The following is a 226,817-nucleotide window of genomic DNA, read 5'->3' on the forward strand; positions in this document are numbered from 1 at the left end:
GGCGGCCTGCCCGTGGGCAACACCGGCCTGCCCACCAAGGGGCTTCCCGTGAACGGCATCCCGCTGGGCTGACCCACGGCCGCCTCGCGAACGCCGTCGGCGCGCGCACCGGACCTCCGGCGCGCCCCGACGGCGTCGCCGCGCGCGGACGGCCGGCTCACCAGGCCGTGCGGGCGGCCTTGTCCTCGGAGGGCAGCACGATCCACAGGGCTATGTAGAGCAGGAACTGCGGGCCCGGCAGCAGACACGACACCAGGAAGATCGCCCGCATCGTGGTCGCGGAGGTGCCGAAGCGCCTGGCCAGCGCGGCGCACACTCCGCCGATCATCCGGCCGTGGGTGGGGCGGGTGAGGCGGGACATGGCGGCTCCTTCGTGAGCTCGTCTCCGGGCGGCCCCGACGGCCGCCCTATCTGCCCTCCACGCTACGGCGACGAAGGGGGCAAAGCATCACTCCACGGGGCGATCCCGACCCTGGAAATCCTCGGGGTCCGACCCTGAGCCGGCTCCTCCTCCGGACGCTCCTCCCGCCCCCGGTGCACGGCCCGCCGACGCAGCCGCGCCCGGCCCAGCGGCACCACCGCGAGATGGGCGAGCGCCACGCCGACGGTGTTCAGCAGCAGCGAGTCGACGTCCACGACCTGGCCGGGCACACCGGTCTGCAGCAACTCGATGACCAGCGAGATCAGGGTGCCCGCCGCGGCGGTCCGCACCAGCGACCCCAGCGGCGACACGGTCAGCCTGCCGCTCGCCATCGGCAGCAGCACCCCCAGCGGGGCCAGCAGCACCAGCCCCTCCCCGATCCGCCGCGCCGCCTCCGGCCAGCCCAGCGCCAGATCGGCTCGGATCCCCGCGAGCGGATGCAGATTGGCCGGCATCACCCAAGGGACGTCCAGCGGCCGCAGCGTGAACCAGGCGACGAACGCGAGATGGGCGACGAGGAGGACACCTCCGGTCACACGGATGCGGGAGGCGGCGTTGCCGCCCATGGAGCCTTCACGCTGCACGCCCCCCTAGACGCGGGCCCCGGTCCGATCGGTTCCGGTGGCGCCGGTGAGTCCTACGACACATGCGCCATCCCGACGGGGCCGTCCTCGCCGTACGCGGCCGCGGGTGGTCGTGGGCTGGTCGCGCAGTTCCCCGCGCCCCTTAGGGACGTACACATACCCGGCGCCATGAGGGACCGCCCGCAACGACAAGCCCCACGGCCGCGGACGGCGAGAAGCCACCACGCACCACGGGCCGGAAAGCCGCCGACGGCGAGAAGCTGCCACAGCCGATGGGCCCGGTCAGCCGCCGATGGCGAGAAGCCACCAAGCACGGTGGCCCGGCCAGCCGCCGACGGCGAGAAGCCACCACGCACCACGGGCCGGAAAGCCGCCGACGGCGGGAAGGCACCCAGCACCGTGGGCTCGGTCAGCCGCCGACGGCGGGAAGGCACCCAGCACCGTGGGCTCGGTCAGCCGCCGACGGCGGGAAGGCACCCAGCACCGTGGGCTCGGTCAGCCGCCGACGGCGGGAAGGGGACGTGCCGGGGGGTGTCCGCCCGCAGCGGCCGGCGTCCGTCGGGCAGTCACCCTAAGTCCCAAGAGAACCGCCGGACCGAGGACGGACACCCCCCGGCGCGGCCCCGACCCACCCACCACCCGGCATGCGCTACGCCCGCCCCCACCGGACGCGAGCAGGCCGCCGCAGGCATCGCCTCTCACCCACCGGCCGCGACCTCCGACGACGGCGGCTGCACCTCACTGGGCCGGGCCCGCACATCGTCCGTGCACTTGTAGCGGTGCAGATGCCCGGTCGGACCGCCGAGGACGACCGAGCCGTCACCGTCGGACGCCTCGGAGTCGGAGAAGGTGCAGACGATCTGGGCCAGGGCGTACGACGACAGCATGCCCGGCGGAGAGCTGAGCCGGAGCGCGTCCTCCGGATCCCCCGCCCGCGGCCCGCCCGCCTTCAGTCCCGCCGGCACATCCGTGCTGTACCCCGCCAGCCGCTCCGCCCGCGACGGCTCCTCCGCCAGCTCGTTCAGCAGCCCCTGCGCCAGCAGCACCCGCCGCGCCGAGTCCGCCGCACCCTCCGGCACCCGCACCGAACGGTCGACCGCCACCAGCGAGGTCGAGCAGCGCAGGAACACCTGCACCACCACCCCGTGCGAGGACTGCGTCGTGACGTCCGGCCCGGCCAGCGAGCAGTAGGCCCGCGACGGCGCGGGACCGAAGTCCGTCGGCACCTCGGTCGCCCGGATCCCGCACCCGGTCAGCAGCCCGGCGAGCAGCCCGGCGAGCAGCCCGGCGAGCACGGGAAGCACCTGCGCCCGGCGTACGTTCACGAGGCGTCACCCCCCTTGTCCCCCGCAGGCGCGGCCTCCGGCACCGAGCCGTCCCGAGGCAGCCGCAGCGTGAACACCGCGCCGCCCTCCGGCGAGTTCGCCGCGGTGATCTCACCGCCGTGGATGTGCGCGTTCTCCAGCGCGATCGACAGACCCAGACCGCTTCCCTCGGACCGCGGCCGCGAGGCACTGGCCTTGTAGAACCGGTCGAAGACATGCGGCAGCACGTCCTCCGGGATACCGGGCCCGTGGTCGCGCACCGCGATGACCACCTCGTCGGCCTCCTCGCGCACCGACACCCGCACCGGCGACCCGCCGTGCTTGAGCGCGTTGCCGATCAGGTTGGCGAGTATCACGTCCAGGCGGCGCGGATCGAGCCGCGCGTGGATGCCCCGCTCGGCGTCCAGCTCCACCGCGTCCAGCCAGGCCCGCGCGTCGATACAGGCGGTGATCTGGTCGGCGACGTCGACGTCGTCCAGCACGAGCCGGGCCGTACCCGCGTCGAAGCGGGTGACCTCCATCAGGTTCTCCACGAGATCGTTCAGCCGCCGCGTCTCGCTGACCACCAGCCGTACCGCCGGCTCGATCATCGGATCGATGCCCTCGGCCTCCAGCTCCTCCTCCAGCACCTCGGTCACCGCGGTGATCGCGGTCAGCGGCGTACGCAGCTCATGGCTCATGTCCGCGACGAACCGCCGCGATGCCTCGTCCCGCGCCGCCATGTCCGCGACCCGCTTCTCCAGCGCCTCGGCGGCGTTGTTGAACGTCCGCGACAGATCGGCCAGTTCATCGGTGCCCGACACCCGCAGCCGGGTGTCCAGCTTGCCCTCCCCGAGCCGCCGTGCGGCGACCCCGAGGCGGTGCACCGGCTTCAGTACGGTCGTCGCGGCGGCCTGCGCGAGCAGCGCGGAGCCGATCAGCGCCAGGGCGGTGGCGATGCCCAGCGACCAGGCCAGCGAGTTGAGGTCCTTGGCCTCCGGCTCCAGCGACTTGAGCATGTAGCCGGTCGCGCCGCCGCCGATCACCCGGGTACCGGCCACCAGGTACGGGGTGCCGTCCTCCACGACCCGCTGCCAGTACAGGTGGTACTCGGCGTCGTTGTTCCCGGTCAGCGGCTGCTTCTTGTTCACCGCCGTACGCAGTGACCGCGGCACGTCGCCGAGCGTGAAGCCGTTCAGGCCGCCCGAACCGCCGTAGACCGTCTTGCCGTCGGGGTCCTCGGCGACCAGCAGCACGGTGAAGTGCTGGCTGCCGCCCGCCATCTGCCCGGCGACGCGCTGGAGTTCGTCCTGGGTGGGATGCGCGGGCAGGGCGCCCGCGCGGCTGCGCATCTCCTGCTCGAAGTCGCGCAGCACCGCGTCCTGGGCGCGGGTGAGCACCGCCTCGCGGTTCAGCCAGTACGCGATGCCGGAGGCCGATACCGCGGCCGTCAGCGCGACCAGACCGAACACGACGACCAGCCGCAGCCGCAGACTGGTGAAGCGCAGCCGTGAGAACACTCCCTTGCGATCCGCGGCCCAGCCGCGGAGACCCCCTTGCCGGTTCGTCACTGAGGCGGATCCAGCCGGTAACCGACACCGCGCACGGTACGAATCAGGGTCGGCGAGGACGGCACGTCCTCCACCTTGGCGCGCAGCCGCTGCACACAGGCGTCCACGAGCCGCGAGTCACCGAGGTAGTCGTGCTCCCACACCAGCCGCAGCAGCTGCTGCCGGGACAGCGCCTGACCGGGCCGCCGGCTCAGCTCGAGGAGCAGCCGCAGCTCGGTCGGGGTCAGCTGGAGATCCTCGCCGTTCTTCGTCACGGTCATCGCCGCACGGTCGATGACCAGGCTGCCGAAGGCCGCCGCGTCGTTCGACTCGCGCTCCCCGCGCCGCAGCACGGCCCGGATCCGGGCATCCAGGACCCGCCCCTGCACCGGTTTGACGACATAGTCGTCGGCACCGGACTCCAGGCCGACCACGACGTCGATGTCGTCGCTGCGCGCGGTCAGCAGGATGATCGGCAGCTGGTCGGTGCGCCGGATGCGCCGGCACACCTCGAAGCCGTCGATGCCGGGCAGCATCACGTCCAGGACGATCAGATCCGGCCGGTGCTCGCGCAACAGCTTCAGACCGTCCTCACCGCTGGCAGCGGTCGCCACCCGGTGACCCTGGCGCGTCAGTGAGAGCTCCAGGGCCGTCCGGATCGCGTCGTCGTCCTCGATCAGCAACAGGGAAGGCACGGGCTCATTCTGGCCCATGGATGCCACATCGATCGACCTGTGGAGCCGACGGAACGCAGCCCATACGTCCGGTTACCCGTGGCCGAGTCCCCTTCCTCCCCGCCACTTATCCCCGAGTGACCCCTGTGACAGGTCTGTGACAGTCGGCGGACACGGCGATGAAGTGGCCCGGGCAAGCTTTTCGGCACAAGCAAGAAGACAGGCCGAACACCGGCAAGTCCACGACGGGGGGCGCGAGATGAACACGCTGCACAGCCTGAGCACCAGCGCAGTGATCACGCGCCTGCACGACGTGAACACGCACCGGGGTTCCGAGAAGTCCGGTGCCGTGAGCGGGCGGGGGTGCGCTCGCGGCGCCGGACGTCAGCACACCGCGCATGTACCGCAGGGCACCGCGCCCTACATGACGGTGGTTGACGGTCTCACGGGGGACACGCACGGGGGGACCGCGTACAGGGAGGAATCGGGGGAGCGCCGCTCGCTGTCGGAGGCGGAGTTCACCGCCTACGTCCAGGAGCGCCGCGCCTCCCTGTACGCCACCGCCTACCACCTGACCGGTGACCGCTTCGAGGCCGAGGACCTGCTGCAGAGCGCGCTGTTCTCGACCTACCGGGCGTGGGACCGGATCAGCGACAAGGCGGCGGTCGGCGGATACCTCCGCCGCACCATGACGAACCTGCACATCAGCGCGTGGCGCCGCCGCAAGCTGAACGAGTACCCGACCGAGGAGCTGCCGGAGACGCCCGGCGACACGGACGCGATGCGCGGCACCGAGCTGCGCGCGGTCCTGTGGCAGGCGCTGGCCCGGCTGCCCGAGCTCCAGCGCACCATGCTGGTCCTGCGCTACTACGAGGGCCGCACGGACCCGGAGATCGCGGACATCCTCAACATCAGTGTCGGCACGGTGAAGTCCAGCATCTGGCGCTCCCTGCGCCGGCTGCGCGAGGACGAGGTCCTCAGCTTCGGCCGTGACGAGGAGGACGCCTTCGGCGAGCTGGTCGCCTGAGGCGGAAAAAAGTTCCCCGGGGGGTGTATCAGGGGGACGCAACGGGGGTCTTGCTCATAGGTCCGGGGGGAAATCCACGGGGGAAGCACCACCTGGACCACGGGGGAACACGGGGGAAGCAAGACCGACGGGGGAAACACGGGGGGGAGCACAAAGGACGCGGGACTGGAGGGCCGGGGGGTCCGTCCAGTCCCGCTTCCGCGTGCGCGTGTCGCCGTACGGGAACAGGTCGCCGTCCGCGGATCAAGCCCCCGTCCGCGGATCAGACCGCCGTACGCGATCAGGCCGCCGTACGGCTCGCGGCGCCCCGGCCGGCCGCGGCTGCCGCGAGCCGGCCCAGCGCCTCGTCCCGGTCGCAGGCGTACGCGCCCAGCGCGGTCTGCCGGGCCACGATGGAGCGCTCGGCGCGCATCAGCCGCCAGCCGCGGCGCAGCAGGAAGGGCACCGACTTGCGGCCCTCCCGCAGATCGCGCAGGAAGCGGCGGCGGAAGGTCGTCACGGCGCCCCGGCTCAGGCACAGCGCGTCCGCCAGCACGCCCTGCTCGCGGCAGCGCTCGACGATCTCGGCCGCGAAGATGCCCTCCGCGATGAACACCGGCGTCCGCCCGATGTCGACGGTGTCCGCGCCGGTGCGGGCGGAGAGCGAGATGTCGTACACGGGCACATCGGTACGGCCCGTGCGGCACAGGTCGCCGATCGCGGCGACGGCCGCGTCCGCGTCCCAGGACGCGGGGTGGTCCCAGTCGATGTCCGAGCTCCCCTCGACCCGCGGCAGCGTCGGGTCGTCGCCCTCCTTGTAGAAGTCGTCGAGCCGCAGCACCGGGAGCCCGGAACGGGCGGCGAGCAGGGACTTGCCGGAGCCGGAAGGGCCGCAGAGCAGCACGACTCGCGTGGGTATGGGCGGTTGGGAACTCACGGGACACCAGTGTGAGGCATTCACCCGGCGTTCACGACCCAGCGGGTCGGCTTTGAAGCCCGCGTCACACCTCAACTACTCTTCGCGTCTGACCGATTACCTAGCGCAGTAGAAGGTGGCAGTAATGGGCCGACAGGACAACTCCCCCAACTCGACCGGTCGACGCGCGCTGGCCGCCCTCGCGACGGCCGGCGCGGCGCTGGGCGCGGCCGCGCCGGTGGCCGCGGCGGACACCGGGCCGGCCCTGGACGTGGTGAACACCCGCCCGACCTCGCTCGGCAAGGTCGACCCGCAGGCGGGGCTGGCGGCCCTCACCGGCTCCGTGCAGTACGTGACGGGCCCGGTGGCGGGCCTCAAGCCCAACCCCCTCGCGGGCACGGGTGTCGACCCGCTGGACAACGGCGTCGGCACGCAGCTGGCCGACTTCAAGCCGCTGACGTCCCAGGCACTGACGGGGCCGGTGGCCCAGGCGCAGTCCATCGGGAGCATTCCGGGGGGTCTGCTGGGCGGCTGACCGCAGGTGCCTCAGGGGCGCGGGGCTGTGTCGATGTGCGGCTGTGCCGCGCGGGCGCGACGGCCACGGGCGACCCCGCGGTCGCCGACGGCCCACAGCTCCCCGCCCCTGCCGGTCCCTCAGTAGGCGGAGCCCGACGCGCCCAGGCTGCCCGTCGGGTGCCAGACCGTCTTCGTCTCCAGGAACGCCGTCATCCGGTCGATCCCCGCCGGCGCGGCCCAGTCGTCCACAGGCTGTGGACGCAGGACGCGCTTGAGGTTGTCGGCCGCGGCGATCTCCAGCTCCTTGGCCAGGTCCTCGTCCGCGCCCGCGAGGTCGATCGCGTTGACGTCCTGGTGGGCGGCGAGGGGGGCCGCGATCTCCGCCGTGCGGCCGGAGAGGATGTTGACCACGCCGCCGGGCAGGTCGGAGGTGGCCAGCACCTCGCCCAGGGACAGGGCGGGGAGCGGGGACCTCTCGGAGGCGACGACGACGGCCGTGTTGCCCGTGGCGATCACCGGGGCGATCACCGAGACCAGACCCAGGAAGGACGACTCCTGCGGGGCGACGACGGCGACCACGCCCGTCGGCTCCGGGGAGGACAGGTTGAAGTAGGGACCGGCGACCGGGTTGGCCCCGCCCACCACCTGGGCGATCTTGTCGGTCCAGCCCGCGTACCAGACCCAGCGGTCGATCGCCGCGTCCACCTGGGCCGCGGCCTTGGACTTGGACAGCCCCTCCGCGTCGGCGACCTCGCGCACGAACTGGTCCCGGCGGCCCTCCAGCATCTCGGCGATGCGGTAGAGGATCTGGCCGCGGTTGTAGGCCGTGGCGCCCGACCAGGCGCCGAAGCCCTTGCGGGCGGCGACCACCGCGTCACGGGCGTCCTTGCGGCTCGACTGCGGCGCGTTGGCGAGCCAGTTGCCCTTGGAGTCGGTCACTTCGTACACCCGGCCGCTTTCGGAGCGGGGGAACTTGCCCCCGACAAACAGCTTGTAGGTCTTGAAGACGGAGAGTCGGGTCGGGTCAGACATCGAGGTACGCCTCCAGGCCGTGGCGGCCGCCCTCGCGGCCGAAGCCCGACTCCTTGTAGCCGCCGAACGGCGAGGTCGGGTCGAACTTGTTGAACGTGTTGGACCAGATCACGCCCGCGCGCAGCTTGTTCGCCACGGCGAGGATGCGCGAGCCCTTCTCGGTCCAGATGCCCGCCGACAGGCCGTAGGGCGTGTTGTTGGCCTTGGCGACGGCCTCGTCGGGCGTACGGAAGGTCAGTACCGACAGGACCGGGCCGAAGATCTCGTCGCGGGCCACGGTGTGGGCCTGGGTGACGCCCGTGAACAGCGTCGGGGCGAACCAGTAGCCGGCCTCGGGGAGCTCGCAGGCCGGGGACCAGCGCTCGGCGCCCTCCGCCTCGCCGCGCTCGACGAGGGTGGTGATCCGGGCGAGCTGCTCCTCGGAGTTGATCGCGCCGATGTCGGTGTTCTTGTCCAGCGGGTCGCCCAGGCGCAGCGTGGACAGGCGGCGCTTGAGCGACTCCAGCAGCTCGTCCTGGATCGACTCCTGGACCAGCAGCCGGGAGCCCGCGCAGCAGACCTGGCCCTGGTTGAAGAAGATGCCGTTGACGATGCCCTCGACGGCCTGGTCGATCGGGGCGTCGTCGAAGACGATGTTGGCGCCCTTGCCGCCCAGCTCCAGGGTGACCTTCTTGTGCGTGCCCGCGACGGACCGGGCGATCTGCTTGCCGACGGCCGTGGAGCCGGTGAACGCGACCTTGTCGACGTCCGGGTGCGCGACCAGGGCGGCGCCCGTGTCGCCGTAGCCGGGAAGGATGTTGACGACACCCTTGGGCAGGCCCGCCTGGCGGCAGATGTCCGCGAAGAAGAGCGCCGACAGCGGGGTGGTCTCGGCCGGCTTCAGCACGACCGTGTTGCCGGTCGCGAGCGCCGGGGCGATCTTCCACGCCAGCATCAGGAGGGGGAAGTTCCAGGGGATGACCTGGCCCGCCACGCCCAGCGGCCTGGGGTTCGGGCCGAAGCCCGCGTGGTCGAGCTTGTCGGCCCAGCCGGCGTAGTAGAAGAAGTGCGCGGCGACCAGGGGCAGGTCGGCGTCGCGGGTCTCCTTGATCGGCTTGCCGTTGTCCAGGGTCTCCAGGACGGCCAGCTCGCGGCTGCGCTCCTGGATGATCCGGGCGATGCGGAAGAGGTACTTGGCGCGCTCGGAGCCGGGCAGCGCCGACCACTTCTCGAAGGCCCTGCGGGCGGCCTTCACGGCGCGGTCCACATCGGCCTCGCCGGCCTGCGCGATCTCCGCCAGCACCTCCTCGGTCGACGGGGAGACGGTCTTGAAGACCTTGCCGTCGGCCGCCTCGGTGAACTCGCCGTCGATGAACAGGCCGTAGGACGGGGCGATGTCGACGACCGAGCGGGACTCGGGCGCGGGGGCGTATTCGAAGGGGGAGGTCATGTCGATCAGTCCACCGTCACGTAGTCGGGGCCGGAGTAGCGGCCGGTGGCCAGCTTCTGGCGCTGCATGAGCAGGTCGTTCAGCAGCGAGGAGGCGCCGAAGCGGAACCAGTGGTTGTCCAGCCAGTCCGCGCCGGCCGTCTCGTTGACCAGGACCAGGAACTTGATCGCGTCCTTGGTGGTGCGGATGCCGCCGGCGGGCTTCACGCCGACCTGGATGCCGGTCTGGGTACGGAAGTCGCGTACCGCTTCCAGCATAAGGAGGGTGTTCGCGGGGGTGGCGTTGACGGCGACCTTGCCGGTGGACGTCTTGATGAAGTCCGCGCCCGCCAGCATGCCGAGCCAGCTCGCCCGGCGGATGTTGTCGTACGTCGACAGCTCGCCGGTCTCGAAGATGACCTTGAGGCGGGCCGCCCCGCAGGCATCCTTCACGGCGACGATCTCGTCGTACACCTTCAGATACCTGCCCGCGAGGAACGCCCCGCGGTCGATGACCATGTCGATCTCGTCCGCGCCCGCGGCGACGGCGTCGCGCACGTCCGCCAGCTTCACGTCGAGGGCCGCGCGGCCGGCCGGGAAGGCGGTGGCCACCGAGGCGACCTTCACGCCGGAACCGGCGACGGCCTCCTTGGCGGTGGCCACCATGTCGGGATAGACGCAGACCGCGGCCGTGGTGGGCGTGGTGCGGTCGGTCGGGTCGGGGAGGACCGCCTTGGCGCCGAGCGCCCGGACCTTGCCCGGGGTGTCCGCGCCTTCCAGCGTGGTGAGGTCGACCATCGAGATGGCGAGGTCGATCGCGTACGCCTTGGCGGTCGTCTTGATGGAACGGGTGCCGAGGGAGGCGGCGCGCGCCTCCAGGCCGACCGCGTCGACGCCGGGCAGCCCGTGGAGGAAGCGGCGCAGCGAGGTGTCTGACGACGTCACGTCCGAGAGGGCGTGTGCTGCGGTGGGTGCGTTGGTGGGCATGGTCACCAGACGAGCATATCTACGCGCGTAGCTGCTGTACAGGGGGTGGGGTTGCGCCGCTGCGCCGCAGGGGGTGTGCGGGTGGCGGCCGGTCGCGACATGCCGCGGACGACCGGCACCCGCCCACGCAGAGGAATCCCTACGGTGAGGAGGCGTCCGGTCGAGCGCCGCAGGCGGGCGGCATAATGCGCAGCATGACCACCACCGACCGGATCTACCGCTCGCCCATGGCCCTCGTCGGCGGCGTGCTGCTGCTCGCCCTCGCCGGATGGCTGGGCATCGACGCGCTGATCCGGGGCGAGGGCCGCACCCCCTGGATCGCCCTCGCCGCACTGCTCACCTTCGTGCCGCCGGTCGTCGCCTTCACCCTGAGGCCGGCCGTCTTCGCCGGTGAGGACCGGCTGCGCGTGCGCAATCCGCTGCGCGCCGTCACCCTGCCCTGGGGCGAGGTCGCCTCCCTGCGCTCCGGCTACACCAACGAGGTCGTCGCCAACTCCGGCACCAAGTTCCAGCTGTGGGCCGTGCCCGTCTCCCTCAAGGGCCGCAAGCGCGCCGCGAGGCGCCAGCAGCGGCGCGACGCCCAGGCCGCCGCGGCCAAGGAGGGCAAGCGGGTGCGCGGCAGCATGTTCGGGCCCGCGGCGGACCTCGACGAGGGGCCGCTGCGCGACGAGGGCGACAAGATCATGGACGAGCTGCGCGCCATCTGGGAGTCCCGCGAGAAGGCCGCGACGGCCCAGGGCGAGGTGACCGTGCGGTGGGCGTACGAGATCATCGCGCCGACCGTCGCGGGCGCGGTGCTGCTGACCGTGCTGTCGGCGCTGGGCTGACCCTGGGACGCGCGCGCCGGCCTCCGGCCGGGGTCGGTGTCGCCCTGGGCGTGGAGGTGCGAGTGCGGCTGGCCGGTCCGTCGGCCGGCGGGGCTCGTCGCCGTTCGCCTTCCGGACGGGTCCGGTGGTGCCGGGATGGGGACGCGGGAGGGCTGGCGGCCGGTCTGTCGGATCGCTGAGCGGCTTTGCTGGCGTCCGCAATTCGGGACGGATCCGGGGTCGCCCTGGGCGTGGAGGCGCGAGTGCTGCGGCTGGTCTGTCGGCTCGGTCGAGGGGGCTCGCTGCCGTCTGCCTTCCGGTCGGGGTCTGGCGCCGGCGGGGCGTGAGGGGGCGAAGGTTCTGCGGTCGGTTCGTCGGCCGGCGGGGCACTTCGCCGTTCGCCTTCCGGACGGGTCGGTGTTGCCGGGACGGACTGGCGGCCGGTCTGTCGGATCGCTGAGCGGCCTCGGTGGCGTCCGTACTTCCGGACGGGTCCGGTGTTGCCCTGGGCGTCGAGGTGCGAGTGCTGTGGAGGGTCTGGCGGCTCGGTCGGCCGGGTTTGTTGGCGGTCGCCTTCCGGCCGGGCCCCGTGTCGGGCGCGGGCCGATGTCTCGTACAACCAACTCCTCGCTCCGCCCGTCTGACTGGTGATGACTATGCACACTCACGCCGACGGACCCCTGCCGCTGCCCTCCGCGTTCGTGCCCGAGGGCTGTCCCGTCTGGGACGCCGAGGGCGGGCGCCGGTGGACCGCGGCGCTCGCGCCCCGCTGGGTGCCCGGGCGCGGACCGGAGGCCGCGGCACTCGGCCTGACCGCGGCCGTGCTCGTCGCGAGCGGCGCCCTGCACCTGTACGCCGACCTGCCCGCCTGGGCGGCCGCGCTCGCCGCGCTGCACCTGGTGTGGCTGACCGTGCGGCCGGAGATCGTGCCGCTGTCGGCGCCGGTCACGGCGGCGGTGGTGCTGTCGCGGCAGGACGCGCCGATCGCCGTACGGGTCGTCGTGGCCGTTCTGCTTGTCGCCGCGTGCGCCCTGGTGGTGCCGCGGCTGCTCGCGCGGCGGCGGCAGCGGGCGGTGGCGCTGGCCGTCGCCGGGGGAGCGACCGGGGTGGCGCCGGGTCCGGCGGGAGTCCCCGCGCCGCAGGCCGGGGTGCGGGTCACGCGCGGGCGGTTCCTGATCGGCGCGGGGGTCGTCCTGGCGTTCGCGGGGACGGCGCTGTTCACCGTGCGGGACGCGTGGGAGCTGTCCGAGGACCGCGCGGTCACTCCCGCCCTCGCCTGGGCGGTGGTCGGTCTGGGCGCCACCATGCTGCTGTCCGGCTTCCTGGCCCGGCTGCGCGCGAAGGCCCTGCGCGCGGGGCCCGTGCCCGTGCTGCGGGTGCTGGTGCGCGAGGCCGCGGACATGGACCTGGAGGTCTTCGCCGCCGACGACCGCGCCGCCCGGCGGCCCCTGTTCCGGGTGGGCACGTCCGTCCTGTACGAGGAGGAGCCCCACCCCGAGGAGGGGCCGGACGACGACGAGGACGACGGGGACGACGGGGACGACAGCGTCGACGAGGAGTGGCAGGCCCTCCTCGACCGCCTCGACGCCGACGAGCCCGGACCGCTGCGCGAGGCGGTCCTGTACGGCACCCCCTACGACGGCGCCGAGGTGATCGTCGCGGGCGCCGACGAGCGGCCGGGCGCACCGCCCGTCACCGAGTACTCCACCGGACCGGTGCGTCCGCTGTCCGAGCACGCCGCCCGCCGCCGCGCCGAGCGCCGGCAGCGGGCCGCGGCCGACGAGGCCGCCGACCAGCAGCGCGTGGACGCGCTCGCCGCATCGCTGCCGGGCGGGCGGATCCGCCGCTGGCGGGCCGGAGCGCGGGACTGGCTCTCCGCGCTGGGCGCCCTGGCTCTGGCCTGTTTCTTCGTCTGGGGCGAGACCGGCCTGTTCCGCTGGCTCCCCGGCGTTTTCGTGGCCGTCCTGGTCGCCACCTGCCTGCCGCACATGACCGCCTGGCACATCACCGCCGACCGCGAGGGCCTGTGGCTGGACGGCTTGAAGGGCCCCCGGCACATCGCCTGGGAGCATCTGCGGCTGATCAGGGTCGACAAGCACGAGCTGAAGATCGACAGCACCCGGCGGGACTTCGACGAGTGGACGCTCTTCGGCAACCGCTGGCGCCGCCTGGAACGCCGCTTCGGCCTGGTCCACCGCCAGGACCGCATCGCCGCCGAGCTCACCGCCATGTGGAAGGACCCCGCCAAACGCCCCGCCGACCCCGCCGGCCCCCGCCTGCGCGGCGGTCCCCTGTGGCCGTACGGCCTGGCCGCCGCCGTCGCCTGGACGGCCCTGCTGCTGTTCGTCCTGCCGTAGGGGGCTCGCGTGCCGGGTGACGGTGACCGCTCCCGCAGAGCGCGGCGGGTCGACTTCGCGGTGACCGCGCTGTTCGGCGCGGTGTACGCGGCCGCGCTGTTCCTCGGGGTGACGGGCTTCGCCGCGGAGTCGGGAGCGTGCGGCGGGCGCTTCGGGGCCCCCTGCGCGGGGAGCACGTACGCGCGCATCGGGGTCGGCTTCGGGCTCGTCCTGGTGGCGCCCGTCCTGGCCAAGATCGTGCCGGACGTTCCCCTCGAACAGGGGATCGGCCGGGCGGCGGCCGTCGCCGCCCTGGTGACCGGAGCGGCGGCCGGGATCGCCGTGACGGTGGTGGTGGCGGCCGCCCTGGCCTGAGGAGTGAAGGGGCCCGCCCCGGCGGAAAAGCCGTGGGGCGCCCCAGGACGGTGGGGCGCCCCACGGGCGCGGGTGCCGGTGGTGGCCGGCGGTGCGGGTGCCGGTGGCGACCGGCGGTGCGGTGCCGGTCGGGCCGACGCGGGTCTCTCAGATGCCGGCCGCCGCCGACAGATCGCGCTTGACCGTGGCGAGGAGGTCGGCCGCCTTGGCGCGGGCGTCCGGCAGGTCGGCGTGGGAGGCGACCGGGACGACGACCTCCAGGTAGCACTTGAGCTTGGGCTCGGTGCCGCTGGGGCGCACGATGACGCGGGCGCCCTGAAGGGTGTAGCGCAGGCCGTCGGTGGGCGGCAGCGTCTCCGTGCCCCGCGTCAGGTCCTCGGCGCGGGTGATCGGGAGGCCGGCCAGCTCGGTCGGCGGCTGCTCGCGCAGGCGCCGCATCGCGTCGGCGATCAGCGACAGGTCCTGGACGCGCACCGACAGCTGGTCGGTGGCGTGCAGCCCGTGCTCCACGGCGAGGTCGTCCAGGAGGTCCAGCAGGGTGCGGCCCCGCTCCTTGAGCTCCGAGGCCAGCTCGGTGATGAGCAGCGCCGCGGTGATGCCGTCCTTGTCGCGCACGCCCTCGGGGTCCACGCAGTAGCCGAGGGCCTCCTCGTAGCCGTAGCGCAGCCCCTCCACGCGGGCGATCCACTTGAAGCCGGTCAGCGTCTCTTCGTACGGCAGCCCCGCCTTCTCGGCGATGCGGCCCAGCAGCGAGGAGGAGACGATCGACTCGGCGAAGGTGCCGCGCGCGCCCCGCGCCACCAGGTGCGCGGCGAGCAGCGCGCCCACCTCGTCGCCGCGCAGCATGCGCCAGTCGGCGCCGTCCTTGACGGCCACGGCGCAGCGGTCGGCGTCGGGGTCGTTGGCGATGACCAGGTCGGGCTCCACCTCGCGGGCCTTGGCGAACGCCAGGTCCATCGCGCCCGGCTCCTCCGGGTTGGGGAAGGCGACCGTCGGGAACGCCGGGTCGGGCTCGGCCTGCTCGGCGACCAGGACCGGCTCGGGGAAGCCGGCGCGGGCGAACGCGGCCAGCAGGACGTCCTTGCCGACGCCGTGCATGGCCGTGTAGACCGTGCGGGCGGTGCGGGCCGACCCGGCGGCGAGGACGGCGTCCGTGCGGGCCAGGTAGGCGTCCAGGACGGCGTCGTCGAGCACCGACCAGCCGCTGTCCGGCCGGGGCACGTCCGCGAGGGCGGTGACCGCGTCGATCTCGGCGGCGATCTCCGCGTCGGCGGGCGGCACGATCTGGGAGCCGTCGCCGAGGTAGACCTTGTAGCCGTTGTCGCGGGGCGGGTTGTGGCTGGCGGTGACCTCGACGCCGGCGACCGCGCCCAGGTGCCTTATCGCGAACGCGAGCACGGGCGTGGGCAGCGGGCGGGGGAGCAGGACAGCCTTCAGGCCCGCGCCGGTCATCACGGCGGCCGTGTCGCGGGCGAAGTCGGCGGACTTGTAGCGGGCGTCGTAGCCGATGACGACCAGGCCGCCGGTCTCGCCCTTGGCCTTGAGGTACGCCGCCAGACCCGCGGCCGCGCGGATCACCACCGCACGGTTCATGCGCATCGGGCCCGCGCCCAGCTCACCGCGCAGACCGGCGGTGCCGAACTGCAGGGTGCCGCCGAAGCGGGCGGCGAGCTCGGTGACGTCCTTGGCGTCGATGAGCGCGGCCAGCTCCTCGCGGGTCTCCGGGTCGGGGTCCTCGGCCAGCCACGCCTCGGCCCGTGCCATGAGATCGTCGGTCACGTGCGGTCAACCTCTCGTGTGGATGGGGGAGGGGTGGGCCCGCGGTCCCTCGGCCCACCCCGTGTGCGACTCAGATCCGGCCGAGCACCTGGGCCAGCAGGGAGCCCATCCGGGCGGCCGAGTCACGGCCGGCCTGGAGGACCTCCTCGTGGTTCAGCGGCTCGCCGGTCATGCCCGCGGCGAGGTTGGTCACCAGGGAGATGCCGAGCACCTCGGCGCCCGCCTCACGGGCCGCGATGGCCTCCAGGACGGTCGACATGCCGACCAGGTCCGCGCCGATGACGCGGGCCATGCGGATCTCGGCCGGGGTCTCGTAGTGCGGGCCGGGGAACTGCGCGTAGACGCCCTCCTCAAGGGTGGGGTCGATCTCCTTGCACAGGGCGCGCAGCCGCGGGGAGTACAGGTCCGTCAGGTCGACGAAGTTGGCGCCGACGATCGGGGAGGTCGCGGTGAGGTTGATGTGGTCGCTGATCAGCACCGGCTGGCCGGGGCGCATGCCCTCGCGCAGGCCGCCGCAGCCGTTGGTGAGGACCACCGTCTTGGCGCCGGCCGCGACCGCGGTGCGCACCCCGTGGGCGACGGCGGCGACGCCGCGGCCCTCGTAGTAGTGGGTGCGGCCCAGGAACACCAGGGCGCGCTTGTTCCCGATCTTGTACGAGCGGATCTTGCCGCCGTGCCCCAGGACCGCCGGCGGCGGGAACCCGGGCAGCTCGGTGACCTGGAACTCGGCGTCGGGCTCGCCCAGAGCGTCCACGGCCGGAGCCCAGCCGGAGCCCATCACGAGGGCGACGTCGTGGGACTCGGCGCCGGTCAGTTCGCGCAGGCGAGCGGCGGCGGCGTCGGCGGCGGCGTACGGGTCGCCCTGGATGTCGTCCGGAAGAAGAGATGCGTTCACGTGCATGAGGGTAGCCGCTTCTCGCCTACGCGCGTAGATGACAGAGCGGACGGGATGGCGATCGTTGTCTTGTCGTTTCCGACGAAACGCTCCGCCGGGTGGGCGGCTACTCCTCGGCGACGAGGACGTCCCCGTCGTCGAACGCGGCGACGTACAGGACCGTCAGACGGGCCCGGTCGACCGTGTAACGGACCAGCGTGTCCCGCGTGAGGCGGATCGTGCGGTCGGCGCCCATGGCGCTTGCCGACCGGGACCGGTCGGGGAACGGGTCGCGGGTGAGGAGCGCGACGCCCTGCTCGAAGCGGGCGCGTCGGCGGGCGTCGAGCCGGTCGCGGACCGCGGCGGCCGGTTCGGTGAAGTGGACCTGGTACGCGGGCGGGCCGGTCATGGAGGCAGCCTAGAGCCGTCGCCCCCTCAGCAGGGCCGTTTCCTCAGCTCCATCACGTAGTCGTGCGGCGCCCCCGCCGACTCCGCCGCGTCCGCGATCTCGCCCAGGTAGCGCGCCGACGGCAGACCCCCCTCGTAGGCGTTCAGGACGTACACCCACGCGCTCTCCTCGCCGTCCAGGGTGTGCACCCGCACCCGCAGCCGGCGGTAGATGCCGAGGCCGACGCCCTCCCAGCGGTCCAGGGAGTCCTCGTCCATGGGGGCGATGTCGTACAGGGCGACGAAGACCTGGGCGAACGGGTCCTCGACGATCGTGGCGAGGGCGCCCTCCCAGCCCAGCTGCTCGCCCCCGAAGGTCAGCCGCCACCCGTTCAGCCAGCCCGTGGCGCGCAGCGGCGAGTGCGGGGCGCGGCGCGTCATCAGCCGCGCGTCGAGGTTGCCGGCGTAGGCGGCATAGAGCGACATGGGGAGAGGGTACGGCAGCCCGAACTCACACCACTCCCGTCCTCGGGTGTCCCCTTTGTAACGGACGCACCACGCCGGTGCCCCCTGGGCGGTACCACCTTGAGGCGTGCGGGACAATGGAGTACGTGACTCGGATCGTGATCATCGGTGGCGGACCCGGCGGATACGAAGCGGCCCTCGTGGCCGCTCAGCTCGGCGCGGAGGTGACCGTCGTCGACTGCGACGGTCTGGGCGGGGCGTCGGTGCTGACCGACTGCGTGCCGTCGAAGACCCTTATCGCAACGGCCGAGGTGATGACCACCTTCGACTCCTCCTACGAGGAGCTCGGCATCATCGTCGCCGACGACACCCCGCACATCGACACCCCGGCGCGGGTCGTCGGCGTGGACCTGGGCAAGGTCAACCGGCGTGTGAAGCGGCTCGCGCTCGCCCAGTCGCACGACATCACCGCCGCCGTCACCCGCGCCGGCGCCCGCGTGATGCGCGGCCGCGGCCGCCTGGAGGGCATGCAGGCCCTGGACGGCTCCCGCAAGGTCGTGGTCACCGCGGCCGACGGCAGCGAGGAGACCCTCACCGCCGACGCCGTGCTCATCGCGACCGGCGGCCACCCGCGCGAGCTGCCCGACGCCAAGCCGGACGGCGAGCGCATCCTGAACTGGACGCAGGTCTACGACCTCGACGAGCTGCCCGAGGAGCTCATCGTGGTCGGCTCCGGCGTCACCGGCGCCGAGTTCGCCGGCGCCTACCAGGCCCTCGGCTCCCGCGTCACCCTCGTCTCCTCCCGCGACCGCGTGCTGCCGGGCGAGGACCCGGACGCCGCCGCCGTCCTGGAGGACGTCTTCCGGCGCCGCGGCATGAACGTCATGGCCCGCTCCCGCGCCCAGTCCGCCAAGCGCGTCGGCGACCGCGTCGAGGTCACCCTCGCCGACGGCCGTGTGATCACCGGCTCGCACTGCCTGATGGCGGTCGGCGCCATCCCCAACACCGAGGGGATGGGCCTGGAGGAGGCCGGCGTCAAGCTGAAGGACTCCGGTCACATCTGGACCGACAAGGTCTCCCGCACCAGCGCGCCGGGCGTGTACGCGGCCGGTGACGTCACCGGTGTCTTCGCGCTCGCCTCGGTGGCCGCGATGCAGGGACGTATCGCCATGTACCACTTCCTCGGCGACGCGGTGGCCCCGCTCAACCTCAAGACGGTCTCCTCCAACGTCTTCACCGACCCCGAGATCGCCACCGTCGGCTACACCCAGGCCGACGTGGACTCCGGTGCCATCGAGGCGCGGGTCGTGAAGCTGCCGCTGCTGCGCAACCCGCGCGCCAAGATGCAGGGCATCCGCGACGGCTTCGTCAAGATCTTCTGCCGCCCCGGCACCGGCATCGTGGTCGGCGGCGTGGTCGTCGCCCCGCGCGCCTCGGAGCTGATCCACCCCATCTCGCTCGCCGTGGACAACAACCTGACGGTCGAACAGATCGCGAACGCGTTCACCGTCTATCCGTCCCTGTCGGGCTCGATCGCCGAGGTGGCACGGCAGCTGCACACCCGTAAGACCGGCGACGCCTAGACACCCCCGGTCCCTCAGCTCCCCTTTCGTCACGGGGAGTTGCGGGTTCTTCCTGTGGCACAGGCGACGGGAGTATGCCCATATACCACTTCCCGTCGCCCTGTGCGAACAACTTCTGTTATTCGGCGCAAACTGCTGAAAGCAGACGGTCGTTGGGGTTACTGTCAGTTTCGTGTTCGCTGCAGAACGTCGCCAATTGATCCTCGAAATGGTGCGAGCCAACGGGGCCGTGTCGCTCCGTGAGCTCGCCCGCGTCGTCCAGACCTCCGAAGTGACCGTACGACGTGACGTGCGTGCACTGGAGGCAGAAGGACTCCTCGACCGCCGGCACGGCGGTGCGGTACTGCCGGGCGGGTTCACGCGGGAATCCGGCTTTCCGCAGAAATCACATCTCGCGACGGCCGAGAAGACGGCCATCGCCGATCTCGCCGCGAACCTCGTCGAGGAGGGCGAGGCCATCGTGGTCGGGGCGGGCACCACCACCCAGGAGCTGGCCCGCCGGCTCGCCCGCATCCCCGGGCTGACCGTCGTCACCAACTCCCTGCTGGTCGCCCAGGCGCTGGCCCACGCCAACCGCGTCGAGGTCGTGATGACCGGCGGCACCCTGCGGGGGTCCAACTACGCCCTGGTCGGGTCCGGCGCCGAGCAGTCCCTCCAGGGGCTGCGGGTGTCCAAGGCGTTCCTGTCGGGCAGCGGGCTGACCGCCGAGCGCGGGCTGTCCACGTCCAACATGCTGTCCGCGTCCGTGGACCGGGCGCTGGTGCAGGCCGCCGCGGAGGTCGTCGTCCTCGCGGACCACACCAAGCTCGGTACGGACACGATGTTCCAGACCGTGCCGACCGATGTGATCACCCGGCTGGTCACCGACGAGCCGCCCGCCCATGACGACCGCGCGGCGACCGAGTTGCAGGCGCTGGCCGACCAGGGGGTGCAGATCGCCGTCGCGGGTGCGCCGGGAAACGGTCAGGGCGGCGCGACGCAGGGAAATGACGGTGCGGTGGGGCGTCCCGCCGCTCGCCGTGACGTGCCGGTCCCGGCGCCGCGGCGGGGCGTGCCGGGAGCGGGGCCTTCCCTCCGGTCGGCGGGGGTTCTCGCCGATCAGGGACCCGTGGTGGAGCGTTCGAGCCGGGTCGCGGACATGCGCCGCCGCTGACCCGGCCCTTCCCGGCCCGGGCGCGCTTCCGGCCCCAGCGGCGGCGCCCGGCGGAGGTGCCGCCTTCTCGCCCCAGCGGCCGGCGCCCGGCGGAGGCGCCGCCTCGTACCGCCCCTCCCGGACGGGGGCGCGGGCGGGAGTGACAAGGTGTCCCGCGTGATGACGCGTGAGGACCTCATGAACGCCCTCGGCGGACTCCGGCAGGCCCGGATCGGCGGCCGCCGGGCCCCGCACAAGCCGCTGCTGGTGCTCTGGCTGCTGGGCCGCTTCGCCTCGTCCGGCAGCACCGCGGTCACCTACGACGAGGCGGAGGAACCCGTCAGCCGGCTGATCAACGACTTCGGGCCCGCGGTGGTGAGCCCGTCACGGGCACGGGAACGGGCGGCCATGCCCTTCGTCCATCTGGAGCGGGCCATCTGGGAGGTCCGCGACCGGCAGGGCGAGGACGTGGGGCCGGACGCCCCCGAGCGAGGGCACTGGCTGCGGACCCGCGGCGCCCATGGACGGCTGCGCCCGGAGGTCGAGGCGCTGCTGGCGGACCACGGCACGGTCGCCGCGGCCGCCAGACTTCTGCTGGAGCAGCACTTCACCCCGGCCCTGGAGGGCCTGATCTGCGACGCCGTGGGACTGGACCTCGCCGGGACGGACGGGGCGCTGTCCCCGGCGGCCCGGCAGCGGCGGCAGCCGCGACGCGCGGGGTTCGTCGAGGAGGTGCTGCACGCCTACGCCTACGCCTGTGCCTTCTGCGGCTTCGACGGGGCGCTCGGCCGTCACCCCATAGGGCTGGAGGCCGCCCATGTGCGATGGCGCAGCTGGGACGGGCCGGACGAGGTGCACAACGGTCTGGCGCTCTGCTCCCTGCACCACACGCTGTTCGACATCGGAGCGCTGGGGATCCGGTCCGACCTGCGCATCCAGGTGTCACAGCTGTATGTGGCCCGCAGCGAGGCCGGGAGGTCCGTCGACGCGCTGCACGGGCGCCCGGTCGCCCTGCCGCGCCCCGGTCGGCCGGCCGTCGATCCGCGGCACATCGCCTGGCACGAGAGGCAGGTCTTCAAACGGGCCGGTGCCCGGAGCGGGCCGCAGCGGGGGCGCCCCTGTCCGTCGTAGCGCCTCGGGCGGGGTGCGCGGCTCGGCGTGCCCCCCGCGGCGGAGCCGTACGGCGAGAGGAGCCGTACCACGTAGGAGCCGTACGACGAGAGGAGCCCCGCACCCTCGGACGGGTGCGGGGCTCCTGCGTCGAGAAGTGATCAGTCCTTGATCTCGCAGATCGCGGCGCCCGACGTGATGGACGCGCCGACCTCCGCGGTCAGGCCCTTGATGGTGCCGGACTTGTGGGCGTTGAGGGGCTGCTCCATCTTCATGGCCTCCAGGACGACGACGAGGTCGCCCTCCTTGACCTCCTGGCCCTCCTCGACGGCGATCTTGACGATCGTGCCCTGCATGGGCGAGGCGAGGGTGTCGCCGGAGGCGACGGGGCCCGACTTCTTGGCGGCGCGCCGCTTGGGCTTGGCGCCGGCGGCGAGGCCGGTGCGGGCCAGGGACATGCCGAGGGAGGACGGCAGGGAGACCTCAAGGCGCTTGCCGCCGACCTCGACGACGACCGTCTCGCGGCCGGCCTCCTCGTCCGTCTCGGCGTCGGCCGGGGCGGTGAAGGGCTTGATCTCGTTGACGAACTCGGTCTCGATCCAGCGGGTGTGGACCGTGAACGGGTCGGTGGAGCCGGTCAGCTCGGGGGCGAACGCCGGGTCCCTGACCACCGCGCGGTGGAACGGGATGGCGGTGGCCATGCCCTCGACCTGGAACTCCTCCAGCGCACGCGCGGCGCGCTGCAGGGCCTGCTCACGGGTGGCGCCGGTGACGATCAGCTTGGCAAGCAGCGAGTCCCACGCCGGGCCGATGACCGAGCCGGACTCCACGCCCGCGTCCAGGCGGACACCGGGGCCGGACGGCGGGTCGAAGCGGGTGACCGTGCCGGGGGCCGGGAGGAAGCCCCGGCCCGGATCCTCGCCGTTGATACGGAACTCGAACGAGTGACCCCGGATCGCCGGGTCGCCGTAACCCAGCTCCTCGCCGTCGGCGATGCGGAACATCTCGCGGACCAGGTCGATGCCGGTGACCTCCTCGGTGACCGGGTGCTCCACCTGGAGACGGGTGTTGACCTCCAGGAAGGAGATCGTGCCGTCGAGGCCGACGAGGAACTCCACCGTGCCGGCGCCGACGTAGCCGGCCTCCTTCAGGATGGCCTTCGAGGCGCGGTACAGCTCGGCCATCTGCTCGTCCGAGAGGAAGGGCGCGGGGGCCTCCTCGACCAGCTTCTGGTGGCGGCGCTGGAGAGAGCAGTCACGGGTGGAGACCACCACCACGTTGCCGTGCTTGTCGGCGAGGCACTGGGTCTCCACGTGACGCGGCTTGTCCAGGTAGCGCTCGACAAAGCACTCGCCGCGACCGAAGGCGGCCACCGCCTCGCGGACCGCGGAGTCGTACAGCTCCGGCACCTCTTCCAGGGTGCGGGCGACCTTCAGACCACGGCCACCGCCACCGAAGGCGGCCTTGATCGCGATGGGCAGGCCGTGCTCCTCGGCGAAGGCCACCACCTCGTCGGCGCCGCTGACCGGGTCCGGCGTACCGGCGACCAGCGGGGCGCCCGCGCGCTGCGCGATGTGCCGGGCGGCCACCTTGTCGCCGAGGTCCCGGATGGCCTGCGGCGGCGGGCCGATCCAGATCAGCCCCGCGTCCAGGACGGCCTGGGCGAACTCGGCGTTCTCGGAGAGGAAGCCGTAGCCGGGGTGGATCGCGTCGGCGCCGGACTCGCGCGCGGCGTTCAGGATCTTGTCGATGACCAGGTAGCTGGTGGCCGGGGTGTCACCGCCCAGAGCGAACGCCTCATCCGCCGCGCGGACATGCAGAGCGTCCCGGTCCGGGTCGGCGTAGACGGCAACGCTCGCGATCCCGGCGTCCCGGCATGCACGGGCCACGCGGACAGCGATTTCGCCACGGTTGGCGATGAGCACCTTGCGCACGATTGAGGCTCCCTCCTTGAAACAAGCCGAGTTTAGGGACTGCCGACACGGCAGTTCGACCCGTCCCCAATGGTGAGCTCTGCCACACGGAGCGTGACTCGACGCTTGCTCGACCTGCGAAACCCTTGTCGCGCCTCGGTACGCAGGACTCCTCCGGGAAACCCTAGCCCCCTCGTGTGGTCAAGGTCTCTGTGAGAGCGTGCTGCGGCCCACTCCGTTTCTTTGTCGAGTCCCTACGAATGGCCCAATGATTCTTTGCCTGTCACAGAACCCTTGTCCCGAGGTTTACCCGTTAGTAGCGTTCGCGATGACTCGAACGTACTTGAGGTAACAGCAGCCCGGTTCGGGCGGCGCTCGAACGCTCGGAAGAGGGTGGGGACCCGTGGTGCGCAGACCGGTGGCCTGGTTGTTGGCGGTCGTGCTCCTCGTCGAGGGAGTGGCGATCGCCGCGGTGAACTGGTTCCTCGGCCATGTCGTCGAACGGCAGCACATGTCCCTGGCGGGCCTGGACCCGGACGTGATGTCGCTGTCCTCGAAGATCGGCGGCGTGCTGTTCGGGCTCTACTTCCTGCTGTGCGCCCTGGTCGCCCTGCTCGTCGCCCTGCGCGACCGCGCCCCGGCCGGCCTCGGGCGCATCGCCCTGGTCAGCGCCGCGGTGGTGCACGGTCTGCTGGCCGCGGTGACCTGGGGACTGGTGGGCCCGCCCGCGTTCGTGTTCATGGTGGTCGTGCTCGGCCTGATCGTGCTGCTGCTGATGACCTACGACCGGTTGGAGGAGGCCGCCGGCGAGCCGACGGCCCCCGAGGCGGGCGCGGCGCCCGCGTGAGCCTCAGGCCCACAGCTCCGTGATGCCCACGCCCAGCTTGCCCAGCAGGCGGCGCACCAGCGGCAGGCTGATGCCGATCACATTGCCGTGGTCGCCGTCGATGCCGTCGATGAACGGGGCCGAGCGGCCGTCGAGGGTGAAGGCGCCCGCGACATGGAGGGGTTCGCCGGAGGCGACGTACGCGGCGATCTCCTCGTCCGTCGGCTCGCCGAAGCGGACGACGGTGGAGGCGGTGGCCGAGGCGTAGCGGCCCGTCGCGGTGTCCCACACGCAGTGGCCGGTCTGCAGCACGCCGGCGCGGCCGCGCATGGACTTCCAGCGGGCGGTGGCCTCCTCGGCGTCGGCGGGCTTGCCGAGGGCCTGTCCGTCGAGTTCGAGCACCGAGTCGCAGCCGATCACCAGCGCGCCCTGCACCTCGGGCCGGGCGGCCACCACGGACGCCTTGGCCTCGGCGAGGGCCAGGGCCAGCTCGGCCGGGGTGGGCGCGGTGACGGCCTCCTCGTCGACGCCGCTCACGATGACCTCGGGGGCGAGTCCGGCCTGGCGCAGCAGCCCGAGGCGGGCGGGGGACTGGGAGGCGAGGACGAGTCGGCGGCGGGGCTGATCAGTCATGCGGTCAGCGTAGCGCCGGGCTCCGGGGGCCGGGGCTCAGCGCAGACCGATCGCGATCATCGCCAGCACCATGGCCACGGCCATGAGAACGCCCAGCCGCCGCAGCATGGCCTGCATCTCGCGCAGTTCTTCGGGCGGCTCGTTCTCCGGGTCGGACCACAGCATGCCCGCCATCGTCCGGCCGGCCGGCCGCACGGCGCCTGAGTACGCGTACTCAACTTCCCTCGCCCATCTAAACGGGACTGGAGTTCTGTTAACCTAACGGTACTTCGATTCCGTTAAGGGAGAGGGAGGGTGCGTCATGTTCACCACGGTCTGGACCGCGTCCCCGCAGCAGCCCAGTGAGGGCTTCACCCCCAACTGGTCCCGCGAGGGGTTCTGGCGCCAGTCGCTGCGGCAGGTCGTCCGGCTCACCGCGGCGGGCGGCCGGGTGCGGATACGGCTGTCGAACGCGTACGGCCTGTCACCGCTGCGCATCGCCGCGGCGAGCGTGATGCGGGCGGGGGAGCCGGGCTCGCTGCGACGGCTGACCTTCGGGGGAGCGGGCGACACGGAGATCCCGGCCCGCGGGGAGACCGTCAGCGACGCGGCCGAGCTGACCGTCGCCGCGGGGGAGGCGCTGGCCGTCACCCTGTACTTCGACACCGCGACGGGGCCCGCGACCTTCCACGCGCAGGCGTTCACCAGCAGCCACCGCGGCGAGGGCGATCTCACGGCCGCCGCGGACGGCTTCGACGCGGTCACCGAGTCCTGGTACTTCCTGTCCGCCGTCGAGGTGGACGCGGGCCGCACCGACGGCATCGCCCTCTTCGGCGACTCGATCACCGACGGCTTCGGCTCCACCCCGGGCGCCGACCGCCGCTGGTCCGACGCCCTGGCCGCGCGCACCGGGCGGCCCGTGCTCAACGCCGGGATCGGCGGGAACCTGCTGCTCAACGACTCCGCGTGGTACGGGGAGAAGGGCGTGCGCCGGCTGGGCCGCGATGTGCTGGCCCACTCGGGCGTGGACACGCTCGTGGTGCTGCTCGGGCTCAACGACATCGGGTTCAGCGAGACGGACGAGCAGCCGACGTACAGACCGGCGCCGGTGGTGGAGACCGACGAGCTCGTCGCCGGGCACCGCGAGCTGATCCGGCGGGCGCGGGAGGCGCGGCTGCGGGTGATCGGCGCGACGCTGCTGCCGCTGGGCGGCTCGGACCACTGGGGGGAGCACGCGGCGAAGGTGAGCCATGAGCTCAACGAGTGGATCCGCGGCTGCGGGGAGTACGACGCCGTGGTCGACCTCGCGCGCGTGATGGCGGACCCGGCCGACCCCGAGCGGTTGCGGCCGGCGTACGACTTCGGCGATCACCTGCACCCCAACGACAAGGGGTACGAGGTGATGGCCGAAGCCGTCGTGGCCGTCCTGTGATGCCTACGCAGGCCAGTAGGTGCGGGCCCATGCCGTCGGCCCCGCCTGCGGCACACGCTGGACCGCGATGCGGGACGGGTCGGACCATGCGGCCCGCGGAGCGGGTGTGCCGGGCGCCGCGGCTGTGGTGGCCGCGGCGCGGGCCCTGACCACCGCCAGGGCGGCGGCCAGCTCCTCGGGGGTCGGGTTGCCCCGTACGACCTTGATGGTCACAGCGGCTCCTTACAGGGGGATGTTGCCGTGCTTCTTCGGAGGCAGGGATTCCCGCTTCGTCCGCAGCTGACGCAGGCCGCGCACGATGTGGCGGCGGGTGTCGGACGGGGCGATCACGGAGTCGACATAGCCGCGCTCGGCCGCGATGTAGGGGTTGAGGAGGGTGTCCTCGTACTCCTGGATCAGCCTCGCGCGCACCGCCTCCAGGTCCTCCCCGTTGGCCTCGGCCTCGGCGAGGGTGCGGCGGTGCAGGATGTTGACCGCGCCCTGGGCGCCCATGACGGCGATCTGGGCCGTCGGCCAGGCCAGGTTCAGGTCGGCGCCCAGGTGCTTGGAGCCCATGACGTCGTAGGCGCCGCCGAACGCCTTGCGGGTGATGACGGTGATCAGCGGGACCGTGGCCTCGGCGTAGGCGTAGATCAGCTTGGCGCCGCGGCGGATGATGCCGTCGTGCTCCTGGCCGACGCCCGGCAGGAAGCCGGGGACGTCCACGAAGGTGATCACGGGGACGTTGAAGGCGTCGCAGGTCCGGACGAACCGGGCCGCCTTCTCGGAGGCCGTGATGTCCAGGCAGCCGGCGAACTGCATCGGCTGGTTGGCGACGATGCCCACCGGGTGGCCCTCGACGCGGCCGAAGCCGGTGAGGATGTTCGGCGCGAACAGCGGTTGCGTCTCGAAGAACTCGCCGTCGTCCAGGACGTGCTCGATCACCGTGTGCATGTCGTACGGCTGGTTCGCGCTGTCCGGCACGATCGCATCCAGCTCGCGGTCCTCGTCCGTGACCGTGAGGTCGGCCTCCTCGGGGAAGGCCGGCGGCTCGGAGAGGTTGTTGGACGGCAGGTACGACAGCAGCTGCTTGACGTACTCGATGGCGTCCTTCTCGTCCCCGGCCATGTGGTGGGCCACGCCCGAGACCGAGTTGTGGGTGCGGGCGCCGCCCAGCTCCTCGAAGCCGACGTCCTCGCCGGTGACCGTCTTGATGACGTCGGGGCCGGTGATGAACATGTGCGAGGTCTGGTCGACCATGATCGTGAAGTCGGTGATCGCGGGCGAGTACACCGCGCCGCCCGCGCACGGGCCGACGACCAGGCTGATCTGCGGGATCACACCGGAGGCGTGGGTGTTGCGGCGGAAGATCTCGCCGTACGCGCCGAGCGAGGCCACACCCTCCTGGATGCGGGCGCCGCCGGAGTCGTTGATGCCGATGACCGGGCAGCCGGTCTTCAGCGCGAAGTCCATGACCTTGACGATCTTCTGGCCGTAGACCTCGCCCAGCGCGCCGCCGAAGACGGTGAAGTCCTGGGAGAACACCGCCACCGGACGCCCGTCGACCGTGCCGTAGCCGGTGACGACGCCGTCGCCGTAGGGGCGGTTGGCGTCCAGGCCGAAGTTGGTGGAGCGGTGCCGGGCGAACTCGTCGAGCTCGACGAACGAGTCCTCGTCGAGCAGCAGGTCGATGCGCTCACGCGCCGTCAGCTTGCCCTTGGCGTGCTGCTTCTCGACGGCGCGTTCCGAGCCGGCGTGCGTCGCCTCCTGGATGCGGCGCTGGAGATCCGCGAGCTTGCCCGCGGTGGTGTGAATGTCGATCTCTTCCGGCTCGGACATCGGGATGCGGCTCCCTGCCTGCTCAAAAGGGGGGACGATTACTCATCCGTAGATTAGTGGTGGGCCTACCGATCGGCAGTGCGGCGTACAACACACCTAGTGTGGCTTGCATGACGCCGCGAGAGCCTTCCGAGAACCGCTGGTCCGACCTCAACCGCCCGCCCCTGAACCCCTTGTCCCTGCGCCGGGGACTGGTGCGCGAGGGCGGCCTGTACCGCGAGGTGGAGGTCGTGCGCGACACCGGCTCCACCAACTCCGACCTCGTCGCCCTCGCCGTCGCGGGCAAGGCGCAGGAGGGCGCGGTCCTCGTCGCCGAGGAGCAGACCGCCGGGCGGGGCCGCCTGGACCGCCAGTGGTCCGCACCGCCCCGCTCCGGCCTCTTCTTCTCCGTTCTGCTGCGCCCCGCCGAGGTCCCGGTCGCCCGCTGGGGCTGGCTCCCCCTGCTCACCGGCGTCGCCGTCGCCACGGGCCTGTCCCGTACGGCCGGAGTGGACACGGCACTCAAGTGGCCCAACGACCTCCTCGTCACCGTCGGCGGCGAGGAGCGCAAGGCGGGCGGCATCCTCGCCGAGCGGGCGGGCGAGGACATGGTCGTCGTCGGCGTGGGCATCAACGTCACCCTGCGCGAGGACGAACTCCCCGTCCCCCAGGCGGGTTCGCTGGCCCTCGCGGGCGCGGTGAACACCGACCGCGACCCGCTGCTGCGGGCCGTCCTGCGCTCCCTGGAGGAGTGGTACGGACGGTGGCGCGCGGCGGGCGGTGATCCCTCGGCGTGCGGGCTGCAGGAGACATACGCGGCCGGGTGCGCGACGCTGGGCAGGACCGTGAGGGCCGAACTTCCCGGGGATCGGTCGATCGTCGGAGAGGCGGTGGCGGTCGACGGAGACGGACGACTGGTGATCGCGACACAGGAGGGCGTCCAGGAGCCCGTGGGAGCCGGAGACATCGTCCACCTGCGACCGGCGTGAGCGTGCATGCCCTCAGAGGCGCGGGGAACTGCGCGAGAGACCACGAACCACCCGCACCCGGCACACCGGAAACAACCCGGCAGACGCACCCCCGCGACCGCCCCACCTGACGGAGTGAGCTGGCGCACACCTGCCGTACAGTTGAGGCCGGTCGATACCTGACCGCGGTAGATCGGAAGGGCAGCAGGCGTGACCGTCGACGACAGGGGCGATCCCCACGCCACCGAACCCGGCGAGGATCCGCTCGCTCTGCGCCTGGAACAGCTGATCCTCGGCGCCGAGCGGCGCTACACCCCCTTCCAGGCGGCCCGCACCGCCGGTGTCTCCATGGAGCTGGCGTCCCGCTTCTGGCGCGCCATGGGCTTCGCGGACATCGGCCAGGCCAAGGCGCTCACCGAGGCCGACGTCCTGGCCCTGCGGCGTCTGGCCGGTCTGGTCGAGGCGGGGCTGCTCAGCGAGGCCATGGCCGTGCAGGTCGCCCGCTCGACCGGGCAGACCACCGCCCGGCTGGCCGAGTGGCAGATCGACTCCTTCCTGGAGGGCCTGACCGAGCCCCCCGAGCCGGGCATGACCCGTACCGAGGTCACGTATCCCCTGGTCGAGCTGTTGCTGCCGGAGCTGGAGGAGTTCCTGGTCTACGTCTGGCGCCGCCAGCTCGCCGCGGCCACCGGCCGGGTCGTGCAGGCGGCGGACGACGAGGAGATGGTCGACCGGCGCCTCGCCGTCGGCTTCGCCGACCTGGTCGGCTTCACCCGGCTCACCCGCCGCCTGGAGGAGGAGGAGCTGGGCGAGCTGGTCGAGGCGTTCGAGACGACGGCCGCCGACCTGGTCGCCGCCCGCGGTGGCCGCCTGATCAAGACCCTGGGCGACGAGGTCCTCTACGCGGCGGACGACGCCGGTACGGCCGCGGAGATCGCCCTGCGGCTGATCGAGACGATGGCGAACGACGAGACCATGCCGGAGCTGCGGGTGGGCATCGCCTTCGGCACGGTGACCACTCGTATGGGCGATGTCTTCGGTACGACGGTGAACCTGGCCTCCCGGCTCACCTCGATAGCTCCGCGCGACGCCGTCCTCGTCGACAGCGCCTTCGCCGAGGAGCTGATCCGCACGGGTGAGGCGCCCGCCTCCGAGACGGAGGCCGCGGAGGCGGCGGCCGCCGCGGAGAAGGAGGGCGAGGAGCCCCCGGCGTACCGCTTCGCCCTCCAGCCGATGTGGCAGCGTCCGGTCCGTGGCCTGGGCGTGGTGGAGCCGTGGCTGCTCACCCGCAGGGACGGCGCGCAGGCCCCGTAGGACGGCCCCGTCAGTCGTCGGGTCCGTCCAGGACGCACAGCCCGATCACCGGGATGCAGATGCCGGCCGGCGGCGTGCTGGTGGCCGGCGGCGTGGACGGCTGCGGCGGGCTCTGCGACGGTGTGCGCGTCTGGGACGGAGCCGGGGCGGGCGGTGGCTCCGGCGTGGGGGTGGCCGCAGGCGGGGCGGTGGCTGTCTCGGTGGCGCGGGGAGTCGGTGTGCTGGGTGCCTGCGGGATGCCGGTCGCGGTCGGGGCGGCCTGGGCCGCGGGGGCGGTGGGGACGGCCCTGGTCGTGGACGGTACGGCGATGCTGACGCCCGGCACCGGTGCGGCGGAGGCCCCGCCGAGCGGGGCGGGCGCCGACGGGCTCGCCTGCGGGACGGTGGTGACGGTCGCGCCCGCGTTGGTCGCCCGGTCCGTGCCCTGGTACGGGTTGAGCCGCGGCTCCGCCTCAGTGGCCCCGAGCCCGACGGTCCCCGGCTCCGGCGCGAGCCGCACCAGACTCAACGCCCCGGCAGCTAGCGCGAGCCCGCCCGCGGCCAGCAGCACCTTGCGAGGGCGGGGCCGCCGGTGCCGGCCGCGAGGCCGGGGGAGAAGCGCCGCCCGAAAGGTTTCTTCACCCCGCCGTGTGAGGGGTGCCCCACCGGACAGCCCGGCCCTGCGGGTGCTGCTGGGCGTCGAGTGGTCCGGGGCGGTCGTGTCGTCTGTGGCGGTGGAGTGGTCCGGGGCGATTGTGTCGTCTGTGGCGGTGGAGTGGTCAGGCGTCGGGGGGTCCGTGGCCGTGGAGCCGTCTGCGGTCGCCGAGTGGTTCGCGGCCGTCGTCTCGCCCTTGGTCATCGCGTGGTCCACGGCCGCTGCGTCCTTGGCCTTCGCGTCACCCTTGGCCGTGCAATCCCTGGTGGTCGCGGCGTCGGCGCCAGTCGCGTCGTCGTGGGGCATCGCGTCGTCTGCGACCACCGAGTGGTCCGCGCCCGTCGCCTTCCTCGCGCCCGTCACCTGGCCCGCGCCCGTCACCTGGCCCGCGCCCGTCGCCTCGCCCGCGCCCGGCGCCTCGCCCGTGCCCGACTCCTCGCCCCTGGTCATCGCGTCGTCCGTCGTCATCGCGATCCCTCCCCGATCCGTGCGCCCCCGACGCGCCGTGTGGCGGAGCACGTTATGCGCTCCCGCGCGGCCGGGAGGGCCAGTCGGCCGGGATGTCACTCGAACGGGGTGTCGGAGGCGTACCTCGGGCCGCTCTTCCCCCGGAGGGACCCGGCTGGGATGATCGGGGCGAGAGTTGTTAACCCGCGTTAACCGGAGGGTGTGTCCATGAGCGAGGAGCGGTTCGGGGAGTTCGTGGCCGTACGGCGGCACGGCGACGGGGGCCATGTCGCCGAGCTGGCCCTGGACCGGCCCAAGGCCATGAACGCCGTGTCGACCGAGATGGCCCGCTCCATCGCCGGCGCCTGCGCCGCCCTGGGCGCCGACCGGGGCGTACGCGTGGTGGTGGTGACCTCCACGCACGAGCGCGCCTTCTGCGTCGGCGCCGATCTGAAGGAGCGCAACTCCTTCACCGACGCCGACCTGGTCCGCCAGCGCCCGGTCGCCCGCGGCGCCTACACCGGCGTCCTGGAACTGCCCGTGCCGACGATCGCCGCGGTCCACGGCTTCGCCCTGGGCGGCGGCTTCGAGCTGGCCCTGGCCTGCGACCTCATCGTGGCGGACCGCACCGCGGTGGTGGGCCTGCCGGAGGTCTCCGTGGGCGTCATCCCCGGCGGCGGCGGTACGCAGCTCCTGCCCCGGCGGGTGGGCGCGGCCCGCGCGGCGGAGCTGATCTTCTCCGCCCGCCGCGTGGAGGCCCCCGAGGCCGCTGAGCTGGGCCTGGTCGACCAGCTCGTGGACGAGGGCCGCGACCGCGAGGAGGCCCTCGCGCTGGCCGCCCGCATCGCCGCCAACTCCCCGGTGGGCCTGCGAGCCGCCAAGCGCGCACTGCGCCTCGGCCACGGGCTGGACCTTGCGGCGGGCCTGGAGGTGGAGGACGCGGCCTGGCGGTCCGTCGCCTTCTCGGGGGACAGGGCGGAGGGCGTGAGGGCCTTCAACGAGAAGCGCAAGCCCGCGTGGCCGGGTGAGTGAACGCTGCTCAGGGGCGCGGGGGACGGCGCGAGAAGCGGCCACCGCCGGTAGAGCGCATCACCGCGTGACCACCCCCACCTGTTCGCCACACCAACCCACCAAACCCCCCGAAACATCCCTAACCTGGGGTAATGGGTGACGACAAGCGGCTCGCGGCGGTGGTCGCGCTAGCGCAGGGCATGGCGGCGGCACACACCCCCCGCGAATCCTGGCGCGCGGCAGCGCTCGGTGCCTGCCGCGCCCTGGACGGCAGCTTCGCCGCCCTGTCCGCGTGGGAGCGCGAGCTGGGACAGCTGCGCGTCCTCGTGAACGTGGGCGACCGCACCGCGGACGAGCGGGAGTTCCCGGAGGACGAGGCGTATCCCGTCCATCAGTTCCCCGAGATCACCGAGTTCCTGCACGAGCGCTGGGCGGGCGGCGGCGGCCCGGGCGCCTGGGTGGAGACGGCCGAGGGCCCCGCCGCGGGCCGCCCCGGCTATGTCCATCAGCGCGTGGCCGCCCTGCGCCGCCGGGGGCGCGGGAGCTGTGTCGTCGCGCCGGTCGTGCTGCACGGCCGGGCGTGGGGCGAGCTGTATGTCGCCCGTCCCCTGCGCGCCGCCGTCTTCGAGCCGGCCGACGCCGAGTTCGCCACCGTGCTGGCGGCCGTGGTCGCCGCCGGTCTCGCGCAGACCGAGCGGCTGGAGGAGGCGCGCCGGCTGGCGTTCACCGACTCGCTGACCGGCCTCGCCAACCGCCGGGCCGTCGACATGCGGCTGGACGAGGCCGTCGAGCGGCACCGCGCGGAGGGCGTGGCCGTCAGCCTCGTCGTCTGTGACGTCAACGGCCTCAAGCGGGTCAACGACACCCTCGGCCACGCCGTCGGCGACCGCCTGCTGGAGCGGTTCGGCTCGGTGCTGTCGCTGTGCGGCGCCATGCTGCCCGGCGCGCTGGTGGCGCGGCTCGGCGGGGACGAGTTCTGTCTGCTGGCGGTCGGGCCCCCGGCGGACGACGTGGTGAAGGTGGCCGACGAGCTGTGCCGCAGGGCCGCCGAGCTGGAGCTGGGCGACGGGGTGGCCTGCGGGGTGGCGTCCACCGAGGACCCCATCGGGCCGGTGCCCTCGGCCCGCCGGCTGTTCCGGCTGGCGGACGCCGCCCAGTACCGGGCCAAGGCGGAGCGGGCGACGAAGCCGGTGGTCGCGGGCCGCGAGGGACCGGACGACCCGGTCGTGCGGCTGGCCGACGAGCCCTCGACGGAGACCGGCGCCGAGCGCCGCCGCTTCCGCGGCCGTCACTGACGTACGTACATCCGGAAGGGATGTGACGCATTCAGCCGGAAGGGATGTGACGCATTCGGTAAGGGGCGAACCGGGCTCCCACTGGTGACATCTTCGTCTTCACTGCGTACGCTCCTGAATATGGATATGCACACTGTGGTGGTGGGAACGTCCGGCACGACCGCGTCCGACGTGATCGCCGTGGCGCGGGGCGGCGCCCGGGTCCAGCTCTCCGACGAGGCGGTGGCCGCCCTCGCCGCGGCCCGCGAGATCGTGGACGCGCTGGCCGCCAAGCCCGACCCCGTCTACGGCGTGAGCACCGGCTTCGGCGCCCTGGCGACCCGACACATCAGCCAGGAGCTGCGCACCCAGCTCCAGCGCAACATCGTCCGCTCGCACGCCGCCGGCATGGGCCCGCGCGTCGAGCGGGAGGTCGTGCGCGCGCTGATGTTCCTGCGCCTGAAGACCGTCTGCTCCGGCCACACCGGCGTCCGCCCCGAGGTCGCGCAGACCATGGCCGACATCCTCAACGCCGGAATCACCCCGGTCGTCCACGAGTACGGATCGCTGGGCTGCTCCGGCGACCTCGCCCCGCTGTCCCACTGCGCCCTGACCCTGATGGGCGAGGGTGACGCCGAGGGCCCCGACGGGACCGTGCGGCCCGCCGCCGAGCTGCTCGCCGAGCACGGCATCGCCCCGGTCGAGCTGCGCGAGAAGGAGGGCCTGGCCCTCCTCAACGGCACCGACGGCATGCTCGGCATGCTGATCATGGCCCTGGCCGACCTGGACACCCTCTACAAGAGCGCCGACATCACCGCGGCCCTCTCCCTGGAGGCCCTGCTCGGCACGGACAAGGTCCTCGCCCCCGAGCTGCACGCCATCCGCCCGCACCCGGGCCAGGGCGACTCCGCCGCCAACATGCTGGCCGTGCTCAAGGGCTCCGGCCTCACCGGCCACCACCAGGACGACGCCCCGCGGGTCCAGGACGCCTACTCGGTGCGCTGCGCCCCGCAGGTCGCCGGCGCCGGCCGTGACACCATGGCCCACGCCCGCCTGGTCGCCGAGCGCGAGCTGGCCTCCGCCGTCGACAACCCCGTCGTGCTGCCCGACGGCCGGGTCGAGTCCAACGGCAACTTCCACGGCGCCCCGGTCGCCTACGTCCTGGACTTCCTCGCCATCGCCGCCGCCGACCTGGCCTCCATCGCCGAGCGCCGCACCGACCGGCTGCTCGACAAGAACCGCAGCCACGGGCTGCCGCCGTTCCTGGCGGACGACGCCGGCGTGGACTCCGGGCTGATGATCGCCCAGTACACGCAGGCCGCGCTGGTCAGCGAGCTGAAGCGGCTGGCCGTACCGGCCTCGGCGGACTCCATCCCGTCCTCGGCGATGCAGGAGGACCATGTCTCCATGGGCTGGTCCGCCGCCCGCAAGCTGCGCACCGCCGTCGACAACCTCACCCGTGTCATCGCCGTCGAGCTCTACGCCGCCGCCCGCGCCGTCGAACTGCGCGAGGGCCTCACCCCGGCCCCGGCGACCCGGGCCGTCATCGCCGCCGCCCGCGAGGCCGGCGTCGGTGGCCCCGGCCCCGACCGCTTCCTCGCCCCCGACCTGGCCGCGGCCGACGCCTTCGTGCGCGGCGGCGGGCTGGTCGCCGCGGCGGAGACGGTCACCGGACCGCTGCGCTAGGCACGCCGAAGGGCCCCGTCCAGGGTGTGGACGGGGCCCTTCGTACGAACGTCAGGCGTGCTTACTTGAGCTTGCCGGCCTGGGCGTCGACGATCGCCGCCGGGATCGCGTAGTCCTTGCCGGTCATCATCGCGCCGATGTTCATCGTGAAGTACCCGGCGATGGTGTTGCCGTGGCGGACCACCTGGGCGTGCATGACGCCCGACTGGCCGGTCTTCTCGTCGATCTCGCCGGTCGCGGCGAAGGCCACCGCCTCGTCACCGGTGGCGCCGACGGCGTCCTCCGCGGCGACCTTGGTCACCTTGGACTTCTCGCCGCCGTCGGTGACCTCGAAGCCGCCCGAGCAGCTCTTGACCGCGTCGGAGACGGACTGGAAGGCGTCCGCGGCGCCCTCACCCTCGTACGAGGAGAGCGTGACCACGGTGACGTCGACGCTGAGCGCGTCGGTCATCGCGTCCTCGACCTCGCCCTCGGCCAGGTCCTCCAGCGACTTGGAGGCCGTGTCGGTGGGCTTCTTCTCCTGGCGGGCCATGGTGTTGGTCTCGGCCGGAGCGTCCGTGGGCGCGAGACCGGCCATGACGTAGACGAGCGGCAGGCACTTCTCGTCGCTCTTGAGCTTGTCCTTGGAGCTGGCCAGCTCCTTGTCGACGGGCTGGACCTTGTAGCCCGCGACATCGCCCTGCTTGATGAGCAGGTTGTCCAGCTCGGCCTTGGTCAGGGCCTTCGCGGAAGAACCCTTGCCGCCGTCCGAGCCGCCGTCCTCCGAACCGCTGTCCGAGCAGCCCGTGAGAAGTGCCAGCGACAGTGCGCCCACGACAGCCGTGGCGCACAGCCGCGCCCCCGATGATCTCTTCATGAGCGGACTATGAGTGTTCGGTCAAACGCACGTCAAGTTTGGGTATTTAGAACCCAAGGCGCTCTCTACGCACCGAATACACCACGAAACCGGCGCCGAGGGTGAGGAAGAACGTACCGCCCACGACGTAGGGCGTGCTGTCGAAGCTTCCGGTGTCCGCCAGTTCGGTGTCGCCCTGCGTGCCCTGCGCGCTCACCGACACGGCTCTGGCCTGCGTCGTCGAGGTCGTCGAGGGCTGCTGCCCACCCGCGGAGTCCCCGGTCGCGTTCGCGGACGGGACGAACCACAGGGCGCCCAGCAGGGTGGCCGCGGCGGTGGCGGTCAGCAACGGACGGCGAGCGGATGACACGGAATATCGATCCCCTTGTGGCACTGGCGAATTGGCCCCGTGGGGCGATGCTAATGAAAGGCGCGGGTCGTGGGAAAGGCGCGGGTGGGGGGAGCCGTACGCTCCCCGCATGAGCACTCCAGAGACATCACGTTTTGTACGGCTTCGGGTGGAACTCGTCCTTGAGGTGGACGACGTCGAGGCGGTGACGGGCGCGGCGCTGGCGCGGATCTCCGAGGACGAGGAGATGCCGGACACCGAGCGCGCGCACGCCGAGAGCGCCGTGACGGAGGACACGGCGGAGGCGCTGGCCTATCTGGTGGACCCGTTCGACCTGGTCGGCGAGGTGCCCGGGGTCGAGCTCCATCAGGCGTCGTGGAGCAGCGAGCTGATCGACTACGACCCCGATGCGCCGGACTGGGACCTCGACGAGGATGATGGCTTCGGGGACGACGAAGACGGCGAGGAGCAGTCGGTCCGCTGAGCCGGATGTGGGGAAATCGTGACCTCGGACGGCAACCGCCGTCCGGGGTTTCGTCGTCTCAGGGGGCGCACCGACCGACACCCGTGCCCGCCCGCGCGGAACGGGAGTGGTGTGCCCCACACATTCGGGACATGTGGAACGGGACGGACCCGCCGTAGCGTTGAACGTTACGGGCGGGGAACTCTCGGGTTTTCTGGGGATTCGGCAACGATGGAGAAGCGTGTGATGACGAACAGTAAGCGGCGCAAGGGCCTCACGGTCGCGTCCGCACTGCTCGGCGGTGTGCTGGTGCTCTCGGCCTGTTCCGGCGACGACGAGGCCGAGGCCGACGGGGGGAACGAGACCTCGCAGTCCAAGGTCGACGAGGCGGCGGCGCAGAAGACCTCCGAGGCCCAGATCAAGATCACGCCTGCGGACGGCTCGAACAACGCGTCCATCAACAACTCCGCGGCCGTCACCGTCAGCAAGGGCACGCTCACCGAGGTGACGATGACCACCGCGGACGGCACCCCCGTCGCCGGTGAGATATCCGCCGACAAGACCAGCTGGAAGCCCAGCGCCCAGCTGGAGCGCTCCACCACCTACAAGGTCGCGGTGACCGCGCAGGACGCCGAGGGCCGCGAGGCCCACGAGAACGCCTCCTTCACCACCGTCTCGCCGGACAACAGCTTCATCGGCTCCTTCACGCCGGAGGACGGCTCCACGGTCGGCGTCGGCATGCCCGTCTCGATCAACTTCGACAAGGCGATCACCAACAAGGTGGACGTCCAGAAGGGCATCACCGTCACCTCCTCCAGCGGCCAGGAGGTCGTGGGCCACTGGTTCAACGCCAACCGCCTCGACTTCCGCCCGGAGGAGTACTGGAAGGAGAACTCCACCGTCACGCTGAAGCTCGCGCTCGACGGTGTCGAGGGCGCCGAGGGCGTCTACGGCGTCCAGCAGAAGACGGTCACCTTCCAGATCGGCCGCAACCAGGTCTCGATCGTCGACGCCAAGACCAAGCAGATGAAGGTCATGCGCAACGGCAAGGTCGTCAAGACCATCCCGATCTCCGCCGGCTCGCCCGAGAACAAGACCTACGAAGGTCAGATGGTGATCTCCGAGAAGTTCAAGGAGACCCGGATGAACGGCGCCACCGTCGGCTTCACCGACGACGACGGCAAGGGCGAGTACGACATCAAGGACGTGCCGCACGCCATGCGCCTGACCACGTCCGGCACCTTCATCCACGGCAACTACTGGGGTGCCGACTCGGTCTTCGGCAACGTCAACACCAGCCACGGCTGCGTCGGTCTGAACGACACCAAGGGCGCCAACGACCCCAACACCGAGGGCGCCTGGTTCTACAACAACTCCATCGTCGGTGACGTCGTGATCGTCCAGAACACCGGCGACAAGACCGTCGCCCCGGACAACGGCCTCAACGGCTGGAACATGAGCTGGGAGCAGTGGAAGGCCGGCTCCGCCGTCTGACCCGCACCCTGACGGCCCGCCCGCCAGCCGACGCAAAGGCGGCCACCCGATCGGGTGGCCGCCTTCACCTTTGGTGCGCTCGGCTCACTTGCCGTAGTACGCGTTGTAGATCGTGACCGTCGACCTGTTGCCCTTCTTGTCGGCGACCTTGGCGTGGAACGAGACGGCCTTGCCCTTCTTCGGGCTCTTGACCTTGATCGTGCCGTCCGTGACGGTGACCTTCTTCCAGGTCTTGCCGTAGTCGTACGACACGTACACCGCCAGCGACTTCAGGTTGCCGCCCGCGGCCGAGCCCTCGACGACGACCGGGACCGTCATCGTGCTGCCCGCGGCGACCTTGCTGTCCAGGCTGGTCCTCGCCTGGAAGCGGACCGTGGAGGCGGGCAGCTCGGCCAGGTCGGACGTGGGCTTCTTGGAGCGGAAGGTCCAGCTGGCGTCGATCCGCGGGGAGGCGGCGGCGACCTCGGCGCTGCGCCTCACCGAGGTGGTCAGCCGGTACTCGGCCTCCGCGGACGGGACCTTGAACACCTTCTCGCCGAACAGCGGGTCGTCGTGGGAGCCGACCCTGGTGCCGTTCCGGTAGAGAGTGGTCCTGACCGAGGTGAACTCCGAGGAGCCGGGGTTGGCCCTGCCGTCCGCGAACAGCGGCAGGACGCCGTAGATGTCGTTGCCCTCGCGGTAGAGGCCGAAGTCGGCGTTCAGGTGCGGTCCGAAGACGGCCGTGTTGAACGTCCTGGAGTAGGTCCGGCCGCCCGTGAAGGACTGCTCGGCGCCGAGCGAGTAGGACGCCTCGGTGATCGGCCAGCCGTCCGGGTCGACCCCGCCGTACTGCTCGAAGTCCAGCTGCCACTTCACACCGGAGCCGGTGGACAGGTGCAGCGTGCGGGTGCCGGGCAGGCCCTGCTGGATGCCCATCGAGGTGGCGCCGCTGGCACCGGGCAGCCAGCCCACGGCGTTGACGGCGCCCTTCTTGCCGGCGGCGGAGGCGCCCATGCCGACCTTCACCGTGGCCAGCTCGCTCGCCTTGTAGTGCTTGGTGTAACCCGTGGCGAGCCGCTGGACCGTGCCGCCGGTGACGGTGTCGTACTCGGCCTTGGCGCCCTTGCTCCAGTGGGCGCCCCAGCGCTGGCTCAGCGAGCCGTCGGTGAGCTTCGGACCGAGGCCCCTGGAGCGGAAGTTGGCGTAGGAGTCCAGGAACCAGGTGAAGCTGAACCCGGAGTCACCGGTCTGGAGTCCGTACGACGGGGCGGCGAACTCCGGCTCGGCGGCCGCGTCGGGGATGGTGACGTTCACCGGCTTGGTGGTACGGGCGTCCAGCGTGACCGTGGTGTTCCTGGTGACGTCCAGCTTGGGCTGGGCCAGCCAGTCGAGGCCCTTGGAGCTGTCCTCCGCGTCCACGGAGATGCTGGAGTCCAGGAGGTAGGTGCCCTTCGGGACGCGCACCACGGCGGTGCCGTCGGCGTCGTAGGGGAAGTAGACCCTGTCGTCCGCGAGGCCGGCGACGCCGAACAGGGAGGCGCCCCAGTGCTTGGCCGGGGTGCCGTCGCGGTTGACGGCCTTCAGGGTGAGGTCGTACGACTCCACCTCACGCTGCACCGCGGCGGCCGTACGGACGCTCTGCCCGTCACCCGTCGCTGTCACATACGCGGAGTAGGTGCCGTCGACGGTGCCGCCGAGGCGGGTGTCGGCGGTCATGCCGACGGTGGCCCTGCCGCCCGCCGGGACCGTCACCTTCGTCGCGCCGAGCTTGAAGAAGCCCGCCGGCGCCGGCCGGCCCTTGGGGTCGGTGGCGGTGGCGGACAGGCTGAGCGTGACGTCCTTGTCCCCGAGGTTGCGGTACGTCAGCTGCTTGGTGACGGGCGTGTCGTCGGTGTGCGGCCACAGCTGGGTGCCGAAGCTCACCGACACCGGCTCGGCGATCACCGTCTGCCTGATGGCCCGGTCGACCTGGACGCGGCCCGAACCCTGCTCGAACGGCGTGTACGCGCCGCCCTTGGTGGAGCCGGTCAGCGCGCCCTTGATCTCGGCGTACGTCCAGTCCGGGTGCTGCTGCTTCAGGATCGCGGCGGCACCGGCGACATGCGGGGTCGCCATCGACGTACCGTCGATCGTCAGGTAACCGGCCGGGCTCTCGCCGACCTCCTGCGCGATCAGGCTGCCCTTGGCGGACGCGGCGGTGATCGCCACACCCGGCGCGGTGACGTCCGGCTTGATGGCGCCGTCGCCGACGCGCGGGCCGGTGCTGGAGAAGTCGGCCAGCTGGTCCTTGTCGTCGACGGCGCCGACGGTGAGCGCGGAGTCCGCGCTGCCCGGCGAACCGACGGACTCCGGGCCGGAGTTGCCCGCCGCGACGGCGAACAGGATGCCCTTCTGCGCGGACAGCCTGTCGACCGCGGCCTCCAGCGGGTCCACCTCCGGGGTGTCCATGCCGCCGAGGCTGAGGTTGACGACCTGGGCGCCCTGCTCGGCCGCCCACTCCATGCCGGCGAGGATCCCGGAGTCGTCACCGGAGCCGGTGTCGTCGAGGACCTTGCCGTTGAGGATCTGGGCGCCGGGCGCCACGCCCTTGTGCTTGCCGCCGGACTTCGCTCCGGTGCCCGCCGCGATCGACGCGACGTGCGTGCCGTGACCGACCTTGTCCCCCGCGGTCGGGGCCGGGGTGAAGTTCTTCGACGCGATCACCCGGTCCTTGAGGTCCGGGTGGGTGGTGTCGACACCGGTGTCCAGCACGGCGATCTTGACGCCCTTGCCGTCGTAGCCGGCCGACCACGCCTTGGGGGCGCCGATCTGCGGCACGGACGTGTCGAGGGTGGCCCTGCGGACGCCGTCGAGCCAGACGTGCGCGATGCCGGAGGCGGCCCTGTCGCCGTCGGTGACCGCGTCCCACAGCTCGGCCGCGTCGTGGTGCGGGGTCTGCACGGCGTCCGCGTTCAGCGACGTCAGGGTCCTGCGGAGCTCGCCCGCCTCGCGGACGTCGGCCTTGGTGCCCGGGGCGGCGCCCCGGTAGCCGACGATGACCTTCAGATGCCGGGCCTGGGACGTGCGGGTCGCCGGCTTGTCGAGCTCGGTGATGTCGAAGAGACGCTGGTCCAGCCTGCCGGTGGCGATGAGCCGGGCCGCGTCCGCGGGTACCACCAGCGTGTGCCCGTCGGCCTCGCGGACCTGGACGGGTATGCCCTCACGGCCCTTGGCGCGCTCCAGGCCGACGACGCGGCCCCCGGCGTCCAGGACGACCCGGTCACCGGTGATCAGCGTGATGCGGTGATGGGACGTGAGCGGGGCGGCGGAGCCTCCGCGCTGCTCGGGCTTCGCCGACGCCGGGCTGGTCATGCCCGCGGCGAGGGCGACGGCGGCCGCCGTGGCGACGGTTGCCGCGCATGCCTTTTTCACTTGTCTGCGCAAGTTTCCCCCTTGCTGAAGTGCCGGGCGAATTCCCCGTTCACCCGGCCGGGGGTGGTCCTGCACAGATGTACGTGTGCACCCCCCGGAATAGGCAGTATGGCGAGAGATGATCAGCGGCATCAATAGCGCACGGGGGGCCGGAATCGGACGCGCCGGGACCAGGGCCGGCGTCAACTCCGGCGCGTCCCACGTGAGTTCGCCGAGGGCGTTCCCGCTGCGTACGCGGGGTGGCACCGGCCTCGGGGGACGGGTGACCTCCGCCTCTCGCGACGCTCCGCAGTGGCGTCCTCACTGTCGCGGAGCAGGCGGTGTCCGGAAATCGTTCCTGCCGGGGATCTTTTGGGACCGTCTCGTGACAGACCCCGTATTGAGGCGCGTGATCACTCCCCGGCATACTTCATCCTCCGGGGGGTGTACGCGCACGTGTACGGGATGACCCCCGGCCGGGTGAACGGGGAATTCGCCCGGCATTCGATCTCCCAGGGGGAGTCTTGCGCAGACAAGTGAAAAGAGTCGGCGCGGCAACTGTCGCCGGCGCCGCAGCCGTCGCCCTTGCCGCGGGTCTGACCAGCCCGGCTTCGGCGGAGGCCGAGCCGCAGCTGCACAGCGCTGCCGCGAAGCTGACGTCCCACCACCGCATCACCCTGATCACGGGTGACCGTGTCACGGTGGACGCCAAGGGCCGGGTCATCGGCCTGCAGCGGGCCGAGGGACGCGAGCACATACCCGTTGCCGTCCGCAAGTTCGACGGTCACACCCTGGTCATCCCGGCGGACGCGGCCCGTCTGGTCGCCGCCGGAAAGCTGGACCAGCGGCTGTTCGACATCACCGAGCTGAACAAGGCGGCGACCCGCAAGTCCCAGAAGAAGGGGCTGAAGGTCATCGTCGGCTACAAGGGAGCCGCCACGGCCGCCAAGGCGGACGTCCGTGACGCCGGCACCCTGCGCCGCACCCTGAACACGCTGAACGCCGACGCGGTGCAGACGAGCGAGTCCGAGGCCCCCGAGCTGTGGGACGCGGTCACCAACGGCGACAAGACGGCCGCGGGTATCGCCCACGTCTGGCTCGACGGTGTCCGCCGCGTCACCCTCGACACCTCCGTCAAGCAGATCGGCGCCCCCACCGCGTGGGCCGCCGGCTACGACGGCAAGGGCGTGAAGATCGCTGTCCTGGACACCGGTGTGGACACCACCCACCCGGACCTGAAGACCCAGGTCGTCGCGTCGAAGAACTTCACCCCGGCCGCCACGGTCGCCGACAAGTTCGGCCACGGCACGCACGTCGCGTCCATCGCGGCCGGCACCGGCGCCAAGTCGGGCGGCAAGTACAAGGGCGTCGCCCCCGGCGCGACGATCCTCAACGGCAAGGTCCTCGACGACACCGGCAACGGTGACGACTCCGGCATCCTCGCCGGCATCGAGTGGGCGGCCGCCGAGGGCGCCGACGTCGTCAACCTCAGCCTGGGCGGCCCGGACGGACCCGGTGTCGACCCGCTGGAGGCAGCGGTCGACAAGCTGTCCGCGGAGAAGGGCATCCTCTTCGCGATCGCGGCCGGCAACTCCGGCCCGGAGTCCGTCGGTTCGCCGGGCAGCGCGGACTCCGCGCTCACCGTGGGCGCCGTCGACAGCGCCGACAAGCTCGCGGGCTTCTCCTCCACCGGCCCGCGCGTCGGCGACGGCGCCATCAAGCCGGACGTCACCGCGCCGGGTGTGGCGATCACCGCCGCGTCCGCCAAGGGCAGCCTGATCGCGCAGGAGGTCGGCGAGAGCCCGGCCGGTTACCTGACGATCGACGGTACGTCGATGGCGACCCCGCATGTCGCCGGTGCCGCCGCGATCCTGAAGCAGCAGCACCCGGACTGGACGTACGCCGAGATCAAGGGCGCGCTGACGGCCTCCACCAAGGGCGGCAACTACACCGCCTTCCAGCAGGGTTCGGGCCGCATCCAGATCGACAAGGCCCTGAAGCAGACCGTGATCGCCGAGCCGGTGTCGGTGAGCTTCGGCACCCAGCAGTGGCCGCACACCGACGACACGCCCGTCACCAAGCAGCTGACGTACCGCAACCTCGGCACCACGGACGTGACGCTGAACCTCGCGGCCAGCGCCAAGAACCCGCAGGGCCAGGCGGCCCCGGCCGGCTTCTTCAAGCTGGGCGCCACCACGGTCACCGTCCCCGCGGGCGGCAAGGCGTCCGTCGACGTCACCGTCGACACCCGCCTCGGCGGCACGGTCGACGGCGCGTACTCCGCGTACGTGGTCGCGACCGGCGGCGGCCAGAGCGTCCGTACGGCCGCCGCGGTCAACCGTGAGGTCGAGTCGTACGACGTCACCGTCAAGCACATCGACAAGAACGGCCAGCCGACGCCGTCCTACAGCACCCTGCTGATGGGCTACGCCGGTCTCGCCAACGGCCGTGTGGTGGACGTCCCGCAGGAGCAGGACGGTGTCACCACCGTGCGCGTGCCCAAGGGCACCTACGGCGTCGACGCCTGGATCGCCAAGGACTTCGTCAAGTTCGAGGGCGGCCTGGACTGGCTGGTCCAGCCGAAGCTGAGCGTCACCCGGAACACCACGCTCACCTTCGACGCCCGTACCGCGCGGGCGGCCGACATCCGGGTGCCGGACACCCTGGCCAAGCCGCTGTCGGCGACGGTCAACTACGCCTACCCGGCCGGCGGCTTCGGCTTCAGCTTCCTGGCGCCCTCGTTCGCCGACCTGCGTCTCGCCCACGTGGGCCCGACCGTCACCGGTCTGACCCAGACCTGGAGCGGCCAGTTCACCAAGGGCACCGGCACCGAGTGGGACGTGGCGCTGACCTCCACCGGCACCAAGATCATCGGCGCCAAGGTCAAGCACTTCAAGGCCAGTGAGCTGGCCACCGTGAAGAACGTCCTCGCCGCGGCCACGCCGGGCAAGACGGGTGCGCTCACCACGTACGGCCTCTTCCCCGAGGACTTCGTGATGGGTGTCCCGGTGGAGCAGAAGCTGCCCGGCTCGCGCACCGTGCACGTCTCGACGGCCGGCGGCATCCACTGGGGCTTCGACTTCGACCAGTACAGCGGTCTGAAGGACCCCGAGGGCTTCCCGATCTCCGAGGCGTTCTACACCGCGGAGCCGAGGGCCTACCTGGCCGGCAAGTCCTACGCGACCACCTTCAACAAGCCGGTCTTCGGACCGCGTCTGACCACCGGCTGGGGTCTGTACCGCGACGGCAACAAGATCGGTGGCGTGGTGCCGCTGTACGCCGACTCCGCGGGTCACCCGGGTCTGTCGGACTTCATCTCGGCCACCACGACGCTCTACCGCAACGGCGTCAAGGTCGGCTCCCACACCGACCCGCTGCTCGGTGACAAGGAGTTCACGGTTCCGTCCACCGACGCCGAGTACCGCCTGACCACCTCGGTCAAGCGCAGCGTCAAGGTCGCCGCCGCCTCCACGCGGATCGACGCCAGCTGGACCTTCCGCTCCAAGCTGCCCACGGGCGGCGAGGCGACCCTGCCGGCCTCCACCGCCGTCTTCGGCGCCAAGACCGGTTCGGACGGCCGTGTCGCGGCCGGCGTCAAGCAGACCTTCCCGGTCACCGTCCAGGGCGCGGCGCGCGGCAGCAACCTCAAGTCGCTCGCGGTGTACGTGTCCTACGACTACGGCCAGACCTGGAAGAAGGTCACCGTGACCAACGGCAAGATCACCGTGAAGAACCCCGGCAAGAACCAGGGTGTCTCCTTCCACGCCAAGATCGCGGACAAGAAGGGCAACAAGTCGACGCTGTCGATCTACAACGCGTACTACGGCAAGTGAGCCGCGGGACGTGACGAGGTACTGAGCCTGCGCGGCGCCTCGGACCGCTGAGGCGCCGCACATCAGCGAACGGCCCCCCGGAAGCCCAGCTTCCGGGGGGCCGTTCGTGCTGGGGCCGTTCGTGCTGTGCGGACTAGGAGGAGGCCGGCTGGCCGGCGCGGGTGGCGTCCGTGCCCCAGCTGGCCAGGAGGCGCAGGGCCTCGGCGGAGGGGGTGGCCGGGTCGGCGTGGTAGGTGACCAGGACCTGCTCGGTGTCGTCGGCCAGGCGGAACGACTCGAAGCGGAGGCTGAGCTCGCCGACCAGCGGGTGGTGCAGCAGCTTCACCCCGTGGCTCTTCTCCTTGACGTCGTGCGTGGCCCACAGCCGCCGGAAGTCCTCGCTCTTCACCGACAGCTCGCCCACCAGCGCCGACAGCCGCGGATCGTCCGGATAGCAGCCGGCGTCCATCCGCAGATGGCAGACGATGTCGATCGCCTTCTGCTCCCAGTCCACGAACAGCTCACGGTACTCGGGCCGGAGGAACACCATCCGCGCCCAGTTGCGCTCCGCCGCCGCCAGCTCCGCCCAGTCGCCGAAGACCGCCGCCGCCATCCTGTTCCACGCCAGGACGTCCGCGCGCCGCCCCACGACGTACGCCGGGACCGTGTCCATCGTCTCCAGCAGTTGCCGCAGCGAGGGCCGCACCTGCTGGGCGCGCGCCGCCGGCTTCTTCTTGTGCTGCTTGGGCTTGGCCAGATGCGTCAGATGCGCGTGCTCGGCGTCGGTGAGCCTGAGCGCACGGGCGATCGCGTCCAGCACCTCCGCGGAGACATTGCGGCCGTTGCCCTGCTCCAGACGCGTGTAGTACGCCACCGACACCCCGGCCAGCTGCGCCAGCTCCTCGCGCCGCAGCCCCGGCACCCTGCGGTGCCGGCCGAAGTGCGGCAGGCCCACGTCCTCGGGCTTGAGCCGGGCCCGCCGGGTGCGCAGGAACTCGCTGAGCTCCGCTCTGCGGTCCAGGGCCGTACCGGGTTCGGGCTGTGCTTCCATACGCTCCAGTATTCCCGGACGTACGCCCCTGAGCCTGACCTTGCCAGTGGTAGGAACGGCAAGCCTAGGCACACCCGTGACCTGGGTGTTCTCCCCTTCCTCCGGCACGCTGTACGTCGTGCCCGGCCGGAAGGCAGCCGGGCGCGGACCATCTCGCCAAGGAGAAGCCCGGCATGACCACTGTTGCTGCGTACGCCGCCCCCGCCGCCAAGGCACCTCTGGAGCGCACCACCATCGAGCGCCGCGAGGTCGGCGCGCACGACGTCCTGATCGACATCAAGTACGCGGGCATCTGTCACTCCGACATCCACCAGGCCCGCGAGGGCTGGGGCGAGGCGATCTTCCCGATGGTGCCCGGCCACGAGATCGCCGGCGTGGTCGCCGAGGTCGGTTCCGAGGTGACCAGGTACCAGGTCGGTGACCGGGTGGGCGTCGGCTGCCTGGTCGACTCCTGCCGCCAGTGCGAGAACTGCCGGGCCGGGCGGGAGCAGTACTGCCTCAACGGCTCCTACGGCCCGACGTACAACGCCATCGGCCGCGACGGCACCCCCAACTACGGCGGCTACTCGCAGAAGATCGTCGTCGACGAGAACTACGTCGTCCGCATCCCCGACAGCCTGCCGCTCGATGTCGCCGCGCCCCTGCTGTGCGCCGGCATCACCCTCTACTCCCCGCTCAAGCGCTGGAACGCCGGCCCCGGCAAGAAGGTCGCCGTCGTCGGCCTGGGCGGCCTCGGCCACATGGGCGTGAAGATCGCGCACGCGCTCGGCGCCGAGGTGACCGTGCTGTCGCAGTCCCTGCGCAAGAAGGAGGACGGCCTCAAGCTGGGCGCCGACCACTACTACGCCACCAGCGACCCGAGGACCTTCGAGGAGCTGCGCGGCACCTTCGACCTGATCGTCTCCACGGTGTCCGCGCCGCTGGACTTCGACGCCTACCTCACCCTGCTGAAGACGGAGGGCGCGCTGGTCAACGTCGGCGCCCCCGAGGAGCCGATCTCCCTCAACCTCTTCTCGGTGATCGGCGGCGGCAGGACCCTCGCCGGTTCCATGATCGGCGGCATCGCGGAGACCCAGGAGATGCTGGACTTCTGCGCCGAGCACGGCCTGGGCGCCGAGATCGAGCTGATCCGCGCGGAGGAGATCAACGAGGCGTACGAGCGGGTGCTGAACAGCGATGTGCGGTACCGCTTCGTGATCGACACGGCGACCATCTGAGCGCCGGCCAGGGGTAGGTCCAGGGACCGAGCCGAATCGTTCCGCGGTCCGTGGTGGCGGGGGAGGGTCCTGCCTAGCGTGGGTGTATGACCGTCCAGCTGAACCACACCATCGTCAGCGCCCACGACAAGCAGACCTCCGCCCGCTTCCTCGCCGACCTCCTCGGCCTGGAGGTGAGCCCCCAGTACGGGCCGTTCCTGCCGGTCGAGATCCCCAACGGGGTGACCCTGGACTTCATAAACGTCACCGGGGAGATCACACCCCAGCACTACGCGTTCCTGGTCTCCGAGGCCGAGTTCGACACCATCTTCGGCCGCATCCGCGAGGCCGGGCTGGACCACTGGGCCGACCCGTCCCACTCCCGTCCCGGCCAGATCAACCGCAACGACGGCGGCCGGGGGGTCTACTTCGAGGATCCCGCCGGTCACAACCTGGAGATCCTGACGCGTCCGTACGGGAGCGGCGGGTGAGGTGACCGCCTGACGTGGCCGCCTGACGTGGCCTGGGGTGGCCGCCTGACGGTGCCGCCTGAGGTGGCCGCCGCTGCCGTGCCGGTTCGGGGCGGCGCCGCGGGTGCCGTCAGGGTCCCGAGGGTCCCCGAAGAGCTCACCGGAGTACTGACCCCGTTGGCATGGATGCGGCAAAATTGCTGCCCATGGACCAGGGGGCTGCCGCGGTGTTAGCCGCTGCTGTTGCGGGGTTTTCCAGTGCGGCGGGAGCGGCCGTCGGCGCGGTGCTGGCGGGCCGCTCCGGGCGGGCGACAGTGGTCCAGGCCGCCGCGGAGGAACGGGGCCACCGACACGAGGACCGGCGCAGCGACAGCTACGCCGCCTTCCGTACCAAGGTCAACGCCGCGCTCGAAGCGCTGGACGAGATCGTCCAGGCCCTCCGCAACGAGCAGACGGCCACCGGCGAACTGGCCGCCAAAGCGGTCCGGGACGTCTGGCTCAGCTACTACGACGACGTATGGCCCTGCAACCAGAGCGAGATCATCAACGCCGCGGGCGAAGTCCACAACTGCCTGGTGGTCGCCCAGCAGGCCGTCGCCGAACTCCTCGCCCGCCCCGAGGACGCCAAGGACGCGGACTCCCTGCGGATGCAGCGCTGGACCCACAGCCTCGAAGAGGTCGGCACGGCCTACAGATCCTTCTCCACCCGCGTCGGTGAAGCCATCTACCCGACCTGACAGGTTGGCGCGCGTCAGTCGAAGTACGCCACGAGCCGCACTCCGTGCGGGCCGAAACGTCCCGCCAGGGCCTTCATCACAGCGAAGACGTGTTCCCAGCCGCTGCCGGGCCCGATGGCCTCCGCGCGCGTGACACGGTGGAAGTCCAGCTTCGCGTCGCCCGCCGTCCAGGTTCCCTGGCGGGCGGTTGCCGGGCAGCCGCCGACCGGCGGTTCGCCGAAGCGGTCGACGACGTCGGCGGGCCAGGTGTCCGCCACCCAGTACTCCCGTACGAGGGCCGACGACTCGGGTTCCCGCATCCGGAGCAGTCCGTGAGCCCGGCGCGGCACGCCGCTCATGTCCACGGCTTCGAGTTCGTGCCAGGTGACCCATGTGGCACCGTGAAGGGCATCGAGGGAAGACCAGTGCTCGTAGTCGCGGCGGAGCTGCGCCGAGGCGTCCTTCGGCAGTCCGCGACCGGCGGCCACCGGTTCCCAGTCGGCATAGTTGCGGACCCCGAAGAGACATCCGAAGGCGGTGTAGTCCTGCTCGGAGTACAACGGGTAGAGGCTCATGGCCTGCAGCCAGGGCTCGCCGTCGTACCAGTCCTCGTCGGCGTTCGGATGGCGTATCTCGATACAGCCGTAGATGTCCGTGCTCACGCCGCCGAGCGTAGGAATCCCCAGCCCGGTGCGGCCAGCGCATTTGCCGCGGCCGCACTCGCGTGAGGCTCGGCTACTTCTCCGTGACCTCCGGCGCCGGAGCGACGCCCGTCGGGCAGGACGCCCCCCAGTTCGTCTCGAACGGGGCACCCAGCTCGACCCCGGTGCCGCCCAGCCCGCAGTACCCGTTCGGGTTCTTGCTGTCCGAGAGGTACTGCTGGTGGTACTCCTCGGCCGGGTAGAAGGGACGGTCCGCCGCGGGCAGGATCTCGGTGGTGATCTCGCCGTAGCCGGAGTCCGTGAGGACCTTCTGGTAGGCGACGCGGGAGGCTTCCGCGGCGGCGGCCTGGGCGGGGGTGTGGGTGTAGACGGCGGAGCGGTACTGGGTGCCGACGTCGTTGCCCTGGCGGAAGCCCTGGGTCGGGTCGTGGGACTCCCAAAAGGTCTTCAGGAGGCGGTCGTAGGAGATCAGCTCGGGGTCGTAGACGACACGGACCACCTCGGTGTGGCCGGTCAGGCCCGAGCAGACCTCCTCGTACGTCGGGTTCTCGGTGTAACCGCCCTGGTAGCCGACGAGGGTCGTCCACACGCCCGTCGGGAGCTGCCAGAACTTGCGCTCCGCGCCCCAGAAACAGCCCAGGCCGAAGTCGGCGACCTCCAGGCCCTCGGGGTAGGGGCCGAGCAGCGGATTGCCCAGCACGGTGTGGCGGTCGGGCACCTCGAACGCGGGCATCGACCGGCCCGGGAGCGCCTGCTCGGGGGTGGGCAGTTGGGGGGTACGGCCGAAGAGCATCGGGTCTCCCTGTCGGTCTTGTCGTGCGGTCGTCCTGTGCGGCCACGCGCGCCTGAGCGCCTGGGCGCCTGCGCGGGCGGTAACCGGTCAACGTCCGCGCCGGGCGCCGCATTCCTCACCGGGGCGGCGGCGGGGTGCCGGCGGGGTGCCGGCGAGGTGCCAGCGCGGTGCCGGCGGGGCGCCCGACGGGTGGCGTCCAGGGGGCCGCCTGGCACGGGCCCGCGTCAGTGCGGCAGCGTCGCCGGGGTGCCGCCGTTCGCCTCGTAGCCCGCCACCGCGAGGGCGCGGTATATCGCGAACTCCGCGGCCGGGTCGGCGGCCAGGGTCCAGGGCAGGGCACCGACATGGCCGTCGACGTGCACCAGCTGGCTCATGGCCTCGGCCCAGCGCTCGGAGCGGACCAGGAAGAAGACCAGCAGATGGCGCACGTGCGCGAGCATCGGGTCGTCGGCCCGCGCGGAGTGCACGGCGTGCAGCGCGCCATGCATCGCCTTGGTGACGACCTCGCTCTGGTAGAAGCCGGCGACCAGGTTGACCTCGGGCAGGTGCTCGAAGACCGCGAACAGCGGCATCGCCGCGAGCAGCGAGCCCTGCGGTGCCCGCGCGGCAGCGGCCTCGGCGAAGGAGTACGCCTGCTCGCGCGAGCCGTGCCACTTCTCGCACCAGTAGTGCAGGGCCGCCAGGTGCGCGCCCATGTGCGCCGGCGCGCGGTCCAGGATCTTCAGCCAGAGCTGCTCGAACTCCTGCTGCGAGTAGCCGAGCCCACGGGCCACCGACAGCTCGATGATGTACGGGACCGGATCGCCGGGGGAGAGCAGCGCGGCCTCGCCGCACGCCGTCCTCGCCTCCTCCATGATGATCCGGAAGTCGTCCGTGCCGGGCGTCGACGTACGCCACGCCTGCTGGACCAGGAACTCGGCGTGCACCGCCGCTCCGCCCGCGTCCTTGGGCGCCTCCGCCCGCCACACCCGCAGCCACTGCCCGCCCGGCGTCTCGCCGACGCCGCCCGGCCGCTGCGCCAGCTCCAGGGCGGCCGCACCGGCGAATGCCTGCACCCGCTGCCAGCGCCGCTCGCCCTCCGTCTCGGTCCCCGCGAGCAGCTGGGAGGCCGCCCGGTAGTCCTGGGTGCGCTGCACCACGTCGAGGACGTCCAGCAGATCCTGGTCCGGGCCCGGCATGCGGATGTCCAGCTCCTCCTGCCGTACGAACCCGTAGTTCGCGGGATCGGCGGCGTCCGGGTGCTGGGGGGACACCAGCTCGATGCCGCGGCGTCGGCGCGTGAGGAACGGACCGAGCACGAAGCCCAGCATGAGCAGCGCCATCAGGACCCAGAGAATCTCCATGCCTCAAGCGAACCAGACGCCGCCGACAATTGGCCAACCTGGTGCCCGGCCTGTGGAAAACCTTCGCGCTCCGCCTGTGGAAAACCGCCCGGCCAGGCCCTCCCACGGGGGCGTGCCATGGACCGCGTCCGGGAGCGTTCCGGCCGGGAATCCCTGCCGGCCGGGAACTCGTCCGGCACCCGCCGCTCGGGCACACTACGCTCGGTGCACATGAGCGACAGGCACATCAGTCAGCACTTCGAAACGCTCGCCATCCACGCGGGCAACACGGCCGACCCCCTGACCGGCGCGGTCGTCCCGCCGATCTACCAGGTGTCCACCTACAAGCAGGACGGCGTCGGCGGCCTGCGCGGCGGCTACGAGTACAGCCGCAGCGCCAACCCCACCAGGACTGCCCTGGAGGAGAACCTCGCCGCCCTGGAGGGCGGCCGCCGCGGCCTCGCGTTCGCGTCCGGACTGGCGGCCGAGGACTGCCTGTTGCGTACGCTGCTCAGCCCCGGCGACCACGTGGTGATCCCGAACGACGCCTACGGCGGTACGTTCCGTCTCTTCGCCAAGGTCGTCGCCCGCTGGGGCGTGGAGTGGTCGGTCGCCGACACCAGCGACCCGGCCGCCGTCCGGGCCGCGATCACCCCGAAGACGAAGGTCGTGTGGGTGGAGACGCCCTCCAACCCGCTGCTCGGCATCACCGACATCGCCGCCGTCGCCCAGGTCGCCCACGACGCCGGTGCCAAGCTGGTCGTCGACAACACCTTCGCCACGCCGTACCTCCAGCAGCCCCTGTCGCTGGGCGCCGACGTGGTCGTGCACTCCCTGACCAAGTACATGGGCGGCCACTCCGACGTGGTCGGCGGTGCGCTGATCGTGGCCGACGAGGGGCTGGGCGAGGAGCTGGCGTACCACCAGAACGCGATGGGCGCGGTCGCCGGTCCCTTCGACTCCTGGCTGGTGCTGCGCGGCACCAAGACGCTGTCGGTGCGCATGGACCGGCACAGCGAGAACGCCACGAAGATCGCCGATATGCTCACCCGGCACGCGCGCGTGACGCGGGTTCTCTATCCGGGCCTGCCGGACCACCCCGGTCACGAGGTCGCGGCCAAGCAGATGCGGGCGTTCGGCGGCATGATCTCCTTCCGCGTGGAGGGCGGCGAGGAGGCGGCCGTCGAGGTCTGCAACCGCGCCAAGATCTTCACCCTCGGTGAGTCCCTGGGCGGCGTGGAGTCCCTGATCGAGCACCCGGGCCGCATGACCCACGCCTCCGCGGCGGGCTCCGCCCTTGAGGTGCCCGGCGACCTCGTCCGCCTCTCGGTCGGCATCGAGAACGTGGAGGACCTCCTGGAGGACCTCCAGCAGGCGCTCGGCTGACAGCCGCGTCGCCGGTGAGGGCCTGAGGGCAGGCGGCCGCCTGAGGTCTTCCGGCCTTGGTCGAGGTCCACCAGCCGGTCGAGGTCCACCAGCCGGTCGAGGTCTACCAGCCGGTGAGGGGTGGGGTCGTCTCCGACGGCGGCTCCACCCACGGCTGGACCATCACGGCCCACACCACGAACGCGACCGTCACCGCGAACAGCAGCAGCCACATCAGACGCCGGAGGAGCGTCTGCCGGCGCAGCAGCCGGCTGCCCTGGCGCACGGCGTCCCGGTGCAGCTCGGGCGGCACGGGCGGCGGCGTCCGCTCCATGATCCGCCGCGCGGCGGCCTCCCGATCGGCCCGGCTCATCGCGGCCGCTCCGGAGCAGACCGCTTCGGGCGGGGCGACTCCCGGTCGGACCGTGTGGGGCCGGGCGCCCTCCGGTCGGACCGTGTGGGGCCGGGCGCCCTCCGGTCGGACCGTTTCGGGCCAGGCGCTTCCCGGCCGGGCCGTTTCCAGCTCGGCCGCCTCCCGCCCGGACCCTCCCCGTCGGGCCGCCTCCTGTCGGGCCGCTTCCGGCCCGGCCCCTCCCCGTCGGGCCGCCCCCGGCCCGGCGACCGGCGGTCAGGCGTCCGCTCGGCCGACCCCGTGCGGCCCGGTCTGTCTCCGTCCGGTCCCTTCACCGCACCGCTCCCTTCATGGCCGCCCCCTCGGGCCGCTCAAGGCCGCCACCTCGGGACTGCCCAAACCTGCTCCGGAATGCCTGGTCCCGGCACGCATCCCGCCCCACCGTCACGCCCGTCCGTCGCCTCACGACGCCACCGCCTCGGCCCGCCCGCCGGTGACCGTCGGGGCCGGTCCGCGGGGCGGGTGCAGCAGGGTCGCCGTGGCGCGGTCGCAGATGGCGCGGACGCGCTCCGCGGGCAGCCCCAGCAGCGCGGCCGCCTGTTCCTCGGCGACGCCTTCGTAGAGCCGTAGGACGAGAATCAGCCGCTCCTGCGGGCTGAGCGGGGCCAGAACGCTGCCAGGATGCGGGCGGGCCCGGCCGAGACCGCCGTACTGGTGCCAGGCGGTGCGGGCGAAGCGGACGGCGAGGTACTGGCGGGTGCGGTTGTACGGGTCCTCGCCGCGCAGCCGGTCCCAGCACGCGTACGTGTGCGCGAGGGCGAGGGTGAGCAGCCGCCGCGCGCGCGGGTTGTCGTCCGGGGTCTCCGCCGTCAGCAGCGTGGCGGTGTGCAGCAGCCGCCCCGAGGCGCCCGCGACGAACGCCTCGAACTCCCGGTCCCGACGCGCCCCCTGGGCCGCTTGCCGTTCTTGCACCGCACCTCCCCCTGAGGGCGACCTTGAGGAATCGGGCCCCGGCGGGCACGGTCGCCCCGAGGCGAACCGGCGTACGACGGGGCCCGGTCTCATATGAGGCCAGGGGTGCCCTTTCGGTCAAGAGCCGCGCAGCAGCCTCCGCGGGAGAAGCAGGGGCGCCTCGGAGACGGCCGTGGTCGGCGTACGGCCCTCCGGGTCCTCCACCTGCTCACCCGCACGCGCGCGCGTGCCCCCGGCGATCGCGCGCGGTGATCAGGACGCGGACGTGGGTTCCGCGCCCGGTACGCCGTGGGCGGCCATGCGGGCGGAGAGGGCGTCATTGAAGCGCGTGAGGAGCGCGCAGAACGCCTCACGCTCCTTCGGGGCCCAGTCGTGTGTAAGTTCCGCCATCAACTGACGCCGGGAGGAGCGCACTTCCTCAAGCCGCGACTGCCCGCGCGGGGACAGCTGGAGCACCACGGCACGCCCGTCCTCGGGGTGCGAGGTGCGCTTGACGAGCCCGGTGTCGACCAGCGGCGCCACCTGCCGGGTGACCGTCGAGGAGTCGATCCCCATGCTCGCGGCGAGCGCCTTGACGCCCATCGGGCCTTCCTTGTCCAGCCGGTTGAGCAGCAGATACGCGGCGCGGTCCATGGTGTTGCGCACCTGCCCGACCCCGCCGAGCCGGGTCTGTTCGGCACGGCGGGCGAACACCGCCACCTCGTGCTGGAGGGCGTCGAGAAGACCGGTGTCACCGACGGTCGTCATGTCCATCGACATTTCAGGTGTTGTGGGCATGGCCGGAGGCTCACTTCATGAAAGGGCGGCTGAGTTGGGGGACAGAGTACGCGGACGGGGGACGGGCCGTACCTGCCCTGCGCAAACCGGTCTCGGAGGTTGGTCACACCCGGCCCCGCGCGGTGTGAACTGCGAGACTTGAGTCATGAACCACCTCAAGGCCGATCCCCTGCCGCCGGTCACCCTCGACGACGTGCGCGGGGCCCGGAAGATGCTCGCGGGGGTGGCGCGGGTGACCGCGATGGAGGGCAGCCGGCACCTCACGCAGCTGGTGGGGGCGCCCGTGCACCTCAAGTGCGAGAACCTCCAGCGGACGGGCTCGTTCAAGCTGCGCGGCGCCTACGTCCGGATCGCCGGGCTGCTCCCCGAGGAGCGGGCCGCCGGGGTGGTCGCGGCGAGCGCCGGCAACCACGCGCAGGGCGTCGCCCTCGCGTCGTCGCTGCTCGGGGTGCGGGCGACCGTGTTCATGCCGAAGAGCGCCCCGCTGCCCAAGATCAGCGCCACCCGTGAGTACGGCGCCGAGGTGCGGCTGCACGGCCAGGTGGTCGACGAGACGCTCGCCGCCGCCCAGGAGTACGCCCACGAGACGGGGGCGGTGTTCATCCACCCCTTCGACCACCCCGACATCATCGCGGGCCAGGGCACGGTCGGCCTGGAGATCCTGGAGCAGTGCCCCGAGGTGCGCACGATCGTCGTCGGGGTCGGCGGCGGCGGGCTCGTCGCGGGCATCGCGGTCGCCGTGAAGGCGCTGCGGCCGGACGTGCGGATCGTCGGTGTGCAGGCCGAGGGCGCCGCCGCGTATCCGCCCTCCCTGGCGGCGGGGCATCCCTCGACCGTCCGCAACCCCGCGACGATGGCCGACGGGATCCGGGTGGGGCGGCCAGGCGATGTGCCGTTCGGCCTGGTCAGGGAGCTCGTCGACGAGGTGCGCACGGTCAGCGAGGACGAGCTGGCCACCGCGCTGCTGCTGTGTCTGGAGCGGGCCAAGCTGGTCGTGGAACCGGCCGGCGCCAGCCCGGTCGCGGCGCTGCTGAGCACCCCGGGGGCCTTCGAGGGCCCGGTGGTGGCCGTGCTGTCCGGCGGCAACGTCGACCCGGTGCTGCTCCAGCGGGTGCTGCGGCACGGCATGGCCGCGCAGGGCCGCTATCTGGCCGTGCGGCTGCGGCTGACGGACCGGCCGGGGGCGCTCGCCACCCTGCTCGGGGTGCTGTCGGCGGTCGACGCCAACGTCCTCGACGTGGGTCACGTACGGACCGATCCCCGGCTCGGGCTCACCGAGGCCGAGGTCGACCTGCACCTGGAGACCAAGGGCCCGGCGCACTGCGCCGAGGTGGGCCAGGCACTGCGCCAGGCCGGATACACGGTCATCGACTGACGATCGGTCGAGCCACCGAGCGGATCGCGGATCGCGGGTCGCGGGTCGTGGCTCGCGGTCGCGGATCGTCCGAGGTCAAAGCCTTGAGCGTCACTCGCACGGGTGACATCCCTTGAGAGACGCGATACATCGCGATAGCGTGGGAGTCGTGAGGCGGCGCGTCGGCGCACCGGGCCGTGCCGACCCCGCCCCGCACAAAACCCCGCGCGGAACGAAAAGTACGAACCTAGGCTTTGCGAAGAATCCTCAACGACGTGGAGACTCATATGCCAGGCGCCATTCACGCCGAAGGTCTGGTGAAGACCTTCGGCAAGGTAAGGGCACTGGACGGTGTCGACCTCGATGTCCCCGAGGGCACCGTCCTCGGCCTGCTGGGGCCCAACGGGGCCGGCAAGACCACGACGGTCCGCTGTCTGACCACCCTGCTGCGTCCCGACAGCGGCCGTGCCGTCGTCGCCGGGATCGACGTGCTCAAGCATCCGAACGAGGTGCGGCGCTCGATCGGACTGTCCGGCCAGTTCGCGGCGGTCGACGAACTGCTCACCGGCCGCGAGAACCTCCAGATGGTCGGCCAGCTCTACCAGATGAAGGCCAGGGCCGCGAAGGCCAGGGCGGAGGAGCTGCTGGAGCAGTTCAACCTGACCGAGGCCGCCGACCGCACCGCCAAGACCTACTCCGGCGGTATGCGACGCCGCCTCGACCTGGCCGCGGCCCTGGTGGTCTCCCCACCGGTGATGTTCATGGACGAGCCGACGACGGGCCTGGACCCGCGCAACCGCCAGCAGCTGTGGGAGGTCATCAAACAGCTCGTCTCCGGCGGCACCACCCTGCTGCTGACCACGCAGTACCTGGAGGAGGCCGACCACCTGGCGCACGACATCGCCGTCGTCGACCACGGCCGCGTCATCGCCCGCGGCACCTCCGACCAGCTCAAGGCCCGCACCGGCGGCGAGCGTGTCGAGGTCGTCGTGCACGAGCGCGAGGACATACCCACCGCCGTCGAGGTGCTCACCGGCTTCGGCAAGGGCGAGACCAGCGTCGAGGAGCACACGCGCAAGCTCACCGTGCCGGTCACCGGTGGCGCCAAGCTGCTCGCCGAGATCATCCGCGAGCTCGACGTCCGCGGCATCGAGCTCGACGACATCGGACTGCGCCGCCCCACCCTCGACGACGTCTTCCTCTCCCTGACCGGCCATGTCGCCGAGGTCAAACCCGAGGAGACGGACCCCGCCGAGGATGCCCCGGCCGACGCACGCTCCCGCTCCCGCAACCGCAGAAAGGAGGCCGGCCAGTGAGCGCCGTCACCGACGCCGTCCCCGTCGCGGCGGGCCAGAACCCGGTCGTCCAGTCGGTCCGGGACTCGCTCGTCGTCGCCAAGCGCAACCTGATCCGCATGAGCCGGATACCGGAGATGATCATCTTCGGGCTGATCCAGCCCATCATGTTCGTGGTGCTGTTCAGCTATGTCTTCGGCGGCTCCATGAACATCGGCGGCACCACGGACCCCGGTGTCTACCGCGAGTTCCTGATGGCGGGCATCTTCGCCCAGACCGTCACCTTCGCCACCGCCGGAGCGGGCGCGGGGATCGCCGACGACATGCACAAGGGGCTGATAGACCGCTTCCGCTCGCTGCCCATGGCGCGGGGCGCGGTGCTCACCGGGCGGACCCTCGCGGACCTGGTGCAGACGACCCTCACCCTCCTCGTCCTCGCCATAGTCGCCCTGCTGGTCGGCTGGCGCACCCACACCAGCGTCGCAGAGGTGCTCGGCGCCTTCGGACTGCTGCTTCTGCTCGGGTACGCGTTCACCTGGGTCGGCGCGCTGATCGGTCTGTCGGTGCGCACGCCGGAGGCGGCGACCTCCGGGGGGCTGATCTGGCTGTTCCCGGTGACGTTCCTGTCCAACGCGTTCGTGGACTCCGGGCGGATGACGCCCTGGCTGCGGCACGTGGCGGACTGGAACCCGTTCAGCGCCACGGTGCAGGCATGCCGGGAGTTGTTCGGCAATCCGGGGGTGTCCGAGTCGTCGGCGTGGCCGATGCAGCACCCGGTGTGGGCCTCGCTGCTCTGGTCGGTCCTGATCATCGTCGTCTTCCGGACGCTGGCGGTGCGCAAGTACCGCTCGGCCTCCTCCTGACGCCGGCCGCGACGAAGCCCCCGGCGCCACGAGGGACACCGGGGGGTTCTCGGAAAGCTCTGGACGGGCCCGGTCGGCGTACGGCCGGCCCGGTCGCGGCTCAGCCCTGGTAGGGCTCGGCCTTCAGGATCCGCACGGATGCCTTCTTACCGTTGGGCAGCTCGTACTCCGCGTCCTCACCGACCTTGTGGCCGATCACGCCGGCGCCCAGCGGGGACTGCGGCGAGTAGGTCTCGATGTCGGCGCTGGCGTACTCGCGGGAGGCCAGCAGGAAGGTCAGGGTGTCGTCCTCGTCACCGTCGAAGGCGATCGTCACGACCATGCCGGGGGCCACCGCACCGTCCGCCGAAGCCGGGGCCTCGCCCACCTTGGCGTTCTCCAGAAGCTGGGTCAGCTGGCGCACGCGGAGCTCCTGCTTGCCCTGCTCCTCCTTGGCCGCGTGGTACCCGCCGTTCTCGCGCAGGTCGCCCTCCTCGCGCGCGGCCGCGATCTTGGCGGCGATCTCCGTGCGCGCAGGACCAGTAAGGTACGCAAGCTCGTCCTTGAGCTTGTTGTACGCCTCCTGGGTCAGCCAGGTGACGTTCTCGCTGGTCTGGGTCACAGGGTGCTCCTCGTCGGTACTGGGAATACAAAGCATCGCCCTACCCAGAAGAATGTTCCTTCAAGAGTGGGCGAAACCACGAGCCTAACAATTCAGTGGCGGAAGGGGGAGGACATAACTCACCAAAATCCCGTCAACGCAGGTCAGCGCCGTATATTCACCGGCGACCGGCCGAGGGGGCGTTGACGTTCAGTCCTCGTGGCAGCCGACCAGCTCGGCGGTCGTGCCCCGCGCGGTGGTGCGGAGGGTGACGACCTCGTCGATGCGGGTGGCGGAGCCGTCGAAGCGGAAGTCGGCGCGGCCGACCTCGGCGCCGTTCTCGGCCTGGGAGCGGACGGTGCAGTAGCCGGTGGTGCCGGAGTCCTTGCGGACCTCCAGATGCACCCGGACCCGGTCGTCCTGCGCCTCGAAGCCGATCACCTCGGCGCTGATGTCGGTGCCCGCCACATAGTGGTAGCCGAACCAGCCCACCCCGGCGAGCAGCGCGGCGCCCAGCACCGTGCCGACGACCTTGAGCGTGCGGTCGGCGCGCTCGTCCGAGGAGCGGCCGTAACGGCCCTCGGGCACTCGCGTACTCGCCGTACTCATGATCGTCCTCCCGGCAGCGCGGGACGAATGTCCCGAAAGGGGCTTCCGGTTCCGGAGCCGGAATTTTTCGCCCCTCGATTCGGTCACTATAGAAGGCCCCGCCCACCGCTCGACCGCGGCCCCTCGACGACGTCCCGGGGACCACACTTGTCCGTATGCGCCGACGCACACAGGGCGCCGGCTTCGACATGAGGATTGAGTCTTGACTGACCAGCTGCGACTGATGGCCGTGCACGCGCACCCCGACGACGAGTCGAGCAAGGGCGCGGCGACCATGGCGAAGTACGTGTCCGAGGGGGTGGACGTGCTGGTGGTGACCTGCACGGGCGGGGAACGCGGCTCCATCCTCAACCCGAAGCTGCAGGGGGACACGTACATCGAGGAGCACATCCACGAGGTGCGCAAGAAGGAGATGGACGAGGCCCGCGAGATCCTCGGCGTCAAGCAGGAGTGGCTCGGCTTCGTCGACTCCGGCCTGCCCGAGGGCGACCCGCTGCCGCCGCTGCCCGAGGGCTGCTTCGCTCTGGAGGACGTGGACACCGCGGCCGGCGAGCTGGTGCGCAAGATCCGGTCGTTCCGTCCGCAGGTGATCACCACCTACGACGAGAACGGCGGGTACCCGCACCCCGACCACATCATGACCCACAAGATCTCGATGGTGGCGTTCGAGGGCGCGGCCGACGCGGTGAAGTACCCGGAGGACGAGTTCGGGCCGGTGTACCAGCCGCAGAAGCTGTACTACAACCAGGGCTTCAACCGGCCCCGCACCGAGGCGCTGCACCACGCGATGCTGGAGCGCGGGCTGGAGTCGCCCTACGGGGAGTGGCTCAAGCGGTGGGACGAGTTCCAGCGGGCCGAGCGCACGCTGACCACGCACATCCCGTGCGCCGACTTCTTCGAGATCCGTGACAAGGCGCTGATCGCCCACGCCACGCAGATCGACCCCGACGGCGGCTGGTTCAAGGTGCCGATGGAGATCCAGAAGGAGGTCTGGCCCACGGAGGAGTACGAGCTCGCCAAGTCGCTCGTGGACACCACCCTCCCCGAGGACGACCTCTTCGCGGGCATCCGCGACAATGCCTGACATGAGCGCAAGCCTGGCAATGATCCACCTCGTGCCCCTCGCCAAGGAGCTCGACAAGGACAAGGTGACCCCCGGCGTCCTCGGCTTCATCGTCTTCGCGGTGATGGCCCTGGCGGTGTGGGGTCTGATGAAGTCCATGAACCGCCACATGGGCAAGGTCGACTTCAAGGAGGCGCCGGAGCCGGACGGGGACACCGCCGCCGCCTCCTCCGCCCCCGGCGGGGCCTCGCCCGCCAAGGGCTGAGCCACACCGGCCCCACCGGCGCGGCTCGGCGACCCCGGCGTGATCTCCGGTCACTCCGTCCCAGGTCCCGCCGAGCCGCGCCGCGGGCTGTCCGCCCCCAGCGGCCACCAGCCCTCCGCCTCCGCCCTCCTACGACGCCGCCCCCGCCGTCGCCACGCCCATCACCTCACGGGCATGCCGGTCCGGGACCATCCGCAGGCGCCACGCCTGCCAGCCCGCCTCCAGGCTGACGCCCCGCTCCAGCAGCAGATGGAAGGCGCCCAGGTAGTCGTCCAGCTTCTCGTCCCGCAGGGGATGGCTGTCGCGGGCGAGCTGGGCCAGCTCCTCCTGGGCGACGGCGGTACCGACCTCGACGCCGCCGGGGGCTGCGTACGGCAGCAGGGTGCAGCGCAGGAAGCGGGCCCAGTCCTCGCCGCGCCGGTCGCCGTACCCGGCGAACAGGCCGATCGCCTCGTCGCACAGGGCGAGGGCCTGCGCGGTACGCGCGTTGCCCGCGTCCACCACCGCCAGCTCCAGACAGGTCCATGCCTCGCCGTGGGCGACACCGATGCGCTGGAAGTCGGCACGGGCGTCGACGAGGAGCTGACGGGCGAAGCCGGAGTTGCGCAGGGAGCCCGTCTGCGCCGCCCGCTGGTCGCGGGTCACCCGCGCCGAGTGGTGCCGGGCGCAGGCCAGCCCGTACACGTCCCGCATCCGGGAGAACATCGTGCGGGACCGCTCCAGCGCCCGCACCGCCCGGTCCAGGTCACCGGACTCCTCCAGCGCCTGCCCGAGGTAGTACAGCGTCCATGCCTCGCCGCGCGCGTCCTCGTTCTCCCGGTGCCGTGCCTGCGCCTCCCGCAGCTCCCGCACCGCAGGTGAGGCGTCGCCCGCCACCAGCAGGGCCCGCGCCAGCTGGGTCAGCGCCCACGCCTCGCCGCGGGCGTCGCGGGTACGGCCGTACAGCTCCAGGGCCGTGCGCAGTTCCGCCTCGGCGCGCGGGACGTCGCCGAGGCGCAGCCGCAGCTGGCCGAGCTGGTAGTGCGCCCACGCCTCGCCGTGCACGGACCCGCCCGCGCGGTGCAGTTCCAGGGAGCGGTTCAGCAGGTCGAGGGCCTCCGCGAGATGCGCTCGGTCCCGTTCCACCGCGGCCAGCGCGTGCATGGTCCACGCCCGGTCGGTGGCCAGCTCGGGCGCGGCCTGGAGGTCCAGCGCCTCCCGCAGCTTCGCCCCCGCCTCGGCGAGCTGGCCCTGGTGGTGCAGGGTGATCCCGAGGGAGCACAGCGCCCGCGCCGCACCGGCGTCGTGATGCGCCTCGCGGTACAGGTCGACGACCGACGTCAGCGTCGCCCGCGCCCGGTCCAGCTCACCGAGCTGCCGGGCCGCGATCCCCGTACGCCACTGCACGGAACGGATCAGCAGACCCTGGTCCACGGCCTGCGCCAGCTCGCTGATCTCGCCCAGCCGGTACAGGTCGCCGCGCAGCAGGCAGTAGTCGCACAGCGCGCCCAGCAGATTGAGGACCGCCGACTGGTTCACGCCCTCCGCGTGCCGCAGGGCCGCCGTGATGAAGCTCGACTCGTCGTCCAGCCAGCGCAGCGCCTCGTCCAGCGAGGTGAAGCCGTGCGGGCCGAAGCGGTCCGAGCGGGTCGACATATTGCCGTCGACCAGCCGCAGCACCGAGTCCGCGAGGTCGGCGTAGTTGACGATCAGCCGCTCCTGCGCCGCCGTGCGTTCCGCCGGTTCCTCCTCGTCGAGGAGCCGGGCGTGCGCGAAGGCCCGTACCAGGTCGTGCAGCCGGTAGCGGCTGCCGCGCACATGGTCGATCAGGCCCGCGCGGGACAGCGCCGTCAGATGCCGGGTCGCCTCCGCCTCGTCCGTCGCCAGCAGCGCCGCGGCCGCCGCCGCGCCCAGCGAGGCCCGCCCGGCCAGGGCGAGCCGCCGCAGCAGCCGCCGGGTGACGTCCGGCTGGTCGGTGTAGCGCAGCCACAGCGCCCGCTCGACCGGCTCGACCGGCCCGTACGCCGCCAGATCCGAGGCGAGCGCCTGCGGCGAACGCACCCCGGCGGCCGGCGCGCCCGCCTCGGCGCCCGCCCCCAGCGACGATCCGGCGATCCGCAGCGCCAGCGGCAGCCCCCCGCACAGCCGCCGTATCTCCCCGGCCGCCCGGGCGTCGTACGGATCCCCCGCCGCACCGCCCGCCGACGTCAGCAGCTCCTCCGCGCCCGCCGCGTCCAGCGGCTCCACCGGCAGCTGGTGCACCCACGCCGGCACCTCCGCGGGCAGCTCCAGCGGTGCCCGCGCGGTCACCAGCACCAGGCTGTCGGAGCGCTCCGGGATCAGCGTGCGCACCTGCTCCGGATCGCGGGCGTCATCGAGTACGACGGTGACGGGCACCCCCGTCAGATGCTGGTGGTACAGCTCGCTCAGCCGCTTGACCTGCTGGTCCGCCGAGGAGCGCTCCCGGAACAGCAGCTGCTCGCGCGGGGCGCCCAGACGGTTCAGCAGATGCAGCAGCGCCTCCCGCGTGGACAGCGGCGCCTCCTCCGGGCTGTCGCCGCGCAGGTCCACCAGGCACGCCCCGCGGAACTGGTCCCGCAGATCGTGCGCCGCGCGGACCGCCAGCGTCGTACGGCCGCTGCCGGACGCGCCGTGCAGCACCACCACCGTCGGACGGGTGCTGGTGCTGGCGCGTGCCGCCTGCACCCACTGCCGGATCCGCGCCAGCTCCTGACGCCGCCCGGCGAACGGCCCCGACGGCTCGGGAAGGTGCCCGAAGGACTGCTCCAGCACGCTCCGCCCGCGGGCCGCCGCGCTCTTGTCCGCGCCGAGCAGCTTCGGCCCGGCCTTCTTCGGGCCCGTCGACGCCGTCAGCACCCGCTGCTGGTCCAGGAACGGCCGGATCCCGCGCACCTCCAGCGCGGTCAGCCACTGCAGGCGCAGCTGCTCGGGCCCGCCCGGCTGCCCCGCCGCGCCCGCCCGCCGGTGCGCGGCCGGCAGATGCGCCCCCGCCACCTTCACCACGGTCGTCGCGGCGCCCACCACACCGACGGCGGCGCCCGCGCCCAGAGCGGTCCCGCCGCCGGTCCCGAGCGCCAGGTCGGCCACCACGGTCGCGCCCGCCGCGACGGCCGCCACCAGCAGCGGGGTGCCGCCGCCCTCGCGCGCGTAGCGCTGCCCGAACGTCAGCCGCCCGGCCTCCGCCTCGTCGAGGGCGCGCACATACGCCGCGTACTCCTCCGCGGCCGCCCCCGCCATCGTGTCCAGCGCCGCCCGCGCCCTGGCCAGCAGCACCTTTCCGTCGCTGCGCCCGCCCGATCGCCGGACCTCCTCCTCCACGGCCCGCACCAGCAGCCGCTCCGCCTCGGCCCGATGACCGTCCCTCATGTCACGTCCCCCTCCGGCGGCAACTCCGTTGCCTACGAGTGTCCTTCGCCCGGCGCGCGAGCGACAGGGGGCGGAGATCAGCGGGACGTGTCGCGTCGGAGGTCGCGCGTCCGGGGGTGTCGGGCAGGATGGGACCATGCCGAACCGACTGGCCCATGAGACCTCGCCCTATCTGCTCCAGCACGCCGACAACCCGGTCGACTGGTGGCCCTGGTCGGACGAGGCGTTCGAGGAGGCGCGCAGGAGCGGGAAACCCGTGCTGCTGAGTGTGGGGTATTCGAGCTGCCACTGGTGCCATGTGATGGCGCATGAGTCCTTCGAGGACCAGGAGACCGCCGACTTCCTCAACGAGCACTTCGTGAGCGTCAAGGTCGACCGCGAGGAGCGGCCCGACGTCGACGCCGTGTACATGGAGGCGGTGCAGGCGGCGACCGGGCACGGCGGGTGGCCGATGACGGTGTTCCTGACGGCGGAGGGGGAGCCGTTCTACTTCGGTACGTACTTCCCGCCGGCGCCGCGGCAGGGGATGCCCTCGTTCCGGCAGGTGCTGGAGGGAGTGCGGCATGCCTGGGCGGAGCGGCGGGAGGAGGTCGCCGAGGTCGCCGGGAGGATCGTGCGGGACCTGGCCGGGCGGCAGCTCGACTTCGGCGGGACGGAGGCGCCGGGGGAGGCGGAGCTGGCGCAGGCGCTGCTCGGGCTGACGCGGGAGTACGACCCGCAGCGCGGCGGGTTCGGCGGGGCGCCGAAGTTCCCGCCGTCGATGGTGATCGAGTTCTTGCTGCGGCACCATGCGCGCACCGGTGCGGAGGGTGCCTTGCAGATGGCGCGGGACACCTGCGAGCGGATGGCGCGGGGCGGCATCTACGACCAGCTCGGGGGCGGGTTCGCGCGCTACTCCGTCGACCGGGACTGGGTCGTGCCGCACTTCGAGAAGATGCTCTACGACAACGCCCTGCTCTGCCGCGTCTACACCCACCTCTGGCGCTCCACCGGCTCCGAACTCGCCCGCCGTGTCGCGCTGGAGACCGCCGACTTCCTGGTCCGTGAACTGCGCACCCCCGAGGGCGGGTTCGCCTCCGCACTGGACGCCGACAGCGACGACGGCACCGGCAGGCATGTCGAGGGCGCGTACTACGTGTGGACGCCGGCGCAGCTGCGCGAGGTGCTCGGCGACGACGACGCCGCTTATGCCGCGCAGTACTTCGGGGTGACCGAGGAGGGCACCTTCGAGCACGGTTCCTCGGTGCTGCAACTGCCGCAGGACGAGGGGGTGTTCGACGCCGCACGGCTCGCCTCGGTCCGGGAGCGGCTGCTCGCCGCGCGTGCCGAGCGGCCCGCGCCCGGGCGGGACGACAAGGTGGTCGCCGCCTGGAACGGGCTCGCGATCGCCGCGCTCGCCGAGACCGGCGCCTGCCTGGAGCGGCCGGACCTGGTGGAGGCGGCGGTGGCGGCCGCCGATCTGCTGGTACGGGTTCATCTCGACGACCAGGGCAGGCTCGCCCGGACCAGCAAGGACGGCCGCGTCGGCGCCAACGCCGGGGTGCTGGAGGACTACGCCGATGTCGCCGAGGGCTTCCTCGCGCTGGCCTCCGTCACCGGCGAGGGCGTCTGGCTGGACTTCGCCGGACTGCTCCTCGACCATGTGCTCGCCCGGTTCACCGACGAGCAGTCGGGCGCGCTCTACGACACGGCCGCGGACGCCGAGCAGCTGATCCGGCGCCCCCAGGACCCCACCGACAACGCCGCCCCCTCCGGGTGGACCGCCGCCGCGGGCGCGCTGCTGTCCTATGCCGCCCACACCGGCGCCGAGCCCCACCGGGTAGCCGCCGAGCGGGCGTTGGGCGTGGTCAAGGCGCTCGGCCCGCGGGTGCCGCGGTTCATCGGCTGGGGCCTCGCCGTGGCCGAGGCACGGCTGGACGGGCCGCGCGAGGTCGCCGTCGTCGGCCCGACGCCGGACGACCCGGCCGCCCGCGCCCTGCACCGCGCCGCGCTGCTGTCGCCCGCACCCGGCGCGGTCGTCGCCTACGGCACCCCGGACAGCGACGAGTTCCCGCTGCTGGCCGACCGCACCCTGGTGGGCGGCGCGCCGACGGCATACGTCTGCCGCAACTTCGTCTGCGACCTACCGGTCACGGACGAGCAGGCCCTACGGGAGAAGCTCACGCCGTAAGAAGGGGCCCACGCGGCCCTCAACCCGGCCCATCGGTCCCGGCACCGGCTCGGCTCGGGGGGCCTCGGCACCAGCTCAACCCAGCGGCCCCGTATCGGCTCAGCCCCGCGCACCCGCACCCGCACAACCCAGCGGGCCCCGTACCGGATCAGCCCAGCGGGCCCCCGCACCGAATCCGCCCCGCGGGCCTCGGCACCGGCACAGCCCAGCGGGCCACGTACCGGCACAGCCCGGCGGGCCCGGCACCGGCGCAACCCAGCAGGCCCCGTACCGGATCAGCCCAGCGGGTCCGGCACCGGCTCCGCCGCCGGGGTCGGGGTCGGGGTCGGGGTCGGGGTGGGGGCGCTCGGTCGTCCCGGCAGCCGGTGGTACAGCCAGCGGTCGACGACCAGGAAGCGGGCCGTGAAGACGACGGCCATCGCCGCCGCGGTCGCCGGTACGGCCGCCATGCCCGCCGTGCTCATCAGCAGCGCGGCGAGCGGGATACGGGCGATCAGATCGGCGTTGCCCACGGCCGCGAACGACAGCAGGCGCACCCCGCGGCGGCGGTGGCGCCGCTGGTTGCGGTAGACGAGGGAATCGATCAGGGCGAAGTTCCACAGCAGCCCCGCCTGGTTGGCGACGATCTCGGCGGGGGTGTACCACAGCCCCCACCCGGTGAGCAGCCACAGCAGCAGCAGGTTGGGGACGAACCCGGACAGCCCGATCATCCCGAACACCACCGCCCGGGCCCGCGGGTCGGCGGTGCGCAGGGTGACCAGGTGGCGCAGGAACCGCATGCCCTCGCGGGCCGTCGACTTCGACTCCCCGGCGTGCCGCTCGCCGAAGGCGTAGGGCACCTCGGCGATGCCGCGCGGCCGGCAGCGTACCGCCAGCTCCAGCAGGATCTTGTAGCCCAGCGGCTGAAGACCCTCCGGCGCGGACCCGGCCCGGTCGATCGCCGTGCGCCGGATCGCGAAGAAGCCGCTCATCGGGTCGCTCAGTCCGCTCAGGGCGCGTGGGAAGAGGGATTTGGTGACCAGCGTGGAGGCGCTGGAGACCAGCTTCCGGTAGCCGCCGTCGAGGCCGCCGCGGTCGCCGCCGGAGGTGTAGCGGCTGGCGACGACGAGTTCCGCGCCGGTCGCCTCGCCACGGGCGAGCAGGGCGGGGATAAGCTCGGGCGGGTGCTGGAGGTCGGCGTCGATGACGATGATCCAGGGCGCCGAGGCACGCGCGACGCCCTCGACGACCGCGCCGCCGAGTCCGCCCTCGGGGACCTCGCGGTGGTGCAGGATCACGGGGAGATCCGCCAGGGCCGCCTCCCGTTGGATCACTGCGCGGGTGTCGTCTGTGGAGTCGTCGGCGAAGACGACCTCGACGCGGGTGCCGACCGGGACCGCGGCGGCGATCCGCGTCAGCAGCGGGTGGAAGTTGGCGGCTTCGTCGAAGGTCGGGACGACGATGGACACATCGGCGGTCGGCGCCGTCACCTGGCCTCCTGGGGCTGGGGCGTCTGCTGGGTGAGATGGGCGCCGACATGGGAGGTGAGCTCCCAGTCCCGGCGGCCGGTGTACTCGCGCCATACGGCCCGCAGGGCGGCGGCGGCCAGGATGACGGCGTAGACGGGACCGCCGAGGACGAGCTTGGCGTAGTGGCCGAAGCCGATCTTGAAACCGTACTCGCGGCCGAAGTCGTGCAGCGCGACCGCCTCGAAGACGATCATCGCGGCCATCGGCAGCATGGGCAGCCAGGCGAACATCGAGAACGGCAGCGGGACGCCGCCGATGACGGCGAACAGGATGCCGAGCGGGATCATCACACCGGTCGCGGCCTGCACGAACGGGGTGCTGAGGGTGTAGCGGGCCAGCAGCCGCTGCCCCACGCCCGGCAGCCGGCGCCACTCGCCCTTGCGCAGCACCTGGAGGAAGCCCTGGTTCCAGCGGGTGCGCTGCTTGTAGAGGGCCTTGATCGAGTCGGGCGTCTCCTCGCGGGTGACGAGCGCGGAGTGGTAGGCGACGACGACCTTGGCGCCGCCGGAGGAGAGCCGCACGCCCAGGTCGCAGTCCTCGGCGAGGCAGTTGCCGTCCCAGCCGCCGGTCCCGCGCAGGAGATCGGATCGTACGAACACCGTATTGCCGCCGAGCGGGATGAACCCCTTGCGGGCGTGCAGATGCAGCCGGCTGCGGAACCAGAAGAAGTACTCCAGGCAGTTGCGCAGGCTGTACCAGCTGCTCTCGTAGTTGATGAGCTGGACCCCGCCCTGCACGACGTCGGCGTTCTCCCGGCGGAAGGCGAAGTCGACGTGGGTGAGCAGTTCGGGGTGGACCACGTCCTCGGCGTCGAACACGCCGATGACCTGGCCGCGGGCGTGGGGGAGGGCGGTGTTGAGGGCGCGGGGCTTGTTCTTCTTCTCGTGGGTGTCGACGACCGTGCGCACGAGGCCGGGGTGCTCGGCGGCGAGTTCGTGGGCGATCGCGGAGGTGCCGGGGTCGTCGTGGCCGACGATCAGGATGATCTCGTAGGCGGGGTGGTCGATGCGCAGCATCTGCTCGACCGTGTGCCTGAGCACGGCCTCCTCGTGGCGGGCCGGGACCAGCAGTGAGAAGGACAGCTCGGCGCGGCCGTCCGGCTCGGCGAAGGCCGTCGACTCCAGCGTCTCGGGCGTGCGCCAGGCGTGCAGCATCCACCAGAGCGTCACGCCGGCGGCGGCCATGAGCACGATGGAATCGATGAAAAGCACAACGGAGACCATGAATTCCCCCCTTGGTCTTCTGGTCTTCCCCTGCCGTGAAAACGGCTGTGATCTTTCCCCCCCTGGGTAAAGTCAGTCGAAGCTAGCAGGTTCAACATTTCGGTCGCAATGCGGCCTCGGGGTGGTGATCCTCGCCTCAACCGGAATCTTGAATTCCCCTCATGCCTGGCCGGAAGCTGTGCCATGATGCAGCAGCATGCCTGATTCCGGGGGGTTTCGAGGGGGAAGTTCGCGCGAGTCGGGTGCATCGAGTGGCTGGGGGGATTCCATACATGGGGACAGCTGTATCGCACGCCCGTGCGTATGACGGGCCCGAAGTCGACGCTTCCGAACGTTACGCTTCCGTTTCCCCGCCGGTGCGCGAACGCGGGGTGCGGCGGGATTATTTCTGGGTTACGCCCGTGCTTGCCGTGGGCATTCTGGTAAGGGCTTTCGGAATAGGGAATTTCCCCTTTCCCAACGACGACGAGGGCACGTATCTCGCGCAGGCGTGGGCCGTGCGGCAGGGCGAACTCGCGCACTACACCTACTGGTACGACCACCCGCCGCTCGGCTGGATCCAGCTCGCCGGCCTGTCCTGGCTGCCCGAGTGGCTGGCGCCCGACCTGCCCGCCTACGTCCAGGGCCGGATCGCCATGCTGCCCGTCGCCGCGGCCGCCATGGTCCTCGTGTACGTCATCGCCCGGCGCCTCGGCCTCGCCCGCCCGACAGCCGCCGCCGCGACGCTGCTGTACGCGCTCTCCCCGCTGGCGGTCGTCCTGCACCGGCAGATCTACCTGGACAACTTCGCCGTCCTGTGGGTCCTGGTCGCCGTCGCCTTCGCCCTCTCCCCGCGCCGCCACCTCTGGCACCACGTCGCGGCCGGCATCGCCCTCGCGCTGGCGGTGCTCTCCAAGGAGACCATCGCCGTCCTGCTGCCCGTGCTGGTGGTCGCCCTGTGGCAGGGCAGCCACCCCAGCACCCGCAAGTTCTCCCTCGCGGGCTTCGGCTCCGGCTTCGTGCTGACCGTCCTCTTCTATCCCCTGTACGCCCTGCTCAAGGGGGAGCTGCTGCCCGGCAGCGGACACGTGTCACTGCTCGGCACGCTGAAGTTCCAGCTCGGCGGGCGCGAGGGCAGCGGCTCGGTGTTCCAGGACGGCACCGACGCGCACCGGCTGTTCACCGACTGGCTGGACCGCGACCCGTATCTGCTGATCGGCGGCGCCGTGGCCGCCGTGTGCGCGCTGGCCGTACGCCGGCTGCGGCCCGCCGCGCTCGCCGTCCTGGTCCTCGCGCTGGTGGCGCTCAGGCCCGGCGGCTATCTGCCGCAGATGTACATCGTGCAGGCCCTGCCGTTCCTGGCGCTCACCGTCGCCGGGCTCGCCGAGACCCTGGTCACCCGGCTGCCGGGACGGCCCCGGCTGCGGCCCGCCGCGGCCGTCGCCGCCCTCGCCGGGGCGGCGCTGCTCGCCGGACCGCACTGGTACGAACGGGACCGCACCGCCACCACCGCCGACGACACCGGCGTCTACCACGACGCCTCCCGCTGGCTGCACGACACCGACACCGGCGACCGCGCGACGGTCCGGATCGTCACCGACGGCGTGCTGTGGCTGGACGCCGTCGACGCCGGATACCGGCCCGGCACCGGTGTCATCTGGCACTACAAGCTCGACCAGGACCCGGCCGTCACCAAGACCCTGCCGCACGGCTGGAAGGACATCGACTACGTCGTGTCCACGCCCGCCCTGCGCGGCGAACGCGAGCATCTGCCCACCCTGCGCGACCTGTTCGCGCACGCCACCCCCGTCGCCACCTTCGGCGAGGGCGGCGGCCGCATCGACATCCTGCGCATCCACAACGACGGGTGAACCGGCGGTCCGCGCGGCCCCGCCCGTGAGGCGACCGGCCGGCTCTCCCGCAGGACCGCGCCCGCAAGGCAACAAGGGGGGACCACCTTTGCCGTACGCAGTCCGAAGACCGGCACGCGGACGAACCGCCCGCCTGCTCGTCTGTGCCCTCGTCCTGTTCGCCGCCGCGCTGGGCCTCGGCCCGCTCGGCGCCCCGCCCGCCACCGCCGCCACCAACCTCGTCAGGAACCCCGGCCTCGAAGTCCTCGACGCGCACACGCAGTTCCCGCAGTGCTTCGAGAAGTCGGGCTGGGGCGACAACGACTTCACCTTCACCGTCACCGACGACGCCCACTCCGGCAGCCGCGCCGTACGCATCGAGCTCACCCGGCGCGGCGACGGCGACCGCAAGACGATGATGCTGGAGAACGCCTGCGCCCCGCAGGTCACTCCGGGCCACCAGTACGACCTGTCGTTCTGGTACAGGTCCACGACCCCCAACGTGGCGTTCACCCTCTTCCGCCACGACACCGCCCTCGGCTGGGTCTACTGGACCGACCTCAAGACCCTCGCCCAGTCGGCCGGCTGGACCCGCACCGAGGTCCGCACCCCGGTCATCCCGCCGGACACCGACCAGATCACCTGGGGCGGCGCCCTGTACGGCGTGGGCACCCTCACCACCGACGACTACGCCATGACCGACGCCACCGTCCCCACCGGACCCGACCCCTGCACGGCGGGCGGCACCGGACCGGAGTGCACGGGCCAATGGACGGTCCAGACCCTCGACGCGCCGGTGCGCGCCATCCACTCCGTGCTGCTGCACAACGGCAAGGTGCTGCTGATCGCCGGCTCCGGCAACGACCAGGACGCCTTCCGCGCCGGCACCTTCAAGACCTCGCTGTACGATCCGGTCGCCGGCACCTACACCGACATCCCCACCCCCGAGGACTTCTTCTGCGCCGGGCACGTCCAACTCCCGGACGGGCGCGTACTGGTGGTGGGCGGCAACAAGGACTACGCCCTGCCCGACGGCAGCGTCGGCTACAAGGGCCTGAGGTCCAGCTACGTCTTCGACCCGGCGATCGACAAGTACGTCAAGGTCAACGACATGCTCGCCGGCCACTGGTACCCGTCGGCCACCGCCATGGGCAACGGTGACGTGATCGCCCTCGGCGGCCTCGGCGAGGACTCCTCCGGCACGGTCGTCAACGAGCACTTCTCCTACGCCCAGAACAAGTGGCTGCCCATGGGCGAGGCCAAGCAGGCATGGTCCTTCTGGGGCCTGTACCCGTCGATGATCCTGCTCCAGGACGGCCGCCTCTTCTACACCGGCAGCCATGTCTTCGGCGGCGGCCTGCCCGGCTCGGGCGCCTCCGTCTACGACTACCGGGCGGGCACCATCGCCGACGTGCCCGGACTGCGCCGCAAGGACGAGCGCGACCAGTCCATGTCGGTGCTGCTGCCGCCCGCGCAGGACCAGAAGGTCATCACCATGGGCGGCGGCAACCACACCGTCTCGCCCCACGCGCACCGGCTGGTCGACGTCATCGACATGAAGGCCGACTCCCCGGCCTACGTCCCCGGCCCCGATCTGCCGCAGGGCCGCTACCAGGACGGCAGCCCGCAGACCGGCGACGAGGGCAAGGTGTACCTGTCGGCGGTGATCCTCCCGGACGGCAAGGTCCTGGAGACCGGCGGCGCCCTGCACACCTACCGCGAGGACCCGGTCTTCGAGGCGTCGATGTACGACCCGGCCACCAACACCTTCCAGCCGGGCCTGGCCACCGACCCGGTGCCGCGCACCTACCACTCCTCGTCCGTGCTGCTGCCCGACGGCCGGGTGATGTCCATCGGCGACAATCCGGGCGACGGCTCCTTCGACCAGCGGGTGTCGATCTACAAGCCGCCCTACCTCTTCAAGGGCGAGCGCCCGCAGATCACCTCGGTGCGGAGCACCTCGTGGGCGTACGGCACCTCGCAGCGCATCACGGTCGACAAGCCGGTGGTCAAGGCGTCCCTGATCCGCCCGGCCGCGGTCACCCACTCCTCCGACCCCAACCAGCGCTATGTCGACCTGCCGATGACCGTCGACGGCAACACCGTCGACCTCAGCCTGACCAGCAACCCCAATCTGGCCCCGCCCGGCTGGTACATGCTGAGCGTGGTCGACGCAGGCGGCGTGCCGTCGGTGTCCCGGTGGGTGCGCGTCGGCGCGGCCGGCCAGGTCGCCGAGGCCCGCGTCCAGGCGTACGCCGACGACCTGGCGGAGACGCCCGTCACGGCGGACCGGGGCCACCGGCACCACCAGGGCAGGAAGATGCCCCAGGGCTACGACGGCTGCGACCACTCCTACGGCACCATCGACCAGTGCGTGCCGTGGAAGTTCCCCGCGATGCCCCAGGTCGAGCGGTGCCAGTGGCTGAAGGACAAGGGTTACGGCACGAAGCTCGCCGTCCACGGCCGCGACCGGCACCGGCTCGACCGCAACAAGGACGGCGTCGCCTGCGGCAGAGGCGACCTCGTCAGGCGCCGCTGAGGATCATCATCGCGCCCAGCGTGACCTGAGCGCCCCACTGCACCATCACGGCCCCGAACCTGGCGGACACCCACCGGGTCCGGGGCCACACCCGTGCCGGCACCCCGGCCGCGACCGACGCCCAGAAGCAGCCCCACACCACCGCGCCGGGGATCGGCGAGCACTGCTCGCCGTAGGCCGGACAGCGGCTGCCGCGCTCGGTCGTCGGCGCTGCTGCTCAGCCGCGCCGAGTACGCATACTCAGCGCGCCCTCGACGATGGCCTCCAACTGGTCGTGGTGGGCGCCCTTCCAGTAGGCGCGGCCGCAGTCCCCGCACTGCGCGAACACGTCGTACGTGCGCTGCGTGCCGTGGTGGAGCTGGTCGGCGACCTGCTCCTTGGTGGCCTCGCGCAGCAGGCCGTTGCAGGCGGTGCAGCGGGTCCAGGGGCGCAGCTCGGGGTTAAACCGGTCGAGGACGTCACGGAGCTGGTCGTCGGGGCGGGTGCTGTAGACGTAGGCGCCGGCCCACAGTTCGCGGCGGCGCAGCAGACCGCGGTCGCGGCTGAGCATGACCCGCTGCTCGGCGGCGGAGCGGGCGGCGAGCGCCGGGTCTCCGATGTCCGTCGACTCGTACGCCGTGTCCACGCCGAGCAGCCGCAGCCGGCGGGCGAGGGTGCCCAGGTGCACGTCGAGCAGGAAGCGCAGCGGGGCGCCGGGGACCTGCTGGGGGCGGGCGACCGGGCGGACACTGACCGTCTCGCCGTCCCGCGGGATGTGCGCGACGGGGGTGTCCCGGCCGTCGACGACCAGGGCGCCGACCTCGGTGAGGGGCACGCCGAGGGACTCGACGACATGCCCGAGCGTCGACACGCCGTCGGTGCGCAGCGCGGTGGCTCCCCGGCGCCGCTCATGGGCGACGAACAGGGCGAGTTCCGGGGCGATGTCGACGTGGATCACGGGTGCGTTCACCTGATCAGCATGGCACGGAGGCCGTGCGTGCCTCTCCGGTTTCTGCGGGGTCCACCGACCTCACCCGTGCTGGTAGGCCACCAGCGAGATGCCGACGTAGTGCACGACGAACGCGGCCAGGGTGAAGGAGTGGAAGACCTCGTGGAAGCCGAACCAGCGCGGTGAGGGGTTGGGCCGCTTGATGCCGTAGATCACGCCGCCCGCGCTGTAGAGGACGCCGCCGACGATCACCAGGACGAGGACGGCGATGCCGCCCGCGCGCATGAAGTCGGGCAGGAAGAAGACGGCCGCCCAGCCCATGGCGATGTAGCAGGGGGTGTACAGCCAGCGCGGGGCGCCGACCCAGAAGACCCGGAAGAGGATCCCGGCCGCCGCGGCGCCCCAGATGCCCCACAGCAGCCACTGTCCCTTGGCGCCGGGCAGGAGCAGCAGGGTCAGCGGGGTGTAGGTGCCCGCGATGATCAGGAAGATGTTGGAGTGGTCGAGCCGGCGCAGGACGCCGTCCATGCGGGGGCTCCAGTTCCCCCGGTGGTACAGCGCGCTCACGCCGAACAGCAGACAGGCGGTGAGGGCGTAGATGCCGCAGGCCAGGCGACCGCGCGGGGAGTCCGCCAGCGCGGTGAGGACGAGGCCCGCGACGAGTACGGCCGGGAACATGCCGAGGTGCAGCCAGCCACGGAGTTTGGGCTTGATCTCTTGCGGCAGGGTGGGCGCGACGGAACCGCGGCCGGCGGCCGGCGTCTCCAGAGGCGCGTCGGTGACGGACGCAGTCATACGCCTCATCGTACCTACGGACCCGTAACTTACGGAGCGGTGCGGCGAGATGGGCGGTCAGGAGTGGCCATCGTCTCACGGTTGCCGTCCGCCGTCCGAGTGCTGTCAAGGCAAAGAACTTTTTGCCGAACGCCATGTGGACGCAAAGAAACGATGTCACACGTGGCGATCCTCACTCTGCTCACCTGTGCGGTCCTCTGGACAGATGCGCGCGAACGTCGGATGATCAAATGAGTGCGGTCGGCACCGGATGAGCGGCTGCGAAGCATCCGGGTCGCGGCCCCCACGGGGCAGACAGGACAAAAACCCTCACTTAGGAGCAATCGTGGCGCGAGACATCGCGGCTCCCTCCGTCGTCCCCACCAACCACCAGGAACTGGTCACCTGGGTCAACGAGATCGCCGAACTCACCCAGCCCGACGCCGTGGTCTGGTGCGACGGATCCGAGGCCGAGTACGAGCGGCTCTGCGAGGAACTGGTCGCCAAGGGCACCTTCAAGAAGCTCGACCCGGCTCTGCGCCCCAACTCCTACTACGCGGCCTCCGACCCGACGGACGTGGCCCGCGTCGAGGACCGCACCTTCATCTGCTCCGAGAAGGAGGAGGACGCGGGCCCGACCAACCACTGGAAGGCCCCCGCCGAGATGAAGGAGATCTTCGCCGGTGAGAAGGGTCTGTTCCGCGGCTCCATGAAGGGCCGCACCATGTACGTCGTGCCCTTCTGCATGGGCCCCCTCGGCTCGCCGCTGTCCGCGATCGGCGTCGAGATCACCGACTCGGCCTACGTCGCCGTCTCCATGCGCACCATGACCCGCATGGGCCAGGCCGTCCTCGACGAGCTCGGCGACGAGGGCTTCTTCGTCAAGGCCGTGCACACCCTCGGCGTCCCCCTGGAGGAGGGCCAGCAGGACGTGCCGTGGCCCTGCAACCAGACCAAGTACATCTCCCACTTCCCGGAGACCCGCGAGATCTGGTCCTACGGCTCCGGCTACGGCGGCAACGCCCTGCTCGGCAAGAAGTGCTACGCCCTGCGCATCGCGTCCGTCATGGCCCGCGACGAGGGCTGGCTGGCCGAGCACATGCTGATCCTCAAGCTGACGCCGCCGCAGGGCGAGTCCAAGTACGTCGCCGCCGCCTTCCCGTCCGCCTGCGGCAAGACCAACCTGGCCATGCTGGAGCCCACGATCTCCGGCTGGACGGTCGAGACCATCGGTGACGACATCGCCTGGATGCGCTTCGGCGAGGACGGCCGCCTCTACGCCATCAACCCCGAGGCCGGTTTCTTCGGCGTCGCGCCCGGCACCGGCGAGCACACCAACGCCAACGCCATGAAGACCCTGTGGGGCAACGCGGTCTTCACCAACGTCGCGCTCACCGACGAGGGCGACGTGTGGTGGGAGGGCATGACCGAGGAGCCGCCCGCGCATCTGACGGACTGGAAGGGCAACGACTGGACCCCGGCCTCCGAGACCCCGGCGGCCCACCCCAACGCCCGCTTCACCGTGCCCGCCTCGCAGTGCCCGATCATCGCGCCCGAGTGGGAGGACCCCAAGGGCGTGCCGATCTCCGCGATCCTCTTCGGCGGCCGCCGCGCCACCGCCGTACCCCTGGTGACCGAGTCCTTCGACTGGAACCACGGCGTCTTCCTCGGCGCCAACGTGGCCTCCGAGAAGACCGCCGCCGCCGAGGGCAAGGTCGGCGAGCTGCGCCGCGACCCGTTCGCCATGCTGCCGTTCTGCGGCTACAACATGGGCGACTACATGGGCCACTGGATCGACGTGGCCAAGGGCAAGGACCAGTCCAAGCTGCCCAAGATCTACTACGTCAACTGGTTCCGCAAGAACGACGCGGGCCAGTTCGTCTGGCCCGGCTTCGGCGAGAACTCCCGTGTCCTGAAGTGGATCGTGGAGCGCCTGGAGGGCAGGGCCGAGGGCGTCGAGACGCCGATCGGCATCCTGCCGACCAAGGCGGCCCTGGACACCGACGGTCTCGAACTGTCCGAGTCCGACCTGGACTTCCTGCTCACCGTCGACAAGGACGTGTGGCGCGAGGAGGCCGCGCTGGTGCCCGAGCACCTCAACACCTTCGGCGACCACACGCCGAAGGAGCTGTGGGACCAGTACCGCGCTCTGGTCGAGCGCCTGGGCTGACGGCCCGTAGAGAACGGGGCCGAAGGCCCCCCGAGATCCCCCCGCGGCCGGTCCGATGGGAGCCCTGACCAGTGATCGTCACGGCCGGCCGCGGGTGGCGGCACATCGTCACGAACCGTGGCCCCGCACAACGGCGTGCGGGGCCGTGCTGCTGTGCCCCGTCACCCGTCGGGATGGTTTCGTGCGTCCGGTGAGATCAACGCCGGTCGTGCCCGAGGCACGGGTGTGCGAGCGGCGCAAGGCTGTCGCGCATGCTCACACCCCCTGTGCGACGAGCGTGGCGTCGCCCCGGTGACCGTCGCCGGTCCCTCATGGCCCGGGCCGGGACCGTCGCGGCGACCGTCCTGGCACTCGTGCTGACCCTCCCCGGCACCGCGGTCGCGGCGCCGGGCGACCTCGACCCGACGTTCGGCGGTGACGGCACGGTCCTCACCACCCTCGCCGACACCGACCGGGCCGCCGATGTGGCCCTGCAGCCCGACGGCAAGATCGTCTCCGTCGGTTACTCCTCCGACGAATCGCTGGTGGAGAGCCGCTTCGCGCTGACCCGCCACCACCCCGACGGCAGCCTGGACCAGAGCTTCGGCGCGGGCGGCACCGTGGCGACGCCCATCAACAACATGGAGCCGAACCTCCAGTGGAGCGAGGCCGCCGCCGTGGCGCTCCAGGCCGACGGGAAGATCGTCGTGGTGGGCCACAGCTGGCGGGAGTACGAGAACTGCTGCTGGTTCGTGGTGGCCCGCTACAACCCCGACGGCAGCCTGGACGACACCTTCAGCGGAGACGGCAGGGTCTTCGCCGACATCGCCGGCCCGACCGACGCCCTCGACGTGGCGATCGACTCCCAGAACCGGATCGTCGCCGCCGGCTACACCGGCGGTCACGTCGCCCTCGCCCGCTACCTCGGCGACGGCACCCCCGACAGCTCCTTCGGCGGCGACGGCGTGGTGACCGCCGACCCGGTGCCGGGCTCGCTGGAGGCGGGCGGCGGCGCCGACGGCATGGCGCTGCAGCCCGACGGCAAGATCGTCATCGGCGGCGACGTCGGGTCCACCCGCTTCGACTTCATGCTGATGCGCTTCCACACCGACGGCAGCGTGGACACCGGCTTCGACGGCGACGGGATCGTCCGCACCGACTTCGGCGACTACGACGGGGTCGAGGAGGTCGTGATCCAGCCCGACGGCAAGATCGTCGCCGCCGGCGGCAGCGGCGGCAGGTTCGCCCTCGCCCGCTACCTCCCCGACGGCTCCCTGGACACCGGCTTCGACGGCGACGGCAAGGTCCTGACCACCGGAGGCGGCGGCGCCTCGGACGTGGTGCTCCAGGGCGACGGCCGGATCGTGGTCGCCGGGAGCAACGGGCCCGGCGGCGACTTCGCCGTCCTGCGCTACAACCCCGACGGCAGCCAGGACACCGGGTTCGGCACCGGCGGGGTCGCGACCGCCGACTTCGGCGGCGCCGACGCGGCCTACGGCGTGGCCCTCCAGCCCGACGGCAGGATCGTCGCGGTCGGCCAGGGCGGGCCGGGCAGCGACTTCGCCCTGGCCCGCTTCGAGGGCGGCGGCACACCCCCGCCCCCGCCGCCGGTGAACCCCGACCTGTCGGTGACGAAGACCGGCACCAGCACCGTCAACATCGGTGACCGCGCCACGTACACCATCACCGTCAGCAACACCACCGCCGGCACCACCGCGACCGGCGTCACCCTCAGCGACACGCTCAGCGGACCGGCGGCCACGGTGATCTCGGCGACCACCACCCAGGGCAGCTGCACCACCACCGCCACCACGGTGAGCTGCACCCTCGGCAGCGTCACCGCGACCACCCCCGCCCGCGTCACGCTCGTGGTCGAGCCGCGTGCCACCGGCACCCTCACCGACCGGGTCACGATCAGCTCCACCAGCACCGACCCGGACTCCACCGACAACAGCGCCACCAAGACCACCACGGTCGGCAACTCCCGCGGCTGCACCCGCATCGGCACCAGCGGCAACGACACCCTCACCGGAACCACCGGCGCGGACGTCATCTGCACCCTCGGCGGCGACGACACCGTCAACGCGAGCTACGGCAACGACACCGTCCACGGCGGCTTCGGCAACGACCGCCTCGACGGCGGCTACCACGACGACCGTCTCGTCGGCGGTCCCGGCAGCGACTACCTCATCGGCAACTACGGCAACGACCGCCTGGACACCGTCGACAGCGTCAGCGGCAACGACAGCGCCAACGGCGGCTCGGGATACGACACCTGCACCACCGACAGCGGCGACACCCGCATCAGCTGCCCCTAGCCGGGCGGAGGCCCCGGTCGGGGACAGCGAAGGGCGGATCCCGGTGCACACCGGGATCCGCCCTTCGTCGCTGGGGCGGACGGCCTCAGTAGTCGATGCGGTCCGCCTTGGCGAGCCAGGCGTCGAAGGGGGCCGTGCGGTTGGGCAGGTCCAGGTGCTCGACCGTCATCGGCCACATCGACTGCGGCTTCTTCTCCAGCAGGTCGTAGAACTTGCGGTCGTCGAAGCCGGCCACCGCGGCGTCGTGGCGGTCCGCGCAGTAGACGATCCGGTCGACCCGCGCCCACAGCGCGGTGGCGAGGCACATCGGACACGGCTCGCACGAGGTGACCAGCACACAGCCCTCGAGGGAGAAGGTGCCCAGCTCCCGGCACGCGGCCCGCATCACGCTGACCTCGGCGTGCGCCGACGGGTCGAGGGTGGCGGTCACCTGGTTGTTCCCGCTCGCGACGACCTCCCCGTCCTTCGCGACCAGCGCCCCGAAGGGACCGCCACCGTTGTGCACGCTGTTCGTGGCCAGCGTGATCGCCTGGGCCATCCAGGTGAGCTCGAGTTCCCGGGCGTTGGCCTCTTGGGTCTGGGTGGTCATGGTCGCTCCCTCAGTTCGCCGTGCTGTGTCGCAGCCTGTGAGGAGTACACAGCCGGGGGAGTGGAATCAGCCAGGAGGGAAAGGCATGAAACAGGCGCCGGGCCGGGACCGGTTCTTCGTAGCTTCCTACAGCGCCCAGCGCCGCCAGAACCCGTACTCAGCTCTGATCGACGCCGCCGAGGTGAACGCGGCCGGCGCAGTGCCGTGGCGCCCGGTCCGCGCGTCGCTGCGGTCGCACGCGGACCGGGGCCGTCGGGAGGAGCCCGCGGGGGGCTCAGGGAAGGGCCGGCTCGCGGGACGCGAGGGCCTCGGTGTGGGCGTCCATCCGCTCGGCCGCCAGGATCGCCGCCGCCGTGTCCGCACGGGACGCGGCGACCACCAGGGCCCGTCCGGCGAGCGTGTGGGCGCGCTGGTGCAGGGCCCTGGCATCGCCGGTGGCGTTCGGGACCGCGCGGACCGGTACGGAGCCGCCGCGCAGCCGCGACACCTGCTCCACGAGACGGGCGGCCGCCGCGTCCAGATCGGCGGACGGGGCCAGGGCGCGCAGCTCGTCGGTGACCGCGAGCAGCGCTCCGAGGTGCCCGGCGAGCTGGATGTCCAGCTCCTCCTCGCGCGAGCGGTGGGGGAAGTCCGAGGACGTGCCGGCCATCGCGTGGTGGGCGGACCCCTTGCGGGAAGCAGGGGTGCGGATCGGTTCGTACATGGATGGCCTCCTGCTCTCTACGGAAGACATCCTAGCTTAGATTGAGTCTAAAGTTGAGCTCTTCAAGAAAATGGGCGCCCTCCAGATGTGTGGAGGGCGCCCGATGCGCTCGACGGCCGCACGGCCGGGCCGGTCAGGGCTGGCTGTAGCCGTCCAGGAAGTTCCCGATCCGGCCGATCGCCTCCTGGAGGTCCCGTGCCGTCGGCAGGGTCACGACCCGGAAGTGGTCCGGCTCCGGCCAGTTGAAGCCGGTGCCCTGGACGACCATGATCTTCTCGCGGCGCAGCAGGTCGAGGACCATCTGCCGGTCGTCCTTGATCTTGAACACCTTGGGATCGAGCCGCGGGAACAGATACAGCGCCCCCTTCGGCTTCACACACGTCACGCCGGGGATCTGGGTGAGCATCGCGTGCGCGACGTCCATCTGCTCCTTCAGCCGCCCGCCCGGCAGCACCAGGTCGTTGATGGACTGCCGTCCGCTGAGCGCGGCGACCACCCCGTGCTGGCCCGGCATGTTCGCGCACAGGCGCATGTTCGCCAGGATCGTCAGGCCCTCGATGTAGGACTCGGCGTGGGCGCGCGGGCCCGAGACGGCCATCCAGCCCACCCGGTAGCCGGCCACCCGGTACGCCTTCGACATGCCGTTGAAGGTGAGGGTCAGCAGGTCCGGGGCCACCGACGCGGTGGGGACGTGGGCGGCACCGTCGTAGAGGATCTTGTCGTAGATCTCGTCCGAGCAGACCAGCAGGTTGTGGCGGCGGGCGATGTCCGTCAGGCCCTCGACCATCGCCCGGTCGTAGACCGCGCCGGTGGGGTTGTTCGGGTTGATGATCACGATCGCCTTGGTGCGGTCGGTGACCTTGCGCTCCACGTCCGCGAGGTCCGGCATCCAGTCGGACTGCTCGTCGCAGCGGTAGTGCACCGCGGTACCGCCGGACAGGGACACCGCCGCCGTCCACAGCGGGTAGTCCGGGGCCGGGACGAGGACCTCGTCGCCGTCGTCCAGCAGGGCCTGCATCGCCATCACGATCAGCTCGGAGACGCCGTTGCCGATGAAGACGTGCTCGACGTCCGTCTCGATGCCGAGGGTCTGGTTGTGCATCACGACCGCGCGGCGCGCGGCCAGCAGGCCCTTGGCGTCGCCGTAGCCGTGGGCGCCGGAGACATTGCGGAGGATGTCCTCCAGGATCTCCGGCGGGCACTCGAAGCCGAAGGCCGCCGGGTTGCCGGTGTTCAGCTTGAGGATGCGGTGGCCCGCCGCCTCAAGCCGCATGGCCTCCTCGAGAACCGGGCCCCGGATCTCGTAACAGACATTGGCGAGCTTGGTCGACTGGATCACCTGCATGTCTGGGAGCTTACGGCCCGCTCAGGGGCCCCGCGTCGTGTTTTCCGCCACGTGAGACGCACGGTTTGGGGGGTTTTTGCCGACGGCTGTCCCAACAGACCCATCGGTAACTAGAATCCGCGGCCATGTCAGAGCACCGTCACCCCGAGGGCGGGTCGTACGCCGACCCCGACGCGACCGGCGTATACGGCGTGCAGGGCGTGCCCGGCGTGCACGGTGTACAGGCTGTGCGGGGCGTGACGCCGAGCGTGTACCACCCGCAGGACGCCGGGGCCGCCCCCGCCTACGACGAGTACGCCGATCCGGCGGCCGCCCACGGCTGGCAGAACGCCTACGACGAGACCGCGCGGCTGCCGCGGGTGACCGACGCGGATCCCGGCGCGGATCCCTCTGCCGGTCCGTCCCCCGTGGCGCCCGTCGGCGGGCGGCGCGGTGCCCGCCGGGCCGCGGCCCGGCGTCAGCGGCGGCTGCTGCTCGCGGGCGGCGCGGTCGCAGTGGTGTCGCTCGCGGCGCTGGTCGTCACCTTCTCCCTCGGCGGGTCCTCGGACGACGACGAGCTGAGCCGCCCTGACCGCACGGGACCGACGGCGGAGGACGCGGCCGGCACCGAGACGGACGGGACCGCCGGGACGCCGGAGACCGGCGGGGCGGACCCGGCCGACGGGGCGACCGGCTCCGACGGGAGCGGCGGCACCGGCGCGGACCCCTCCGCCTCCGCCGCGGGGACCGCCCCCGCCTCGGGCTCCCCGAGCGCCTCGCCCACCGCCCCCGCCCGGACCTCCACCGACCCGGCGGAGCCCGCACCCTCCGCCACCGGCGCTGCCCCCACCGCGACCACGGCCGCCCCCGAGCCCACCCCGGCCACCACCTCCACCAAGCCGGGACGCGGCAACGGCAAGCCCAAGGGGCCGCGCTAGGACGGAGTCGATGCGAGGGGGTGCCTCCGCGCGAGCCCGGTCCGGGCGTGGGGGAGTCGGGGGCTGACGGCAACGCGGCGAGGCGCGGTGCCGGGCGCCGGGAGCCCGGCGTGATCGGCCAGACCCCCAGGGCTTCCGGATCATGCCGGCGGCGCCGGGGGGGGGCCTGCCGGAGCCCGGTCGGCTCGGCGTGTCCTCCGCGTGGCCGTTGTCGCCGACCCGGACATCTCCCGGCCCACCCGCGAGTTCCGGCCGCCCGGGCCGGAAACGTCTCCTTGTCCCCTCGTGACCCCGCATTAACAATGCGCATGACAAGTACGGGGCGGCCGGAAGATCTCCGGTCGCTCACGCACATCAGAGGGGACCCCCACATGAAGAAGCCTCTCCTCGCCGCGCTCGCCGCCCTGGTGATCACCGGGACCGGCGCGGCACCCGCCTTCGCCGCCGCACCGGACACCGAGGCGGCACCCGCGGCCGGATCCGTGTCCGGATCCGTGTCCGGATCCGCGGCGAAGCCCGCGGCCGCGCCCGCGGTCCGGGCGGTGAACTTCGCCGGCACGGTCGCGCTCAGCAACTGCTCCGGCTCCGTCATCCGCATGCCGGACTCCGCCGCCGACGACCCGGCCCTGGTGCTCACCAACGGCCACTGCCTGGAGTCCGGCTTCCTGGGCCCCGGCCAGGTCGTCGTCGACCGCGCCTCCACCCGCTCCTTCTCCCTGCTGAACTCCGCCGGCAGCCGGGTGGCGACCCTGCGCGCCAGCAAGATCGCCTACGCGACCATGACCGACACCGACGCCGCCGTCTACCAGCTCACCCGCACCTACGGGCAGATCAAGAGCTCCTACGGCATCGACGCGCTCACCCTGAACGACACCCACCCGGTCGCCGGGACCGCCATCAGCGTCGTCTCCGGGTACTGGAAGCGCATCTACAACTGCTCCATCGACGGCTTCGTGTACCGGATGCGCGAGGGCGACTGGACCTGGAAGGACTCCGTCCGCTACACCTCCGCCTGCAACACCATCGGCGGCACCTCCGGCTCCCCGGTCGTCGACCAGGCCACCGGCCGGGTCGTCGCCGTCAACAACACGGGCAACGAGGACGGCGAGCGCTGCACCCTCAACAACCCCTGCGAGGTCGACGAGAGCGGCAACGTCACCGTCCGCCAGGGCATCAACTACGCCCAGCAGACCTACCAGTTCGCCGCCTGCTTCGGCCTCGACAGCAAGCTGGACCTGTACGCGAGTGGCTGCACCCTGCCCAAGCCGTAGGCATCACACCGGGGTGCGCCGCACCGACCGCCCCGCCAGGACGTCCGTCCGCCGCCCGTCGTCGATGACGAACCGCCCGTCCACCAGGACGTACGGGATGCCCGTCGGCAGGGCGCGCGGACGCTCGTAGGTGGAGCCCGCCGCGACGGTCGCCGGGTCGAAGAGCACCAGGTCGGCCCGGTGGCCCTCGCGCACCAGACCGCGGTCCGGCAGCCTGAGCCGGGCCGCGGGCCGTGAGGTGAGGTGGGCGACGCACTCCTCCAGGGACAGCACGCCCAGCTCACGGACGTAGTGACCGAGGTAGTGCGGGAAGGTGCCGTACGCCCTGGGATGCGGCTTGGCGCCCTGGAGGATGCCGTCCGAGCCGCCCGTGTGGACGCGGTGCCGCATGATGTGCCGGACGTTCTCCTCGTGGCCCACGTGCTGGAGGATCGACGTGCCCAGCCGGTCCTGGAGGAGCAGCCGGCGGGCGGTGGCCCAGCCGTCCACGCGACGGCCGATCTCACCGGAGAGGGCCGGGTCGCCCACGCCCGAGATCTCGATGGTGTCCCACTCCACCGGCACCCCGTGGCAGCCGTCCGACCCGGTGACCTCCAGATCGTGCCGTATCCGCTCCGCCGTCGCGTCGTCCGCCAGCCGGGCCAGCACCGCGTCCGGACCGCCCTCGCTCGCCCAGCTGGGCAGCAGGGCCGCGAGGGTGGTGGAGCCGGGGGTGTAGGGGTAGCTGTCGAGGCTGATGTCGGCGCCGGCCGCCAGCGCCTCGTCCAGCAGGGCCAGCAGCTGTGGCGCCCGGCCCTTGTTCACGCCGAAGTTCATCGTCGCGTGGGCCAGGTGCAGCGCACAGCCCGCCTCCCGCGTGAGGGCCACCATCTCCGCGTACGCCTCCAGCGCGCCGGCGCCGTAGGAGCGGTGGTGCGGGCAGTAGTAGCCGCCGTAGCGCGCCACCACCCGGCACAGTTCGGTCAGTTCGGCGTCCTCGGCGTACATGCCCGGCGTGTAGGTGAGCCCCGAGGACAGCCCGACCGCGCCCTGCTCCAGCCCCTCGGCGACCAACCGCCGCATCCGGTCGAGCTCTTCGGGCGTCGCCGCACGGTCCTCCCAGCCCACGACCAGCGCGCGGACCGTGCCCTGCGGGATCAGATAGGCCGCGTTGACGGCGATGCCCCGGTCCAGCCGGTCCAGATACTCGCCCACCGACCGCCAGTCGAAGTCGATGTCGTCGCCGGAGCCGTTCCAGCCGGTGATCGCCCGGCGGACCTCGGCGAGGGTGCGGTCGTCGACGGGCGCGTACGACAGCCCGTCCTGGCCGAGCACTTCGAGCGTCACGCCCTGCGCGGCCTTGGCGCTGTGGTCCGGGTCCCGCAGCAGGGCGAGGTCGCTGTGCGCGTGCATGTCGATGAAACCGGGGGAGAGGACGAGGCCCTCCGCGTCCAGCTCGCGCACGGCACGGGGGCGTTGGCAGCCCGCGGCCGCCGCCTCCTTGACGATCGAGACGATCCGGCCGCCGTCGACCACCACATCGGCGCGGTACGACGGACCGCCGCTGCCGTCGACGACGTCCGCGTCCCGGATGACCAGGTCCTCCATGGCCGTACCTCCTAGAAGAACGTGCGGATGTAGTCGACGACCGTGCCGTCCGCCTCGACCAGGGGGATCAGCTGCCACTTGTCGAAGACCGTGCACGGATGGGACAGGCCCAGCGCGACCCAGTCCCCGACCTGCACGTCCGCCCCGGACGACAGGCGCAGCCAGGCGTGCTGGTCGGACAGGGCGACGACCTCGACCCCGTCCGCCGGGCGCTCCACGCCGTCCCGGCGCACCGTCTGGGCGACCGGCCGGTCGAGGTCGTAGGCCGCGTCGCGCTTGCCCGCGTTGACGAACGCCTGCTCGGCCGAGGGCCGGGAGACCACCTGGGTCCACAGCCGGAACGCGGGCTCCAGGGCGCCCTCCTCGGGGACCCGGTTGAACGGGGTCAGCTTGCGGTAGTGGCCGTCGTCGTGCGAGACGTACGCCCCCGAGCGCAGCAACTTCAGTACCGGGCGGGACAGTTCGGGGATCTCGGCGAACACGTCGGCCACCGCGTCGAACCAGGCGCTGCCGCCCGCGCTGACCACGATCTCGTCCGTGCGGGAGAAGGCGCCCGCCTTGTCCAGGCCGGCGGCCAGCGCCACCAGGCGCCGCAGCCAGGCGTGCACCCGCTCGGGCGTCGCCTGCGGCACCTCGCCCTCGTAGCCCGCGACCCCGACGAGCCGCAGGGTGTCCGTGGCCGCCACGGCGTCGGCGACCGCCCCGCACTCCGCCTCCGTCCGCACCCCGGTGCGGGCGCCCTCGCCGGCGGCCAGCTCCACGACGACGTCCAGGGGGCGGCCGGTGCCCTTGAGGGCCGCGTCCATCAGTTCCACGCCGCGCACGGAGTCGACGTAGCAGACGAGACGGAAGTCCGGGTCGGCCGCGAGCTCGGCGGCGATCCAGCGCAGGGCTGCGGGGTCGACGAGCTCGTTGGCGAGGAAGACGCGGCGGATCCCGAACGCCCTGGCCACGCGCACCTGGTGGGGCACGGCGAGGGTGATGCCCCACGCCCCGTGCTCGATCTGCCGCTGGAAGAGCTGGGGGGCCATGGAGGTCTTGCCGTGCGGGGCGAAGACGAGGCCGTGGCGTTCGGCGTACGTCTCCATCAGCCGCAGGTTGTGCTCCAGGCGTTCGGCGGACAGGGCGAGGACGGGGGTGGTGAAGCCGTCGGTGAAGAGGTTGCGGCGCTGGGCCGCCAGCTCGCCGACGGTGAGGCCGTCGGCGTCCGGGGGGAGGCCCTTGAAGCGGTGGTCCACGCGCTCGGCGGCCAGTTCTGCGAGCGACTCGGTACTCATGGGACCTCCCTGATCAGGTGCGTTGCGGTGGGTGCAACGACCATTGCGTATGTCGCTTAGTGGTGTCTAGCATTTCGGCCGACGCGGGGTCAACGGAGCGGACCGCGCACGGCCGTAAGGAGCATCCGACCATCGTGACCGGCACCGGAACCGTCCCGGACGTCCTGGACGTCGTCGCGCTCGGCGAGTCCATGGTCACGTTCCTGCCCACCCGGCCGGGACGGCTCGCCGATGTGCCCTCGTTCGAGCGCGGGATCGGGGGCGCCGAGTCCAACACGGCGTGCGCGCTGGCCGCCGCCGGCCACGCGGTGAGCTGGGTCAGCCGGGTCGGCGCGGACGGGTTCGGGGACCATCTCGTGCAGACCGTGGGGGCGTACGGCGTCGACGTGTCGGCCGTCGCCAGGGATGCCGAGCGGCCGACGGGCGTGTACTTCCGGACCGCGGGGGACCGGGCCACGGACGCGTACGAGGTGGCGTACTACCGGGCGGGGTCGGCGGCGTCCGCGATGTCCGTGGCGAACGTGGACCTGGCGGCGGTGCGTTCGGGGCGGGTGCTGCACCTGTCGGGGATCACCGCGGCGTTGTCCGGCAGCTGCCTCGACCTGCTGTGGGAACTGACCGAGCCGGCGCCCGGGCGGCCGCTGGTGTCCTTCGACGTGAACTTCCGGGCGGGACTGTGGGACGGGTCCGAGGGACCCGCGGTGCTGCTCGACCTGGCCCGGCGGGCGGACCTGGTGTTCGTCGGGGCCGACGAGGCGCGGGAGGCGTGGGGGCTGCACGGCACCGGTGCCCTCCGCGACGCCCTGCCCGGGCCCGCGACCCTGGTGGTCAAACAGGGGGCGGACGGAGCCACGGCGTACGGACGCGGGGAAACCCACTTCGTGCCCGCTCCCCCCGTCGACGTCGTCGCCGCCGTCGGGGCCGGGGACGCCTTCGCCGCCGGTTTCCTGTCCGCCACCCTCCGCGGGCTCCCCCTGCGCGACCGCCTCCGCCACGGCCACCTCTGGGCCGCCGCCGCGCTCACCGTGCCCGGGGACCTGGCCGTACCCCCTTCCCGCGGCCACGCCGATCGGCTGGTCGCCCTCGACGACGCCGCGTGGGGGAGACTTCGACTCGGCCCCGGCTGGACGGATGCCGGAGAGGCCGTGGAGGAGGTACGTACGCCATGAGCCAGACCGTCGACCGGGCGCTGAGCATCCTGCCGCTGCTCGCGGAGGGACCCGCCGACCTGGGGCAGGTCGCCGAGCGCCTCGGGGTCCACAAGAGCACCGCGCTGCGGCTGCTGCGGACGCTGCACGAGCACGGGCTGGTCTACCGGCAGTCCGACCAGCGCTACCGGCTCGGCGCCCGGCTGTTCGCGCTGGCCCAGGAGGCCATGGAGAACCTGGACATCCGCGAGATCGCCCACCCCCACCTCGTACGCCTGAACGAGGAGTGCGGGCACACCGTGCACCTCGCGGTGTACGAGGAGAACGAGGTGCTCTACATCGACAAGGTGGAGAGCCGCTACCCGGTGCGCATGTACTCGCGGATCGGCAAGCCCGTCGCCATCACCGTCGCGGCCGTCGCCAAGCTGCTGCTCGCCGATCTGCCCGAGGGCGAGCGCCGCGCGGTCGCGGAGAAGCTCGACTACCCCATGTACACGGCCCGTTCGACGCCGAACGCGCAGGCGTTCCTCAGGGAGCTCACGCAGGTGCGCGAACAGGGCTGGGCCACCGACCTCGGCGGCCACGAGGAGTCCATCAACTGTGTCGCCGCCCCGATCCGCGGGGCCGACGGGCGGGTCGTCGCCGCGATGTCGGTCTCCGCGCCGAACGTGGTCGTCACCGCCGACGAACTCCTCACCCTGCTCCCGCTGGTCCGCCGTACCGCGGACGCCGTCAGCGGCGAGTACTCCGGAAGAACGCCAGTAAGGGACCCCGCATGACGGACAAGATCGCCCTCACTCCCAAGACCCACACGACCCCGCCGGCGAAGTTCTCGCACGGCGTGCGCAAGGGCAACATCCTCCAGGTCGCCGGCCAGGTCGGCTTCCTGCCCGCCCAGGACGGCATGCCGCCCACGCCCGCCGGGCCCACCCTGCGCGAGCAGACCCTGCAGACCCTCGACAACGTCAAGGCGATCCTGGAGGAGGGCGGCGCCTCCTGGGACGACGTGATGATGATCCGCGTCTATCTGACGGACGTGGCCCACTTCGCCGAGATGAACGAGATCTACAACGCCTACTTCGAGGCGCAGAACCTCTCCGCCCCGCCCGCCGCGCGCACGACCGTCTACGTCGGCCTCCCCGCCGGGCTCCTCGTCGAGATCGACGCGCTCGCCGTCCTCGGCTGACACCGCCCGCACCCTCCCCGTACGCCGCACACGGCACGGCACCCGACACGGTGCCGTGCCGCGATCCCCCCTGCCCGAAAGCTGTATGGACTTAACCAGAGGACCCCCTCATGTCCCTTCCGCTCGCCGCTGCCCCCGCCCCCGAGGCCCCACCGCACACCGGCGGCCTCCTGCTCCTGATCGACGGCACCGCCGGACTGCTCACCGTCGCCGCCGTCGGGATCGCGCTGCTGCTGTTCCTGATCATCAAGGTGCGGTTGCAGCCGTTCGTGGCGCTGCTCGCCGTCTCCATAGCCGTCGGTCTGCTCGCCGGGCTGTCGGTGACCGAGCTGTTCGGCACCGTGCAGCGCTCCGACGCCGTCTCCACCATCGAGTCCGGCATGGGCGGCATCCTCGGCCATGTCGCGATCATCATCGGCCTGGGCACCATGCTGGGCGCGATCCTGGAGGTCAGCGGAGGCGCGCAGGTGCTGGCCTCCCGGCTGCTGGGCCTGTTCGGGGAGCGGCGCGCACCGCTCGCCATGGGGCTCACCGGCCTGATCTTCGGCATCCCCGTCTTCTTCGACGTCGGCATCTTCGTCCTCGCGCCGATCGTCTACGCCGCCGCCAAGCGGTCCGGCAAGTCCGTCCTGCTGTACTGCCTGCCGCTGCTCGCCGGCCTGTCCATGACCCACGCCTTCCTGCCGCCGCACCCCGGCCCGGTCGCGGCCGCCGGGCTGCTGCACGTCGACCTCGGCTGGGTCATCCTCATGGGCGTGGTGTGCGGCATCCCGGCCGTGCTGGCCGCGTGGGCGTTCTCCGCGTGGATCGGCCGCCGCATCTTCGTGCCCGTGCCGCAGGACATGGTCGAGGCCGCCGAGGAGGCCAGGCGGGCGGTCGGCGAGGAGCAGCGCGAGCCGGACGAGCAGCCGGTCGCGCTCGGCACGGTCCTCGCCATCATCGGCACCCCGCTGATCCTCATCCTCGCCGCGACCTTCTCCTCCATCGCCCTGGACCCGTCCACCCTCCGCTCGGTGATCGAGTTCTTCGGCCATCCCTTCGTCGCCCTGACGATCGCCCTGCTGCTCGCCTACTACGTCCTGGGCGTCCGGCGCGGCTGGTCCCGCAAGTCGCTGGAGACGGTGTCCACTTCGTCGCTGAAGCCGGTCGGCAACATCCTGCTGGTCGTCGGCGCGGGCGGGGTGTTCGGCGCCGTGCTGAAGGCCAGCGGGGTGGCCCAGGCGCTGTCGGACACCTTCAACGACGTCGGGCTGCCGGTGATCGTGCTGGCGTATCTGATCTCGCTGGTGCTGCGGGTCGCGCAGGGCTCGGCGACCGTCGCCATCGTCACCACCGCCGGGATCGTCGCCCCGCTGCTCGCCGGGGGCGACCACTCGCAGGCGTTCGTCGCCCTCGTCATCATGGCCATCTCGGCCGGGTCCATCTTCGCCTCGCACGTCAACGACGGCGGCTTCTGGATCGTCGCGAAGTACTTCGGCATCAGCGAGCGGGACACGCTGAAGACGTGGACCGTGCTGGAGTCGGTGCTGTCGGTGGCCGGGTTCGCGGCGGCGGCGGTGCTCAGCGTGTTCGTCTAGGCGGCCGCGTGCCCCGGCGGCGGTCGGGGCGTCCCGCCGGGGCGGCCGGGCCCGGTGACGGGAGCGTTACACCGGGGCGGCTGGTTCCGGCACAGGAATGTCGTCCATACTTCCGGCGTGGAGCAGCGCATAGGACCCAGCATCCAGCCCCTGCAAGGCGCCGCGGCGGACCCGGCGTTCGTCCCGGGCATCACCGGCGCCCAGCCGGCCGCCCCGCGGGACGACGTACCCGAGCAGGAGCCGGCCGTCGAGGCGGAGGACGCGCCTGAGGCGGTGGACGCGCCTGAGGCGGTGGACGACGACGCCGCCCCGGAGGCGCCGGACGAGGGGGACGTCCCGGCCGACGGCCCCGTCTTCGAGGCCGCCGACCGCCGCGCCCGGATCGTCGCGGACGGCCGGGGCGTCCGGCTCGCCCTGGACGACCAGGAGTGCGAGTTCCGCTGGGACGAGATCGGCGCGGTGGAGACGGAGACCGCGCGCTTCGGCAAGCGCTACACGGTCACCGTCCACACCCCCGACCGCCGCTGGTACCCGATCGAGATCGAGGCCAGGTCCCGCGCCCAGCACGCCGAGTGGGACAAGCAGCTGGACGCGGTCCTGGACGCCTACTTCGAGGAGTAGACGCCTGCGTCGAGGGCTAGCAGTACTGCGCTTCCTTGCCGATGGACCGGTACATGCAGTCGGCGTTCTCCAGCAGCTGGAGCACCGCGTCCCGGTTGCGGGAGGTCTCCCGCTCGATCACCTCGTCGGGCGGGTAGAACCCGCCCCCGGAGCTGGAGCGCGGGTACATCTCGAAGGTGTAGCCGAAGATCTTGTGCACGCCCCACAGGTAGTCGTCGATCGACCCGTCGGTGATGTACAGGTCGCTGGACTGCTCGGGCGTGTAGCCGTTGCTGGCGGCCATCTTCTGCCCGACCGTGGCGAAGGCGTTGCGGTCGTCGGCCGTCATGCCGGTGGTGGTGTCGGCGTAGGTGTAGCCGAACGGCCACAGGATCAGCTCGCTGTAGGTGTGGAAGTCGATGCCCGCCTTGATCTGCTGCGCGCCGCCGACCACCCGGCTGCGCACGAAGTCGGAGACCACCTTGACCTCGGGCGCGGACTCGGGGGCCGTACCCCGGTAGGTCTCCGAGGAGGGCGAGCCGGAGGAGCCGCCGCAGCAGCCCCAGCGGTAGTTCCAGTTGCGGTTCATGTCCGTGCCGACGTACGAGGAACCGGAGTTGGGCTGCCGGTTCTTGCGCCAGGAGCGGTAGGACCCGGTGGCGATGTCGTACTCGCCGCCGTCGGGGTTGAGGTCCGGCAGGATCCAGATCTCGCGGCTGTTCACCATGTTGGTGACCCGTGAGTCGCTGCCGTAGCCCGCGCCGAGTTCGCGCAGCAGGTACAGCGCCATCTCCACCGTGAGGTGCTCACGGGCGTGCTGGTGGTGGGTGAACAGCACCTCGGGCTCGGACTCGTCGGTGGCCACGTTGTCGCTGATCTTGATGGCGACGATGTCCCGGCCCTGGTACGACTTGCCGATCACCCGCTTGCTCATGATGGTCGGGTAGGCGGCCAGCCGCTGGTTGATCTCCGCGTTCATCTCGGCGTAGTTGTGGTAGCGCGAGTCGGCGGAGGGGAAGTCGTAGAGCCGGATCTCGTCCTCGGCGACCCGGTGCGACGCGTCGGGCAGCGCGGTGACCTGGTAGCCCTTGGCGCGCAGTGTGCGGATCTGGTCCGCGCGCCCCGAGACGACCAGGCCCTCCTCGTCGGCCTCGTCCACGGTCACGCCGGCCCTCATGATGGCGGTGCGCTCGGCCGCGCTGCTGTTGTGGACGTGGATCTCGTACTGCCGGATGTCGTCGGCGGAGGGGGCCGCCTTCGACGCGCTGTCGGCGCTGGCGCCGGTCAGGTCGGACGAGAGGGGTGCGGCGAGCGCCAGGGCCAGGACGGCGGCCAGGGCGGCGGTCCGCCTGGCGCCGCGGGCGCCCGAGCCGCGTATGCGGAGTCGCATGAAATCTCCTTGTTTCTCCAGGAATTCCGGGGTCTCCGGAAACGGGGAGTGGAGCGGGGGGTGGTTCTTCCGTGCGACGTGCGCGGACCCGTCCGGGCGGGCGTGGGGTCCAACCGGCCGGGTCCGAGGTGCGGGTGTGGCGCTCATGGTGCGGGCGTGGCATGAGCAGGTCAATACCAAATCGGGCCGGATACCCGAAAGACACGTCCGCGGGCCCGCGCGCCCGCCCCGCTCGCCGACCGGACGCCCGAGGCTCGCCCCCGCCCCGCTCGCCGGCCGGACGCCCGAGGTCCGCGCCCGCCCCGCTCGGGCGTATCGCGTGAAGATCCCGGCAGGCCCTCTTGCCCCGCACCCGGACCTGCGCTTTCTTGACGCTCATGGCGGACACCACGGGACACCCCACGGAACCAGGCGTCACACCGGACACGAACCCCCCGCAGCGCCCCTCCAGTTGGCGCCACATCGGCCCCGGCATCGTGGTCGCGGCCACCGGCGTCGGAGCCGGCGACCTGGTCGCCACCCTCATCGCGGGCAGCAGCTTCGGCTACACCCTCCTGTGGGCCGCGATCGTCGGCTGCCTGGTGAAGATCTCCCTCGCGGAGGCCGCCGGCCGCTGGCATCTGTCCACGGGTCGCACCCTGTTCGACGGCTGGGCGAGCCTGGGCCGCTGGACGACGTGGTTCTTCGCGGTCTACGCCGTCGTGTGGGGCTTCGTCTACGGCGCCGCCGCGATGTCCTCCAGCGCCCTGCCGCTGCAGGCGCTGTTCCCGGATGTGATGGGCCTGAAGTGGTGGGCGATCGCCTGCGGCCTGATCGGGCTGGTGTTCGTCTGGTTCAACCGGTACGCGGTGTTCGAGAAGGTCATGACCGTCCTGGTCGGCGTCATGTTCCTGGTGACGGTCTATCTGGCGATCCGGGTCACCCCGAACCTCGGGGACGCCTTCGCCGGCCTGCTGCCCGTCCTGCCCGACGAGAAGGACTCCGTCCTCAACACCCTCGGCCTGATCGGCGGCGTCGGCGGCACCATCACGCTCGCCGCCTACGGCTACTGGGTCAACGCCAAGGGCTGGACCGACACCGGCTGGATGAAGGTGATGCGCCTGGACAACCGGGTCGCCTACGCCACCACCGGCATCTTCGTCGTCGCCATGCTGTTCGTCGGCGCCGAGCTGCTGCACTCCGCGAACGTGGCCCTCGCCAAGGGCGACAAGGGCCTGATCCAGCTCGGTGACATCCTGGAGGCCGAATACGGCTCCGCCACCGCCACCTTCTTCCTGATCGGCTTCTTCGCCACCTCCTTCACCTCCCTGATCGGCGTCTGGCACGGCGTGAGCCTGATGTTCGCGGACTTCGTCGCCCGGCTGCGCCCCGGCACCGCGGCCTCCCTCGGCGAGGAGGTCGCCTCCGGCACCCGCGAGCGCTCCTGGCCCTTCCGCGCGTATCTGCTGTGGCTGACCTTCCCGCCGATGGTCCTGCTCTTCCAGGACCAGCCCTTCCGCCTGGTGATCATCTACGGCGTCCTGGGCGCGGCCTTCCTGCCGTTCCTGGCCGGCACCCTGCTGTGGCTCCTCAACACCTCCCGCACCCCCGCCCAGTGGCGCAACGGCCCGCTCAGCAACGTCATGCTCGCCCTGGCGGGCCTGCTGTTCCTGGTCCTGTGCGTGAAGCAGATCTGGGACCAGCCGTGGTCGGACTTCTTCTGACCGGCCCCAGGCCGGCGAGCCGAGCCAACCGGTCGAGCAGGGCGTACCCCTCGCAGAGCACGGCCTCATGGCCGCCGTACGACTCCAGGTTCAGTACGGCGGCCTCCACCGCCCCGATCTCCTCCACGAGCAGGGGGACACCCGCCCGCCCGAGCGCCCGCGCCGTCCGCGCGCGCCCGTGCAGGACCTCCACCAGCCCGGCCGCGCTGGCCGCGGTGACGATCCGGTCCGGGCTGCCGCTCAGCTCCCGCAGCCGCTCCTCGGCGTGGCGTGCGACCCGTTCGAGCGCGCACAGCTCGGCGGCGCCGATCTCGAAGGCCGGCGGGATCGGGGGGACGGCGGCCGGACCGGTGTGCCGTAAGCGTCTGCGCGGGATCGCCATGCGGACCTGACTCCTCGGGGACGGCGGGCCCGATGGCGTGGGGGAGACCGACGCGACCCGGTGATGTGATCGCCTTCCACGGTAGTCAGAGATCGGGTCCGTGATCCTTACGGAAGGATGACGCCGCGGTACACCGGTCCTTGCCGCGCCGTTACGGCAGCGCGTGCACGTGCGGTCCCACCGCGTTCGACCACGCGTTGCCCGCCGAGGCGTCCCAGTTGGTGGACCAGGTCATCGCGCCCCGCAGGTCGGGGTAGGTGCGCGAGGGCTTGAAGGTGCCGCAGTTCGTGCCGCGGGCCAGGCAGTCCAGGGCGTTGTTCACCATGGTGGGGGACACGTACCCGCTGCCCGCGCCGCGCGTCGAGGCGGGCAGGCCGAGGCCCACCTGGGAGGGGGCGAGGCCGTTCTCCAGCTGGATGCAGGCCAGCGCGGTGAGGAAGTCCACCGAGCCCTGGGAGTAGACCTTGCCGTCGCAGCCCAGCATGGAACCGCTGTTGTAGTACTGCATGTTGACGACCGTGAGGATGTCCTTCACGTTCAGCGCCGTGCGGAAGTAGGAGTTGGACGTCGACTGCATGTCGATGGTCTGCGGGGCCATCGTCAGGATCAGCGACGGGCCCGCCTTGGCCGACAGGGCGCGCAGCGCCTGGGTCATGTAGGTGGCGTCGAGGCCGTTCTCCAGGTCGATGTCGACGCCGTCGAAGCCGTACGTCTGCATCAGCGCGTACACCGAGTTCGCGAAGTTCGTCGCCGACGCCGAGTCGTTGACGCTCACCCGGCCCAGCTCACCGCCCACCGAGATGATCACCTTCTTGCCCGCGGCCTGCTTGGCGCGGATGTCGGCCTTGAACTGGTCGACGGTGTAGCCGCCGAGCCCGGCCGAGTCGAGGGTGAAGGTCACGGCACCCGGCGTCGCGGTGGCGTCCGCGAAGGCGACGGCGATGATGTCGTACTGGGACGGCACGTCGGAGATCTTCTGGACGGTGGCCCCGTTGTTGAAGTTCTGCCAGTAGCCGGTCACCACGTGCTTGGGCAGCGTGCCGCCCCCGCCGCCGCCCGAGGGCGCGGTGGTGGCCGTCACGGCGGCCGACTTCGGCGACTCACCGGCCGCGTTGCCGGCGGTGACCTGGAAGGAGTACGAGGTGGAGGCGGCGAGCCCGGTCACGGTCGCCGAGGTGCCGGTGACCGCGGTGACCTTGGTGCCGTCGCGGTAGACGCTGTAGCCGGTCGCGCCGGAGACGGTGTTCCAGGCCAGCGACACCGACGAGGACGTCGTACCCGAGACCGTGAGGCCCGCCGGGGCGCCCGGGACCGTGGGGCCGGGGCCGGTGCCCCCGCCGCCGTCGGGGCCGAACACCGAGACGTCGTCGGCGAGATAGGCGGCCTGGCCGTACCAGCCGTGCAGATAGACGGTGACGGAGGTGGTGGAGGCGCCGGTGGTGAACCGCGTCGACAACTGCTTCCAGGACGACGAGTCCGGGGTCCACGTCGAGACGTCCGTGGTGCCGGTGCCGCTCGCGCCGAGATAGGCGTAGCCGCCCTGCACCCAGGCGCTGAGGGTGTACGTCGAGTTCGGCTTCACGGCGACGGTCTGGCTGCACCGGGCGTTGTCCTGCCCGGCCGGGGTCGCCTTCAGCGCGGCCGAGCCGCCGTGCACCGGGGAGGAGACGGTCGTGCCGCTGTTCGCGCTGCACGTCCAGTCGGCGAGCCCCGACTCGAAACCGGCGTTCCTCGCGTTGTTGACGTCGGCGGCGGACGCCTCGACGGCGGTGGTGAAGGACAGGGCCAGGGCGGCGGTCACGGCGCCGGCCCAGAGGCGTCTGCGGGGCGTTGCGCGGTCCACTGGGGCCTCCGGTGGGGGAGAGGGGATGGGGGCGGTGGCCACCGCTGGACGTCCAAGTTGGTCCAGACCAATCGAAGTTGTCAATAGGTCCATACCAACTCCGGGGCACGAGCGGAGGTTGAGAGTCTGCGTGCGCAACCTGACCCGGTTTGCCGCGACTTGTGCGTCAGCAGTTCTTCCTCGGGTCATCAAACGCTGTTCTCCGGTCACCGAGCCCTGGGTACAGTTCCGAGGTAGTCACGCAATGAAGTCACGTCGGTGCACCGGAGTAACGCCCGGCGGAGCCGACTGGCGGGGATCCGGGGAGCTGCGCGTGCCAACTGCCGTTGCCGTGACCGGTGCCGACATGGCACTGCCGCCGCTGGACGAACGCACCCTGCCCGCGACCGTCCTCGACGGCCTCGACCGCGAGCCGCTGGAGCAGGCCGTCACCCGTCTGCACACCCTCACCGAGCAGCACGGCCATCTGATCGTCGTCTACCCGCCCGGCGTCTCCCCGGCCGTCGACCGCCGGCTGCGCACCGTCCGCTCCCTGCTGGAGAGCGACCGCATCGCCCTGTTCCGCCCCGAGCTGCCGCCCCTCGGCATCGCCGTCCTCGCCCGCCAGCTGCGCCAGCTCGCCTCCTGCGACCTCGCCCCCGGCGTCCTCGCCTCCGCCGGACGGCTGCTCACCCACTACATCCACGCCGGCGCCGTCCTCGGCTCCGTCGCGCGGCTCGACCGGGTCCCCGTCACCCTCAAGGCGCACGCCAAGTCCTGGATGCCCGGCAGTCAGTTCGCCGTCCTCGCCCACCCCGAACCCCAGCTCGTGCGCGTCGGCCCCGAGGCCGCCCTCGCCGGACCCGAGTTCGCCACCGCGCTGCTGATCGCCAAGGGGCAGCTCCAGTCCGACTGGGTCACCACCACCCTCGCCCCGGCCTGGAACGCCCAGGGGCTGCGCGAGACCCCGCTGCCGGCCGAGTCACCCGCCTGGTGGGGGACCGGCCGGCTGATCGAGTTCTGCAGCTTCCTGCCCGACCTGTCCGTCCTCTACCAGCTGGTCACCTCGGTGCGGCAGAGCGCGTGCCACTGGTGCGGCCTCGACGTCATCGGCGACCGCTGTGTCTTCTGCTCCGCCGTCCCGCCCGCCGCGGAGCCCCGCATGCTCACCCGCTGAAACCCTCGCCCGCCCGTCAACCCACCCCCCATCGAGGTCGCACGGTCCATGAACTCCCGTCAGCGCCGCGGCGTGATACTCCTCCTCCTGTCGGTCCTGGCCGCCCTCGGCGCCTTCGCCGGCGTGCTCTCCGTCGTCAACGACGCCGAGTCCAAGGTCGGCCCCGAGGTGACCGCGTACGAGCTCAAGAGCGACGTCCCGCCCTACACCGCGCTGAATCCGGGCCAGTTCAGGAGGATCGGCATGCCGGAGCGCTGGCTGTCGGCGAACGCGGTCACCGATCTCGACGACATCCGCGGCAAGATCGCGGTCACCACCCTCAAGAAGGGCTCCCTGCTCCAGAGCGACATGATCGTGGACCAGCCCGCGCTCCAGCCGGGCGAGCAGGAGGTCGCCATCCTGATCGACGCGGCCACCGGAGTGGCCGGCAAGATCACCCCCGGCGCCCGGGTCAACGTCTACGCCACCTTCGAGGGCGAGCGCGAGGGCGACCCCGACCAGTCCAAGATCATCGTCACCGATGCGCGGGTCCTCGACGTCGGCGAGCTCACCGCCCTCCAGCCGGGCTCGAACGACCGCTCCCGCCGCCCCACCGACGCCGTCCCCATCACCTTCGCGCTGTCCACCCTGGACGCCCAGCGGCTCACCTACGCCGAGTCCTTCGCCCAGCGCGTCCGCCTCGCCCTCGTCGCGCCCGGCACCGACACCGCCGTACCCGACAAGGACCGCACCTACGAACTCGCCCAGGACAAGTGAGAGGCGGCCGCCCATGCCCACGAGGATCCTCCCGGCCGTCGGCGACGCGGACGCGGTCCGCTCCCTCACGACGCTGCTCAGCCAGCTCCCCGACGCCGAACCGGTGGCACCCGTCGTCGACTCCACCCAGCTCGTCGACACCCTCGCCCGCCTCGCCGCCGAGTCCGTCGACGAACTGCCCGAGGTCGTCGTCGTCCACGAACGCATCGGACCCGTCCCCGCCCTGGAGCTGATCCGCGAGGTCGCCCTGCGCTTCCCCGCGGTCGGCGTCATCCTCGTCACCACCGACGCGAGCCCCGGCCTGTTCTCCGCCGCCATGGACTCCGGCGCCCGCGGCCTGCTCGCCCTGCCGCTGTCCTACGAGGAACTGGCCAGCCGCGTCCAGACCGTGGCCGCCTGGTCCGTGGGCGTGCGCCGCCACCTCGGGCACGGCGCGGACGTGTTCACCGGCGTCGGCGGCACCGTGCTCACCGTCAGCGGCGCCAAGGGCGGCGTCGGCACCAGCCTGGTCGCGATCCAGCTCGCCCTCGCCTCCCAGGCTTCGGGGCGTGCCACCGCGCTGGTCGACATGGACCTCCAGACCGGGGACGTCGCGGCCTACCTGGACGTCCAGTTCCGCCGGTCCGTCGCCGACCTCGCCGCCATCACCGACATATCGCCGCGCGTCCTCGCCGACGCCGTCTTCCGCCACGACACCGGCCTCGCCCTCCTGCTCGCCCCCGCCGAGGGCGAACGCGGCGAGGAGGTCACCGACCGCGCCGCCCGCCAGATCGTCAGCGCCCTGCGCTCCCGCTACGAGACCGTCGTCATCGACTGCGGCGCCCAGCTCGGCGGCGCCGGCGCGGCCGCCGTCGAGATGGCCGACACCGCGCTGCTGGTCACCACCCCCGACGTCGTCGCCGTACGCGGCGCCAAGCGGGCCGTGCGCATGTGGGACCGGCTCCAGATCCGCAAGGCCGAGGAGACCACGGTCGTCGTCAACCGCCACAGCCGCCAGACGGAGATCCAGCCGGCCCTGATCCAGAAGATCACCGGCACCGCCCTCGCGGGGACGGTGATCCCCGCCCACTTCAAGGAACTCCAGGCCGCCGTCGACGCCGGCCGCGTCCACGAACTCGACGCCAAGGGCCAGGTCCGCCAGGCCCTGTGGGCGCTCGCGGGGGAGCTGGGCCTGGTCAAGACCCCGGCCGGCGCCCAGCGGCACGGCAGGTCCGGGGGGTTGCGGCGGCGCAGGGACGGTGGCGGATGAGCCGGCGGCGCGGGGGCGGTGGCGCCGTGACGGCCCGGCTTCGCGGCGACTGCGGCCAGGTCACCGTCGAGTTCCTCGGCATGACGCCGACGATCCTGATCACGCTGGTGGTGGTCTGGCAGTTCGTGCTGGTCGGTTACACGTTCACGCTCGCCGGCAACGCCGCCGACGAAGCCGTACGGGCGGGCACGGCCGTGTCGCCGGGGGAGCGGCAGGGCGCCTGCCAGGAGGCCGGGCTGGACAAACTCCCCGACGCCTGGACGGGCGAGGTCAGCTGCGGGGGCAGCGGCTATGTCACCGCCGAGGTCAGACTCAGGGTGCCCGTGCTCTTCCCGGGCGCCCTGGACTTCCCGTTCGAGGTCACCGGGAACGCCGGTGCGGTGGAGGAGGAGACGGACTGAGATGCCGTACGACCGTCCGCGCCGCGACCGCGGCCAAGTCGCCCTCGAATACCTGGGGTTCATCCCGGTCCTCGTCCTCGTCGCGCTGGCCGGCGTCCAGGTCGGCCTCATCGCCTACGCCGGTCAGCAGGCCGGCACGGCGGCGCGCGCCGGGGCGCGCAGCGCCTCGCTCCAGGAGAGCGCGCAGGACGGGTGCGCGCGGGCGGTGAGCGACTGGCTGTCCGTGAGCTGCGGGGAGTCCTACGGCGGTGACGAGGTGACCGTCACCGCCACCGTGGAGATCCCCTCCCTGGTCCCCGGCTGGGACTTCGGCCCGGCCCGCAAGACCGCCACCATGCCGCTCGACCACACCGACGAGGAGCCCGGACAGCCATGAGCCCGCGGCCCCGCACCGACACCCCCGAGGAGCCTGGACAGCCATGAGCCTGCGGGCACGTATCCACACCCCCGAGGAGCACGGCAGCCGGGGCGAGGACGGTCACCTGGTCGCCTCGTACCGGGCGAAGCTCCTGGAGGAGATCGACCTCGCCGAGATGAGCTCCCTGGCCACCGCCGAACGCCGGGCCCGTCTGGAGCGCGTCCTCGGGCACATCATCAGCCGCGAGGGCCCGGTGCTGTCGACGGTCGAACGCTCGCAGCTGATCCGCCGCGTCGTGGACGAGGCCCTCGGCCTCGGCATCCTGGAGCCCCTGCTGGAGGACGCCTCCATCACCGAGATCATGGTCAACGGCCCGGACGCGATCTTCGTGGAACGGGGCGGCCGCGTGGAGCAGCTGCCCCTCCGGTTCGCCTCGAACGACCAGCTGATGCAGACCATCGAGCGGATCGTCTCCACCGTCAACCGCCGCGTCGACGAGTCCAACCCCATGGTCGACGCCCGCCTCCCCTCCGGCGAACGCGTCAACGTGATCATCCCGCCGCTGTCCCTGACCGGCCCGATCCTCACCATCCGCCGCTTCCCGCGCTCCTTCACCCTCCAGGAGCTCATCGGCTTCGGCTCGCTCGACGAGCACATGCTGCTGCTCCTCGCCGGCCTGGTGCAGGCGAAGTTCAACCTCATCGTCTCCGGCGCCACCGGCACCGGGAAGACGACCATGCTCAACGCCCTGTCCGGGCTGATCCCCGGCGGCGAACGCATCATCACCATCGAGGACTCCGCCGAACTCCAGCTCCAGCAGGCCCATGTCATCCGCCTGGAGTCCCGCCCGCCCAACGTCGAGGGCCAGGGCCGCGTCACCATCCGCGACCTGGTCCGCAACTCCCTGCGCATGCGCCCCGACCGGATCGTGGTCGGCGAGGTCCGCGGCGGCGAGTCCCTGGACATGCTCCAGGCGATGTCCACGGGCCACGACGGCTCGCTCGCCACGGTCCACGCCAACAGCGCCGAGGACGCGCTGACCCGGCTGCAGACCCTCGCCTCCATGTCCGACGTGGAGATCCCCTTCGTCGCCCTGCACGACCAGATCAACAGCGCGGTGGACGTCCTGGTGCAGCTCGCCCGCTTCGCCGACGGCGCCCGCCGCATCACCGAGATCGCCGTCCTCGACAGCCACGGCGGAGAGCCGTACCGCCTGGTCACCGTGGCCCGCTTCGAGGCACAGCCCATGACACCCGACGGCCGCGTCCACGGCACGTTCCGCCACTTCCCCCTCCCGCGCCGCACCGCCGACCGCCTCTACATGGCGAGCCAGCCCCTCCCGCAGGCATTCGGCGTCGCCCGGCACGCGGACCAGCTCGCCACCCGAGAAGCCAGGTAGGACCATGGAACTAGGCACCCTCGTCCAGCTCACCACCGGACTGACCCTGCTGACCTGTCTCCTGGCGGTCCTGGGCGTGCACAGCTACGCGGCCGGCCGCGCCCAGCGCCGGGCCCTGGTCGACCGCCTCTCCATCGAGGGCCGGATCACCGTCCCCGGCCGCCGCCGCCACTTCCCGGGACTCGACCGCCGGCTGCGCCGCACCCGCCTCGGCCGGCTGCTGGAGCTGCGGCTGGCCGCCACCGGACTCGACGTCACCCCCGGCGAGTTCTTCGCCGCCATGCTCACCGCCGTCGCCGCGCTCTGGCTGATCGGCCAGGCCGCCCTCGCCCCCTTCTTCGGCCCCATCGCCGGTCTCCTCGGCGTCTGGGCGGCCTGGCAGTTCCTCAGCTGGCAGCGGCAGAAACGCATCGAGAAGTTCATCAACCAACTCCCCGAACTCGCCCGCATACTCGCCAACGCCACCCAGGCCGGCCTCGCCCTGCGCACCGCCGTGGGCATGGCGGCGGAGGAACTGGAGGCACCCGCGGGCGAGGAACTGGCCAAGGTCGCCAACCAGCTGGCCATGGGCGCCTCGATGGACGACGCCCTCGGCGAGCTCGCCGACCGGCTCCCCTCCCGCGAGCTGGTCGTCCTGGTCACCACCCTGGTCCTGTCCAACCGGGCGGGCGGCCAGGTGGTCGGCGCGCTCAGGAACCTCACCGACACACTGGAGGAGCGCAAGGAGACCCGGCGCGAGATCCGCACCCAGCTCTCCCAGGTCAGCATGACCTCGTACGCCGTCCCCGTGATGGGCATCGGCTCGCTGTTCCTCATGAACGGCGTCAAGGACGGCGCCCTGGACCGGATGACCGGCTCCTCCGTCGGCCAGGCCGCCGTGATCATCGCCTTCGCGCTCTACGCCGTCGGCTTCGTCCTCATCCGCCGCCTGTCCCGCATCGACGTCTGAGGAGGGTGAGATGGCACTGCTGCTCGCGTCCCTCATGGCCCTGAGCGTGTGCGGGGTCTTCGCCGGACTGCGCATGTACCGGGCCGAGGCGAAACTCCCCGGCGACCTCGCCCTCGCCCTGGAGGTCGGCGCCACCCGCACCGGCGCCGTCGACTCCCTGATCGACCGCATGGGCATGCGCTGGGCCCCCGCCGTCCTGCGCCTGATGGGCCCACGGCTGGTCGCCAAGTACCGCCGCAGGATCGACCTGGCGGGCAACCCCGGCGGCCTGACCCTGGACCGGTACGCGGCCAGGCGCGCGGTCTACGGGGCGCTGGGCGCGGTGGGAGCGCTGGTGTTCCTGCTGCGGGGAGACGTCCTGGTAGCCCTGCTGCTGCTGGCCTTCGGCGCGTTCTGGACGGAGGTCGGCATCTGGTCGGCGATCCGCGTGCGCAAGGACGTCATCGAGCGCACCCTGCCGGACTTCCTCGACGTCCTCGCGGTCGTCGTCAGCGCGGGCCTCGGCTTCCGCCAGGCCCTGGACCGGGTCGCCTCCCGCTACGAGGGCCCCTGGGCCGACGAGATCCGCATCACCCTGCGCCAGATGGACCTCGGCATGAGCCGCCGCCAGGCGTTCGCGGAGCTGCGCCGGCGCAACGACTCCGAGCAGGTGGCCATGTTCGTGACGGCCCTCCAGCAGGGCGAGGAACTGGGCGCGCCGATCGTCGACACGCTGGTCGCCCTCGCCCGTGACATGCGCCGCACGGACGCGCAGAACGCCCGCCGCAAGGCTGCCCGTGCCGTTCCCAAGGCCACCATGATGATCACCACGTTCATGGTCCCGGCCACCATGCTGCTGCTCGGCGCCGGACTGATCCTCGGCTCCGGCACCGACTTCGGCTCCATCACGGGCCGATAGGGGGAGACCGGTGGCGACGATCACGACGACGGACCGGGGCGGGGGGACGCCCCGCACCGGCCGCGGCCCGGCCCGTGGGGGCGGACGCCTGCGGCGGGCGGGGCGCGGATGGCGGGCGTGGCCCGTGTGGCGTGGGTGGCCGGCGTGGCGTGGGTGGTGGGGGTACTGGGCTGTCCTGGGGTGGGGGCCGGCGGTGCCGGGTCGGGCTGATGGGCGTGGGGCGGCGGTGCCGGGGCTGGGTGCCGGGTTGGGTTCGGCGGTGCCGGGTCGGGCTGATGGGCGTGGGGCGGCGGTGCCGGGGCTGGGTGCCGGGTTGGGCTCGGCGGTGCCGGGTCGGGCTGATGGGAGCGGGGCGGCGGTGCCGGGGCAGGGTGCCGGGCGGGGCTCGGCGGTGCCGGGTCGGCCTGATGGGCGTGGGGCGGCGGTGCCGGGCCGGCGTCCTGGGTGGGGCGGCCGGGGGGCTGTCGTGCCGCCTCCGCTGCCGATCCAGGTGAACGCCGTCCAGGCCATGTGCCGCCAGGTCTTCGGCTTCCGCCTCGCCATGATCGCCGTAGCGGCGCCGGCGGCGCTGCTCAACGCGAGTCCGGGGCTGGGCGTACGCCTGGTGGGTGCGGCCGTGGTGGTCACCTTCATGGGCTCCTACGTCCTCTTCAGGGACTGGGAGCGCTTCGGACCCCTGCTGCTGCGCCACCCCACGCTCCTGCTGGCGGACACGATGTTCGGCGCGCTGCTGCTGATCTCGGCGGGCCCGGACACCACCCTGGCCTACGTCAGCGTCTGCACCCCCCTCCTGGCCGGCATCGTCTACGGCTGGCGCGGCGCCGCCTTCTTCGCCTCCCTCCAGGGCCTGATCCTGCTCCTCGTCCACGCGACACTGGGGCCCGGCGAGGACGTGGCCGAGTCGCTGCTCCTCCCCGGCCTGTGCGTCATCACCGGAGCCGTCGGCTCCACCCTGCGCAACCTCCTCCTGCGGTTCGGCACGGCGACCGAGGCCCTGGCCGCGACCCGGGCCCGCCTGGCGGTGGCGGAGGCGGTGAACGCGGAACGGGCGGAACTGGCCCGTGAGTTGCACGACTCGGTGGCCAAGACCCTGCACGGTGTGGCCCTGGCGGCGGACGCCCTGTCCCGCACGGCCGCGTCCCCCGCCCCCGACCCGGCGACCCTGCGCGCCCAGGCCGACCTCGTCGCCCGAGCGGCCCGCAGAGCGGCGGCGGAGTCCCGCGACCTCCTCACGGACCTGAGAAGGGCGTCGCGGGAGGGCGAACCGAGCCGCCCGGACCCGGCGGCGCAACCGAGAGGGAGGGCGGCGCGGGTGGACCTGGCGGCGGAGCTGAAGGCGAGGGCGGCGGACCTGGAGACCAGAAGCCCGCTGAGAACCACCTGCGAGCCCCCTCCCTCCCCCCTCCTCCTCCCGCACCCCGAGGCCCATCACATCCTGACGATCGTCACCGAGGCGCTGGAGAACACGGCCCGCCACGCGCAGGCCACGCAGGTGAGGATCCGCGCGGCCACGGACGGCGGGGACACCCTGCGCATCACCGTCGAGGACGACGGCCGGGGCCTGCCCGAAGGGCTCCGCGTCCCCTCCCTGCGCCACAGGGGCCACTTCGGCCTCCTGGGCATGACCGAACGCGCCGGGTTCCTCGGCGCCCGCCTCCACCTCGGCCCCGGCGAGCACGGCCGCGGCACGCGGGTGCGCCTCGAGGTGCCCTTGCCGACAGGAAAGGAGCACGGCTGATGCCGGAGAACCCGCCCGCGCCCACACGGCTCCTGATCGCCGACGACAACCCCGTGGTCCGCGCCGGTCTGGCGGCCCTCCTGTCCGCCCGCGACGACATCACGGTGGTGGCCCAGGCCGCCGACGGCCACGAGGCCCGCGAGGCGGCCGCCCGCCACCGCCCCGACGTCATCCTCCTCGACGTCCGCATGCCCGGCCTCGACGGCCTCACCGCCCTGCCCCACCTGGTCCGCCACGCCCCCGTCCTCATGCTCACCTACAGCCGCGAGTCGGAGACGGTCCGCCGGGCCCTCCGCCACGGCGCCGTCGGCTACCTCGTCCACGGCGAGTTCACCGCCGACGAACTGGTGACGGCGGTACGGGACGTCAGGCGCGGCCGGCCGCACTTCACGGCGAGCGCAGGGGCGGTGGTCCTGGAGCAGCTGCGGGGCGGTGCGACTGCAACGACTCAAGACGAATTCCGGGAAAACGATAGGCGATTCTCCCCAACCCCCCTTTCGCAAATGCAACCCTCTATGAGACAGTCGACCTACCGACTCAGCGCGAGGGAGGCCGAGATCATGGACCTCATCGCCTCCGGCATGACCAACCACCAGATCGCAGCGGCCTGCTTCATCGCCGAGAAGACCGTCAAGAACCACATCAACCGCATCTTCGCCAAACTCCACAGCACCACCCGCAGCGAAGCCGCCGCCAAGTGGCTCGGCACCGCCCCCGACCACCAGGGCGGCCTCACATGACCCCCTCTTGGGCCTCCCGTTGGGCCCCCGGACCCTCTTCACCCGCTCCCACAACGGGTAGTGGTAGCCCCGACTGCAAAGTTTCCGGTGCGGCGGGAGGGGAACGGCATGCACAACGACAAGGGCCAGACCGCGGTGGAGTACCTGGGCATCATCGCGGTGGTGGTGGCGATCGTGCTGGCCATCACGGGGACGGACATCGGGCAGACGATCTACGACGCGATTACGGAGAAGGTCGCCGAGGTCACCGGTGGCTGATGCTGCGTCGAGAACGAGGTGACGCTGGGCAGGCTTTTCCCATCTACATCACAGTGGTGGGGGGCCTGCTCTTTCTGGCGCTGGCATATTTGGCAGTCGGCCAGGCCGCCGCGAATCGAAGCGGGGCGCAAACGGCAGCTGACGCGGCGGCTCTGGCGGCAGCTCAGGAAGCTCGCGACCAACTGACCGACATGTGGCTTGAGAGCGTGCTCGAGCCGACCAAGTGGCGGGACATCTTCGACGGCAACGTGCCGCTTGACGATCCGTGCTGGCGGGCACACGAACTAGCGGCCCTGAACGACGCCACGGCTTTGTGCTGGGGGGCGGGCCCGTTGCGCTTCGAGGTGGAAGCCGTGACCGACAGGCCCGTCGGAGACTCCATCGTTCCCGGCACGGAGGCCATGACTTCGACGGCGAGTGCAAGTGCCGTAATCGAGCCGCGCTGTGTCTTTGAGGTGCCTGGGGAGGACGCTGACCAGGACACTCTTCCAGGACTGACGTGTGAGGACCAGTCCTGGCCGCTGGACCCGGACGATCTCGACGACCTTCCCAAACCCGAGGACCTGTTCGACGTCCACTTGGCTGACTGAAACGAACGAGGGAGAAGGAAGCGGAGTCATGAGCATGCGGTTCACAACGAAGGCCCACAGGGGGATGGTCGCAATGGCAGCTGCGGCCGGACTGGCCCTCGGCGTGGCCGGCTGCGGCGGCGGAGGCGGCGACGACAAGAAGCCGGAGCGTGCCGCGTCCGCTTCCAAGAGCACAGGATCTCGTCCCAGTGCCCAGGAAGGACAGTCCGAACAACCCTTGGCCGAGCTGAAAGGCCCAGATGGTCTGCTTCTGCAGATCACCTCGGCCACCCGTGACGGCGGTGGGTTCATCACTGTGAACGGCAACCTTAAGAACGACGGCGCCAAGGGAGTCGTCGTTCCCGCCGCCCTTAGCGGCAACGAGACCGAGATCGTTCGGAACGGCAGATCGCTCGGTGGGGCCACTCTCGTTGATTCCAAGGGCAAGAAGCGGTACTACGTGCTGCGCGACACGGACGGGCGTCCGCTGACGACCACAGGCTTCTCCATCATCAAGTCGGGCGAGACAGTGGCTGTCTTCATGCAATTCCCCGCACCCCCCACCTCCACCACCGAAGTCACCTTCCAGCTCCCCACCTTCGCCTCCGCCCCCATCCAGATCACCGGATGAGGACAGCCATGACCCCAACCCGCCTGACCCTGGCCCTCACCGCGACCACCCTTCTCCTGGCCACCACGACGCCCGCGTGGGCGGACGACAAGCCCAGCGTGCCGCCGGGTACGGAGCCGACGGCGGTGGCGCCGGTGGAGGTGGACGGGAACGATCCGGATCTGAAGCTCCCCGAGGGGGCGACGCTGGCGGAGCCGAAGGTGCTGGACATCAAGCAGGTCGTGGAGGAGGAGAGCGGCGACGAACGCCGCGAGGACACCAACGCGGACGTGAAGTTCGCCCTGCAGGCCGAGGTGCTGTTCGGCAGGGACAGCGCGAGGCTCGGCCCGGAGGCGAGGGCCCGTATCGCCGCGATCGCGGAGGAGATCCGCGCCCAGAACGCCACCAAGGTCCGCGTCTTCGGCTTCACCGACGACCTCGGCTCCTCGGCCCACGGCGACGTCCTCTCCCGGCAACGCGCCAACGCCGTCCACGCCATCCTCGACGGCACCCTCAACGACCCCGACATCACCTTCGAGGTCCGCGGCTACGGCGAGCAGTACCCCATCGCCTCCAACACCACCGAGGCCAGCCGCAAGAAGAACCGCCGGGTGGAGATCTCCTTCCCCCGCGGCGAGGGCTGAACCCGCCGGGCCCGGACGCCGGCTCAGCGGGGGCGCTCCGGCTCCACCCTGACCACCGTCCCCCGGCGGAGCCCCCAGCGCTCCATCGCCCCCGCCTCCGCCTCCAGGACATGTCGGGCGCGCGGGCGGGGCAGGCCCAGACGGTTGGGGGGCATGGTCCGTACGGAGAGGACCGTGAGGTCGCGGTCCAGGTACGCCACGTCGATGGGGATGCGCATGCCGAACGTGTGGATGCTTCCGGCGGGGGAGAGAAGGAGGGCGCCGTCGACGGCGGTCCGGCCCAGGAGGCCGCGGGTGCGGGCGCGGTAGGAGGTCGCGATCTCCAGGGGGACGGGCTCGGCGGCAGGGGCCTCCAGCAGCAGGCGTCCCCGCCCGTCCCTCCATCGGCCTCGGGTCATGCGCGGCGCCCGCCTTCCTCCCGTACTCCCCACGACCGTAAAGCAGTTGTCCGCTCCTCATCCCCCGGATAGGAAGGTTCCATGACCGAACTGGGTGCCGTCTTCCGTCCGCAGCTTCCGCCCGAGCGTCTGCGGGAGGTGGTCCGGGTCGCCGAGGACAGCGGGCTGGAGCAGCTGTGGTTGTGGGAGGACTGCTTCCTGGAAGGCGGCATCTCCACCGCCGCCGCCGCGCTCGCGTGGAGCGAGCGGGTGCGGGTCGGGGTCGGACTGCTGCCCGTGCCGCTGCGCAACGTGGCCCTCACCGCGATGGAGGTCGCCTCCCTGAACCGGATGTTCCCGGGGCGCGCGATGGTCGGCGTCGGGCACGGGGTGCAGGACTGGATGGGACAGGTGGGCGCGCGCGCCGAGTCGCCGCTGACGCTGCTGCGAGAGCATCTCGACGCGCTGCGGGCGCTGCTGCGGGGCGAGCGGGTGAGCCGGCAGGGGCGCTACGTCCGGCTCGACGGCGTCGCCCTCGACTGGCCGCCCCGGACGCCGGTCGACGTGTTCTGCGGCGCCACCGGCCCTCGTACGCTGCGCCTGTCCGGTGAGGCCGCCGACGGCACGATCCTGCACGCGGGCACGTCCCCGCAGGGCGTGCGCGCGGCCCGGCGGCTCGTCGACGAGGGGCGGGCGGCCGCCGGGCGCACCGACCGCCACCACCTCGTCGTCTATCTCGTCGCCGCCACCGGCCCCGACGCCGCCGCGCGCCTGCACGCCGAGCTGACCGCGGAGGGCGTCGCCGACGTGCCCGAGCTCGGCGCCGCGGGGGACGCCAAGGCCGTCGCCGAGGCGGTGCGGCTCGTCGCCGACGCCGGTGCCGACACCGTCGTCCTCCAGCCGACCGCGGACGAACCCGACCCCGAGGGTTTCCTCCGGTTCGTCGCCGAGGAGGTCCGGCCCCTTGTGCCCTGAGCAGCGGTGCGGGCCGGGCCGCTCAGCCCGCCCCGCCTCGCATCATCGCCCCATGACCACCCGCAGGTTCGAAGAGCTCGTCGCCGAAGGCGCCGCCGTCCCCACCGAGGGCTGGGACTTCTCCTGGTTCGAGGGGCGGGCAAGTGAGGCACGGCCTTCCTGGGGGTACGCCACCGCGCTGGCCGGGCGCCTCGCCGCGGCCGAGGCCGCGCTGGACGTCCAGACGGGCGGCGGTGAGGTGCTGGACTTCGCCCTGGCCCGCGCCTCCCGCAAGCCCGCCCGCCTCGCCGCGACCGAGGGCTGGCCGCCCAACGCCGAGAAGGCCGCCGCGCTCCTCGGGCGGCACGGCGTCGAGGTCGTGGCCGCCGCGGAGGACGCCCCGCTGCCCTTCGCGGACGGCACCTTCGACCTGGTCTCCAGCCGGCACCCGGTCCGCCCCCACTGGACCGAGATCGCCCGCGTGCTGGCACCCGGCGGCAGCTACTTCGCCCAGCACGTCGGCCCGCGCAGCGTCTTCGAGCTCGTCGAGCACTTCCTGGGGCCGCTGCCGGAGGAGGTGCGCACCGCCCGCGACCCCGAGCGCGAGCGCGCGGACGCCGAGGCCGCCGGACTGGAGGTCGTCGCGCTGCGGGCGGAGCGGCTGCGGGTCGAGTTCTACGACATCGCCGCCGTCGTGCACTTCCTGCGCAAGGTCGTCTGGATGGTGCCCGGCTTCACCGTCGAGGCGTACGAGCCGCAGCTGCGCGCGCTGCACGAGCGGATCGAGGCGGAGGGACCGTTCGTCGCCCACAGCAGCCGCCACCTGTTCGACGCCCGCAAGCCGCCCGCTGCCCGCCACGCGTAACCGGCCGGCTGCCCGCCGCGGGTAATCCGCCGCCCGCCCGCCGCACGCAAACTGCCCGCCGCACGCAAACCGTCGGCTGCCCGCCGCGTGCAAGCCCGGCTGCCCACCGCGTGCAAGCCGCCGCTTGCACCTCCCCGTGGCCTCCTCACACCTTCAGCCCCACCGCTCACCCTTTTTCCACATCGTTATCGCGAACGACTCGCAGTCGATCACCGATCTCACGTAAGTTCAGACCAAGGTAATTCGCGTGAGCAAAGCTGCGCGGGAGGCACCGCGCGGTGGAGGGGGCTGCGCGGTGCCCTGCCTTCCTCCGGCCGTCAAGTGCGCGTTCGCCGCCCCGTTAGCCCGTCGGAGGGACTCTCTCCCGGCCGTCGTACCGGCCGGTCCCGGCCGGGAAGACCTGGTGGACCGGGCGTTCCCAGGCCAGCGGCGCGTCGCCGCCCGATTCCGCAGAGTAATTGCGGCGCGCCGGTGCACGCAGCATCACTTACGAAGGGTTATGGTGGAAACCCCCCCTCGGGCCGGTCCGTCTCCCCCCCACGGACCGGCCCGTTTTTCTTGCCCGCGGCAGTACGCACCCCCCTCTCCCGCCCCTCCGGCTCTAGCCGTCCTTGAGCGGGGGTAGGCTTCGGCCTCGCGGGGACCGCATCCGCACAGGAGGGGCTGAACATCACGTGAACCTGCGCGACAAGCTGCGCGGCCTGCTCGTCAGGCTGTACACGCGCCGGGTGGAGGGCCACCTGGACCACGCTCAGGTGCCCAAGCACATCGGCGTGATCATGGACGGCAACCGCCGCTGGGCGAGGGCCGCCGGCTCCACCACTGTGCACGGTCACCGCGCCGGCGCCGACAAGGTCGGGGAGTTCCTCGGCTGGTGCGCCGAGACGGACGTCGAGGTGGTCACGCTCTGGCTGCTGTCGACCGACAACTTCGACCGCCCCGAGGACGAACTCGTCCCCCTGCTCGGCATCATCGAGGACACCGTCCGCTCCCTGGCCGCCGACGGCCGCTGGCGGGTGCACCACGTCGGCACGCGCGACCTGCTGCCCGACGGACTGCAGAAGGTCCTCAAGCACGCCGAGGAGGCCACCTCCCACGTCGACGGGATAGTCGTCAACGTCGCCATCGGCTACGGCGGCCGCCAGGAGATCGCCGACGCGGTGCGCTCGATGCTGTTCGAGGCCGGTGAGAAGGGCCTCTCCCTCGACGAGCTCGCCGAGACCGTCGACATCGACATGATCGGCCGCCACCTCTACACCGGCGCCCAGCCCGACCCGGACCTCGTCATCCGCACCAGCGGCGAACAGCGCCTGTCGGGTTTCATGCTCTGGCAGACGGCTCACTCGGAGTACTACTTCTGCGACGTCTTCTGGCCGGCCTTCCGCAAGGTCGACTTCCTGCGCGCGCTGCGCGACTACGCGGCACGTCACCGGCGTTACGGCGGCTGACGGCCCGGCGCGCCCGGCGCGGGCGGACGTACCACGCGTAACAAGGAGTTCACCGGTCCGCCGTCATATGCCCTGGCATGGCGGCGGGTGTTCGAGGGCATAAGGCAAGCAGGTCGACGCCCGAACCACGGGTGTCGGATCTCAGCGGACGGCATGGGGCCGTCCGCCCGGGAGGCCCTTTGCACCAGCCCCACCGTGCGACCCCTGCACGGCATCAGCCGCGGAGGGCCGGTTCTCGGCCCGCGGCGCAAACGGGTCGTCATAACCGGTCCAGCTCCACTTCGTCGCTCCCCGACCTCATCCGAGGGGGTACGTCCTTCCGTGGTGACCAGCGCAAAGCGCCACAAGTCAGACCGGCGCACCTATGTCCTCGACACCAGCGTCCTGCTGGCCGACCCGAACGCCCTGAGCCGCTTCGACGAGCACGAGGTCGTGCTCCCCATCGTCGTGGTCACGGAGCTGGAGGCGAAGCGGCACCATCCCGAACTCGGCTACTTCGCCCGTCAGGCGCTGCGCCTGCTGGACGACCACCGGGTGCGGTACGGCCGTCTCGACGCCCCCATCCCCACCGGTGAACTGGGCGGAACGCTCCGTGTCGAGCTCAATCACTCGGACCCCAGCGTGCTGCCCACCGGCTACCGCCTGGGGGACAACGACTCCCGCATCCTCGCGGTGGCCCGCAACCTCCAGGCCGAGGGGTACGACGTCACCGTCGTGTCGAAGGACCTGCCGCTGCGGATCAAGGCGTCCTCGGTGGGTCTCCAGGCCGAGGAGTACCGGGCCGAGCTCGCCATCACGGAGAACTCCGGCTGGACCGGGATGTCCGAACTGACCTTGCCCGCCGAGCAGGTGGACATCCTCTTCGAGGAAGGGCACGTCTACGTCCCCGAGACCGCCGACCTGCCCGTGCACACCGGTCTGACCATCCACTCCGAGCGCGGCAAGGCGCTCGGCCGGGTCACCCCGGACGGCAACGTCCGTCTGGTGCGCGGCGACCGGGAGGCGTTCGGCATCAAGGGGCGCAGCGCGGAGCAGCGGATCGCGCTCGACCTGCTGCTCGACCCGGAGGTCGGCATCGTCTCCATGGGCGGCCGGGCCGGCACCGGCAAGTCCGCGCTCGCGCTGTGCGCGGGGCTGGAGGCCGTGCTGGAGCGGCGGCAGCACCAGAAGGTGATGGTCTTCCGTCCGCTGTACGCGGTCGGCGGGCAGGAGCTGGGCTATCTGCCGGGCACCGAGGCCGAGAAGATGAGCCCGTGGGCGCAGGCCGTCTTCGACACGCTGTCCGCGGTCACCAGCCGCGAGGTCATCGAGGAGGTCACCGCGCGCGGGATGCTGGAGGTCCTGCCGCTCACCCATATCCGCGGCCGCTCCCTGCACGACGCGTTCGTGATCGTGGACGAGGCGCAGTCGCTGGAGAAGAACGTCCTGCTCACCGTTCTGTCCCGAATCGGCGCGAATTCACGGGTCGTTCTGACGCATGATGTGGCGCAAAGGGACAATCTGCGGGTCGGGCGTTACGACGGTGTGGTCGCCGTCGTGGAGAAGCTGAAGGGGCATCCGCTCTTCGCGCATGTCACCCTGACCCGGTCCGAGAGATCCCAGATCGCCGCGCTTGTGACCGAAATGCTGGAGGACGGCCAAATGTGAGCCGTTCGGCCCCGGTTGGCGCCGCCCCGCAAAGCCAGTGAGCCTAGCGGGGCGGCGCTGTCGTATGGGGGCGATCGATGAAATCCCCAGGGGCAAACCGGATGTGAGCTTTCACACGCAACGCAGAATTGCCTTGCGCCGTCCGGTTACGGCAGAGTCTCACTCCTGTCAGGCCCCGCATACGGCACACCTGTATCTGTACCCCCAGCGGTACGGGACAACTGAAGCATCAACTCCATAGCGCCGCCGTATGCCGCCCGAGCACCACGCGGCGCTCCCCGTGCGGGAGTTGCCCACCGGGCCCGTGCCTCCCGTGACCCGGTAGTGGGGAGGCCAGCGTCAGGGGCACGATTGCGTCCGCCAGGGTCACCGAAGCGGGCGATGCTGGAAGGAAACCGTGTGAGCCGGATTTCGGTCCGGGGATTCGCAGTGGCCTCGGCCACCGCGGTCACCGCTGTCGGAAGCGTCGTCGGCGTTGCCTCGGGCAGCACCGCGCAGAACAACGACGCCGAAGCGACGGCAGCCGACGCGACGCTCCTCGCGGACATCCCCGCGGGCGAATACGCCCAGGTGCAGACCGCGTCCCTGACGCAGCAGGCCGACGCGCAGGCCATCGCCGCGGACTACACCGCGAAGAAGGATGCCGAGGCGCAGGCCCGCAAGGCGGCCGCCGAGACCGCGATCGCGAAGAAGGAAGCGGCCGTCCAGGCCGCCGAGGAGGCCAAGGCCGCCAAGGAGCGCGAGGAGGCCGAGAAGCTCGCGGCCAGCCGCAGCGCCGCCCGCGCCGACGCCTCCGACTTCGCCGTCCAGAGCTCGTACAGCGTCGCCGAGGTCCAGGCCATGGCGCGGCAGATGATCCCGGGCGACCAGTTCACCTGCTTCAGCAACATCGTGGACCACGAGTCGAGCTGGAACTACCAGGCTCAGAACCCCTCCTCCGGCGCCTACGGCCTCGTGCAGGCCCTGCCCGGCTCCAAGATGGCCTCGGCCGGCGCGGACTGGCAGACGAACCCGGCCACGCAGATCAAGTGGGGCCTGAACTACATGAACGAGCGCTACGGCAGCCCCTGCGGCGCGTGGTCGTTCTGGCAGGCCAACCACTGGTACTAGGCCCTCAGGCTCGCGCGAACCCGCGCTCTCAACCTTGTGAAGCCCCTCCCCGTCTTATCGGGGAGGGGCTTTCGCCCTGTACGGTCTGATCGACGGCTCCGGGGGGAGTGGTGGGGAGAGACGGGGGAAGAGGACGGGTCATGTCGCGAGTGCCGAAGTGGCTCGGTCGGATCGGTAACGGGCTGACCGAGATGGGGCAGCGGTTGGACGAACGCCGCGCCGAGGTGGAGCAGGAGGAGGCCGAGCACAAGGCCGCCCCCGAGGACGCTCCCGCACACGTGCCCGCGCCGCCCGCGTATCAGCCCGCCGTGGGGCCGCGCCCCGACCCGGCGCAGGCCGTGCCCTGGGGAGTGCGGGTCGCCGCCGAGGCCGGGTGGCGGCTGCTGGTGCTGGCCGGCACGGTGTGGGTGCTGATGCGGGTCATCAGCGCCGTACAGCTGGTGGTGCTGGCCTTCGTCGCCGCGCTGCTGATGACCGCGCTGCTCCAGCCGAGCGTGTCCTGGCTCAGGCGGCGGGGCGTGCCGCGGGGTCTGGCCACCGCGCTCACCGCGATCCTCGGGTTCGTGGTGATGGGGCTGATCGGGTGGTTCGTGACCTGGCAGGTCATGGAGAACATCGACGACCTCTCCGACCAGGTCCAGGACGGCATCGACGAGCTGCGCCGCTGGCTGCTGGACAGCCCGTTCCATGTCACCGACAAGCAGATCAACGAGATCGCCAAGAATCTGCGCGAGGCGATCGGGGCCAACACCGATCAGATCACCTCGGCCGGTCTGGAGGGCGTCACGGTCATCGTGGAGGCGCTGACCGGCATCCTGCTGGCCGCGTTCTCGACGCTGTTCCTGCTCTACGACGGCCGGCGCATCTGGGAGTGGACGCTGAAGCTGGTCCCCGCCGCCGCCCGGCCGGGGGTGGCGGGCGCCGGTCCGCGGGCCTGGCGGACGCTGACGGCGTATGTGCGCGGCACGGTGATCGTGGCCCTCATCGACGCCATCTTCATCGGCCTGGGCATCTACTTCCTCGATGTGCCCATGGCCGTGCCGCTGGCGGTGTTCATCTTCCTGTTCGCCTTCATCCCGCTGGTCGGCGCGGTGGTCTCGGGCGCCCTCGCGGTGGTCGTGGCCCTGGTGACGCAGGGCATGTTCACGGCCGTGATGACGCTGCTCGTGGTGCTGGCCGTGCAGCAGATCGAGGGCCACATCCTGCAGCCGTTCATCCTGGGCCGCGCGGTGCGGGTGCATCCGCTGGCGATCGTGCTGTCCGTCGCCGCGGGCGGCATGGTCGCCGGGATCGGCGGCGCGGTGGTCGCGGTGCCGCTGGTGGCGGTGTCGAACACGGTGGTCGGCTATCTCCGGTCGTACTCGCAGGAACAGGCGCTGCGTCAGGCGCCGCAGCCCAGGGGCGCCACCTCGCTGGACGCCGCTCCGGTGGACGCCCCCGGCAGCCGGGAAGCCGAAGGCCCCGCTCACCCGGAGGGGTGAACGGGGCCTCGTAGAGCCTGCGAGGTCAGCCGGCGAGGACGGCCTCGGACTCGAGGGTGACACCGACGGCCTGGACCACCGAAGCGATCTTGAACGCCTCCTGGACGGTCTCGCGCTCCAGGCCCGCCTTGCGCAGCACCTGCTCGTGCGAGTCCAGGCACATGCCGCAGCCGTTGATGGCGGACACGGCGAAGGACCACAGCTCGAAGTCGACCTTGTCGACGCCGGGGTTGCCGATGACGTTCATCCGCAGACCGGCGCGCAGGTTCCCGTACTCGTGGTCCGAGAGCAGGTGGCGCGTCCGGTAGAAGACGTTGTTCATCGCCATGATCGCGGCGGCGGACTTGGCGGCCTGGTACGCCTCGGGCGTCAGGTTCGCCTTGGCCTCCGGCTCCAGCTCACGCAGCACGATGGGGGAGCGGGAGGCGATGGCGGTCGCCAGCACCGTGCCCCACAGCTGCTGCGCGGGAAGGTCGGAGTTGCCGATGACCGAGCCCAGGTTGAGCTTCAGGTCCTTGGCGTAGTCCGGTATCCGGGACTTGAGGGAGTCGAGGGACATGCCTCACTCACCGGCCAGCAGCTTGACCGGGTCCAGGGTCTCGTCGCCCTTGGTCCAGTTGCACGGGCACAGCTCGTCGGTCTGCAGGGCGTCCAGAACCCGCAGGACCTCCTTGGGGTTACGGCCGACGGAGCCGGCGGTCACCATGGAGAACTGGATCTCGTTGTTCGGGTCGACGATGAAGACGGCGCGCTTGGCGAAGCCGTCCTCGCCCTCGATGCCGAGGTCGCGCATCAGCTCGTGCTTGGTGTCGGCCAGCATCGGGAACGGCAGGTCGCGCAGGTCGTCGTGGTCCTTGCGCCAGGCGTGGTGCACGTACTCGGAGTCACCGGAGAAACCGAGGACCTGGGCGTCGCGGTCGGCGAACTCCTCGTTCAGCTTGCCGAAGGCCGCGATCTCCGTCGGGCAGACGAAGGTGAAGTCGGCGGGCCACGCGAACACGACCTTCCACTTGCCCTCGTAGGACTTGTGGTTGATCTGCTCGAACTCCTGGCCCTTCTCCAGCGAGACGCAGGCGGTCAGTTCGAACTCGGGGAACTTGTCACCGACAGTGAGCACTAGCTCTCCTTGCAGCGAAGAAACACCCCTTTTGGTGGTGTTTCCCATGGGTTGGACGATGCTGATGTTGGCACAGTGAGCATTGATTAGGGAAATAGCTACACTCGGACGTGTTGATCGGAGGTGGTTATCAGTGTCCATGAGTGCCGTCGGGGGCGTCGGGGCCGTCGGGGGCAAGCGGCGCCAGCCGAGCCTGTCCCAGTTGCGGGCTTTCGCCGCCGTCGCCGAGTATCTGCACTTCCGGGACGCGGCCGCCGCGATCGGCATGAGCCAGCCCGCCCTGTCCGGCGCGGTCTCCGCGCTGGAGGAGACGCTCGGCGTGACCCTCGTCGAGCGTACGACGCGCAAGGTGCTGCTCACGCCCGCCGGGGAACGCCTCGCGGTCCGCGCCAAGGCCGTCCTCGCCGAGGTCGGCGCGCTGCTGGAGGAGGCCGAGGCGGTCCGTGCCCCCTTCACCGGCGTCCTGCGCCTCGGTGTCATCCCCACCGTCGCGCCGTATCTGCTGCCGACGGTGCTGCGCCTGGTCCACGACCGCTACCCGCACCTCGACCTCCAGGTCCACGAGGAGCAGACCGCCAGCCTCGTCGAGGGCCTGAACACCGGCCGCCTCGACCTGCTGCTGCTCGCGGTGCCGCTGGGGGTCCAGGGCGTCACCGAACTCCCCCTCTTCGACGAGGACTTCGTCCTGGTGACGCCGCTCGACCACTGGCTCGGCGGCCGCGAGGGCATCCCCCGCGAGGCGCTGCGCGAGCTCAACCTCCTCCTCCTGGACGAGGGGCACTGCCTGCGCGACCAGGCCCTCGACATCTGCCGCGAGGCCGGCCGCGAGGACGCCGACGTCACCACGACGGCGGCCGGCCTGTCGACGCTGGTCCAGCTGGTGGCGGGCGGGCTGGGCTGCACGCTGCTGCCGCGGACGGCCGTCAAGGTGGAGACGAGCCGCAGCAATCAGTTGCTGACCGGGTACTTCGCCGAGCCCGCCCCCACCCGTCGCGTGGCGCTGGCGATGCGGGCGGGGGCGGCGCGGGGGGAGGAGTACGAGGAGCTGGCGGCCGCGTTGCGCGAGGCGTTGGGACCGCTGCCGGTGCGGGTGCTGGGACCCATCTAGGGGCGCGGGGCCGTATCCATGGGCGGCTCGGCCCACGAGACCCGCGCCCGGCAACGTATCCGCACCCACGGCGCTACTCCGTCCGCAACCCGTCCGGCCGCATCATCCTCAGCAGCGGCGGCAGGCTGAGCAGCGTCACCACCAGCACCACCCCCGCCCCGATCCCGGTCATCGCCAGCACACTCGCCCAGTCGACCCGGACCGAAGCCGCCGCCATCTTCAGCAGCACCGCACCCAGCGTCAGCCCCACCGCACAGGCCAACGCGAGGCCGAGCGCGATCGGCACCGCCGTCTGCCACAGCACCGACAGACTCAGCGTCGAGCGCCGCGTACCGAAGGCGACCAGCGACGACAGCAGCTTGCGGCGCTCGCGCAGCTGCTCCAGCTGGGAGACCAGCAGGCTCACCCCGATCAGCGCGAGCACGGCCGCCGCGCCGACGAACAGACCGGTGCGGATGGCGGAGAACTTGTTGTTCTCCTCGGTGCTCACCCAGGTCATCGGCTCGACGGACGGGTCGATCGCGGCCGCGGTGTTCCGCACGTACTCCCGCACGTCCGGCACGGACTCGTCCAGCCGCAGATACAACTGGCCGGGCACGGACGCCAGGGCCGCGGGGGGCAGCGCGCCGCGCGTCAGCAGGACGCCGCCGCGCCGGATGCCGCTGGGGTCCGTGATCGAGCGGGCTTCCTTGAGGTCGCGCGGTACGGGCCAGGCGATCGGCTTCGTTGGCTCGCCCTCGGAGCTGGGGTCGAAGTACAGCGTCCGCCCCTGCTTCACCATCACGGGCGTGTCGGTGTCGAACTCGCCGCCCCGGACGACGAAGGCGTCACCGTCCTCGCAGGAGGGCAGCGCGGCCAGCTCGCGCAGGGAGGCGCAGTCCCCGACGGTCACCGGCGCCATCTTCTCGGGGGAGTGGGCGCGTTCGCCGACATAGCCCTCGGCGAAGCCGTAGACCCGCGTGACGCCCTCGGTCGACTCGAACCGTGCCCTGGCCGTGTCGAGCGACAGCCCCTCCGGCACGCCGACCTGCATCTGGGCGCGGGAGAGGTCCTTGCCGGTGCTGCCGGAGTAGTCGTCCTCGACGCCCGCGAACAGCATCTGCAGCGCGATCGCCCCGGCCACGGCCACCGCGATGCCGTTGACCATGCGGGCGGCCGTGCCGCTGCTCAACTGAAGGCGCCGCACGGCCAGTTGCCAGGAGACGGCACCCGAGCCGAGCCGGGCGACGACGGCCTCGACGATCCACGGCAGCAGCGCGGTGATCCCGACCAGCAGGAACAGCACACCGCCGGTGACGAGGTACTGGTTGAACTCGCCGCCGTCACGGCCGTTGCCGAGCATCGGCAGCAGCAGGGCGAGGCCGGCGAGCGGCAGCAGCAGCCGCCACCACAGGCGGCGCCGCGCGGGGCGGGCGGTGCGCACCACGCCGAGCGGCTCGATCACCACCCCGCGCAGGGCGAACTGGGTGACCAGCACGGCCGCGGCCGGCACGGCGACGGCAACCAGCAGCGCGAGCAGCGGCGAGGGGGTGAGGAAACTCGGGAAGACACTGACGTCGAAGACCTCCACCGACCCGGCCCACTGCCGGCCCAGCAGGAAGAACCCGGTGCCGAAGACCAGCCCGAGCAGCGCCCCGGCCAGCGCCTCGCCCCCGGCCACCCGCCGGGTCATCCGGCTGTCGGAGCCGATCAGCCGCAGCGCCGCCAGCCGCCGGTCCCGGCGCTCGCCGCCGAACCGTACGGCCGTGGCGATGAAGACACCGACCGGCATCAGCAGCACCACCACGACGACCAGGACCAGCAGGAGCAGCACCGGGTCCATGCGCTCCGTCGACACCACCTGGTCGCCGAACCGGTCCAGCCGGATCACCCCGTCGTCGAGCCGGGACGCCAGCCCCTCGCCGCCCCGGTAGAAGGCGAGTTCGGCGGAGCCGACCAGACCGCTCTCACCGATGGTGCCGGTGATGCGCTGCGGCAGCCGCTCGCGCAGCAGCTTGGCGTCGTCCGACTCCAGCAGCCGCTTCAAGGCGGGGGAGACGACCATCTCGTCGGGGCCGGGGAACGTCGTCAGGCCCGGCGGCAGCGGGGCACGCGGCCCCTCGGGCTCCAGCGCCCGGCCGCGTACGTCCTGGTCGCGGAAGGTCGTGTCGACGGTGTCCACCAGCACGGTGGCGTCGCTCCGCTCGGGCTCCGTCCGGTTGAAGCCCATGTCGGAGCGGGCGTTGCCGCGTTCGTCGCGTGCCGCCAGCGCGTTCGGGATCGCCGTGGTCAGCAGCAGCACCGCCACACCGAGCCCGACGCCGACGGCCGTCAGTAGAGTGCGGATCCACCCCTCGCGCCCGCCGGTGAACGCGAACCGGAACCCCAGCGCCAGGTCCCGCAACCAGTGCCGCAGGTTCATACGATCCGCTCCATGTCCCGCGACCGGCCGTCGCGTACGACGATCTCGCGGTCGGAGTAGGCGGCGACCCGTGCCTCGTGCGTGACGAGCACGACGGCCGCGTTGGTCGAGCGTGCCGCGTCGGTCAGCAGCTCCATCACCCGCTCGCCGTTGAGGGAGTCGAGCGCGCCGGTCGGCTCGTCGGCGAACAGCACGCGGGGGCCGGTCACCAGCGCCCGCGCCACCGCGACGCGCTGGCCCTGGCCGCCGGAGACCTCACCGGGCCGCTTGCCCGCGATGTCGTCGACCTCCAGACGGGCCATCCACTCGCGTGCCGTGCGCTCGGCGGCCCTGCGGGAGGTGCCGTTCAGCCGCAGCGGCAGCGCCACGTTCTCCACACAGCTCAGCTCCGGCACCAGCTGCCCGAACTGGAACACGAACCCGAACTCGGTGCGCCGGAGGGCACTGCGCTCGGCGTCGCCCATGGTGGCCATCTCGCGCCCCGCGTACCGGATCGACCCGGCGTCCGGGGTGACGATCCCGGCGAGGCAGTGCAGCAGCGTCGACTTGCCGGAGCCGGAGGGACCCATGACGGCGACGACCTCGCCGGGGTGGATGGAGAAGCCGGCGCCGTCCAGCGCCGTCGTCGGACCGTACGTCTTGCGCAGCCCCTCGGCCACGAGCAGCGCACCGGCGGGGGCGCTCATGCGGTCACCACCGTCTGGGCGAGCTTGTCCAGGCGGGCGGCGGTCAGCTCCAGCCAGCGCAGGTCCGCCTCCAGATGGAACAGGGCGTGGTCGCAGATCAGCTGGTCCGCGAGGTCCCCCTTGCGCTTGCGGTCGGTGAGGATCCGCATCATCCGCAGGTGCTCGGCGCGCTGGGTGTCGAGGATCTCGGCCGCGTTGCGGTGGGTGAGCAGGGCCAGGACGACCTTGGTGTACAGGGTCGACTGGAGGTAGGGCTCGGGCTTCTCCGGGGTGGCGAGCCACTGCTCGACGTCGGTGATCCCGGCGTCGGTGATGGCGTACCGCTTGCGCTCGGGGCCGCCGCCGGGCTCGATGCCGTCGACCTCGACGAGGCCGTTCTTCAGCAGTCGGGACATCGTCGAGTAGACCTGGCCGTAGTGGAGCGGCCGGTCCTGACCGAACTTCGCGTCGAAGGCGCGCTTGAGGTCGTAGCCGTGGCGCGGGCCTGACTCGAGCAGGCCGAGAAGGGTGTGACCGATGGACATGCCAGCACTGTACACACCGCGTATACGCGGCATGTATACGCCGTGTGTACAGTGGATGCCTCGGAGTGTGCCGGCCCAGGTCAGGGCCTTGTGTCACAGTTCTGCTACTCGGCCCGCGGGGGGCGGCCCCGGCGCGGGATCGGGCCCGCCTCGCCGGGCAGCCGGCCGGCCTCGGCCAGCGCCCTGCGCAGCAGGAACTCGATCTGCGCGTTGGCCGACCGCAGCTCGTCGCCGGCCCATCGGGCCAGCGCCTCGTACACCAGCGGGTCCAGTCGCAGCAGCACCTGCTTGCGCTGCTGCGGCCGCCGCCGGGGAGCGGGCCCTTCCGGAGCGTCCGTCACTGGTAGAGGGTCCCCGTGTTCAGGACCGGCTGGGCCGAGCGGTCCCCGCACAGCACCACCATCAGGTTCGACACCATCGCCGCCTTCCTCTCCGGGTCGAGCTCCACGATGTCCTGCTCCTCGATCCGCGCGATCGCCGCCTCGACCATGCCGACCGCGCCGTCCACGATCTGCCGCCGGGCCGCGACGACCGCCCCGGCCTGCTGCCGCTGGAGCATCGCGGAGGCGATCTCGGGAGCGTACGCGAGGTGCGTGAAGCGGGACTCGATGATCTGCACACCGGCCGCCTCCACACGCGCGCGCAGTTCGACGGCGAGCTTCTCGGTGATCTCCTCGGCGTTGCCGCGCAGCGACAGGCCGTCCTCGTCGTGGGCGTCGTAGGGGTACTCGATGGCGATGTGGCGGACCGCCGCCTCGGTCTGGGTGGAGACGAACTCGATGTAGTCGTCGACCTCGAAGGTGGCCTGCGCGGTGTCCTCGACCCGCCACACCACGACCGCGGCCAGCTCGATCGGGTTGCCGTAGGCGTCGTTGACCTTCAGCACGGCGGTCTCGTGGTTGCGTACGCGGGTGGAGATCTTGGTGCGCGAGGTGAGCGGGTTCACCCAGCGCAGGCCGTCCTGCCGGATCGTGCCCCGGTAGCGCCCGAAGAGCTGGACGACCCGGGCCTCGCCGGGCGCCACCATGTTCAGCCCGCACATCGCGAGGAACGCGGCGAGCCCGACGAGGACGCCGCCCACGATGAGCCCGGCCTTGGCGTCGGTCGCCGTGGCGGCCGTGGCGGCGACGATCATGCCGACGCCGCCCAGCAGTCCGAGCAGGCCCAGCAGCAGCGCCAGTCCGCCGCCGATGCTGTGCGCGGCGAACTCTCTCACCCGCGGTGCCGGCAGCTCGGGTACGTCGGCGGTGGGCGGGGTGGCGGTGGGTGTGGACATGGGGATCCCCCGATCTCGTACAGGAAGCCGTCGGTCGTTAGCTTCGTTCTAGCTAAGTGATAGCACTTTATCCCGCCGCGGCAACCCTGCGCACCCCTCGTACGTCGGTTCCCATGGAGCGGGTGCTGATTGTCACGTCCGTAAAGGACCGGATCGGACGGACTTGGTCACATAAACCGGTGTTAGCTTTCTGAGCTGACCTGATCCAGCGCACGTGTGTGACATCCGAGAGCGAAGCGGAGCAGACGGACTGATGGGACGAGCGGAAGAGAGACGAGCGCGACAGCGCGGTGGCCGCCGCGCTGCGCCGGGACGCCGCCGTTCGTCGCGGGCGGCTGAGCGGCCGAGCGGCATACGCCGGTTCTTCACCTGGAAGAAGATCCTCGGCACGTTCCTCGGGGTGTGCCTACTCGGCATCGGCGCCTTCGTCGTCCTCTACATGGTCGTCGACGTGCCCAAGGGCAACCCGGCCGCCCAGCGCCAGAGCAACATCTACAAGTTCAGCGACGGCACCGTGCTGGCCCGCGACGGCGAGGTCAACCGCGAGATCGTGGACCTCGCCAAGATCCCGGAGCCCGTCCAGAAGACGTTCGTCGCCGCCGAGAACAAGTCCTTCTACCAGGACTCCGGCGTCGACCTGAAGGGCACCGCCCGCGGTCTGCTCAACACCGTCACCGGCAAGGGCAAGCAGGGCGGCTCGACGATCACCCAGCAGTACGTCAAGAACTACTACCTCAGCCAGGAGCAGACGGTCAGCCGCAAGCTCAAGGAGCTGGTGATCTCGCTCAAGGTCGACCGCAAGATGTCCAAGGACGACATCCTCGCCGGCTACATCAACACCAGCTACTACGGCCGCGGCGCCTACGGCATCCAGGCCGCCGCCCAGGCGTACTACCGCGTCGACGCCGAGGACCTCAGCGTCGCCCAGGGCGCCTATCTCGCCGCGCTGCTCCAGGCGCCCAGCCAGTACGACTGGGCGGTGGCCTCGGACACCGGCAAGAAGCTCGTGCAGAACCGCTGGAACTACGTCCTGGACAACATGGTCGAGGAGGACTGGCTGGACTCCTCCGAGCGGGCGTCCCTGACGTTCCCGGTGCCGAAGGAACCCAGGCCCACGCCCGGCCGCGAGGGCCAGAAGGGCTATCTGATCGACCTCGCCAACCGGCAGCTGGAGGACCGGCTGATGGCCGAGGAGGGCATCACCCGCTCCGAGGCGGCGGCCCAGGTCGACCAGCAGGGCTGGACCATCACCCTGAACATCGACCCCAAGAAGCAGGCCGCGCTGGAGAAGGCCGTCAGGACCGAGCTGCTCGCCGAGCTCGACCCCGAGGAGCGCGCGGTCGACGCCGACGTCCAGCCGGGCGCGGTCTCCGTCGACCCCAGGACCGGCAAGATCGTCGCCCTGTACGGCGGCCGCGACTACTTCAAGCACTACCTGAGCAACGCCACCAACCGCAGGTACCAGCCCGCCTCCACCTTCAAGCCGGTCATCCTGGCCGCCGCCCTGGAGGAGGGCGCGGAGACCCAGGACGGCGAACCGATCACCGCGAGCACCGTCTACGACGGCGACAGCCGCCGCCCGGTCGTGGACGACGGCCGCGAGGTCGGCTTCGCCCCGGAGAACGAGGACGACGAGGACTACGGCGACATCACGGTCCAGACCGCGATGAACAAGTCCGTGAACTCGGTGTTCGCCCAGATGGGTGTCGACGTCGGGATGGACACCGTCATGGAGACGGCGAAGAACCTGGGCATGGACACCGAGGGCATGCAGGCCGTGCCCGCCCAGACCCTCGGCTCCATGGGCGCCAGCCCGCTGGAGATGGCCGGCATCTACGCCACCCTCGCCAACCACGGCGAGAAGGTCACCCCGACCATCATCAAGTCGGCGTCCAAGAAGGGCCGCACGGTCCAGATCCCCGACCCCGTCGGCGAACAGGTCGTCAGCCGCAACACCGCCGACGCCGTCACCTCCGTCCTCACCGGCGTGGTCGACGACGGTACGGCCCGGCGCTCGGTCCGCGACAACCCGATGCGCGAGGGCCAGCAGGTCGCCGGCAAGACGGGCACCTCCGACGACAACAAGTCCGCCTGGTTCGTCGGCTACACCCCGAACCTCGTCACCTCCGTCGCTCTGTTCGGCGAGGACGACAAACCCCCGCACCCCCAGGTCCCGATGTACGAGGCCGGCGGCGAGCCCCGCGTCAACGGCGGCGGCTTCCCCGCGGAGATCTGGGCCGCGTACACCTTCGGTGTCATGACCGAGGTCACCGACTTCGACCTGGAGACCGACATGGGCGCCGCGGTCGAGCCCACCTGGACGCCTTCGAGGACGCCGTCACAGACACCCAGCGAGACCCCGTCCGAGGAGCCGACGACCCAGGCCCCCACGACCAAGGCCCCCACCACCGCGCCCCCCACCCGGACGCCCACGACCCAGCCCCCGACCACCCGGCCCCCGACCACCCCGCCGCCCACCACCACGCCCCCGCCGACGACGGCCTCGCCGACGGAGGACATCCCGGAGGACCCGGAGGAGCCCGGCGTCCTGGAGGAGTAGGACACGAAAAGGGAGCCCGGCACCTTCGAGGTGCCGGGCTCCCGCAGGTCCTCACCCCCGGTTCAGCTCGAACCACACCACCTTGCCCGTGCTCAACCGGGTGGCCCCCCACCGGCGCGCCAGCTTGTTGACGAGGTACAGCCCCCGCCCGCCCTCGTCCGTGGCGCGAGCCTGCCTCAGCCGTGGCAACTGCGGCACGTCGTCGATCACTTCGCACCGCAGCACATCCGTCCGCAGCAGACGCAGCGTCACCGGCTTCGAGGCATAGCGCACCGCATTCGTCACCACCTCGCTCACCAGCAGCTCCACGGCGTCGGTCAGCTCCTCCAGCCCCCACCGGGCCAGCGCCCCCCGCGCCAGCCGCCGGGCACGGCCGGGCGCCGCGTCCTCCGGCTCAAGGAACCAGTGCGCCACATCGCTGGGTGCGATCCCGTCGAACCGCGCGGCGAGCAGCGCGATGTCGTCGTCCCGGTCCCCCGGCCCCAGCATGTCCAGCACCTCGTCGCACAGCGCCTCCAGCGGCGGCGGATGATCCGGCCCCGTCAGCTGCGCCGTCGCCGCCAGCCGCTCCCGCAGCTGCTCTATGCCGGTCCACACGTCCCGCAGCCGGGACTCCACCAGTCCGTCGGTGTACAGCAGCAGCGTCGCCCCGGCCGGCGCGTCCAGCTCCACCGCCTCGAAGTCGACCCCGCCCACACCGATCGGCGCGCCCGGCGGCACCCGCAGCACCTCGGCCCGGCCGCCCAGATGCAGCAGCACCGGCGGCGGATGCCCGGCGTTGGCGATGGTGATGCGATGCGAGACCGGGTCGTAGACGGCGTACAGACAGGTCGCCATCCGGTCGGTGCCCAGCCGCTGCGCCTGCTCGTCGAGGTGGTGCAGCACCTCCTGCGGCGGCAGGTCAAGCCCGGCCAGCGTCTGAGCGGTCGTCCGCAGCTGGCCCATGATCGCCGCCGAGGTCATGGAGTGCCCCATGACGTCACCGACCACCAGCGCCACCCGCGACCCCGGCAGCGGGATCGCGTCGTACCAGTCGCCGCCCACCCGCGCGGTCTCGGCGGCCGGGAGGTAGCGGGAGGCCAGACGGACGCCCGTGGGGCGCGGCAGGGTCTCCGGGAGCATGGTGCGCTGCAGCTCGTCGGCGATGTACGCCTCCCGCCCGTACAGCACCGCCTTGTCGATACCCAGCGCGCTGTGCGTGGCGAGCTGGGCGGCGACCAGCAGGTCGTCGGTCTCGAACGGGATGCGCTCGGGGCGGCGCAGGAACACGGCCGCGCCGATCACCCGGCGCCGGCCGCGCAGCGGGGCGAGGATCGCCCGGCGGCCGCCGGGGACCAGCGACTCGCCGTCGTCGCCGAGGAGTTCGGGCAGCGCGGCACGGGCCGCGGGCGCGTCCGCGAACACCGGTCGCACCCCGCGCAGCACCTCCGCGAGCGCCCCGCCGGGCCGCACCTCGCACAGCTCGGCCGTGGACGAGGACAGGTCGGCCGGTTCCGGTGCCTGCGCGGGCAGGAACCCGCCGTCGGTGTCCCGTTCCTCCGGGATCCGGTCGGTGCGCCGCAGCCGCAGCACCACCGGGCCGGTGGGCCGCTCGTCGCCCACCGGCAGCGGGTCGCGCAGATACACCAGGATGGCGTCCGCGAAGGTCGGCACGGTCGCCCGGCACAGCCCCATCACGATCTCGTCGAGGTCGATGCCGCGGGCGATCCGCCGGGTCGCCGCGCCCACGAAACGCAGCCGGTCCCCGTCGCGCCGCATCGGCGTCGGCCTTCCGCCGGGCACACCGGTGCCGCTGCGCCGCTCCTGTCCACCGGGTCCGCGGCCGCCGCCGTCCGGCTCGGGCCGGCCGGAGCCCGGCTGTCCGATGCCCGGCTGCTGTCCGATGCCGGACTGTTGCCCGTTGCCCGGCTGTCCGAGGCCCGGCTGTCCGTTGCCCGGCTGGGCGGGGATCGCCTCGGGGGCGGGGCGCGGGCGGTGGGTGCCGGTCTCGGCGGCGGCCGGCTGCGAGTGCTCCGGGCCGCTGCCGTCGCCGGGCGGCACGGACGGGCCCGCCGGGTTCTCGCCGGAACGGGTCGATGAGCCCGCCGGCGGACCGTCGCCGGAGCCGGAGCGGGCCTGGGGCGGTAACGCGGAACCGGGGGTCCGGCCCGAGGCCGGGGTATGCAGGAGCGCCCCGCGGGGGTCCGCGGGGTCGACGCCCGCCTGGGGGCGTTCATAGGAGGTGGGATTCTCCGTCACGCGTATGAAATCCATCCGTCCGGGGCTGCTCGCCGCGCGCGCAGCTCGTCCCGCAGGAATTCCGATACCCGGAATACGTGCCCCAGGAACGGATTTCCCGCGTGGTCAGCGGCTGTTGCCGTACCACCGGCGGACCTGCCGCGGCCCGCACGGGTGTTGCCGTCGTACCGCTCGCTCACGCCCTGCCGCCCCTCGGTGACATCCGGTCAGATTCGCTGCGCGCTCCAGGAGTTGCCCCCGCGCGCCCTTGCGGAGGACGATCCTACGTTTCGTGCCCGGGGGCGCATCAAGGGTCTCATGAGGACACGTGCGCGGGCGTACGGTCCCAGTCGTCCGGGAGTGACGGTACCGCCCAGGACGGATCCGGGCGCCAGTTCTGCCAGCCGTCCTTGTACGGCGCACCCCAGGCGCGGATCACCTCGACCGCGTCCCGGCCCGCCGCCCGCACCCGCTCGGCCAGCTCGGCGTCCACCAGTCCGTCGCGCTGCGCCTGGGCGAACTCGTCCTCGTCCCGCCAGTGCCAACTGCGGTCCGGGTGCACTGAGATGTCCAGGAAGTGGTCCTCGGAGTCCACCCCGCCCGGCCAACGCAGCAGCGGCTCCTCAAGGTTGACGTACCAGTTCTTGAACCGCCAGCCGCGCTCCCAGAACAGCCACACCGACCAGGGCCGCCCCGGCTGGGCCAGCTTCAGCACGCCCGTGCCGAACCACCGGTCGCGCTGCACCGTCCGCGGCTTGGTGTAGCGCGACCGCAGCGGCTCGACGTGGACGGGTGTGCCGTCGGCCAGCACCGGCTTCACACACTCGGTGCCGGGCGCCAGCCATACGGCGAGCAGGTCGGCGTCGTCGCGCACGACGGTGACGGGACGCGCGATATGGAACCCCTCGCCGGCGTTCTCCCGGTACCGCCACAGGATCTGACTCCCGGGCGCCCAGAAGGCCGTCGAACCGTCCGCCGTCCCGTGTCTCATCGTCTCACCGTCTGCCATGCACAGATATTAGGTGTCCCGCTGGTACGACGCGGCCTGCGCGCCACGGTTCGCGCCCTGGGACACCTGCGCGCGACGACGGTCACGGATGCGTCATACGCAGCACGTCCAGCGCTTCGTCGAGCTGCTCCGCGGTGAGGTCGCCGCGCTCGACGTAACCGCCCTCCAGCACCACTTGACGGATCGTCTTGCGTTCCGCGAGCGACTTCTTGGCCACCTTCGCGGCCTCCTCGTAGCCGATGTACTTGTTCAGCGGCGTCACCACGGACGGCGAGGACTCGGCGTACTCGCGCGCCCGTTCGCGGTTCGCGGTGATGCCGTCCACGGTCCGGTCGGCCAGCAGCCGGGAGACGTTGGCCAGCAGCCGCACCGACTCCAGGACGTTGCGGGCGATCACCGGCAGCATCACGTTCAGCTCGAAGTTCCCGGCGGCACCGGCCGCGGCCACGGTGGCGTCGTTGCCGGTGACCTGTGCGGCGACCATCAGCACCGCCTCCGGGATCACCGGGTTGACCTTGCCCGGCATGATCGAGGAGCCCGGCTGGAGGTCGGGCAGGGCGATCTCGGCGAGGCCGGTGCGCGGCCCCGACGCCATCCACCGCAGATCGTTGGCGATCTTGGTCAGTCCGACCGCGACGGTCCTGAGCTGCCCGCTGGTCTCCACGATCCCGTCCCGGGCGCCCTGCGCCTCGAAATGGTTGCGCGCCTCGGTCAGCGGCAGCCCGGTGGCCCGCGCGACCTCCTCGATGACGGCGGCGGAGAAGCCGGGCGGCGTGTTGATCCCGGTGCCCACCGCCGTACCGCCGAGCGGCAGTTCGGCGAGCCGGGGCAGGGAGGCACGGAGCCGCTCGACGCCGTGGCGCACCTGGGCGGCGTACCCGCCGAACTCCTGCCCCAGCGTGACGGGCGTGGCGTCCATCAGATGCGTACGCCCCGACTTCACCACATCGGCGAACTCCTCGGCCTTGCGCTCCAGGGCCGCCGCCAGATGCTCCAGGGCCGGGATCAGATCGCGGGTGACGGCGGCGGTGGCCGCGATGTGGATGGAGGAGGGAAAGACGTCGTTGGACGACTGCGAGGCGTTGACGTGGTCGTTCGGGTGCACGTCCCGCCCGAGCCGCTCGCTCGCCAGGGTCGCGATCACCTCGTTGGTGTTCATGTTGGACGAGGTCCCCGACCCGGTCTGGAACACGTCGACCGGGAAGTGCTCGTCCCAGCGCCCCTCGGCGACCTCCGCGGCCGCCTCCTGGATCGCCCCGGCGATCTCCTCGTCCAGCACCCCCAGCTCGGCGTTGACCTTGGCCGCCGCCGCCTTGATCCGCGCCAGCGCCTCGATGTGCGCCCGCTCGATCCGCTGCCCCGAGACGGGGAAGTTCTCGACCGCCCGCTGCGTCTGCGCCCGCCACTTCGCGTGCGCCGGCACCCGCACCTCGCCCATCGAGTCGTGCTCGATCCGATACCCCTGCTCTTCCTCGGCCACTGCCGATCACCTCCACCTCTCACAGCATCCGGGACGTGACAGCTGTTCCCCACGCGCGCGGATCTTCACCGCCGGAGAATCGACACAGCGGGCGGCACCCAAGGGACCAGGAGGCAGATCAGCTCGTCCTCGCCGCACCCGCGGACCCGCGGACCCGCGGATCCGCTTCACGGACGACGGGGAGTACCAGCCCCTGGACTTCGATCTCGGAGGATGAACTGCATTCGCCGCCGGGCCGGCACGGCTGAGGCGGGGTCGGCCGCTCCCAGCCCGTCGGCCGGCACGGCTGAGGCGGGATCGGCCACTCCCAGCTCGTTGGGCCGGCACGGCTGAGGCGGGATCGGCCGCTCCCAGCCCATTGGGCCCGCACGGCTGAGGCGGGGTCAGTCACTCCCAGCCCGTCGGGCTGGCGAGGATGAGGCGGGAACGGCCACTCCCAGACCGCCGGACCCGCACGGCTGAGGCGGGGTCAGCCACTTCCAGCCCGTCCGGCGTTTGAGGACGAGGCCGTTCAGGCCGATGGGGGTCCAGGGGGCGCAGCCCCCTGGCGGGGTCGAAGGGGCGGAGCCCCTGTGAGGATGGGAACGGGTAGGGGCGGCGGGGGCGAGAAGGCCCCCGCCGCACCGAACCGACTACGCCAGCCCAGGCCCCCGAACCGGAATCGACGTGAACGTGGGCGCGGGCGCCGGATCCTGGAAGAAGTCGTTCCCCTTGTCGTCGACGACGATGAACGCCGGGAAGTCCTCCACCTCGATCTTCCAGACCGCCTCCATGCCGAGCTCCTCGTACTCGACGACCTCGACCTTCTTGATGCAGTCCTGCGCCAGCCGCGCCGCCGGCCCGCCGATGGACCCGAGGTAGAAGCCGCCGTGCGCGGCACACGCGTCGGTGACCTGCTTGCTCCGGTTGCCCTTGGCGAGCATCACCTTCGACCCGCCCGCGGCCTGGAACTGCTCCACGTAGGAGTCCATGCGCCCGGCGGTCGTCGGCCCGAACGACCCCGACGCGTACCCCTCCGGCGTCTTCGCGGGCCCCGCGTAGTACACCGGGTGGTCCTTCAGGTACTGCGGCATCTCCTCACCCGCGTCCAGCCGCTCCTTGATCTTCGCGTGCGCGATGTCACGGGCGACGACCAGCGGCCCGGTGAGCGACAGCCGCGTCTTGACCGGGTACTTGGTCAGCTCGGCGAGGATGTCGTCCATCGGCTGGTTGAGGTCGATGCGCACGACATCGCCCTCCTCCAGGTGCTCCTCCGTCGTGTCCGGCAGGAACCGCGCGGGGTCCGTCTCCAGCTGCTCCAGGAACACACCCTCGGCCGTGATCTTCGCGACCGCCTGCCGGTCGGCCGAGCAGGACACGGCGATGGCGACCGGGCAGGAAGCACCGTGCCGCGGCAGCCGCACCACCCGCACGTCGTGGCAGAAGTACTTGCCGCCGAACTGCGCCCCGATACCGATCTTCTGGGTGAGCTCGAAGACCTTCTCCTCCAGCTCCTTGTCCCGGAAGCCGTGACCGAGCGGCGAGCCCTCGGCGGGGATCTCGTCGAGGTAGTGCGCGGAGGCGTACTTGGCCGTCTTCAGCGCGTACTCCGCGGACGTACCGCCGACCACGATCGCCAGGTGGTACGGCGGGCAGGCGGCCGTACCGAGCGAACGGATCTTCTCCTCCAGGAACTTCATCATGGATGCCTCGTTCAGGACGGCCTTCGTCTCCTGGTAGAGGAACGACTTGTTGGCCGAGCCGCCGCCCTTGGCCATGAAGAGGAACTTGTAGGCGCCCCCGTCGGTCGCGTACAGCTCGATCTGCGCCGGCAGGTTGGAGCCGGTGTTCTTCTCCTCCCACATGGTGAGCGGAGCCATCTGCGAGTAGCGCAGGTTCAGCTTGGTGTAGGCGTCGTAGATGCCCCGCGACAGGGCCTCCTCGTCACGGCCCTCGGTCAGCACGTTCTGCCCGCGCTTGCCCATGACGATCGCCGTGCCGGTGTCCTGGCACATCGGCAGCACACCGGCGGCCGCGATGTTGGCGTTCTTCAGCAGGTCCAGCGCCACGAACTTGTCGTTGCTCGACGCCTCGGGGTCGTCGATGATCCGCCGCAGCTGGGCGAGGTGCGCGGGGCGCAGGTAGTGCTGGATGTCGTGGATGGCCTCCTCGGCCAGCTTGCGCAGCGCCTCGGGCTCCACCTTGAGGAACGTCCGCCCGTCGGCCTCGAAAGTGGAGACACCCTCGGAGGTCACCAGCCGGTAGGGGGTGGTGTCCTCTCCCATGGGGAGCAGATCGGTGTACGCGAACTCAGGCATCTCAGCCCATTCCTCACTCTGACGGACGGCGGCCCGCCGACGCTGGCGGGCCTCACCAGCGTAGAACCTGCCACCGACAGCGAACCTGTGAGGTAAGGCTCAGTTGGGGGTGTCGCGATCTATCGTGTGTGGGTACGCTGCTGTCGTGGACCTTCAGAAGCAGAGCGCCGCACCCACCACCGCAGCCGAGCTGCGCTGCTCCGACGCCGACCGCGACCGGATCGCCGACATCCTGCGCGAGGCCCTGGCCGAGGGCCGGCTGACCCCCGACGAGCACGCCGAGCGCGTGGCGGGCGCGCTGGCCGCGCGGACGGCCGGCGAGCTGGAGGCGTTCATACGGGACCTGCCCGCGGCCCACATCCACCGCGCCGCGACCCCCACCGCCCCGTACGCCTCCCTCCCCTCCGGCCCGTACGCGGCACCGAGCCGCCCGACGGCCGGCGCGATCCCGATCGACCCCGACGACAACGTGGTCGCCGTCCTCGGCGCCGCCGTCCGCAAGGGCCGCTGGCGCGCGGGACGCCGTATCCACGCCTACGCGGTCTTCGGCAGCGTCGAGATCGATCTGAGCGAGGCGCTGTTCGAGTACCAGCAGGTGGTGATCAAGGCGTTCTCGGTCTTCGGCAGTGTCGAGATCAGCGTCCCGGAGAACGTGTCGCTGCGCGGCACCGGCGGCGGCGTCCTCGGCAGCTTCGAGGTGGACCCGCTGGACGCGACCGACTCCCAGGCGCCGGTGGTCTTCGTCGACGGCTGGGCCGTGCTGGGCAGCGTGGAGGCGCGACCGAGACGCGGCAAGCGCGTCGCGGACATTCTCGATCGCGTACAGCGCAAGACCGAAAAGACTTTGCGCAGGCATCTCGGTCATTGACGGTCGTGAATCGGTAGCCGCCGGCCGTTGCCAACTCCCTGCATAGGCGCGCGCACAGCGGGTAGACCTTGCTGCATCGTCTCTCGCTCGCGAAGCCGTCGTCAGGAGTAGACCGTGCTGCAACCGCCGCATTCGTCCCTGCAGGTAGCTGTCGTTCCGGCCCAGCGCGAGCCAGTGCGGGACAGGGACCAAGACGCACCCTGGCACACCGAGGCGGTGTGCCGGCGCGACGAGGCGGGCCTGTTCTTCGCCCCTTCCAAGGAGCCCACCGCCGCCCGGCTGTCCCGCGAAGAGGCCGCCAAGCGCGTCTGCGCCCGCTGTCCCGTCATGGTCGAGTGCCGCGAGCACGCCCTCCTCCAGCCCGAGCCCTACGGCGTCTGGGGCGGCCTCACCGCCGCCGAGCGCCGCGTCGTCCTCGCGCGGCGGCGCCGCCGCGAACTGGAGCTCAAGAAGGCGGCCAGGGCCACGGCGAACCGCATAGCGGGCTGACACCCACGGACACACCAAAGGGGCGCCCCCTCCGCACAGGGGGCGCCCCTTTTTCCTGATGCAGGGCTTGTTCACGATGCCGGCGAGGACGCCGGCCTCCAGGGGCGCGGGGAACTGCGCGACCGGCCACGGACGCGCAGTTCCGGCAGCGGTCCCCGACCCCTGCCTACGGCGTACCTACGGCGCTACTTCGCCCGATCGAAGTCGATCGCCGAGTAGGCCCGCAGCTTGCTGAGCCGGTGCTCGGAATCGATCCTGCGCACCGTCCCCGACTTCGACCGCATCACGATGGAGTCCGTCGTCGCCGTCTCCGACCGGTACCGCACACCCCGCAGCAGCTCACCGTCGGTGATACCGGTCGCCACGAAGAACACGTTCTCGCCCTTGACCAGGTCCTCCGTCGTCAGCACCCGGTCCAGGTCGTGGCCCGCGTCGATCGCCCGCTGCCGCTCCTCGTCGTCCTTCGGCCACAGCTTGCCCTGGATCGTGCCGCCCAGGCACTTCACCGCACAGGCCGAGATGATGCCCTCCGGCGTACCGCCGATGCCGAGCAGCAGATCCACGCCCGTGCCCTCGCGCAGCGCCAGGATCGAACCGGCCACATCACCGTCGGAGATCAGCTTGATGCGCGCCCCGGTCTCCCGGATCTCGTTGATGATCCCCTCGTGGCGCGGCCGGTCCAGGATCACCACGGTCACGTCCTCCGGCGTGGACCGCTTGGCCTTGGCGACCCGGCGGATGTTCACCGACACCGGCGCGTCGATGTCGACGAAGTCGGCCGCCTCGGGCCCGGTGACCAGCTTGTCCATGTAGAACACGGCGGACGGGTCGAACATCGCCCCGCGCTCGGTGGCCGCGAGCACGGCGATCGCGTTCGGCATGCCCTTGGCGGTCAGCGTGGTGCCGTCGATCGGGTCGACGGCGATGTCCACCTCGGGCCCGGTCCCGTCACCCACGCGCTCCCCGTTGAAGAGCATCGGGGCCTCGTCCTTCTCGCCCTCGCCGATGACGACCACGCCGTTCATCGACACGGTCGAGACCAGGGTCCGCATGGCACGCACCGCGGCACCGTCGGCGCCGTTCTTGTCGCCGCGTCCCACCCAGCGGCCCGCGGCCATGGCGGCGGCTTCGGTCACCCGGACCAGTTCCAGGGCGAGGTTGCGGTCGGGGGCCTCGGAGGGGACGTCCAGCTCGGACGGCAAGTGATGATGCTCGGTCATCGGAGCGCACCTTTCTGATACGACGACGGCCGGATGAGGGGTTCTGCCCGACGACTCTATCGTCAGGTCGACAAACTGAGCAGGGGGCCCCACGGATGAGCGCAGGGGGGCACCTGCGACGATAGGGGGCGTGGCAGGCACTTCACGCAAGCAGAACACGGTCGTGGACATGATTCTGTCCATGGGCCTCATCGTCATCGCGGCCCTGGTCGTCTACCTCTTCATCCCGAACGACGACGGCGAGCCCGAGCTGAGGCGCGTCGACTACCGGGTGGAGCTGCTGACGGCGCGGCGTGCGGCCTCCTACGCCGTGGCTGCCCCCGAGGGCCTGCCCAGCAGCTGGAAGGCCACCTCCGTGCGCTTCCAGGGCGACAAGTTCGAGGCATGGCACCTGGGCTACCACGCCCCCGACGGCGAGTACGTGGCGATCGAGCAGTCCACCCAGCGGCCGGCCGTCTTCATCGACAAGGCCAGCCAGGGCGCCGAGGAGACCAAGACCACCCGGCAGATCGGCGGCCGCACCTGGGTCCGCTACACCGGGGACCACTACGACGCGCTGGTCCACCGGGGTGACGACGGCGCCACCACGCTGGTCACCGGCACGGCCTCCTTCGAGCGCCTGGAGGAGATGGCGCGGGCGCTCAAGCTGGCCTGAGACCACCCGAGCGGCGCACAGGCCCCCGGCGCGACGCCGGGGGCCTGTTGCTGTTCCCTGTGGAGGGACGTGCGCGGCGGCGCCGGTGCGCCCGCCCGCGGCGGTCAGCGCGCGGACGTCACGCGTCGCCCTCCGCGTCCTCGTCGCCGCTCTCGTCCTCCTCCGCCGCCAGGGCCGCGTCCAGTCGCGCCCGGGCGCCCTCCAGCCAGCGCCGGCACACCTTGGCCAGCTCCTCGCCGCGCTCCCACAGCGCCAGCGACTCCTCCAGCGTCGTACCGCCCGCTTCGAGCCGCCGTACCACCTCGATCAGCTCGTCACGCGCCTGCTCGTACCCGAGCGCCTCTTCCACCTTGCTGGTCATCCGCCCACCCTATGCGTCCACTCGTACGGAGAACTCGCCCTCGGCGACCCGCGCGCGCAGCGCCTCGTCCGCCGACACCTCGCCCGGATCGCGGACCACATGCCCGTCCGCGCGCTGGAGCACCGCGTACCCGCGCTTGAGGGTCGCCGCGGGGGAGAGGGCCACCACGCGCGCGTGGGTGTGCGTCAGCTCGGAGTCGGCACGGTCCAGGAGGTGCCCGAGGCAGCGCCGGGAGCGCTCCACCAGGGACGCCACCTGCTCCTCGCGCTCCGCGATCATGCGGTGCGGATCCTGTATCGCGGGCCGGGCCAGCGCGTGGGCGAGACCGCGCTCCTCCCGCTCCACGAGCGCGTGCGCACACCGGCGGGCCCGGTCGCGCAGCTGCCGCACCCGCTCCAGCTCCTCGCCGACGTCCGGTACCACCTTCTTCGCCGCGTCGGTGGGCGTGGAGGCGCGCAGATCGGCGACGTAGTCCAGCAGCGGGGTGTCCGGCTCATGGCCGATCGCGGACACCACCGGCGTACGGCAGGCGGCGACGGCCCGGACGAGCTGCTCGTCGGAGAACGGCAGCAGGTCCTCCACGCTGCCACCGCCGCGCGCGACGATGATCACGTCGACCTCGTCGAGCGCATCCAGCTCCTTGACCGCCTGCACCACCTGCGGCACCGCGTGCACCCCCTGCACGGGCACATTGCGCACCTCGAAGCGGACCGCCGGCCAGCGGTGCCGGGCGTTCTCCAGCACATCCCGCTCGGCGGCCGACGCCCGCCCGCACACCAGGCCGATCAGCTGCGGCAGGAACGGCAGCGGCTTCTTGCGCTCCGGCGCGAACAGCCCCTCGCCCGCCAGCGCCTTCTTCAGCTGCTCCAGACGCGCCAGCAGCTCCCCGACACCCACCGGCCGTATCTCGGCGGCCCGCAGCGACAGCTGGCCCCGCGGCGCGTACCACTCGGGCTTGGCCAGCACCACGACCCGGGCGCCCTCGCTGACCACCTCGGCGACCTCGTCGAACACCTGCCGGTAGCAGGTCACGCTCACCGAGATGTCGTACGACGGGTCGCGCAGCGTCAGGAACACCACCCCGGCGCCGGGCCGCCGCGACAGCTGGGTGATCTGCCCCTCGACCCACACCGCCCCGAGCCGGTCGATCCACCCCCCGATGAGCCGCGACACCTCACCGACGGGCAGCGGGGACTCCGGACTCGTGTTCACAGCCATGCCGCCGAGCGTAACGGCCACCACCGACAATCCGGCCCGACGCGGACGCGAGCGGCCCGTGGCCCGGGCGGCCGCGAGCTGCCGCGAGGCGCGTCCGGCCGAACAGCCCGCCGCGGCGTGAGGCACCTGCCGGTCGGTCCCGGTCCGTGCCACCGGCCGACCGCGCGGCTACCTGGCCGCCGAGCGCCCCCGCTGCGCCGCCAGCACGCCGAGCCCGACCACCAACCAGATCGCGCCCACCGCCCGGGCCGTCCCGGATGCCTCCACGATCACCGCGACCGTGATCGCCGCCCCGGCCACCGGCACCAGCACATGCCGCCACCAGCTCACCGGCCCTCCTCGCCGCCGCACCGCGAACCAGCTCACCACGCTCGCGTGCAGCAGCGTGAAGGCGGTCAGCGCACCGACGTCGACGACCGAGACCAGATGATCCAAGCCGTCGTCCCGGCGGGCCGCCCACACCGCCGCGACCAGCGTGATCACGGCCGCGCAGGACAGCGCGACGCGTGGCACCCCGCCGTCCGTGCGCGACAGCGCGCGCGGGAGGCGCCCGTCACGGCCCATCGCGAACAGCAGCCGCCCCGCCGCGGCCTGCCCGGCCAGCGCCGCGAACGCGGCCCCGACCGCCTTGCTGACGGCCACCAGATCGTGCAGCCAGGTGCCGACGGAGGCGTCCACGGCGTCGTAGAACGCCGACCCCTGCCGCGCCGGATCCGCGGCCAGCCCGGCCGAGGACACCGGCTCCAGCAGCGCCACCAGATACGTCTGCGCCACGAACAGCACGCCCGCGAGGGCGAGGCAGAACAGCACCGCGCGCGCGACCTTCTCCGAACCCCCGGTGACCTCCTCCGCGAAGGACGCGATCGCGTCGAAGCCCAGATAGGACAGCACCGCGATCGACACCGCCCCGAGCACCGCCCCCAGCGCGAACGCGCCCTGTGTGCCGTCCCCCGACAGCGGCGACAGCCAGCCGCGCTGGGCCCCGTCCCGCGCCAGCACCACCACCGCCGACCCGACGAACACCAGCAGAATCACGATCTCCGTCGCCAGCACCAGGAAGCCCACGCGCGCGGCGACCCGTACGCCCCACAGATTGAGCAGGGTGGTGACCGCGACCGCGAGCGCCGTCCACACCCACCGGGACACCTCCGGGACCAGCGCCTCCATGGCGATGCCGGAGAACAGATAGGCGACCGCCGGGATCAGCAGATAGTCGAGCATCGCCATCCACCCGGCGACGAACCCCGCCCCGCTGCCGAGCGCCACGCGCGCGTACGCGAAGACGGAGCCCGCCTGGGGCACCACCCGCACCATCTGCGCGTAGGAGAACGCGGTGAACGCCATCGCGACCGTCGCCACGAGATAGACCAGCGCGACCGCGCCGTGCGAGCGGGCATCCAGGGTGCCGAACACGCCGACCGGCGCCATCGGCGCGATGAACAGCAGCCCGTAGACCACCAGATCCCGGAAGCCCAGGCTGCGCCGCAGCCGGTGGTGCTCGTCCGCAGCGGGAACCCGTGTGCCGGTCTCGGACATCCGTGCCTCCGCCCGTCGCTGGTGGGCCGCCTGAAGGTCAGTTTCACCGGCGCCCCGCCGGGCACGCGATCTCTGGGCCCCCGAACGCGGCCTTACGATGGGACGCATGACTGCTTCGCCTGGCCGCCGTGTCCTGCTCGCCGCCCCCCGTGGCTACTGCGCGGGTGTGGACCGCGCCGTGATCGCCGTCGAGAAAGCCCTTGAGCAGTACGGCGCTCCGGTCTACGTCCGGCACGAGATCGTCCACAACAAGTACGTCGTGCAGACCCTGGAGAAGAAGGGCGCGATCTTCGTCGAGCGGACGGAGGAGGTGCCGCCGGGCAACATCGTGATGTTCTCCGCGCACGGCGTCGCCCCCGTCGTCCACGAGGAGGCGGCGCGCGGCAGGCTCGCCACCATCGACGCGACCTGCCCGCTGGTCACCAAGGTCCACAAGGAAGCCGTCCGCTTCGCCAACGAGGACTACGACATCCTGCTCATCGGCCACGAGGGCCACGAGGAGGTCATCGGCACCTCCGGCGAGGCCCCGGACCACATCCAGCTCGTCGACGGCCCCGGCGACGTGGAGAAGGTCAAGGTCCGCGACGAGTCCAAGGTCGTCTGGCTGTCCCAGACGACCCTGTCGGTCGACGAGACCATGGAGACCGTGGACGCGCTCAAGGAGAAGTTCCCGCAGCTGATCTCCCCGCCGAGCGACGACATCTGCTACGCCACCCAGAACCGTCAGCTCGCCGTGAAGCAGATGGGCGCCGAGGCCGACCTGGTGATCGTCGTCGGCTCGCGCAACTCCTCCAACTCCAAGCGGCTGGTCGAGGTCGCCAAGCTGGCCGGCGCGCGCGACGCCCACCTCGTGGACTTCGCGAGCGAGATCGACGAGACCTGGCTGGAGGGCGTGACCACGGTCGGCGTCACCTCCGGCGCCTCCGTCCCGGAGGTGCTGGTCGAGGAGGTCCTGGAGTGGCTCGCCCAGCGCGGCTACGAGGACGTCGAGCTGGTCAAGGCCGCCGAGGAGTCCATCACCTTCTCGCTGCCCAAGGAGCTGCGCCGCGATCTGCGCGCCGAGGCGGCGGCGCTGGTCGCCGAGCGCGGCGGCACGGGAGCCGGGTCCGCGCAGGCGTGACTGTCAGTGGTCCGTCGTAACGTAGGGCCATGCAGATCTTCGGCGTGGACATCGGCGGATCCGGCATCAAGGGTGCCCCTGTGGACCTCGACAGGGGCGATCTCGCCCAGGAGCGCTTCAAGGTGCTCACCCCGCATCCGGCGACACCGGACGCGGTGGCCGACGGCGTGCGCGAGGTCGTCGAGCACTACGGCTGGACGGGCCCCGTCGGTGTCACCTTCCCCGGCGTGGTCACCGGCGGCTCCACCATCCGTACGGCGGCCAATGTCGACAAGGGCTGGATCGACACCGACGCGCGTGCCCTGCTGAGCGACCGCCTCGGCGGCCTGCCGGTCACGGTGATCAACGACGCCGACGCGGCGGGCGTCGCCGAGATGCGCTTCGGCGCCGGCCGCGGCCGCAAGGGCACGGTCATCCTCCTCACCTTCGGCACCGGCATCGGCAGCGCCCTCTTCACCGACGGCGTCCTCGTCCCCAACTCCGAGCTCGGCCACCTGGAGCTCTCCGGCCACGACGCGGAGAAGCGCGCCTCCAGCAAGGCCAAGGAGGACGGCGACCTCTCCTGGGAGCGCTGGGCCCGCCGGGTCGAGAAGTACCTCGCCCACGTCGAGATGCTGTTCTCCCCGGAGCTCTTCATCATCGGCGGCGGGGTCAGCCGCAAGTCCGCCAAGTTCCTCCACTACATCGACGGCCTCCAGGCCGAGGTCGTCCCCGCCGAGCTCCAGAACAACGCGGGCATCGTGGGCGCGGCCATGCGGGCGGCGGAGGAGGGGGTGGGGGAGAGGTAGGCGTGCCGGCGCGGTACGGGCCGGCGCGGCTGGGGGTGCGGGCCCTTCGAGTGCGGATGCGTGTCTGTCGGCCGGGTGCGGGGGCGTCTCGGGCCGGTCGGCCGGGGGCGGGGGCTGGGCCGCGGCGGTGGACGGGTGCCGGCCGCGAGGCTGCCCCGGCGCCGCGGGGCGGGACTGCGGTGCCCTCGCGCCGGCGGAGCCCCAGCGCATCCGCTGCGCGCCCCGGCGCCGGTCAGGAGCCGGCCGGCTGGTGGCTCTTCGCGGGTGTCGGTCGGCGATGGGCGGGGCGCAGCCGGCGGGCGGTCACGATCACGCCGGTGACGAGCGTGCCGCCGTAGAGCCAGCCGGCCTGGGTGGCCAGCGCGGTGAAGAGGCCCATCAGCCGTCCCCCGACGCCCTCCCCGCCGGCGATCGGCAGCAGCCCGGCGACGAAGGCGATCGGCACGACGATGGGCCCGGTCACCAGGTCCCCCCGGCGCACCCAGAGCGCGGTCAGGACGCACACCGGCAGGAAGAGCACGCCGTACACCGTCAGGGACGCCCCGAACAGCAGCGCGTCCAGGGAACCCAGCGCGAACATCACCGCCGTACAGAAGAGGGCGCAGCCCAGTCCGGTCAGCCGGGGGTTCGGCAGCCGGCGCGGGGGAGCGGGACGGCGTGCGCCCGCCGGACGGCGCCGGGCGGCCGCGGGGGCGCCGGACCGACCGGCACCGGACTGCCCGGCACCGGACCGGTCGGTGCCGTGGGACCCGTGGGCGCCTCCGTCGCGCGGGCGGGAGACACCGGGCGCCGGGCGTGAGCCGTTCTCGCGGGCCCGGCGGGGGGCGCCGTCCGGGGAGGAACGAGGCCCGCCCCCTCCCGCGGCGCGTGGACCGCCGGCCGCGGGCCGCTGACGGTCCTCCGCGGGTCGCCGCGCCTCCAGGGGGCGGGCCTGGCGGGGGGTGGGCCGGCCGGGCCGGGCCGCGGGTGAGCCCGCGTCGCCGGAACCGGCCTGCGGCGGCAGCGGCGGAGTGCCGCGGCGCGGTCCGGACCGGTCTGGGCGAGTCCTGTGCTGCTCCATTGGACCAACTTAGGTCGTTTTATGTGTCGAACAGCCCTTCAGACACGCCGGGGGACCAAGCTTGGCCAAGCGTTCGACGGATCTCCAGGGGCCGCGCCGGGCACCCCGTAAACTGGTGGATCGGCCGGCCTGTCCTCTGGCCGCCCCGGCCCGAAGGCCCCCTCGGCCTCGCAGGTCCCCTGGCCCCTCTGACGTACGGGAAGTCGCAACGTGTCGCTCACGATCGGAATCGTCGGTCTGCCGAATGTCGGCAAGTCGACCCTGTTCAACGCCCTGACCAAGAACGACGTGCTGGCGGCCAACTACCCGTTCGCCACGATCGAGCCGAACGTCGGTGTGGTCGGCGTCCCCGACCCCCGCCTGGCGAAGCTGGCCGAGATCTTCTCCTCGGAGCGGGTCCTTCCGGCCACGGTGGACTTCGTCGACATCGCGGGCATCGTGCGCGGCGCGAGCGAGGGCGAGGGCCTGGGCAACAAGTTCCTGGCGAACATCCGTGAGTCCGACGCGATCTGCCAGGTCATCCGCGCCTTCAAGGACGAGAACGTCGTCCACGTCGACGGCAAGGTCTCGCCCAAGGACGACATCGAGACGATCAACACCGAGCTGATCCTCGCCGACCTCCAGACGATCGAGAAGGTCCTGCCCCGCCTCCAGAAGGAGTCGCGGATCAAGAAGGACGTCGCCCCGAAGGTCAAGGCCGTCGAGGAGGCCAAGGAGATCCTGGAGAAGGGCGACACCCTCTTCTCCCAGGGCATCGTCCAGGGCACCGAGCGCGCCGAGCTCCTGCACGACCTGCACCTGCTCACCACGAAGCCCTTCCTCTACGTCTTCAACGTCGACGAGGACGAGCTGACCGACGAGGCGTTCAAGGACGAGCAGCGCGCCCTGGTCGCCCCCGCCGAGGCGATCTTCCTCAACGCCAAGCTGGAGGCCGACCTCGCCGAGCTGGACGAGGACGAGGCCATGGAGCTCCTGGAGTCCGTCGGCCAGCACGAGCCCGGCCTCGCCACCCTCGCCCGCGTCGGCTTCGACACCCTCGGCCTCCAGACCTACCTGACGGCCGGCCCCAAGGAATCCCGCGCCTGGACCATCAAGAAGGGCGCCACCGCCCCCGAAGCCGCCGGTGTCATCCACACCGACTTCCAGAAGGGCTTCATCAAGGCGGAGGTCATCTCCTTCGAGGACCTGGTGGAGACCGGCTCGGTCGCCGAGGCCCGCGCCAAGGGCAAGGCCCGCATGGAGGGCAAGGATTACGTCATGCAGGACGGCGACGTGGTGGAGTTCCGCTTCAACGTCTGATACGTCCGGCGAAAGGCCGTCTGACCTGCGCTGGAGCGGGTCGGGCGGCCTTTGCAGTCCGCACAGAGTCCGCAGCGTGCTGACTTCGGTCAGCGCGCGGGGGAGCGGCTACGCCGCTTCGTACTTCTGTGGCTGCGCATCGGCGGACCGGTCCGCGTACGCCTTGTCGACGGCGGCCCGGGTCCGTTCCTCGGAGTCGGGCCACAGGGGGGACGTCCACGATCAGTACGCTCTGTGAGGCTGCGGCTGTCTGCGAGGACAAGCTGACCAAGTCGCTGCACGAAGACAGGAGTGCGCCGACCAGGCGCTCGGCAACGGGGCTGGCGGCAAGGACCGCTTGGGCGCCGCACTGGCGCGCGACAGTGATCACTTGCTCGGTGGCGTCGCGTAGTGCGCCTGGATCGGTGAGGCGCTCGATGTTGTTGCGAGCTGTGTCCACCGCGTCCAGCAGGTCACTCATCGGTAACCCCCATAGGAACGCTGGTCTTCGGTATGTGCAGTTTTGATGGGCCACGGCGGCGTGCCAATACCGACGCTGATTCCGTCACCAACGACACTGCCTCGGCCGCTGTGCGCGGCAAGCCGAACGGCAACCCATCACCCGTCCTGAGGCGTGTCACGTCTCCAGGGGGCGTGCCGCCGATAGCCGATCAAGCGAGTGAGCGCAGCATCCAGAGGACATGCAAGGCTAGCTACTCCAAGGGGTGGCACTCGTAGAAGGGCTCGGGCGCCATGAAGCTCAGGCCGTTCTCGTCGAGAGCGTTGAAGACGGTGACCCGGCCGCGTGGGAAGACGAACCCGATGGCCACCATCCCTTGCGCCGCGTCGTTGCCCTGCCATTCCAGGAGCTCGATCTCCTGTAGCACCTGGCCATGGAGCGAGGTCAGGGCCGGCACCGCATCGTGGCGCCAACGCAGGTCGAGCCCAGGCCAACGAACGGACCCGTAGGGGGCGAGGGAGTTCCAGCCCACTGAGATGTCGTCGAACCTCTGGTGCTGGATCTCGATCTGCTCTCCGCCGAAGTCGAGCAGAACGGGACCGTCGGCGAACCATGTGTCGTCTGCGACGTCCCAAAGCAGCCAGGCGCGCGCCAGCGTCTTCCCAACCAGTGCGCGCAGGCGGTCGCCGTGGGCTGCGGTGATCGCGGGACGGCCGCGAAGCCACTCGGGGGCATAGGTCTCGAGATCGAAATCGAGCATCCGAGCATTGTGCCGGGTGAGCGGCGGCGGGCGCAGTCCGCAGCCAGTCCGCAGGACACTCGTAAACGGCTGTCGGGAGCCAACGCGCCAACGATGAAATCCCGGTCAGAGCCCAAGGTAAGGCTCCGTCGCAGGTCAGAATCTGACCTCAGACATTCCGCTTCAACGTGTAGCCGTACCCTCACTGCACGTTAGGCGTTGAGTCACATGTGCAAGTCAGAAGGGGTCGGGCTCTGTCGAGTCCGACCCCTTCGTCGTCACCGTGCTGGATGGGTGCTGGATGTTCTGACGTAGGGCCAGCGGCGATCAGGTGTCGTAAACGGAGGACCGGTGTCCCACGTGAACGACCCAGACCACCAGTTCTCCGTTGTCGATGGTGTAGAGGACCCGGTAGTCGCCGACGCGGAGGCGGCGACGTTCGGGCTGGGACACCAGTGCGGTGGTGTTGAAGCCGAGGGGGTCGGTCTCCAACTCGGTCAGCTTGGCCAGGATGCGCAGCGCCATGTCGCGGGGGATCTTCCGAAGCTCGGCCTGTGCCTCGGGGCGGAAGACGGTTCGGTACTCACTCACCGCGTGCCAGCGTCTCCCTCATGATGTCCTCGATCGGGATGCCGGGCGCGGGGTTGGCCATGCGCTCGTCGATGATCCGATTGATCTCGCGCTCTTCCCACTGCTGGTACTTGCGCAGTACCTCGATGGAGACGACGGCGGCGACTTCCTTGCCCCGGCGCGTGATCACGGTGGGTACGTCGTCGCGATCGGCGCGCTCCACGACTTCGGCGAGGTGGGCACGCACATCGCGGATGGACTCTACGGGCAGCGGCTGCGTCATGCGCCCAAGTGTACCGAGTGACTCATGTGTACACAAAGCGTCCGGCTCGGGGGAGCCCGCTCGTTCGCTTCAGGGGGCGGAGCAGTTCCTCAGTGCGCTCTCCGCCGCTGCCACGACCGTGCGTGCCTGGTGGGCCACCTGGTGGCGCACCGGTACCCAGCGCAGGCGCAGGGTGCGCTCGAAGTCCTCGGACCAGGTGGTGAAGAGCTCGTTCAGTTCGCGGTGCAGGGTCGGGGCGGCGGGGTCGTCCGCCGTGCTCAGCAGGCGCAGCAGGAGACCCGCCGCGCGCAGGGGCTGGCGGCGGGCGACGACGTCGAGGGCGCCGAGGTGGGCCGTGGTGAGGCGGGGCGGGGTGGCCGACCGGCGGGCGAGGGGTTCCCAGGAGGCGGCGACCAGGTCGTAGAGGTCGTCCGCCATCCAGTCCAGTACGCGGATCAGGGCGCTGTCCTCGGCGGACGGCAGGAAGGCGCGGGCCTTGTCGTACGCGGCGGTCACCCGGCTGCCGCCGTCCCGGACGAGCGCGGACAGCTCGCGCAGGGTGTGGGCGGCCTGTGGGTGCGGGGAGAGGTCGTCGGCCAGGTCGGTCGCCCACATCGGGACCTCGACGATCGCCGTGACCCCGCCGTGGCGGGCGGGGGCGCACCAGGTGGACCGGCGGATGTTCTCGGAGCCGGCCGCCAGGCGCGCGGTGGCCTCCGGCGGAGGCAGGACGTAGACCGCGGGGCTCGGGTTGTCCCAGTACAGGGCGTCGTAGTTGCCGTGCTGGAGCGGGATGCCGAGGTCGGCCGCGGACCGGGCGAAGGGTGCGGCGAGTCCGGGCAGGTCCTGGGTCAACTGGACCCAGGTGCCGCCCGCTTCGACGCTGTGCAGGGAGCACTGGAGAACCGGGCGCAGCTCGTCGATGACGGTGAACAGGGCGCGCGATTCCGGGAGTTCACGCTCGACGATCGGCGCCCACTCGGGCTGTTCGGCCGCGACGGGGCGGAAGGCGGTGCGGTAGTAGCCGGCCAGGGTGTGGTCCGGGCCCGCCGTCGCCCGCTCCAGGCCCTCGCTCAGCGCGGCGCCGTCCGGGTCGAGGCACAGGACGATGTTCCAGGTGACGAGGGAGGGATCGGTCGCCGGGGACCGGGCGTCGGCGCGTGCCACGCGCTCCGCCAGGGCGAGCGCGGTCGCGGCGCCCACCGGCTCGTCGGGGTGCGGCCGGGCGACCACCAGGACGTGGCGCGGTCCGTGCCCGACGCTGAGCATCAGGATCGGACGCCCGGCGCGCGAGGCACCGATCCGGCGCAGGCGGCCGGTCCCCGGGAACCGGGAGACCAGCTGCCGCGCCGACTCGGTGACTTCCGCGACCGTGAGGTAGCGGTCCATCGGGCGGATCCGGTCAGGCGCCGCCGTTGCCGCCGCTCTCGCCGGTGGTCTCCTTCTTGTCCAGCGGGCGGATCTCGATCTTGTTCGGCATGCCGTGTCCTCCTGGTGGTGGCAGTGGCGTGCAGGGATTTGTAGTGCTCTTGCCAGAGTTCGTCCCTCGGGTCACTGTTGTCAATGTCCGTTGCCCACGGGGCAGTTGGGACTGACGAGATTGGCGCGAAAATGACGGTGCACATGATGCGGAGGCCCCGGATCAAGCCGGAGCACCGGGCCTACCGGACGGTCGACGGCCACATCAGGATCGGAAGCGTCGTCTACGGCATCGGCTCCGAGGTCAAGGATCCCGACGGCTGGCTCTGGACGCTGGTCGAGGCCATGGACGGCACCCGCGGCACCGAGGACATCGTCGCCGAGGTGTCCCGCCGCCACCCCGAACTGCGGTTGCCGGCCCCCGACATCGTGCAGGCGCTGACCGACCTCACCGACGCCGGGTACGTCGAGGACGCCGGTGCCGAGCCGCCCGCGGAGCTCTCCGCGCGCGAACGCGAGCGCTACAGCCGGGGCATGACCCTGCTGCGCTGGATGGACCTGCGGCCGCGGGAGAGCTCCTGGGAGCCGCAGCTGCGGCTGCGCCGGTCCCGGGTGCTGCTCATCGGCGTCGGCGGCACCGGTGGCGCCGCCGCGCGCGACCTCGTCGCCTCCGGCGTGGGGCGGCTGCACTGCGTCGACCCGGACGTCGTCGAACTGTCCAACCTCAACCGCCAGACCCTCTACGGCGAGCCCGACCTCGGCACCCCCAAGATCGACGCGGCGCTGGCCGCCCTGCGCGCGCTGAACTCGGACACGACGGTCACCGGCGAACGCCGCGAGGTACGCGGTCCGGCCGACCTCCACGACCTGCTCACCGCACCGTCCGGCGGCGGACCGTCGTACGACGTGCTGCTGCTGGCCGCCGACCGGCCCGCCGTCATCCGCAGATGGGCCAACGAGGTCTGCCTGACCACCGGCACGCCCTGGGCCGAGGCCGGTTACCGTGGCCCGCTGGTGAGCGTCGGTGTCTTCACGCCCGGCCTCGGCGCCTGCTGGGAGTGCCTGCGCAGCAGCGAGATCGAACGCCGCGATCTGCGGCTCGCGCCCGGACAGGACGAGGACGTCGCCTCACCCCGTATGCCGTGGAACCCGGTCAACGCCGTGACCGCCGGCCTGTCCGGCAGCCTGCTCGCCCACGCCGCCCTCTCCCTGCTGTGCGGCATACCCCGGATCGACCCCGGCTGCCGCTTCGGCCTCAACCTCATGGTGCCCGGCGACCCGGTCCTGCAGCGCTCGCGGCGACGCCCGGACTGCCCGGCCTGCGGCACGGAACCGGCCAACGGGCCCGAGCGGACGGCACCTTCAGAGGCCGAGCCCGTCCCGCACCAGGACCTGCTCCCGGATCCGGCTCCCCATCGCCGGCCGACGGGGAACCCCCACTCCGCGCCGAACCCCCACTCCGCGCCGACCTCCCACCCCGCGCCGAACCCCCACTCCGCGGCCAACGCCCACCCCGCGCCGACCCCCCAGACCCACCCATGACCGACACCACCCCCCACGACGCCACGCCCCACGACACCACCCCCGACGACCACCCCCGTATCGACCCGGCCACCCGCGTCCACCTCCACGACCTCGCCGTACGCCGCGACCGTGACGAGTGGATCGTCGGCCGGATGGCCACCCGGACCTTCGTCGCCATGCCGGCCGCCGGCGCCCGTGCCGTGGAACTCCTCGGCGAGGGCCTGACCGTGTCCCGCACGGCGCAGTCGCTGCGCGCGGAGACCGGCGAGGAGTTCGACGTCACCGACTTCGTCCGCGATCTGACCGCCCTCGGCTTCGTCGCCCGGATCGGGGACCGGACGCTTCCCGACCCCGCGCCGCCGCGCGCCTCACTGCCCCGGCTGCGCCCCCACCACGTCCGCTTCGCGCTGCACCCCGTGTTCCCGGTGCTCGTCGGCGCGCTGCTCACGGCGGCCGTCGTCGTCCTGCTGCGCCGCCCCGACCTGCTCCCGGACTACCGGGACCTGCTGTGGAGTCCGCACGGCAGCCTCGTCCTGCTCTGCGGAGCGGCGGCCGGCTGGACGCTGCTGCTGGCCCATGAGCTGGCGCACCTGGTCACCGCCCGCGCGGTGGGCGTGCCGGGGAGGATCCGGCTGGGCACCCGGTTGCAGTTCCTCGTGATGCAGACCGACATCAGCGGCATCGAACTCGCGCCCCGCCGCCACCGTATGACGGCCTACCTCTCCGGCATCGCCCTCAACCTGTCCGTCGCCTCGGCCCTGCTCCTCGTCCTCGCCGCGACGGACCCCGGCACGACGGCCCACCGGCTGCTGGCCGCGGGGCTGCTGCTGGCGCTGATGCCGGTGCCCTTCCAGTTCATGGTGTTCACCCGCACGGACCTCTACTTCGTCCTCCAGGACCTCACCGGCTGCCGGAACCTCTACGGCGACGGCCTCGCCTACGCCCGGTACGCGTTCCGCCGGCTGGTGCGGTCGCCGCTCGCCGCGGCCGGTGACCCGAGCACCCGGCTGCCCCCGCACGAACGCCGGGCGGTACGCCTCTACAGCGTCGTCCTCGTCGTCGGTACGGCGGCCTGCCTCGCGTTCATGGCCGCGGTCACCCTCCCCGTCGACATCGCCCTGCTGGTCCGCGCGGCCCGCGGCCTGGGGCCGGAGCACGGCCTGGCGGGGAACGCCGACTCCCTGGCGGTCCTGGTCGTGCTGGGCGGGGTCAACGTCCTGTGGGTGGTCACCTGGTGGCGCAATCGCCGTGCGCGCAGAGGGGGAAAGCCCTGAGAGGGCGGGGGCGCCGACGCCACCGAGGCTGACTCGACGTCAACTGCGGCCCGTCACCTGCCGGCAAGCCTCCGCGTACGCCCGTATGAGCTCCCGACGCCCCTCGCCGCGCCCCTCCCCACCCCCCTCCTCGCGCCGCCAGGCCAGCGCGCACCGCGACGGGGTCAGGCCGGTGACGGGGCGGGCGGTGACCCCGCCGAGGCTGATCAGCGGCAGGTTGCCCCTGGCGACGAGGACGACCCCGAGACCGGCGACCAGCGCCTCGTACGTCTCCTCGGCGCTGGCGACCTCGGCGCCGATCCGCGGCGGCCGGCCCCCGCGGCAGTCGGTGCCGAGCCAGAAGTCCCGCAGCGGCCCGGCGCTGCGAGGCAGGGCGAGGAACGGCTCGTCGGCGAGCTCGGCGAAGTCGATCTCGGCGCGGCCGGCCAGCGGGTGGTCCTCGGGCAGGGCGATCAGCCGGGGTTCCTCGACGACCACCGTCCAGGCGTACCGGTGCTGATCGGGCAGCGGCAGCCAGACGAAGGCCACGTCGGTGTCGCCGTCGGCGAGGCCCGCGGTGGGGTCGTCCCAGGTGATCTGCCGCAGCCGCAGCGTCGCCTCGGGCCGGGCGGCGGTGAAGCGGGAGCGGATCGCGGGGAGCAGTCCGCCGCGGCCCAGGCTGGTGCTCATGCCCACCACCAGGGTGCTGTGCTCGGCGGCCCGGGCGCGGTCGACCGCGGCGGCGGCCTCCTCCCAGGTCTGGAGCACCCGCCGGGCGTGCGGCAGCAGCGCGTCGCCCGCCGCCGTCAGCTCCACGCCCTGGGAGTCGCGGCGGAACAGCTTCACCCCGAGCTGCCCCTCCAGCGCCCGGATCTGCTTGCTCAGGGCGGGCTGGGACACGTACAGCCGTTCGGCCGCGCGCGTGAAGTGGAGCTCTTCGGCGACCGCGACGAAGTAGCGAAGTTCCCGTCCGTGTACGTCCGTTGTCATAACCATCGGCTATCACGCTAGATCTTGGACGGGCCGGCTGTCCGCCGAGCAGACTCGTCCGTGTCAGGTACCGAGACGGTCGGCGGAGGAGATTCCCATGAACAAGGTGTGGTTCGTGACGGGCGCCAGCAGCGGTTTCGGCCGGGCGATCACCGAGGCGGCCCTCGCCGACGGTGACGTCGTGGTGGGTGCCGCCCGCCGGACCGAGGCGCTTGAGGACCTGGTGGCCGCCCATCCCGACCAGATGGTGGCGCTCGCCCTGGACGTCACCGACACGGCGGCCGCCGAGGAGGCAGTCAGGGGCGTCGTCGCCCGCCACGGCCGGATCGACGTGCTGGTGAACAACGCCGGCCGCACCCATGTGGGCGCCTTCGAGGAGACCACCGACGCCGAGCTGCGCGCCCTGTTCGACCTGCATGTCTTCGGCCCGGCCGCGCTCGTGCGGGCGGTGCTGCCGTCCATGCGCGAGCGGCGCTCGGGCGCGATCGTGCAGATGAGCAGCATGGGCGGGCAGATGTCGGTGGCGGGCTTCGCGGCGTACAGCGGGACGAAGTTCGCGCTGGAGGGGATGTCCGAGGCGCTCGCGGACGAGGTGCGGGACTTCGGCATCAAGGTGCTGATCGTGGAGCCGGGCGCGTTCCGCACCTCGCTGTTCGAGGGGAGCCGCGCCGGGGCGAGCGCGGACAGCGGCGTCTACGGCAAGGTCGAGCAGACCCGCGCCTTCGTCTCCGGCGGCCACGGCAGCCAGCCCGGCGACCCGGCCAAGCTGGCCGCCCTGGTGCTGGCGGCGCTGGAGGCCCCCGAGACGCCGCTGCACCTGCCGGTCGGCGACGACGCCGTCTCGGCCGTGCTCGGCCACCTCGACCAGGTCCGCGCCGATGTCATGGCGTGGGAGAAGCGGGCCCGCGACACGGCTTTCGACACCGAGTAGACCCCGCCGCGCGATCGGCGGTGACCTGTCGTCGGGGCTTGCCGCTGCGTGGCCGGCGGTGACCGGCCGTTGGTGTTTCCCGCTGCGTGGCCGGCGGTGACCGGCCGTTGGTGTTTCCCGCGGCGCGGCCGGCGGTGACCGGCCGTTGGGGCTTCCCGCCGCGCGGCCGGCGGTGACCCGTCGTTGGGGCTTCCCGCCGCGCGACCCGCGGTGACCGCCGTTCGGGCTTCCCACCGCGCGACCCGCGGTGACCGGCCGTTCGGGCAGCCCGCCGCCCGAACGGCCCGCCGGTGCGCGAACGTGCTCGAAAAGCAGCGCCCGGAACCGCCGGAGAGCAGCGCGGGAAACCGCTCGGCGACAGCCTCCGGACCTGCCCGAAAGCGACCGCCCCCGCTGACGGGCGATCATGTACGCCGCATGGCGGCCGTGTTACGTCCGTGCAGGACCCTTGTGCAATTCCTGCGGAACCCTCAATCTTTCGGCTGACGCACAGGAGCGCCGCAGCGGATTGACATGTCCCTGTCGTGCTCACGGTGTCTGCTCGACGCACCACTCCCCACCAGCAGCGCACCACCGATTGAGGAGGACCCCTCAAATGGCAGCGATGCGTAACTCCGGCGGATCCCCACGACGAAGACTGGCCGCGATCGGCATGGCGGCAAGCGCCGCGCTCGCCGCGGGTCTCGTCTCCGCCCTGCCCGCCGGAGCGGCCCCCGCCGCTGCGGAAGGCCGCATCCAGTACGCGGGCGCGGCGAACGCCGTAGCCGACAGCTACATCGTGACCCTCAAGGCCGACCGGGCCCGCTCCGGCAGCGCCGAGGGCCGCGCCGTGGCCGCCAAGTACGGCGCGACGATCGAGCGCACCTACACGAAGGCGCTCAACGGCTACGAGATCGAGGCGTCCGAGGCCGAGGCCGAGCGCCTCGCCGCCGACCCGGCCGTCGCCTCCGTGGTCCAGAACCGCACCTTCACCATCGACGGCACGCAGCCCAGTCCGCCCTCCTGGGGTCTGGACCGCGTCGACCAGCGCGCTCTGCCGCTGAACAACTCCTACACCTACCCGGACTCCGCCGGGCAGGGCGTCACCGCGTACGTCATCGACACCGGCGTCCGCATCAGCCACAGCGACTTCGGCGGCCGTGCCTTCAACGGCTACGACGCCATCGACAACGACAACGTCGCCCAGGACGGCCACGGCCACGGCACGCACGTCGCCGGCACGGTCGCGGGCAACGCCTACGGTGTCGCCAAGAAGGCGAAGATCGTCGGCGTCCGCGTCCTGAACAACCAGGGCTCCGGCACCACCGCCCAGGTCGTCGCGGGCATCGACTGGGTCGCCCGCAACGCCGTCAAGCCGGCCGTCGCCAACATGTCCCTGGGCGGCGGCGCCGACACCGCCCTCGACACCGCCGTGCGCAACGCCATCGCCTCCGGCGTCACCTTCGCCGTGGCGGCGGGCAACGAGTCGACCAACGCCTCGACCCGCTCGCCCGCACGCGTCACCGAGGCCATCACCGTCGGCGCCACCACCAGCTCCGACGCCAAGGCCAGCTACTCCAACTACGGCACCGTCCTCGACCTGTTCGCTCCGGGCTCCTCCATCACCTCCGCCTGGAACAGCAGCGACACGGCCACCAACACCATCTCCGGTACGTCGATGGCGACCCCGCACGTCGCCGGAGCCGCCGCGCTCTACCTGGCCGCCAACCCGACGGCGACCCCGGCACAGGTGAGCCAGGCCCTGGTCGACGCGGCCACGCCCAACGTCGTCACCAGCCCCGGCACCGGCTCGCCCAACCGCCTGCTCTACGTCGGCGGCGGCACCACCACCCCGCCCGGGCCGCGCTTCGAGAACACCACGGACTACGCGATCAACGACCACTCCACGGTCGAGTCCCCGATCACCGTCTCCGGTGTCTCCGGCAACGCCCCCGCCACCCTGGCCGTCCCCGTCAACATCATCCACACCTACATCGGCGACCTCCAGGTCCAGCTGATCGCCCCCGACGGCACCGCCTACACGCTCAAGGCGTTCGGCACCGGCGGCAGCGCGGACAACATCAACACCACGTACTCCGTGAACGCCTCCTCCGAGGTCGCCAACGGCACGTGGAAGCTGAGGGTCACCGACAACGCGTCCGTGGACACCGGACGCATCGACTCCTGGGCCCTGCAGTTCTGACGGACAGCCGGACCTGACCCACCCCACTCGTCCTCGCGGAACCCACCCCGCGAGGACGAGCCATGTCCGCGGTCCGCCCGGTGGGCTCCGCACCTCGGCACAGCCCCGCGCCCCTGGAGGACGTCCGGCCGCCCGGCGCCGGGACGGACCGGCGCAGCCGCTCGCTTCCGGCCCCCGTACGATGCGGCCAGTCGTACAAGAGTTCTGCCTCGCATCAGGAGCACGGTACCTGTGTCCATACCTCCGCCCCCCGGGCCCCAGGGCCAGTACCCGCCTCCGGGACCGTACGGGCCGCAGCCGTACCAGCCCTGGCCGCCGTACGGACAGCCCCTGCGACCGCCGCTGAACGGGCTCGCCATCGCCGCACTGGTGCTCGGCATCCTCTGCTTCGTACCGGCCCTGGGTCTGGTCCTCGGGCTGATCGCCCTGCGGCAGATCCGGCGCAAGGGGGAACGCGGCCGGGGCATGGCGATCGCCGGCAGCGTGCTCTCCTCCGTCGGCCTGGTCCTGTGGACGCTGTTCTTCGCGACCGGCGGCGCCGCCGAGTTCTGGGACGGCTTCAAGGAGGCCGCGCGGGAGAACAACGCGGTGTTCACGGTGAAGAAGGGCGAGTGCTTCGACACCACCACCGGCTCTCTGGAGGGCCTTGCCTACGACGTCGACAAGGTGCCCTGCGGCGGCGCGCACGACGGTGAGGTCTTCGCCGTCGTCGAGGTCCCCGACGGCGCCTTCCCCGGCGACGCCCGCCTCACCGCGCTCGCCGACGACAAGTGCTACGCCTTGGAGAGCCACTACGTCATGGACGCCTGGGCCCTGCCCGAGCACGTCGACGTGTACTACCTGACCCCGACGAGGCAGAGCTGGCGCCTCGGCGACCGCGAGATCACCTGCATCTTCGGCAACACCGACCCCAAGGGCTCGCTCACCGGCTCGCTGCGCACCGACGAGACCACCCTCGACACCCACCAGCTCGCCTACCTGGAGTCCGTCCGCGCCCTGGACGCGGTCCTGGACCAGGAGCCCGAGGCATACCCCGACGAGGACCTGCCGGCGAACACCGCGTGGGCGAAGGAGATGGCGGCCGCCCTCGACGAGGAGGCCGCGGCCCTGCGCGCGCACACCTGGCGGGGCGCCACGAAGCAGCCCCTGGAAGCGCTCGCCGCCGAACTGGAGGCCCGCGCCGACGACTTCGGCAAGGCCGCCGACGCCACCGACCCGGACGTCTTCTTCGAGCACTACGAGTCCGGCTACGACTTCGTGGACGGCACCGCCACGATGGACGCCCGCACGGCGCTGGGGCTGTCCACCACCCCGCCGGCGTACGACTACGACGACGGCGACGGGGGCGAGGGCGGCGCTCTGAACGCCTGAGCGACGACAGCGCGACCGACACCGGTGCCGCGGCCCTGGGCCGCGGGAGGTGTGATCGCGGCTATAGCGGGGAGAAAGTGCCTGCGTAAAGCCCTTCCCGGCCAGATGTCATCACATCGAGTGATTCTCTGGCCTTTGCTTGCACGGCTCAACCCACGGTTGCCACGCTGTTGCTGTCTGTACAACCTGATGGGAGCGGCCAGTGACATTCGGTGAGCAGCCGGCGTACCTGCGCGTCGCGGGTGATCTCCGCAAGAAGATCGTCGACGGTTCGCTTCCACCGCACACCCGCCTGCCCTCACAGGCCCGCATCCGCGAGGAGTACGGCGTCTCGGACACCGTGGCCCTGGAGGCGCGCAAGGTCCTCATGGCCGAGGGCCTGGTCGAGGGCCGCTCCGGTTCCGGGACGTATGTGCGCGAGCGCCCCGTGCCCCGCCGTATCGCCCGCTCCGGCTACCGCCCGGCGAGCGGGGCCACGCCCTTCCGTCAGGAGCAGGCGGACGCGGGCACGCGCGGCACCTGGGAGTCCAGCAGCCGCCAGGCGGAGGCGAGCCGCGCCGTCGCCGAGCGGCTCGCCATCGAGCCCGGCGACCGCGTGATGTGCACGCGGTACGTGTTCCGGGAGGCCGGCGAGCCGGTGATGCTCTCCACCTCCTGGGAGCCCCTCGCCGTCACCGGCCGCACTCCCGTGATGCTGCCCGAGGAGGGGCCTCTCGGCGGCATGGGCGTCGTCGAGCGCATGCGCGCCATCGACGTGATCGTGGACAACGTCACCGAGGAGGTCGGAGCCCGCCCCGGCCTCGCCGAGGAACTGCTCACGCTGGGCGGCGTGCCCGGCCATGTCGTCCTCGTCGTCCAGCGCACCTTCTACGCCTCCGGCCGCCCCGTGGAGACGGCCGATGTGGTCATCCCGGCGGACCGCTACCGGGTCTCGTACCACCTTCCCGTGAAGTAGCGCACATCTGTGCGGTAGTTGTGCCTCGGTGCGCCCGACGCGCCCCGGTGTGCGCCCCGTTGGCTTTCGGTCGTTCTCGCAGGTCGTCCAGGGTGTGTGCGGTGCCCCGCAGGGATGGTGCGCCGCAGCGCGCGGGCGGCCTGCTCGCCGTTGTGCGCCCCGTTGCTACTGGCCGGTTGCCCCCCTCTCGGGTACCTCTTTGTGAAAAGCCGTATTCGCTCCGTGAAGGTTGGGCGTAGGCTCGGGCATATGCGGAGTGCGGTTTCCTCAGCGGGCGGGCCGCGGTGCGGACCGCGGACGGGAAGTGGAGGGGTGCGATGACCGACGGCGGCGCCATCCCCCTTCCCTGGCTCGTCATACGCCAGGACGACAACGGCAATCGCTACCGCGTGGGCCGGTACGCCACACGCGCGGAGGCGCAGAAGATCGCCGACAGCCTCGACGCGCGCGGGCACAAGCAGCTCTACTCGGTCGAGCGGATCGGGGACGGCGCGCGGAACTGACCCTCCCGTAGGGTGCGGCCCATGGACGAACGGATCGTGGTCGTCGGAGCCGCGTTGATCGACGGCGGCCGGCTGCTGGCCGCGCGCCGGAGTGCGCCCCCCGAGCTGGCGGGTCGCTGGGAGCTGCCGGGCGGCAAGGTGGAGCCGGGGGAGGCGCCCGAGGCCGCGCTGGTGCGGGAGCTGCGCGAAGAGCTCGGCGTCGCCGCGGAGGTGCTGGCGCGGGTGCCGGGGGAGTGGCCGTTGCGGTCGCCGTATGTGCTGCAGGTGTGGACGGCGCGGTTGTCGCCGGGGGCGGGGGCTCCCGAGCCGCTTGAGGATCATGACGAGCTGCGGTGGCTGGAGCCGGGGGAGTTGTGGGACGTGGAGTGGCTGGAGCAGGACGTGCCGGCGGTGCGTGAGGTCGCGGCACACCTCGGCTAGGACGGGCGCGTGAGGCGCGTTTCGGGAGCAGGGGCATGCGCGGTGTACGCCGTCCGTGCCACTGTGCGCCTGGTCGGACGGTAGCGGCCACCGAATATCGGGTATGTGCCCATTAACCCCATGAAAACGGACATGGGTGGGCTCGCTGGCCTGGGAAGTGATCGGCGTGATCGACACCGATGGCGACTGCGCCGAGTGGACCTTTCCGGCGGACCCCGGCGCCGTCCGCAAGGCTCGTGCCTGTGTCCGCGGCCAGCTGCACGACTGGGACCTCGACAGCGTCGGCGATCTCACCGCCCTCCTGGTCAGCGAGCTGGTCACCAACGCGCTGCGGCATGCCACCGGCCCGATCGGCGTCCGCCTCGTACGCCCCGCCGGACTCCCCGAGACCCTGCTGGTCGAGGTCTCCGACCCGCTGCCCGACCCGCCCCGCGAGCGCTCCGCCCGCCCCGAGGACGAGAGCGGACGCGGACTGCAACTGGTCGCCTCCACCTCGCGCCGCTGGGGCACCCGCCCCGGCGAGACCGGCAAGACGGTCTGGTTCGAACTCGCCGTACCGCGCTGAACGGACGGGGCGGACACGGCACCGCGGGGGTGGCACGGGTGTACAGCGGGAGCACTTGCGACCAGCGGCGTGAACCGGCCGCCGAGAGGTGCCCCCTGGTGTGGTTCGACGGCGTGTGCGCTGGTTAGAAGTCTGGAAGTGTTCTCGCAGCAGGGTCCGAAAAACGCCTGGACCATGCTGTGATCGTGAACACCGTGTTGTGCGGCCCCGTTGTACTGGATACTGCGGGCAGCCGCCGCCGGTGACCGGTGCCGGACGCGGTGAGCTGGAGGGGACGGTTCGCGTGAGCGAGATACCAGCGAAGGCCTCGGAGTTCGAGGACCCGTCGGGCGGCGCGGGGACGGTGCCGTCGGGCGCCCTGGGGTCCGCGTCGCCGGCCGGTGACCCGATGTGGCAGTCCAGTCCACCCGGCTCGATGTACGACTACATCAAGGTCGCGTCCTTCTCCATCGGCCCCGACGGTCTCGTCGACCAGTGGAGCCTGCGCGCCGAGCAGATCTTCGGGATCCCCGCCGAGCGGGCCCTGGGCATGGACCCCATCGAGACCTTCATCGGCCCCGACCGCCGCGAGCGCGGGCAGCGCAAGATGGCCGAGATCCTCGACGGCCGCGAGTGGACCGGCGTGATCCCGTTCCGCACGCCGGACGCGCCGGACGGCACCCGCGGGAGCGACGCGCTCGCCGAGGTCTATGTGATGCCGACCCGCACCGAGGACGGCGCCAAGGCCGCCGTGTGCATCGTCGTCGACGTCCGGGTGCTGCGCACCATCGAGACCGACCTCGCCGCGTCGCAGGCCATTTTCGGTCAATCGCCCTTCGGATTCCTGCTGATCGACCGGGATCTGAAGGTCCGTCGGGCCAACGAGCGCTTCGCCTCCATCTTCGGGGGCACCCCCGACGACCACCGCGGCAAGGGCGTCCACGACTATCTGCCGCGCGCCGAGGCCGACCGGGTCTCCGCGACCCTGCGCCGGGTCCTGGAGACCGGCGACTCCATCACCGACATGCACATCACCGGCTATGTGCCGGGCTCCGACGAACGCCGGCACTGGTCGGTCAACCTCTACCGCGTGCACAGCGGCAGCGGCCGCCCGATCGGCATCGCCTGGCTCGGCACCGACATCACCGCCCGCCGCGCCGCCGCCCGCGAGGCCGCCGCCGCCCGCCGCAACCTCGCCCTGCTCAACGAGGCCGGTGCCCGCATCGGCAACTCCCTGGACCTGGAGACCACGGCCCGCGAACTCCTCGACGTGGTCGTCCCCGGCTTCTGCGACCTGGCCACCGTCGACCTCTACCAGGGCCTGCTGGCCGGCGACGAGACCCCGCCCGGCCTCGCCGACGGCAGCGCCGAACTGCGCCGCGTCGCCTTCGCCAGCGCCGTCTCCGAGCTGCCCTTCGAAGGCGCCGGCACCCCCGTCGCCGTCGGCGCCGTCCACCACTACCCCTTCAACTCGCCCTGCGCGGACGCCCTGCGCACCGCCCGCCCGCGCAGCGTGCCCGCCGTGGAGGGCGCGCTCGTCCAGTCCACGCTCGCCGTGCCGATGGTCGCCCACGACACCGTCGTAGGACTGGTGCAGTTCTCCCGTACGAAGGGCAGCGAGCCGTTCGGCGACCGGGACCGGGACCTCGCGGTGGAGCTCGCGGCGCGCGCGGCGGTCTGCATCGACAACGCGCGGCTGTACCGGCGCGAGCACGAGCGGGCGCTGATACTGCAACGGTCCCTGCTCCCGCCCGGCGACCCCATCGCCTCCGGCCTGGACATCGCCTGCCGCTATCTGCCGGGCAACGCCTCCACGGGGCGGCCCAGCGAGGTGGGCGGGGACTGGTTCGACGTCATAGAACTTCCCGGGCACCGTACGGCGTTGGTGGTCGGCGACGTCATGGGGCGCGGACTGCGTGCGGCCGTGGCGATGGGTGAACTGCGCACCGCGGTGCGCACCTTGGCCCTGCTGGACCTGGAACCGGCCGAGGTGCTGTCCCAGTTGGACGAGATCGCCCGCGGACTGGGTGCGCCCGGGGGCGTCCAGCAGGCGACGCGGGCCGCGCGCCGCCCCCGCGAGGCGGACCTGTCCGAGGTGTACCTGGCGACCTGCGTGTACGCGGTCTACGACTCGGTCACCCGCCGCTGCACCTTCGCCAACGCCGGTCATCTGCCCCCGGTCCTCGTCGAGCCCGGCGAGGCGGCGCTGATGCTGGACGTGCCGCCGGGCATGCCGCTCGGCGTCGGCGGGGAGCCCTTCGAGGAGGTGGAGGTCGAGCTCCCGGAGGGGGCGCTGCTCGCGCTCTACACCGACGGCCTGGTGGAGTCCCGCGACCATCCCCTCGACGAGGGCCTCCAGGCGTTCGTCGGCGCGCTCACCGACCCCTCCAGCCCCCTGGAGGACGTCTGCGACCACGTCCTCGCCACCCTCGACACCCACCACGGCGAGGACGACATCGCCCTGCTCATGGCCCGTGTGCAGGGCCTGCCCGCCGAGTCCGTCGGAGACTGGACGCTGCCGCGCGAGCCGCGCAGTGTGGGCCGCGCCCGCGAGTACGCCCGCGGGCAGCTGCTGTCCTGGGACCTGGAGCCCCTGGTCGACACCGCGGAGCTGCTGGTCAGCGAGCTGGTCACCAACGCCCTGCGGTACGGCGAGGGCGAGATCAGACTCCGGCTGCTCCTGGACCGCACCCTGGTCTGCGAGGTGTGGGACTCCGGGCTCGTCCAGCCCCGCCGTCGACGCGCCCGCGACACCGACGAGGGCGGCCGCGGCCTCCAGCTCGTCGGCCTCCTCAGCGCGGCCTGGGGCTCCCGCCGGACGCCCCGCGGCAAGACGGTCTGGTTCGAACTCGCCCTGCCGGACGGGAAGAACGGCCCGGTGGATCCGGCGGAGGCACTGCTGAGCCTGTTCTGAACGGGCGCCGGGCCGGACCGGCCGCCCCGGCCCAGCGCCTCACGCGGGAGCGCGGTGTCAGGGGTGGCCGCCCGTGTCCGGGGTGTGCGCCGGGGACCGGCGGGAGCGGGTCGTCGGGCCGCCGAAACTCGGGGGTGCGAGGGTGTCCGGGGGGTCCGCGGGGTCGCCCAGCAGGATGCCTCCGACGACCGCCCCGGAGACTCCGCTGCCGAACACGTCCGTCTCGGTGAGCGGATGGCCGTGCAGACGCACGTCCTCCTCGGCGAGGTGCCGGGCCCGCCGGGCGAGGGCGTCGGCCGACGGCCAGTACTCCGCGCCCTCGGCGAGGAGCCGGCGCGCCTCCGCCAGCCGGGTGCGCGCCTCCGCCCGTACCGCGCCCCGATGCGTGGCCACGAACCCGTCCGCGTCCGCGACCGCCTCGCGCGCCACCGCCCACGCGGCCGCCCCCAGCACCCCGTCCCGCCCCGCGCCCAGCGGCACCACCGCCCGCGCGATCCGGCGCAGCGCGTCCAGCGGGTCGTAGACCCCGCCGATCAGCTCCTCCCGCACGGCGGCCAGCACGAGATCGAGCCGCGCGAGCCGCGCCCGCACTTCACCGGCCGGCAGCCCGGACACCCCGTCGGCACCGGCCCCGCCGGCCCGCACCCCCGGTTCCCGCACGCCCCAGGACGCGGCCTCGGCACCCCCCGCCCACCGCGCCCGGACGTCCGCCCCGACCCGCTCCGCGCCCGACAGCGCGGCCGGTACCAGTGCCGCCGCCTCGCTCAGGGCCGCGGCCAGGCGGTGGACGGCGTCCAGGAGGACGGCGGCCTGGGCGACAGCGCCCTCGGCGGCGCGCAGATGGGTGGCGGCGCGGGCGGGGTGGCCCAGGTCGGAGGACTGGCGGGCCTGGTTGAGCCGGGTCGTGGCGAACACCAGTCGGTCCTTGGCCTGCTCGGCGAAGCCCGTGACGGGCGCCCGCGCGGAGGGTGGAAAGCGACGGGCGATCTCGGCGAGCCGCGCCTCCGCCGCGGAGGTGCGCCCCGCCAGCTCCCGGAACCTGTGCTCCGCGATCTCCAGCGCCCCGCCGAGCCCGGCGCCCTCCAGATCGCGCAGGGCGTCGAACGCGGCCGCCTGCGCGTCCAGCCGCCGCCCCGCCTCCACACACCGGCCCACGATCCCGGCCAGCGCGTGCCGCCGCGCCTCGGGATCCTCCGGTACGCCGTCGTCGTACCCCTGCCGTATCCGGAACGCCGCCGCCAACTCCCCCTCGGCCTCGGCCAAGGCCCGCTCGAACCTCCCTATGCCCTCGCCCTCCGCCGACGCCCGCTCGAACGCCTCGACGCCCTCGGCTCCGGCAGTGGCCCGCCCGGCCCCCTCGTTCCCCTGGCCCTCGGCAGGCGCCCCCGCGAACCTCTCCACGCGCTCGGCCCCCGCCGTAGCCCGCCCGCCCCCCTCGCCCTCGCTCGGCGCCCCCTCGAACCTCTCCGAGCCGTGAGTCTCCGCCGCGGCCCGTCCGCCCCCCTCGCCCCCCGCCATCCCGGCCGCGGGCCCCCGCCGATCCGTGGCCGTCCCCGCGCTCAGCCGTTGCCGCGCGAACCCCAGCTCCTCCGCGCTCGTGCGCACACTGTCGTCCGCCGCGACCAGCGCGCGCCGGCACCGCTCGTCCAGATCGGTGAGCGCCGCTACGGCGGCGCCGGTGGAGGAGGTGCGGCCGGGCACCGCGGGGGTGCGGGCGCGGCGGGTCCGCCGTACATAGCCGTACGCCGCGAACGCGCCCGCCGCTCCCGCCGCGAGCAGGGGAAGGACGAGGTCGGCCGTCGACGTCCCGTCGTCCCGCGGCTCCTGCGCCACCGCGCTCGGACCGGGCCCGGTCACCGGCACGGGCGTGGTGCCGGAGTCCGCGGCGACCGTCGGCAACACCAGCCACACCAGCCCGGCCGCGCCGCCGAGCACCGCGTGGGCCACGCGCGCGGATATGTGGCCGCGGGCCCGCCGGGGCCGCCCGCGGAAGGGGGAGGGCGTCACATTGGGGAGCGTATGACCGGATATACCACCCCCGCTACCGGGGTTAGCCCTGGCCGGACCGCCTCCGGATCTTCGAGCCCAGCCACACCAGCGGGTCGTACTTGCGGTCGACGGCCCGCTCCTTCAGCGGGATCAGCGCGTTGTCCGTGATCTTGATGCCCTCGGGGCAGACCTCCGTGCAGCACTTGGTGATGTTGCAGTAGCCGAGCCCGTGGTCGTCCTGCGCGGTGCGCTTGCGGTCCAGGCCGGTCTCCTCGGCCGCGTCCAGGGGATGCATGTCGAGCTCGGCGACCCGCATCAGGAAGCGCGGACCCGCGAACGCCGTCTTGTTCTCCTCGTGGTCGCGGACCACATGGCAGGTGTCCTGGCACAGGAAGCACTCGATGCACTTGCGGAACTCCTGCGAGCGGTCCACGTCCTCCTGCATCATCCGGTACTCACCGGGCGCCAGCCCGGCCGGCGGCACGAAGGCCGGGACCTCGCGCGCCTTGGCGTAGTTGAAGCCGACGTCGGTGACCAGGTCGCGGACGACGGGGAAGGCGCGCAGGGGCGTCACCGTGATCGTCTCCGCGCGGTCGAACACCGACATCCGCGTCATGCACATCAGCCGCGGCCGCCCGTTGATCTCCGCCGAGCACGAACCGCACTTGCCCGCCTTGCAGTTCCAGCGGACCGCGAGGTCGGGCGCCTGGGTGGCCTGGATGCGGTGGACGATGTCCAGCACCACCTCGCCCTCGTTGACCTCCACCTCGAAGTCCGCGAGGCCCCCGCCGTCCTGGTCGCCCCGCCACACCTTGAACCGGGCCTGGTAGCCGCTCACTCGTACAGCTCCTCCTCGGCGAGGTACTTGACCAGCTCCTCCTTCTCGAAGAGGGCGAGCAGGTCCGGACGGATGGGCGGGGTGGTCTCGCGCTCCAGGGCGATCTGCCCGCGCACCGGATCGGTGGCGGCCAGGCCGCCCGTGGGGTCGGTGAGCCGGCACAGCAGATTGACGCCCCGCCATCTGCGGTCCATGCCGGGGAAGTCCTCGCGGGTGTGCCCGCCGCGCGACTCGGTGCGCTCCAGCGCCGCCCGCGCCACGCACTCGCTGACCAGCAGCATGTTCCGGAGGTCGAGCGCGAGGTGCCAGCCCGGATTGAACTGCCGGTGCCCCTCGACCCCGGCCCGCCGGGCGCGCAACCGCAGTTCGGCCAGCTTCTCCAGGGCCTGCTTCATCTCGGCCTCGCGGCGGATGATGCCGACGAGGTCGTTCATCGTCTGCTGGAGCTCCTGGTGCAGGGTGTACGGGTTCTCCGGCGGCCCGTCCCACTCCTCCCCGTCCCCGCCCTCCACCGAGAACGGCCGCAGCGCCTCCGCCGCCGCCGTGTCCACCTGCCCGGCGTCCACCGCCGGCCGCGCGCCCGCGAGCCCCGCCGCGTACTCGGCGGCGTGCCAGCCCGCCCGGCGGCCGAACACCAGCAGGTCGGACAGGGAGTTGCCGCCCAGCCGGTTGGAGCCGTGCATCCCGCCCGCCACCTCACCGGCCGCGAACAGCCCCGGCACCCCGCGCGCGGCCGCCGAGTCGGAGTCGACGGCGATGCCGCCCATCACGTAGTGGCAGGTCGGCCCGACCTCCATGGCCTCGGCCGTGATGTCGACGTCCGCCAGCTCCTTGAACTGGTGGTACATCGACGGCAGCCGCCGCTTGATCACCTCGGAGGGCATCCGCGTCGACACGTCCAGGAAGACCCCGCCGTGCGGGGAGCCCCGGCCCTCCTTGACCTCGGAGTTGATCGCGCGGGCCACCTCGTCGCGGGGCAGCAGCTCAGGGGGACGCCGGTTGTGGTCCGGGTCCTCGTACCAGCGGTCGGCCTCGTCCTCCGTCTCGGCGTACTTCTCCTTGAAGACGTCCGGGATGTAGTCGAACATGAACCGCTTGCCGTCGGAGTTGCGCAGCACCCCGCCGTCGCCGCGCACCGACTCGGTGACCAGGATGCCCTTCACCGACGGCGGCCAGACCATGCCGGTCGGATGGAACTGCACGAACTCCATGTTCAGCAGCGGCGCCCCGGCGAGCAGCGCCAGCGCGTGGCCGTCGCCGGTGTACTCCCAGGAGTTCGACGTCACCTTGAAGGACTTGCCGATGCCGCCGGTGGCGATCACCACGGCGGGGGCCTCCAGGACGAAGAAACGGCCGGATTCCCGTTCGTAGGCGAAGACGCCGGAGACCCGGCCGCCGTCGTCCTTCAGTACGCGCGTGACCGTGCACTCCTGGAACACCTTCAGCCGGGACTCGTAGTCGCCGGTCTCGCGGTGGTCCTCCTGCTGCAGGGCGACGATCTTCTGCTGGAGGGTGCGGATCAGTTCGAGCCCGGTGCGGTCGCCGACGTGGGCGAGGCGCGGGTACTCGTGGCCGCCGAAGTTGCGCTGGGAGATCCGGCCGTCCTTCGTACGGTCGAAGAGGGCGCCCCAGGTCTCCAGCTCCCACACGCGGTCCGGGGCCTCCTGGGCGTGCAGTTCGGCCATGCGCCACTGGTTGAGGAACTTGCCGCCGCGCAGGGTGTCGCGGAAGTGGACCTGCCAGTTGTCGTGCTCGTTGGCGTTGGCCATGGCCGCCGCGATGCCGCCCTCGGCCATCACCGTGTGCGCCTTGCCGAACAGCGACTTGCAGATCACCGCCGTACGCGCGCCGCGCTCACGCGCCTCGATCGCGGCGCGCAGCCCGGCGCCGCCCGCGCCGACCACGACGACGTCCCACTCCTGGCGGTCCACCACGGGCATCAGAACAACCTCGGATCATCGAAAGCGCCGGACGCGACGAGATACACGTAGAAGTCGGCGAGCGCCACGCTCACCAGGGAGGTCCAGGCCAGCAGCATGTGATGGGCGTTGAGCCTGCCCACCAGCTGCCACATGCGGTACCGCACGGGATGCCTGGAGAAGTGCTTGAGCTTGCCGCCCACGATGTGCCGGCAGGAGTGGCAGGACAGCGTGTACGCCCAGATCAGCACGATGTTGACCAGGAACACGACCGTGCCGAGGCCCATGTGGCCCCAGTCGTAGTGCTCGTCGCGGAAGGCGAGCACCGTGTCGTAGGTGAGGATGGCGGCGACCGGCAGCGCCGCGTAGAAGAAGTACCGGTGCAGGTTCTGCAGGATCAGCGGGAAGCGGGTCTCGCCGGTGTACCTGGTGTGCGGCTCGGCCACCGCGCAGGCCGGCGGGGAGGCCCAGAAGCCCCGGTAGTACGCCTTGCGGTAGTAGTAGCAGGTCAGCCGGAAGCCCAGCGGGAAGACCAGGATGAGGATCGCGGGGGACAGGCCCCACCAGCTCCCGAAGATCTCCCAGTTGGGGCCGGCCTTCATGGGTACGCAGTTCTCCGCCAGGCACGGCGAGTAGAACGGTGAGACGTACGGGGCTGCGTAGTAGTCGTCGTTCGCGAAGGCACGCCAGGTCGAGTAGACGATGAAGGCGAGCAGACCGGCGGTGGTGGCCGCGGGTGCCAGCCACCACCGGTCGGTCCGCAGATGCCGGGCTTCGATCGCGGCGCGCGTCGCGGACCGGACGCCGCCGCTGTGCGGATGGGGTTCCGTGTCAGTGGCCAATGCGGACTCCGTCTCCTGACAGGAGGCTCGACGGGGGGCTCGACGGGGAGCTCAGGGGGCGCGCCGGTCGCGGGCTCCCAGGCCCTCGTCGTCGATGTCGACCCACAGGCTGTCGTCGTACGGGGTGTCGGGGATGGTGACCAGTTCCGGCTTGCGCTGGGCGCCCTGGGCGGAGGTGGCCTCCCGGAGCAGGGAGACGCTCTCGCGCAGATGGTCGGCGTCGGTGCGGACCCGGCGCATGTCCAGCCCCGCGCTGCTGCCGAGCTGCTGTTCCAGGCGGCTCACCGACCGGGACAGATCGTCGAGGCAGCGCTGGACCGACGTGAGTTCGTCGTGCACGGACATGACGTGACCTCTTTTCCATCGGAGGTGCGGCCGGGGGCCCGGCCCTCGATGGTGACGTTCATGCGCCTGCGAGTGTTGCGCGTCACACCGGCGGGTGGGAAGGGATGTGCACCGATTGGCCGAGGCGTGCGGGTGCACTCCCTGGGTGCGTTGCGCCGCACGGGTGGGCTTGTCACCCGTTGCCGCCGTGTCGCCCCCTGTTGCCGAACCCTTTCCTCTTCAGTGGCTGCGGATCTCCGCATACATCTGATCAGCACCAAATACCGCCAAACGTGATCATAACCCCCGCGGCTTCCGGAGGTAACCAGAGATGTCCCACGACGGCGTCGGACCCAGAGCCTGGACCGATGAGCCGCGGTTCGTCAGCACCCTGAAGGGGCGCGAGGAACTGCGCGACCGGCCACGGCGCACCCGCAGGCACAGGACGGCCCCGCGCGGCCTCACCCGCTCGGCGGCCGTTCTCACCGCGGGTGCGCTCGCGCTGCCCCTGCTCGCTGGCTGCGGCGAGTCCGACGACGCCGGCAAGCCCCTGGCCGGCGCCGACATCGGCGAGGCCGCACGCGCCCAGGTCGCCGACGGCGGCACCCTGCGCTGGGCCGTGGACGCCGTACCGGAGACCCTCAACACCTTCCAGTCCGACGCCGACGCCACCACCACCCGGATCGCCCAGGCCGTGCTGCCGTCGATGTACCGGCTGGACGCGAACGGGCGGCCGGAACGCAACACCGACTTCCTGGAGTCCGCCAAGGTCGTCGAGACCGAGCCCCGTCAGGTGGTGCTCTACAAGCTCCACCAGCAGGCCGTCTGGAGCGACGGCCGCGAGATCGGCGCGGCCGACTTCGCCGCCCAGTGGCGCGCCCTGTCCGGCAAGGACAGCGCCTACTGGACCGCCCGCAACGCCGGCTACGACCGCATCGAGCGGATCGAACGCGGCGCCAACGACCTCGAGGTCAAGGTCACCTTCGCGCGGCCCTACGCCGACTGGAAGTCGCTGTTCTCGCCGCTGTACCCGAAGGAGGTCATGGGCACCCCGGACTCCTTCAACGACGGCGCCCGCCGCAAGCTGAAGGTCACCGCCGGGCCGTACTCCCTGAAGAAGGTCGACCGCAAGGACGACGAGGTCACCCTGGCCCGCAATCCGCGCTGGTGGGGAGCGCCCCCCAAGCTCGACAAGATCGTGCTGAAGGCGGTGCCGCGCGACGAGCGGGCCGAGGCGCTGGCCGCCGACGCCGTCGACCTGGCCGAGATCGACCCCGAGGCCGCCGCCCGCCTCGACAGCGCCGCCAAGGGCGCGGCCGGCCCCCTCGCCGGCCCCGGCGGCGGCCGTACGGCGGCCAGGGCGCTGCGCTCCTGGGCGCTGGCCAACGGCTCCGACGAGGAGGCCGCCGAGCAGGAGGTGCAGGCCCGCCAGAAGCTGCGCAGGGCCGTCGCCCGGTGGGACAGGCAGCAGCAGGCGCTGCGCGGCTTCGAGGTCCGCAAGTCCCTGGAGCCCGCCTTCACCCAGCTCGCCCTGAACGGCGCCGGCGGCCCCCTCGCCGACGAGCGGGTGCGCCGTGCCGTGGCCCGCGCCCTGGACCGCGAGGAGCTGGCCCGCATCGTGCTGAAGCCGCTCGGCCTGCCCGCCGAACCGGTCGGCAGCCACCTCGCCCTGTCCGGACAGGCCGCCTACGCCGACAACAGCGGCGCCCTCGGCGGCCAGGACACCGAGGAGGCACAGGCGCTCCTCGCCGACGCCGGCTGGGTGCGCGGCGGGCCCGTCAAGGAGGGCAAGGAGGGCGAGAAGGCCGCCGGGGCCAAGGGCAGGAAGGCCGGCGAGCAGCAGTCCGAGGGCGGCTCCGACGGCACCTACATCGTGGGCGGCGAGGACAACAAGGCATACCGCGAGGCCGAGCGCCGCGCGGAGGCCGGGGAGGGCACCGAGCGGGAGCGGCGCGTCCGGGACGGGGAGCGCCATCTCGCCCAGGACGGCAGGCAGTACGCCGAGCGGCTCCGGCAGGGCGGTGCGCCGGGCGCGTACGCCCCGAAGGGCACGGCCGCGCCGGCCGGTGCGCGGAGCGGGCCGCTGGCCAAGGACGGCGAGGCGCTCACCCTGCGGTTCGTGGTGCCCTCCGGTGAGGGCTCGCAGACGCTGCGCACGGTCGCCGAGCGGATCCGGCGGATGCTGGACCGGGTCGGCATCCGGACCCAGGTCGTCAAGGTCTCCGACGAGAGCTACTTCAAGGACCACATCGCGGCGGGCGAGTACGACCTCGCCCTGTACTCCTGGCCCGCGTCCGCCTTCCCGGCCACCGACGGGCGGCCCATCTACGCCAAGCCGGTGCCGGCGGCCGACGGCTCGCTGAGCGTCGAGCAGAACTACACGAGGGTCGGCACGGACCAGGTCGACCAGCTCTTCGACCAGGCCGTGGCCACGCTGGACGACGAGGAGCGCCGGGGTCTGATCCGCAAGGCGGACTCCCGGATCTGGGCGGCCGCGGGCTCGATCCCGCTGTATCAGCGGCCCCAGCTGGTGGCGGCGAAGAAGAACCTGGCCAACGCGGGGGCGTTCGGTTTCCGGACGCCGGTCTACGAGGACATGGGCTTCCTGAAGAAGGGCGCGAAGGCGTCCCCGTCCCCCGCCGAGAAGTGATCACGCGTCCGGGCGACGGATGATCATGTGAGTGCCCCTGCGGAAGCCGTCTCCCGCAGGGGCACGTAACATGGGGTGAGGCCGTGGCATGTCAAGCCCGGCAGGGCCCGTGTACCACCGATGGACGCGCTGGCCTTCCTCACACTCCGGGAGTAAGCCGCACTATGGCCACGCGCCACGACATCCGCAATGTCGCCATCGTCGCCCACGTCGACCACGGCAAGACCACCATCGTCGACGGCATGCTGAAGCAGGCCGGCGCCTTCGCCGCGCACCAGCTCGACTCCGTCGACGACCGCATGATGGACTCGAACGACCTGGAGCGTGAGAAGGGCATCACGATCCTCGCCAAGAACACGGCGGTCAAGTACCACCCGAAGGACGGCGGGGAGCCCATCACGATCAACATCATCGACACCCCCGGCCACGCCGACTTCGGCGGCGAGGTCGAGCGCGGTCTGTCGATGGTCGACGGTGTCGTGCTGCTGGTCGACGCCTCCGAGGGCCCGCTGCCGCAGACCCGCTTCGTGCTGCGCAAGGCGCTCCAGCAGCGGCTGCCGATCATCCTGTGCATCAACAAGACGGACCGCCCGGACTCCCGGATCGACGAGGTCGTCAACGAGACCTACGACCTGTTCCTGGACCTGGACGCCGACGAGGACCAGATCGAGTTCCCGATCGTCTACGCCTGCGGCCGTGACGGCGTCGCCTCGCTGACCAAGCCGGAGGACGGCACGGTCCCGGCGGACTCCGACAGCCTGGAGCCGTTCTTCTCCACCATCCTGGACACCATCCCTGCCCCGTCCTACGACGAGGACGCCCCGCTCCAGGCCCACGTCACCAACCTCGACGCGGACAACTTCCTCGGCCGTATCGCGCTGCTGCGGGTGCACCAGGGCGAGCTGAAGAAGGGCCAGACGGTCGCGTGGATGAAGCGCGACGGCTCGGTCAGCAATGTGCGCATCTCCGAGCTGATGATGACCGAGGCGCTCACCCGCAAGCCCGCCGAGAAGGCCGGTCCGGGCGACATCTGCGCGGTCGCCGGTATCCCCGACATCATGATCGGCGAGACCCTGGCCGACCCGGAGAACCCGATCGCGCTGCCGCTGATCACGGTCGACGAGCCCGCGATCTCGATGACCATCGGCACCAACACCTCCCCGCTGGTCGGCCGCGGCGGCACCGGCAAGGGCGCCGACGCCAAGGCGGCGGTGAAGGACCGCAAGGTCACCGCCCGCCAGGTCAAGGACCGCCTGGACCGCGAGCTGATCGGCAACGTCTCGCTGCGCGTGCTGGAGACCGACCGCCCCGACGCCTGGGAGGTCCAGGGCCGCGGCGAGCTGGCGCTGGCCATCCTCGTCGAGACCATGCGCCGGGAGGGCTACGAGCTGACCGTCGGCAAGCCGCAGGTGGTCACCAAGGACGTCGACGGCAAGGTCTACGAGCCGGTCGAGCGCATGACGATCGACGTGCCCGAGGAGCACATGGGCGCGGTCACCCAGCTCATGGGCGTCCGCAAGGGCCGTATGGACAACATGTCCAACCACGGCTCGGGCTGGGTGCGCATGGAGTTCGTGGTGCCCTCCCGCGGCCTCATCGGCTTCCGTACGGAGTTCCTGACGCAGACCCGCGGCACGGGCATCGCGCACTCCATCCACGAGGGCCACGAGCCCTGGTTCGGCACCCTGCAGACCCGCAACAACGGCTCCCTGGTCGCCGACCGTGCCGGTGCCGTCACCGCCTTCGCGATGACGAACCTTCAGGAGCGCGGCGTGCTCTTCGTGGAGCCGGGCACCGAGGTGTACGAGGGCATGATCGTCGGCGAGAACTCCCGCTCCGACGACATGGACGTGAACATCACCAAGGAGAAGAAGCTCACCAACATGCGGTCGTCCACGGCCGATGTGGCCGAGTCGATCGTTCCCCCGCGCAAGCTGTCGCTGGAGCAGTCCCTGGAGTTCTGCCGCGACGACGAGTGCGTGGAGGTCACCCCGGAGGCCGTTCGCATCCGCAAGGTGAACCTGGACGCCCGCGAGCGCGCCCGCGCCGCGAGCCGCGCCAAGCACGGCTGACGCCGCCTCGACGGCACCCATCCGGGACCCGGTTCTCCCTTCAGGGGGAGGGCCGGGTCCTCGGCATGCCCGGCGTGATCTGTTCAGGAGGCCGTCGGACCCCCTTGGAGGGATGTTCGGATATCGGTGATCCGCCGATCAAGTTTCGGACATGTAAACAAAAATCCCTCCCCGAATGTCCGAAATGTCGGATCGGTGTCTCGCCTGTCAAGCGCGACCAGGTGTCAATCTTCGCAATTTTTGCTCAAAAATTTGCGCTTAGGGAGATCCCTATGTCTTCCGCCCTTGACGCGCGTTGATGCACTTGGCGAAAGTTCCCCCAAACCACAGAACCTGCCGGTATCTGTGCTGCGCTCAACTCTCCAACCCCCCGGGGGAAGAACACACATGACCAGTCCGACGAAGGCCGAGGGCTCCGGGTCCGCGGTCGCCTTGGACCCTGAGCTCGAGGCGACCTCCGAAGTCGCCAAGGGCGAGAAGAAGCTTGAGGGTCGTTCCCCCGGGCAGTTGATGTGGCAGCGCTTCAAGCGTGACCGTACAGGCATGGTCTGCGCCGGCGTAGTGATTTTCTACTTCGTCGTCGCGCTCTGCGCTCCGCTGCTGACCGCGATCAGCGGTACCGACCCGTACACGCTGTACGGCCAGGACCCGACGTACGCGGACAAGCCGGTGCTGGACGACTTCGGCCTGCCGCTCGGCTACTTCGGCGGCGTCTCCGCCGACCACTGGTTCGGTGTGGAGCCGCAGTACGGCCGCGATCTGTTCGCGATGCTCGTGTACGGCATGCGCACCTCGCTGTTCATGGCGCTGGGCATCACCGTGCTGATGGTCGTGACCGGTGTCATCGTCGGTCTGATCGGCGGCTACTTCGGCGGCCGGGTCGACTACTGGCTCGGCCGGGTCACGGACTTCTTCCTGTCCTTCCCCTCGCAGCTGTTCTTCATCGCCTTCATGCCCGTGGTGACCGCGTTCTTCGTGGACCCGCAGGAGGAGACGCCCACCTACTTCCGGGCGCTGGCGATCATGATCGTGCTGTGGGTGCTGGGCTGGATGGGCATGGCCCGACTGGTCCGCTCCACCGTGCTGTCCCTGCGTGAGCGGGAGTTCGTGGAGGCCGCCAAGGTCGCGGGCGCCTCGCCCTGGCGGATCGTCCGCAAGGAGATCCTGCCGAACGTGGTCTCGCCGATCCTGGTGCAGTTCACGTACATCCTGCCCAGCACGATCCTCACCATCGCGTTCCTGTCCTTCGCGGGCGTCGGCTTCGTCGAGCCGACCCCGGACTGGGGACGACTGTTCGCCGCCGGCGCCGATGTCGTTGAGCAGGACCCGGCGTTCATGTTCTTCCCGGGTACGGCGCTGGTGATCTTCATCCTGGCCTTCAACCTCCTCGGAGACTCGGTCCGGGATGCCTTCGACCCCAAGTCCGGGCGGTAACTCGTCCACTGGTGGGGGGTGGCTGCCGCCCCCGCGTCGGCCTACCAGCCGCGTCAGGCAGTACTCATGGATAACAACCGACAGGTAGGTGCATTCACCGCTATGAAGCTCACCTCGCGCAGAGCGCGTGCCATAGTCGTCGCCATCGCGGCCGGCTCCCTCGCGCTCACCGGCTGCTCCGAGAACAAGGGCACGAGCACCGGCAAGGACTCCAAGAAGGACCAGAAGGAGGCGGCCACCCAGTCCAAGCCGGTCGTCTACGCCGACGCCGCGGCCTCCACCGGGCCCGCCGAGGAGGTCCCCGGAGCCAAGCCGGGCGGCACGATCATCGCCTACCAGGAGGCGGGCCTGACCCACCTCGACCCGGGTCAGATCTACGTCTCCGACGCCGGCCAGGTCGCCAACCTGCTCTTCCGCGGTCTGACGAACTTCTCCGAGGACGGCAAGGGCAACGTCTCGGTCGTCGGTGACCTCGCCACCGACTCCGGCAAGTCCTCCGACGGCGGCAAGACCTGGACCTACACGCTGAAGGACGGCATCAAGGACCAGAACGGCAACCCGATCACCTCGGCCGACATCCGCCACACCTTCGAGCGTCAGTTCGCGAAGTTCATCTTCGACGGCCCGACCTACCTCCAGACGTGGCTGGCCGGCGACAAGTACGCCGACGACTACCGCAAGATGCTCCCGGACGGCGGCTACGGCAAGAAGCACCTGCCCGACACCGTCCTGGAGACCCCGGACGACAAGACGATCGTCTTCCACTTCGACAAGCCGCGTCCGGACCTGCCGCAGACGCTGGCCATGCCGGGCTACACGGTCGTCCCCGAGGAGACCGACACCAAGGAGAAGTACGACAAGGCCCCGGTCGCCACGGGCCCGTACAAGGTCGCCGAGTACAAGATCGGCAAGTCCCTCAAGCTCGTCAAGAACGAGAACTGGGACCCGAAGACCGACTCCGTGCGCCACCAGTACGTGGACGGCTGGGACTTCCAGTTCGGTGTCACCGAGTCGACCCAGACCAAGCGTCTGATCTCCGACCAGGGTGCCAACAAGAACGCCATCCAGTTCACCGGCTCGGTCGACGCCACCCAGATCCAGGACGTCATCTCCAACCCGTCGGTCAACAAGCGCACGATCAAGGGCTACCAGCCCTACGTCATGCAGCTGACGTTCAACCTCGACCGCGTCAAGAACAAGACGGTTCGTGACGCCGTCGCCTACGCGATGAACTCCAAGTCGCTCATCGCCGGTGAGGGCGGCGCCTTCGGTGGCGACGTGGCCCCGAACCTGTTCGCCCCGACGCTGCCGGGCTACGACCCGACGTACGACCCGTTCGGCCGTCTGAAGACGCCGCAGGGCAACATCGAGAAGGCCAAGGAGCTCCTGAAGGACGTTCCCGCCTCCGAGAAGAAGCTCGTCTTCGCCTACGGCAACAGCGAGGCCGGCCAGAAGCGCAAGGTCGCCGTCGAGGACGCCCTGAAGAAGGTCGGCATCGACGTGGTCTCCAAGGAGATCGACGCCGCGAGCTACTACGAGCAGATCGGTAAGCTCAAGAACCCGTACGACATCTACATCACGGGCTGGGGCCAGGACTGGCCGTCCCCGGGTACGGTCGTCACGCCGATCTACGACGGTTCGCAGGTCCAGGACGGTGGCTCGAACTACAGCCACATCGACGACCCGAAGGTCCAGGAGCTGATCAAGAAGGCTCTGACCCAGGAGCCGGCCGAGGCCGCCAAGACCTGGGAAGAGGCGCACCACTACATCATGGAGCAGGTCAACCCGGCCGCCCCGCTGTGGTACACCAAGCAGTTCCAGCTCTACGGTTCGAACATCGGCGGTGCCCGCTACAGCACCGAGTCGAGCTACATCGACGTCACCCGCCTGTTCCTGAAGTCGTAACTCTCTACGGCTGATCGCGGGAGTGCGCCCCCGGCGGAGCGCACTCCCGCGGTTCCGTGAATCCGTCCACCGTCTGTCGCAGAGAGCAGCCACCCCGCCATGCTTCAGTTCATCATCCGGCGCTTGGTCGGTGCCGTCGTCACCCTGTTCCTCATCGGTGCCGCCACGTTCTTCCTCTTCGTCGCCGCACCGTCCGACTACGCCTCCCTGGCCTGTGGCAAGGACTGCTCCGCGGCGAGACTCGAGGACATCCGCGAGGCCCTGGGCCTCAACCTGCCCATCGCCCAGCAGTTCTGGGACTTCATGTCCGGCATCGTGATGGGGCGTGACTTCCCCACCGGCCACTGCCCGGCCCCCTGCCTCGGCCAGTCGTTCTACTACGACGAGGGCGTCTGGGACATCATCATGGACCGCTTCCCGCTCACCATCTCGCTGACCGTGGGAGCCCTCTTCGTCTTCCTCACCCTCGGCATCGGGGCCGGCATGATCTCCGCGTACAAGCGCGGATCGGCGCTCGACAAGATCGCCACCGGCTCCTCGATGGTGCTCAGCTCCTTCCAGATCTACTTCCTCGGCCCGATCGTGCTGCTGATCTTCGTGTACAGCACCGGATGGGTGGAGGACCCCAAGTACGTGCCGTTCACGGACGGTCCGCTCGCCTGGCTCGGTGGCCTGTGGATCCCGATGCTCGTGATGGCCACCATCTTCACCGCGCAGTACACCCGTATGGCGCGCGCCTCGCTCATCGAGCAGCTCGCCGAGGAGCACGTGCGCACCGCCCGGGCCAAGGGAATGTCGAAGCAGTACGTCTTCTTCCGCTACGCCTGGCGCGGCTCCCTGATCCCGATCGTCACCGTGCTCGGCATCGACATCAGCTCGCTGCTCGGCGGTGGTGTGGTCACCGAGCTGACCTTCTCGCTGCAGGGCATCGGCATGCTCGCCGTGGACGGCGCGGTCAACAAGGACCTCCCGTTGACCATGGGTGTGATGCTGGTCGGAGCCTTCTTCATCCTGCTCCTGAACATCCTCACCGACATCGCGTACGCCTGGATCGACCCGCGCGTCCGGCTCTCCTAGGAAGAACCAACCACCGTGACCACACTGACCAAGACCGAGGACGCCCCGGCCCCGACCGGGCCCGAGAGCTTCCTCTCGGTCCGTGACCTGCGGGTGCAGTTCTCCACCGAGGACGGCATCGTCAAGGCGGTCGACGGCCTCTCCTTCGACATCGAGCGCGGCAAGACCCTGGGCATCGTCGGCGAGTCCGGCTCCGGCAAGTCCGTCACCAACCTGACGATCCTCGGCCTGCACAACCCCCGCAGCACCACCGTCGACGGCGAGATCGTCCTCGACGGCAAGGAGCTCGTCACCGCCAGTGACAAGGAGCTGGAGAAGCTCCGCGGCAACAAGATGGCGATGATCTTCCAGGACCCGCTGACCGCGCTGTCCCCGTACTACACGGTGGGCCGGCAGCTGTCCGAGCCGTACATGAAGCACATGGGCGCCTCCAAGAAGGAGGCCAAGGACCGCGCCATCCAGATGCTGGAGAAGGTCGGCATCCCGCAGCCCAAGGTGCGCTTCGACGACTACCCGCACCAGTTCTCCGGCGGTATGCGCCAGCGCGCGATGATCGCCATGGCCCTGATGTGCGACCCCGAGCTGCTGATCGCCGACGAGCCGACCACCGCGCTCGACGTGACCGTGCAGGCCCAGATCCTGGACCTGCTCAAGGACCTCCAGCAGGAGTTCGGCTCCGCGATCATCTTCATCACCCATGACCTGGGCGTCATCGCCAACATGGCCGACGACCTGCTGGTGATGTACGCCGGCCGGGCCGTGGAGCGCGGCACCGTCAAGGAGGTGCTGGGCACGCCCAAGCACCCCTACACCTGGGGTCTGCTCAGCTCGATGCCGCGCCTCGACGGTGACATCCACCAGGAGCTGACACCCATCCCCGGCACCCCGCCGTCCCTGCTCAACCCGCCGTCGGGCTGCCGCTTCAACCCGCGCTGCGCCTACACGGACAAGGTCGAGGGCGACCTGTGCACCACGGCCCGGCCGCCGCTCGCGGACGGCCGCGCGGCCGCGTGCCACCTGACGGCCGAGCAGAAGCAGGCCATCTTCATCGACGAGATCCAGCCCCGGCTGCGCTAGGGAGAGACGAGATCATGAGCGAGAACCTCACCCTCCCCGATCAGCAGGGCACCACCGACACCGCTCGGGAGACGCTGCTCGAGGTCAAGGGCCTCACCAAGCACTTCCCGATCTACGGCGGCTTCCCGATCAAGCGCAAGGTCGGCGCGGTCCAGGCGGTCGACGGTGTCGACCTGACCGTCGGCGTCGGCGAGAGCCTCGGTGTGGTCGGCGAGTCCGGCTGCGGCAAGTCGACCATGGGCCGGCTGATCACCCGCCTGCTGGAGCCGACGGCCGGCCAGATCACCTACCGCGGCCAGGACATCACCCACGCCAAGCGCAAGCAGCTGGCGCCGGTGCGGTCCGAGATCCAGATGATCTTCCAGGACCCGTACTCCTCGCTGAACCCGCGGCAGACCGTCGGCACGATCATCAAGTCGCCGATGGAGGTCAACGGGATCAACCCCGAGGGCGGGCGCGAGAAGAAGGTCCGCGAGCTCCTTGAGCTGGTCGGCCTCAACCCCGAGCACTACAACCGCTTCCCGCACGAGTTCTCCGGCGGTCAGCGCCAGCGCATCGGTGTCGCCCGCGCGCTCGCCCTGAACCCGAAGCTGATCGTCGCCGACGAGCCGGTCTCCGCGCTCGACGTGTCGATCCAGGCGCAGGTCGTCAACCTGCTGCAGAAGGTGCAGGACGAGCTCGGCATCGCGTTCGTCTTCATCGCCCACGACCTGGCGATCGTGCGGCACTTCTCGCAGCGCGTCGCGGTGATGTACCTCGGCAAGGTGGTCGAGGTCGGCGACCGGGACTCCATCTACAACCGGCCGCGTCACCCGTACACCCACGCCCTGCTGTCGGCCGTGCCCGAGGTGGACGTCTCCGACGACGCCGAGCAGCGCGAGCGGATCCGCCTCTCCGGTGACGTCCCCTCGCCGATCCACCCGCCGTCCGGCTGCCGCTTCCGCACCCGCTGCTGGAAGGCGCAGGACAAGTGCGCCACGGAGGAGCCCCCGCTGGTCCAGCTCTCCGGCAACCGCGACGGCCACCTCACGGCCTGCCACTTCCCGGAGGAGCCGACCACGGAGGCCCACGGCGAGGACGTCATCCTGGACCCGGCGCTGAAGGCGCTGGAGAAGGACGACAAGTAGGACGTGCCTAGGCGCGCCGCGCCTCGGTGACGATCTCGCGACTGGCGGCAGGGTCATACGGCCCTCGCCGCCAGTCGCCGTATCGGCCCACGACCGCGAACCCTGCCTCCGCCAGGAAGGCGTCCAGCGCCTGCGCGTCCAGGAACCGCAGCACACTGCGGCTGACCCGCCGGCGCTCCCAGCGGGGGCTCGCGAACGTCTCGGTGAACGTCACCCGGTCCCCGAGAACCGGCTCGACCACCTCGTGCCACACCCGCACCCCGGCCCCGTCCGGCCCGGCGATCTCGCGCGCCCGCTCCGGCGTCCACTCCTCCCAGGCCCGTGCCGCCGGATTGCGCGTCTCGAAGACGAAGCGGCCCCCCGGCGCCAGCGCCTGCCGCACCCCCGCCAGCAGCCGCCGCACCTGCTCGTCCCCCAGCAGCTCCTGGAACGCGTGCCCGGTCATCACGGCCAGCTCGAACTCGCCTTCCCAGCGCACCGACTCCAGATCGCCGAGCACCCACTCCACGTCCGGCGCCGCCCGCCGCGCCTGCACCAGCATGGCCGCCGCCGGGTCCAGCCCCGTCAGCCGTCCCTCGTGCCCGGCCGCCCGCGCCCCCCGCAGCAGCCGCCCGGTCCCGCAGCCCACGTCGAGCACGGCCCGCGCGGACATCACCAGCTCCAGATAGAAGTCGTCGTCCGGCCCCCACTGGTTGAGGGCGTCGTACAGCTGGGCGAGCTCCAGGTCGGCGAAGGAATGATCAACCATTCCGGCAGTCTGCCTGCTGATCCGTCAGTCAGTACAGAAATCCTCGATTTACGACCGGTAAACGCCAGGTGTACGCCCATGAGGAGGCCCGGCGTCGCCCGAAGAGCCCCGTGCGTGTGCGCCATGCACCGAATGCCCCGATATTGGCCGGTGACGGGTCAGTGCTTCGGCGCTGGCGGCACAGCGCACCACAGCGCAGCACTTGCGCACTCACGAGGAGGCACTCCATGCGCGGAGCCACTCACGCCCGATGGACCGCATGTGCGGCGGCGGTAGTCCTGGCGGCGACGGCCTGCGGAGGCGGCGGGGACGACGGCGGCGGTGGCGGCGGTGCCGACGGCGGCGCGGTGCTCTCCGCGTCCTGGACCGACCCGCAGAACCCGCTGGAGCCGGCCAACACCAACGAGGTGCAGGGCGGCAAGGTGCTCGACATGATCTTCCGAGGTCTCAAGCGGTACGACCCGAAGACCGGCAAGGCCGAGGACATGCTCGCCGAGAAGATCGAGACCACCGACTCGCAGACCTTCACCATCACCATCAAGGACTGGACCTTCTCCAACGGCGAGAAGGTGACCGCCAGGTCCTTCGTCGACGCCTGGAACTACGGCGCCAGCCTGAAGAACAACCAGAAGAACGCCTACTTCTTCGGCTACATCGAGGGCTACGACAAGGTCCACCCCGAGCAGGGCAAGCAGAGCGCCGACACCCTGTCCGGCCTGAAGGTCGTCAACGACAAGACCTTCACCGTCAAGCTCACCCAGAAGTTCTCCACCTTCCCCGAGACGCTGGGTTACGCCGCCTACGCCCCGCTGCCCCGCGCCTTCTTCGAGAACCGCTCGGCCTGGCTGTCCAAGCCCGTCGGCAACGGCCCGTACACCGTGCAGGGGTACACCAAGGGCTCCGAGATGCGGCTGCGCAAGTGGGAGCAGTACCCCGGCCCGGACAAGGCCCAGAACGGTGGCGTCACCCTGAAGGTCTACACCGACAACAACACCGCCTACACCGATCTGATGGCCGGCAACCTCGACCTCGTCGACGACGTCCCGGCCGCCCAGCTCGCCAACGTCCAGGCCGACCTCGGCGACCGCTACCTCAACACCCCGGCCGGCATCATCCAGACGCTCGCCTTCCCGTTCTACGACAAGAACTGGAACAAGCCGAACGGCGACAAGATCCGCAAGGGCCTCTCCCGCGCCATCGACCGCGAGCAGGTCACCAAGACGATCTTCCAGAACACCCGCACCCCCGCCACCGACTGGACCTCGCCCGTCCTCGGCGCGGACGGCGGCTACAAGGAGGGCCTGTGCGGTGAGTGGTGCGAGTACGACGCCGAGGAGGCCAAGAAGCTGATCCAGGAGGGCGGCGGGCTCCCCGGCGGCCAGGTGAAGATCACGTACAACGCGGACACCGGCTCCCACAAGCTCTGGGTGGACGCCGTGTGCAACTCCATCAACAACGCCCTGGACAACGAGAGGGCCTGCGTCGGCAACCCCGTCGGCACCTTCGCCGACTTCCGCAGCCAGGCATCCACCCAGAAGCTGCGCGGCCCCTTCCGGGCCGGCTGGCAGATGGACTACCCGCTCATCCAGAACTTCCTCCAGCCGCTCTACTACACCAACGCCTCCTCCAACGACGGCAAGTGGAGCAGCGAGAAGTTCGACGACCTCGTCGACCGCGCCAACGCCGAGACCGACACCGCCAAGGCCATCGAGCTGTTCCAGCAGGCCGAGGAGGTCGTCCGCGACGAGATGGCCGCGATCCCGCTGTGGTACCAGAACGGCAGCGCCGGCTGGTCGGAGCGGCTGTCGAACGTGGCGCTGAACCCGTTCAGCGTGCCCGTCTACAACGAGATCAAGGTGGGCTGAGCGCGTGGGGCGGTACGTCGTCCGGCGACTGCTGCAGATGATCCCGGTGTTCATCGGGTCCACCCTGCTGATCTTCCTGATGGTGAACGTGATGGGCGACCCCATCGCGGGCCTGTGCGGCGACCGGCAGTGCGACCCGGCCACCGCCGCACAGCTCCGTCACGAGTTCGGCCTCGACAAGCCCGTGTGGCAGCAATACCTGACCTACATGGGGAACCTGTTCACCGGCGACTTCGGCACGGCCTTCAACGGCCAGGAGGTCACCGAGCTGATGTCGACGGCCTTCCCCGTCACCATCCGGCTCACCATCGTGGCGATCCTCTTCGAGATCGTCATCGGCATCACCCTCGGTGTGATCACCGGGCTGCGCCGGGGCCGGCCCGTGGACACCGGCGTGCTGGTCACCACCCTCGTCGTGATCTCCGTCCCCACCTTCGTCACCGGCCTGCTGCTCCAGCTGCTGCTCGGCGTCGAATGGGGCTGGATCCGCCCCTCCGTCTCCTCCGCCGCCCCCTTCGACGAGCTGATCCTGCCCGGCCTGGTGCTGGCCTCGGTGTCCCTGGCGTACGTCACCCGGCTGACCCGCACCTCGATCGCGGAGAACCGGCGCTCCGACTACGTCCGTACCGCCATCGCCAAGGGCCTGCCCCGGCGCCGGGTGATCTCCCGGCACCTGCTGCGCAACTCCCTGATCCCCGTGGTCACCTTCATCGGCGCCGACATCGGCGCCCTGATGGGCGGAGCGATCGTCACCGAGCGGATCTTCAACATCCACGGCGTCGGCTACCAGCTCTACCAGGGCATCGTCCGGCAGAACACCCAGACCGTCGTCGGCTTCGTGACCGTCCTCGTCCTGGTCTTCCTGGTCGCCAACCTGCTCGTCGACCTCCTGTACGCCGTACTCGACCCGAGGATCCGCTATGCCTGAGCAGTACGACGCCGACCGGGCCGTCTCCGGCGCCGGCATGGGCGGTGCGATGGATCTGGCCGTCACGGAGGCCGAGACGCTGGAGAAGACGCCCGGCGGTCCCGAGGGCACCGGCCCCGCCGGCAAACCCCGCAGCCTGTGGTCCGACGCCTGGCACGACCTGCGCCGCAACCCCGTCTTCATCCTCTCCGGCCTGGTCATCCTCTTCCTGGTCTTCGTCTCCCTGTGGCCCTCCGCCATCGCCTCCGGCAGCCCCCTCAAGTGCGATCTCTCCCGGGCCCAGCAGGGCTCCCAGCCCGGTCACCCGTTCGGCTTCGACGGCCAGGGCTGCGACGTCTACACCCGCACCGTCTACGGCGCCCGGACGTCCGTCACGGTCGGCGTCTGCGCCACGCTCGGCGTCGCGATCCTCGGCTCGGTCCTCGGCGGCCTGGCCGGCTTCTTCGGCGGTGTGTGGGACTCGGTCCTGTCCCGCATCACCGACATCTTCTTCGCGATCCCGGTGATCCTCGGCGGCCTGGTCCTGCTGTCCGTCGTCACCAGCAACACCGTGTGGCCGGTCATCGGCTTCATGGTGCTGCTCGGCTGGCCGCAGATCTCCCGCATCGCCCGCGGCTCGGTCATCACCGCCAAACAGAACGACTACGTGCAGGCAGCCCGCGCCCTCGGCGCCACCAACTCCCGCATGCTGCTGCGGCACATCGCGCCCAACGCCGTCGCCCCGGTCATCGTCGTCGCGACCATCGCGCTGGGCACCTACATCGCCCTGGAGGCCACGCTGTCCTACCTCGGCGTCGGCCTGAAACCGCCCAGCGTCTCCTGGGGGATCGACATCTCCGCCGCCTCCCCGTACGTGCGCAACGCCCCGCACGCCCTGCTCTGGCCGTCCGGCGCGCTCGCCCTCACCGTCCTGGCGTTCATCATGCTCGGCGACGCGGTGCGCGACGCCCTCGACCCGAAGCTGAGGTGACGGCGCCATGCTGCTTCAAGTGCGCGATCTGCACGTGGAGTTCAAGACCCGCGACGGCATCGCCAAGGCCGTCAACGGAGTCTCCTACGCCGTCGACGCCGGCGAGACCCTCGCCGTGCTCGGCGAGTCCGGCTCCGGCAAGTCCGTCACCGCCCAGGCGGTCATGGGCATCCTCGACATGCCGCCCGGCCGCATCACCGGCGGCGAGATCCTCTTCCAGGGCAGGGACCTGCTCACGCTCAAGGAGGAGGAGCGGCGCAAGGTCCGCGGCGCCGAGATGGCGATGATCTTCCAGGACGCGCTGTCCTCGCTGAACCCCGTCCTGACCGTCGGCGACCAGCTGGGGGAGATGTTCGTCGTCCACCGCGGCATGTCCAGGAAGGACGCCCGCGCCAAAGCCGTGGAGCTCATGGACCGGGTCCGCATCCCGGCCGCCAAGGAACGCGTCCGCCAGTACCCGCACCAGTTCTCCGGCGGTATGCGCCAGCGCATCATGATCGCCATGGCGCTGGCCCTGGAACCGGCGCTCATCATCGCCGACGAGCCGACCACCGCCCTGGACGTCACCGTCCAGGCCCAGGTCATGGAACTGCTCGCCGAGCTCCAGCGCGAGCTGCGCATGGGCCTCATCCTCATCACCCACGACCTCGGCGTCGTCGCGGACGTCGCCGACCGGATCGCCGTCATGTACGCGGGCCGGATCGTGGAGACGGCCCCCGTCCACGACATCTACAAGGCGCCCGCCCACCCCTACACCCGCGGTCTGCTCGACTCCATCCCGCGCCTGGACCAGAAGGGCCAGGAGCTCTACGCCATCAAGGGCCTGCCCCCGAACCTGCTCGCCATCCCGCCGGGCTGCGCCTTCCACCCCCGCTGCCCGATGGCCCGCGACGTCTGCCGCACCGATGTGCCGCCCCTGTACGAGGTGAACGCCGAACGCCGCAGCGCCTGCCACTTCTGGAGGGAGTGCATCGATGGCTGAGCCGATCCTGGAGGTGCGCGGACTCGTCAAGCACTACCCCCTCACCCAGGGCGTCCTCTTCAAGAAGCAGATCGGCGCGGTCAAGGCCGTCGACGGCGTCGACTTCAGCCTCCACCGGGGCGAGACCCTGGGCATCGTCGGCGAGTCCGGCTGCGGCAAGTCCACCGTCGCCAAGATGCTGGTGAACCTGGAGAAGCCGACCGCCGGCGAGATCCGCTACAAGGGCGAGGACATCACCCGGCTGTCCGGCAAGGCCCTCCGGGCCGTCCGCCGCAACATCCAGATGGTCTTCCAGGACCCGTACACCTCCCTCAACCCCCGGATGACGGTGGGCGACATCATCGGCGAACCGTACGAGATCCATCCCGAGGTGGCCCCCAAGGGCGACCGCCGCCGCAAGGTCCGGGAACTCCTGGACGTGGTCGGCCTCAACCCCGAGTACATCAACCGCTACCCCCACCAGTTCTCCGGCGGCCAGCGCCAACGCATCGGCATCGCACGGGGGCTGGCCCTGCGGCCGGAGGTGATCGTCGCCGACGAACCGGTCTCGGCCCTCGACGTCTCCGTGCAGGCCCAGGTCATCAACCTCCTGGACCGCCTCCAGGCGGAGTTCGACCTCTCCTACGTCTTCATCGCCCACGACCTGTCGATCGTCCGGCACATCTCCGACCGGGTCGGGGTGATGTACCTGGGCCGCATCGTGGAGATCGGCAGGGACGCGGAGATCTACGACCACCCCACGCACCCCTACACCCAGGCGCTGCTCTCCGCGGTGCCCGTCCCCGACCCCGAGGCCCGCGAGCACCGCGAACGGATCATCCTCGCCGGTGACGTGCCCTCCCCGACGAACATCCCCTCCGGCTGCCGCTTCCGCACCCGCTGTTTCAAGGCCCGCCCCCGCTGCGCCGAGGAGGTGCCCCTGCTCGCCGTACCGCCCCACCTGGCCCCGGCCGGCGGGCCCGCAGCGCATGACTCGGCGTGTCTGTTCGCGGAGGAGAAGCAGGTGGTGCCGGCCGAGCACCCGGAGCGTCCCGCCTCCCCGGTGCACGGGGAGGGGCCGCGGCGTCCGGAGCCCCCTGCGCATCCGGACCAACCCGAGTAACACGGGCGCAACTTGCCCGACCCTGTTCCGATATACGGACGCGGGAAGCTGAACACCGTACGGCCGTGCGGGTGCCGTAAGCGGGCCGGGGTGCGCCATGTCACCCCGGCCCGTCGCCGTGCGGCGGGGGTCAGTCCAGGCGCAGGGCCCGCTTGAGGAAGTCGACCTGGAGCAGCAGCAGGTTCTCGGCGACCTGCTCCTGCGGCGTCATATGGGTCACCCCGGACAGCGGCAGCACCTCGTGCGGCCGGCCGGCGGCCAGCAACGCCGTGGACAGCCGCAGCGCGTGCGCGACGACCACGTTGTCGTCCGCGAGCCCGTGCACGATCATCAGCGGCCGGTGCGGCTCGGCGGGGGAGGACAGCCCCTCGTCGGTGACCAGGGAATTGCGGGCGTAGACCTCCGGACCGGCCGCCGGATCGCCCAAGTACCGCTCGGTGTAGTGGGTGTCGTACAGCCGCCAGTCCGTCACCGGCGCCCCCGCGATCCCGGCGTGGAAGACGTCGGGCCGCCGCAGCACGGCCAGCGCCGCGAGCCAACCGCCGTAGGACCAGCCGCGGATGGCGACGCGGGACAGGTCCAGCGGATGCGAACGGGCGAGATCGTGCAGCGCGTCGATCTGGTCGTCGAGGGAGACGGTGAAGGCGTGGTGGATCTCCTTCTCCCACGCCGGCGACCGTCCGGGCGTACCGCGCCCGTCCGCCACGAGGACCGCGAACCCCTGGTCGGCGAACCACTGCGAGGTCAGATGCGCGTTGTGCGCGGCGACCACGCGCGGGCCGTGCGGACCTCCGTAGGGGTCCAGCAGCACCGGCAGGGGGGTGACTCCGTCGTAGTCCGTAGGCATGAGCAGGGCGCACGGGACACGCCGTGCGCCCCCTTCGAGGAGCGTCATGCGCGGGGACAGACCGGGATCTTCGGCGTACGAGGGGACAGTGGCCGCCTGCTGGTCGGCGCGCAGCACCCGTACCCGCGCCCCCGGCCGGTCCGGCGTCGCCGACACCAGTACGGTCACGCCCCCGGAGCGCACCGCCGAGTGCACGCCGGGCTCCTGCGACACGCGCTCCACGCCCAGCTCGTTGACCCGGTAGACATGCACCTCGCCGATCTCGGGCACCGCCGCACCCGCCCCGGCGGAGGCGGAGACGAGCACGTCGTCCTCACCCACGTCCAGCACGGCCCGCACATGCAACTGGTCCCCGGTCAGCGGCCGTTCACCCACCGTCAACACCCGCGCGCCGCCCTCGTCGGCGATCCGGACCAGCTGCCCGGAGGGCGACCAGCACGGCACCCCGGCGAAAAGATCCAGCCAAATCGGATCCTCGTCGGCGTGCACCATCCGCGTCTCCCCGCTGTCCGGGTCCACCGCCAGGTACAGCTGGCTGCGCTGGTCGCGGGCCTGCACCAGAAGGAGCGGCGCCCCGGCCGCTGACCAGTGCACACGTGCGAGATACGGGTACCGGTCCCGGTCCCAGGAGACCTCCGTGCGGCCCCCGTCGAGCCCCACGACGAACAACCGGACGTCCGCGTTCGCCGTCCCGGCCGCCGGATAGGGAACGTGTTGTGGCTCACGTTCCGGCTGTGCGGGGTCCGAGATCCACCAGCGCCGCACCGGCGTGTCGTCCACGCGCGCGACGAGCAGCCGATCCGACTCCGGCGACCACCAGAACCCCCGCGAACGCCCCATTTCCTCCGCCGCGACGAACTCCGCGAGCCCGTACGACACGCCGGGCGGGGCGCTGTCCGTGCCGTCCTGCGCCCCACCGCCGGCGAGCACCCGGTCGCCCGCGCCCTCGGCCCCCACCACCCGCAGCGCGCCCGCGGCGACATAGGCGACGAGCCGCCCGTCGGGAGAGGGCCGGGGATCGAGGACCGGCCCCGGCACGGCGAGCTCGCGCACGCTGCCCGCCCGCAGCTCGGCCGTGAAGAGCCGACCTGACAGGGTGAACGCGGCCGTCTCCACGGCCGAGTCGGTGGCGTACCCGACGATGCCGGCCCCGCCCTCCCGGCTGCGCTCCCGGCGCGCCCGCTCCTCGGCCGGCAACTGCTCCTCGCCGCCCTCCAGCAGGGCCCGCGGGTCGGCGGCCAGGCGCTCCTGACCGTCCGCCAGGTCCAGCACCCACAGCGAGTTCGCCCGGTCCGTACCGGAGGACGACCGCAGGAACACGACACGCGAACCGTCGGGCGCCACGGTGAAGGAACGCGGCGCGCCGAGCGTGAACCGCTGGGTGCGCGCATGCCGTCGGGGGAAGGAGTCAGCAGGCTCGATCGTCATGAACCGACCCTATGGCGATGATTGGCCATGCGCTCCCTTGCGCATCCGTGCGCCCAAGGATGCGCGCGTACGGATAGCTATGATCAATAACGCTACGTGGGTATCACCCTGCTGGCTGCGGTATGCATGTACGGAAGTATGGATGTCCGGCTCACTGGTTGGCGTGCTCTGAGTGGAGGTGAACCGCCGTGGCACTCTCGATTTCGGCGGTGGTGCTGCTGGCGATCATCGTCTTCATCCTGATCAAGAAGTCGGGACTGAAGGCCGGGCATGCGATCGTCTGCATGCTCCTGGGCTTCTACCTCGCTTCCTCGACCATGGCCCCCACGATCGACGAACTGACGACGAACGTCGCCGACATGATCGGCAGCATCAAGTTCTGATCCCGGCTTCCCGAGGCCCGGTGGGCGCGGGAGGGCGTTGCGGCCTGTCCGCGTCCCGCCTCGTAGGCTGGGCCCATGACGCAACCCCCCGCCCGTCGTCTCCTGCTGGTGCACGCGCACCCGGATGACGAGTCGATCAACAACGGCGCCACCATGGCGAAGTACGCCGCCGAGGGGGCTCAGGTCACCCTCGTGACCTGCACGCTGGGTGAGCTGGGGGAGGTGATCCCGCCGGAGCTCGCGCATCTGAGCGGCGACGCGCTGGGGGAGTACCGCCTAGGTGAGCTCACCGCGGCCATGGCGGCGCTCGGCGTGGCCGACTTCCGGCAGCTCGGCGGGGTGGGGCGGTACCGGGACTCGGGGATGATGGGGCTCCCCGACAACGAGGCCCCCGGCGCCTTCTGGCGGGCCGACGTCGACGAGGCCGCGCACCACCTGCTTGAGGTGATCCGCGAGGTCCGGCCCCAGGTCCTCGTCACCTACGACCCGAACGGCGGCTACGGCCACCCCGACCACATCCAGGCCCACCGCGTCGCCATGCGGGCCGTCGAGCTCGCGGAGGCCGAGGGGCTGCCGGTGCGGCGGGTGTACTGGAACCGCGTCCCGCGCACCGTCGTGACGGAGGCATTCGCGCGGCTCCAGGACGACCTGCCGGGACTGCCGTTCGCCAAGAGCGCGGTCGCCGCCGACGTCCCCGGCGTCGTCGAGGACCGGCGGATCACCACCCGTGTCCACGGCGCCCCCGTCCATGTCGCCGCCAAGGCCGCCGCGATGCGCGCGCACGCCACCCAGATCGAGGTCGCGGAGCCCTACTTCGCGCTCTCCAACGAGCTGGCCCAGCCGCTGTTCGCCGACGAGTACTACGAGTTGGTGCGGGGCGAGCGGGCCGAGGGCGACGACAGCGACCTGTTCGCGGGGATCGGGGAGGCGTCGTGAGCGACCGTTCCTCGATGCTGGCCCAGCCGCTGCGGGCGCCCTCCGCCGTGCGGATCGCCGTCCATCTGCTGCTCCTCGTGCTCGGCGCGGTCGTCGGTGCCGCCGGGGCGCTGGTGCAGGCGGCCTGGTTCCCGGGCGGGCTGCTGCTGGCGCTGCTCGGCGCGGCCGGGCTGTTTTTGGGCGCGGCACGGGCCACCGGCGGCCGCGCAGGCGCCGCGGTGAGCGCCGGCGGCTGGCTGATCGCCGTCATCCTGCTCACCACCAGCCGCCCGGAAGGGGACTTCGTCTTCGCGGCGGGCGCCGGATCCTACCTCTTCCTGCTCGGCGGCATGGCCGTCGCTGTGATGTGCGCCACGCTTGTGCAGGTGCGGCAACCGGGCGGTGCCGACGTCCGACTTGGGAAGTGACGTACCACTTCGCCGTCACGCGCGCGTGGGAGTCCGGTGTGGGTTTCCCCATCGGTCGTGGGATACGCGCCACAGGCGGCCAGTATGGTGGTGCGCGCCGCCGAGCCTCCCCCAGCGCTCGACTTCGCTCGGGCCGGGGGGACCCCCCAAGCAGAGTGAGGTCGCAAAGGGCGGCGGAGCCAACCGGGAGAACTTGTCTTGAGTCGTGAAACTGACAGTCCGTCCTCCGGGCCCAACGGGCGCGGCGGAGCCGCCTACCCTTCGGGCACGCCGCCGTACGGCACCCCCGTGGTCGCCGACGGGGGCGCGGGCTCGGGCCGTTCGGCCGCGTCCGAGGACCGCAAGACCGAGACCACGCTGACGACCCGGATCCGGATCAACATCCCCGGATCCAGGCCCATCCCGCCGGTCGTGGTGCGCAAGCCCGTCGGTGAGGGCGAGGGCGGCGACACCGCCGTCGAGCCCGACGCCCCCGCGGCAGCGCGCGGCACCGCTCCCGCCGCCTCCGCGTCCGCCGCCGAGGCTCCCGCCGAGCCCGCGCAGGGCGCCGAGGAGAAGACGAGCGACTGGTTCGCGCCCCGCAAGTCCGGTGCGGGCAAGCCCGGTCCGGCCGGCGGCCCGGCCAACGGCGCCCCCGCGCCCGCCCCTTCGGGCACGCCCGCCGGCCCGCGTCCCGGCGCCGGCGCCCCCGCGTCCGCCGGCCCGCGTCCCGGCTCCGGCACCCCCTCGTCCGCCGGCCCGCGTCCCGGCGCGGCCCGCCCCGGCGGTGTGGTCGGCTCCATGAACATGCCCTCCGGCGCCCGCCCCGGCGGCACCAACGGCGCCGGGCTCCCGGGCGCGACCGGCGGCCCGGTGGCCCCCGGCCACGGCGGCGGCACCGGCTCCTTCGACGTCACCGAGGCGCTGACGGGCGGCCCGCTGGGCGGCGGCTCCCCGTCCGGCCCGCACCCCGGCGCCGACGAGCCGCGCCGCGACGACCTGCCGTACTTCTCCGACGCACCGCGCAACGGCCAGGCCCCCCAGGGCGACCGCCCGGACTTCGGCGGCCCCCAGGGCCCCTCCGGCCCCACCAGCGGTCCGGTCACCGGCGACGGCCCGGTCGTCCCCCCGGTCCCGGGCGCTCCCGGCCCCCACGGCACCCCCGGACCCGCCCAGGCGGCCCCCCACCTCTCCACGGCCCCGCACGCCCCCTACCCGGGCCCCGGCGGCGGTCTGAGCGACGACACCGCGATCCTCACCCCGCAGAAGCCGGCCCCCGAGCCCCCCGGCGGCTTCCACGGCCCCGCGGACAACGTGTCCGGCCACACGGTCACCTCCGGCATCCCGGTCGTCCCGTCGGCCGCACAGGACTTCACCGCCGGCCCGGCCGGGGACGGGCCCTTCGGGCAGACCCCGCCGAAGCTGCCCGAACCGGTGCAGCAGAACGCGCCCGCGGCGGCGCCGGCCCGCCCGAAGAAGAAGGGCCGCAACAAGCTGGTCCTGCTCGGCGGCGGCGTCTTCGCCATCGCCGGTGTCGCCTACGGCGCCGGCCTGCTGATGAACCACTCCGACGTGCCCAAGGGCACCACGGTGCTCGGTGTGGACATCGGCGGTGGCACCCGCGACGAGGCCGTGCAGAAGCTGGACGAGGCGTTCGGCGACCGTGTCGACAACCCGCTGAAGCTCTCCGTGGGCGAGGAGACCGTGTCGCTGAAGCCGGACCAGGCCGGTCTGCAGTTCGATGCCCAGGCCACCGTCCGCGCGGCCGCCACCAGCGACTACAACCCGGTCTCGGTGATCGGCTCGCTGTTCGGCAACCACCGGGTCGTGGAGCCGGTCATGCCGGTCGACGAGGAGAAGCTGCACTCGGCCCTGGAGACCGCCGCGGGCGGCTCCGGCTCGGTCACCGAGGGCACCATCCGGTTCGACTCCGGCAAGGCGGTCGCCGTCTACGGCAAGCCCGGCCAGGGCATCGCCGTCGACCAGGCCGGCCAGGCCGTCGAGGACGCCTTCCGCGTCCAGGTCGAGACCGGCACGGCCACGCCGGTGAAGGTCCCGACCACGGCCAAGCAGCCGACGATCAGCAACGCCGAGGTCGACCGGATGATGAAGGAGTTCGCGGAGCCCGCGATGTCCGACCGCGTCACCATCAAGGCCCCCACCGGCGAGAGCATCGACTTCGGCTCCCTCTCCCTGCCGAAGATCCTCGGCGTCAAGGCGGTCGACGGCAAGCTCGTCGACACCTACGACCTCGACGCCCTCAAGGAGGCATACGGCAGCACGTTCGACGGCGTCCAGGTCGAGACGGCCACCGGCAAGCGCGAGGTCCTGCCCCAGGACGTCGTCACCGCCCTGCGCAAGGCCCTGCGGGGCAAGACCAAGGCGGAACGCACGGTCACGATCGAGACCAGCCCGAGCTGAGAGACGGACGATGAGGGCACCCGGAGATCGCCGGGTGCCCTCATGTCCCTGAAGGGGCGCGGGGATCTGCGCGACCAGACCCATCGACACCCGCACCGGCAAGATCAGTTCAACAAGGCACGAGCGGCCTGCGCCTCCCTGCGCACCCGCTCGGCCAGCCCTTCGTCCACGACCTCCACCAAGTCCGCGTACGTCTCCATCTCCTCCGCGCCCGCCACGAACTCGGCCCTGCGCACCAGCACCTGCCCGTGCTCGTACCGCAACCGCGCGGGATGCGAAGGCAGCAGCAGCGCCAACTCCACCGCCCACAGCGCCACATCCGACCGCTCGGGCCGTGCCGCGGCCCACGCCCGGATGTTGTTGAGGATCCGCGAGACCACCTCAAGAGGCGCCGCGGGCACCAGCATGGACGGCTCAAGCGGCGCCCCCGTCGCCCCCACGACCAGCATCTCCGCGTCCGTCCCAGTGAGCACCCGCCCCCCGTCGAACGGGTCCGCGATCACCTGCTCCTCCGCGGGTCCGAACCCGACGACGAAGTGGCCGGGCAGCGCGACCCCGTACACCGGCGCCCCGGCCCGCCGGGCCACCTCGATCCACACCACCGACAGCAGGATCGGCAGCCCGCGCCGCCGCCGCAGCACCTCGTGCAGCAGGGACGACTCCAGCCGCTGATAGTCCGCGGGGGACCCGCCGAACCCGTACCGCTCGCCCAGCAGGTCCCGCAGGGCCACCGCCCAGGCGTGCGGCGACCGGGGCCCGTACGGCAGCTGCCCGGCGAGCTCGTCCAGCTCGACCTGCACCGCGTCCATGCCCGCCTCGTCCAGCGTCCCGTCGGCCTCGGCGCCGATCAGCAGGCACAGCAGGGAGAGGTCGGGCCGCTCGGCACGCGCCTCCTCGGCGAACCGGCGGCGAGGCCCGGTGGAGCGTTCACGCATATCTGGCTGGTGCCCTCTCTCGCTGGTCGCTACCGGCCCGCGCCGGACGTTCCCGGCTCCCGGTAGTGGTGGTAGGCGTGGTGCACGGCGAAGCCCATGCCGGCGTACAGGGCGCGCGCGGCGGTGTTGTCGGTCTCCACCTGGAGCCAGGCGGCGGAGGCGCCCTCGTCCAGGGCCTGCCGGGCCAGCGCGCCCATGACGGTCGTGGCGAGCCCCCGGCGCCGCCGGCCGGGATCGACCTCGACGGCCGCGAACCCGGCCCAGCGCCCGTCCACGACCAGCCGCCCGATCGCCGCCGGAACGCCCCCCTCGCCCGGCACGGACGCGAACCACACCGACGGCCCGCTGCCCAGCACCCGCAGGGCCACCTCGCTCAGCCCCTTGCGCCGGTAGCGGGCCAGCCACGCCTGGTCGGCGGTCCGGGACAACGTGACCTCGCCGGGCTCGCAGCGATCCGCGACCGGCGCCAGGGAGGCGATCCACAGCTCCGCGGTCACCTCGCGCACCCACCCGCGCTCCGCCAGCTCCCCGCACAGCAGCTCCTCGGTGCCCGCGGCACCGGTGGCGGTCTGGACGTAGGCGGGCAGGCCCCGTTCGGCGTACCAGCGGCGTACGGCGGTCAGGGCCTCGTCCAGGGGCAGTCCAGGATCACCGAGAGGCAGGACGGAGTTGGCGCGGCGGGTGAATCCGGCGGCGGCGCGCAGCTCCCAGTCGCCGAGCCGCTCGCTCTCCACCGGCCGCCAGGCCCGCGCGCAGACATGGGCGAGCTCCTCATAGGTGGCGGAGGGACCCTTGCGGCGGGCCGGGGCGGCGGGCACGACCTTGCCCGCGACCAGCAAGGACGCGTCGATCCGCACCCGTTCGCCGTCCCGGCGTGTGATCACCAGCACATCGTCGTCCCATGATGTGAGAACGCCCACCGTGTCGGTGAATTTCCCTGCCGAGTCGCCGACGGCCCTCACGCACCGTACGGAGACGCGTTTACCCACGTCAGCAGCGGTGATGCGGACTTCAAGGCGCCCTGCCGCGGAGATTTCCACAGGTCGGTCCACCCCTCCTGTTCGGATCATGCCCAAGAACGGAGATACTAGGGGCGGGCATCGACGACGCCGCGCTCCCGCGCGCCAGGCGGCGGAGCCTGAGGAGGCCCGCCAGCGCCCTATCGAGGAGGAACGACAGCGTGACCTACGTCATCGCGCAGCCTTGTGTCGACGTCAAGGACAAGGCGTGCATCGAGGAGTGCCCGGTCGACTGCATCTACGAGGGCCAGCGGTCCTTGTACATCCACCCGGACGAATGCGTCGACTGTGGTGCCTGTGAGCCGGTCTGCCCGGTCGAGGCGATCTTCTACGAGGACGACACTCCGGAGGAGTGGAAGGACTACTACAAGGCGAACGTCGAGTTCTTCGACGACCTGGGTTCGCCGGGCGGCGCCAGCAAGCTGGGCCTGATCGAGCGCGACCACCCGTTCATCGCCGCGCTCCCGCCGCAGAACGGCTGACGGCGGCCCGCCCACCAGCGCCGCCTCGGTCCCGTACGGCCCGATCACCGTCCTGATCGCCGTACGGGGCCGAGGCGTTCGCCGTATCAGTACGGCGGCTCGTACGACCGTACGACCAGAAAGTGAGCCAAGCACCCGTGTCCGCTCTCTCCGACCGCCTGCCGACCTTCCCCTGGGACAAGCTGGAGCCGTACAAGAAGACGGCGGCCGCCCACCCGGACGGCATCGTCGATCTGTCCGTCGGCACCCCGGTCGACCCGGTGCCCGAGCTGATCCAGAAGGCGCTGATCGACGCCGCGGACTCCCCGGGTTATCCGACGGTCTGGGGCACACCGGCACTGCGGGACGCGATCACGGGCTGGGTGGAGCGCCGCCTGGGCGCCCGCGAGGTCACCCACCGGCACGTCCTGCCGATCGTCGGCTCCAAGGAGCTGGTGGCCTGGCTGCCGACCCAGCTGGGCCTGGGCCCCGGCGACAGGGTGGCCTATCCGCGGCTGGCCTACCCGACGTACGAGGTGGGCGCCCGGCTGGCGCGCGCGGAGTACGAGGTGTACGACGACCCGACCGAGCTGGACCCGGCGGGCCTGAAGCTGCTGTGGCTGAACTCGCCGTCGAACCCGACGGGCCGGGTGCTGTCCAAGCAGGAGCTGACCCGGATCGTCGCCTGGGCGCGGGCGCACGGGGTGCTGGTCTTCTCCGACGAGTGCTACCTGGAGCTGGGCTGGGAGGCGGACCCCGTCTCGGTGCTGCACCCGGACGTCAACGGCGGTTCGTACGACGGCATCGTCTCGGTGCACTCGCTGTCCAAGCGCTCCAACCTGGCGGGCTACCGGGCGGCGTTCCTGGCCGGTGACCCGGCGGTGCTCGGCCCGCTGCTGGAGATCCGCAAGCACGGCGGCATGATGACGTCGGCGCCGACGCAGGCGGCGGTGGTGGCCGCGCTCGGTGACGACACGCACGTGGCCGAGCAGCGCGAGCGGTACGCGGCCCGCCGCACGGCCCTGCGGGACGCGCTCATGGCCCACGGCTTCCGTATCGAGCACAGCGAGGCCAGCCTCTATCTGTGGGCGACCCGTGACGAGTCCTGCTGGGACACCGTCGCCCACCTCGCCGAGCGGGGCATCCTGGTCGCCCCCGGCGACTTCTACGGCACGGCGGGCGAGCGGTTCGTGCGCGTGGCGATGACCGCGACGGACGAGCGGGTCGCGGCGGCCGTGCAGCGCCTCAGCGCCTGATCGCGTACGGCCGAGGGGCCCAGGGCGTGCTGCCCCGGGCCCCTCGGCCGTTGCGGTCCGGTGGCTCAGCCCACCGGCAGGTCCTTCACCGGCAGGGTCTGCGCGGGGATGGCGCCGCCGCCCTTGGTGACGGAGTCGGTCGGCAGTCCGCCCTTGGTGAGGCCGTCGGTGGGCAGCCCGCCCTTGGTGGCGGTGGAGGCGGTGTCGCCGACGATGTCCCCGGTGGTGCCGGCCGCCTCCCCGGCGGTCTTCTGCACCGCGGGCGTGGCCTTCTTGACGGCCTTGCCGCCGGTCTTGCCCGCGGACGGGACCGCCTTCTCGACCGCCTTGCTGCCGGCCTCGCCCGCGACACCGGTGACGTCCTGCGCCGCGCGGTCGGCGGTGTTGCCGACGCTCGCCCCGTCGAGGGCGGTGAGGCCGCCCAGGTTCGGGGTGGCGGGCAGACCGGTGGCCGCGTTCGCGGAGCCGGCCGCACCGACCCCGGCAGCCGCCCCCGCAGCGACGAGCAGCGCGGCACGGGCGATCCGGCGGGTCAGGGGGAGGGTCATGATGCTCCTTTGACGGGAGGGAACGATGAACTGTCCGACCGCACCCGCCGGTTGACGGGGCGCGGACACCGTGACTACCGCTCGAAGCCCGTCGAGGTTGCGGCGAGATAACGTAAAGAGTTGGTAATGCGTCGCATTATCTGTTGTGGATAAAAACGGGCAAAGGGCGTCGTCGTCGCGTCCGTTCGGCCCTTCTGCCGAATCCTTCCTGCCCTTGATTTCCAAGGGTGGCGACCCATGCGGGGGTGACCCCGCGAAAACCCGCCCCCCTCGTCGCCGCCGCTCCGCCCGCACAACCCCTGCGGGTGAGGAGGCGCACTACTGCACGGTGACGATCCGTACGGCGTCCGAGGCGGCCGCGGCCGGGCGCCACTCGCTGTCGGTGGTCCCGGCGGTCCACTCCCGGCCCGCGTACGCCACCCGCTGGATGCGCAGCGCCGAGGCGTTGGCCACCGCCCAGTGCGCCAGCTGCCAGCCGCGCCGCTCCGCCTCCACCGGCACGGTCACCGTCCGCCCGCTCGTCCGGGCCGCCTCCGCGGTGCTCTCCGGGCCCCGGGCGCCCACCTCGGCGCCCGCCTGCTCCATGGCGCCCCGGCCGAAGTCCCGCACCAGCGCCGCGCGCACCGCGTCCGGCCCCGTGGCCGCACCGCCCGCCGGACGGCCCTCGCAGGTCAGCGTGGCCGCGGCGCGCCCGGTGAGCGCGGCGGCCAGCAGGGTCGCGTCCGGCTCGTGCTTGGCGTACGCCAGCGGATAGCCGCTGCGCTGCACCCGCTGGGCGGCGTCGGTGAGCGCCAGCCTCTCGTAGTCGGGCACCTTCACCAGATGGTCGTAGAACATCCCGGCCGCGTAGGTCGGGTCCATGATCTGCCGCGGGGTGCCCCAGCCCTGCGAGGGCCGCTGCTGGAACAGTCCCAGCGAGTCCCGGTCGCCGTGCTCGATGTTGCGCAGCGCCGACTCCTGGAGCGCGGTGGCCAGCGCGATCGTGACCGCCCGCTCCGGCAGCCCCCGGTTCACCCCCACCGCGGTGATCGTCGCCGCGTTCACCGCCTGCTCCGGCGTGAACGCGTACTCCCCGTCCCCGTCCGCCGAGACGACCCGGCAGTCCGGCTCGCCGGCGCCTCCGGTGACGTACTGGACGACGAGGTAGCCCGCTATCGCGAGCAGCACGAGGAGGGCCGCACCGGTGCGGCCACGACGCCTGGGAGTGGGGGACGGCTCGGACACGCCGTACAAGGTAGCGGAGGGTGTTCGGTTTCTGTCCGGCCGGTCGGACAGAAGGATGTTCGGATGTCCCGCCGGCCCACCGGACGACCTGTCGGCCGCGGCGTGCCGCGCGGCCCCGGGGTTAGGGTCGACGCCATGGCCGATACCCCGCTTGACCTCACCCTGGACGCCGCCCGGCTGACCGCGCAGCTCGTCGACCTCCCCTCCGAGTCCGGCACCGAGAAGCCGCTCGCGGACGCGATCGAGGCGGCCCTGCGCGCCCTGCCGCACCTGACGGTGGACCGGCACGGCAACAACGTCGTGGCCCGCACGAACCTGGGCCGGGCCGAGCGCGTGATCCTCGCCGGGCACATCGACACCGTGCCGATCGCCGGCAACGTGCCCTCGCGCCTCGACGACGACGGCGTGCTGTGGGGCTGCGGCACCTGCGACATGAAGGCGGGCGTCGCCGTCCAGCTGCGGATCGCGGCCACCGTCCCGGAGCCCAACCGCGACCTGACGTTCGTCTTCTACGACAACGAGGAGGTCGCCGCCGACCTCAACGGCCTCAAGCACATCGCCGAGACCCACCCCGACTGGCTGCACGGCGACTTCGCGGTCCTGCTCGAGCCGTCCGACGGGCAGGTCGAGGGCGGCTGCCAGGGCACGCTGCGGGTGCTGCTGAGGACCAAGGGCGAGCGCGCCCACTCCGCGCGCAGCTGGATGGGCTCCAACGCCATCCACGCCGCCGCCCCGATCCTGGCCCGCCTCGCCGCCTACGAGCCCCGCTACCCGGTGATCGACGGCCTGGAGTACCGCGAGGGCCTGAACGCCGTACGCATCGAGGGCGGGGTCGCCGGCAATGTCATCCCGGACGAGTGCGTGGTCGCCGTCAACTTCCGCTACGCGCCCGACCGCACACCCGAGGAGGCCATCGCGCACGTCCGCGAGGTGTTCGCGGACTGCGGGGTCGAGGAGTTCGTGATCGACGACCACAGCGGTGCCGCCCTGCCCGGCCTGTCCCACCCGGCGGCCGCCGCCTTCATCGAGGCGGTCGGTGGCACCCCGCAGCCCAAGTACGGCTGGACGGACGTCTCCCGCTTCAGCGCGCTCGGCGTCCCCGCGGTCAACTACGGCCCCGGCAATCCGCATCTCGCGCACAAGCGCGACGAGCGCGTCGAGGTGGCGAAGATCCTCGCGGGCGAGGAGCGGCTGCGCGACTGGCTCACGGCCTGATCCGGGGACAGGGCCCGACCGGCGCTTCGGGGCAGACATGCCGACGTCCCCCGCGCGTAACCCGCGTAGATCTACTCTGAGGCGGAAAGACCCGAGCGGAGGGAGCGCATATGGCCACCGGCATTCCTGAGGACGGCAAGCAGCCGGAGGAGCAGCGCCTGGGCCCGGTCCTCCGGCGGCGCAGCCAGGTCACCGCCAGCACCACCGACCAGCGCCTGCTGGACGCGGGCGGACCCTCGGACTGGGTGCACACCGACCCCTGGAGGGTCCTGCGCATCCAGTCGGAGTTCATCGAGGGCTTCGGCACGCTCGCCGAACTCCCGCCCGCGATCAGCGTGTTCGGCTCGGCCCGGACGCGCCCGGACTCCCCGGAGTACGACGCCGGGGTGCGCCTCGGCCGAGGGCTGGTCGAGGCCGGCTGGGCCGTCATCACCGGCGGCGGCCCCGGCGCGATGGAGGCCGCCAACAAGGGCGCCTGCGAGGCGGGCGGCATCTCCGTCGGCCTCGGCATCGAGCTGCCGTTCGAGCAGGGGCTCAACCCGTACGTCGACATCGGTCTGAACTTCCGGTACTTCTTCGTCCGGAAGATGATGTTCGTCAAGTACGCGCAGGGCTTCGTCGTCCTGCCCGGCGGCCTCGGCACGCTGGACGAGCTGTTCGAGGCGCTGACCCTGGTGCAGACCCGGAAGGTCACCCGCTTCCCGATCGTGCTGTTCGGCAGCGCCTACTGGGGCGGCCTGGTCGACTGGCTGAAGAACACCCTGGTCGCCGAGGGCAAGGCGGCGGAGAAGGACCTGCTGCTGTTCCACGTCACCGACGACGTGGACGAGGCGGTGGCCCTGGTGTCGAAGGAGGCGGGCCGCGACCGGCTGCCCCCGGTCTGAGCTACGCCAGGCCCCTGCGGGCCACCGCCGGCTGCCGGTGGCCCGCGATGGCCGCGACCATGTCCAGCACCTGCCGGGTCTCGGCGACCTCGTGCACCCGGTACACCTGCGCGCCGAGCCACGCCGACACCGCGGTGGTGGCGAGCGTGCCGAGCACCCGTTCCTTGACGGGCCTGTCCAGCGTCTCGCCGACGAAGTCCTTGTTGGACAGCGACACCAGCACCGGCCACCCGGTCTCCACCATCTCCGGCAGCCGCCGGGTGGCCTCCAGGCTGTGCCGGGTGTTCTTGCCGAAGTCGTGCCCCGGATCGATCAGCACCGACTCGCGCGGCACCCCGAGGGCCACCGCCCGCTCGGCCAGACCGACGGTCACCCGCAGGATGTCGGCCATGACGTCGTCGTACGTCACCCGGTGCGGGCGCGTGCGGGGCTCGGCGCCCCCGGCGTGCGTGCACACCAGCCCCACCTTGTACCGCGCCGCGACCTCCGCCAGCTTCGGGTCGACGCCGCCCCAGGCGTCGTTGAGCAGATCGGCGCCGGCCTCGCAGACGGCCTCGCCGACCTCGTGCCGCCAGGTGTCCACGCTGATGATCACGTCCGGGAAGCGCCGCCGCACCTCCGCCACGAAGCCGACCGTGCGCCGCGCCTCCTCCTCGGCGCTGACCTCCTCGCCGGGGCCGGCCTTGACGCCGCCGATGTCGATGATCGCGGCGCCCTCGGCGACCGCCTGCTCCACGCGGGCGAGGGCCGGCTCGTCGCGGAACGTGGCCCCCTGGTCGTAGAAGGAGTCCGGGGTCCGGTTCACGATCGCCATGATCACCGGCTCGTGCGGGTGGAACTCCCGCCTGCCCAGCCTGAGCATCCCCTGTGATCTCCTCGTCCTCGCTGGTCTTCGGCCGTCAGCGACCCTAACTGTCAGCGTCGCATGGCACGATCGGACCCACACACATTCGGCGCCGATCCTGGGGACGCACGCGATGGTTATGTTCTTGTTCCTGGTTCTCGCGCTCGCCGTGGTGGTCGGCGCGGTGACACTCGCCGTGGTCGGCGGCGGCGAGGGCGACGGACCCCTGCCCGAGGCCGCCCCCGAGCGGCTGCGCGACACCCTGCCGACGGACCGCCCCGTGCACCGCGCCGACATCGACGCCCTGCGCTTCCCGCTCGCCGCCCGCGGCTACCGCATGGCCGACGTCGACGACGCCCTCAGCCGCCTCGGCGCCGAACTCGCGGAGCGCGAGGCCCGTATCGCCGACCTGGAGTCCGCGCTGGCCGGCGCCCGCGAGGCCGCCGCCCGGCCGTCCCTGGACAAGCCCGAGCCGGAGGACCAGCCATGAGCGAGGCGATCCCGGGCCCCGACGGCGCCCTGCGCTGTCCCTGGGCCCTGTCCACCGAGGACTACATCACCTACCACGACGAGGAGTGGGGCCGCCCCGTCCACGGCGACGACGCCCTCTTCGAACGCCTCAGCCTGGAGGCGTTCCAGTCGGGCCTGTCCTGGATCACGATCCTGCGCCGCCGCGAGGGCTTCCGCGCCGCCTTCGCCGACTTCCGGATCGCCAAGGTCGCCGCCTTCACCGAGGCGGACGCCGAGCGCCTGCTGGCCGACCCCGGCATCATCCGCAACCGCGCCAAGATCGCCGCGACCCTGGCCAACGCCAAGGTCCTCGCGGACTGGTCCGAGGGCGACCTGGACGCCCTGATCTGGTCCTACGCCCCGGAGACGAACCCGGTCCGCAAGACCCTGGCGGACGTCCCGGCGGTCACCCCGGAGTCGACGGCCCTGTCGAAGGCCCTGAAGAAGAGGGGCCTGCGGTTTGTGGGCCCTACCACGGCGTACGCCCTGATGCAGGCGTGCGGCCTGGTGGACGACCACCTCGAAACCTGCGTGAGCAGAGGTACCTAGGGGCGCGGGGCTGCATCGCTGTGCGGCTGCGCCGTGTGGGCGCGACGAGCCACGGAGCACCCGCACCCCCGAAACGATCTGCAGCCCCCGGACCTACCGGCCCAGATACTTGGGCTTCTCCTTGTTGACGAACGCCTGCACAGCGATGGCGTGGTCCTCGGAGCTGCCCGCCCGCCCCTGAAGCTCGTCCTCCTTCTCCAGCGTCTCGGAGAAGGAGTGAGTGAGCCCGTACGCCACGGACTCCTTCAGCGCCGCATAGGCCAGCGTCGGTCCCTCGGCCAGCCCCCGAGCCACCTTCTCGGCCTCTTCCCGCAGCTCGGCGCCCGGCACCACCCGGTTGGCGATCCCCAGCTCCAGAGCCTCCTGCGCCTTGACGTTCCGGGGGAAGAGCAGCAGATCCATGGCACGGCTGGGCCCGATGACCCGAGGCAGCGTCCAGGAGATCCCCGAGTCCGCGGTCAGCGCCACCCCCGCGAACGACGTATTGAAGGAAGCCGTATCGGCCACGATCCGGTAGTCCGCGGCGAGCGCGAACCCGAACCCCGCCCCCGCGGCGACACCGTTCACCGCGGCCACCACCGGCTTGGGCGCGGCCACCAGCGCCCGGGCGATCGGGTTGTAGTGCTCCCGCACGGTGCTCATGGTCTGCCCCTCGCCGGCCTCCCGGTCGGCCGCCAGCAGACCGATGTGCTCCTTGAGGTCCTGGCCCACACAGAACGCCCGGTCCCCCGCGGCGGTCAGCAGGATCGCCCGGACGGCGGTGTCCTCGGCGGCGGCGATCGCGGCGTCCCGCAGCGCGACCTTCGTCGCGATGTTCAGCGCGTTCATCGCCTCGGGACGGTTCAGCGTGATCGTCGCCAGTCCGTCGCTCACCTCGTAGAGCACGGTGTCGGCCATGGGGTCCCCTCCGGAGTCGCGGCTCATGTCTGAGGACAGCATGGCGGAGATCCCCGGGCGCGGTCGTGTGACCTGCATCAAAGAAATCGAGGCGGTTCTCGTACGACGGAAACGCGCACGGCGGCGCAGTATCGCAGCCACATCGCCGAATTGAGTGGTTTTGCTCGCGCGCGTTGCCCAAGCGATGCGGACTGATGTTGGTCATCGGGTCGTGAGATGCGGGATAATGGCTTGGAAGCAATGTGTTCGATGCCGGTGTCGCGTGTCCTTCGCAAGGACCGCGCGTGCCCTCGCAATGGGGCGTGCCCCTCTGCGGGCCGTCGGCTTTGACGATGAGCTGGTTTCAGGAAGGGGAACGAGCATGGCGGCCATGAAGCCGCGAACGGGTGACGGCCCGCTCGAGGTGACCAAGGAGGGGCGGGGCATCGTCATGCGCGTTCCGCTCGAAGGCGGCGGTCGGCTTGTCGTCGAGCTGACCCCTGACGAGGCCGACGCGCTCGGCGATGCCCTCAAGAAGGTTGTGGGCTGACGCGCAAGCGACCATACCCTTTCGGCCGCCCCGGTACCGCATCAGGTGCCGGGGCGGCTGCATTCCCGGAAAGCGGCCCTTTTCGGGGCGTGCGGCGGCGTCATCTCTTCACGGCGCACAGCAGGCCGTCGCCGACCGGCAGCAGCGAGGTGACCAGCTCCTGGCTCTCCCGCACCGCCCGCAGCAGTTCCCGCAGCCGTACGACTTCCGTGGGCTGGGGGCCGGAGTCCACCGTGCGACCGTGCGCGAAGACGCCCTCGAAGACCACCAGACCGCCCGGACGCAGCAGGCGCAACGATTCAGCGAGGTACTCCATGACCTCCAGCCGGTCGCCGTCGCAGAAGACGAGGTCGTAGCCGGCGTCCGCGAGCCGGGGCAGCACGTCCAGCGCACGGCCGGGGATGAAGCGGGCGCGATTGCTGGCGAAGCCGGAGGCGCGGAAGGCCTGCCGGGCGAACTGCTGGTGCTCCGGCTCGGGATCGACGGTGGTCAGGACGCCGTCGGGGCGCATGCCGTGCAGCAGGTGGATACCGGAGACGCCGGTCCCGGTGCCGATCTCCGCGACCGCCTTGGCGTCCACGGAGGCGGCGAGCAACCGCAGTGCGGCGCCGGTGCCGGGCGTCACCGACCGCAGCCCTGCCTCCAGGGCCCGCTCCCGGGCCCAGTGCAGCGCTTCGTCCTCGGCGACATAGGCGTCGGCGAACGCCCAGCTCGTCTGCCGGTTGCCGGTAATGACCCTCTCCCGTCCCCTGATTGCCTCGGCGTGACTGTATCCGTTGGGGGCGGGAACCCGCAGATGGGACCGGGCGTTTAGAGGGGTGTGGACGAGTACGGGGGGACACAGTTGGATCACGACGACGGGCGGGGCGTCGAGCAACTGCTGACGCAGCCGCATGAGCCGGACCAGCGCAGATCAAATTCTCGTAAAACCGCTTATCCGGTCCTAACGGGCGAGGTGGCTATGGTAGGGGCTCCACTGGACACCACCAGAGCCGACAGGGGAGGTGCGGCTGCGCCTGTGGATCGGGGAGGAGTGCTGCGGCGCTTCCTCGGATCGGCGGGCAGGCCGAAATCCGTGAACGACACCGCTGCTGACCACCGCCACGCCGCTGGCCAGGCCCAGACCGCGACCTTCTCCACCGACGCGGACGGGCAGGCGTGGACTCCGCCCACGTGGGAGGAGATCGTCAGCATGCACAGCGGCCGGGTCTACCGGCTCGCCTACCGTCTCACCGGCAACCAGCACGACGCCGAGGACCTCACCCAGGAAGTCTTCGTCCGCGTCTTCCGCTCGCTGTCGACCTACTCGCCGGGCACCTTCGAGGGCTGGCTGCACCGCATCACCACGAACCTGTTCCTGGACATGGTCCGCCGCAAGCAGCGCATCCGCTTCGACACCCTCGGCGAGGACGCCGCCGAGCGGCTGCCCAGCCGCGAGCCCTCCCCGCAGCAGGTCTTCAACGACGCTCACTTCGACGCCGACGTCCAGCAGGCCCTGGACACCCTCGCGCCCGAGTTCCGCGCCGCCGTCGTGCTGTGCGACATCGAGGGGCTGTCCTACGAGGAGATCGCCGCGACCCTCGGCGTCAAGCTCGGCACCGTCCGCTCCCGGATCCACCGCGGCCGCTCCCAGCTGCGCAAGGCCCTCGCGCACCGCTCGCCCGAGCGGCGCGCAGAGCGGCGCTCCTTCGCCGCCCGCATTCCCGCACTGGGGGGAGGGGGCGCGACAGCGTGAGCGGATCATGGCCGAAACCCGGCGAGGAGTACCTCGCCGAGCATCATCTGGGGGACCGACTCGCCGCCCTGGTGGACGGCGAGCTCGGCCATGACACGCGTGAGCGCGTGCTGGCGCATGTGGCGACCTGCCCGAAGTGCAAGGCCGAGGTCGACGCCCAGCGCCGGTTGAAGAACGTCTTCGCGGAGGCGGCCCCGCCGCCCCCGTCGGAGAGTCTCCTGGCCAGGCTGCAGGGGCTTCCCGCGGGAGGTGACCTGGACGGTGGCGGCACGCCGTCCGTCGGGGGAGGACTCTCCGGCGGACTCGGCGGACGGCCCGCCGGGGTGTTCGGCATGAGACGCGGCGAGCGCTTCGAGTTCGACTACGTCCCCGCGGGGTCGCACGCCGTCCTGCCGTCCGAGCCCGCGCCCGGACGCGGTTTCCGCATCCATGACGTGGGCCGCTCCGACGCCGACCGCTCGGCCTCCCGTGGGCGCCGGTTCGCGTTCGTCGCCGCCGGGGCCGTGTCGCTGGCCGCCATCGCGCTCGGCGGGGTCACCACCGGTATGCCCGCCGACACCACCGAGGCCCGCGGCGGCTCGGGCGGCACGAACGTGACTCCCGCGCGCACAGGCGGCGGCTCCGGTACGGCCACGCCGCCGGACAGCCAGCGCCGACGCGGCAGCGGACCCCTGCTGGTCCAGGGGCAGGGCGGCCGCCAGTCGGTCGAGGGCACCGCGGTGGCGCCGACGCAGGTGTCCGCGCCGCTGTTCCCCGGCGCGGCCGGCGCCGACGAGCGGCCACCGCAGCACGCGGTCACCACGCCGGTGGTGGCGGGCGTCGCGGCCGTGTCCCCGTTGATACGTCCCCTCCCCACGAGCTCGCCGTTCAGCCTGAGCGCCTGGTCCGCCTCGCCGGGTCCGTTCAGTCAGCCGCCGCTCGCCCCGAGCGCCACGCCCTCGGTGTCCCAGGAGCCCTGACCGTCCCCTGCGCCACGGCCCGTGAACCTGGTTGAATCCAGGGGGGCCGTGCCCGCGGCAGGCGGCCGGGCGCGGCGGCGGAGTTCGACGAGCCGCGGCCAGCGCCTGCGTACGCCGTGCCGCGGTCAGCTGTGGGGAGAGCATGAACGAGGGCAGGCCCACGCAGGACCCTTCGACGGAGCGCAACGCACCGCAGGAGCGGGATTCCTCGACGGAGCGGGACGTTTCGGAGGGCCGGGGTGCTTCCGGTCCGGTGACCGGCACCTCGGAGGGTGACTTCGAGCTGGAGCGCCCCGCGGGGGAGGTCACCTCGGCCGACGGGGTGGGGTCGTCCGGCGGGGGCACCGGCTCGGCTCCGGCCGCCGCGGGCGCCGACGCCTCCGCCGACGGTGACTTCGAGCTGCGCCGGCCGGAGGAGGGGGCGCCGTCCGCCGGCGATGCCGTGGCGGCGGGGCCGGTGGAGGACGCCGCGACCGCCGAGGAGGAGCCCGCGCCTGCCGAGGGTGCTGGGGCTTCGGCGGCGGCCGTGGGGGAGCCCGCACCTGTCGAGGGCTCTGCCGGGACTTTCGGGACCGCCGTGGGTGCTGGGGCTGCCGATGCTGCCGCGGGCTCGACGCCCGCCATGCCGGAGCCCTCCGCTGCGCCGGAGCCCCCCGCCCGGCCCGAGCCCCCTGTCGTGCACCAGCAGCCCGTGCCGCCCCACGCCGAGCAGCCCAAGCCGCTGCACGACCCCGACCCCTACAGCACCCCGCCCTACGGCGAGCCCGGCCCCTGGGCGCCCGCTCCGCCGGTGCAGCACCCGGCGACCACCCCGTCCCACGGCACGGCGATACCGGCGCCGCCGCTGCCCCAGGGCCCGGAGATATCGGCCGTCCCCTTGCCCCACGGCACCGAGACGACCACCCCGCCTGGCACCGGCACGCCCGGCACCGCGATGTCCGCCCCCGCCCCCACGGCCCCCGGCGACGCGATGCCCCCATCCCCGGTGCACGGCACCCCCCATCCCAACCCCACGGCCACCGCAGCCCCCACCCCCGGCGGCCCCCTGCCCCCCGCCCCCGACGACCCCTGGCGGCGTTACGACCCCTGGGCCGCCGCGGCCGCAGGCCCCTTGCAGCAGACCGGGGCGGCCGTCCCGAGCAAGGAGCAGCGGGCGCGGCGGGCGAGGAAGGGGCTGGTCCTCGGAGCCGTGCTGCTGGCCCTCGTGTCCGGCGGCATCGGCGGTGCCGTGGGCGCGTATCTGGAACGCAACGGCGGCATCGGCGGGGTGGAGCTGCCGCAGGCCGGGGAGGAGCCGGCCGGGCGGGACCCGGACAGCGTGGCCGGGATCGCCGCACGGGCGCTGCCCAGCGTGGTGACCCTGCACGTCAGCGGCAGCGAGCAGAGCGGCACCGGCACCGGCTTCGTCCTGGACGACCGCGGCCACATCCTCACCAACAACCACGTCGTCGAGCCCGCGGGCGAGGACGGCGAGATCACCGTGACCTTCCACAGCGGCGACACCGCCGAGGCCGAGCTCGTCGGCGGCGACACCGGCTACGACCTCGCCGTCGTACGGGTCAAGGGCGTGCGCGGCCTCAAGCCCGTGCCGCTCGGCAACTCCGACAACGTCCAGGTCGGCGACCCGGTCGTCGCCATCGGCGCCCCCTTCGACCTCGCCGGCACGGTCACCTTCGGCATCATCAGCGCCAAGCAGCGCCCGATCACCGCCGGCGGCGAGAAGGGCGACGGCAGCGACATCTCCTACGTCGACGCCCTCCAGACCGACGCGCCGATCAACCCGGGCAACTCCGGCGGCCCCCTCCTCGACTCCCGCGGCCGCGTCATCGGCATCAACTCCGCGATCCGCTCCGCGGGCGACGGCGGCGACTCCGACGGCGGGCAGGCCGGCTCGATCGGCCTCGGCTTCGCCATCCCGGTGAACCAGGGCAAGCGCGTCGCCGAGGAGCTGATCAACACCGGCCGGGCCACCCACCCCGTCATCGGCATCACGCTGGACATGGACTACTCCGGCGACGGCGCCCGCGTCGGCACCGGCACCAGCGGCGGCCGGCCGCCGGTGACCGTGGGCGGACCCGGCGACCGCGCCGGGATCGAGCCCGGCGACGTCATCACCGAGGTCGACGGACAGCGCGTCCACTCGGGCGAGGAGCTGATCGTCAAGATCCGCGCCCACCGCCCCGGCGACCGGCTGGAGCTGACCATCGAACGCGACGGGAAGGAGCGGACGGTCTCCCTCGTCCTCGGCTCGTCGGACGACTGAGAGCAGCCGGACGACCGAGAACAGCCGGACGACCGAGAACAGCCGGACGAGTGATGACAAGGCACACACAACGGGCGCGAATCTCACAGATTCGGCTCATATGTGGGCCCCGACGTCACGGGACGGTACCGATCGGACAGGATCGCCGGGTACCGTGGACCCGGCCCGGGACATGGCGAGGAGCTTCAGGTGTTCAATGACATAGGTGCGCTCGAGCTGGTGACGCTCATCGTGCTCGCCGTGCTCGTCTTCGGTCCCGACAAGCTCCCGAAGGTCATCCAGGACGTCACCCGCACGATCCGGAAGATCCGCGAGTTCTCGGAGAGCGCCAAGCGGGACATCCGCGAGGAACTCGGCCCCGAGTTCAAGGACTTCGAGTTCGAGGACCTCAACCCCAAGACGTTCATCCGCAAGCAGCTGGACAACGACGACCTGGGGATCAAGGAGATCCGCAACGGCTTCGACTTCAAGAAGGAGATGGCCGAGGTCACGGACGCCGTCCACGGCCGTGACAGCGAGTCGGTGTCGGGTTCCGCCGCCGACTCCTCCTCCGGCCGCGTCGACATGGCCAAGAAGCCGGAGACCGGCCGCGACGAGCGCCCGCCCTTCGACGCGGACGCCACCTGAGCCCCACCCGCGTCCCTCCTGTGGCCCGCCCTCGTCCCTCCTGAGCCCCGCCGGCGCCCCGTCTGATCCCGCTCGGTCCCTCCCGATCCCCCACCTCGGTCCCTCCCGATCCATCCCCCGGATCACCGGCGCGCGCGGCGCGTGGACGCCCCACGCGCCCGGCGCTTTCCCGGCTGCTCCCGGTGGTGTGGATATGCTGCCGAGTTGTTGTGCGGACCGTACGCAAATAAGCAACGCCGCCCGAAGGGGGGCGGGCCGCTCGGTCCGACGAGAGCGAGGAGGCGTCCGGGCACATGGAGACGACGAGTCGGGCAGTCGCGCAGGCGCCGGCCGCGGAGGGCGGACAGCAGGTCCCCTCCGCCCGGCGCACGGTCGACGGCTACCTGCGCGCGCCCTTCCCGTGGTACGGCCTCGACGAGGCGTTCACGGGGCCGCGCTGGCTGATGCAGGTCGGGACCGCGGCCGACGGTGCGGTGGAGCACGGGTCGATCGGGCATGGTGACGAGCCCTCGGTGCGGGGGGATGCGGAGGAGCGCGAGAAGTTCGCCGTCGTGGTGACCGTCGCGGCGAACCCGTCCCGCCGGAGCGCCGACGGCACGGGGCTGCTGGAGGCGACCTCCGTGTCGTCCGCGGCGTGGCTGGCGGGGGTGGGGCTGCTGTCCTTCACCTGGCCCGGTCAGATGGACCACTCGCTGCGCGACGACTGGCTGGAGCAGCAGACCGAGACGGCGTGGGAGCTGGCCGACGACCTCCAGGGCCCCGACTGGTCGACGCTGTCCCTGCCGGTGGACGGGGTGCCCACGCCGTTCCACTACCGGGAGTCGGAGTTCGGCTGGGTGCTCGCCGGGTCCACGCAGGAGGGCGTGCACGTGGGCGCGTACGGCAGAGGGATGAGCGCGTACGGGCTCGGGTTCGCCATGATCAAGGACATCGCGGCCTACGCCTGAAGGACAGCGCGGCCCTGCGCCCAGGGGTGACACCGCCTGGGCCGCTCACGACGAGGGGGGCACCGTCTCACCGGACGGTGCCCCCCTCGTCGTAGGACGTCTAGAACTTGTTCTTCGGGGTGATCCCGAGGGACAGTCCCGAAAGGCCCCGCTGGCGGCCGCCCAGCTTGCCCGCGATCGCCCGCAGGGCCGAGCCCGCCGGGCTGTCCGGGTCGGTCAGGACGACCGGCTTGCCCTCGTCGCCGCCCTCGCGGAGACGGACGTCGATGGGGATGGAGCCTAGGACCGGGACGTTGGTGCCGGTCGTGCGGGTGAGGCCGTCGGCGACGAGCTGGCCGCCGCCGGTGCCGAAGACGTCGACCATCTCGTCGCAGTGCGGGCACGGCAGGCCGGACATGTTCTCGACGACGCCGACGATCTTCTGGTGGGTCTGGACGGCGATCGAGCCCGCGCGCTCGGCGACCTCGGCGGCGGCCTGCTGCGGGGTCGTGACGACCAGGATCTCGGCGTTCGGCACCAGCTGGGCCACGGAGATCGCGATGTCGCCGGTGCCCGGCGGAAGGTCGAGGAGGAGGACGTCCAGGTCGCCCCAGTACACGTCCGCGAGGAACTGCTGGAGCGCCCGGTGCAGCATCGGGCCGCGCCAGACCACCGGGGCGTTGCCCGGAGTGAACATGCCGATGGAGATGACCTTCACGCCGTTCGCGGACGGCGGCATGATCATGTTCTCGACCTGGGTGGGCCGGCCGTCGGCGCCCAGCATGCGGGGCACGGAGTGGCCGTAGATGTCGGCGTCGACGACGCCCACCTTCAGGCCGTCGGCGGCCATCGCGGCGGCCAGGTTCACCGTCACCGAGGACTTGCCGACGCCGCCCTTGCCGGAGGCGACCGCGTAGACGCGGGTCAGCGAGCCCGGCTTGGCGAACGGGACCTCGCGCTCGGTCTGGCCGCCGCGCAGCGCCGCCGCCAGCTCCTTGCGCTGCTCGTCGCTCATCACGTCGAGCGTGACGTCGACGCGGGTGACGCCCTCCACCCCGGAGACCGCGTCGGTCACCCGCTGGGTGATGGTGTCGCGCATGGGGCAACCGGAGACCGTCAGATACACGGTGACCGCGACCGCGCCGTCCGCAGCGATCTCCACCGACTTGACCATCCCGAGTTCCGTGATGGGCCGGTTGATCTCGGGGTCGTTGACTGTCGCCAGTGCCTCGCGCACCGCGTCTTCCGTAACCATAGGACGATGGTACGGCTCGGTAGCCATGCGCCGGGAAGGGTGTACATCACTCCACCGAGGCACGTTCTACGGGAATACGGGCGGGGTCGGCGGGTGCGGCGCCCGGACCGGCTCGTACCCGGAACATCCGGTCCCGGTACTCTGCGGTACGCCGCTGAAGGACACGTCGGAAAGGCACCGCACCTGTGACTGCGATTCCCCAGGGCCGTATCCGCCGCAGGGTCGCGCTGGTCGGCGCGGTGTGCGCGCTGGCCGTGACCGGCACGGGGCTCACGGGGTGCAGCGAGGAGGATCCGAACGCGGGCACCAACGGGGTCGGCAGGCTGCCCGCCGCCAAGATCCAGTCCGAGACCCGCGCGGCGGCCGGTGCCGCGGACGCGGTGCGGCTGTCGGGGACGGTGGTGGCCGGCGGGCGGTCGTACCAGCTGGACATGCGCCTGAAGGCGGACGGCGGCACGGGCTCGCTGACCGCGCAGGGGGCGACCTTCGAACTGCTGCGGATCGGCGACGAGCTGTTCCTCAAGGCGGACGCCGCCTTCTGGGACCAGGAGGACGGAAAAGCCGAGAGCGGCGAGGACGGCGACGCGGCGGCCGCCGCCGACAAGCTCGGCGGCAAGTATGTGAAGGTGCCCCAGGGCGACCCGGCGTACCAGCGGTTCAGCGGCTTCACCGACAAGGACGTGCTGCTGGAGGGCCTGCTCACGCTGCACGGCAAGCTGGCCACCGACGGCCATCACGAGCAGGCGGGCGTGCGCACCATCCGCATCACCGGCGACAAGGGCTCCGGCGGCACCCTCGACGTCTCCCTCCAGGGCAAGCCGTACCCCCTGCGCCTGGTCCGCGGCGGCAACGCCGGCACCCTGAGCTTCTCCGACTGGGGCGAGGACTTCGCCCTCAAGCAGCCCCCGAAGGACGAGACCGTCGACTACGGGCAGCAGCTCCCGACGACCTAGGGGATGTCTCGCCGATCAGGCCGGGCTCCCCGCGGCCTAGCGCCCGGCCCGCTTCCTCTTCTTGAACAGCAGGCGCGGCAGCCCCGCCGGGATCGGCCGGCGGGTCGTCGCCGGCGTCGGCAGGGGGGCCTCGGCCAGGGAGCCGTCGGGAAGGGCCGTGGTGGCCCCCGTGGGCTCCAGACGCAGCACCCGGCACTCCCGGGCCCAGCGCTCGGTCATCGCCTCGCCGTCGGGGGCGTTGAGCCGCTTGCCCTTCAGCTCGGCGACCGCCGCCTCCCACGCCTCGGAGCCGGGCGCCAGCTCCACCGCCCTCGCGGACCAGGCGACGATACGGCCGCCCTTGTCCTTGCTGCGTACGGTGATCTCGGCGGCGCCCCCGTCGACCAGCCCCGGCAGCGGCTGCTCCCCGGACCCGTCACCGACCACGCAGGCCGCGCCCTCGTGCCACACGTGCCACAGCGCACGCGCGGCCGGGGCGCCGGCACCCCGGACCCAGATGAGCCCGGACTTCTTCGTGGCCTCCTCGACGAGGGCCCGGTCGAGCAGCTCGCTTGTCATGCGCCCAGCCTATCGGGGCGCGCTCACAGCCAGCCGTTGCGCTTCAGCGTGCGGTGGATGCCGAAACAGATCATCGCGGTGACGCCCAGCACCATCGGGTAGCCGTACTTCCAGCCCAGCTCCGGCATGTGCTCGAAGTTCATGCCGTACACACCGCAGACCATCGTCGGTACGGCGATGATCGCGGCCCAGGACGTGATCTTGCGCATGTCCTCGTTCTGCGCGACGGACGCCTGCGCCAGGTTGGCCTGGAGGATGGAGTTGAGCAGCTCGTCGAAGCCCATGACCTGCTCCTGCACCCTGGCCAGGTGGTCGGCGACGTCCCGGAAGTACTTCTGGATGTCCGGGTCGATCAGCCGCATCGGCCGCTCGCTCAGCAGCTGCATGGGCCGCACCAGCGGGGACACGGCCCGCTTGAACTCCAGCACCTCGCGCTTGAGCTGGTAGATCCGGCCGGCGTCGGTGCCGCGCGGGGTGCCCTTGCGGCCGGGCGAGAAGACCTCGGTCTCGACCTCCTCGATGTCGTCCTGCACCGCGTCGGCGACCGCGATGTACCCGTCGACGACATGGTCGGCGATGGCGTGCAGCACCGCCGAGGGGCCCTTGGCCAGCAGCTCCGGCTCGTCCTGGAGGCGGTGGCGCAGCGCGCGCAGCGAGCCCTGGCCGCCGTGCCGGACGGTGATGAAGAAGTCCCGCCCGGTGAAGCACATGACCTCGCCGGTCTCGACGATCTCGCTGGTGGCGGTGAGCTCGTCGTGGTCGACGTAGTGGATCGTCTTGAAGACGGTGAACAGGGAGTCGTCGTAGCGCTCCAGCTTGGGCCGCTGGTGGGCCTGCACCGCGTCCTCCACGGCCAGCGGGTGCAGCCCGAACTCGCTGGCGATACCGGCGAATTCGGCCTCGGTGGGCTCGTGCAGGCCGATCCACACGAACCCGCCGTCCCGGCGCACGTGGCGCATCGCCTCCTGCGGGCCGACCGGCTTGCCGAAGTCCACGCGGGCGCCGTCGCGGTACACGGCGCAGTCGACGACGGCCGACGTCGTTCCGGGGGCGCGGGTGTGGTCGTAGCCGCCGGACTCCTTGCGCAGGGACGTACGGGCGGGGCGCACAACGGAACGCAGGTCGCGGATCATCGACATGGCGGGCTCCTTCGCTACGGGCAGCGCATGGCGGCCTGCGACGGGTGGAACTGCCCGGAATGGGGACGTCCTGGCGTGAGGATGTTTGGCACGTCCACAAAGCGGGGAGCACCGCACCGTCGCGGTGGCTGGCTTCGCTGCCGGTCAGATCAGGCAGATCAGACAGTTCTGGCAGAACGAAACGAAGTGCTCTTCCGTGGTGACGCGCGGGAGCGGCGGCGGAAAGGCTTGAACCGGAAGAAGTACAGCTACCTCAGCGGCCGGAAGAGCGGGTGGTACTGCACGGTCGACTTCGGTCCATCGCAGCCCCACCTCCTCCGGCCGGTCCCTCGTAAGGGAGATCCATCGGCGTCGGGCGAAGATCCGCAACGCTTCTGCGTGCTGCCCGACCGGCCAAGAGTATCAGCCGACTGAAGTGTCAAGGCGCCGCTTTGCCTCGTCCTGACGAGTTCTATGCTCGCCGCATGGCTGATGTTCTCCCTCTGGTCGAGGCCCGGTTGCGTACCGCGCTCGGCGAACCGGACGCCCGCGCGGCCGTCACCTTCCTCGGCACGGACCGCATCGAGGTGCTGCGCTTTCCGGGGGAGGGCATCGTCCGCTACGCCACGCTCGGCATGTCCGCGAACCCGATGAGCGACCCCACGGCGATGCTCGCCGACCCGGTCAAGGGGCCCCGCGCGGAGCTGATCCTGTCCGTGCGCACCGGGCGCGCCGACACCGACAAGGTGCTGCGGCCGCTCGCCGTGCTGGCCGCGTCCCCGCAGGTCGAGGGCGTGATCGTGGCGCCCGGCGCCTCCCTGGACGTCGGTGAGCCGCTGTGGCCGGGCGCGCCCTTCACCTCGGTGCTGGTCGCCGAGCCGGGCGGGCTGGTGGAGGACCTGGAGCTGGAGGAGCCGATGGACCCGGTCCGGTTCCTGCCGCTGCTGCCGATGACGCCGAACGAGGCCGCCTGGAAGCGCGTGCACGGGGCGGGGGCCCTCCAGGAGCGCTGGCTGAACCACGGCACCGACCTGCGCGACCCGGCCCGTCCGTCCGTGCCGCTGAGCTGACCGGACGGCGTGAGGCACGCCACCAACGTCCGGTCGGGATGGGCCGGTTGGTGGACTCCGGGGCACTGCCTCCGGGTGAGGGTTCCCTCCGGACGGGTGATCGTCCTTGACGAGACGGTGCCGGGGTAGGAGCGTGGACCCCTATGAGGGGCGAACCCAGTTGCCCGAAGTGCGGTGGCCGGGTCAGGGCTCCCGGTCTCTTCGCCGATACCTGGCAGTGCGACGTCCACGGCACGGTGCATCCGGTGCAGCCCGTGATCCCGCCGAGCGTCGAGGCCCTCGGCGTGGTGGTGCACCGCACCAAGGTGCCCGTGTGGATGCCGTGGCCACTCCCGGTCGGCTGGCTGTTCACGGGCGTGGCCAGCGCGGGCGACGACCGCAGCGGCGGTCGTGCGACGGCCGTCGCGTGCTCCGGACCCGGTCCGCTCGGCGGGATGGGCGAGCTGATCCTGGTCGCGGAGGAGCTCGGCGTCGGCCTCGGCGCGCGTTATGCCGGCATCGACGGCCCCGACCCCGGACCGTATCTGGACGTGGAGAAGCCACCCCAGGCCAAGGTCCTCGCCGCCGGCCGCCCGACTCCGCTGTGGCTCGTCGCCGGCACCCCGGACGACCGCGCCGTCTTCGCCGGCGAGGCTCTCGGACTGTGGCTGTGGGCCGTGGTCTGGCCCGAACAGTCCGGCCTTCTCATGTACGAGGAGATGGTCCTGGCGGATCTGAGGGAGGCGGGCGCCGAGGTGGAACTGGTGCCGTGCGGGGCGTTGTCGCCGAGACTGCTCAAGCCGTGACGTTCCGGGGGCGCGGGGAGCTGCCCGAGCGACCGCCGACCTCCGTCCGGCCGCCCGAGCGCCCCCGGCACCTGTAGGGGGCACACCCGCCGCGCACCCATGACAGGGGAGCTGGAAAATCCGGTTATCCTGGGGTGTCCCCATCCGTCCGTCCCGCCTGGAGTCAGCGTGCGTATCGATCTGCACACCCACTCCACCGCGTCCGACGGCACGGACACCCCGGCCGAGCTGGTGCGCCGCGCCGCCGCCGCCGGACTGGACGTCGTCGCGCTGACCGATCACGACACCACCCGTGGCCATGCCGAGGCGATCGACGCGCTGCCCGAGGGGCTCACCCTGGTCACCGGCGCCGAGCTGTCCTGCCGGCTCGACGGCGTCAGCATGCACATGCTGGCCTACCTCTTCGACCCGACGGAGCCGGCGCTGCTGGCCGAGCGGGAACTGGTGCGCGACGACCGCGTGCCGCGAGCGCAGGGCATGGTCGCCCGGCTGAACGCGCTCGGCGTCCCCGTGACCTGGGAGCAGGTCGAGCGGATCGCCGGCGACGGCTCGGTCGGACGGCCGCACGTGGCCACCGCGCTCGTCGAGCTGGGCGTGGTGGCGACCGTGAGCGACGCCTTCACCCAGGAGTGGCTGGCCGACGGGGGGCGGGCGTTCGTGGAGAAGCACGAGACCGACCCGTTCGAGGCGATCCGGCTGATCAAGGGGGCGGGCGGCGTCGCGGTGTTCGCGCACCCGGCGGCCGTCAAGCGCGGCCGTACGGTGCCGGAGTCCGCGATCGCGGCGATGGCCGAGGCCGGGCTCGACGGCATCGAGGTCGACCACATGGACCACGACCCGGACACCCGCGCCCGGCTGCGCGGGCTGGCCAAGGAGCTCGGGCTGCTGATCACCGGCTCCAGCGACTACCACGGCAGCCGCAAGACGGTCGCGCTCGGCGAGTTCACCACCGACCCCGAGGTGTACGGGGAGATCACCCGGCGGGCGACCGGCGCGTTCCCCGTTCCGGGTACCGGCGGAGCCTGAGGGTCCACCTCGCGCTCACGTCCGTAGTCCCTCCTTCAGCAAGGCTCTCCTTCACCCATGTTCGACATCGCTGTCTTCGGCTCTCTCTTTTTGACCCTGTTTGTCATCATGGATCCCCCGGGGATCACCCCGATCTTCCTGGGCCTGACCGCGGGCCGGCCCGCCAAGGTGCAGAAGCGGATGGCCTTCCAGGCCGTCTGTGTGGCGGGCGGGGTCATCACCGTCTTCGGGCTCCTCGGCCACCAGATCCTCGACTACCTCCATGTGTCCGTGCCCGCGCTGATGATCGCGGGCGGGCTGCTGCTCCTGCTGATCGCCCTGGACCTGCTCACCGGCAAGAACGACGAGCCCAAGGCCACCAAGGACGTCAATGTGGCCCTGGTGCCGCTGGGCATGCCGCTGCTGGCCGGGCCGGGCGCGATCGTGTCCGTCATCCTGGCCGTGCAGAAGGCCGGCAGCGTGGCCACGCAGGTGTCGGTGTGGACGGCGATCCTCGCCATCCATGTCGTGCTGTGGCTGGTGATGCGCTACTCGCTGCTGATCATCCGGGTCATCAAGGACGGCGGCGTCGTCCTCGTCACCCGGCTCGCGGGCATGATGCTCTCCGCGATCGCCGTGCAGCAGATCATCAACGGCGTCACCCAGGTGATCCAGGGCGGCTGAGCCCCGTACGCGCGCGGAGCCCCGTACGGCGTGCTTGCCGTACGGGGCTCCGAAGCTTCGTAAGGGATCCGCTGTTACAAGGCCGGGCTGTCGGCCGGGCGGATCCAGAGGCGCTGTCCGATGGCGGCAGCCTGCTGAACGATCCGGTTGACGGAGGCGGCGTCCACGACGGTGGTGTCCACGGGCGTGCCGTCGACGTCGTCGAGTCGCATGATTTCGAAGCGCATGTGCTTCTCCCTTCGTCTGGTCATCCTCCTGCGGAGAATCGCTGTCTACGTACGAGTCAACGGGATGCGTGTTACAAACATTCCCTACGCTAAAGAAATTTTTCGAACAACTAATTACTGGCGAGTAAGGGGTCCGTTCGTCGACCGACCGGGACCGGTTGTGTTCGCAGCGTGACCGCACGGACAATGGAAGTGATGAACGACGACCTCGGGGCCCTGGCCGCCCGCATCGACCGCACCAACCAACTGCTTGAGCGCATGCTCGCCGAGGTGGCGAAGACCCCCTCGACCCACGCGCTCTTCGTCGACGCGGGATACCTCTACGCGGCCGCGGGACGGCTCATCGCCGGCACCGAGGACCGGCGCGCCTTCGACCTGGACGCCGAGGGCCTGATCGAGGCGCTCATCGACCGCGCCCGCCAGGTCTTCGCCGACAGCCGACTGCTGAGGGTCTACTGGTACGACGGTGCCCGGCGCCGCATCCACACCGCCGAGCAGCAGGCGATCGCCGAGCTCCCGGACGTCAAGGTCCGCCTCGGCAACCTCAACTCCAACAACCAGCAGAAGGGCGTCGACTCCCTCATCCGCACCGATCTGGAGTCCCTGGCCCGGCACCGCGCCATCAGCGACGCCGCCCTCCTCGGCGGCGACGAGGACCTGGTCTCCGCCGTCGAGGCGGCCCAGGGCTACGGGGCCCGGGTGCACCTGTGGGGCATCGAGGCGCCGGAGGGCCGCAACCAGGCCGAGCCGCTGCTGTGGGAGGTCGACAGCCAGCGCACCCTCGACCTCGACTTCTTCAAGCCGTACGTCAGCCGCCGTACCGCGGCCGCCTACGAGCCCGCCGCCGGCGCCGGCCGTCCCACCCGTGAGGCCGTGCGCTTCGTCGGCGCCCAGATCGCCGCGAAGTGGCTGGCCGAGCGGGGGCGCGAGGCCCTGGTCGAGCTGCTGCCGGGGCATCCGTATCTGCCGGGGTCCGTGGACCAGGACCTGCTGGTGGAGGCGGAGGGCATGCTCCAGTACTCACTGCGCGGCCAGGCGGACCTGCGGCGGGCGCTGCGGGACGGGTTCTGGGGGCATGTGCAGACGCAGTACTAGGACGGCGGCCTAGCCGGGGTGCCGGTCCCAGAAGTCGGCGAGGGCGGTCGCCGTCGCCAGCGGCCGGTCCACGTTCGGGGAGTGATCGGCACCCTCGACGACCGTGCGGTGCGCGTGCAGCCGTACCGCCATCTCGTCCAGCAGCGGGACCGGCCAGGTGTCGTCGCTGGCACCGGACAGGACGTGGAAGGGCAGCGGCAGCGCGGCGAGTTCGGCGACGCGGTCCGGTTCCGTGCACAGCTGGCGGCCCGTGGCGAGGAGCTGGGCGGGACGGTGGCCGAGCCAGCGGCGGCGCAGATGGTCGTCGGCGCCGGCGGGAGCGGCCGGGGCGTCGACGTCCTCCGGCGCGTCCATCGCGCGGATGGCGTCCCACACCTCCTCCATCGTCATCACCGCGAGCGCGTCGTGCAGCAGCTTCACGCGCTCCTGCTGCGACGCCGAGATCCGCGCCGGGCCCGAGGCCATCAGGGTGAGCGAGGCGAAGGGGGAGTGGTCGATCAGGACGGCGGCGCGGGCGATCTGGCCGCCGAGGGAATGCCCCAGCAGATGCAGCGGGCCGTCGGCGTCCAGCGCGGCGGCCTGGGCGAGCACATCGCGCGCCAGCTCCCGCTGGGCGTACGGCGTCTCGTCGTCGGCGGGGCCCGCGGACTCGAACTGGCCACGGCCGTCCACCGCGATCGTGCGGTAGCCGCGGGCCGCGAGCGGCTGGTGCAGCAGGTGGAAGTCCTCCTTGCTGCCGGTGAAACCGGGGAGCAGCAGCGCCACGCCCTTGCGGACGGACCCGTCGGCCGCGTCGTGGTCGACGACCGCGAAGTCACCGCGCGCGGTGCGCAGCCGGTAGGCGCGAGCGCCGACGGGCGGGTCGAGGGTGGGGGGCTTGCTCACGGGGTGAGGGTAACCGGTGGGCGCGCGGCCGGGTACGCCGACGGCCCGGCCCCCCGTGGGGGAGACCGGGCCGTCGGCGGATGCGCGTCAGCCGTCCGCGGGCTCGGCGGCCGCGGTGGCCTTGCGGGTGCGGCGGGTCCTCGGCTTGGCCTCGGTGCCCTCCGCGTCCGGGGCGGCGGCGGCCGTCCTGCGGGTGCGGCGCGGCTTGGCCTCCGGCTCCTGCGTGGCCTGCGCCGGGATCTCGGCGGTGGCCTCGGCCGTCTTGGCGGCGGTCTTGCGGGTGCGCTTGGGCTTGGCCTCGGCGGTGTCCGCCTCGGCGGCCGGGGTGGCGTCCGTCGCGGTGGCCTCGGCCGTCTTGGCGGCGGTCTTGCGGGTGCGCTTCGGCTTGGCCTCCGCGGTCTCCGCCGTGTCGGCGGCCTCGGTCGCCTTGGCCGCGGTCTTGCGGGTGCGGCGCGGCTTGGCCTCCACGCCCTCGGCGGTCTCGGTCGGACCGGCCGGGGCCTCCGCCTTGGCGGCGGTCTTGCGGGTGCGCTTCGGCTTGGCCTCCGCGGTCTCCGCCGTGTCGACGGCGTCGGTCGCGGGGGCGGCGGTCTTGCGCGTGCGCCTCGGCTTGGCCTCGGCGGTGTCCGCTTCGGTGGCCGAGGTGGCGGCCGTCGCGGTGGCCTCGGCCGTCTTGGCGGCGGTCTTGCGGGTGCGCCTCGGCTTGGCCTCGGCGGTCTCCGCCGTGTCGACGGCCTCGGTCGCGGTGGCCGCCGTCTTGCGGGTGCGGCGCGGCTTGGTCTCCGGCTCCTGCGTGGCCTGCGCCGGGATCTCGGCGGCCGGGGCCTCCGGGGCGGCGGTGGCGGCCTTGCGGGTGCGGCGGCGCGGCTTCGCCGGGGTCTCGGCGGCCGGCTCGACCGCCACGGCGGATTCGGCGCTCACCGTCTGCTCGGCGGTGACCTTCGGCTCGACGGCCACCGGCGCCTCGGCGACCACCGGCTCCGGCGCGGCCGGGGCCTGCGTCACGGTCGCCGACGCCTCGACGGGCGCCGCGGCGGCACCGCCACGGGTGCGGCGACGGCGGCGCGGGGTGCGCGGCGCGGTCACGCCCTCCGCGGCGGGAACCTCGGCGGCCTCCGGCGCGGTGGTCGCGGTCGCGGCCTGCGTCGCCGTGCCCTCGGCCTCCAGCGGAGCACCGCCACGGGTGCGGCGGCGACGGCGCGGCGTACGCGCCGGACGCTCCCGCTCCTCGGCACGGGCCTCGCCGCGGGGCGCGCCGCCCCGGCCGCCCCGGCCGGCGTCCCGGCCACCGCGACCGCGCTGACCGCGGCCGCCCGGCTCGCCCAGGTCCTCCAGCTCCTCCGCCTCCAGCCCGGCGCGCGTGCGCTCCGAGCGCGGCAGGACACCCTTGGTGCCGGCCGGGATGCCGAGGTCCTCGAAGAGGTGCGGGGAGCTCGAGTACGTCTCCACCGGGTCGTTGAAGTCCAGCTCCAGCGCCTTGTTGATCAGCTGCCAGCGCGGGATGTCGTCCCAGTCGACGAAGGTGATCGCCGTGCCCTTGGCACCCGCGCGGCCCGTACGGCCGACGCGGTGCAGGTACGTCTTCTCGTCCTCCGGGGACTGGTAGTTGATGACGTGGGTGACACCCTCGACGTCGATGCCTCGGGCGGCCACGTCGGTGCAGACGAGGACGTCGACCTTGCCGTTGCGGAACGCGCGCAGCGCCTGCTCACGGGCGCCCTGGCCGAGGTCGCCGTGGACCGCGCCGGAGGCGAAGCCGCGGCGCTGGAGCTGCTCGGCGATGTCGGCGGCCGTGCGCTTGGTACGGCAGAAGATCATCGCCAGGCCCCGGCCCTCGGCCTGGAGGATGCGGGCGACCATCTCCGGCTTGTCCATGCTGTGCGCGCGGTAGACGAACTGCTTGATGTTCGCGACCGTCGCGCCCTCGTCGTCCGGCGCGGTGGCGCGGATGTGCGTGGGCCGGTTCATGTAACGGCGGGCCAGGCCGATGACCGCGCCCGGCATGGTCGCCGAGAACAGCATGGTCTGGCGCTTGGCCGGGAGCAGCTGGATGATCTTCTCGACGTCGGGCAGGAAGCCCAGGTCGAGCATCTCGTCGGCCTCGTCGAGGACGAGCGACTTGACGTGGCTGAGGTCCAGCTTCTTCTGGCCCGCGAGGTCGAGCAGCCGGCCCGGGGTGCCGACGACGACGTCGACGCCCTTCTTCAGGGCCTCGACCTGAGGCTCGTAGGCCCGGCCGCCGTAGATCGCGACGACACGGACGTTGCGCACCTTGCCCGCGGTCAGCAGGTCGTTGGTGACCTGGGTGCACAGCTCGCGGGTGGGGACGACGACGAGCGCCTGCGGGGCGTCGGTGAGGTCCTCGGGCCTGGCGCGGCCGGCCTCGACGTCGGCGGGGACGGTGACGCGCTCAAGGAGCGGGAGGCCGAAGCCCAGCGTCTTGCCGGTGCCGGTCTTGGCCTGGCCGATGACATCCGTGCCGGAGAGGGCGACGGGGAGGGTCATCTCCTGGATGGGGAAGGGGTTGACGATGCCGACGGCCTCCAGGGCCTCGGCGGTCTCGGGAAGGATTCCGAGCTCTCGGAACGTCGTAGTCAGGGTGCTGCCTCTTCTGTGTGCGCGGTGCGAGGCGAGCGTGGGGGTCGTGTCGGACCGTGCCGGGGACGTCGGTCGCCTTACGGATTGCCGCTCGGGCGAGCCGCTTGGCACGGGACCTCTGCCGACGCTCTAGCGCTCGTACCGCTGAGGGTGTCCCCCTCCGATCGTCGTACGCACTGTGCCGTACGGTCAGGGAGGGCTGTCGGGTCGGAGCCGATCGGGCCACCGACCGGGCATCCTCATACGTGCGGCCTGTCGAGGTACGGCGAATTCCGACCGTCGTACCAGCAGGCGCATTACCACCATACCCCGGATCGGCGCACATGCGATGGCCGATTCGGTCACGTTGTCGTCGTCACACTCGTGGGCGGGGTCCTGCGCGTCGTCGTGGTCACAGTGACTGACCAGGGACTTCCGCCCTGCGGCGAGCGGGCTATTGTGCGCTTCATGACGAGCTCTGACAAGCCTGAGAACGCCCCCGAGACCGCCGCCGAACCCACCGGGGTCGCCGCCCAGGACTGGGCGTCGGCCTCCGCCGACCCGCAGTACCGTGCCGCGGTCGTGGACCTGCTCGGCGCGCTCGCGTACGGCGAGCTCGCGGCGTTCGAGCGGCTGGCGGAGGACGCCAAGCTGGCGCCGACGCTGGAGGACAAGGCGGAGCTGGCGAAGATGGCGTCGGCGGAGTTCCACCACTTCGAGCGGCTGCGGGACCGGCTGACGGACATCGGTGAGGAGCCGACGGCGGCGATGGAGCCGTTCGTGGCCGCCCTGGACGGCTTCCACAAGCAGACGGCCCCCTCGGACTGGCTGGAGGGCCTGGTCAAGGCGTACGTCGGCGACTCGATCGCCAGTGACTTCTACCGGGAGGTCGCGGCGCGGCTGGACTCGGACACGCGGTCGCTGGTGCTGGCGGTCCTCGACGACACGGGGCACGCCGGGTTCGCGGTGGAGCGGGTGCGCTCGGCCATCGAGGCCGATCCGCGGGTCGGGGGGCGGCTGGCGCTGTGGGCGCGGCGGCTGATGGGGGAGGCGCTGTCGCAGTCCCAGCGGGTGGTCGCCGAGCGGGACGCGTTGTCCACGATGCTGGTGGGCGGGGTGGCCGACGGGTTCGACCTCGCGGAGGTCGGGCGGATGTTCTCGCGGATCACCGAGGCGCACACCAAGCGGATGGCTGCGCTGGGGTTGGCGGCGTAGCGCCCCGCGGGTGGGGTGGGGTGGGGGTGCGTGGCGCGGCTGCGGGTGGTCCGTGGTGGCTCGCGCAGTTCCCCGCGCCCCTTCGGGCGTTGCCCCTCAGCGCGTCCAGAAATCAGGGCGCCCAGAAGCCAGGGCGTCTGGAAGTCAGGGCGTCCAAGTCAGGGCTCTGGAAGTCAGGACGTCCGGAGCGTCACGCCGTCACCGATCGTCGGCGGATTCTGCCCGTCGGGCGGAGCAGGAGGGACAGGCTCGCGGCGGAGACGATCAACGCGCCCAGGAGGCTCAGCGGGACCGCCGCCGAGTCCAATGCCGTACGGGTGACGAAGTCACCGAAGAGGGCGCCGGCCACTCCCGTGGAGAGGACCAGGGGGCGGGCGGGCAGGCGGTGCGACAGGCGGTGGGTCGCGGCCAGGGCCAGAGCGAGGCCGAGCAAGGCGGAGCCGAGCGCTTCCAAGATCATGAAGGAGTCCCTCCCAGGCGGCCGGCCGTGTGCTTGCGGTCCTCGTCCGTCATACCCCTGACCTGCGGAATCCAATCCTCCCCCGGAGGGTGACGTGCTCCGTTCGTGGAGGACGTGCTCCGTTCGTGCGGAGGGACGCGAAAGGGCCCGGCGACCGAAGTCGCCGGGCCCCTGTGTCGGTGTACGCCTTACAGCGCGCCGAAGCCCACCTTGCGGGGCGCCGGCTCGCCGAGCTCGACGTAGGCGAGGCGGTCGGCCGGGACCAGGACCTTGCGGCCGTGCTCGTCCACCAGGCTCAGCAGCTGCGACTTGCCGGACAGCGCGTCGGCCACGATGGCCTCGACCTCCTCGGCCGTCTGACCGCTCTCCAGAACGATCTCGCGCGGCGCGTGCTGCACGCCGATCTTGACCTCCACGGCTATGTCCCTCCGAACGGTCAGTGAAGTGCGCGGGCATCCGCGCCGTACCCAGCACACATTAGCCCGGTGAGGGGACCGAGACGGTCCGGGCGGCCACGCCAACAGCGAACAGCCGCCGGGAACAAAGCCCCGGCGGCCGTGTCGGTTACGCGGTGCACGGCGGTCAGTGGTGCTCTCCGGTGCCGTGCAGCGGGAAACCGGCGATGCCCCGCCAGGCCAGCGAGGCCAGCAGCTGGACCGCCTGGTCGCGCGGCACACTGCGGTCGCTGTGCAGCCAAGAGCGGGCGACGACCTGGGCGAGGCCGCCCAGGCCCGAGGCCAGCAGCATCGACTCGGCGCGGGACAGGCCCGTGTCCTCGGCGATGACGTCGCAGATCGCCTCGGCGCAGTCGTTGGTGACCTTGTCGACGCGCTCGCGCACGGCGGGCTCGTTCGTCAGGTCCGACTCGAAGACCAGGCGGAAGGCGCCGCCGTCGTCCTCGACGTACGCGAAGTACGCGTCCATGGTCGCCCGGACGCGCTGCTTGTTGTCGGTCGTCGACGCCAGCGCGCTGCGTACCGCCTGGATCAGGGACTCGCAGTGCTGGTCCAGCAGTGCGAGATAGAGGTCGAGCTTGCCCGGGAAGTGCTGGTAGAGCACCGGCTTGCTGACACCGGCGCGCTCGGCGATGTCGTCCATCGCGGCCGCGTGGTAGCCCTGCGCCACGAAGACTTCCTGAGCGGCGCCCAGCAGCTGGTTCCGTCGGGCACGGCGCGGCAGGCGCGTACCCCGCGGGCGTGCCGCCTCTGTCTGCTCGATGGCTGTCACGCCGCCTCCCAAAATCGTCCACATGCGGTGTGCGCCGCGCCGCCATCGTACTTTTCGGTAACCGTGGTGCGCGCGGTGCGAGCGCAGAATTTCATGTACCGGACGGCGGCGAAAGCCGCGCAGACGGTTTCGAACAGGTGCCGAAGGGGCAAAATGCCTCCTCTTTCCTGCTCAGAGGCTATGTGCCGACGCCGGTCGGCGGAAGCCGCACGCGTCGCTCCCGATCGATGCCGGCGGCAGCCGTCCGCGTCCGTCGCGACCGGTGTCAGCGGTAGTCGTCCTCGTCGAGCGAGACGATCCGCGCCTGTTCCACCAGATCGGCCTCGTTCGCCCGGTCCGGGCTGACGCCGGTCAGCGGGTCGTCGCGCTCGGGGGTGACGTCGGCGTGCTGCTCCGCCGCGTCGGCCTCCGGTGCCTCCACCGCGAACTCCTCGCGCTCCGGCGTCTCCTGGTCCTCGAACGTCTCGGGATCGGTGGGATCGACGGCCATGGCTGGGCTCCCTTCTCCTGCGCAACACCTACGGACGTCCCTGGGGAAAAGCAGGGGCCACATGCGGGTGCCCTCTGTACGAGCGTAGGAGACACCCGATCCGGACGCTATGCGATCCGCGTTCGGAGCGTCACGGGGCGCGTGCGGATGCTGTGACGGCGAACACAGGCGAACACATGGGTCGGGGCGTGATCACCTCGTAACATTGCCGCATGTCTTCGACCGAGCTGCCGCCCGTGCCGACCGCCAACGTGCTCCCCAAGGTGGCGCCCGTCCGGGTCGCGGAGGGTGAGCGGCTGCGGTCGGTCGGGTTCCCCGGGGTCACGCTGACGGTGCGGTCGCGGCCGCCCGCGCGCGAAGGGCTGGAGCCCGCGCTGTACGTCCACGGTCTCGGCGGCTCCTCGCAGAACTGGTCGGCGCTGATGGAGCAGCTGGACGGGGACGTCGACTGCGAGGCGCTCGACCTGCCGGGCTTCGGCGACTCCCCGCCCCCGGACGACGGCGACTACTCGGTCACCGGGCACGCGCGCGCGGTCATCCGTTATCTCGACGCCGCCGGGCGCGGGCCGGTGCATCTCTTCGGCAACTCCCTCGGCGGCGCGGTCACCACCCGCGTCGCCGCCGTCCGCCCGGACCTCGTGCGCACGCTCACCCTGGTCTCGCCCGCGCTGCCCGAGCTCCGGGTCCAGCGCACGGCCGTGCCCACCGCACTGCTCGCCCTGCCCGGCGTCGCCGCCCTCTTCACGCGGATGACCAAGGGGTGGACGGCGGAGCAGCGGGTCCGCGGCGTGCTCGCCCTGTGCTACGGCGACCCCGCGCGGGTGACGCCGGAGGGCTTCCGGCACGCGGTGGAGGAGATGGAACGGCGGATGCAGCTGCCGTACTTCTGGGACGCGATGGCGCGCTCCGCGCGCGGGATCGTCGACGCCTACACCCTCGGCGGCCAGCACGGACTGTGGCGCCAGGCCGAACGGGTCCTCGCGCCGACCCTTCTGATCTACGGCGGGCGCGACCAGCTCGTCGGCTTCCGCATGGCCCAGAAGGCGGCCCGCGCCTTCCGCGACTCCCGCCTCGTCACCCTGCCGGAGGCGGGGCACGTGGCGATGATGGAGTACCCCGAGACGGTGGCGAACGCGTTCCGCGAGCTGCTGGCCGACGCGCGCAGGGCGGCTGGCGCGCGTGGTGCAGGGGGTGCGGAGGGTGCCGGTGGTGCCGACGGTGCTGAGGGTGCGGGTCGGGGCGCTGCGGCCGAGAGCAAGAGGAGCTGAGGCGGGGGTGGGACGCCACAGCCGTCGCGGACCGGCGCCGAAAGACGCGTCCGCGGAGTCGGGAGGCCGACGGAGGCTTCTCGGGGGATCGGGCGGAGGGGCCCGCGCTGCCGGTGGCACGTCGGCCGCCGGCGGGGCTGCCGCTGGGGCGCAGGCTGCGGGTGGGCCCGGTGGCGCCGGAGGCCCTCGTGCCGCTGTCGGTCCGCAGGCCGCGGGCGGTGCGCGGGCCGCGGGGGGTTCCGCCGCTGCCGGTGCTCCCTCGGCGCAGCCTCCGGAGTGGGCGCAGGGGCAGGTCGCGTGGCAGTCGCCGCCGCAGCGCGGTGGGGGTGCGTCCGGGTACGGGACGCCCGCCGGTGCCGGGGCCGTGTACGCCGACGGGACTCCGGCGCATGGAGTGCCGCTGTATCCGGCTCGGGGCGCCCATGGGTACCCCGACGGTACGCCCGCTCAGGGTGTGCCCCGGTTCGCCGACGGCACCCCCGCGCACGGCGTCCCGAGGTTCCCGGACGGCACCCCCGCGCACGGCGTCCCCGGATTCCCCGACGGTACGCCCGCGCACGGCACCCCCCGCTTCGACGGCACCCCCGCCCAGGGGATGCCGCAGGTGCGCGGCGGGCACCCCGAGCAGCGGGAACCCGGCGGTGGCTGGGGGGAGTTGAGGGGGCCGTCGGCCGGGACCGGATCCGGGCCGGTGCTGCCCAGGCAGCGGCAGGCGCCGCCGGAGGGGCCCCGAGCGGACTACGTCGGGGCGTTCGACACCGACGAGGGCGCCCCTGGACGTCGTACGGCCACAGCCTCCGAGGAGCCCGGTGCCCCCGGCGCGCGGCCGGACACCCCGTCGGGTCCCGCGGTCGACGGTGACGTCGGCAGCGGCCGGGACGGCGACGACGCGCGC

General features: G+C 71.8%; 206 protein-coding genes (2 of these 206 running past the window's edge). 116 read left to right on the forward strand and 90 right to left on the reverse strand.

Going from position 1 to position 226,817, the window contains the following annotated elements; all coding sequences use genetic code 11:
• Positions 1-72, forward strand: the 3' portion of a protein-coding gene (locus ACSU6M_RS21460) for an ATP-binding protein (RefSeq protein ID WP_437071446.1). The gene continues 288 nt to the left of window position 1, outside the view; the window shows 72 of its 360 coding nt (coding positions 289-360); the start codon falls outside the window, past its left edge; it ends in the stop codon at positions 70-72.
• A gap of 85 nt (positions 73-157) precedes the next feature.
• Here the strand turns inward: ACSU6M_RS21460 and ACSU6M_RS21465 are convergent, their stop codons facing one another.
• From ACSU6M_RS21465 to afsQ1, 5 genes are all read right to left on the reverse strand, one after another.
• Positions 158-361: a PspC domain-containing protein gene (locus ACSU6M_RS21465; RefSeq protein WP_437071447.1), complete on the reverse strand. Its 204-nt coding sequence runs from the start codon at positions 359-361 to the stop codon at positions 158-160.
• A 62-nt stretch (positions 362-423) separates the two neighbouring features.
• Positions 424-1,005, reverse strand: a complete 582-nt coding sequence (locus ACSU6M_RS21470) for a VanZ family protein (protein ID WP_437071449.1) — start codon at positions 1,003-1,005, stop codon at positions 424-426.
• A 698-nt stretch (positions 1,006-1,703) separates the two neighbouring features.
• Positions 1,704-2,330 carry a hypothetical protein gene (locus tag ACSU6M_RS21475; protein WP_437071450.1) on the reverse strand — a complete coding sequence of 209 codons (627 nt, stop codon included), beginning with the start codon at positions 2,328-2,330 and terminating at the stop codon, positions 1,704-1,706.
• Complete coding sequence (locus tag ACSU6M_RS21480) at positions 2,327-3,880, reverse strand: ATP-binding protein (protein ID WP_437071451.1); 1,554 nt, start codon at positions 3,878-3,880, stop codon at positions 2,327-2,329. Before ACSU6M_RS21480 ends, ACSU6M_RS21475 begins: the two co-directional genes overlap by 4 nt.
• Entirely contained in the window at positions 3,877-4,554 is a 678-nt protein-coding gene (afsQ1, locus tag ACSU6M_RS21485) for a two-component system response regulator AfsQ1 (protein ID WP_437071453.1), read from the reverse strand. The genes ACSU6M_RS21480 and afsQ1 overlap by 4 nt, the downstream gene beginning before the upstream one ends.
• A 238-nt stretch (positions 4,555-4,792) precedes the next feature.
• On the opposite strand from afsQ1, the gene ACSU6M_RS21490 reads away from it, so the two are divergent.
• Positions 4,793-5,560 carry a SigE family RNA polymerase sigma factor gene (locus ACSU6M_RS21490; RefSeq protein WP_437071455.1) on the forward strand — a complete coding sequence of 256 codons (768 nt, stop codon included), beginning with the start codon at positions 4,793-4,795 and terminating at the stop codon, positions 5,558-5,560.
• Positions 5,561-5,840: 280 nt separating this feature from the next.
• Here the strand turns inward: ACSU6M_RS21490 and ACSU6M_RS21495 are convergent, their stop codons facing one another.
• The gene (locus ACSU6M_RS21495; RefSeq protein ID WP_437071457.1) at positions 5,841-6,476 is read right to left on the reverse strand and encodes a uridine kinase family protein; all 636 of its coding nucleotides are present in this window, start codon (positions 6,474-6,476) and stop codon (positions 5,841-5,843) included.
• Positions 6,477-6,600: 124 nt separating this feature from the next.
• On the opposite strand from ACSU6M_RS21495, the gene ACSU6M_RS21500 reads away from it, so the two are divergent.
• Positions 6,601-6,990, forward strand: coding sequence for a hypothetical protein (locus ACSU6M_RS21500; protein WP_437071459.1), 390 nt, complete (start codon positions 6,601-6,603; stop codon positions 6,988-6,990).
• Between the two features lie 119 nt (positions 6,991-7,109).
• On the opposite strand, the gene ACSU6M_RS21505 is transcribed toward ACSU6M_RS21500, so the two are convergent.
• From ACSU6M_RS21505 to deoC, 3 genes are read right to left on the reverse strand one after another with little or no spacing between them, the layout of a single operon-like run.
• Positions 7,110-8,003 carry an aldehyde dehydrogenase family protein gene (locus ACSU6M_RS21505; RefSeq protein WP_437071461.1) on the reverse strand — a complete coding sequence of 298 codons (894 nt, stop codon included), beginning with the start codon at positions 8,001-8,003 and terminating at the stop codon, positions 7,110-7,112.
• The gene (locus tag ACSU6M_RS21510) at positions 7,996-9,432 is read right to left on the reverse strand and encodes an aldehyde dehydrogenase family protein (RefSeq protein WP_437071462.1); all 1,437 of its coding nucleotides are present in this window, start codon (positions 9,430-9,432) and stop codon (positions 7,996-7,998) included. Before ACSU6M_RS21510 ends, ACSU6M_RS21505 begins: the two co-directional genes overlap by 8 nt.
• Before the next feature lie 5 nt (positions 9,433-9,437).
• Positions 9,438-10,397, reverse strand: coding sequence for a deoxyribose-phosphate aldolase (gene deoC, locus ACSU6M_RS21515; RefSeq protein WP_437075287.1), 960 nt, complete (start codon positions 10,395-10,397; stop codon positions 9,438-9,440).
• Positions 10,398-10,591: 194 nt separating this feature from the next.
• Between deoC and ACSU6M_RS21520 the strand changes: the two genes are divergently transcribed.
• From ACSU6M_RS21520 to ACSU6M_RS21530, 3 genes are all read left to right on the forward strand, one after another.
• Positions 10,592-11,224 carry a PH domain-containing protein gene (locus ACSU6M_RS21520; protein WP_437071463.1) on the forward strand — a complete coding sequence of 211 codons (633 nt, stop codon included), beginning with the start codon at positions 10,592-10,594 and terminating at the stop codon, positions 11,222-11,224.
• Positions 11,225-11,859: 635 nt separating this feature from the next.
• Positions 11,860-13,560 carry a hypothetical protein gene (locus tag ACSU6M_RS21525; protein ID WP_437071465.1) on the forward strand — a complete coding sequence of 567 codons (1,701 nt, stop codon included), beginning with the start codon at positions 11,860-11,862 and terminating at the stop codon, positions 13,558-13,560.
• A 9-nt stretch (positions 13,561-13,569) separates the two neighbouring features.
• Complete coding sequence (locus ACSU6M_RS21530) at positions 13,570-13,914, forward strand: hypothetical protein (protein WP_437071467.1); 345 nt, start codon at positions 13,570-13,572, stop codon at positions 13,912-13,914.
• A 147-nt stretch (positions 13,915-14,061) separates the two neighbouring features.
• On the opposite strand, the gene ACSU6M_RS21535 is transcribed toward ACSU6M_RS21530, so the two are convergent.
• The 4 genes from ACSU6M_RS21535 to ACSU6M_RS21550 all read right to left on the reverse strand — a co-directional run bounded on the left by ACSU6M_RS21535 (position 14,062) and on the right by ACSU6M_RS21550 (position 17,440).
• The gene (locus tag ACSU6M_RS21535; protein WP_437071468.1) at positions 14,062-15,693 is read right to left on the reverse strand and encodes a phospho-sugar mutase; all 1,632 of its coding nucleotides are present in this window, start codon (positions 15,691-15,693) and stop codon (positions 14,062-14,064) included.
• Between the two features lie 70 nt (positions 15,694-15,763).
• Complete coding sequence (locus ACSU6M_RS21540; RefSeq protein WP_437071470.1) at positions 15,764-16,588, reverse strand: purine-nucleoside phosphorylase; 825 nt, start codon at positions 16,586-16,588, stop codon at positions 15,764-15,766.
• A 106-nt stretch (positions 16,589-16,694) separates the two neighbouring features.
• Entirely contained in the window at positions 16,695-16,976 is a 282-nt protein-coding gene (locus tag ACSU6M_RS21545; protein WP_437071472.1) for a hypothetical protein, read from the reverse strand.
• 26 nt (positions 16,977-17,002) lie between these two features.
• The gene (locus ACSU6M_RS21550) at positions 17,003-17,440 is read right to left on the reverse strand and encodes a gamma-glutamylcyclotransferase (protein ID WP_437071473.1); all 438 of its coding nucleotides are present in this window, start codon (positions 17,438-17,440) and stop codon (positions 17,003-17,005) included.
• Positions 17,441-17,556: 116 nt separating this feature from the next.
• Between ACSU6M_RS21550 and ACSU6M_RS21555 the strand changes: the two genes are divergently transcribed.
• From ACSU6M_RS21555 to ACSU6M_RS21565, 3 genes are all read left to right on the forward strand, one after another.
• Positions 17,557-19,002 carry an NAD(P)H-quinone dehydrogenase gene (locus ACSU6M_RS21555; protein ID WP_437071475.1) on the forward strand — a complete coding sequence of 482 codons (1,446 nt, stop codon included), beginning with the start codon at positions 17,557-17,559 and terminating at the stop codon, positions 19,000-19,002.
• 172 nt (positions 19,003-19,174) lie between these two features.
• Positions 19,175-20,155, forward strand: coding sequence for a DeoR/GlpR family DNA-binding transcription regulator (locus ACSU6M_RS21560; protein WP_437071476.1), 981 nt, complete (start codon positions 19,175-19,177; stop codon positions 20,153-20,155).
• Positions 20,156-20,314: 159 nt separating this feature from the next.
• A complete protein-coding gene (locus ACSU6M_RS21565; RefSeq protein WP_437071477.1) occupies positions 20,315-21,265 on the forward strand; it encodes a phosphorothioated DNA-binding restriction endonuclease in 951 nt (316 codons plus the stop codon).
• A gap of 140 nt (positions 21,266-21,405) precedes the next feature.
• Here the strand turns inward: ACSU6M_RS21565 and ACSU6M_RS21570 are convergent, their stop codons facing one another.
• Complete coding sequence (locus ACSU6M_RS21570) at positions 21,406-23,178, reverse strand: acetyl/propionyl/methylcrotonyl-CoA carboxylase subunit alpha (RefSeq protein ID WP_437071479.1); 1,773 nt, start codon at positions 23,176-23,178, stop codon at positions 21,406-21,408.
• 382 nt (positions 23,179-23,560) lie between these two features.
• Between ACSU6M_RS21570 and ACSU6M_RS21575 the strand changes: the two genes are divergently transcribed.
• Positions 23,561-24,004, forward strand: coding sequence for a hypothetical protein (locus tag ACSU6M_RS21575; RefSeq protein WP_437071481.1), 444 nt, complete (start codon positions 23,561-23,563; stop codon positions 24,002-24,004).
• Positions 24,005-24,007: 3 nt separating this feature from the next.
• Here ACSU6M_RS21575 and ACSU6M_RS21580 read toward each other — a convergent pair whose 3' ends face one another.
• Together ACSU6M_RS21580 and mmpB are read right to left on the reverse strand one after the other, a co-directional pair.
• Positions 24,008-24,616 carry a Maf family protein gene (locus ACSU6M_RS21580; protein ID WP_437071482.1) on the reverse strand — a complete coding sequence of 203 codons (609 nt, stop codon included), beginning with the start codon at positions 24,614-24,616 and terminating at the stop codon, positions 24,008-24,010.
• Between the two features lie 36 nt (positions 24,617-24,652).
• Positions 24,653-24,781 carry a morphogenic membrane protein MmpB gene (gene mmpB, locus ACSU6M_RS21585; RefSeq protein WP_399645817.1) on the reverse strand — a complete coding sequence of 43 codons (129 nt, stop codon included), beginning with the start codon at positions 24,779-24,781 and terminating at the stop codon, positions 24,653-24,655.
• Between the two features lie 136 nt (positions 24,782-24,917).
• Here mmpB and ACSU6M_RS21590 point away from each other — a divergent pair, with 136 nt between their 5' ends.
• Positions 24,918-26,027, forward strand: a complete 1,110-nt coding sequence (locus ACSU6M_RS21590) for an SGNH/GDSL hydrolase family protein (protein ID WP_437071484.1) — start codon at positions 24,918-24,920, stop codon at positions 26,025-26,027.
• A 3-nt stretch (positions 26,028-26,030) separates the two neighbouring features.
• On the opposite strand, the gene ACSU6M_RS21595 is transcribed toward ACSU6M_RS21590, so the two are convergent.
• Together ACSU6M_RS21595 and ACSU6M_RS21600 are read right to left on the reverse strand one after the other, a co-directional pair.
• A complete protein-coding gene (locus ACSU6M_RS21595) occupies positions 26,031-26,240 on the reverse strand; it encodes an acyl-CoA carboxylase epsilon subunit (protein WP_437071486.1) in 210 nt (69 codons plus the stop codon).
• A gap of 9 nt (positions 26,241-26,249) precedes the next feature.
• Positions 26,250-27,845: an acyl-CoA carboxylase subunit beta gene (locus tag ACSU6M_RS21600; protein WP_437071488.1), complete on the reverse strand. Its 1,596-nt coding sequence runs from the start codon at positions 27,843-27,845 to the stop codon at positions 26,250-26,252.
• 110 nt (positions 27,846-27,955) lie between these two features.
• On the opposite strand from ACSU6M_RS21600, the gene ACSU6M_RS21605 reads away from it, so the two are divergent.
• Together ACSU6M_RS21605 and ACSU6M_RS21610 are read left to right on the forward strand one after the other, a co-directional pair.
• Entirely contained in the window at positions 27,956-28,813 is an 858-nt protein-coding gene (locus ACSU6M_RS21605) for a biotin--[acetyl-CoA-carboxylase] ligase (protein WP_437071489.1), read from the forward strand.
• 189 nt (positions 28,814-29,002) lie between these two features.
• Positions 29,003-30,106, forward strand: coding sequence for an adenylate/guanylate cyclase domain-containing protein (locus tag ACSU6M_RS21610; protein ID WP_437071491.1), 1,104 nt, complete (start codon positions 29,003-29,005; stop codon positions 30,104-30,106).
• Positions 30,107-30,116: 10 nt separating this feature from the next.
• Here ACSU6M_RS21610 and ACSU6M_RS21615 read toward each other — a convergent pair whose 3' ends face one another.
• Positions 30,117-31,208 carry a hypothetical protein gene (locus tag ACSU6M_RS21615; protein WP_437071492.1) on the reverse strand — a complete coding sequence of 364 codons (1,092 nt, stop codon included), beginning with the start codon at positions 31,206-31,208 and terminating at the stop codon, positions 30,117-30,119.
• A gap of 207 nt (positions 31,209-31,415) precedes the next feature.
• On the opposite strand from ACSU6M_RS21615, the gene ACSU6M_RS21620 reads away from it, so the two are divergent.
• From ACSU6M_RS21620 to hutH, 3 genes are all read left to right on the forward strand, one after another.
• Positions 31,416-32,219: an enoyl-CoA hydratase/isomerase family protein gene (locus ACSU6M_RS21620; protein ID WP_437071493.1), complete on the forward strand. Its 804-nt coding sequence runs from the start codon at positions 31,416-31,418 to the stop codon at positions 32,217-32,219.
• Between the two features lie 131 nt (positions 32,220-32,350).
• Positions 32,351-33,493 (forward strand): diguanylate cyclase domain-containing protein, encoded by a 1,143-nt coding sequence (locus ACSU6M_RS21625; protein WP_437071495.1) that lies wholly within the window; start codon positions 32,351-32,353, stop codon positions 33,491-33,493.
• 126 nt (positions 33,494-33,619) lie between these two features.
• A complete protein-coding gene (hutH, locus tag ACSU6M_RS21630; RefSeq protein ID WP_437075289.1) occupies positions 33,620-35,158 on the forward strand; it encodes a histidine ammonia-lyase in 1,539 nt (512 codons plus the stop codon).
• 61 nt (positions 35,159-35,219) lie between these two features.
• Here the strand turns inward: hutH and ACSU6M_RS21635 are convergent, their stop codons facing one another.
• Entirely contained in the window at positions 35,220-36,014 is a 795-nt protein-coding gene (locus ACSU6M_RS21635; RefSeq protein ID WP_437071496.1) for a hypothetical protein, read from the reverse strand.
• A 46-nt stretch (positions 36,015-36,060) separates the two neighbouring features.
• Positions 36,061-36,363 carry a hypothetical protein gene (locus tag ACSU6M_RS21640; protein WP_437071498.1) on the reverse strand — a complete coding sequence of 101 codons (303 nt, stop codon included), beginning with the start codon at positions 36,361-36,363 and terminating at the stop codon, positions 36,061-36,063.
• 109 nt (positions 36,364-36,472) lie between these two features.
• On the opposite strand from ACSU6M_RS21640, the gene ACSU6M_RS21645 reads away from it, so the two are divergent.
• Both ACSU6M_RS21645 and ACSU6M_RS21650 read left to right on the forward strand, forming a co-directional pair.
• Complete coding sequence (locus ACSU6M_RS21645; RefSeq protein WP_437071500.1) at positions 36,473-36,826, forward strand: hypothetical protein; 354 nt, start codon at positions 36,473-36,475, stop codon at positions 36,824-36,826.
• Between the two features lie 210 nt (positions 36,827-37,036).
• Positions 37,037-38,299 carry a L,D-transpeptidase gene (locus ACSU6M_RS21650; RefSeq protein ID WP_437071501.1) on the forward strand — a complete coding sequence of 421 codons (1,263 nt, stop codon included), beginning with the start codon at positions 37,037-37,039 and terminating at the stop codon, positions 38,297-38,299.
• A gap of 84 nt (positions 38,300-38,383) precedes the next feature.
• On the opposite strand, the gene ACSU6M_RS21655 is transcribed toward ACSU6M_RS21650, so the two are convergent.
• A complete protein-coding gene (locus tag ACSU6M_RS21655; RefSeq protein WP_437075291.1) occupies positions 38,384-41,689 on the reverse strand; it encodes a S8 family peptidase in 3,306 nt (1,101 codons plus the stop codon).
• A gap of 515 nt (positions 41,690-42,204) precedes the next feature.
• Here ACSU6M_RS21655 and ACSU6M_RS21660 point away from each other — a divergent pair.
• Entirely contained in the window at positions 42,205-45,501 is a 3,297-nt protein-coding gene (locus tag ACSU6M_RS21660; protein WP_437075293.1) for a S8 family peptidase, read from the forward strand.
• Positions 45,502-45,634: 133 nt separating this feature from the next.
• Here ACSU6M_RS21660 and ACSU6M_RS21665 read toward each other — a convergent pair whose 3' ends face one another.
• Positions 45,635-46,531, reverse strand: coding sequence for a helix-turn-helix domain-containing protein (locus tag ACSU6M_RS21665; protein WP_437071502.1), 897 nt, complete (start codon positions 46,529-46,531; stop codon positions 45,635-45,637).
• Between the two features lie 173 nt (positions 46,532-46,704).
• Between ACSU6M_RS21665 and ACSU6M_RS21670 the strand changes: the two genes are divergently transcribed.
• The 3 genes from ACSU6M_RS21670 (at position 46,705) to ACSU6M_RS21680 (ending at position 48,934) form a co-directional block, all read left to right on the forward strand.
• On the forward strand, positions 46,705-47,748 hold the full coding sequence (locus ACSU6M_RS21670; RefSeq protein ID WP_437071504.1) for an NAD(P)-dependent alcohol dehydrogenase: 1,044 nt from the start codon (positions 46,705-46,707) through the stop codon (positions 47,746-47,748).
• 86 nt (positions 47,749-47,834) lie between these two features.
• Positions 47,835-48,218: a VOC family protein gene (locus ACSU6M_RS21675; RefSeq protein WP_437071505.1), complete on the forward strand. Its 384-nt coding sequence runs from the start codon at positions 47,835-47,837 to the stop codon at positions 48,216-48,218.
• A 185-nt stretch (positions 48,219-48,403) separates the two neighbouring features.
• Positions 48,404-48,934 carry a hypothetical protein gene (locus ACSU6M_RS21680; RefSeq protein WP_437071507.1) on the forward strand — a complete coding sequence of 177 codons (531 nt, stop codon included), beginning with the start codon at positions 48,404-48,406 and terminating at the stop codon, positions 48,932-48,934.
• Positions 48,935-48,948: 14 nt separating this feature from the next.
• Here ACSU6M_RS21680 and ACSU6M_RS21685 read toward each other — a convergent pair whose 3' ends face one another.
• From ACSU6M_RS21685 to ACSU6M_RS21695, 3 genes are all read right to left on the reverse strand, one after another.
• Complete coding sequence (locus ACSU6M_RS21685; protein WP_437071509.1) at positions 48,949-49,575, reverse strand: hypothetical protein; 627 nt, start codon at positions 49,573-49,575, stop codon at positions 48,949-48,951.
• Positions 49,576-49,648: 73 nt separating this feature from the next.
• On the reverse strand, positions 49,649-50,368 hold the full coding sequence (msrA, locus tag ACSU6M_RS21690; protein WP_437071510.1) for a peptide-methionine (S)-S-oxide reductase MsrA: 720 nt from the start codon (positions 50,366-50,368) through the stop codon (positions 49,649-49,651).
• Between the two features lie 224 nt (positions 50,369-50,592).
• Positions 50,593-51,711 carry a hypothetical protein gene (locus ACSU6M_RS21695; RefSeq protein ID WP_437071512.1) on the reverse strand — a complete coding sequence of 373 codons (1,119 nt, stop codon included), beginning with the start codon at positions 51,709-51,711 and terminating at the stop codon, positions 50,593-50,595.
• A gap of 210 nt (positions 51,712-51,921) precedes the next feature.
• On the opposite strand from ACSU6M_RS21695, the gene ACSU6M_RS21700 reads away from it, so the two are divergent.
• Positions 51,922-53,076: a cystathionine gamma-synthase gene (locus ACSU6M_RS21700; RefSeq protein WP_437071514.1), complete on the forward strand. Its 1,155-nt coding sequence runs from the start codon at positions 51,922-51,924 to the stop codon at positions 53,074-53,076.
• A 103-nt stretch (positions 53,077-53,179) separates the two neighbouring features.
• On the opposite strand, the gene ACSU6M_RS21705 is transcribed toward ACSU6M_RS21700, so the two are convergent.
• The 3 genes from ACSU6M_RS21705 to ACSU6M_RS21715 form a co-directional block, all read right to left on the reverse strand.
• Positions 53,180-53,428, reverse strand: a complete 249-nt coding sequence (locus ACSU6M_RS21705; RefSeq protein ID WP_437071516.1) for a hypothetical protein — start codon at positions 53,426-53,428, stop codon at positions 53,180-53,182.
• 441 nt (positions 53,429-53,869) lie between these two features.
• Positions 53,870-54,379: a sigma factor-like helix-turn-helix DNA-binding protein gene (locus ACSU6M_RS21710; RefSeq protein WP_437071517.1), complete on the reverse strand. Its 510-nt coding sequence runs from the start codon at positions 54,377-54,379 to the stop codon at positions 53,870-53,872.
• 252 nt (positions 54,380-54,631) lie between these two features.
• Positions 54,632-55,138, reverse strand: coding sequence for a MarR family winged helix-turn-helix transcriptional regulator (locus ACSU6M_RS21715; protein WP_437075295.1), 507 nt, complete (start codon positions 55,136-55,138; stop codon positions 54,632-54,634).
• A gap of 163 nt (positions 55,139-55,301) precedes the next feature.
• Between ACSU6M_RS21715 and ilvA the strand changes: the two genes are divergently transcribed.
• The 3 genes from ilvA (at position 55,302) to ACSU6M_RS21730 (ending at position 58,668) form a co-directional block, all read left to right on the forward strand.
• Positions 55,302-56,531, forward strand: a complete 1,230-nt coding sequence (ilvA, locus tag ACSU6M_RS21720; protein ID WP_437071518.1) for a threonine ammonia-lyase — start codon at positions 55,302-55,304, stop codon at positions 56,529-56,531.
• Between the two features lie 266 nt (positions 56,532-56,797).
• Positions 56,798-57,826, forward strand: coding sequence for an ATP-binding cassette domain-containing protein (locus ACSU6M_RS21725; protein ID WP_437071519.1), 1,029 nt, complete (start codon positions 56,798-56,800; stop codon positions 57,824-57,826).
• The gene (locus tag ACSU6M_RS21730) at positions 57,823-58,668 is read left to right on the forward strand and encodes an ABC transporter permease (RefSeq protein ID WP_437071520.1); all 846 of its coding nucleotides are present in this window, start codon (positions 57,823-57,825) and stop codon (positions 58,666-58,668) included. Before ACSU6M_RS21725 ends, ACSU6M_RS21730 begins: the two co-directional genes overlap by 4 nt.
• Before the next feature lie 100 nt (positions 58,669-58,768).
• Here the strand turns inward: ACSU6M_RS21730 and greA are convergent, their stop codons facing one another.
• Both greA and ACSU6M_RS21740 read right to left on the reverse strand, forming a co-directional pair.
• On the reverse strand, positions 58,769-59,269 hold the full coding sequence (gene greA, locus ACSU6M_RS21735) for a transcription elongation factor GreA (RefSeq protein WP_437071521.1): 501 nt from the start codon (positions 59,267-59,269) through the stop codon (positions 58,769-58,771).
• A 189-nt stretch (positions 59,270-59,458) separates the two neighbouring features.
• Entirely contained in the window at positions 59,459-59,857 is a 399-nt protein-coding gene (locus ACSU6M_RS21740; RefSeq protein ID WP_437071522.1) for a DUF4307 domain-containing protein, read from the reverse strand.
• 202 nt (positions 59,858-60,059) lie between these two features.
• Between ACSU6M_RS21740 and mca the strand changes: the two genes are divergently transcribed.
• Together mca and ACSU6M_RS21750 are read left to right on the forward strand one after the other, a co-directional pair.
• Entirely contained in the window at positions 60,060-60,941 is an 882-nt protein-coding gene (gene mca, locus ACSU6M_RS21745; RefSeq protein WP_437071523.1) for a mycothiol conjugate amidase Mca, read from the forward strand.
• A 1-nt stretch (position 60,942) separates the two neighbouring features.
• Positions 60,943-61,185: a hypothetical protein gene (locus ACSU6M_RS21750; protein WP_437071524.1), complete on the forward strand. Its 243-nt coding sequence runs from the start codon at positions 60,943-60,945 to the stop codon at positions 61,183-61,185.
• A gap of 129 nt (positions 61,186-61,314) precedes the next feature.
• On the opposite strand, the gene ACSU6M_RS21755 is transcribed toward ACSU6M_RS21750, so the two are convergent.
• On the reverse strand, positions 61,315-64,551 hold the full coding sequence (locus ACSU6M_RS21755; protein ID WP_437071526.1) for a tetratricopeptide repeat protein: 3,237 nt from the start codon (positions 64,549-64,551) through the stop codon (positions 61,315-61,317).
• 136 nt (positions 64,552-64,687) lie between these two features.
• Between ACSU6M_RS21755 and ACSU6M_RS21760 the strand changes: the two genes are divergently transcribed.
• A complete protein-coding gene (locus tag ACSU6M_RS21760; RefSeq protein ID WP_437071527.1) occupies positions 64,688-66,721 on the forward strand; it encodes a thioredoxin domain-containing protein in 2,034 nt (677 codons plus the stop codon).
• A gap of 275 nt (positions 66,722-66,996) precedes the next feature.
• Here ACSU6M_RS21760 and ACSU6M_RS21765 read toward each other — a convergent pair whose 3' ends face one another.
• Both ACSU6M_RS21765 and ACSU6M_RS21770 read right to left on the reverse strand, forming a co-directional pair.
• Complete coding sequence (locus tag ACSU6M_RS21765; protein WP_437071528.1) at positions 66,997-68,190, reverse strand: glycosyltransferase; 1,194 nt, start codon at positions 68,188-68,190, stop codon at positions 66,997-66,999.
• The gene (locus tag ACSU6M_RS21770; protein WP_437071529.1) at positions 68,187-69,452 is read right to left on the reverse strand and encodes a glycosyltransferase; all 1,266 of its coding nucleotides are present in this window, start codon (positions 69,450-69,452) and stop codon (positions 68,187-68,189) included. Before ACSU6M_RS21770 ends, ACSU6M_RS21765 begins: the two co-directional genes overlap by 4 nt.
• Before the next feature lie 410 nt (positions 69,453-69,862).
• Between ACSU6M_RS21770 and ACSU6M_RS21775 the strand changes: the two genes are divergently transcribed.
• Both ACSU6M_RS21775 and ACSU6M_RS21780 read left to right on the forward strand, forming a co-directional pair.
• Positions 69,863-71,302 (forward strand): ArnT family glycosyltransferase, encoded by a 1,440-nt coding sequence (locus ACSU6M_RS21775; RefSeq protein ID WP_437071530.1) that lies wholly within the window; start codon positions 69,863-69,865, stop codon positions 71,300-71,302.
• Positions 71,303-71,390: 88 nt separating this feature from the next.
• The gene (locus ACSU6M_RS21780) at positions 71,391-73,820 is read left to right on the forward strand and encodes a galactose oxidase-like domain-containing protein (RefSeq protein WP_437071531.1); all 2,430 of its coding nucleotides are present in this window, start codon (positions 71,391-71,393) and stop codon (positions 73,818-73,820) included.
• A gap of 217 nt (positions 73,821-74,037) precedes the next feature.
• On the opposite strand, the gene ACSU6M_RS21785 is transcribed toward ACSU6M_RS21780, so the two are convergent.
• Positions 74,038-74,769, reverse strand: a complete 732-nt coding sequence (locus tag ACSU6M_RS21785; protein WP_437071532.1) for a Mut7-C RNAse domain-containing protein — start codon at positions 74,767-74,769, stop codon at positions 74,038-74,040.
• A gap of 60 nt (positions 74,770-74,829) precedes the next feature.
• Positions 74,830-75,543 (reverse strand): PAQR family membrane homeostasis protein TrhA, encoded by a 714-nt coding sequence (gene trhA / locus ACSU6M_RS21790; RefSeq protein WP_437071533.1) that lies wholly within the window; start codon positions 75,541-75,543, stop codon positions 74,830-74,832.
• 325 nt (positions 75,544-75,868) lie between these two features.
• On the opposite strand from trhA, the gene ACSU6M_RS21795 reads away from it, so the two are divergent.
• Both ACSU6M_RS21795 and ACSU6M_RS21800 read left to right on the forward strand, forming a co-directional pair.
• The gene (locus ACSU6M_RS21795; protein WP_437071534.1) at positions 75,869-77,692 is read left to right on the forward strand and encodes a phosphoenolpyruvate carboxykinase (GTP); all 1,824 of its coding nucleotides are present in this window, start codon (positions 75,869-75,871) and stop codon (positions 77,690-77,692) included.
• Positions 77,693-78,003: 311 nt separating this feature from the next.
• Positions 78,004-79,989, forward strand: coding sequence for a calcium-binding protein (locus ACSU6M_RS21800; RefSeq protein ID WP_437071536.1), 1,986 nt, complete (start codon positions 78,004-78,006; stop codon positions 79,987-79,989).
• An 85-nt stretch (positions 79,990-80,074) separates the two neighbouring features.
• Here the strand turns inward: ACSU6M_RS21800 and ACSU6M_RS21805 are convergent, their stop codons facing one another.
• From ACSU6M_RS21805 to ACSU6M_RS21815, 3 genes are all read right to left on the reverse strand, one after another.
• Positions 80,075-80,578: a nucleoside deaminase gene (locus tag ACSU6M_RS21805; protein WP_437071537.1), complete on the reverse strand. Its 504-nt coding sequence runs from the start codon at positions 80,576-80,578 to the stop codon at positions 80,075-80,077.
• Between the two features lie 274 nt (positions 80,579-80,852).
• Positions 80,853-81,281, reverse strand: a complete 429-nt coding sequence (locus ACSU6M_RS21810) for a hypothetical protein (RefSeq protein WP_437071538.1) — start codon at positions 81,279-81,281, stop codon at positions 80,853-80,855.
• Between the two features lie 133 nt (positions 81,282-81,414).
• Positions 81,415-82,626 (reverse strand): pyridoxal phosphate-dependent aminotransferase, encoded by a 1,212-nt coding sequence (locus tag ACSU6M_RS21815; RefSeq protein ID WP_437071540.1) that lies wholly within the window; start codon positions 82,624-82,626, stop codon positions 81,415-81,417.
• Between the two features lie 125 nt (positions 82,627-82,751).
• Between ACSU6M_RS21815 and ACSU6M_RS21820 the strand changes: the two genes are divergently transcribed.
• Both ACSU6M_RS21820 and ACSU6M_RS21825 read left to right on the forward strand, forming a co-directional pair.
• Positions 82,752-83,543: a hypothetical protein gene (locus tag ACSU6M_RS21820; RefSeq protein WP_437071542.1), complete on the forward strand. Its 792-nt coding sequence runs from the start codon at positions 82,752-82,754 to the stop codon at positions 83,541-83,543.
• A gap of 371 nt (positions 83,544-83,914) precedes the next feature.
• Positions 83,915-84,814 carry a S1 family peptidase gene (locus tag ACSU6M_RS21825; RefSeq protein ID WP_437071544.1) on the forward strand — a complete coding sequence of 300 codons (900 nt, stop codon included), beginning with the start codon at positions 83,915-83,917 and terminating at the stop codon, positions 84,812-84,814.
• A 3-nt stretch (positions 84,815-84,817) separates the two neighbouring features.
• Here ACSU6M_RS21825 and ACSU6M_RS21830 read toward each other — a convergent pair whose 3' ends face one another.
• Positions 84,818-86,401 carry an N-acyl-D-amino-acid deacylase family protein gene (locus ACSU6M_RS21830; protein WP_437071545.1) on the reverse strand — a complete coding sequence of 528 codons (1,584 nt, stop codon included), beginning with the start codon at positions 86,399-86,401 and terminating at the stop codon, positions 84,818-84,820.
• 11 nt (positions 86,402-86,412) lie between these two features.
• Positions 86,413-87,678 (reverse strand): amino acid deaminase, encoded by a 1,266-nt coding sequence (locus tag ACSU6M_RS21835; RefSeq protein ID WP_437071547.1) that lies wholly within the window; start codon positions 87,676-87,678, stop codon positions 86,413-86,415.
• Positions 87,679-87,809: 131 nt separating this feature from the next.
• On the opposite strand from ACSU6M_RS21835, the gene ACSU6M_RS21840 reads away from it, so the two are divergent.
• The 5 genes from ACSU6M_RS21840 (at position 87,810) to ACSU6M_RS21860 (ending at position 92,210) form a co-directional block, all read left to right on the forward strand.
• Positions 87,810-88,847 carry a sugar kinase gene (locus ACSU6M_RS21840; RefSeq protein ID WP_437075297.1) on the forward strand — a complete coding sequence of 346 codons (1,038 nt, stop codon included), beginning with the start codon at positions 87,810-87,812 and terminating at the stop codon, positions 88,845-88,847.
• Positions 88,844-89,605 carry an IclR family transcriptional regulator gene (locus ACSU6M_RS21845; protein WP_437071549.1) on the forward strand — a complete coding sequence of 254 codons (762 nt, stop codon included), beginning with the start codon at positions 88,844-88,846 and terminating at the stop codon, positions 89,603-89,605. The genes ACSU6M_RS21840 and ACSU6M_RS21845 overlap by 4 nt, the downstream gene beginning before the upstream one ends.
• Positions 89,602-90,012: a RidA family protein gene (locus ACSU6M_RS21850; protein ID WP_437071551.1), complete on the forward strand. Its 411-nt coding sequence runs from the start codon at positions 89,602-89,604 to the stop codon at positions 90,010-90,012. The genes ACSU6M_RS21845 and ACSU6M_RS21850 overlap by 4 nt, the downstream gene beginning before the upstream one ends.
• Positions 90,013-90,122: 110 nt before the next feature.
• A complete protein-coding gene (locus ACSU6M_RS21855) occupies positions 90,123-91,589 on the forward strand; it encodes a GntP family permease (protein ID WP_437071553.1) in 1,467 nt (488 codons plus the stop codon).
• A gap of 117 nt (positions 91,590-91,706) precedes the next feature.
• Positions 91,707-92,210 (forward strand): hypothetical protein, encoded by a 504-nt coding sequence (locus ACSU6M_RS21860; RefSeq protein WP_437071554.1) that lies wholly within the window; start codon positions 91,707-91,709, stop codon positions 92,208-92,210.
• Positions 92,211-92,226: 16 nt separating this feature from the next.
• On the opposite strand, the gene ACSU6M_RS21865 is transcribed toward ACSU6M_RS21860, so the two are convergent.
• Positions 92,227-93,579 (reverse strand): M14 family metallopeptidase, encoded by a 1,353-nt coding sequence (locus ACSU6M_RS21865; RefSeq protein WP_437071555.1) that lies wholly within the window; start codon positions 93,577-93,579, stop codon positions 92,227-92,229.
• Between the two features lie 377 nt (positions 93,580-93,956).
• Between ACSU6M_RS21865 and ACSU6M_RS21870 the strand changes: the two genes are divergently transcribed.
• Positions 93,957-95,282 carry an Nramp family divalent metal transporter gene (locus ACSU6M_RS21870; protein WP_437071557.1) on the forward strand — a complete coding sequence of 442 codons (1,326 nt, stop codon included), beginning with the start codon at positions 93,957-93,959 and terminating at the stop codon, positions 95,280-95,282.
• Here ACSU6M_RS21870 and ACSU6M_RS21875 read toward each other — a convergent pair.
• Positions 95,200-95,664, reverse strand: coding sequence for a hypothetical protein (locus ACSU6M_RS21875; RefSeq protein WP_437071559.1), 465 nt, complete (start codon positions 95,662-95,664; stop codon positions 95,200-95,202). The genes ACSU6M_RS21870 and ACSU6M_RS21875 overlap by 83 nt on opposite strands.
• A gap of 151 nt (positions 95,665-95,815) precedes the next feature.
• Positions 95,816-97,507, reverse strand: coding sequence for a chitinase (locus tag ACSU6M_RS21880; protein WP_437071561.1), 1,692 nt, complete (start codon positions 97,505-97,507; stop codon positions 95,816-95,818).
• A 346-nt stretch (positions 97,508-97,853) separates the two neighbouring features.
• Here ACSU6M_RS21880 and ACSU6M_RS21885 point away from each other — a divergent pair, with 346 nt between their 5' ends.
• The 14 genes from ACSU6M_RS21885 (at position 97,854) to ACSU6M_RS21950 (ending at position 109,232) form a co-directional block, all read left to right on the forward strand.
• Positions 97,854-98,663, forward strand: coding sequence for a hypothetical protein (locus ACSU6M_RS21885; RefSeq protein WP_437075299.1), 810 nt, complete (start codon positions 97,854-97,856; stop codon positions 98,661-98,663).
• A 48-nt stretch (positions 98,664-98,711) separates the two neighbouring features.
• The gene (cpaB, locus tag ACSU6M_RS21890; protein WP_437071562.1) at positions 98,712-99,419 is read left to right on the forward strand and encodes a Flp pilus assembly protein CpaB; all 708 of its coding nucleotides are present in this window, start codon (positions 98,712-98,714) and stop codon (positions 99,417-99,419) included.
• A 13-nt stretch (positions 99,420-99,432) separates the two neighbouring features.
• Positions 99,433-100,668: an AAA family ATPase gene (locus ACSU6M_RS21895; protein ID WP_437071564.1), complete on the forward strand. Its 1,236-nt coding sequence runs from the start codon at positions 99,433-99,435 to the stop codon at positions 100,666-100,668.
• On the forward strand, positions 100,665-101,069 hold the full coding sequence (locus ACSU6M_RS21900) for a TadE family protein (RefSeq protein WP_437071566.1): 405 nt from the start codon (positions 100,665-100,667) through the stop codon (positions 101,067-101,069). The genes ACSU6M_RS21895 and ACSU6M_RS21900 overlap by 4 nt, the downstream gene beginning before the upstream one ends.
• Position 101,070: 1 nt before the next feature.
• Positions 101,071-101,445 (forward strand): TadE/TadG family type IV pilus assembly protein, encoded by a 375-nt coding sequence (locus tag ACSU6M_RS21905; RefSeq protein WP_437071567.1) that lies wholly within the window; start codon positions 101,071-101,073, stop codon positions 101,443-101,445.
• A 43-nt stretch (positions 101,446-101,488) separates the two neighbouring features.
• Entirely contained in the window at positions 101,489-102,826 is a 1,338-nt protein-coding gene (locus tag ACSU6M_RS21910; RefSeq protein WP_437071568.1) for a CpaF family protein, read from the forward strand.
• Positions 102,827-102,830: 4 nt separating this feature from the next.
• Positions 102,831-103,775, forward strand: a complete 945-nt coding sequence (locus ACSU6M_RS21915) for a type II secretion system F family protein (RefSeq protein WP_437071570.1) — start codon at positions 102,831-102,833, stop codon at positions 103,773-103,775.
• Between the two features lie 10 nt (positions 103,776-103,785).
• Positions 103,786-104,673 carry a DUF5936 domain-containing protein gene (locus ACSU6M_RS21920; RefSeq protein WP_437071572.1) on the forward strand — a complete coding sequence of 296 codons (888 nt, stop codon included), beginning with the start codon at positions 103,786-103,788 and terminating at the stop codon, positions 104,671-104,673.
• Between the two features lie 466 nt (positions 104,674-105,139).
• Positions 105,140-106,411, forward strand: coding sequence for a sensor histidine kinase (locus ACSU6M_RS21925; protein ID WP_437071573.1), 1,272 nt, complete (start codon positions 105,140-105,142; stop codon positions 106,409-106,411).
• Entirely contained in the window at positions 106,411-107,151 is a 741-nt protein-coding gene (locus tag ACSU6M_RS21930; RefSeq protein ID WP_437071574.1) for a response regulator, read from the forward strand. Before ACSU6M_RS21925 ends, ACSU6M_RS21930 begins: the two co-directional genes overlap by 1 nt.
• A 108-nt stretch (positions 107,152-107,259) precedes the next feature.
• Entirely contained in the window at positions 107,260-107,409 is a 150-nt protein-coding gene (locus ACSU6M_RS21935; RefSeq protein ID WP_437071576.1) for a hypothetical protein, read from the forward strand.
• Positions 107,409-107,999, forward strand: a complete 591-nt coding sequence (locus tag ACSU6M_RS21940; protein ID WP_437071577.1) for a pilus assembly protein TadG-related protein — start codon at positions 107,409-107,411, stop codon at positions 107,997-107,999. The genes ACSU6M_RS21935 and ACSU6M_RS21940 overlap by 1 nt, the downstream gene beginning before the upstream one ends.
• A gap of 28 nt (positions 108,000-108,027) precedes the next feature.
• Complete coding sequence (locus ACSU6M_RS21945) at positions 108,028-108,609, forward strand: hypothetical protein (RefSeq protein ID WP_437071579.1); 582 nt, start codon at positions 108,028-108,030, stop codon at positions 108,607-108,609.
• Between the two features lie 8 nt (positions 108,610-108,617).
• Positions 108,618-109,232, forward strand: a complete 615-nt coding sequence (locus ACSU6M_RS21950) for an OmpA family protein (protein ID WP_437071581.1) — start codon at positions 108,618-108,620, stop codon at positions 109,230-109,232.
• Between the two features lie 23 nt (positions 109,233-109,255).
• Here ACSU6M_RS21950 and ACSU6M_RS21955 read toward each other — a convergent pair whose 3' ends face one another.
• Positions 109,256-109,630, reverse strand: a complete 375-nt coding sequence (locus ACSU6M_RS21955) for a DUF192 domain-containing protein (RefSeq protein WP_437071582.1) — start codon at positions 109,628-109,630, stop codon at positions 109,256-109,258.
• Positions 109,631-109,711: 81 nt separating this feature from the next.
• Here ACSU6M_RS21955 and ACSU6M_RS21960 point away from each other — a divergent pair, with 81 nt between their 5' ends.
• The 6 genes from ACSU6M_RS21960 (at position 109,712) to ACSU6M_RS21985 (ending at position 117,114) form a co-directional block, all read left to right on the forward strand.
• Positions 109,712-110,584 carry an LLM class flavin-dependent oxidoreductase gene (locus tag ACSU6M_RS21960; RefSeq protein ID WP_437071583.1) on the forward strand — a complete coding sequence of 291 codons (873 nt, stop codon included), beginning with the start codon at positions 109,712-109,714 and terminating at the stop codon, positions 110,582-110,584.
• 52 nt (positions 110,585-110,636) lie between these two features.
• Positions 110,637-111,428 carry a methyltransferase domain-containing protein gene (locus tag ACSU6M_RS21965; RefSeq protein ID WP_437071584.1) on the forward strand — a complete coding sequence of 264 codons (792 nt, stop codon included), beginning with the start codon at positions 110,637-110,639 and terminating at the stop codon, positions 111,426-111,428.
• Positions 111,429-112,102: 674 nt separating this feature from the next.
• Positions 112,103-112,876 (forward strand): isoprenyl transferase, encoded by a 774-nt coding sequence (locus ACSU6M_RS21970; protein WP_437071586.1) that lies wholly within the window; start codon positions 112,103-112,105, stop codon positions 112,874-112,876.
• A gap of 321 nt (positions 112,877-113,197) precedes the next feature.
• Positions 113,198-114,523 carry a PhoH family protein gene (locus ACSU6M_RS21975; protein WP_437071588.1) on the forward strand — a complete coding sequence of 442 codons (1,326 nt, stop codon included), beginning with the start codon at positions 113,198-113,200 and terminating at the stop codon, positions 114,521-114,523.
• A 399-nt stretch (positions 114,524-114,922) separates the two neighbouring features.
• Entirely contained in the window at positions 114,923-115,633 is a 711-nt protein-coding gene (locus ACSU6M_RS21980) for a transglycosylase SLT domain-containing protein (RefSeq protein WP_437071590.1), read from the forward strand.
• A 140-nt stretch (positions 115,634-115,773) separates the two neighbouring features.
• Entirely contained in the window at positions 115,774-117,114 is a 1,341-nt protein-coding gene (locus ACSU6M_RS21985; protein ID WP_437071592.1) for an AI-2E family transporter, read from the forward strand.
• A gap of 25 nt (positions 117,115-117,139) precedes the next feature.
• On the opposite strand, the gene ACSU6M_RS21990 is transcribed toward ACSU6M_RS21985, so the two are convergent.
• Both ACSU6M_RS21990 and ACSU6M_RS21995 read right to left on the reverse strand, forming a co-directional pair.
• On the reverse strand, positions 117,140-117,673 hold the full coding sequence (locus ACSU6M_RS21990; protein ID WP_437071593.1) for an alkyl hydroperoxide reductase: 534 nt from the start codon (positions 117,671-117,673) through the stop codon (positions 117,140-117,142).
• 3 nt (positions 117,674-117,676) lie between these two features.
• Entirely contained in the window at positions 117,677-118,231 is a 555-nt protein-coding gene (locus ACSU6M_RS21995; RefSeq protein ID WP_437071595.1) for a peroxiredoxin, read from the reverse strand.
• 139 nt (positions 118,232-118,370) lie between these two features.
• Here ACSU6M_RS21995 and ACSU6M_RS22000 point away from each other — a divergent pair, with 139 nt between their 5' ends.
• Positions 118,371-119,339: a LysR substrate-binding domain-containing protein gene (locus ACSU6M_RS22000; RefSeq protein ID WP_437071597.1), complete on the forward strand. Its 969-nt coding sequence runs from the start codon at positions 118,371-118,373 to the stop codon at positions 119,337-119,339.
• Positions 119,340-119,412: 73 nt separating this feature from the next.
• On the opposite strand, the gene ACSU6M_RS22005 is transcribed toward ACSU6M_RS22000, so the two are convergent.
• From ACSU6M_RS22005 to ACSU6M_RS22025, 5 genes are all read right to left on the reverse strand, one after another.
• Positions 119,413-121,740 carry an ABC transporter permease gene (locus ACSU6M_RS22005; RefSeq protein WP_437071599.1) on the reverse strand — a complete coding sequence of 776 codons (2,328 nt, stop codon included), beginning with the start codon at positions 121,738-121,740 and terminating at the stop codon, positions 119,413-119,415.
• On the reverse strand, positions 121,737-122,426 hold the full coding sequence (locus tag ACSU6M_RS22010) for an ABC transporter ATP-binding protein (RefSeq protein ID WP_437071601.1): 690 nt from the start codon (positions 122,424-122,426) through the stop codon (positions 121,737-121,739). The genes ACSU6M_RS22005 and ACSU6M_RS22010 overlap by 4 nt, the downstream gene beginning before the upstream one ends.
• Positions 122,423-122,950, reverse strand: a complete 528-nt coding sequence (locus tag ACSU6M_RS22015) for a PadR family transcriptional regulator (protein WP_437071603.1) — start codon at positions 122,948-122,950, stop codon at positions 122,423-122,425. The genes ACSU6M_RS22010 and ACSU6M_RS22015 overlap by 4 nt, the downstream gene beginning before the upstream one ends.
• A gap of 104 nt (positions 122,951-123,054) precedes the next feature.
• Positions 123,055-123,291 (reverse strand): hypothetical protein, encoded by a 237-nt coding sequence (locus tag ACSU6M_RS22020; RefSeq protein WP_437071604.1) that lies wholly within the window; start codon positions 123,289-123,291, stop codon positions 123,055-123,057.
• Positions 123,288-124,226 (reverse strand): SPFH domain-containing protein, encoded by a 939-nt coding sequence (locus tag ACSU6M_RS22025; RefSeq protein ID WP_437071605.1) that lies wholly within the window; start codon positions 124,224-124,226, stop codon positions 123,288-123,290. Before ACSU6M_RS22025 ends, ACSU6M_RS22020 begins: the two co-directional genes overlap by 4 nt.
• Positions 124,227-124,479: 253 nt before the next feature.
• On the opposite strand from ACSU6M_RS22025, the gene ACSU6M_RS22030 reads away from it, so the two are divergent.
• Positions 124,480-126,786 carry a transglycosylase domain-containing protein gene (locus tag ACSU6M_RS22030; protein WP_437071607.1) on the forward strand — a complete coding sequence of 769 codons (2,307 nt, stop codon included), beginning with the start codon at positions 124,480-124,482 and terminating at the stop codon, positions 126,784-126,786.
• 51 nt (positions 126,787-126,837) lie between these two features.
• Here the strand turns inward: ACSU6M_RS22030 and ACSU6M_RS22035 are convergent, their stop codons facing one another.
• The 4 genes from ACSU6M_RS22035 to ACSU6M_RS22050 form a co-directional block, all read right to left on the reverse strand.
• Positions 126,838-129,039, reverse strand: coding sequence for a SpoIIE family protein phosphatase (locus ACSU6M_RS22035; protein WP_437071608.1), 2,202 nt, complete (start codon positions 129,037-129,039; stop codon positions 126,838-126,840).
• Between the two features lie 280 nt (positions 129,040-129,319).
• Positions 129,320-130,012, reverse strand: a complete 693-nt coding sequence (gene fomD, locus ACSU6M_RS22040) for a cytidylyl-2-hydroxypropylphosphonate hydrolase (RefSeq protein WP_437071610.1) — start codon at positions 130,010-130,012, stop codon at positions 129,320-129,322.
• Positions 130,013-130,094: 82 nt separating this feature from the next.
• Positions 130,095-131,492, reverse strand: coding sequence for a class II fumarate hydratase (locus ACSU6M_RS22045; protein WP_437071612.1), 1,398 nt, complete (start codon positions 131,490-131,492; stop codon positions 130,095-130,097).
• 632 nt (positions 131,493-132,124) lie between these two features.
• A complete protein-coding gene (locus ACSU6M_RS22050) occupies positions 132,125-133,789 on the reverse strand; it encodes a fumarate hydratase (protein WP_437071613.1) in 1,665 nt (554 codons plus the stop codon).
• Positions 133,790-133,934: 145 nt separating this feature from the next.
• On the opposite strand from ACSU6M_RS22050, the gene ACSU6M_RS22055 reads away from it, so the two are divergent.
• Both ACSU6M_RS22055 and ACSU6M_RS22060 read left to right on the forward strand, forming a co-directional pair.
• Entirely contained in the window at positions 133,935-134,657 is a 723-nt protein-coding gene (locus ACSU6M_RS22055; RefSeq protein WP_437071615.1) for a DUF1707 SHOCT-like domain-containing protein, read from the forward strand.
• Between the two features lie 114 nt (positions 134,658-134,771).
• Positions 134,772-135,146: a WhiB family transcriptional regulator gene (locus ACSU6M_RS22060; protein ID WP_437071617.1), complete on the forward strand. Its 375-nt coding sequence runs from the start codon at positions 134,772-134,774 to the stop codon at positions 135,144-135,146.
• Positions 135,147-135,331: 185 nt separating this feature from the next.
• Here the strand turns inward: ACSU6M_RS22060 and glpX are convergent, their stop codons facing one another.
• A complete protein-coding gene (gene glpX / locus ACSU6M_RS22065; protein WP_437071619.1) occupies positions 135,332-136,366 on the reverse strand; it encodes a class II fructose-bisphosphatase in 1,035 nt (344 codons plus the stop codon).
• Between the two features lie 130 nt (positions 136,367-136,496).
• On the opposite strand from glpX, the gene ACSU6M_RS22070 reads away from it, so the two are divergent.
• Positions 136,497-137,021: a DUF4245 domain-containing protein gene (locus tag ACSU6M_RS22070; RefSeq protein ID WP_437071621.1), complete on the forward strand. Its 525-nt coding sequence runs from the start codon at positions 136,497-136,499 to the stop codon at positions 137,019-137,021.
• Between the two features lie 118 nt (positions 137,022-137,139).
• Here ACSU6M_RS22070 and ACSU6M_RS22075 read toward each other — a convergent pair whose 3' ends face one another.
• From ACSU6M_RS22075 to ACSU6M_RS22085, 3 genes are all read right to left on the reverse strand, one after another.
• A complete protein-coding gene (locus tag ACSU6M_RS22075; protein ID WP_437071623.1) occupies positions 137,140-137,382 on the reverse strand; it encodes an exodeoxyribonuclease VII small subunit in 243 nt (80 codons plus the stop codon).
• 9 nt (positions 137,383-137,391) lie between these two features.
• Positions 137,392-138,600: an exodeoxyribonuclease VII large subunit gene (gene xseA / locus ACSU6M_RS22080; RefSeq protein ID WP_437071625.1), complete on the reverse strand. Its 1,209-nt coding sequence runs from the start codon at positions 138,598-138,600 to the stop codon at positions 137,392-137,394.
• 168 nt (positions 138,601-138,768) lie between these two features.
• Positions 138,769-140,136, reverse strand: a complete 1,368-nt coding sequence (locus tag ACSU6M_RS22085; protein ID WP_437071627.1) for an APC family permease — start codon at positions 140,134-140,136, stop codon at positions 138,769-138,771.
• 97 nt (positions 140,137-140,233) lie between these two features.
• Between ACSU6M_RS22085 and ACSU6M_RS22090 the strand changes: the two genes are divergently transcribed.
• Entirely contained in the window at positions 140,234-141,256 is a 1,023-nt protein-coding gene (locus ACSU6M_RS22090; RefSeq protein ID WP_437071629.1) for a 4-hydroxy-3-methylbut-2-enyl diphosphate reductase, read from the forward strand.
• 29 nt (positions 141,257-141,285) lie between these two features.
• Entirely contained in the window at positions 141,286-142,044 is a 759-nt protein-coding gene (ppgK, locus tag ACSU6M_RS22095) for a polyphosphate--glucose phosphotransferase (RefSeq protein ID WP_437071631.1), read from the forward strand.
• Positions 142,045-142,276: 232 nt separating this feature from the next.
• Here ppgK and ACSU6M_RS22100 read toward each other — a convergent pair whose 3' ends face one another.
• Positions 142,277-142,624, reverse strand: coding sequence for a DUF6542 domain-containing protein (locus ACSU6M_RS22100; protein WP_437075301.1), 348 nt, complete (start codon positions 142,622-142,624; stop codon positions 142,277-142,279).
• Between the two features lie 690 nt (positions 142,625-143,314).
• On the opposite strand from ACSU6M_RS22100, the gene ychF reads away from it, so the two are divergent.
• Positions 143,315-144,403 (forward strand): redox-regulated ATPase YchF, encoded by a 1,089-nt coding sequence (gene ychF, locus ACSU6M_RS22105; RefSeq protein ID WP_437071633.1) that lies wholly within the window; start codon positions 143,315-143,317, stop codon positions 144,401-144,403.
• Positions 144,404-145,095: 692 nt separating this feature from the next.
• Here ychF and ACSU6M_RS22110 read toward each other — a convergent pair.
• The 4 genes from ACSU6M_RS22110 to ACSU6M_RS22125 all read right to left on the reverse strand — a co-directional run bounded on the left by ACSU6M_RS22110 (position 145,096) and on the right by ACSU6M_RS22125 (position 147,802).
• Positions 145,096-145,602 carry a hypothetical protein gene (locus ACSU6M_RS22110; protein WP_437071636.1) on the reverse strand — a complete coding sequence of 169 codons (507 nt, stop codon included), beginning with the start codon at positions 145,600-145,602 and terminating at the stop codon, positions 145,096-145,098.
• A gap of 306 nt (positions 145,603-145,908) precedes the next feature.
• Entirely contained in the window at positions 145,909-146,172 is a 264-nt protein-coding gene (locus ACSU6M_RS22115) for a type II toxin-antitoxin system RelE family toxin (protein WP_437071638.1), read from the reverse strand.
• Positions 146,165-146,434, reverse strand: coding sequence for a type II toxin-antitoxin system Phd/YefM family antitoxin (locus ACSU6M_RS22120; protein WP_437071640.1), 270 nt, complete (start codon positions 146,432-146,434; stop codon positions 146,165-146,167). Before ACSU6M_RS22120 ends, ACSU6M_RS22115 begins: the two co-directional genes overlap by 8 nt.
• A gap of 69 nt (positions 146,435-146,503) precedes the next feature.
• On the reverse strand, positions 146,504-147,802 hold the full coding sequence (locus tag ACSU6M_RS22125; RefSeq protein WP_437071642.1) for a M14 family zinc carboxypeptidase: 1,299 nt from the start codon (positions 147,800-147,802) through the stop codon (positions 146,504-146,506).
• Positions 147,803-148,036: 234 nt separating this feature from the next.
• Here ACSU6M_RS22125 and ACSU6M_RS22130 point away from each other — a divergent pair, with 234 nt between their 5' ends.
• Together ACSU6M_RS22130 and ACSU6M_RS22135 are read left to right on the forward strand one after the other, a co-directional pair.
• Complete coding sequence (locus ACSU6M_RS22130; RefSeq protein ID WP_437071644.1) at positions 148,037-149,374, forward strand: ThiF family adenylyltransferase; 1,338 nt, start codon at positions 148,037-148,039, stop codon at positions 149,372-149,374.
• A complete protein-coding gene (locus ACSU6M_RS22135; protein WP_437071646.1) occupies positions 149,371-150,630 on the forward strand; it encodes a hypothetical protein in 1,260 nt (419 codons plus the stop codon). Before ACSU6M_RS22130 ends, ACSU6M_RS22135 begins: the two co-directional genes overlap by 4 nt.
• A gap of 39 nt (positions 150,631-150,669) precedes the next feature.
• On the opposite strand, the gene ACSU6M_RS22140 is transcribed toward ACSU6M_RS22135, so the two are convergent.
• Positions 150,670-151,605 carry a LysR family transcriptional regulator gene (locus ACSU6M_RS22140; protein ID WP_437071648.1) on the reverse strand — a complete coding sequence of 312 codons (936 nt, stop codon included), beginning with the start codon at positions 151,603-151,605 and terminating at the stop codon, positions 150,670-150,672.
• 91 nt (positions 151,606-151,696) lie between these two features.
• Between ACSU6M_RS22140 and ACSU6M_RS22145 the strand changes: the two genes are divergently transcribed.
• From ACSU6M_RS22145 to ACSU6M_RS22180, 8 genes are all read left to right on the forward strand, one after another.
• Complete coding sequence (locus ACSU6M_RS22145) at positions 151,697-152,530, forward strand: oxidoreductase (RefSeq protein ID WP_437071650.1); 834 nt, start codon at positions 151,697-151,699, stop codon at positions 152,528-152,530.
• A 595-nt stretch (positions 152,531-153,125) separates the two neighbouring features.
• Positions 153,126-154,712, forward strand: a complete 1,587-nt coding sequence (locus tag ACSU6M_RS22150; protein WP_437071652.1) for a S8 family peptidase — start codon at positions 153,126-153,128, stop codon at positions 154,710-154,712.
• A gap of 231 nt (positions 154,713-154,943) precedes the next feature.
• Complete coding sequence (locus ACSU6M_RS22155; RefSeq protein ID WP_437071654.1) at positions 154,944-156,083, forward strand: DUF4190 domain-containing protein; 1,140 nt, start codon at positions 154,944-154,946, stop codon at positions 156,081-156,083.
• A gap of 202 nt (positions 156,084-156,285) precedes the next feature.
• Positions 156,286-157,038: a GntR family transcriptional regulator gene (locus tag ACSU6M_RS22160; protein ID WP_437071656.1), complete on the forward strand. Its 753-nt coding sequence runs from the start codon at positions 156,286-156,288 to the stop codon at positions 157,036-157,038.
• A gap of 317 nt (positions 157,039-157,355) precedes the next feature.
• Positions 157,356-157,541, forward strand: coding sequence for an SPOR domain-containing protein (locus tag ACSU6M_RS22165; protein ID WP_437071658.1), 186 nt, complete (start codon positions 157,356-157,358; stop codon positions 157,539-157,541).
• Between the two features lie 21 nt (positions 157,542-157,562).
• Positions 157,563-157,961, forward strand: coding sequence for a (deoxy)nucleoside triphosphate pyrophosphohydrolase (locus ACSU6M_RS22170; protein ID WP_437071660.1), 399 nt, complete (start codon positions 157,563-157,565; stop codon positions 157,959-157,961).
• A 136-nt stretch (positions 157,962-158,097) separates the two neighbouring features.
• Positions 158,098-158,526: an ATP-binding protein gene (locus ACSU6M_RS22175; RefSeq protein WP_437071662.1), complete on the forward strand. Its 429-nt coding sequence runs from the start codon at positions 158,098-158,100 to the stop codon at positions 158,524-158,526.
• A 283-nt stretch (positions 158,527-158,809) separates the two neighbouring features.
• The gene (locus tag ACSU6M_RS22180) at positions 158,810-161,419 is read left to right on the forward strand and encodes a SpoIIE family protein phosphatase (RefSeq protein ID WP_437071664.1); all 2,610 of its coding nucleotides are present in this window, start codon (positions 158,810-158,812) and stop codon (positions 161,417-161,419) included.
• Between the two features lie 57 nt (positions 161,420-161,476).
• Here the strand turns inward: ACSU6M_RS22180 and ACSU6M_RS22185 are convergent, their stop codons facing one another.
• Genes ACSU6M_RS22185 through ACSU6M_RS22205 form a run of 5 tightly spaced genes read right to left on the reverse strand, consistent with a single transcriptional unit; the run spans position 161,477 to position 167,352 of the window.
• Positions 161,477-163,426 carry a hypothetical protein gene (locus ACSU6M_RS22185; protein ID WP_437071666.1) on the reverse strand — a complete coding sequence of 650 codons (1,950 nt, stop codon included), beginning with the start codon at positions 163,424-163,426 and terminating at the stop codon, positions 161,477-161,479.
• 43 nt (positions 163,427-163,469) lie between these two features.
• Entirely contained in the window at positions 163,470-164,246 is a 777-nt protein-coding gene (locus ACSU6M_RS22190) for a succinate dehydrogenase/fumarate reductase iron-sulfur subunit (RefSeq protein WP_437071668.1), read from the reverse strand.
• Positions 164,243-166,186: a fumarate reductase/succinate dehydrogenase flavoprotein subunit gene (locus tag ACSU6M_RS22195; RefSeq protein WP_437071670.1), complete on the reverse strand. Its 1,944-nt coding sequence runs from the start codon at positions 166,184-166,186 to the stop codon at positions 164,243-164,245. Before ACSU6M_RS22195 ends, ACSU6M_RS22190 begins: the two co-directional genes overlap by 4 nt.
• Positions 166,186-167,007, reverse strand: a complete 822-nt coding sequence (locus tag ACSU6M_RS22200; RefSeq protein WP_437071672.1) for a hypothetical protein — start codon at positions 167,005-167,007, stop codon at positions 166,186-166,188. The genes ACSU6M_RS22195 and ACSU6M_RS22200 overlap by 1 nt, the downstream gene beginning before the upstream one ends.
• A gap of 51 nt (positions 167,008-167,058) precedes the next feature.
• Positions 167,059-167,352 (reverse strand): hypothetical protein, encoded by a 294-nt coding sequence (locus ACSU6M_RS22205; RefSeq protein ID WP_437071674.1) that lies wholly within the window; start codon positions 167,350-167,352, stop codon positions 167,059-167,061.
• Between the two features lie 310 nt (positions 167,353-167,662).
• On the opposite strand from ACSU6M_RS22205, the gene ACSU6M_RS22210 reads away from it, so the two are divergent.
• The 7 genes from ACSU6M_RS22210 to ACSU6M_RS22240 all read left to right on the forward strand — a co-directional run bounded on the left by ACSU6M_RS22210 (position 167,663) and on the right by ACSU6M_RS22240 (position 178,673).
• A complete protein-coding gene (locus ACSU6M_RS22210) occupies positions 167,663-169,981 on the forward strand; it encodes an ABC transporter family substrate-binding protein (protein ID WP_437071676.1) in 2,319 nt (772 codons plus the stop codon).
• Between the two features lie 164 nt (positions 169,982-170,145).
• The gene (gene typA / locus ACSU6M_RS22215; RefSeq protein WP_437071678.1) at positions 170,146-172,053 is read left to right on the forward strand and encodes a translational GTPase TypA; all 1,908 of its coding nucleotides are present in this window, start codon (positions 170,146-170,148) and stop codon (positions 172,051-172,053) included.
• 387 nt (positions 172,054-172,440) lie between these two features.
• Complete coding sequence (locus ACSU6M_RS22220; protein WP_437071680.1) at positions 172,441-173,487, forward strand: ABC transporter permease; 1,047 nt, start codon at positions 172,441-172,443, stop codon at positions 173,485-173,487.
• A gap of 102 nt (positions 173,488-173,589) precedes the next feature.
• Positions 173,590-175,392, forward strand: coding sequence for an ABC transporter substrate-binding protein (locus ACSU6M_RS22225; RefSeq protein ID WP_437071682.1), 1,803 nt, complete (start codon positions 173,590-173,592; stop codon positions 175,390-175,392).
• Positions 175,393-175,491: 99 nt separating this feature from the next.
• On the forward strand, positions 175,492-176,469 hold the full coding sequence (locus tag ACSU6M_RS22230; protein WP_437071684.1) for an ABC transporter permease: 978 nt from the start codon (positions 175,492-175,494) through the stop codon (positions 176,467-176,469).
• A 15-nt stretch (positions 176,470-176,484) separates the two neighbouring features.
• On the forward strand, positions 176,485-177,546 hold the full coding sequence (locus tag ACSU6M_RS22235; RefSeq protein ID WP_437071686.1) for an ABC transporter ATP-binding protein: 1,062 nt from the start codon (positions 176,485-176,487) through the stop codon (positions 177,544-177,546).
• A 14-nt stretch (positions 177,547-177,560) separates the two neighbouring features.
• Positions 177,561-178,673, forward strand: a complete 1,113-nt coding sequence (locus ACSU6M_RS22240) for an ABC transporter ATP-binding protein (RefSeq protein ID WP_437071688.1) — start codon at positions 177,561-177,563, stop codon at positions 178,671-178,673.
• Between the two features lie 7 nt (positions 178,674-178,680).
• On the opposite strand, the gene ACSU6M_RS22245 is transcribed toward ACSU6M_RS22240, so the two are convergent.
• Positions 178,681-179,421, reverse strand: a complete 741-nt coding sequence (locus ACSU6M_RS22245) for a class I SAM-dependent methyltransferase (protein ID WP_437071690.1) — start codon at positions 179,419-179,421, stop codon at positions 178,681-178,683.
• A 227-nt stretch (positions 179,422-179,648) separates the two neighbouring features.
• Between ACSU6M_RS22245 and ACSU6M_RS22250 the strand changes: the two genes are divergently transcribed.
• Genes ACSU6M_RS22250 through ACSU6M_RS22270 form a run of 5 tightly spaced genes read left to right on the forward strand, consistent with a single transcriptional unit; the run spans position 179,649 to position 185,268 of the window.
• Entirely contained in the window at positions 179,649-181,286 is a 1,638-nt protein-coding gene (locus tag ACSU6M_RS22250; protein WP_437071692.1) for a peptide ABC transporter substrate-binding protein, read from the forward strand.
• Positions 181,287-181,290: 4 nt separating this feature from the next.
• On the forward strand, positions 181,291-182,214 hold the full coding sequence (locus ACSU6M_RS22255; protein WP_437071694.1) for an ABC transporter permease: 924 nt from the start codon (positions 181,291-181,293) through the stop codon (positions 182,212-182,214).
• Positions 182,207-183,184, forward strand: a complete 978-nt coding sequence (locus ACSU6M_RS22260; protein WP_437071696.1) for an ABC transporter permease — start codon at positions 182,207-182,209, stop codon at positions 183,182-183,184. Before ACSU6M_RS22255 ends, ACSU6M_RS22260 begins: the two co-directional genes overlap by 8 nt.
• 7 nt (positions 183,185-183,191) lie before the next feature.
• Complete coding sequence (locus tag ACSU6M_RS22265) at positions 183,192-184,166, forward strand: ABC transporter ATP-binding protein (protein WP_437071698.1); 975 nt, start codon at positions 183,192-183,194, stop codon at positions 184,164-184,166.
• Entirely contained in the window at positions 184,159-185,268 is a 1,110-nt protein-coding gene (locus ACSU6M_RS22270; protein ID WP_437071700.1) for an ABC transporter ATP-binding protein, read from the forward strand. Before ACSU6M_RS22265 ends, ACSU6M_RS22270 begins: the two co-directional genes overlap by 8 nt.
• A gap of 130 nt (positions 185,269-185,398) precedes the next feature.
• On the opposite strand, the gene ACSU6M_RS22275 is transcribed toward ACSU6M_RS22270, so the two are convergent.
• Positions 185,399-187,543 (reverse strand): prolyl oligopeptidase family serine peptidase, encoded by a 2,145-nt coding sequence (locus ACSU6M_RS22275; protein ID WP_437071702.1) that lies wholly within the window; start codon positions 187,541-187,543, stop codon positions 185,399-185,401.
• Between the two features lie 188 nt (positions 187,544-187,731).
• On the opposite strand from ACSU6M_RS22275, the gene ACSU6M_RS22280 reads away from it, so the two are divergent.
• The 4 genes from ACSU6M_RS22280 to ACSU6M_RS22295 all read left to right on the forward strand — a co-directional run bounded on the left by ACSU6M_RS22280 (position 187,732) and on the right by ACSU6M_RS22295 (position 191,669).
• Complete coding sequence (locus ACSU6M_RS22280) at positions 187,732-187,926, forward strand: hypothetical protein (protein WP_437071704.1); 195 nt, start codon at positions 187,732-187,734, stop codon at positions 187,924-187,926.
• 75 nt (positions 187,927-188,001) lie between these two features.
• On the forward strand, positions 188,002-188,862 hold the full coding sequence (gene mshB, locus ACSU6M_RS22285) for an N-acetyl-1-D-myo-inositol-2-amino-2-deoxy-alpha-D-glucopyranoside deacetylase (protein WP_437071706.1): 861 nt from the start codon (positions 188,002-188,004) through the stop codon (positions 188,860-188,862).
• On the forward strand, positions 188,859-189,269 hold the full coding sequence (locus ACSU6M_RS22290; RefSeq protein WP_437071708.1) for a DUF6113 family protein: 411 nt from the start codon (positions 188,859-188,861) through the stop codon (positions 189,267-189,269). Before mshB ends, ACSU6M_RS22290 begins: the two co-directional genes overlap by 4 nt.
• 198 nt (positions 189,270-189,467) lie before the next feature.
• Entirely contained in the window at positions 189,468-191,669 is a 2,202-nt protein-coding gene (locus ACSU6M_RS22295) for a hypothetical protein (RefSeq protein ID WP_437071710.1), read from the forward strand.
• Between the two features lie 104 nt (positions 191,670-191,773).
• On the opposite strand, the gene ACSU6M_RS22300 is transcribed toward ACSU6M_RS22295, so the two are convergent.
• On the reverse strand, positions 191,774-192,604 hold the full coding sequence (locus tag ACSU6M_RS22300) for a transglutaminase family protein (protein WP_437071712.1): 831 nt from the start codon (positions 192,602-192,604) through the stop codon (positions 191,774-191,776).
• A 29-nt stretch (positions 192,605-192,633) separates the two neighbouring features.
• Positions 192,634-193,644 carry a GNAT family N-acetyltransferase gene (locus ACSU6M_RS22305; protein ID WP_437071714.1) on the reverse strand — a complete coding sequence of 337 codons (1,011 nt, stop codon included), beginning with the start codon at positions 193,642-193,644 and terminating at the stop codon, positions 192,634-192,636.
• Positions 193,645-193,784: 140 nt separating this feature from the next.
• Between ACSU6M_RS22305 and fdxA the strand changes: the two genes are divergently transcribed.
• Positions 193,785-194,105, forward strand: coding sequence for a ferredoxin (fdxA, locus tag ACSU6M_RS22310; protein ID WP_031078476.1), 321 nt, complete (start codon positions 193,785-193,787; stop codon positions 194,103-194,105).
• A gap of 137 nt (positions 194,106-194,242) precedes the next feature.
• The gene (locus tag ACSU6M_RS22315; RefSeq protein ID WP_437075303.1) at positions 194,243-195,340 is read left to right on the forward strand and encodes a bifunctional succinyldiaminopimelate transaminase/glutamate-prephenate aminotransferase; all 1,098 of its coding nucleotides are present in this window, start codon (positions 194,243-194,245) and stop codon (positions 195,338-195,340) included.
• A 65-nt stretch (positions 195,341-195,405) separates the two neighbouring features.
• Here the strand turns inward: ACSU6M_RS22315 and ACSU6M_RS22320 are convergent, their stop codons facing one another.
• Together ACSU6M_RS22320 and ACSU6M_RS22325 are read right to left on the reverse strand one after the other, a co-directional pair.
• Positions 195,406-195,888: an ATP-binding protein gene (locus ACSU6M_RS22320; protein ID WP_437071717.1), complete on the reverse strand. Its 483-nt coding sequence runs from the start codon at positions 195,886-195,888 to the stop codon at positions 195,406-195,408.
• 318 nt (positions 195,889-196,206) lie between these two features.
• Positions 196,207-197,112: a heavy metal transporter gene (locus tag ACSU6M_RS22325; protein WP_437071719.1), complete on the reverse strand. Its 906-nt coding sequence runs from the start codon at positions 197,110-197,112 to the stop codon at positions 196,207-196,209.
• Positions 197,113-197,247: 135 nt separating this feature from the next.
• Here ACSU6M_RS22325 and dapE point away from each other — a divergent pair, with 135 nt between their 5' ends.
• On the forward strand, positions 197,248-198,327 hold the full coding sequence (dapE, locus tag ACSU6M_RS22330; RefSeq protein ID WP_437071720.1) for a succinyl-diaminopimelate desuccinylase: 1,080 nt from the start codon (positions 197,248-197,250) through the stop codon (positions 198,325-198,327).
• 110 nt (positions 198,328-198,437) lie between these two features.
• A complete protein-coding gene (locus ACSU6M_RS22335; RefSeq protein ID WP_437071721.1) occupies positions 198,438-199,211 on the forward strand; it encodes a TIGR00730 family Rossman fold protein in 774 nt (257 codons plus the stop codon).
• A gap of 1 nt (position 199,212) precedes the next feature.
• On the opposite strand, the gene folP is transcribed toward ACSU6M_RS22335, so the two are convergent.
• Complete coding sequence (folP, locus tag ACSU6M_RS22340) at positions 199,213-200,073, reverse strand: dihydropteroate synthase (protein ID WP_437071722.1); 861 nt, start codon at positions 200,071-200,073, stop codon at positions 199,213-199,215.
• A 121-nt stretch (positions 200,074-200,194) separates the two neighbouring features.
• On the opposite strand from folP, the gene ACSU6M_RS22345 reads away from it, so the two are divergent.
• Entirely contained in the window at positions 200,195-200,545 is a 351-nt protein-coding gene (locus ACSU6M_RS22345; protein ID WP_437075305.1) for a DivIVA domain-containing protein, read from the forward strand.
• The gene (locus ACSU6M_RS22350; RefSeq protein ID WP_437071723.1) at positions 200,542-201,114 is read left to right on the forward strand and encodes a DNA-3-methyladenine glycosylase I; all 573 of its coding nucleotides are present in this window, start codon (positions 200,542-200,544) and stop codon (positions 201,112-201,114) included. The genes ACSU6M_RS22345 and ACSU6M_RS22350 overlap by 4 nt, the downstream gene beginning before the upstream one ends.
• 93 nt (positions 201,115-201,207) lie before the next feature.
• Here ACSU6M_RS22350 and ACSU6M_RS22355 read toward each other — a convergent pair whose 3' ends face one another.
• Entirely contained in the window at positions 201,208-202,011 is an 804-nt protein-coding gene (locus ACSU6M_RS22355; RefSeq protein ID WP_437071724.1) for an enoyl-CoA hydratase/isomerase family protein, read from the reverse strand.
• Positions 202,012-202,372: 361 nt separating this feature from the next.
• Between ACSU6M_RS22355 and ACSU6M_RS22360 the strand changes: the two genes are divergently transcribed.
• Positions 202,373-202,540 (forward strand): DUF3117 domain-containing protein, encoded by a 168-nt coding sequence (locus tag ACSU6M_RS22360; RefSeq protein ID WP_003966491.1) that lies wholly within the window; start codon positions 202,373-202,375, stop codon positions 202,538-202,540.
• A gap of 100 nt (positions 202,541-202,640) precedes the next feature.
• On the opposite strand, the gene ACSU6M_RS22365 is transcribed toward ACSU6M_RS22360, so the two are convergent.
• Entirely contained in the window at positions 202,641-203,435 is a 795-nt protein-coding gene (locus ACSU6M_RS22365; RefSeq protein WP_437071726.1) for an O-methyltransferase, read from the reverse strand.
• A gap of 138 nt (positions 203,436-203,573) precedes the next feature.
• On the opposite strand from ACSU6M_RS22365, the gene sigE reads away from it, so the two are divergent.
• The 5 genes from sigE (at position 203,574) to ACSU6M_RS22390 (ending at position 209,071) form a co-directional block, all read left to right on the forward strand.
• Positions 203,574-204,275, forward strand: a complete 702-nt coding sequence (gene sigE / locus ACSU6M_RS22370) for an RNA polymerase sigma factor SigE (protein WP_437075307.1) — start codon at positions 203,574-203,576, stop codon at positions 204,273-204,275.
• Positions 204,272-205,234, forward strand: a complete 963-nt coding sequence (locus tag ACSU6M_RS22375; protein ID WP_437071727.1) for an anti-sigma factor family protein — start codon at positions 204,272-204,274, stop codon at positions 205,232-205,234. The genes sigE and ACSU6M_RS22375 overlap by 4 nt, the downstream gene beginning before the upstream one ends.
• Positions 205,235-205,487: 253 nt before the next feature.
• Positions 205,488-207,497: a trypsin-like peptidase domain-containing protein gene (locus ACSU6M_RS22380; protein WP_437071729.1), complete on the forward strand. Its 2,010-nt coding sequence runs from the start codon at positions 205,488-205,490 to the stop codon at positions 207,495-207,497.
• Positions 207,498-207,686: 189 nt separating this feature from the next.
• Complete coding sequence (locus ACSU6M_RS22385; protein WP_437071730.1) at positions 207,687-208,124, forward strand: sec-independent translocase; 438 nt, start codon at positions 207,687-207,689, stop codon at positions 208,122-208,124.
• A gap of 293 nt (positions 208,125-208,417) precedes the next feature.
• On the forward strand, positions 208,418-209,071 hold the full coding sequence (locus ACSU6M_RS22390; RefSeq protein WP_437071732.1) for a hypothetical protein: 654 nt from the start codon (positions 208,418-208,420) through the stop codon (positions 209,069-209,071).
• A 100-nt stretch (positions 209,072-209,171) separates the two neighbouring features.
• Here the strand turns inward: ACSU6M_RS22390 and ACSU6M_RS22395 are convergent, their stop codons facing one another.
• Positions 209,172-210,305, reverse strand: a complete 1,134-nt coding sequence (locus ACSU6M_RS22395; RefSeq protein WP_437071733.1) for an Mrp/NBP35 family ATP-binding protein — start codon at positions 210,303-210,305, stop codon at positions 209,172-209,174.
• A 185-nt stretch (positions 210,306-210,490) separates the two neighbouring features.
• Here ACSU6M_RS22395 and ACSU6M_RS22400 point away from each other — a divergent pair, with 185 nt between their 5' ends.
• Positions 210,491-211,258, forward strand: a complete 768-nt coding sequence (locus ACSU6M_RS22400) for a hypothetical protein (protein WP_437071735.1) — start codon at positions 210,491-210,493, stop codon at positions 211,256-211,258.
• Positions 211,259-211,294: 36 nt separating this feature from the next.
• Here ACSU6M_RS22400 and ACSU6M_RS22405 read toward each other — a convergent pair whose 3' ends face one another.
• Both ACSU6M_RS22405 and ACSU6M_RS22410 read right to left on the reverse strand, forming a co-directional pair.
• Positions 211,295-211,816 (reverse strand): hypothetical protein, encoded by a 522-nt coding sequence (locus ACSU6M_RS22405; RefSeq protein ID WP_437071737.1) that lies wholly within the window; start codon positions 211,814-211,816, stop codon positions 211,295-211,297.
• 23 nt (positions 211,817-211,839) lie between these two features.
• Positions 211,840-212,955: a magnesium and cobalt transport protein CorA gene (locus ACSU6M_RS22410; protein WP_437071739.1), complete on the reverse strand. Its 1,116-nt coding sequence runs from the start codon at positions 212,953-212,955 to the stop codon at positions 211,840-211,842.
• Positions 212,956-213,419: 464 nt separating this feature from the next.
• Between ACSU6M_RS22410 and ACSU6M_RS22415 the strand changes: the two genes are divergently transcribed.
• From ACSU6M_RS22415 to ACSU6M_RS22430, 4 genes are all read left to right on the forward strand, one after another.
• A complete protein-coding gene (locus ACSU6M_RS22415) occupies positions 213,420-214,004 on the forward strand; it encodes a suppressor of fused domain protein (RefSeq protein ID WP_437071740.1) in 585 nt (194 codons plus the stop codon).
• A gap of 143 nt (positions 214,005-214,147) precedes the next feature.
• A complete protein-coding gene (locus ACSU6M_RS22420; RefSeq protein ID WP_437071741.1) occupies positions 214,148-214,789 on the forward strand; it encodes a DUF6758 family protein in 642 nt (213 codons plus the stop codon).
• 168 nt (positions 214,790-214,957) lie between these two features.
• On the forward strand, positions 214,958-215,815 hold the full coding sequence (locus tag ACSU6M_RS22425; protein ID WP_437071742.1) for a PHP domain-containing protein: 858 nt from the start codon (positions 214,958-214,960) through the stop codon (positions 215,813-215,815).
• Positions 215,816-215,872: 57 nt separating this feature from the next.
• A complete protein-coding gene (locus tag ACSU6M_RS22430; RefSeq protein ID WP_437071743.1) occupies positions 215,873-216,478 on the forward strand; it encodes a MarC family protein in 606 nt (201 codons plus the stop codon).
• 74 nt (positions 216,479-216,552) lie between these two features.
• Here ACSU6M_RS22430 and ACSU6M_RS22435 read toward each other — a convergent pair whose 3' ends face one another.
• Complete coding sequence (locus ACSU6M_RS22435; RefSeq protein ID WP_437071745.1) at positions 216,553-216,705, reverse strand: hypothetical protein; 153 nt, start codon at positions 216,703-216,705, stop codon at positions 216,553-216,555.
• Between the two features lie 195 nt (positions 216,706-216,900).
• On the opposite strand from ACSU6M_RS22435, the gene ACSU6M_RS22440 reads away from it, so the two are divergent.
• Complete coding sequence (locus tag ACSU6M_RS22440; RefSeq protein WP_437071747.1) at positions 216,901-217,800, forward strand: NYN domain-containing protein; 900 nt, start codon at positions 216,901-216,903, stop codon at positions 217,798-217,800.
• Between the two features lie 9 nt (positions 217,801-217,809).
• Here ACSU6M_RS22440 and ACSU6M_RS22445 read toward each other — a convergent pair whose 3' ends face one another.
• Together ACSU6M_RS22445 and ACSU6M_RS22450 are read right to left on the reverse strand one after the other, a co-directional pair.
• The gene (locus ACSU6M_RS22445; protein ID WP_437071748.1) at positions 217,810-218,685 is read right to left on the reverse strand and encodes an alpha/beta fold hydrolase; all 876 of its coding nucleotides are present in this window, start codon (positions 218,683-218,685) and stop codon (positions 217,810-217,812) included.
• An 87-nt stretch (positions 218,686-218,772) separates the two neighbouring features.
• Positions 218,773-221,190 carry a DEAD/DEAH box helicase gene (locus ACSU6M_RS22450; protein WP_437071750.1) on the reverse strand — a complete coding sequence of 806 codons (2,418 nt, stop codon included), beginning with the start codon at positions 221,188-221,190 and terminating at the stop codon, positions 218,773-218,775.
• A gap of 540 nt (positions 221,191-221,730) precedes the next feature.
• On the opposite strand from ACSU6M_RS22450, the gene ACSU6M_RS22455 reads away from it, so the two are divergent.
• Entirely contained in the window at positions 221,731-222,477 is a 747-nt protein-coding gene (locus ACSU6M_RS22455) for a ferritin-like fold-containing protein (RefSeq protein ID WP_437071752.1), read from the forward strand.
• A 190-nt stretch (positions 222,478-222,667) separates the two neighbouring features.
• Here the strand turns inward: ACSU6M_RS22455 and ACSU6M_RS22460 are convergent, their stop codons facing one another.
• The 4 genes from ACSU6M_RS22460 to ACSU6M_RS22475 all read right to left on the reverse strand — a co-directional run bounded on the left by ACSU6M_RS22460 (position 222,668) and on the right by ACSU6M_RS22475 (position 224,654).
• A complete protein-coding gene (locus tag ACSU6M_RS22460) occupies positions 222,668-222,937 on the reverse strand; it encodes a hypothetical protein (RefSeq protein ID WP_437071754.1) in 270 nt (89 codons plus the stop codon).
• A gap of 188 nt (positions 222,938-223,125) precedes the next feature.
• Positions 223,126-223,353 (reverse strand): DUF3107 domain-containing protein, encoded by a 228-nt coding sequence (locus ACSU6M_RS22465; RefSeq protein WP_437071756.1) that lies wholly within the window; start codon positions 223,351-223,353, stop codon positions 223,126-223,128.
• Positions 223,354-223,519: 166 nt separating this feature from the next.
• Positions 223,520-224,164 carry a TetR/AcrR family transcriptional regulator gene (locus ACSU6M_RS22470; protein ID WP_437071757.1) on the reverse strand — a complete coding sequence of 215 codons (645 nt, stop codon included), beginning with the start codon at positions 224,162-224,164 and terminating at the stop codon, positions 223,520-223,522.
• 265 nt (positions 224,165-224,429) lie between these two features.
• A complete protein-coding gene (locus ACSU6M_RS22475; RefSeq protein WP_437071759.1) occupies positions 224,430-224,654 on the reverse strand; it encodes a hypothetical protein in 225 nt (74 codons plus the stop codon).
• A 212-nt stretch (positions 224,655-224,866) separates the two neighbouring features.
• Here ACSU6M_RS22475 and ACSU6M_RS22480 point away from each other — a divergent pair, with 212 nt between their 5' ends.
• On the forward strand, positions 224,867-225,922 hold the full coding sequence (locus ACSU6M_RS22480) for an alpha/beta fold hydrolase (protein WP_437071761.1): 1,056 nt from the start codon (positions 224,867-224,869) through the stop codon (positions 225,920-225,922).
• 7 nt (positions 225,923-225,929) lie between these two features.
• A protein-coding gene (locus tag ACSU6M_RS22485) for a DUF3152 domain-containing protein (protein ID WP_437071762.1) crosses the window boundary here: on the forward strand, positions 225,930-226,817 show its 5' portion. 816 nt of this gene lie beyond the right edge of the window; the window shows 888 of its 1,704 coding nt (coding positions 1-888); it begins with the start codon at positions 225,930-225,932; the stop codon falls past the right edge of the window.

Source organism: Streptomyces sp. enrichment culture (assembly GCF_964272895.1).
Lineage (GTDB): Bacteria > Actinomycetota > Actinomycetes > Streptomycetales > Streptomycetaceae > Streptomyces.

Excerpts from the sequence above, each read along its gene's own strand:
- ACSU6M_RS22240 (WP_437071688.1), top strand. The coding sequence starts at position 177,561 with ATGAGCGAGAACCTCACCCTCCCCGATCAGCAGGGCACCACCGACACC.
- ACSU6M_RS21885 (WP_437075299.1), top strand. The coding sequence starts at position 97,854 with ATGGCACTGCCGCCGCTGGACGAACGCACCCTGCCCGCGACCGTCCTC.
- typA (WP_437071678.1), top strand. The coding sequence starts at position 170,146 with ATGGCCACGCGCCACGACATCCGCAATGTCGCCATCGTCGCCCACGTC.
- ACSU6M_RS21700 (WP_437071514.1), top strand. The coding sequence starts at position 51,922 with ATGAGCGACAGGCACATCAGTCAGCACTTCGAAACGCTCGCCATCCAC.
- ACSU6M_RS22015 (WP_437071603.1), bottom strand. The coding sequence starts at position 122,950 with ATGTCCATCGGTCACACCCTTCTCGGCCTGCTCGAGTCAGGCCCGCGC.
- ACSU6M_RS22145 (WP_437071650.1), top strand. The coding sequence starts at position 151,697 with ATGAACAAGGTGTGGTTCGTGACGGGCGCCAGCAGCGGTTTCGGCCGG.
- ACSU6M_RS21820 (WP_437071542.1), top strand. The coding sequence starts at position 82,752 with ATGTCAGAGCACCGTCACCCCGAGGGCGGGTCGTACGCCGACCCCGAC.
- glpX (WP_437071619.1), bottom strand. The coding sequence starts at position 136,366 with ATGACCGAGCATCATCACTTGCCGTCCGAGCTGGACGTCCCCTCCGAG.
- ACSU6M_RS21665 (WP_437071502.1), bottom strand. The coding sequence starts at position 46,531 with ATGGAAGCACAGCCCGAACCCGGTACGGCCCTGGACCGCAGAGCGGAG.
- ACSU6M_RS22110 (WP_437071636.1), bottom strand. The coding sequence starts at position 145,602 with ATGCTCGATTTCGATCTCGAGACCTATGCCCCCGAGTGGCTTCGCGGC.
- ACSU6M_RS22405 (WP_437071737.1), bottom strand. The coding sequence starts at position 211,816 with ATGACAAGCGAGCTGCTCGACCGGGCCCTCGTCGAGGAGGCCACGAAG.
- ACSU6M_RS22460 (WP_437071754.1), bottom strand. The coding sequence starts at position 222,937 with ATGATCTTGGAAGCGCTCGGCTCCGCCTTGCTCGGCCTCGCTCTGGCC.
- ACSU6M_RS21675 (WP_437071505.1), top strand. The coding sequence starts at position 47,835 with ATGACCGTCCAGCTGAACCACACCATCGTCAGCGCCCACGACAAGCAG.
- mshB (WP_437071706.1), top strand. The coding sequence starts at position 188,002 with ATGACGCAACCCCCCGCCCGTCGTCTCCTGCTGGTGCACGCGCACCCG.
- ACSU6M_RS22480 (WP_437071761.1), top strand. The coding sequence starts at position 224,867 with ATGTCTTCGACCGAGCTGCCGCCCGTGCCGACCGCCAACGTGCTCCCC.
- ACSU6M_RS21465 (WP_437071447.1), bottom strand. The coding sequence starts at position 361 with ATGTCCCGCCTCACCCGCCCCACCCACGGCCGGATGATCGGCGGAGTG.
- ACSU6M_RS22355 (WP_437071724.1), bottom strand. The coding sequence starts at position 202,011 with ATGGCCGACACCGTGCTCTACGAGGTGAGCGACGGACTGGCGACGATC.
- ACSU6M_RS21545 (WP_437071472.1), bottom strand. The coding sequence starts at position 16,976 with ATGACCGGCCCGCCCGCGTACCAGGTCCACTTCACCGAACCGGCCGCC.
- ACSU6M_RS21520 (WP_437071463.1), top strand. The coding sequence starts at position 10,592 with ATGACCACCACCGACCGGATCTACCGCTCGCCCATGGCCCTCGTCGGC.
- ACSU6M_RS22395 (WP_437071733.1), bottom strand. The coding sequence starts at position 210,305 with ATGGTTACGGAAGACGCGGTGCGCGAGGCACTGGCGACAGTCAACGAC.
- ACSU6M_RS21600 (WP_437071488.1), bottom strand. The coding sequence starts at position 27,845 with ATGTCCGAGCCGGAAGAGATCGACATTCACACCACCGCGGGCAAGCTC.
- ACSU6M_RS21985 (WP_437071592.1), top strand. The coding sequence starts at position 115,774 with ATGTCGCGAGTGCCGAAGTGGCTCGGTCGGATCGGTAACGGGCTGACC.
- ACSU6M_RS21740 (WP_437071522.1), bottom strand. The coding sequence starts at position 59,857 with ATGAGTACGGCGAGTACGCGAGTGCCCGAGGGCCGTTACGGCCGCTCC.
- ACSU6M_RS21635 (WP_437071496.1), bottom strand. The coding sequence starts at position 36,014 with ATGAAGAGATCATCGGGGGCGCGGCTGTGCGCCACGGCTGTCGTGGGC.
- ACSU6M_RS22140 (WP_437071648.1), bottom strand. The coding sequence starts at position 151,605 with ATGGTTATGACAACGGACGTACACGGACGGGAACTTCGCTACTTCGTC.
- ACSU6M_RS21930 (WP_437071574.1), top strand. The coding sequence starts at position 106,411 with ATGCCGGAGAACCCGCCCGCGCCCACACGGCTCCTGATCGCCGACGAC.
- ACSU6M_RS21835 (WP_437071547.1), bottom strand. The coding sequence starts at position 87,678 with ATGAGTACCGAGTCGCTCGCAGAACTGGCCGCCGAGCGCGTGGACCAC.
- ACSU6M_RS22450 (WP_437071750.1), bottom strand. The coding sequence starts at position 221,190 with ATGACCCTCCCCGTCGCCCTCTCCGGCACGGATGTCATCGGCCAGGCC.
- ACSU6M_RS22350 (WP_437071723.1), top strand. The coding sequence starts at position 200,542 with ATGAGCGAGGCGATCCCGGGCCCCGACGGCGCCCTGCGCTGTCCCTGG.
- ACSU6M_RS21625 (WP_437071495.1), top strand. The coding sequence starts at position 32,351 with ATGGGTGACGACAAGCGGCTCGCGGCGGTGGTCGCGCTAGCGCAGGGC.
- ACSU6M_RS22440 (WP_437071747.1), top strand. The coding sequence starts at position 216,901 with ATGAACGACGACCTCGGGGCCCTGGCCGCCCGCATCGACCGCACCAAC.
- ACSU6M_RS22420 (WP_437071741.1), top strand. The coding sequence starts at position 214,148 with ATGAGGGGCGAACCCAGTTGCCCGAAGTGCGGTGGCCGGGTCAGGGCT.
- ACSU6M_RS21605 (WP_437071489.1), top strand. The coding sequence starts at position 27,956 with ATGACGCCGCGAGAGCCTTCCGAGAACCGCTGGTCCGACCTCAACCGC.
- ACSU6M_RS21580 (WP_437071482.1), bottom strand. The coding sequence starts at position 24,616 with ATGACTGATCAGCCCCGCCGCCGACTCGTCCTCGCCTCCCAGTCCCCC.
- ACSU6M_RS21815 (WP_437071540.1), bottom strand. The coding sequence starts at position 82,626 with ATGCAGGTGATCCAGTCGACCAAGCTCGCCAATGTCTGTTACGAGATC.
- ACSU6M_RS22120 (WP_437071640.1), bottom strand. The coding sequence starts at position 146,434 with ATGACGCAGCCGCTGCCCGTAGAGTCCATCCGCGATGTGCGTGCCCAC.
- xseA (WP_437071625.1), bottom strand. The coding sequence starts at position 138,600 with ATGGCTGTGAACACGAGTCCGGAGTCCCCGCTGCCCGTCGGTGAGGTG.
- ACSU6M_RS21755 (WP_437071526.1), bottom strand. The coding sequence starts at position 64,551 with ATGAGGGACGGTCATCGGGCCGAGGCGGAGCGGCTGCTGGTGCGGGCC.
- ACSU6M_RS21500 (WP_437071459.1), top strand. The coding sequence starts at position 6,601 with ATGGGCCGACAGGACAACTCCCCCAACTCGACCGGTCGACGCGCGCTG.
- ACSU6M_RS21670 (WP_437071504.1), top strand. The coding sequence starts at position 46,705 with ATGACCACTGTTGCTGCGTACGCCGCCCCCGCCGCCAAGGCACCTCTG.
- ACSU6M_RS22230 (WP_437071684.1), top strand. The coding sequence starts at position 175,492 with ATGCTTCAGTTCATCATCCGGCGCTTGGTCGGTGCCGTCGTCACCCTG.
- ACSU6M_RS21550 (WP_437071473.1), bottom strand. The coding sequence starts at position 17,440 with ATGTCGCTCTATGCCGCCTACGCCGGCAACCTCGACGCGCGGCTGATG.
- ACSU6M_RS21960 (WP_437071583.1), top strand. The coding sequence starts at position 109,712 with ATGACCGAACTGGGTGCCGTCTTCCGTCCGCAGCTTCCGCCCGAGCGT.
- ACSU6M_RS22195 (WP_437071670.1), bottom strand. The coding sequence starts at position 166,186 with ATGCCCGTGGTGGACCGCCAGGAGTGGGACGTCGTCGTGGTCGGCGCG.
- mmpB (WP_399645817.1), bottom strand. The coding sequence starts at position 24,781 with ATGCTGTGGTCCGACCCGGAGAACGAGCCGCCCGAAGAACTGCGCGAG.
- ACSU6M_RS22165 (WP_437071658.1), top strand. The coding sequence starts at position 157,356 with ATGACCGACGGCGGCGCCATCCCCCTTCCCTGGCTCGTCATACGCCAG.
- ACSU6M_RS21705 (WP_437071516.1), bottom strand. The coding sequence starts at position 53,428 with ATGAGCCGGGCCGATCGGGAGGCCGCCGCGCGGCGGATCATGGAGCGG.
- ACSU6M_RS22100 (WP_437075301.1), bottom strand. The coding sequence starts at position 142,624 with ATGTTCGCGCTGGGTTCCCTGGACGCGCTGCTGTTCGGGGCGTCCCTG.
- ACSU6M_RS21865 (WP_437071555.1), bottom strand. The coding sequence starts at position 93,579 with ATGCGACTCCGCATACGCGGCTCGGGCGCCCGCGGCGCCAGGCGGACC.
- ACSU6M_RS22455 (WP_437071752.1), top strand. The coding sequence starts at position 221,731 with ATGACGAGCTCTGACAAGCCTGAGAACGCCCCCGAGACCGCCGCCGAA.
- dapE (WP_437071720.1), top strand. The coding sequence starts at position 197,248 with ATGGCCGATACCCCGCTTGACCTCACCCTGGACGCCGCCCGGCTGACC.
- ACSU6M_RS21950 (WP_437071581.1), top strand. The coding sequence starts at position 108,618 with ATGACCCCAACCCGCCTGACCCTGGCCCTCACCGCGACCACCCTTCTC.
- ACSU6M_RS22260 (WP_437071696.1), top strand. The coding sequence starts at position 182,207 with ATGCCTGAGCAGTACGACGCCGACCGGGCCGTCTCCGGCGCCGGCATG.
- ACSU6M_RS21645 (WP_437071500.1), top strand. The coding sequence starts at position 36,473 with ATGAGCACTCCAGAGACATCACGTTTTGTACGGCTTCGGGTGGAACTC.
- ACSU6M_RS21770 (WP_437071529.1), bottom strand. The coding sequence starts at position 69,452 with ATGGTCTCCGTTGTGCTTTTCATCGATTCCATCGTGCTCATGGCCGCC.
- ACSU6M_RS21935 (WP_437071576.1), top strand. The coding sequence starts at position 107,260 with ATGCACAACGACAAGGGCCAGACCGCGGTGGAGTACCTGGGCATCATC.
- ACSU6M_RS22415 (WP_437071740.1), top strand. The coding sequence starts at position 213,420 with ATGGCTGATGTTCTCCCTCTGGTCGAGGCCCGGTTGCGTACCGCGCTC.
- trhA (WP_437071533.1), bottom strand. The coding sequence starts at position 75,543 with ATGACTGCGTCCGTCACCGACGCGCCTCTGGAGACGCCGGCCGCCGGC.
- ACSU6M_RS22365 (WP_437071726.1), bottom strand. The coding sequence starts at position 203,435 with ATGCGGCTGCGTCAGCAGTTGCTCGACGCCCCGCCCGTCGTCGTGATC.
- ACSU6M_RS22170 (WP_437071660.1), top strand. The coding sequence starts at position 157,563 with ATGGACGAACGGATCGTGGTCGTCGGAGCCGCGTTGATCGACGGCGGC.
- ACSU6M_RS22410 (WP_437071739.1), bottom strand. The coding sequence starts at position 212,955 with ATGTCGATGATCCGCGACCTGCGTTCCGTTGTGCGCCCCGCCCGTACG.
- ACSU6M_RS22000 (WP_437071597.1), top strand. The coding sequence starts at position 118,371 with ATGAGTGCCGTCGGGGGCGTCGGGGCCGTCGGGGGCAAGCGGCGCCAG.
- ACSU6M_RS22430 (WP_437071743.1), top strand. The coding sequence starts at position 215,873 with ATGTTCGACATCGCTGTCTTCGGCTCTCTCTTTTTGACCCTGTTTGTC.
- ACSU6M_RS21900 (WP_437071566.1), top strand. The coding sequence starts at position 100,665 with ATGAGCCGGCGGCGCGGGGGCGGTGGCGCCGTGACGGCCCGGCTTCGC.
- ACSU6M_RS22125 (WP_437071642.1), bottom strand. The coding sequence starts at position 147,802 with ATGGACCGCTACCTCACGGTCGCGGAAGTCACCGAGTCGGCGCGGCAG.
- ACSU6M_RS21490 (WP_437071455.1), top strand. The coding sequence starts at position 4,793 with ATGAACACGCTGCACAGCCTGAGCACCAGCGCAGTGATCACGCGCCTG.
- ACSU6M_RS22345 (WP_437075305.1), top strand. The coding sequence starts at position 200,195 with ATGTTCTTGTTCCTGGTTCTCGCGCTCGCCGTGGTGGTCGGCGCGGTG.
- ACSU6M_RS22225 (WP_437071682.1), top strand. The coding sequence starts at position 173,590 with ATGAAGCTCACCTCGCGCAGAGCGCGTGCCATAGTCGTCGCCATCGCG.
- ACSU6M_RS21650 (WP_437071501.1), top strand. The coding sequence starts at position 37,037 with ATGGAGAAGCGTGTGATGACGAACAGTAAGCGGCGCAAGGGCCTCACG.
- ACSU6M_RS22025 (WP_437071605.1), bottom strand. The coding sequence starts at position 124,226 with ATGTCCACACCCACCGCCACCCCGCCCACCGCCGACGTACCCGAGCTG.
- ACSU6M_RS21695 (WP_437071512.1), bottom strand. The coding sequence starts at position 51,711 with ATGGAGATTCTCTGGGTCCTGATGGCGCTGCTCATGCTGGGCTTCGTG.
- ACSU6M_RS22275 (WP_437071702.1), bottom strand. The coding sequence starts at position 187,543 with ATGACGATCGAGCCTGCTGACTCCTTCCCCCGACGGCATGCGCGCACC.
- fomD (WP_437071610.1), bottom strand. The coding sequence starts at position 130,012 with ATGGCAGACGGTGAGACGATGAGACACGGGACGGCGGACGGTTCGACG.
- ACSU6M_RS22475 (WP_437071759.1), bottom strand. The coding sequence starts at position 224,654 with ATGGCCGTCGATCCCACCGATCCCGAGACGTTCGAGGACCAGGAGACG.
- ACSU6M_RS21850 (WP_437071551.1), top strand. The coding sequence starts at position 89,602 with ATGACGGACAAGATCGCCCTCACTCCCAAGACCCACACGACCCCGCCG.
- ACSU6M_RS22205 (WP_437071674.1), bottom strand. The coding sequence starts at position 167,352 with ATGTCCGTGCACGACGAACTCACGTCGGTCCAGCGCTGCCTCGACGAT.
- ACSU6M_RS21915 (WP_437071570.1), top strand. The coding sequence starts at position 102,831 with ATGGAACTAGGCACCCTCGTCCAGCTCACCACCGGACTGACCCTGCTG.
- ACSU6M_RS21525 (WP_437071465.1), top strand. The coding sequence starts at position 11,860 with ATGCACACTCACGCCGACGGACCCCTGCCGCTGCCCTCCGCGTTCGTG.
- ACSU6M_RS21680 (WP_437071507.1), top strand. The coding sequence starts at position 48,404 with ATGGACCAGGGGGCTGCCGCGGTGTTAGCCGCTGCTGTTGCGGGGTTT.
- msrA (WP_437071510.1), bottom strand. The coding sequence starts at position 50,368 with ATGCTCTTCGGCCGTACCCCCCAACTGCCCACCCCCGAGCAGGCGCTC.
- ACSU6M_RS21565 (WP_437071477.1), top strand. The coding sequence starts at position 20,315 with ATGACGCGTGAGGACCTCATGAACGCCCTCGGCGGACTCCGGCAGGCC.
- ACSU6M_RS22335 (WP_437071721.1), top strand. The coding sequence starts at position 198,438 with ATGGCCACCGGCATTCCTGAGGACGGCAAGCAGCCGGAGGAGCAGCGC.
- ACSU6M_RS21870 (WP_437071557.1), top strand. The coding sequence starts at position 93,957 with ATGGCGGACACCACGGGACACCCCACGGAACCAGGCGTCACACCGGAC.
- ACSU6M_RS21945 (WP_437071579.1), top strand. The coding sequence starts at position 108,028 with ATGAGCATGCGGTTCACAACGAAGGCCCACAGGGGGATGGTCGCAATG.
- ACSU6M_RS21725 (WP_437071519.1), top strand. The coding sequence starts at position 56,798 with ATGCCAGGCGCCATTCACGCCGAAGGTCTGGTGAAGACCTTCGGCAAG.
- ACSU6M_RS22250 (WP_437071692.1), top strand. The coding sequence starts at position 179,649 with ATGCGCGGAGCCACTCACGCCCGATGGACCGCATGTGCGGCGGCGGTA.
- ilvA (WP_437071518.1), top strand. The coding sequence starts at position 55,302 with ATGAACCACCTCAAGGCCGATCCCCTGCCGCCGGTCACCCTCGACGAC.
- ACSU6M_RS22050 (WP_437071613.1), bottom strand. The coding sequence starts at position 133,789 with ATGCCTGAGTTCGCGTACACCGATCTGCTCCCCATGGGAGAGGACACC.
- ACSU6M_RS21875 (WP_437071559.1), bottom strand. The coding sequence starts at position 95,664 with ATGGCGATCCCGCGCAGACGCTTACGGCACACCGGTCCGGCCGCCGTC.
- ACSU6M_RS22360 (WP_003966491.1), top strand. The coding sequence starts at position 202,373 with ATGGCGGCCATGAAGCCGCGAACGGGTGACGGCCCGCTCGAGGTGACC.
- ACSU6M_RS21750 (WP_437071524.1), top strand. The coding sequence starts at position 60,943 with ATGAGCGCAAGCCTGGCAATGATCCACCTCGTGCCCCTCGCCAAGGAG.
- ACSU6M_RS22090 (WP_437071629.1), top strand. The coding sequence starts at position 140,234 with ATGGGACGCATGACTGCTTCGCCTGGCCGCCGTGTCCTGCTCGCCGCC.
- ACSU6M_RS22135 (WP_437071646.1), top strand. The coding sequence starts at position 149,371 with ATGACCGACACCACCCCCCACGACGCCACGCCCCACGACACCACCCCC.
- ACSU6M_RS21825 (WP_437071544.1), top strand. The coding sequence starts at position 83,915 with ATGAAGAAGCCTCTCCTCGCCGCGCTCGCCGCCCTGGTGATCACCGGG.
- hutH (WP_437075289.1), top strand. The coding sequence starts at position 33,620 with ATGCACACTGTGGTGGTGGGAACGTCCGGCACGACCGCGTCCGACGTG.
- ACSU6M_RS21810 (WP_437071538.1), bottom strand. The coding sequence starts at position 81,281 with ATGTACGAACCGATCCGCACCCCTGCTTCCCGCAAGGGGTCCGCCCAC.
- ACSU6M_RS21590 (WP_437071484.1), top strand. The coding sequence starts at position 24,918 with ATGTTCACCACGGTCTGGACCGCGTCCCCGCAGCAGCCCAGTGAGGGC.
- ACSU6M_RS22150 (WP_437071652.1), top strand. The coding sequence starts at position 153,126 with ATGGCAGCGATGCGTAACTCCGGCGGATCCCCACGACGAAGACTGGCC.
- ACSU6M_RS21760 (WP_437071527.1), top strand. The coding sequence starts at position 64,688 with ATGCCGAACCGACTGGCCCATGAGACCTCGCCCTATCTGCTCCAGCAC.
- ACSU6M_RS21510 (WP_437071462.1), bottom strand. The coding sequence starts at position 9,432 with ATGACCTCCCCCTTCGAATACGCCCCCGCGCCCGAGTCCCGCTCGGTC.
- ACSU6M_RS21920 (WP_437071572.1), top strand. The coding sequence starts at position 103,786 with ATGGCACTGCTGCTCGCGTCCCTCATGGCCCTGAGCGTGTGCGGGGTC.
- ACSU6M_RS21555 (WP_437071475.1), top strand. The coding sequence starts at position 17,557 with ATGGAGTACGTGACTCGGATCGTGATCATCGGTGGCGGACCCGGCGGA.
- ACSU6M_RS22075 (WP_437071623.1), bottom strand. The coding sequence starts at position 137,382 with ATGACCAGCAAGGTGGAAGAGGCGCTCGGGTACGAGCAGGCGCGTGAC.
- ACSU6M_RS21715 (WP_437075295.1), bottom strand. The coding sequence starts at position 55,138 with ATGTCGATGGACATGACGACCGTCGGTGACACCGGTCTTCTCGACGCC.
- ACSU6M_RS22390 (WP_437071732.1), top strand. The coding sequence starts at position 208,418 with ATGGAGACGACGAGTCGGGCAGTCGCGCAGGCGCCGGCCGCGGAGGGC.
- ACSU6M_RS21845 (WP_437071549.1), top strand. The coding sequence starts at position 88,844 with ATGAGCCAGACCGTCGACCGGGCGCTGAGCATCCTGCCGCTGCTCGCG.
- ACSU6M_RS22130 (WP_437071644.1), top strand. The coding sequence starts at position 148,037 with ATGATGCGGAGGCCCCGGATCAAGCCGGAGCACCGGGCCTACCGGACG.
- ACSU6M_RS22245 (WP_437071690.1), bottom strand. The coding sequence starts at position 179,421 with ATGGTTGATCATTCCTTCGCCGACCTGGAGCTCGCCCAGCTGTACGAC.
- ACSU6M_RS21830 (WP_437071545.1), bottom strand. The coding sequence starts at position 86,401 with ATGGAGGACCTGGTCATCCGGGACGCGGACGTCGTCGACGGCAGCGGC.
- ACSU6M_RS22010 (WP_437071601.1), bottom strand. The coding sequence starts at position 122,426 with ATGAGCGCCCCCGCCGGTGCGCTGCTCGTGGCCGAGGGGCTGCGCAAG.
- ACSU6M_RS21905 (WP_437071567.1), top strand. The coding sequence starts at position 101,071 with ATGCCGTACGACCGTCCGCGCCGCGACCGCGGCCAAGTCGCCCTCGAA.
- ACSU6M_RS22035 (WP_437071608.1), bottom strand. The coding sequence starts at position 129,039 with ATGGATTTCATACGCGTGACGGAGAATCCCACCTCCTATGAACGCCCC.
- ACSU6M_RS22210 (WP_437071676.1), top strand. The coding sequence starts at position 167,663 with ATGTCCCACGACGGCGTCGGACCCAGAGCCTGGACCGATGAGCCGCGG.
- ACSU6M_RS22030 (WP_437071607.1), top strand. The coding sequence starts at position 124,480 with ATGGGACGAGCGGAAGAGAGACGAGCGCGACAGCGCGGTGGCCGCCGC.
- ACSU6M_RS22300 (WP_437071712.1), bottom strand. The coding sequence starts at position 192,604 with ATGCGTGAACGCTCCACCGGGCCTCGCCGCCGGTTCGCCGAGGAGGCG.
- ACSU6M_RS21800 (WP_437071536.1), top strand. The coding sequence starts at position 78,004 with ATGGCCCGGGCCGGGACCGTCGCGGCGACCGTCCTGGCACTCGTGCTG.
- folP (WP_437071722.1), bottom strand. The coding sequence starts at position 200,073 with ATGCTCAGGCTGGGCAGGCGGGAGTTCCACCCGCACGAGCCGGTGATC.
- ppgK (WP_437071631.1), top strand. The coding sequence starts at position 141,286 with ATGCAGATCTTCGGCGTGGACATCGGCGGATCCGGCATCAAGGGTGCC.
- ACSU6M_RS22270 (WP_437071700.1), top strand. The coding sequence starts at position 184,159 with ATGGCTGAGCCGATCCTGGAGGTGCGCGGACTCGTCAAGCACTACCCC.
- ACSU6M_RS21965 (WP_437071584.1), top strand. The coding sequence starts at position 110,637 with ATGACCACCCGCAGGTTCGAAGAGCTCGTCGCCGAAGGCGCCGCCGTC.
- ACSU6M_RS22220 (WP_437071680.1), top strand. The coding sequence starts at position 172,441 with ATGACCAGTCCGACGAAGGCCGAGGGCTCCGGGTCCGCGGTCGCCTTG.
- ACSU6M_RS21855 (WP_437071553.1), top strand. The coding sequence starts at position 90,123 with ATGTCCCTTCCGCTCGCCGCTGCCCCCGCCCCCGAGGCCCCACCGCAC.
- cpaB (WP_437071562.1), top strand. The coding sequence starts at position 98,712 with ATGAACTCCCGTCAGCGCCGCGGCGTGATACTCCTCCTCCTGTCGGTC.
- ACSU6M_RS22435 (WP_437071745.1), bottom strand. The coding sequence starts at position 216,705 with ATGCGCTTCGAAATCATGCGACTCGACGACGTCGACGGCACGCCCGTG.
- ACSU6M_RS22005 (WP_437071599.1), bottom strand. The coding sequence starts at position 121,740 with ATGAACCTGCGGCACTGGTTGCGGGACCTGGCGCTGGGGTTCCGGTTC.
- ACSU6M_RS22085 (WP_437071627.1), bottom strand. The coding sequence starts at position 140,136 with ATGTCCGAGACCGGCACACGGGTTCCCGCTGCGGACGAGCACCACCGG.
- ACSU6M_RS21990 (WP_437071593.1), bottom strand. The coding sequence starts at position 117,673 with ATGTCCCTCGACTCCCTCAAGTCCCGGATACCGGACTACGCCAAGGAC.
- ACSU6M_RS21895 (WP_437071564.1), top strand. The coding sequence starts at position 99,433 with ATGCCCACGAGGATCCTCCCGGCCGTCGGCGACGCGGACGCGGTCCGC.
- ACSU6M_RS21805 (WP_437071537.1), bottom strand. The coding sequence starts at position 80,578 with ATGACCACCCAGACCCAAGAGGCCAACGCCCGGGAACTCGAGCTCACC.
- ACSU6M_RS21505 (WP_437071461.1), bottom strand. The coding sequence starts at position 8,003 with ATGTCTGACCCGACCCGACTCTCCGTCTTCAAGACCTACAAGCTGTTT.
- ACSU6M_RS21940 (WP_437071577.1), top strand. The coding sequence starts at position 107,409 with ATGCTGCGTCGAGAACGAGGTGACGCTGGGCAGGCTTTTCCCATCTAC.
- ACSU6M_RS21615 (WP_437071492.1), bottom strand. The coding sequence starts at position 31,208 with ATGACGACGGACGACGCGATGACCAGGGGCGAGGAGTCGGGCACGGGC.
- ACSU6M_RS22265 (WP_437071698.1), top strand. The coding sequence starts at position 183,192 with ATGCTGCTTCAAGTGCGCGATCTGCACGTGGAGTTCAAGACCCGCGAC.
- deoC (WP_437075287.1), bottom strand. The coding sequence starts at position 10,397 with ATGCCCACCAACGCACCCACCGCAGCACACGCCCTCTCGGACGTGACG.
- ACSU6M_RS21910 (WP_437071568.1), top strand. The coding sequence starts at position 101,489 with ATGAGCCTGCGGGCACGTATCCACACCCCCGAGGAGCACGGCAGCCGG.
- ACSU6M_RS22320 (WP_437071717.1), bottom strand. The coding sequence starts at position 195,888 with ATGACCCTCCCCCTGACCCGCCGGATCGCCCGTGCCGCGCTGCTCGTC.
- ACSU6M_RS21620 (WP_437071493.1), top strand. The coding sequence starts at position 31,416 with ATGAGCGAGGAGCGGTTCGGGGAGTTCGTGGCCGTACGGCGGCACGGC.
- ACSU6M_RS21955 (WP_437071582.1), bottom strand. The coding sequence starts at position 109,630 with ATGACCCGAGGCCGATGGAGGGACGGGCGGGGACGCCTGCTGCTGGAG.